This is a genomic window from Pseudomonas marincola, from assembly GCF_900116605.1.
Classification (GTDB): Bacteria; Pseudomonadota; Gammaproteobacteria; order Pseudomonadales; family Pseudomonadaceae; genus Aquipseudomonas; species Aquipseudomonas marincola.
This window is the reverse complement of record NZ_FPBC01000003.1, coordinates 1-229,712: the sequence shown is the minus strand read 5'-3', so window position 1 is coordinate 229,712 and position 229,712 is coordinate 1. Positions and strand designations below refer to the sequence as shown.

Genomic DNA, 229,712 nt, shown 5'->3' with positions numbered 1-229,712 from the left:
GCGCCGTACCGAAGCCGAAGCTTTCAGCACCGAGGATTGCTGCCTTGACCACATCAAGACCGGTTTTCAGGCCACCATCGGTCTGTACCCGGACTTTGCCGCGCAGGTCGTTACCGCGCAGGGTCTGGTGCGTTTCCGCCAGACCCAGCTCCCACGGAGCGCCCGCATACTTGATCGAGGTCAGCGGTGATGCACCGGTGCCGCCATCGTAGCCGGAGATAGTGATCAGGTCGGCGTAGGCCTTGGCCACACCGGCGGCGATTGTACCCACGCCCGCCTCGGCAACCAGCTTGACCGAAACCAGTGCAGTCGGGTTGACCTGCTTGAGGTCGTAAATCAGCTGCGCCAGGTCTTCAATCGAGTAGATGTCATGGTGCGGCGGCGGCGAAATCAAGGTAACGCCAGGCACGGCGTAACGCAGACGTGCGATCAGGCCGTTGACCTTACCGCCCGGCAACTGGCCGCCTTCACCCGGCTTGGCGCCTTGGGCAACCTTGATCTGCAGCACTTCGGCGTTGACCAGATACTCCGGCGTAACACCGAAACGACCCGTCGCAACCTGCTTGATTTTCGAGCTGCGGATGGTGCCGTAACGCGCCGGATCTTCACCACCTTCGCCGGAGTTGGAGCGCGAACCCAAACGGTTCATCGCTTCGGCAATGGCTTCGTGAGCTTCTGGCGACAAGGCACCCAGCGAGATACCCGCCGAGTCGAAGCGCTTGAAGATCGATTCCAGCGGTTCAATCTGATCCATGCTCAGCGGCTTGTCGGCCAGCTTGAGCTTGAGCAGATCGCGGATCATCGCCACTGGACGCGTGTCGACCAGTGCGCTGTATTCCTTGTACTTCTCGTAGCTGCCTTGCTGCACGGCAACCTGCAACGTGTTGACCACGTCCGGGTTGTAAGCGTGGTATTCGCCGCCGTAAACAAACTTCAGCAAACCGCCCTGCTGGATCGGCTTGCGGTTGTTCCAGGCCTCGGCAGCCAGCAACTTCTGCTCGGCTTCGATATCGACGAAACGCGCGCCCTGAATCCGGCTGGCAACGCCACGGAAACTGACATCAACCACTTCGTCAGACAGGCCGACAGCTTCAAACAACTGCGCACCGCGGTACGAGGCAACGGTCGAGATACCCATCTTCGAGAGGATCTTCAACAGGCCTTTGGAGATGCCTTTACGGTAGTGTTTGAACACCTCGTAAAGATCGCCCAGAACCTCGCCGGTGCGAATCAGGTCGCCCAGCACTTCGTAAGCCAGGAACGGATAAACCGCAGAGGCGCCGAAACCCAGCAACACAGCGTAGTGATGCGGGTCACGCGCGGTGGCGGTTTCGACCAGAATGTTACAATCGCAACGCAGGCCTTTCTCGGTCAGGCGGTGGTGCACGGCGCCCACAACCAGCGAGGCGTGCGCCGGCAATTTGCCCGGCTCGATATTACGGTCGCTCAGCACCAGCAATACTTTGCCGCCGCGCACAGCTTCTTCAGCCTGATCGGCCATGTTGCGCACAGCAGCTTCGAGGCCGACGCTTTCGTCGTAGTTCATGTCGATGTGGAAGCGCTCGAACCCGGGAGTGTCCAGGTTCATCAGGGCGCGCCACTTGGCCGGCGAGATCACCGGCGAGCTGAGGATTACGCGAGTGGCGTGTTCCGGCGACTCTTCGAAAATATTACGCTCAGCGCCCAGGCAGATTTCCAGCGACATGACGATCGCTTCGCGCAGCGGGTCGATCGGCGGGTTGGTCACCTGCGCGAACTGCTGACGGAAGTAGTCATACGGCGAACGCACGCGCTGCGACAGCACGGCCATCGGCGTGTCGTCGCCCATCGAGCCGACCGCTTCCTGACCCTGCTCACCGAGCGGACGCAGGACCTGATCACGCTCTTCAAAGGTGACCTGATACATCTTCATGAACTGCTTCAGACGCGCGGCGTCATAGAAGTCAGAACCATGGTCGTGGTCATCCATGGTGGCACGGATGCGCTTGCCGCTCTTGCGCAGCCACTGCTTATAGGGGTGACGCGACTTCAGACGGTTGTCGATGTCTTCGGCGTTGAGCACCTGACCGGTTTCGGTATCGACGGCCAGAACCTGACCTGGCCCAACGCGGCCTTTGGCAACAACGTCTTCTGGCTGGTAGTCCCATACGCCGATTTCCGACGCCAGGGTGATGTAACCATTCTTGGTGGTGACCCAACGCGCCGGGCGCAGACCATTACGGTCGAGCAGGCACACCGCGTAACGGCCATCGGTGAGAACCACACCGGCCGGACCATCCCAAGGCTCCATGTGCATGGAGTTGTATTCGTAGAATGCGCGAAGATCGGCATCCATGGTTTCGACGTTCTGCCACGCTGGCGGAATGATCATCCGCACGCCACGGAACAGGTCGATACCACCGGTGACCATCAGCTCGAGCATGTTGTCCATGCTGGAAGAGTCGGAACCCACGCGGTTAACCAGCGGGCCGAGTTCGTCCAGATTAGGGATCAGGCCGTTGGCGAACTTGGTGCGACGCGCCTGCGCCCAGTTACGGTTACCGGTGATGGTGTTGATTTCACCGTTGTGCGCAAGGAAGCGGAATGGCTGAGCCAGCGGCCACTTCGGCAGGGTGTTGGTCGAGAAGCGCTGGTGGAACACACAGATAGCAGTCTGCAGACGCTCGTCGCCGAGGTCCGGATAAAACTGCTGCAAGTCAGCCGGCATCATCAGACCTTTATAAATAATGGTCTTGTGCGAGAAGCTGCAAATGTAATGTTCGGTGTCTGCGGCGTTGCTCACCGAGGAACGGCGGCGGGCGCAGAACAGCTTGATGGCGAAATCCTGATCGCTGAGTTCGCCACCGCCGATGAACACCTGCTCGATCTGCGGCAGACGCTCAAGCGCCAGCTTGCCCAATACGCTGGTATCGATTGGCACGACGCGCCAGCCGATCACCTGCAGGCCAGCTGCTTCGATCTCGTGATTCATATTGTCGCGAGCAGCCTGTGCCTTCACGGGATCCTGATTGAGGAACACCATGCCGACAGCATATTGCTTGGGCAGCTCGACAGCGAATTGCTCTTGGGCGATAGCGCGCAAGAAGGTATCAGGCTTCTGCATCAACAGGCCGCAACCGTCACCGGTCTTACCGTCGGCATTGATCCCACCGCGGTGGGTCATGCAGGTAAGCGCTTCAATGGCTGTCTGCAACAGGTGATGGCTAGCCTCGCCTTCCATATGGGCGATCAGGCCGAAGCCGCAGTTATCCTTGAACTCATCAGGACGGTACAAACCTGCTTTCATAGGGACTCTCACCAGGCTGCCTATCTCAAGGCAATTTCTTTTAATTCAATAACTTACCATACACACAGGGTCAGACCCCTGTTATGGGCAGGCAAAAGGGAGGTTATTGTACATATCCACCTAGGTCGTCACAAATTTTAGTGACGAGGGCATGCAAATTTATGTCGCGAAAACGAACGATTAGACTAGCGGGCCGTGTTAAAGACCCGCCAGTCACTTTTATTCGCGCAACTCACGCCCGGCGATTAGCGTGCCTTGGAGATCTCGAACTTGATGCTCGCCATCGTCCGTGGCCACGGCTTTCCTGCCTGGATCTTGGCTGGCAGGCCACTCAACGCCGCCTTGGCCGCTTCGTGTGTCGCAAAGCTGCCATAAGTCACCACATACAGCGGCTTACCATCGTGCAGCTTCTTGAAGTAGTGATACTCGGAGCCGTACTGATTAACCATGGCCTGAGCATTACTTTCAACACTGGTGCCCAGCACTTGCAAGGTATAGCGCGCACCGGACTGCGCCGCATACCAACCGCTGGCTGCCGGGGCTGCTGCCGGAGCGGCGGCTGGCGCTGCCGGGGTTTTGGCGACTGGTGCAGGCGCCGGGGCCGCTGGCTTAGCCGGAGCAGGTGCTGGAGTCGGCGCTGGAGTTGGAGTCGGCGCAGGGGCCGGCGCTTCAACCGGCGTCGGCACACGGGTATCGACCAACAGGTTACCTTGCGGCTCCTCTTTGGCCATATCACCGTCTTCGGCATCGCTGCTGCCCGCGGCAGAAGCCAGCGGTTCACGAATGACCGGCTGCGCATCACCCGCCAATGGCGAAGGCATGGCCTGGCCGGAGCCTGCGAATTCGATCGCCGGTGCACCGCCAGCGGCATCACCTTGCGCAACCTCAGGCTTGGCGGCCTGCCCCAAAGGAATTTCGACCTCAGTGGCTACTGGCGCTTCAGCCGGAGAACGATCCTGCAACATCCAGGCAGCAAGTACACCTACTGCGACGACGCCGAGGGCCAACATATGTTTTTTAGGCAATTTGAAACCTGCTGAAGAGACTTTGGCTGCTTTTTTGTGCGCCAACTGTGCTTCGATCAACACATCCTTGGCGACCTGATTGACCAACCCCGGCCAGCCTTGCGACTGCTCGTAGATAGTGGCCAGCTGCGCTTCGGTGAACACGTCGAGATCACGCCCGGCGCCTTCAACCCGCTGAGTCAGGTACTCATGCACCTCTTCTTCTTCGTAAGGCTGCAACTCGATAACGTGGTAGCACTCCTCACCATCGGCGAGACGCTCCAGACGCGGCATGACATCCGCCTCAGCAAACAGGAATACGTGCGGGCGCCCGTCACTGTTGCCCGCCGCCATCGTCAGCAAGCTGGCCAGATCGGCCTCACCAAGACGCTGCGCATCATCGACCAGAATGTAGACTTCCTGGCCAGCGACACCCAGTTGGCCTACTTGCGCGAGAATGCCGTCAAGATCGCTTTGCTGGATTTGCAGCCCCTGAGCAACCTGCTGCATGACGCTGGCTTTCTCAGCCTTGTCTTGCGCGCTGACCACAACGCTGAGCACCGACTGCTTGTTGGTGCTGGCAACGAGCGCCTGACGCAGCAGGGTTTTGCCGCTGCCTTCCGGCCCGCTTACAACTAATAACAGCTGGCTGTAGCGTGCGAGATGGTGCAGTTGGCCCAAGACAGGCTTGCGCTGCGCCGGGAAAAATTTGAAACCCGGTACGCGAGCCGCAAACGGGTCGTGACTGAAATGGTAGTGATCGAGGAAGCCCTCGTCGGCATGCAGACTGGTCATGGTGTTCTCATTAATTCTCAAGCTGATTGACTAGCGCAAGGTAGTCCGCGCCAAGCGTGGCATGCAAAATTTCATGCGCAAATTCACTCGTGACCAGCGCATCCCCAAGATCACGCAATAAAACCAAACGTAACTGGCCATCGAGCACCTTCTTATCGACAGCCATATGCTGCAAAAAGTGCTCGGGCGTCATGTCTTTTGGTGGAACAACTGGCAAATTCGCAGCGATAAGCAGACGAATCCCACGATTTCGCTCAGCTTCTGTAATCCAACCGAGGCGATGGGACATTTCCAACGCCATCGCCGTACCGGCAGCAACCGCTTCACCATGCAGCCAAACGCCATAGCCCTGCTCGGTCTCGATGGCATGGCCAAAGGTGTGGCCGAGGTTGAGCGCTGCACGCACGCCGTTCTCACGTTCATCAGCCGCCACTATACGCGCCTTGGCCGCGCAAGAGCGCTCAATTGCAGTGGTCAGCGCCTGCTGATCAAGGCTTAACAAGGCCTGCATGTTTTCTTCGAGCCAGGTCAAAAATGGCTCATCGCAGATCAGGCCATACTTGATGACTTCAGCCAAGCCGGCGGACAGTTCACGCGCGGGCAGCGTTGTCAGGCTCTGGGTATCGATCAGCACGGCCTGAGGCTGATAAAAGGCCCCGACCATGTTCTTGCCCAGCGGATGATTGATACCGGTCTTGCCACCAACCGACGAGTCAACCTGCGACAGCAAGGTGGTTGGCACCTGAATGAAATTGACCCCGCGTTGGTAACAGGCAGCCGCAAAGCCTGCCATGTCGCCAATAACACCGCCGCCCAAGGCAATGACGGTGGTGCGGCGGTCATGTCGGGCACCGAGCAGGCCATCAAAGATTAACTGCAGGGTTTCCCAGTTTTTAAAGGCTTCGCCATCCGGCAAGATTACTTCGGTGACCGAATAGCCGGCCAGAGACTGCTTGAGCGCCTGCAGATAAAGCGGCGCGACTGTCTCGTTGGTAACGATGGCGACTTGCCGTCCGACAATATGCGCTGCGAGCAACTCTGCCCGCGCCATCAGGCCTGAACCTATATAAATCGGATAAGTACGCTCACCGAGATCGACCTGAAGTGTTTGCATAAAGCCCCCGGATGGAAAAGGCCCCTAGTGTACTGCCACAAAAATGCCCTGTTCAATTTAGCGCGCATGTTTTCTCACAATGCAGGCGAATTGAGCAGGGCTTTTTTGCTAAAAACAGCAGTTCAGGGTGCTGCGATCAACTGACTGGCGCTTAACGCGGCGATAAAGCCTCGAGGCGCTCAAGAATCTCCTGCACCACCAGGCGCGGCGGACGTTCGTCAGTTTCGATGATCACATCGGCAATTTCACGGTACAGCGGGTCGCGCAGGGCGAGTAAATCGCGCAATACTTTGCCTGGGTCCGGCGTACGCAACAGCGGACGGTTACGATCACGCGCAGTCCGCGCAATTTGCTGCTCAACCGAGGCATGCAGATAAACCACACGGCCGCCGTTATAGAGCGCCTTGCGGTTCTCATCACGCATCACCGCCCCGCCCCCGGTGGCAAGCACCACGCCATCCTCAACGCACAAATCGGCAATGACTGCCGATTCGCGCTCGCGGAAACCCTGCTCACCTTCAACATCAAAGATCCAGGGAATATTGGCACCGGTACGTTGCTCGATCTCCTTGTCGGAGTCTTTAAAGGGCAGTCGTAACTCTTTAGCCAGCAAACGCCCGATGGTGCTTTTACCAGCTCCCATCGGGCCAACAAGTATCAGATTTCGCACTTACTCAACGGCCCACCGCAACTGCTTGAGTGTTCATGATGCGCGGGGTCAGGAAAATCAGCAACTCAGACTTCGAGTCCTGCACGATATCCCGACGGAACAAACGGCCAACATAAGGCACGTCACCGAGGAATGGCACTTTCTCGACAGCTTTACGTTGAGTGTTGGAGAACACACCACCGATCACGATGGTTTCGCCATCCGACACCAGTACCTTGGCAACCACTTCGTTCTTGCGAATCGTCGGTGTGCCGTTTACCTGGTTGGCAAAGTCGGCCTCGTCCTTGTTCACTTTAACTTCCATGATGATGCGGTTGTCCGGGGTGATTTGCGGCGTCACTTCAAGCGACAGAGCAGCTTCCACGAACTGAGTAGTGGTTGCACCGCTGGAGCTGGCTTGCTGATACGGAATCTCCGAACCCTTGAGGATGCGCGCCGTTTCTTTATCCGAGGTCACAACCTTGGGCTGGGAAACCACTTCACCGTTACCGGTCTTCTCCATGGCGGTCAGCTCAAGGTCAAGAATGGTGTTGTCAGTGATGAAACCGATACCCAGACCCGCTGTACGGTTGGCAACGCCCAGATCCACGAACGGTACGTTCAGACCCACGTCATCACCGGTATTACCCGCCTCATCGCCTTGGTCGTCGTTACCGTAAATGTTCCATTTACCGCCGCCAATAACCTTGGCACCGCCCCAACGTACGCCCAGCGACTTGTCGTAATCGACGCTCGCTTCAACGATACGTGCCTCGATCATTACCTGACGCACGGCCACGTCGAGCTGAGTCACGATACGGCGCAGTTCGTCCAGACGCGTTTGAGTCTGGTAAGCGATGATGCTGTTGGTACGGTCATCGACAGTGATCGAGCCACGCTCATCAACAGAGCCATCGGCGCTGGTGACCGACTGGAACAGCTTGGCCATGTCTGAAGCTTTGGCGTAGTTGACCTGAATCAGCTCGCGACGCAGCGGCGCCAGTTCGGCGATTTGCTTCTGCGACTCCAATTCCTGACGCTCGCGCGCCGCAATTTCATCGGCTGGCGCAACCAGCAGTACGTTACCGACTTTACGCTTGTCCAGACCTTTGGTTTTCAGCACCAGATCCAGCGCCTGATCCCAGGGCACATTCTGCAAGCGCAGGGTGATGTTGCCGGCAACCGTGTCGCTGGCAACCAAGTTGAGGTCGGTGAAGTCCGCAATCAGCTGCAGCACCGAACGCACGTCGATATCCTGGAAGTTAAGCGAAAGCTTCTCGCCGCTGTAAGCGAAACGATCTTCTTTGCGCTTTTCCTGATCAGCCTGAGTCAACGGCTTAACGCTGATGGTCAGCTTATTATCCGTCTGGTAGGCGAGGTAATCGTAAAAGCCGGTCGGCTCAATGACCACGGTCGTGGAATCACCGCTGCCGCTCGAGTTAACAAACTGCACCGGGGTGGCGAAGTCTTTAACGTCGAGACGCACGCGCAAGGACTCAGCCAACTGAGTCTTGGCGAAGTTCAGGCGAATCTTGCCGCCCTGCTCCTGAATATCCGGGCTCACAGACGGATCGGACAAGGTGATGACTACGTTGCCTTCACCCTGATCGCCACGCTGGAAATCGATATTGCGGATCGAACGAGTCGCTGCACCGTACACCTTCGGAGCCGAGACCCGCGGCTGTGAGGTCACAACCGGCGCAGCAGGGGTTGCAGCCGCGCGAGCAACTGGCGCTGCCGCAGTGCCGGCACCCTCACCAATCAACACATACATGTTGTTGCCTTCAACACGGGTGCTATAAGGCGCCAAGTTGGTCAGGTTGATGATCATGCGCGTGCGGTCATTGGCCTCAACCACGGTCACGCTGCGCGCATTACCCACACCCAGCTCACGATTCTTGCTGCCGAGCTTGTTGCTAACACCCGGCAAGTCGAGCGCGATACGCGCAGGCTGTTCGATGGTGTAGCCACGCGGAGCGGCAACAGGTTCGTCAAACTGCAACTTGAGTTCAACACGACCGCCCGGAAGCGATGCAACGTCGAGATTCTGGAGGTCTGCTGCAAGCAGCACTGGCGATACCAGTGCGGCGAGCAGAGACACGCCTAGACGGGTTAGTGGCTTATTCATTCGCAGATTCCGTTTGGCAGACCGGTTATTTTTTTTCATCTTCACTCCGCTCATTTAAGAGCGCTCCTTTAGGGAGAGGCTACGCGGTCGTTCTAGCCAGCCACCTTCACCATCTGGAACGATTTCAATCACATCCACTTTGGAGTTATCAATCGCGACAATTCGCCCGTAGTTACGTCCCAGGTAATCCCCGACACGCACCCGGTGCACACCGCCAGCGCCGCTGACCAACGCGAACATTCCCCGGCTGTTCGAGAGCGTGCCGACCATTTCAAACACTTCAATATTGAAGCCTTCCAGAAACTGCTTAACCCGCGTTTCATCAGGTTTGATCAGCTTCGATCCTTTCGCCCGATTGACCAGCTCGATTTTCACCGGCGGCTGGAACGGGCTTCTCAGGCCTGCAGCTTTATAGGTAAAACTTTCATAAGGCTGGAAGATCGGCAGCGGCTCAATTGTGCCCTTCGGCTTGGCGCGCACCTCATCCATATACGATTGCAGGTCGGAGAAATCACTGCTCGAACCGCAACCACTAAGCCCCACAAACGCCACTAGCATCACGAGCTTTGAGTACTTCATTTCTCAAGCCCCTTATCGTTATAACGGTAGGTCTTCGCCAAAATAGACATGCGCAATTTGCTGGTACCGGTTTTCTCGGCCGGCACCACATCAAAGTCATGCAGCGTCACGATTCGCGGCAAGCTGGCCACACCACTGACGAACGTGGCCAGGTCGTGATAAGAACCGACGACACGAATCTGAATCGGCAGCTCGATGTAAAACTGTTGGGCTACCTCTGGCAGGAGCTTGATTTCTTCAAACTCAAGACCACTTCCCAGACCGGTGCGGGTGATGTCTTCAAGCAAGCCCGGGACTTCGGTATCACTTGGCAACTGCCGCAGCAGGGCACCAAACGATGTTTCCATCTCGGCCATCTGAGCCTTGTAGGCCTCAAGGTTGGCAGCTTGGAACGCCTTGGCAGAGAACTGCTGCTTAAGCGTCTCTTCTTCCATCTGGCGCCGTTCCAGATCAGCCTGCATGTCTTTCAGGTGAAAGTTGTAACCCAAACCCAGCACCACAATGGCAAGCAGCAGGCTGGCAATAAACTTGACCGGGCCAGGCCATGAGCCGAGGTTATTCAGGTCAAGATCGTTGACATCTATCTTGCGTAGGCTGTCGAGCGAATCATTCAGGTTCATGGCTTCGCCTCCTCGCCGGCAAGGGCTGGCTGGGTCTGTTGCACGGTCAACTGGAATACGTTGGCCTGATCCAGCTCTGGCGATACTTCAGCCTGCGGATTCGGGCCTGCCGCTTTAACCTCGGTGAGGTTGGGTGCGGTCAGCCAATCCGATGCATCCATGTTGCGCATCAAGTTGGAAATGCGGTTGTTCGACTCTGCAGCGCCGACGACCGCAATGTTCTTGCCGGTCATTTTGACGCCAGTGAAATACACGCCATCAGGCAGGGTTCTGACCAGCTGATCGAACACACGACCGATAATCGGGCGGTTGCCCTGCAGGTCCTGAATGATCTTCATCCGTTCCAGCAGTTGTTGGCGACGCTTTTTAAGCTCGCTGATTTCTTTGATCCGGGTATCCAGGACGGCGATTTCCTTACGGACAAAATCGTTACGCGCATTTTGTCGCTCGATTGCACTGTCCAGAAATTGCCCGCCCAAAAATACCGCGCCTGCGGCAACAGCAAATACACCGGCTAACGTAACCAGGAACCGCTGCTTGCGCTCTTCTCGGAGCTGCTCGCGCCAAGGTAGAAGGTTAATCCGCGCCATTAATCGAAACTCCTCATTGCCAGACCACAGGCAATCATCAATGCCGGAGCATCACTGGCCAGAGCGCCCGCATTGACCTTGCTGCTCAACGCCATGTCGGCGAATGGATTCGCCACCTGGGTTTGAGTGCCAAGGCGCTGCTGAATCAAGCGATCAAGATCAGGAATGGACGAGGTGCCACCCGCCAGCAAGATGTAATCGACATCGTTGAATTGTCCGGCAGCAAAGAAGAACTGCAACGAACGCGAGACTTGTTGCACAACCGCCTCTTTGAACGGCTGCAAAACCTCGCTGTCATAGTCATCCGGAAGACCGCCCTGCTTCTTGGCGCGTCCAGCTTCCTCAACGGACAAGCCATAGCGACGCTGAATTTCTTCAGTCAGCTGCTTGCCGCCAAAGAGCTGCTCACGGGTATAGATCGTGCGGCCTTTATGCAGAACGCTGAGCGTGGTCATGGTCGCGCCGATATCAACGATTGCGACCGTTTGATCGTTGTCGCCACTGCCCAATTGCTGCGCCAACAGATCGAACGAGCGCTCCAGCGCGTACGCTTCCACGTCGACGACCTTGGCGGTCAAGCCGGCAAGCGCCAGTGCAGCCTCACGAACTTCGACGTTCTCTTTACGACAAGCCGCCAGCAGAACTTCAACTCGCTCAGCATTTCGCGGCGAGACGCCCTGCACTTCGAAATCAATCGAGACTTCTTCGAGCGGATAGGGAATGTACTGATCGGCTTCAATCTTTAACTGGTTCTCAAGATCGTCATCGGTCAGACCGGCTTCCATCTCGATAGTCTTGGTAATAACTGCAGACCCAGCGACTGCAACCGCAGCAGTCTTTAGATTGGTTTTTGCTTTTACCAATACTCTGGATATGGCCTGACCGACCCCCTCGAGCTCGGCGATGTTTTTCTCAACCACAGCATTTGGTGGGAGCGGCTCTACAGCATAAGCCTCTACTTTGTAGCGGCTTCCTGAGCGACTCAATTCGAGGAGCTTGACTGAGGTTGAGCTGATATCAATCCCCAGAAGCGTATTCGCTTTCTTATTGAAGAGCCCTAGCACGACCGTTTTCCTATTGGCATCCGCTACTTACGGAGTAATTATGTTTTTCCACATTAAATAACAGTCTTGACATAAGAGCAAATAGCTCCTCGGCAAAAAAAACCCTTATAATGTGATCAGTTTTTCGTTACGCCCCAATCTATTTCTTAACTCATTCTTTTATCTGGAAATCTAAACATTTTGATGCGCTTGCTGAAATTCTTTTGCTGGTCATGCGTTGCCATTTCCTGTGGACTGGTACTCAGTTTGAGCGGTGCGTTCCTCTATCTAAGCCCGAGCCTTCCTTCAGTTGACTCGCTACGCAGCATTCAACTGCAAATTCCTCTGCGGATTTTCAGCAGCGACGGCAAGCTGATTGCCGAGTTTGGCGAGATGCGTCGTTCGCCTATCACCTTCGCTGAAATCCCGACTGACTTCATCAATGCCTTGTTATCGGCAGAAGACGATAACTTTGAGCACCATTATGGCGTCGACCCCAGCAGCTTGATGCGCGCTGCCACGCAAATTTTGAAAAGTGGTCAAATCCAGACTGGTGGCTCGACCATCACCATGCAGGTCGCGAAAAACTACTTCCTTACCAGTGAGCGTAGCTTCTCCAGGAAAATCAACGAGATTTTGCTGGCTTTACAGATAGAACGTGAACTGAGTAAAGATGAGATTCTAGAGCTTTACGTCAATAAAATTTATCTGGGCCAGCGCTCCTACGGGATCGAGGCAGCGGCGCAGGTTTATTACGGCAAGTCCATGAAGGACCTGACCCTCGCCCAAATGGCCATGATTGCCGGCCTGCCGAAAGCACCTTCACGCTTCAACCCACTGGTAAACCCGACTCGCGCCAAAGAACGCCGCAACTGGATTCTGGGCCGCATGCTGCACCTGGGTAAAATTGATCAGGCGCGCTACGACGAAGCAGTCGCCGAGCCGATCGACGCCACTTACCATGTGCAGTCACCTGAGCTGAACGCGCCTTACGTAGCTGAAATGGCACGGGCTGAAATGGTTGGCCGTTATGGCAGCGATGCCTACACCGAAGGCTTCAATGTCACCACCACCATTCCCAGTGACTTGCAACTGATTGCCAACAAGGCCGTTCACGAAGGCCTGATCGCCTATGACCAGCGTCATGGCTACCGCGGCCCGGAAAAACAGTTCGCAAATCTCGACCTGCAAGGCTGGCAATCAGAGCTTGCCAAGCAAACCGTTCTCGGCGGCCTTGAGCCCGCCATCGTCACTCAGGTTGTACCCAGCGGTCTGATGGTACTGACGCGCGAAGGCAAAGAGGAAGCGGTCGCATGGGACAGCATGAAATGGGCGCGCCCTTTCATTAATACCAACAGCATGGGCCGCAACCCGCAAAAACCTGCCGACGTCGCCAAAGTCGGCGACCTGATCCGCGTCGAGCGCAAGGAAGATGGCAGCCTTAACTTTGTACAATTGCCTCTGGCACAAAGTGCACTGGTGTCCCTGGCCCCAAATACCGGCGCAATTCAGGCACTGGTTGGCGGCTTCTCGTTTGAGCAAAGCAACTACAACCGTGCAATCCAGGCCAAGCGCCAGCCAGGCTCGAGCTTCAAGCCATTCATTTACAGCGCCGCACTGGACAAGGGCTACACCGCCGCCACGCTGATCAATGACGCGCCGATTGTGTTTACCGATACCGGCAGCGATCAACCGTGGCGCCCAAAGAATGACAACAACACATTCCTTGGCCCCATACGCATGCGTGAAGCACTTTATAAGTCACGCAACCTCGTCTCGATTCGCTTGCTCCAGGCCATTGGCGTGCAGTATGCCCGCGACTACGCAAGCCGCTTTGGTCTGCCACTCGAAGATTTGCCGCGCAACCTTTCACTGGCACTCGGCACGGCTGACCTGACCCCGATGCAGATCGCTGGCGGCTGGTCGGTATTCGCCAACGGCGGCTATAAAACTGAGCCATACCTGATCCAGCGCATCGAAGACCGCACCGGCAAGGCCGTATTCATTGCCAATCCGCCTCGTGTGCCAACCGCTGAACAGAAGGCTGACTCCAGCCTTGATCCGGACGAGCTCAAGTCTGCCGATATCGCCAATGCAATCGCGGCGCCGAGCATCCAGACGATTTCCAGCTCGACAGACTCGCAGCCAGAGGCAGACGACGAATTGCCTGTCGAAGAACCCGCGATTGCAGAGCAGATTATTGATGAGCGCACCGCCTACATCATGACCAGCCTGCTGCAGGACGTAATCAAACGCGGCACCGGCCGTCGCGCTCTGGCGCTGGGTCGTGATGACTTGGCAGGCAAGACCGGCACTACCAACGAGTCGAAAGACAGCTGGTTCTCAGGCTACAACGCCGACTATGTCACCACTGTCTGGTCTGGCTTTGATCAGCCTGAAACCCTCGGTCGCCGCGAATACGGCGGTACAGTGTCATTGCCGATCTGGATGAGCTTCATGGGCGCGGCACTAAAAGACAAACCAAGCCATGTACTTCCCGAGCCAAGCGGCATTCTTACCCTGCGTGTAGACCCGGTAAGCGGGCGCGCAGCAGCGCCGGGTACGCCTGGCGCCTACTTTGAACTGTTCAAGAGTGAAGACACACCGCCTACCATGGGCGAGCTTGACCCGAATCTCGGGATCCCGGGCAGCCCGTTGCCGGCAGATGAATCCGCACCAATCGACTTGTTCTGAAGCCAATGCCGCCGCCATGAGTGCAATGCTCATGGCGGCAGCATCAACATTGCACAGAATCAACGGCACTTAGCGCCCCTACCCTCACCTAAAATCTTTGCTCCTCAACGACTCCCCACGGTTGCGCATCAGTTCAAGTGCGCGCTTTTTATCCTGAGCGCTCTGGACTGGCTCAACGCGCCTGAAACAAAACCTCAAAGCGACAGCCAGAAAACCTGCAACCCATTCAGACCAGCAATTTGCAGGTTGCAATTTATTTGCAAATATATGAAACATTATAAAAACAATATTTCTCGCATAAGTTTTATAAATGCAAAGCCGAACCACCACTTAAGTTCTGCTTTTAGCGGTCGCAGGAAAATTCTCACTCCAAACCCCACGCATACTACAAGCGCCACGGAATCGGCCTAATTATCAATTTAAACCTCACTGTTAATGTTGCCTTGAGCGTTAATAGCCTAAGCGCATTAGAAGTAGACGCCTAACACGTTGAAACTTGTTAATTATTTACTTGAGGTTTTTATGAAAAAAGCAATCCTGACCGGCGCTGTAATAGCAGCAATGACCACCATGGGCGCTGCCCACGCTGTGACCACGCCGAATAACACTGGCCAAATCAAATTCACCGGCGCTATCGCAGCAGCCTCATGCGACATGAACGTTGTCGTGAGTGGCGTTGTACAGCCAGGCGGCGTTGTTGACCTCGGCGTATGGACAATTACCGACGTGTCGGCGGTAGGCGGCTTCGGGAACGCAGTCAAAATCCAGCTGCAGCCAGACGTGGCAACCTGTGACGTGGACCCATCGGGCCTGACCACAGCCTTTATCAAAATTGACACCGCTACAACAGCCAGCTCTAACACTGACGTTGTAACCTCGCCTGAAACAGCAACCACCAAAGTGGGTGTTACCTTCACCATGGAAGACGATTCATCCATCGTTAACCAGCCAGGTTCAGCCCTGACTCTGGCTAGCGACCCTAACGTTGATGCAGCAACTGGTGCGATCAAGTTCAAGGCTCGTCCTTATGCGCTCAGCGAATTCATCGAGGGCGGCATCATTGGTGGCTCAGTCAACTACACCGTTGCTTACAACTAAGTAAACCGTGCTTTTATACGGCGCAGTTCTGCGCCGTATATTTCATTAAAAAAATAACTCAACAAACCTGCTCTAAGTGCATGCTTGAGGTTTTATGTATTCCTACCTAAAAATAAGTCTATTTGGACTGCTATTCATAAGTGACGGAGTACTGGCCGCTAGCATTTTCAACACAGACTTCATTCAAGGCAAGTTCAATCAAAACACTGTTGACGATGCACTTAATAAAGGCATCAACGATAAAGTCATTTATACGGTCAGCTTGAATGGTCGCACGCAGGGTAATTACTACTTCACCCGCAAAGCAGGTCGCCTGGTTTTTGATGAGTCATTTCTACAAAAAATAGCGCCTAGCCTCAATGCAAAAGCAGCGCGTGAACTCAGAACTGCTGCGAGCCTGGACCCAAGCTCGCACGATTACAGCTTTACCGAAAACCCGGAAAACGGAACGCTTGAACTCTGGTACAGCGATGAACTCATGGGCCGGGGAGTTGATCGTTATGCGGGCATGGAACTGTCACCCTCGATCAACAGCACGACTTTCGACTACAACCTGGGCGGCAACTACTTCAAGAACGACGACACTAATGAGTCCGACGAATCCATGCCGTTTAATGGCCACTTGCGCTCGAACTTTCGGGACAACATATTCAATCTGGATGCGTCCAGTACAGACTTGACTGATGAAAGCCTCGAAATAGACAACATCAGTGTCACCCGACTCTTTCCCAAGCTTAAAAGTGAAGTCACTGTAGGCGAGACCTACACCAATACCCGCTACGGTGAAAACTTCAGCTTTGCAGGCGCGCAGATCGGTTATGTGACAGACCTGACCAGCCTCCGCGACCAGATGTACACCCCAAACATTCAGGGTTTCGCCGCCACCAACGCAACCGTTGAGGTGTATCAGGATTCGCGCCTGCTCTTCACCAAGGCCGTAGCCGCCGGTAATTTTGTGCTCGACGAAGTGGTGGGCTTGTCCAACCAGACGCTGCGCGTAGTAGTGAAAGAGGCCAACGGCCAGGAACGCACTTTTTATTATGATAACTCAGTGCTTCCGGGCCTGCTCACACCGGGCAGTATTGACTACGAAGTGAGCGCCGGCCGCTACCGTTTCAGCGACCATGACTACGGCGACAATTTTGTCAGCGGTGAATACTCCTTCGGTACCGACCTCGTCACACCGTCGATCAACAGCATCATCGCTGAGAGTTACCAGAACGTAACGTTCGGCGCTGCCTTTCCGATGCAAAATCTGGGCGCTGTCGGCGTTGCGATGAGCAACTCACGCTACCGGCATGACGGCGAAACCGATGTCGGCCAGAGCTACAACATCAATTACTCGAAGTACCTCAACAATGGCATTGATATTCAAATTGCGGGCTATCGCTACGCCACTGAAGACTACTTTGAATTCAATGACGCGATGGATGACAAGTACAGCGAGAATAATTTTCTCGGCTCCTTGCGCAGCCGCTATACCGCCAGTATTACCGGGCGCGACCCGCTCATGGACAACCAGCTTTCACTTAATTATCTGAAGGAACAGTACTGGGGCGAGAACCCGTCACAAAGTACCTACTCGTTCAGTTATGGCGGTTATACACGCTGGCTTAGCTATACCCTTTCACTCTCACGTTCTTATGACGAGGAAACCGGTGAAGCCGACAACAGCCTGACCCTAAGTTTGGACATCCCGATCGGCAATGATTATTCCTCGAGTGTTTACAGCCGATATACCAATCTGGACAACGACTCTGGCAACAGTGAAACAACGGAGGTCGGCTTGAATGGCTACTCAGGCGACAACAGCTACAACGTCGGCGTAACCCACGACAGCTCCGGCAATGGCGAAACCATATCAGGCGGCGTCAATCATTCCGGCGATCGCATTAGCGGCCAACTGTACGGCAGCACCAGCCCGGATAACCGTTCCGCCAGCGCCTCGGTCAGCGGCAGCGTAATGTTCGCCCAGGGCGCAGTCCTTGCTACAAGCCGCCAATCGAAAACCTTCGCCGTTGCCCAAGTGGATGGCGTCGAAAACGCCAGCGTAAACGGCACCGAAACTCAGGATAACGGTTACGCGCTGATACCGCTGAACGATCAGTACGATCCGCAAGAAGTTCGTTTGAATGTGTCATCGCTGAGCAACAACGTGGTCGCAGATGACACCGTGGTCAATGTACGGCCACGCTCCGGCGCAGTGACTCTGGTGCAGTTCAAGACCAAGGCGGTCAAGTACTTCAACGCCGTGCTCAAAGACCAGAACGGCGAGTTACTCGGCTTCGGTACCGAAATCCAGAGCGACAGCGGCGAGCAATACTTTACCGGCAACAACGGGCGCCTGTTTATCCGCGTGAAGCTTGGCGATGGCTCTGAACTCGGGCCTTCCACACTGAAAGCGGTAGGCGGCTGCAACTATGCCGTGGATCCAACAGCTATCAAGTCGCAACTTGATGAAGACTATATCGATTTAGGAACACTGCAATGTCAACTCAACGGCAAGCCAACTGCACCCAGCGCAAAAGCTACATCGCAAAAAGGTTAAGCCTCTGCGCATGCGTCATGACGCTGTTGTGCTCGACAATGGCCAATGCAGCCTTTTCGCTTAATCGTACGCGGGTAATCGTGCCGGAAGGCTCTTCAAGCTCAGTGCAAGTTACAAATAACAGCGAGCTTTGGTACGGCCTGCAGGCGTGGCTTGAGAATGAAGACGGCAACGACGCCGGCAGCTTGGTTGTGGTCAGTCCGCAAATTCAAAAAGTTGCGCCTGGCGGCAAAGTTGTATTGCGCCTGATGACGTTCTCCCCGCCCTCAGACCGCGAACAACTGTATTACCTGAACGTGCAGGAGTTACCTCCCAGCGATAGCGCGGCGGACAAAAACAAACTGTCCATGGCCATCCGTACCCGGATCAAGGTGTTGATTCGTCCCGCTCAAATCGCAGGCGACCGTAAAAACGCCGAAGCCAAGGTTACCGCGACACAAACCCGTGAGGGCCTGAAGCTGGTCAACACCACGCCTTACTATTTCTCGATTCCGCAAATCATGGTCAACAAGAAAGGCATTAAAACCCCGGAAACAGCTGTCTTTGCGCCATTCCAGACCACGATATTGCCACAGATAAAGCAAAAGACCTCGTCGATAGACATCATGTATCTGAGTGACTTTGGCGACGTCAGAAAATCGCTGATCTTAGTCAAATGATCGACATGCCTAACTTGATCAGTTCTGCGGCAGGCCGGGCCTGATGATGTTCAGAACACTCAGCATCATCGCTATGAGCATGACACTGCTCATGAGCCAATTAGCGCACGCCGGGTTATTCATTGATCGCACCCGGGTCATTGTCGTGGCAGGCAGTTCCAGCGCATTCGATATTGGCAACGACACCCAAGCGCCCTACGCGATGCAGGCCTGGGTGACAGACCCTGAAGGTAATGAGCCAGGGCGCAATGTTCAGGTCAGCCCGTCTTTTTCGATGATTGCAGAAGATAGCAAACAGCCCCTGAGATTGGTGAGCTTCGCCAAAGAGAGCAAACAAGAACAACTGTATTACCTGTATGTGCAGGAAATACCGCCGAAAGCCGAGGCCGCTAAGAGCGAGAGCCTGATGCAGATTGCCCTGCGCTACAAGATCAAGGTGTTCGTCCGGCCTGAGTCAATTAGTGAGGGAAGGCGCGGAGCAGAAAATCAGCTTGTGGCCAAGTACACCAGCACGGGGCTTGAGCTCAAAAACCCAACGCCTTACTACTTTGCGCTAACCCAATTCGAGATTGGCAAAAAGGTGTATCACAACGATGAGATGGGACTGCTCAAACCATTCAGTACGGTTGAGATAGACAACGTAAGCAACCACGCAGACGAGATAAACATTAGCTACCTCAGTGATCGTGGTGGGCTTAGAACAACACTAATCAAGGCTGAATAGTCACTGAGGACATGATGAAAAAAATGGAATTGTACAGCCCTGCAAAGTCTGCGTTTATCAGCCCAGTGTTTTATGGCCTGTTTAGTTTGCTCTTCAGCAGTACTGCTTACGCCGCATCAGACCGCCTCTGCGTTCCGGACAATGGCGCCTCGCAGATACAGTACAACGTGACTGACGCCTTCAACTCTTCTGAGAACGAAGCCGGCAATATTGTGATCGATCGTGCCCAGCAGAACAGCAGCGGCAGACGCAACTTTACCTGTACCTGTAGCAACACCAACGCAAGCGTTCTGCATTATTTCAGCTCGCAATCGCCATTCTCTTATTACGCAGCCGACAACCTTAAATGGTTGAAGGTTAATCCGTCGTTCTCCACGGCAGTTGAGATTTTTGTCTTCAATTCAAGTGGCGGCAGCATCGAGAACAGGTACCACAGCGTGCCTTTCACCGGCGTTACCAACAATGTTTCGGCGGATTGCAATACCTCAGGCTCTGCCGCCACAGCTACCAGGGGCAAGGTATCGGTCAAGCTTGAAAAGCGCGTAGTCGGCACCCTGGCTTTCAATGGCACGGTAGCTCGGGTCTGGCACTACCGGCGGCCAAACTATATCAATACCAGTGACCCGGTCTCCGCTGTCGTGAACTTGAGAATTGACGTGGAAGTGCCGGCAAATTGCGCGCTGCGTGCGGGCTCGGTATTGACTGTGCCCTTCGGAACCTTGCAATCCTCGCAGTTTAACGGCGTTACCTACCCCAACCCACCGAACAACTTCACACCCAAGCCCGTAGACTTGGCTTTTGATTGTGACTTCAGCTCAGAGATCCTTTCACTGCAGTTGAACGCCGATCAGGACGCGCCGGGCCAGGGAATTAAAGTACAAGGGCGCACCGATCTTTCGGTCATCATCACCGATGAAGACGGCACGGTTCTGCCACCGAACCAGAAGGCCGGTGAAGTTGTGGTCGACAGTGATATGAAAACCTCCACCCTGCACCTCAAAGCCCACCCAAGCAATCCTTCAGCGACCCTGCCAACGCCCGGCGAATTTACCGCTACGGCCGTGATCCAGTTGGACATCAAGTAACACCGAAACGCCGCTCGACCTGCCGCAGAAAACATCTGCGCAAGATGCAAAAAGCCCCCTGAAGGCGAACCGTCAGGGGGCTTTTTGTTGAGTGACCAGTAACTATTTGGTCACTCGCATCAACTCACTTTCAGCCTTTGAACACATCGTCCACAGACTGCAGCGGGTAGTGCTTCGGATACGGCAGTGTGGCCACGCCGCTCTCGATGGCAGCTTTGGCGACTGCGTCGGAGATCAGCGTAATCAGACGTGCATCCATCGGCTTCGGAATGATGTATTCACGGCCGAATGACAACTCGATGCCGCCGTAAGCCTCACAGACTTCCTTAGGCACTGGCAGCTTGGCCAGTTCACGCAGCGCGTTGGCCGCCGCGATTTTCATCTCTTCGTTGATGCGTGTTGCGCGAACGTCCAACGCACCACGGAAGATGAACGGGAAGCCGAGAACATTATTGACCTGGTTCGGGTAATCGGAACGACCGGTTGCCATGATCACGTCATCACGGGTGGCATGCGCCAGCTCTGGCTTGATTTCCGGATCTGGGTTCGAGCATGCAAACACGATAGGCGAAGGGCCCATGCGCAGCAGGTCTTCAGGGCTGAGCAGATCAGGACCCGACAGACCGACGAATACGTCAGCACCATCCAGCGCGTCCGACAATGTGCGCTTCGGCGTTTCGGTGGCGAACACAGCCTTGTACTGATTGAGGTCGTCACGGCCCGCATGAATCACACCTTTACGGTCGATCATGTAGATGTTCTCGACCTTGGCGCCCATGCTGACCAACAACTTCATGCACGAGATTGCCGCAGCGCCTGCACCCAGGCACACGATCTTCGCTTGCTCGATGGTTTTGCCAGCGATTTCCAATGCATTGAGCATACCGGCAGCGGTTACGATCGCAGTACCGTGCTGGTCATCGTGGAAAACCGGAATGTCGCACTGTTCGATCAGCGCACGCTCGATCTCAAAGCACTCAGGCGCCTTGATGTCTTCGAGGTTGATGCCGCCGAAGGTGATCGAAATACGTTTTACCGTGTCGATGAATGCCTGCGGGCTTTCCGAATCCACTTCGATATCGAATACGTCAATACCGGCGAAGCGCTTGAACAGAACGCCTTTACCTTCCATTACGGGCTTGGAAGCGAGTGGGCCGAGGTTACCCAGACCGAGAATGGCAGTACCGTCGGAAATTACAGCGACCAGATTGCCCTTACCGGTGTATTGGTAAGCCAGCTCGGGATCACGCGCAATCTCACGCACAGGAGCAGCAACGCCTGGGCTGTAAGCCAACGAAAGGTCACGTGCCGTGGCAGTCGGCTTGGTCAGCTCTACACTCAACTTACCCGGGCGGGGCTGAGCGTGGTACTCGAGAGCGGCGGTTTTTAGATCAGACATATTGGAATTTCCGCTTTAGGCTGTTGAACAGGCAGGCGGCCGAGGATACGCAAGTTGTATACACTTTTACAAGACTGATCAGTCAGTCGGCATACCAAGGCTTACCCGGCTATCCTTGCCCGGTGATTAGGACCCCTCGATTATTACCTAGCTAAGGAAATGCGCACCAGTGCCAACGGGCCTTTTTTCTATTACAAAGTGGTTTTAACTGATGGCAGCGTTTCGATCATGGTCGGATGGGTCAGAATCAGCATCCAACGCGCTCGCCCGACCGTATTTCGACCGCGCGAAGCTCTGTCGACCACCCAACCGCGCGCAATGACCTCCCGCCCGACATAATCTTCCAGCGACTCGCGCTTGAACGATTTCAGCGCCTGCTCATCAATGCGAATCACCGCAGCCCCTAACTCAAGCCAGGCACCTTGCGCATTAACCTGCACCTTGCGCACCCGCGCCTTGATTTGCCTGAAGCCACCACGAGTCAACTCTTCGGGAGCCTGCAGCACCGGCTGGCGCCAAACACCCGCGCCCTGCTCACGGGCGAACTGCTGGGCGGCCAGCTGACAATCCAGCAGCGCCAGATTGGGCGCAATAGCTATCTGGTAACCGAGGCCGCTTGCGAGCAACTGCGCCTCGATATTGCGCCCGGCGCCGTCAAACACATGGGCCAGCGTGCGTCCGTAGCGGTCGTGACGCTGCGCACCATATTGCAGGCCGACTCGTCCATCACTGGCATCCAGAAGATCCTGAAGACGGCGCTGCGCTGCGACGGCGAATGGCTCAGCGGTTTGGCCTTTGTGGCCAAGCTCAGGGGTGTTGATGCCGATCAGGCGAACACTGCGACCATCAACCAGGCGCAAGGTATCGCCATCGACCACCCGCTTGACCGAAACGTAAGTCAGTTGCTCGCTGGCCGAACAAAACGCCTGAGGCTGTATTTGCGCCTGCACCTGCGCTGCAAAAAACGCAGGCATAAAAAAAGCGCCCACAAGGGACGCTTTTTTCACACACAAGAAGCAGACCATAAGGTCGCTCCTGGCTGTTTGGCTGCTTACTTGGTAGCGCCGAACACACCGAAACGCTGCTTGAAGCGGTCGATACGGCCGCCAGCGTCGAGGACTTTCTGCTTACCGGTGTAGAACGGGTGGCACTCAGAGCAAACGTCCAGGCTCAATGGCTTAGCCAGAGTCGAACGAGTTTCGATCACGTTACCGCAGCTGCAAGTAGCTTCGATAGCGACGTATTCTGGATGGATATCAGCTTTCATGGGGTATACCTCAATATATGTGCCGCCACCTGACCCTATGTCAGATACCGCACAGAAATAGGCCGCGGATGATAACAGACTCAAGCGCTGATGCAAGATCACGTGACTGCCAGCCGTCGCCTGCAGCCATGCTAATATCCTGACCTTTGTTTGCGGAGTCACCGCGTGTCCAACGCCATTCTGCGCCTCGCCCTGCCCTCGCCGCTACGCCGCCTGTTCGATTATCTGGCGCCTGCTGGCGTGTCTGTCGATACCCTGCAGTCAGGCATGCGCGTGCGTGTACCCTTTGGCCGCCGCGAAATGATTGGCGTTTTGATCGAGGTCAGCGCACACAGCGATGTGCCTGCCGATAAGCTCAAGCCAGCCCTTGAGGTGCTGGATGAAACAGCGCCTATGCCGCCGGCCTTTTTCCGGCTGTGCATGTGGACCGCGCAATACTACCAGCACAGTATTGGCGACACTTTCAGTTGGGCATTGCCGACGCTACTGCGCCAGGGCGAGCCCGCGATTGCGCGCCAGGAGCGCTTCTGGTCAATCGCGCCGGGCGCCGACCTTGAAGACCCGCGCCTTAATCGCGCACCGCGCCAGCGCCAGGCGCTGAAAACCATCGCCCAGCATCCGCACGGGGTTGCCCATTCGCTACTCAGCCAACTGCAACTGAGTAAAGACAGCCTCGAACAACTCAAAGACAAAGGTCTGGTGGTGGTTGAAACCCGCCAGCATGCGCCAAGTGCCCGCCACATTAATTGGCTGGCGCAGCCCGAGCTGCCGCTCAACGAGGAGCAACTCACCGCCTCGGCAGCTGTGCAAGAGGGTTTTGGCAGTTATGGCGCGTATCTGCTGGCAGGTGTGACGGGCAGCGGTAAAACCGAGGTTTACCTGCAACTCATTCATCAGACACTGCAGGCGGGCAAGCAAGCGCTGGTACTCATCCCGGAAATCAACCTCGGCCCGCAAACACTCGCGCGCTTCGAGCGCCGCTTCAACGCCAGAATCGCCCTGCTGCACTCCGCAGTGAATGACCGCGACCGGCTTGATGCGTGGCTCGCAGCCCGCGACGGCGATGCCGACATCATTATCGGCACCCGCTCGGCACTGTTCACCCCGATGAAAAATCCGGGTTTGATCATCATCGACGAAGAACATGACGCCTCCTATAAACAGCAGGAAGGCTTGCGCTATCACGCCAGGGATCTGGCGCTGGTTCGCGCGCATCAGGAAAACGTGCCGATTGTGCTCGGCTCGGCCACGCCGTCACTGGAGACTTTGCACAACGCCACCAGCGGGCGTTATCAGCTGCTCAAGCTCAACAAGCGTGCTGGAGGAGCATTGCCTCCGCGCTTCCTGCGCCTGGATGTAAAAAGCCTGCCGCTGGACTCCGGTATCTCGGGCCCCATGCAGCAAGCGATTAGCCAAACGCTGGCTGCCGGCCAACAGGTACTGGTGTTCCTCAACCGGCGCGGCTTTGCTCCGACTCTGTTGTGCCACGATTGTGGCTGGCTGTCGGAATGTCCGCGCTGCGACGCCCGCATGACGGTGCACCAGCGCTCCAACGAACTGCGCTGCCACCACTGCGGCCATGCCGAGCGCCAGCCGCGCAACTGCCCCAAATGCCAGCGCGTGGACTTGCGCCCGGTGGGTGCTGGCACTGAGCGGGCGGAAGAACGGCTGGCCACGCTGTTTCCGGATGTACCGGTACTGCGCGTCGACCGCGACAGCACCTCGCGCAAGGACGCCATGAACAACCTGCTGACCACCATTGAGCGTGGAGAGCCTTGTATTCTGGTCGGCACTCAGATGCTGGCCAAAGGGCACCACTTCCCACGCGTTACGCTGGTGGCCATTCTTGATGCCGACGGCGGCCTCTTCTCTGCTGACTTCCGCGCCAGCGAACGCATGGCGCAACTCATCGTTCAAGTTGCCGGCCGCGCCGGGCGAGCCGAAGAGGCTGGCAAGGTGATTATCCAGAGCCATCTGGCCGATCATCCGCTGCTGGTCCAGCTTACCGAGCAAGGCTACTTCGCCTTTGCCGAACAGGCCCTGAGCGAGCGCCGCGACGCCGGCTTGCCGCCGTTCTGTCACCTGGCACTGCTGCGTGCAGAAGCCCACAAACCGGGCCAGGCCGAAGGGTTTCTCGACGAAGCTTGCGCTGAAGCCGAAATGCTCCTTGGCGAATTGCAACTTGAGGGCATCGAATTACTGGGGCCAGTGCCTGCCCCAATGGAGCGCCGCGCGGGACGTTATCGGGCGCAGTTGCTGATTCAATCTGCCGCACGTGCGCCCTTGCACCGCTTTTTACATACATGGCTCGCCGCAATGGAACAGATGCCCAGCGGCCGTGCAGTGCGCTGGTCGCTGGATGTCGACCCGATTGACCTGTTTTGAGCCGCGCCGCTTTTCTCTACGCCAAACACGCAAAAATACCCGATAATTGCCTGTTTACCTGCCATTGATAGGTTGAAGCTTGAAGCCGCAGGCCCAAGCCGCCGATAATGCAGAGTTTTCAACACGCCACGGCCGACTGAGCAGACCATGAAAGACAGCATTCGCAACCTGATCCAGCAAGCCCTGACTCGCCTGACCGCCGAAGGCGTGTTGCCTGAGGGTCTGAGCCCGACCATTCAGGTCGAGAATACCAAGGACAAAACCCACGGCGACTTCGCCAGCAACATCGCCATGATGTTGGCCAAGCCTGCGGGCATGAAGCCGCGCGATCTGGCGGAGAAGCTGATTGCTGCATTGCCGGCCGACCCGCAAATCAGCAAGGTCGAAATCGCAGGCCCGGGTTTCCTCAATTTTTATCAGAACATCGAAGCTCTGGCCGGGCGCGTTGACGCTTTGCTTGAAGACGCTCAGCTTGGCGTGCGTAAAGCCGGCCCGGCCCAGCGCGTGGTGATTGACCTCTCGTCACCCAACCTCGCCAAAGAAATGCACGTCGGCCACCTGCGCTCGACCATCATCGGCGACGCGGTTGGCCGTGTCCTTGAGTTCCTGGGCGACGAAGTCATCCGCCAGAACCACGTAGGCGACTGGGGCACGCAGTTCGGTATGCTGCTGGCCTTCATGGAAGAGAATCCTGCGGCCGCTGAGAGCGAACTGGCGGACTTGGAAGGTTTCTATCGCGCCGCCAAGAAACGTTTTGACGAATCACCTGAGTTTGCCGATCGTGCTCGCGCACTGGTGGTGGAGCTTCAGGCGAACAAGCCTGAGTGCATGCGCTTGTGGCACCGCTTCAACGAGATTTCGCTGTCGCATTGCCAGAAGGCCTACGACCGTCTCAACGTCAAATTGACCCCGGCAGACGTCAAAGGTGAAAGCGCCTATAACGACGATCTGGCAAATGTGGTCAGCGACCTGCAAGCCAAAGGCCTGCTGAGTGAAAGCGACGGCGCCAAGTGCGTGTTCCTCGACGAGTTCAAGAACGCGGACGGCAATCCGCTGCCGGTAATCGTGCAGAAAGCTGGCGGCGGTTACCTGTACGCGACCACCGACCTTGCCGCCATGCGCTATCGCAGCAACACCCTGAAAGCTGATCGCGCCCTGTACTTTGTCGACCAGCGTCAGGCCCTGCATTTCCAGATGGCCTTTGAAGTGGCTCGCCGCGCAGGCTTTGTTGCAGAAGACATGCAGCTTGAACACATGGGCTTCGGCACCATGAACGGCGCTGATGGCCGTCCGTTCAAAACCCGCGATGGCGGCACAGTGAAACTCATCGACCTGCTCGATGAGGCCGAAGAGCGCGCCTACAATCTGGTCAAGGGCAAGAACCCGGATCTGGCAGAAGAACAACTGCGCGAAATCGCCAGCGCGGTGGGCATTGGCGCAGTGAAATACGCCGACCTGTCCAAGCACCGCACCAGCGATTACAGCTTCAACTTCGAGCTGATGCTCAGCTTTGAGGGCAACACCGCACCTTATCTGCTGTACGCCTACACGCGCGTCGCCAGCATTTTCCGCAAACTGGGGAAAAGCTTCGACGAGGTGGACGGCAAATTGCAGCTTGAGGCCGCACATGAAATCGAACTGGCGGGTAAGCTGGCGCAGTTCGGTGAAGTCCTCAACAGCGTTGCCGACAAAGGTACGCCGCACTTGCTGTGTGCTTACCTCTACGATCTGGCCGGGCTGTTCTCGAGCTTCTACGAACACTGCCCAATTATCGCAGCCGAAGACCCTGCTACCCAGCAAAGCCGTCTGCGCCTCGCGGCACTGACCGGTCGCACGTTGAAGCAGGGCCTTGAACTGCTGGGCCTGGAAACTCTGGAGCGTATGTAAGTGGCTGCACGTAAAAAACCAGCACCCAAGCGTGGCGCGAGCCGCAACCGGGCGCCTGCGAAAAAACCAATGCCGGGCTGGATCTGGCTGGCGTGCGGTTTGGCCATCGGGGTTTTCGTGATGCTGCTGATGAATCTCAAGCCCGGTGACGATGCGATAAAGCGCGCCGCCGAGCAAAAGGCTCAACACAGCCAGAATAAAGCCAAGGAAACCAAGCCTGATCCAGGCCCGGAAAAGCCGAAGTATGACTTCTACACCCTGTTGCCAGGCTCTGAAGTCATCGTGCCGCCTGAGGCTGTGGAAAAGACGCCGCCAACGCCTGAGCAAAAGCCGGTAACCCCGGAGGAAGCCGCCAAGATCGACGCCGCACGCGCTGAAGCCGCGTTGGCAGGTGAAGTGCCGCCGCCTCCACCCGTTATCGCCAAAGCTCCGGTGACCACCAAGTATTTCCTGCAAGCGGGCTCGTTCCGCCGCAAGGACGATGCCGACAGCGTGCGCGCGCAAATCATCATGCTTGGTCAGAATGTGAATGTTGAATCCGGCAAAGTCCGTGACGAGACTTGGTATCGCGTACTGGTTGGCCCGTTCGCCACTCGCGAAGACCTCAACAAGTCACAAGCCACGCTGTCCAAAAATGGCTTCAACAACTTGCTGCTGCAACAACGCCAAGGCAACTAAGCGTTCAATTTAATGGCCATCACTCAGGTGTTGGCCATTAAACCCTCTGTTTCTACCCAAAAAATCCCCGCAAAATCCCCCCGCGCAACCCAGTCACCAAGGCACTTAACAACAGCTTTGGTGAAGAATCCTTGCTCAGCCGTTGAAAATTGCCTTATGGCCCCCCATTTGGTTCCTATTGGGCATTTTCGCCCCGCTGCGTGGAGACTCTCCCTTGACCACCATCGTTTCAGTTCGCCGCAACGGCAAAGTCGTCATGGGCGGCGACGGCCAGGTATCTCTTGGCAATACCGTTATGAAAGGCAACGCAAAGAAAGTCCGCCGTCTTTATCACGGCCAAGTACTCGCAGGCTTTGCAGGCGCCACGGCGGATGCCTTTACCCTGTTTGAGCGCTTTGAAGGGAAACTTGAAAAGCATCAGGGCCACCTGGTTCGCGCCGCTGTTGAGCTGGCAAAAGACTGGCGAACCGATCGCTCGCTAAGCCGTCTCGAGGCCATGCTGGCTGTGGCCAACAAGGATGCATCGCTGATCATCACCGGCAACGGTGATGTTGTAGACCCTGAACACGGCCTGATTGCAATGGGCTCCGGCGGTGGTTTCGCCCAAGCCGCAGCCTTGGCCATGCTGCAACATACCGAGCAAATGTCCGCCCGCGAGATCGCGGAGAGCGCCTTAAACATTGCCGGTTCAATCTGTGTGTTCACCAACCAAAACCTGACAATCGAGGAGCTGGACTCGGAGGTGTAAACCTCGTCCAGCCCGGAGCCCCAGTTATGTCGATGACACCCCGCGAAATCGTTCACGAACTCAACCGCCACATCATTGGCCAGGATGACGCCAAGCGTGCAGTGGCCATTGCCCTGCGCAATCGCTGGCGGCGCATGCAGCTGCCGCTGGATTTGCGTGCAGAGGTCACACCGAAAAATATTCTGATGATCGGCCCAACCGGTGTCGGCAAGACCGAAATCGCCCGACGTCTGGCCAAACTGGCTAACGCGCCGTTCATCAAGGTCGAGGCGACTAAGTTCACCGAGGTCGGCTATGTCGGCCGCGATGTCGAATCGATCATCCGCGACCTCGCCGATGCCTCGGTAAAAATGCTTCGCGAGCAGGAGATCATCAAGGTTCGTCATCGCGCCGAAGATGCCGCCGAAGAGCGCATTCTCGATGCCTTGCTGCCACCTGCACGCAGCTTCAGCGAAGAGCAGGCGCAGAGCAACGACTCGAACACCCGTCAGCTGTTCCGCAAGCGTTTGCGCGAAGGCCAACTGGACGACAAAGAGATCGAAATTGAAGTCTCCGAGAGCCCGGCCGGCATCGAAATCATGACGCCGCCCGGCATGGAAGAGATGACCAGCCAGTTGCAGAACCTGTTCTCCAACATGGGCAAAGGCAAGACCAAGAGCCGCAAACTCAAGGTTGGCGAAGCACTGAAACTGGTTCGCGACGAAGAAGCCGCGCGCCTGGTTAATGAGGAAGAGCTCAAAGCGCGTGCGCTGGAAGCTGTCGAGCAGAACGGTATCGTCTTTATCGATGAAATCGACAAGGTCGCCAAGCGTGGCAACACCGGCGGCGCCGATGTATCGCGTGAAGGTGTACAGCGCGACCTGCTGCCGCTGATCGAAGGCTGCACGGTGAATACCAAACTGGGCATGGTCAAGACTGACCACATCCTGTTCATCGCCTCCGGTGCGTTCCACCTGAGCAAGCCAAGTGATCTGGTGCCTGAACTGCAAGGTCGCCTGCCAATCCGGGTGGAACTCAAAGCCCTGTCGCCGCAGGACTTCGAACGTATTCTCACCGAGCCGCACGCATCCCTGACCGAGCAATACAGCGCGCTGCTGCAAACCGAAGGGCTGAAAATTCAGTTTGCCGAGGACGGTATCAAGCGCCTTGCCGAGATCGCCTGGCAGGTTAACGAGAAGACCGAGAACATTGGTGCGCGTCGTCTGCACACCTTGCTTGAGCGCCTTTTGGAAGAAGTCTCGTTCAGCGCCGGTGATCTGGCCGCACAACACAGCGAGCAGCCGATCCAGATCGGTGCCGACTACGTCAACGAGCATCTCGGTGAGTTGTCCGAAGACGAAGACCTGTCGCGTTATATTCTTTAATCTAAGCTGCATACACAGGCCGGGAACTGCACTTTCGCAGCTCCCGGTTGCCCTGTGAATACTGTTGAGAGCCACGCCATGCGAATCCCCAGCGCCATCGAACTGCACAAAGCATCCAGAACGTTGACGCTCAAATATGGCGACCAGAGCTACACCTTAAGCGCCGAGTTTCTGCGCGTGCATTCCCCTTCTGCCGAGGTGCAAGGCCACGGCAATCCAGTCCTGCAAACGGGCAAGCTGAACGTCGGCATAAGCCGCATCGAGCCTGCCGGCAACTATGCCCTAAAACTGTGCTTCGATGATGGGCACGACAGCGGCCTGTTCAGCTGGGATTACCTCTACCAACTCGCAACCCGCCAAACCGAACTTTGGGACGACTACCTCGCCGAATTGCGCGCAGCCGGTAAATCCCGCGACCCCAGTGAGTCAATCGTACGTCTGATGTCCTGAACCGTACTCTCGGTCGGCCTCTGCGGCGACTTAGCTCATGATGCTGGCCCACAATTGCGCACATTGTGATTACCATGACGGCCACGCACAGTTAGAGCGCATTTTCTAATTCTTGCACGCATACTTCAGCGCTATAAAAGCGCTGTCTTGGCTTGCGCTATTAGAAAAACTCGGGTAACCAATGAGGTTGGTAAGTTCCCTGCATACAAATGTGCGCTGTACAGACAATTTTGTTTATCTATCCCAGGTTACCCAGCGGTAAAGGTTCGGCAGCTGCCCGGCACTGCAGTGATCCACCTGGTATTAAGTGGGTTTAAACCCAGGACAGTGGAGCGTCAACGATGACAGATAAAAATAACGACGACTTGAAGCGCCAAGCTTCAGACAACACACTGGGCCTCAACCCGGTAGTTGGAATTCGCGGCAAAGACCTGCTGACATCCGCTCGCATGGTGCTTTCACAAGCACTTCGGCAACCCTTTCACAGCGCCAAGCATGTTGCCCATTTCGGCATTGAATTAAAGAACGTAATGCTCGGGCGCTCCGAGCTGACGCCTGAAGATGGCGATCGCCGTTTTGCTGATCCGGCCTGGAGCCAAAACCCGCTTTACCGTCGCTATCTGCAAACTTATCTGGCGTGGCGCAAAGAGCTGCATGACTGGATCGAAGAAAGCGCACTGGCCCCGCAAGACGTCAGCCGCGGCCACTTTGTTATCAACCTGATGACCGAAGCCATGGCGCCGAGCAACACCATGGCCAACCCCGCAGCGGTAAAACGCTTTTTTGAAACCGGCGGCAAGAGCCTGCTCGACGGCCTTTCCCATCTCGCCAAAGATCTGGTGAATAACGGCGGTCTGCCAAGCCAGGTCAATAAGGATGCATTCGAGGTCGGCCAAAACCTGGCAACCACGCCTGGCGCTGTGGTGTTCCGTAACGATCAGCTTGAACTGATTCAGTACAACCCGGTGACCGAACAAGTACACGAACGCCCTTTGCTGGTGGTGCCACCGCAAATCAACAAATACTACGTATTCGACCTGACGCCCGAGAAAAGCCTGTCGCGCTTCCTGTTGCGCAACCACGTTCAAACCTTTGTCGTGAGCTGGCGCAACCCGACCAAGGCTCAGCGCGAATGGGGGCTTTCAACCTATATCGAAGCTCTCAAAGAAGCCATCGACGTCATCACCTCGATTACCGGCAGCAAAGACATCAACATGCTCGGTGCCTGCTCTGGCGGCCTGACGACCGCATCCTTGCTAGGCCATTACGCAGCCCTGAATGACCCCAAGGTTCATGCCCTGACCTTGCTGGTCAGCGTGCTCGACACTCATCTTGATACGCAGGTGGCACTGTTTGCCGATGAGTTCACCCTGGAAGCCGCCAAGCGCCGCTCGTATCAGGCTGGTGTGCTGGAAGGCAGCGATCTGGCCAAGGTATTTGCCTGGATGCGGCCTAATGACCTGATCTGGAATTACTGGGTCAACAATTACCTGCTGGGCAACGAGCCACCGGTTTTCGATATTCTTTACTGGAACAATGACACCACCCGCCTGCCTGCTGCATTGCACGGTGAGTTCATCGACATGTTCCAGACCAACCCGCTCACGCGGGCCAATGCGCTCGAAGTCTGCGGAACGCCAATCGACCTCAAGCAAGTCACTTGTGATTTCTTTTGCGTGGCAGGCACCACAGACCACATTACGCCTTGGACTTCATGTTACAAATCGGCCCTGTTATTCGGCGGCAAGTGTGAATTCGTGTTGTCCAACAGCGGCCACATTCAAAGTATTTTGAATCCGCCTGGCAACCCCAAGTCGCGCTACATGACCAACTCCGAAATGCCTAAAGATCCGAAAGACTGGCAGGACGGCGCAACCAAACACACCGACTCGTGGTGGCTACACTGGCAGGCCTGGCTTGCCGAGCGCTCAGGCAAATTGAACAAAGCTCCGACGTCACTGGGCAATAAGAAACACCCCGCCGCTGAAGCTGCACCGGGGACTTACGTTCACGAACGTTAAATTTTGCGTATTACGCAATGATGCCCGCGGCACAGGATGTGCCGCTCGCAAAACCGGCTTGTCCGGCGCGCGAATCCGGCTTGCTGGGAATCACCGGTACTGGTCAGGCCCAGCGTATTAACTGATAGGGATTAGTGTATGTCGCGTCCATTCGTTTTCCGCACCATCGACATCGATGGTCAAACCATCCGCACCGCTGTGCGTCCGGGCGACAGCGCTATTGCGCCGCTGCTTATCTTCAACGGCATCGGCGCCAACCTCGAGTTGGTCATGCCGTTTGTTCGCGCGCTCGATCCGGAACTTGAAGTGATCGCATTCGATGTACCTGGCGTGGGTGGTTCATCTACGCCCAGTACACCTTTTCGCTTTCCCGGATTAGCCAAACTGGCGGCACGCATGCTCGACTACCTGGACTACGGGCAAGTCAACGCGATTGGGGTTTCCTGGGGCGGGGCACTGGCGCAGCAGTTTGCTCACGATTACCCCGAGCGCTGCAAAAAACTGGTGCTGGCTGCCACTTCGGCAGGCGCTGTGATGATACCGGGCAAGCCCAAGGTGCTCATGCGCATGGCCAGCCCACGGCGCTATGTTCAGCCCTCCTACGGCGTGCGCATTGCACCGCACATTTATGGCGGTGCATTTCGGCGCGACCCGGATCTGGCAATGGCGCACGCCAGTAAAGTCCGCTCCTCTGGCAAGGTCGGTTATTACTGGCAGCTGTTTGCAGGATTAGGCTGGACCAGCATCCACTGGCTGCACAAGATCCGCCAACCAACCCTGGTGCTGGCGGGTGATGACGACCCGATTATTCCCCTCATCAACATGCGCATGCTGGCGTGGCGCATCCCCAACTCCGAGTTGCATGTCATCGACGACGGCCACCTGTTTCTGGTGACCCGGGCAGAAGCTGTAGCGCCCATCATCATGAAGTTTCTGGCGGTCGAGAAGCAGCGCGCAATCATGCACCCTGAACCGGCAGTGACACGCGCTCATTGAGCGCGTGGTCGCTTTGCTGTCGCACAATTGTAGTGCTTGCTGTCTATATTTGAGTCATTTGCGCCCATGCCCTGCTTCTTCAAAGCAGGCTGCCCCGCTCTGGCATGCACCTTTTGCATGCATTGGTATAAGCCTTGCTGACCAATCCTGAACCTTGGGCTCAATGTTCTAGTAATGGAGTGCTGCCTGATGCAAAACAAGACTAATAGCGGGAGCTTTTCACCCCCCGCCAAGCACATGAATGCACAAACAGCGATCGCGGGTCTGCGCGGTCGCGACTTCGCCTCAACGCTGCGCACCCTTGCCCTGCAAGGGCTCAAACAACCGATGCACAGTGCCAAGCATTTAGCGGCGTTTGGCAGCCAACTTGGCCGTGTCTTGATGGGCGATGCGCCGCACAAGGTCAACCCGCAGGACAGCCGCTTCAGTGATCCGACCTGGCAGCTGAATCCATTCTATCGCCGGAGTTTGCAGGCGTATCTGGCCTGGCAGGCGCAACTGAACAAGTGGGTCGAGGAAAGCGATTTATCGGCCGATGACCGGGCGCGCTCCAAGTTCGTGCTTTCAATCATCAGCGACGCGCTGTCGCCATCCAACTCGCTGCTCAATCCACTGGCCGTCAAAGAGCTGTTCAACAGCGGCGGCAGCAGCGTCTTCAAAGGCCTCAATCATCTATACGATGACCTGATGAACAACAACGGCCTGCCCAGCCAAGTCAGCAAACACGCCTTCGAAGTCGGTCGCAATGTGGCCACAACAGTGGGCTCAGTGGTGTTTCGCAATGAGTTGATCGAACTCATTCAGTACAGGCCGATGAGCGAGAAGCAGTACCTCAAGCCCCTGCTGATCGTGCCACCGCAGATCAACAAGTTTTATATTTTCGACCTCTCGCCTGAAAAAAGCCTGATCCAATACGCCCTGAAAAATAACCTGCAGACATTCGTGGTCAGTTGGCGTAACCCGTCGCCACAACATCGCGAGTGGGGCCTGTCGAGTTATGTAGAAGCGCTTGAAGAAGCCATTGATGCCTGCCGCGATATCACCGGCAGTAAAGACGTCAACCTGATGGGCGCCTGCGCTGGCGGGCTGACCATTGCCGCCCTGCTCGGCCATCTGCAAGCCAAGCGCCAGCTGAAAAAAGTGGCCAGCAGTACCTATCTGGTGAGCTTGCTGGACAGCCAGATCGACAGCCCGGCCATGCTCTTCGCCGATGAGAAAACCCTCGAAACGGCCAAGCGCCGCTCCTACCAGCAGGGTGTTCTTGAGGGTCGCGACATGGCCAAGGTGTTTGCCTGGATGCGCCCCAATGACCTGATCTGGAACTACTGGGTCAACAATTACCTGTTGGGCAAACAGCCTCCTTCGTTCGACATTCTCTACTGGAACAACGACAACACGCGTCTGCCCGCTGCGCTGCATGGCGACCTGATCGACTTTTTCAAACATAACCCGCTCGCGCGCAGCGCTGGGCTGGAGATCTGCGGCACGCCGATAGACCTGCAGAAGGTCAATATCGACAGTTTCAGCGTGGCCGGAATCAACGATCACATCACCCCGTGGGATGCGGTTTATCGCTCGGCTTTGCTGCTCGGCGGTAACCGGCGCTTCGTGCTGTCCAACAGCGGCCATATCCAGAGCATTCTCAACCCACCCGGCAACAGCAAATCCAACTACTACGACAACCCGAAAATGACTTCAGATCCTCGCGCCTGGTATTACGATGCCAAGCAAACGCCGGGCAGTTGGTGGCCGGTGTGGCTGGAGTGGATACAGGAGCGCTCCGGCGAGCAGCGTGAAACCATTGTGGCCATCGGCAATCAACGCCATCCGGCACTGGAAGCCGCGCCTGGCACTTACGTTCACGTGCGCTAAACGGCTATTTGATAAGAGCGTTACCAGCGGGCAGGCCATCCTGCCCGTTCTTTTGACTGAGCTAACTAAATACTGCCATCCAAGCGCTAGTCGAACGCCCTGCTGACGGTTATCTTCAGGGCTTAGCTGGCCAACTCAGAGCTGTGCATGAAAACCCGCGACCGCATCCTTGAATGCGCCCTGCATTTATTCAATGAAGAGGGCGAGCCTAACGTCTCGACACTTGAGATCGCCAACGAACTGGAAATCTCCCCCGGCAATCTCTATTACCACTTTCACGGTAAAGAGCCGCTCATTACCGGCCTGTTCGAACGATTCCAGGCTGAACTCGCACCGCTGCTCGACCCGCCAGAAAACGTGGTGCTGGAGGTTGAAGACTACTGGTTGTTTTTGCACCTGATTGTCGAGCGCATGGCTCAATACCGATTCCTGTTTCAGGACCTTTCGAATCTGACCGGACGGCTGCCGAAAATAGCCCACGGCATGCGCCTCTGGCTCAACTCGCTCAAGCGCACGCTGGCGTCGTTGCTGGCCCGTCTGAGTGAAGACAATGCCCTGTTGGGCGACACCCAAACCCTGGGTCAACTGGTTGAGCAGATCACCATGACCCTGCTGTTCTCGCTGGACTATCAGCGCATCATCGGCAAGGAAGGCGAAAGCCGGGTGGTGGTTTATCAGGTCATGATGCTGGTCGCGCCGCATCTGGACAACGAGTCGCGTTTTGCCGCAGAGCACTTGGCGCAGCGTTACCTGGAAACCTGAGCACAAGCCGCAACACCCATAAAAACGCCCGGCACTTGGCCGGGCGTTTTCACATCAGCGCGTCTTACGACTGTGCGGAAGGTGTAGCAGTTGCAGCTGGCGTTGCTGCCGGAGCTGCAGCGGGCGTTGCGGTAGCCGCTGGCGCAGCTGGAGTCGCTACCGGAGCCGCCGGCTTGACGGCGGGCTTGGCTACCGCTGGCTTGCGTGCCGCAGGTTTACGCGCGGCGGGCTTGGCAGCCGGTTTTGCAGCGGCTTTAGCAGCTGGTTTTGCCGCAGCAGGTTTAGCGGCTGCTTTGGCAGCGGGCTTGGCAGCTGCAGGTTTAGCAGCAGCTTTGGCTACCGGCTTCTTGGCGGCGGGTTTAGCGGCCGCTTTAGCAACGGGTTTGGCCGCAGGCTTAGCTGCAGTTTTTGCAACCGGCTTCTTGGCAACTGTCTTGACCGATACACCAGTCAGCTTTTCGATTTGTGCAGTCAGGCTTTCAATTTTAGTGTTGAGTGCTTTGACTTCATTGCGGCTAGGCACGCCCAAGCGTGAGATCGCGTTGTTCAGACGCTTGTCAAAAGCCTCTTCCAACTCACCCCACTTGCCGATGGCTTTATCTTTAACGCCATCAACTCTGGACTTGGCTGAACCCACGCGAGTATCAACGCTGGATTTAACCGCGCCAACTTGCTTGTCGACTTCGGTCTTGGCTTGCTTCTCAGCTTTCTCGCCATCTTTAACCAGCGAGTCGAACAGCTTGTTGCCGTCCTTGCTGACTTTTGAATAAGCGCCCAAACCGGCCAGCCAGATTTGACGGGAGTACTTTTCAATACCACCGACCCAAGAGGTCGTCTGCTTTTCTACTTTTTCTGTTTTTTTCTTAACAGCCATGGTGCTCTCCTTACTTGGTACGCGCGACGTGATCGAGCAATGCGTTCAGCTCATCCAGCTTAGCAGACAGAACTTCAACGTCTTGCTTGGATGGGATGCCGATACGGTTAAGAGCAGCAGCAACGCGCGAATCGAATGCGTGCTCAATTTTGTCGAGTTGAACTTCGAACTTGCTCTTCACACCAACAACACTGCTTTTAACTTGAACAATCTGCGTGTTGGCAGCTTCCAGCTGGTCATCAACCAGCTTCTTGCCGGTCTTCTCAACGCCTTCACCGGCCTTGATCAGCTCTTTGAAATATTCACCGCTTTCCTGACCCGCCTTGGCGTATGCGCCAAGACCAGCCAGCCAAATTTTGCGCGCGTAAACCTTAACGTCGCCCAGGGTGCTGGATTTGTCTTCAACAGCAGCCTCTACCTTCTTCTTTGCGATCACTTTGGACATGGTGCACCTCACTCATCATTATTAAGAGGAAACGCCCACACTTCGCAGGCTTGAGAGCAAGGTACCGAGAAAAATTAGAAACCACATACTAGGATCAAAAATAGCCGCAACTCGCTGTCAGGCTTGCAGGTGTTTATCCAGCACTGTTTCGATTTCACGCTTGATGGTCGGGCTCAGTGCAGAGAGCAACAGCCCCAGATTGAGCTTTACCAGCACATTGTTATCACCGACATCAATGCTGCCGTCGGCCCCGCTGCGCTTGAACTCCAGCGTGTCGCCATTCCAGCGGTAGCGCACGTCATACCGCTCGGCGAGGCGCTCGGCAAGGTACTCCGCCTTCTCGCGAGCGGCATCGCGACCCAGTGAATGCGTACGTTCAACAACAATCTTGGCCATGTATCCACTCCAGACAGCAACTTGATAGACGTGACTATATCAGCCCCTGTGGCGATTTCGCTCACACCACCTGTAGCGCATGCCAAGACATAAGGCCAGTCGCAGGTTTAGAATAGCGGCCACTTTGATTCAGGTGCCGCGATATGAACGACCCGCGCAAGAGCAACGACAGCGAACCCACCACACACTTTGGCTTCAAGGATGTTCCCGAAAGCCAAAAGGCGCAGAAAGTCGCCGAGGTGTTCCACTCTGTAGCTGCCAAGTACGATGTCATGAACGACTTGCTCTCTGGCGGCATGCACCGCCTGTGGAAGCGTTTCACCATCGAACTGTCTGGCGTACGTACCGGCAACCGGGTTCTGGATATTGCCGGCGGCACGGGCGATCTGGCGCGCCAGTTTGCGCGTTTGGTAGGCCCGACCGGTGAAGTGGTGCTGGCCGACATCAACGAGTCGATGCTCAAGGTCGGCCGCGACCGCCTGCTCGACAAAGGTGTCTCGGGCAATGTGCAGTTCGTTCAGGCCGACGCCGAAAAACTGCCTTTCCCCGACAACCACTTCGACTGCGTCACCATCGCCTTCGGCCTGCGCAACGTCACCCACAAAGAAGACGCCCTGCGCTCAATGCTGCGCGTACTCAAGCCGGGCGGCCGACTGCTGGTACTGGAGTTTTCCAAACCGTCCAGCGACATGCTCTCCAAGGCTTACGACAGCTACTCGTTCCGCGTGATGCCGCTGATTGGCAAGCTGATCACCAACGACGCCGACAGCTATCGTTATCTGGCTGAGTCGATTCGGATGCACCCCGATCAGGAAACCCTTAAGGGCATGATGATCGACGCCGGTTTCGAGCGCACCACTTACCACAACATGACAGGCGGCATTGTCGCCCTGCATCGCGGTATCAAACCCTGATGATGCTCAGCGGCATTCTGGCCAGCATCGAACTGGGCCTTAATCGCGTACTGGTCATGGACAGCACAGCGCTGCCACGACTGGCGCGCCTGAATGGCCGGGTGATTGCGGTCGAATGCCAGAGCCCGGCTGTGCAGTTGTTCATTCTTGCCGACGGCCAGGGCATTCGCCTCGCCTCTCAGTGGGAAGGCGATGTAGCGTGTCGCTTGCGCGCCAGTGCCAGCAAACTGCTGCAACTGGGCCTGAGCGCAGACAAGACCGCCATATTGCACAGCCAGGACGTCAGCCTCGAAGGCGACAGCGCCGCCCTGCTCGATCTCGCCGCAATCCTTCAGGACTTGCAGCTCGACTGGGAATACGAACTGTCGCGCTGGCTTGGCCCGGTGGCCAGCCAGTTGCTCAGCAGCCATTTGCGCAGCCGCTACAACTGGACCAGCCAGACCTTGAACAGCTTGCGTCTGAACCTCACCGACTACCTCAGTGAAGAGTCGCGCAGTCTGGTCGGCGAGCGGGAAGCGCAAGCACGCTTTGCCGAACTCGACTCGCTAAAAATCGCCCTGGATCGCCTCGACGCCCGCGTTGAGCGCCTCGCCAACCTGAAAAAGCCGAAAGCATGAAGCTGCTTGCCGCCCGTCGTTTACTGCGTATCCAGCGGGTCATCATCCGCTACCAACTGGATGACCTGCTACTCGCCTTGCCAATCCCGTTTTGGGTGCGCGCACTGAGCTACCTGTTGCCGTGGCGCTGGCTGCCGCGCAAAACGCTGAACCTTTCCCGCGGCGAGCGCTTGCGTCTGGCGCTGGAAGACCTCGGGCCGATCTTTATCAAGTTTGGCCAACTGCTCTCGACCCGTCGCGACCTGATGCCGCCTGATATCGCCGACGAACTGGCCAGGCTGCAGGATCAGGTGCCGCCCTTCGATCCGGTGCAATCCAAGGCGCTGATCGAGGCGCAACTGGGCGCTAAAGTCAGTGACAAGTTCGCCCGTTTCGATGCTCAACCACTGGCCTCGGCCTCGATTGCGCAGGTGCACGCGGCGCAGCTCAAGAGCGGCGAAGAAGTGGTGATCAAGGTGATTCGCCCCGGCCTCAAACCGGTGATTCGCCAGGACATCGCCTGGCTGTTCCTGCTCGCCAAATTAGCCGAAAAGGCTTCGGCAGATGCCCGTCTGCTGCGCCCGGTCGAAGTGGTCAGCGACTACGAGAAGACCATCTACGACGAACTCGACCTGCTCCGCGAGGCGGCGAATGCCAGCCAGCTGCGCCGCAACTTCGAAGATTCACCGCTGCTCTATGTGCCGCAGGTTTACTGGGACTATTGCCGCCCGCAAGTGCTGGTCATGGAGCGAATCTACGGCGTGCCGGTTACCGATCTGGACACCCTGGCCGATCAGCGCACCGACATGAAGCTGCTGGCCGAACGCGGCGTCGAGATTTTCTTCACTCAGGTTTTCCGCGACAGCTTCTTCCACGCCGACATGCACCCCGGCAATATCTTTGTCAGCAATCGCCAGCCGTGGAACCCGCAATACATCGCCATCGACTGCGGCATCATCGGCAGCCTCACCCCTGAAGATCAGGACTATCTGGCGCGCAACCTGATTGCCTTCTTCAAGCGTGACTACCGCCGCGTGGCGCAACTGCACATCGACTCTGGCTGGATTCCTGCGACCACCAAGGTCAATGATTTTGAAGCCGCCATCCGCACAGTGTGCGAGCCTATCTTCGAAAAACCGCTCAAGGATATTTCCTTCGGCCAACTGCTGATGCGTCTGTTCCAGACTGCCCGGCGCTTCAACATGGAAGTGCAGCCGCAACTGGTCTTGCTGCAAAAAACCCTGCTGAATATCGAAGGGCTGGGGCGCCAGCTCTACCCCGATCTCGACCTGTGGAGCACCGCGCAGCCGTTTCTGGAGCGCTGGATGCGTGAACGAGTAAGCCCGCGCAATGTTCTGCGTAACCTGCAGTTGCAGGCGGAACAAGTGCCGCACCTGTCGCAAATGGCGCGCGACACATTAGACCGCCTGAACCAGCAACAAGTCGCGGCACCTGTCACGCCGCAAAGCCGCTACGGCTGGGCATCACGCCTGCTGGGCGCGGCGTTGATTGCTGGCGCGGTGACTCAGGGTCTAAGCCTGAGCCTGCTGGTCTGGCCAAGCTGGGCCATGCTCGCCGGCGGAATATTCCTGGTGCTGCGCCGATAGCCAGGCCGCAGCGGTGCTGGCACACTAGACCTGTGTAGAGGTTGCTCGGCGAATGCCGCCGAGTAGCCCCGACAAACCTATTTGAAAAGCCCGCATGGGCGGACGATGTGATGAACGATTGGCTCGATGAAATCAAGTGGGACAGTGACGGACTGGTACCGGCAATCGCTCAGGACCACCTCACTGGCCGCGTGCTGATGATGGCCTGGATGAACCGTGAAGCGCTGGCCCTGACAGCCAGCGAGCAGCGGGCGATTTACTGGTCTCGCTCGCGCGCCAAGCTGTGGCGCAAGGGCGAAGAATCCGGCCACGTGCAGAAACTGCATGAACTGCGCCTCGATTGCGACGCTGACGTGATTATCCTCAAGGTTGAACAACTCGGCGGCATAGCTTGCCATACGGGTCGTGAAAGCTGCTTTTATCGGGTTTTTGAAAATGGCGGCTGGAAAACCGTTGATGCGGTGATCAAAGACCCGCAGAGTATTTACCAGAAGGGAAACGGCCATGACTGATACGCTCAACCGACTGGCCGAAGTGCTCGAATCACGCAAAGGCGCCGCTGCGGACTCCTCCTACGTGGCGAGTTTGTACGCCAAGGGCCTAAACAAGATTCTTGAGAAGCTTGGCGAAGAATCTATTGAAACCATTATTGCGGCTAAAGACGCGGCAAACAGTGGTGATTGCAGTGACGTGATCTACGAAACTGCTGACTTGTGGTTTCACAGCATGGTGATGCTGGCCTCGCTGGGGCAACATCCGCAAGCTGTGCTTGATGAGCTGGACAGACGTTTTGGACTTTCTGGGCATGCGGAAAAAGCCGCACGTCCACAATCCTAATCTAATGATAACAACGGAGTAATTCGCATGGGTTTCGGTGGCATTAGCATCTGGCAACTCCTGATCATCCTGCTGATCGTGGTCATGCTGTTCGGTACCAAACGCCTCAAAGGCATGGGCTCGGACATCGGTGATGCGATCAAAGGCTTTCGTAAATCGATGAATACCGACGAGGCCGAAAAGCCTTCCGTTGAAGAGAAGCAAGGGCAGACGATTGATGCCCAGGCGCACAAAGTCGAAGAGCCTGCCAAGAAAGACTAAGCAGCGCTGATTTTTTGTGAACAATGCCTGCAAGCAGCCAAACGCCCGATTGAGCGGACATTTGGCTGCTTGCAGGCGCAGTGGTTTTATCCTGGCACCCTGAGAGCACGTCCTCATGTTCGATGTAGGTTTTTCCGAGCTGCTATTGGTTGGCTTGGTCGCATTATTGGTTCTTGGCCCCGAAAGGTTGCCGGGAGCGGTGCGCACTGCCGGGCTATGGATTGGCCGTATCAAACGCAGCTTCAACACCATGAAGGCTGAAGTTGAGCGCGAGATAGGCGCCGACGAAATTCGCCGGCAACTGCACAACGAGCAGATTCTCGACCTTGAGCGCGAAATGAAGGCGATGAAACAAGAGATCACCGCCCCGTTTACCGCCAACACCGAGCCAACGCCTGCAGAGCCCAAGCCGGCAACCAGCACGCCGGCTGCCGAGGTTGCCAAGCCGCAAACACCGCCCTCTCCTACTCCAGACGCCAGCCAGGATAAAGCCTCACAACCATGAGCCGAGATAGCCAAAGCGATCAGGAAATGCCCCTGATCTCGCACCTGACTGAGTTGCGCACACGGGTGCTGCGTAGCGTTGTTGCAGTACTGCTGCTGTTTGCCGGACTGTTTTACTTCTCTCAAGACATCTACGCGCTCGTCGCCGCGCCACTGCGTGCGTACCTGCCCGCAGGCGCCACCATGATCGCGACCGGCGTGGCATCGCCGTTCCTGACGCCGTTCAAGCTGACCTTGATGGTCGCCCTGTTCCTGTCGATGCCGATCATCCTGCAGCAGATCTGGGGTTTCATCGCGCCCGGCCTGTACAAGCACGAGAAGCGCATTGCCGTACCGCTGCTGATCTCCAGCATTTTCCTGTTCTACGGCGGCATGGCATTCGCCTACTTTGTCGTGTTCCCGATCATGTTCGGCTTCTTTGCCAGCGTGACCCCGGAAGGCGTCGAGATGATGACCGACATCGGCCAGTATCTCGACTTCGTGCTCACCCTGTTCTTTGCCTTCGGCGTGGCCTTCGAGATTCCGGTCGCGACCTTCCTGCTGATCTGGGTCGGCATCATCGAAGTCGAAACCCTGCGCAAGAGCCGCCCCTACGTGATCGTTGGCTGCTTCGCCATCGGCATGGTGTTGACCCCGCCGGATATTTTCTCGCAAACCTTGCTCGCGGTGCCGATGTGGATGCTGTTCGAGACCGGCTTGCTGTTTGGCGCGCTGGTGAAACGCCGCAGCGAATACAGCGAAGAAGACGAAATGCCTGAAGATGCGCCAGCCAGCACGCCAACCCGCGATGCCGAGACAGGCCACGACGACCAGCCGCCTGCTGCTCAACCGTGAATTTACTGCTCCTCGAAGATGCTGATTTCATCACCACCGACCGCGCCCTGTTGCGCGGCCGGCGGTTGCAGCATTTGCATGAAGTGCACCGCGCCGAAACCGGCGACACCCTGCGCGTGGGCCGCCTTGATGGCCTGATGGGCACAGGCAAGATCTTGCAGCTGGGCAGCGATCAGGCCGAAATCCAGATCGAACTCAACCAGCCGCCTCCCGCCAAATTACCGCTGACGCTGCTGCTCGCCATGCCCAGGCCGAAAATGCTGCGCCGCGTGCTACAAACCGTCAGCAGCATGGGCGTACCGCGCCTGGTTTTGCTTAACAGCTATCGGGTCGAGAAGAGCTTCTGGCAAACGCCGTTTCTGCACCCCGAAGCCATTCGTGAGCAACTGATTCTGGGCCTGGAGCAGGCACGCGATACTGTGCTGCCCGAGGTGATCATCGAGAAACGCTTCAAACCCTTTGTCGAAGATCGCTTGCCGCAACTAGCCGCAGGCAGTCTGGCGCTGGTCGGACACCCCGGCGAATACCCGGAGTGCCCACGCGCAGTGACTCAGGCAGTTACCCTGGCGATAGGTCCGGAAGGCGGCTGGATCCCCTATGAGATCGATTTACTGCAAGGCGCGGGGATGACACCGGTGCAACTCGGACAACGCATCCTGCGCGTCGAGACGGCCGTTACCGCCCTGCTCGCGCGCTTGTTCTAAGTTCCTGTTAGCGCTCGCCCTGCTGATGCCAGTGCGCGGGTAATAGCTGCCCGCGAAACGCCTCGCCCTCTTCCAGCATCACCTCAGCGGCTTGCAACGGCTCACCGCACTCGGAGCACACCAGTACGCCATGCATGTGCTGGCCACAGGGCTTGTGGATATGTCGAATCGGCGGGCCTTCTGCGCCGCTCATGTGGCGGTCTCCCCAATTGACCAGCGCCAATACCGCCGGATACAGATCCCGTCCTTTCGGCGTCAGCCGGTATTCCTCGCGCACAGGCCGCTGCTGATAAGCCTGTTTGACCAGAACCTCGGCCTCCACCAGTTTTTTCAGGCGGTCAGCCAGCACATGGCGGGTAACACCGAGGCGACTTTCAAACTCATCGAAACGCCGCACGCCTAGAAAGCATTCGCGTAGCACCAGCAGCGTCCAGCGATCGCCCACCACCGAGAGCGTGCGCGCCAGCGAGCACGGTTGTTGGTCCAGTTGTTCCCAGCGCATTAATCAGCCTCCGTCGAGTACGGTGTTAGAGTAGCTTGACAAGTTCTAAAATGGAACTGACTATCTTATAAGTTCCAAAATAGAACCCATCGAGGCAAAAATGAACCAACAAAAAGCGATTCTGGTGGTGGGCGCGGGCGATGCAACCGGCTCGGCAATTGCCAAACGGTTTGCCCGCGAAGGCTATGTGGCGTGTGTGGCGCGGCGTAATGCCGAGAAATTGCAGCCGCTGGTGGACGACATCACCAGCGCCGGAGGTCAGGCCAGAGCCTTTGGTTGTGACGCCCGTATCGAGAGCCAGGTGGTCGAAATGGTCGAGACCATTGAGCGTGAGGTCGGCCCGCTGGAAGTTGTGGTGTTCAACATTGGCGCCAATGTGCGGTTCTCGATTACCGAAACCACCGAGCGCGTGTACCGCAAGGTCTGGGAGATGGCTGCGCTGTCGGGTTTTCTCACCGGTCGCGAAGCGGCGCGAGTGATGCTGCCACGTAATCAAGGCACCATCATTTTCACCGGCGCCACGGCATCACTGCGCGGCGGCAACGGTTTCTGTGCTTTCGCCGGAGCCAAGTTTGCTTTGCGCGCACTGGCCCAGAGCATGGCCCGTGAACTAGGCCCCAAGGGCATTCATGTTGCGCACCCGATCATTGATGGCGCCATCGACACCGCGTTTATCCGCGAAACCTTTCCCGAGATGTACGCGAAGAAGGATCAGGATGGCATTCTCAACCCCGATCACATCGCCGACACCTACTGGAATATTCACATCCAGCCGCGAGATTGCTGGGTTCATGAGATGGATCTGCGCCCCTGGCAGGAAACCTTCTGAGCGCACGGGCACACAACAATAAATCGCTGACATGAGCACATCATTATGAGTAAAACCGTAGAGTTCTTTTTCGACTTTGGCAGCCCAGCAAGTTATCTGGCCTGGACTCAACTGCCTGAAATAACCCAGCAGGCAGGCGCCGAAATCATCTGGCAGCCGATGCTGCTGGGTGCAGTATTCAAGGCCACTGGCAACCAGTCGCCGGCGATGATCCCCAGCAAGGGCCGCTACATGTTTCAGGACCTGGCCCGCTTCGCTAAGCGCTATCAGGTCGAGATGAATTTCAACCCGCACTTCCCGATCAACACGATTACCCTGATGCGCGGCGCGGCAGGCTATTTGGGCACCGAACATTTCGCGCGTTACGTCGAATGCGTGTTTCGCGCCATGTGGGTCGACAAACAGAACCTCGGCGACCCGCAGGTACTCGGCGAAGTCCTAGCCAATAACGGCTTCGATCCGCAAGCCTTCTTGGCGATGGTCAGCGATGAGGCGGTCAAGGAACGTCTCAAGACCATTACCGAAGACGCCATCAAGCGCGGCGCATTCGGTGCCCCTACGATGTTTGTTGGTGAGCAGCTGTTCTTCGGCCAGGACCGCCTCGACTTCGTTAGCGAAGCACTGGCAAACGGTTGAACGCAAAACGCCTGCGAAGCCAGATTTCAGAGGGCTTCGCAGGCGTTTATGTGATCGCGGAAAAGTGCGTATCAGGTTTCCAGCAGGAAGGTTACCGGCCCGTCATTGACCAGATGCACCTGCATGTCGGCACCAAACTCGCCGGTCGCCACTTGCGCGTGCTTGCTGCGCGCCATCGCGACCAACTCATCGAATACCTGAGCACCTTGCTGTGGCGGCGCGGCACTGGAAAAGCTCGGGCGCAGACCGCTTTTGGTATTAGCCGCCAACGTGAACTGCGAAACCAGCAACAACCCGCCCTGCACATCGCTCAGCGACAGATTCATCTTGCCATCTGCATCACTGAATACCCGGTAGTTGAGCAGCTTGTGGAGCATCTTGCTGGCGCTCGCCTGATCATCCTGCGGCTCGACGCCAACCAGCACCAGCAAGCCTTGCTCGATAGCGCCCACGCAGGTTGCAGCCACCTCGACCCGCGCACTGCTAACACGTTGAATCAGTGCTTTCATGCTTCATCCGGTGCCAAGTTGAGTAGACGATGGGCGATTTGATCGGCCGCTCGCACCAGCGCATCGGTGGTGCCGACTTCCGAGGCCGCGTGCCCGGCATCGCGGATAATCTGCAACTCGCTATTCGGCCAGGCCTGATGCAGCTCCCAGGCGTTCTCAAGCGGGCAGATCACATCGTACCGGCCGTGCACGATTATGCCCGGCAAGTGGGCGATGTTTGGCATGTTATTGAGCAGCTGATTCGGCTCAAGAAAGGCGTTGTTGACGAAGTAATGGCACTCGATGCGCGCAATCGACAGCGCACGGTGCGCCTCGCTGAAACGCTCCACCACCTGCGGATTGGGGCGCAGGGTGGCAGTACGCCCTTCCCACGTCGACCAGGCCTTGGCAGCGTGCATCTGGGCGATCTGATCAGGGCCGGTGAGGCGCTTGTAGAAGGCCTGAATCATATCGCCACGCTCATCAACAGGGATTGGCGCGACATAGTCCTGCCAGAAATCCGGGAACATGCGGCTCGCACCTTGCTGATAGAACCACTGTAATTCCTGCTGACGGCACAGGAAGATGCCACGCAGAATCAGGGCGCTAACCCGGTCGGGGTGGGTTTGCGCGTAGGCCAGCGACAAGGTTGAACCCCAGGAACCGCCAAACAGCACCCATTTATCGATATTCAGGTGCTCACGGATTATCTCCATGTCAGCCACCAGATCCCAGGTGGTGTTGTTTTCGAGGCTTGCATGCGGCGTCGAACGGCCACAGCCGCGCTGATCAAACGTGATAATGCGATAGAGATTAGGGTCGAAGAAGCGCCGGCTCAGCGCATCACAACCAGCGCCTGGGCCGCCGTGAACAAAGACCACCGGCAGGCCGTCGGGCGAGCCGCTTTCATCGACATAAAGCACATGCGGCGCCTCGACGGACAACTCATGGCGTGCGTAAGGCTTGATCTCCGGGTACAGCGTCTGCATGACATACTCCTGACTTTCGCTTGCGTGACGCAAAGTCCTCACCTTCATGACGCCAGTGCTGACTGATTGCGTGCGACACTCCGTCGGGCATCATAACCATGAAAAGGCATCTATGTATGGCAGTTAAAACGTTTGGTCTGGCATTTATTCTGTTGCTGACCCAACTGCTCGGTTGCTCGGCAGACACAACACCGCAAAGTGAACTGGAAGCGGCGGTTGAGCGCCTGCAGGAGAGCCTTGAGAACAAGCGCAACAGCGCTGTGATGGAGCAACTGCACGACGACTTCAGTGCGCAACAGATGTATGACCGCGACTGGGCCAAACGCACCATGACCTTGCTGTTTCTGCGCCACAAGAACGTCCGGGTGCTCGCGCTGAGCAAGCAGAGCCAGATCGATCCGGTGTATCAGAATATTGGTCGCACTCAGGCACAAATCGCGCTAACCGGTGCCAAAGGGCTGATCCCCGACAGCGCCCGCCACTACAGCGTAGAACTTGAGTGGTGGCGCGTCGATGATCAATGGTTGCTGGCACGCCTGAACTGGCAATAAGCCTGACTCACGCGCGCCCTGCAACAGCTTACTCGGCCGGCATTTTCGAGTCCGGCGTGCGCCAGATCAGCTTGCTGGTGTCATAGCCACGGCCGTGGGCAACGTCGACCAGATTGTCGCGCACCGACTCAGTAACCTCGGGGGTGCGTGACAGAATCCAGAGGTATTCGTAATCCGGGCTGCCGACGACTGCGGTGGTGTAGTCATCGTCGAGATACAACACCCAGTACTCGCCCTTGCTAACGCCCGGCAGCAGCGTGCTGAACCAGTTATCGAAGCTCACCCACAGTTTGTCGGTCTTGCCCTGAACCTGGGGAACAGCGGTGCCTTGGGCTTCTTGCCAGCCGCCCTCAGCGCTGCGGCAACGATTGAGCACGCCCACCGTGCCGTCATCACGCAGATCGTAATGCGCTTCGGACTGCGCGCAGTTGCGCTGGAAGAACATCGGCAAGCGCGCCAGTTCGTACCAAGTGCCCTGATAACGCTCCAGATTAACCTTGTCGACTGTTTTCGGCGGCACCGAACCAGTACCCGAATTCGCACACGCGGCCAGCACCAGCGGGGCCAGCAATACCAATAGAAAACGCATCAATTTAAGCTCCTCACTTCAGGCCTTCACCGGAAAACATAATCACCTTGTCACCTGCATACTGCACGCTGATGAAATGCTTGCTATCGCCCCAGGTGCAGCTCGACATGCCCATTGCACCGGCACAGTCATCCGGTGCGCCTAACAGCTTTTCGACCTCAGGCTTGGTCATTCCGGATTCAAGCTTGGCGTAGTTTTCTTGATTGACCTTGCTGCACGCGACAATCAACAGACAACTGCCCAACAGCGCTAAGTTACGCAGCGGCATGATCAACTCCCTTGTTATATGACATACAAATACCGCATGCGCTGGTTCAAGCGCGCTGCGGTTGGATTGATGCACAAGTCTGGCACAGCACTTGGCAATCTGCTCAATTGGACGTCAGAACCGCGAGCCGGGTTCCTTGAGGAAAGCCACTTCTTCGCCACTGGAGCGACGACCCAACACAGTGTTGCGGTGGGGGAAGCGGTTAAAACGCTCAATCACGCGCTGATGGCGCTCGGCGTAATCAAGATAATCAGCAAAGACCAGCTGGTCTGCCGGGCCGGCCTCATCAAGCAAGCGCCGAAACTGGGCGACCGCACGACGCTGCTGGCCGGGGTCTTCGGCATGTTCGAGAACCAGATAGATGAATACCCGCTCAATCGGCTGCAACTGCTGGTCCAGCCCGGCCTCGATGCCATCGCGCACCATTGCCTGAGCTTGCGAGTCACCTGCAAACGATTTGGGGTTATTGCGGTAGATCATGCGAGGCAGCTGGTCGAGCAACAGCACAACTGCCAACAAGCCTCGCGGATCAGTCAGCCAGTCATTCAACTGCCCGGCCAGGGCATCACGCACCAGAGGCGCAAACAGCTCACGCGCCTCGTTGTCCTGCATGACGTTTTTGCCAAACCAGAGTTTGCCGCGCGCAGCCGCAATTTCATGTGCGGCTGCCTGCACATCAGCGCCGAACCACCACTCGTGCAAGGGTTGCCAAGGCGCTGTCATGCATTACTCCTGGTGGTAAGCGGTGACGCGCTCGACTTCTTCTTTAGAGCCGAGGAACACCGGCACACGCTGGTGCAACGAGGTCGGCTGGATATCGAGAATCCGCTGGTTGCCGTCGGTGGCTACACCGCCCGCCTGCTCGATGATGAAGGCCATCGGGTTGGCCTCGTACATCAGGCGCAGCTTGCCCGGCTTGTCGTCGCGGTTATCGCGCGGGTACATGAACAGGCCGCCGCGGGTAAGAATACGGTGAACGTCGGCAACCATGGCGGCAATCCAACGCATGTTGAAGTTCTTCTTCAGCGGGCCTTCGGCGCCAGCCAGCAACTCGCCGACGTAACGCTTGACCGGCTCTTCCCAATGACGCTGGTTGGACATGTTGATGGCGAACTCCTGAGTGGCCTCAGGCACCTTGATGTCGTCGTGGGTGAGCACGAAGCTGCCCAGTTCACGGTCCAGGGTGAAGCCTTTAACGCCATTGCCCATGGTCAGCAGCAACATGGTTTGCGGGCCATAAATGGCATAGCCAGCGCATACTTGTTGAGAGCCAGGCTGGAGGAACGCTTCTTCACCCAGATCACCCTTGTCGCCTTTGCGATCAGGGCAACGCAGTACCGAGAAAATGGTACCGACCGAGACGTTGACGTCGATGTTCGACGAGCCGTCCAGCGGATCGAATACCAGCAGGTAAGCACCCTTCGGGTAACGGCCTGGGATTTGATAAGCGTTGTCCATCTCCTCGGAAGCCATGCCGGCCAGGTGACCGCCCCACTCGTTGGCTTCGAGAAGGATTTCGTTGGAGATCACGTCGAGCTTTTTCTGCACCTCACCCTGCACGTTCTCAGTACCCATGCTGCCGAGCACGCCGCCCAGTGCACCTTTCGACACTTGATGGCTGATCGCCTTGCAGGCCCGTGCAACAACTTCAATCAAGAAGCGAAGATCAGCCGGAGTATTGTGGCTGCGGGTTTGCTCGATCAGATAGCGGCTCAGGGTAACGCGTGACATGTGAGGCTCCAAGGATAGGAAATCGCATGCAGTTTAACCGTTTATGGGCGCCAGCGTCTCCTGCTGCCGCCCATCGGTACTTACCAGTCCCAGGCGAGTGACAGCGCAACACCTTGCTGCTTGTTGTCGTCGCTCTTGCTCAGGCTATAAACGCCACGCAATGCCAGGTCGCTCGTCAGTTGCTGGCTGAAACCGAGACTGGCGCGATCGAGGTTATCGTCGGGGATGTAGCCCGCCAGTTCGTAGTCGATGCCCGGCAAGCTGTTGAGCGAGGTACGCACGTCCGTGCTGTCGTCATCGTACTCAGTTTCGTGGGCAATCTCAGCGAATAGCTGGGTGGCTTGCGTCACCGCCCAACGCCCTTGCAGACCAATGCCCAAGCGCTTGGAGGTACGGTCCTGATCGCCAAAGGTCAACGCTGTAGAACGGTTACCGGACTCAGCGTAGCCGTCGACCTCAACCTTGGCATAGTCGGCGCTGATAAATGGGCTCAGGTGCCAATTGCTACCCGGCTGGGCAATGTCGTAACCGGCACGCGCAGAGAGCCCCCACAAGGAGCCTTCGGTGTCGCCTTTTTCAACGCGCTCAACACGGCCCAAATCGATTTTGCGCTTGAGATCGTGATAATCCAGATAGCCCGCGCTGAGCGAAGCGTCAGCCCACCAGCGGTTACGCTGGTACTGCGCAAACACGCTGCCCAAATAACTGCGCATGTCGTAATCAGAGTCGGCGCTGCCCACTTCCAGATTTTGCTCATAAAGGCCCATCAACAGGCCAACCCGCCAGCTGTCATCAAGCCGGTAGCTGCCGCCAACTTTCAAGCTGTAGCCATCACCGTCGCCACTTGGCGCTGCCGCCTGGCTGTCAAAATCCAGCCGCTGTCCGCCACCGGCCACAATGGCGCGCCACTGACCGACCGGCTGCCACGCCTCCCAATCAGCGACATATTGATTACGCAGCTGATCTTGATGCGCACGCAAGGTGCCGTGCGCCATTTCTGGCAACAGGCTGACTTCCCATGGCGCGGCGAGCAGCGAATAGGCGTAGTCAGCAACTATCTGCTGAACCGCCGTGGTTGGGTGAACACCGTCGTTGTAGAGCAGTTTGCTGGGGTCTGGCGTGGCGCTGTTGATGCCCCACGTGGCATTGATGTTGGCGCAATCGGCAAAACAGCTGCCGGTTAGATTTTGCGTGGTATCAAAACCATAAGAGCCCGCATTTTGCAGCACTTCAGTAAACAGTGCCGGCACGTTCAACGGAATGATTTGCGCATCAATCTGCGCGAGCTGACGGACCAGCTCGGCATTGAACCCTTGGCCAATCGCGCTAACGGTTGGCGCCAAAGGCATACCCGAAATAGCCGGTGTTGTGCCCACGTTTGGCAACAACGAGACCATGATGTATCGAGCGCCAGCGCCTTGCAGCGCGCGCACACTATCTGCCAGCTGGGTGGCCGCAGCCGCTGGCCCGGTGACAAAAATCGTGCCCTGCAGGAAATCGTTACCGCCACCGTTAACGTAGAACAACGCATTCGGATCAAGGCTCAGACCGCGATTCGCTAAATCAACCAGATAACCATCACGGGTGCGAGTGCCGGCAACCGAGCCACCGGCCTGGGTGATTGAGTTATAAATCTGATCGGTGCGGTAACCGCCCACAGCCCAGTTATTACCGTCAGCCAGACCTTGATCGGCAAATACTTGCGAGGTCGATGGCGTTTGCGCACCTAAACCGAGCTGTTCGCCCAACAACATTGGCGAGGTTGATCCGAAGATCTCACCACTGCCGTTTTGATAGGTCGGGCCGACACGGTTGGTGAAGCGGTTGGTGGCGCCAGCGGGGCCGCCCGGATCAGCAAACTGGCCGGCATCACTGAGGCTGTCGCCAAATACCACCAAGCTTGAGAAGGGGCCAGCATGGCTGGACGTTGAATAACCGGCGAGCAAGCACGCCACAGCAAGCGGAGTTAGGATGCGTTTCAAAGGGTATTCCTTATTTTATTGTTATAGGCATGACCAACTGATCAAATCTAGTCAGTTTTGCAAATATTGCATTAGATTTGCGTCACACTTTTTGTTCACAAAAGCCGGTGATCTCACCACTCAGCTCAACGTCGCCCGCTGACTTCAACGAGTGATGCGCGCCAATTCGCCCTGCCAGCAAAGCCCATCAGCCTGATTTAACTGCTGGATTAACCACCGGCGAGCAGAAGACGCTTCACAAATAAGCAGACGCCGCTATCATCACCCGCCGCAACTCCCTCCTACGCTTAGCAGACCGATGAAAAACAACCTGATCGCCGCCGCAGAAATTGACCGCCTCGACACGTGGGCCAAATACACCAGCGACATGTGTCACAGCTGCAACTCCAGCTGCTGCACGCTGCCTGTTGAGGTGCGCATTAGCGACTTGATTCGCATGGGCGTGGTCGATGAGTTCGAGCGTGGCGACCCGCCGAAGAATGTCGCCAAGCGTTTGCAGAAAGAAGGCATCGTCGAGCGTTATAACCAGAAGTCGGGCATCTTTACCCTGACGCGCATGTCGAACAACGACTGCCTGTATCTCGATCGCAAAACACGCCTGTGCACCATTTACGACAAGCGCCCGGAAACCTGCCGCAATCACCCGAAGATTGGCCCGCGCCCCGGTTACTGCGCGTACATTCCCAAAGCTGTTCGCTGACAGCAGGCATAAAAAATCCCGCATCGGCGGGATTTTTTATGGGCGGGTGCAAACCTGTAGCGGCGGATCAGGTTCCGCTTTTTATCAGCGGCTGGTTGCTCACCTGTTCATCCGGCGCCGGATGGTTCTTACGGGTCTTGATCATGCTGAAGTCGATTAACGACTTAGGCTGACTCGGGTCGCCGATAATCTGCGGCCGCACGGTGAACTGATCGCTGATCAGGCTCTTGCTCTTGTCCAACTCACCGAAGCTCAAGCCCGCCAGATCTGCCCATGTATGGATCAGGTTAGCGCTGCTGTACGGGCGACTGAGCATCGACTTGAAGTCGAACGAGCTGTGCTGTTTCCACTTGTCCGAAGCCCAGACAATGAACGGAATGGTGTACATCGGCGCCGTCGGCTTGCCTTCGTTACGCCCAATCACACCGCCATCGGCCGAGTCGAACACCGCCTCGCCGTGGTCAGACAGATACAGCAGGAAACCGTCTGGCTGGCTGGCCGAAAACTCTTTGATCAGACTGGAGACCACGAAGTCGTTGTACAGCACCGCGTTGTCATAGCTGTTGTAGGTTGGCAGCTGATCCTCAGTGACCCATTTCGGCACACCGCTGTTATCCGTGAATTTCTCAAACTCTTCGGGGTAGCGGTACTTGTAGCGCATATGCGTGCCGAGCAAGTGCACCACAATCAGTTTACGCGGGGCCTTGTCGGCCAGTGCCTTGTTGAACGGCTTGAGCACATCGCCGTCGTACTGGCGCGCATTCTGATTGAGGTTGTTGTTCAGGTACACCTGCTCGTCGGTCTGCTTGGAGAACGTGGTGAGCATGGTGTTGCGCTTGGTCATGGTCTGCTGGTTAGTGATCCAGAAAGTCTTGTAACCCGCCTGCTCCATCATGTTGATGATCGAAGGCGTGGTCAGATAACCATCAGGGTTGTTCTCGTCAGCAAAGGTCAGCACCTGTTGCAGGGCTTCGATGGTGTAGGGCCGTGGCGTAACCACGTTATCGAACACCTGCAACTGATCGCGCAACTTGTCCAGTTCCGGCGTGGTCTCGCGGTTGTAGCCATACAGGCTCATGCGTTGACGGTTAGTCGATTCGCCAATCACCAGCACCAGCGTTGACGGCTGATCCGCACGCGCCTCGACCATGTTGGTCAGCGGTGCAAGCTTGGCATTGCCCTCAAGCAAGGTGTTCATGTTTTCCAGTTGCTTGCGGTACTTGTTGTAGCCCACCACCAACTGCCAGGGCACGGCGGGCTCAAAGCGCCCTTCAAATTTGTCGATGGCAGCCTGCGTCGGGCCGCTTTTCTGGTACTCGCGCACCGCTGGATAGCCGATCAGCGAAAGCGCCAAGATGACGGCCAGCGCATACGACTGCGACTTACCCGAATGCAGCGGACGCACTTTACGCCAGATCAACCACGCACCGAGCGTGTAAATCAGGTAAACGGGCACCATCCACCAGACGAAGTACTGCCCGAAATACTCGGTGCTCTCGGCCATGTTCGACTCGAACATGATGAAGATGACGCTTTGCGAGAACTGCTGGCCGTAGATGCAAAAGTAGCCCAGACCAATCAAAGAGGTCAGCCAGAGGACGATACCGATGCCACCGGCAATGCTTTTGGTCTTGGAGGGAAACAGTAAAACCGGGATCAGCCAGAGGCCACTGACCAGGAATGCCTGACGAAAACTGGTGAAACCGTTAGTCCCGGTCAGTTGAATCAGAACCTGGGTAACACCCGAAAAATACCAGAAGAACAGGAATAACCAGGCGAGCCCCGCCCAGTCCCAACCCTGCCTTTCCTTGGCGTTAGATGATTGCATTAATAACTCCTAAACCAGTCGATCGCTCACAGCTCGTATGCAGTGGCACAGAGCAATGCGTTATCAAGGCCTCGGATGCTAGCAATCGGTCTGTGAAAAAAATGTCCACAGATCCAAGTAATTTCTGCCACCCATAAAAAAGCCCCGCCAGCGGAACTGGCGGGGCTTTTAGCGCTTGGCTAGAACTTAGTTCTTGCTGGCACGCTTACGGTCAGTCTCAAGCAGGAACTTCTTGCGCAGACGGATCGACTTAGGCGTGATTTCAGCCAGTTCGTCGTCTTCGATGAATTCCAGAGCCTGTTCCAGGGTGTAACGGATTGGCGGAACCAGTGCGATGGTTTCGTCTTTACCGGAAGCACGCATGTTGTCGAGCTTCTTGCCCTTGGTTGGGTTAACAACCAGGTCGTTGTCACGGCTGTTGATACCAACCAGCATGCCTTCGTACACGTCATCGCCGTGGCCGAGGAACAGCTTGCCACGCGCCTGCAGGGTTTCCAGCGAGTAAGTCAGTGCCTTACCGGTAGCGCTCGAAACCAGAACGCCCTGAACGCGGCCGCCCATGTCACCCGACTTCATCGGGCCATAGTGGCTGAAGATGCTGGTCAGGATGCCCGAACCCGAAGTCAGGGTCAGGAACTGGTTACGGAAGCCGATCAGGCCACGCGCAGGAATGGTGTACTCAAGACGTACACGACCTTTGCCATCCGGAACCATGTTGGTCAGGTCGCCTTTACGGTTACCCATCTGTTCCATCATCGGGCCCTGATGCTGCTCTTCCAGGTCGATGGTGACGTTTTCGAATGGTTCGTGCTTAACGCCGTCAACCATGCGGATGATTACTTCAGGACGACCTACAGCCAGCTCGAAGCCTTCGCGACGCATGGTTTCGATCAGTACCGAGAGGTGCAGTTCGCCACGGCCAGAGACCTTGAACTTGTCAGCGCTGTCGCCTTCTTCAACGCGCAGTGCCACGTTGTACAGCAGTTCTTTGTCCAGACGCTCTTTGATGTTACGGCTGGTGACGAACTTGCCTTCCTTACCGCAGAACGGCGAGTCGTTAACCTGGAAGGTCATGCTCACGGTTGGCTCGTCAACGGTCAGTGGTTCCAGCGCCTCAACGGTCAGCGGATCGCACAGGGTGTCGGAGATGAACAGTTCGTCCATGCCGCTGACGCAAACGATGTCACCGGCTTGAGCTTCGCCGACTTCAACGCGCTGCAGGCCCGAGTGACCCATGATCTTGAGGATACGGCCATTGCGCTTCTTGCCGTCGGTACCGATAGCGGTAACCGGGGTGTTGGTCTTGACCTTACCGCGAGCGATACGGCCGATACCGATAACACCGAGGAAGCTGTTGTAGTCCAGCTGCGAGATCTGCATCTGGAACGGGCCATCAACGTCTACAGCCGGAGCCGGTACGTGGTCGATGATCGCCTGGAACAGCGGGTCCATGTTGTCTTGCAGGTTGTCGTGCTCAAGACCTGCAATACCGTTCAGGGCGCTGCAATAAACGATTGGGAAGTCGAGCTGCTCTTCGGTTGCACCGAGGTTGTCGAACAGGTCGAAAATCTGGTCAACAACCCAGTCAGGACGCGCGCCCGGACGGTCGATCTTGTTGATTACAACGATTGGGCGCAGGCCGGCTTTGAACGCTTTCTGCGTTACGAAGCGAGTCTGTGGCATCGGGCCGTCTTGGGCGTCAACCACCAGCAGCACGGAGTCAACCATGCTCATTACACGCTCTACTTCACCACCGAAGTCGGCGTGCCCCGGGGTGTCTACGATGTTGATGTCGTAGTCGTGCCATTTCAGCGCGGTGTTTTTCGCCAGAATGGTAATACCACGTTCTTTTTCCTGGTCGTTGCTGTCCATCACGCGCTCGTTTTCAAGCTCTTTACGATCAAGCGTGCCGGACTGGCGCAGGAGTTTGTCTACCAGGGTAGTTTTACCGTGGTCAACGTGGGCGATGATGGCGATGTTACGTAGATTATCGATCACTTGTGTATCTCAATCAGAGGATTCGGTTGCCGCATAGTTTAGGCGGCGAGTATTAACTAAATATAAATTCTGCTAGACGGCGTAAGTGCACAGGCGCTGTTTTACGCCGTCTTCATGTCGGGAGGGCGATGGCGGATGCTTCCGCCATTCAACCCGGGCGTTCTATGTCGGACGATAAACGCGCACATTGGCATGCCCCTCGTTTAACAAGTGGTGAGCATGCAAACGGCTCATGACGCCTTTATCGCAATAAAGGAGATATTGGCGATTGGCGTCCAGCTCCTTGAAGCGGCTGTTCAGGGCATAGAACGGCAGCGTCTGCACTTCGATACCGGGCAGTTCAAGCGGCTCGTCCTCGGCGCTATCCGGATGACGGATATCAATGACTACCTGGCCGGCCAGCACTTCGCCGACCTCTTCCACAGCAATATCCTTGCCCAACTCGTCGATAACTTTGTCGATCGGCAACTGGGTGGCGCGCTCAAGCGCACGCTCAAGAATCGCCATGTCGAACTGCTGCTCTTCATAAATGATCCGGTCGCGCTTGGCGCGCGTGGTCGGATTCACCGAGATTACGCCACAGTACTCAGGCATATGGCGGGCAAATTCGGCGGTGCCGATTTTGGTCGCGGTATCAATAATGTCTTGCTTGTGGCTGGCAATCAGCGGACGCAGTACCAGCTTGTCGGTCACCGAATCGATCACCGAAAGGTTCGGCAGTGTCTGGCTCGACACCTGCGAAATGGCTTCGCCGGTCACCAGGGCATCAATATTCAGACGGTCTGCAACCTGCGCCGAGGCGCGCAGCATCATGCGCTTGAGCACAACGCCCATCTGGCTGTTATCAACCTTTTGCAGAATCTCGCCGAGCACTTCCTCAAACGGCACGCTGACAAACAGAACGCGCTGGGAGCTGCCGAACTTCTTCCATAAATAGTGCGCAACTTCCATCACGCCCAATTCGTGGGCACGACCGCCCAGATTGAAGAAGCAGAAATGCGTGACCATGCCGCGGCGCATCATCTGGTACGCCGCAACGGTCGAGTCGAAACCACCGGACATCAATACCAGGGTCTGCTCAACCGAGCCCAGCGGGTAGCCGCCAATGCTTTCGTGTTGATTGTGGATAACGAAAAGACGCTGATCGCGAATTTCCATGCGTACCACAACTTCAGGCTCTTTCAGCGAGATCCCGGCCGCACCGCACTGCTGGCGCAACTGGCTGCCAACATAGCGTTCGATGTCCATCGAGCTGAAATCATGCTTGCCTGCACGCTTACAGCGCACAGAAAAAATCTTGCCGGGCAGTTGATGGGCGAAATGCTTTTTGCATTTTTCCAGCACATCATCAAAATCACCCAGCGGATATTCGTTAACTTCGAGGAAGTGAACGATGCCTGGCGTGCAACTGAGACGCTCAGTCATCTCGCGCAGGATCTTTTCATCGGTAATCTTGGTTTCGACTTCCAGGTTGTCCCACACACCCGTAACCAGCAGCTGCGGATCGAGATCGCGGAGCACCGAACGGATGTTCTTCGCCAATTGCCGGATGAAGTTCTTGCGAACTGGCCGGCTCTTGATGGTGATTTCTGGGAAAACTTTTACGATCAGTTTCATGGAAGCAACGCGCGCCAAGCTCGCGAAAAAACAGGGGCGCGGATTATACCGGAAATTGCTCAAGGTTTGATCAAAAAACTTACAACGGATTTTCAACGCTCTATATTGGTGCGTCGCAGTTTCATAAAGAGCCAGATTGGTGCATGCATTTTCTGAAACTGACCGCAAACACGCCGATACGCCTGTATTTCTGGCTTTTTACCCATCACAGTGCACTGGCATGCAATTTGCTCCCTTGTGAGGCAGAGAGTCCTGGCGGAGTATCCGCAGGCTTTACTGAACTTTGAGGGCTCAACAGAAAGAGCCTTATCCACCTGGAGGACAGCATGTCGAAGTCGATTCAACTTATTAAAGAACACGACGTGAAGTGGGTAGACCTGCGCTTCACTGACACCAAGGGTAAGCAGCACCACGTAACCATGCCGGCTCGCGATGCATTGGACGACGAATTCTTCGAACACGGCAAAATGTTCGACGGCTCCTCCATCCACGGCTGGAAAGGCATCGAAGCCTCCGACATGATCCTGATGCCGGTTGACGACACTGCTGTGCTCGACCCGTTCACCGAAGAGCCAACCCTGATTCTGGTTTGCGACATCATCGAACCAAGCACCATGCAAGGCTACGATCGCGACCCACGCTCGATCGCCAAGCGCGCTGAAGAGTTCCTTAAGTCGACCGGTATCGGTGACACCGTATTCGTAGGCCCGGAGCCTGAGTTCTTCATCTTCGACGAAGTGAAGTTCAAGTCGGACATCTCCGGCTCGATGTTCAAAATTTTCTCTGAGCAGGGTTCCTGGAACACTGACGCAGACATCGAAGGCGGCAACAAAGGCCACCGTCCTGCTGTTAAAGGTGGTTACTTCCCAGTTCCGCCGTGCGACCACGACCACGAAATCCGTACTGCCATGTGTAATGCCATGGAAGATATGGGCCTGGTCATCGAAGTTCACCACCACGAAGTGGCGACTGCCGGCCAGAACGAAATCGGCGTTAAGTTCAACACGCTGGTAGCCAAGGCTGACGAAGTTCAGACCCTGAAGTACTGCGTACACAACGTAGCTGATGCCTACGGTAAAACTGCTACCTTCATGCCTAAGCCACTGTACGGCGACAACGGCTCGGGTATGCACGTTCACATGTCGATCTCCAAAGACGGCAAGAACACCTTCTCCGGCGAAGGCTATGCCGGCCTGTCTGACACCGCTCTGTACTTCATCGGCGGTATCATTAAGCACGGTAAAGCACTGAACGGCTTCACCAACCCGTCGACCAACTCGTACAAGCGTCTGGTCCCAGGTTTCGAAGCACCTGTTATGCTGGCCTACTCGGCACGTAACCGTTCGGCTTCCATCCGTATTCCTTACGTTTCGAGCCCTAAAGCTCGTCGTATCGAAGCTCGCTTCCCGGATCCGGCTGCCAACCCATACCTGGCTTTCGCAGCACTGCTGATGGCCGGTATCGACGGTATCCAGAACAAGATCCACCCTGGCGATGCAGCTGACAAGAACCTGTACGACCTGCCACCAGAAGAAGGCAAGTTGATCCCACAGGTTTGCGGCAGCCTGAAAGAAGCCCTGGAAGAGCTGGACAAAGGTCGTGCGTTCCTGACCAAAGGCGGCGTATTCAGCGACGACTTCATCGATGCTTACCTTGAGCTCAAGCACGAAGAAGAAATCAAAGTACGCACCTTCGTACACCCGCTGGAATACGACCTGTACTACAGCGTCTAAAACCTGCGAGCTGCAAAATGAGGCCACCTTCGGGTGGCCTCATTGCATTAGGAGTCTTTTAAACGGAAACACCCGCTTACGATGAGTTAGCCCGACAGAGGCCAAAATTGCGCTGCAGTGACGCAGCTCGCAGCCAAGTCGCTTGCCAGTAGCGTCTGGCGGTGCAAATCTACAAGGGTCAATAATTGGGAGACTCACCATGCGCCGCATGCTCACTTGCGCACTGCTGGTAATCGCACTGCCCGTTAGCGCTCAAATCTATAAATACACTGACGCCAATGGTAATACCGCGTATACCAATCAGCCGCCTGACGGCACCAAGGTTGAGACTGTTGAAGTTGAACCGACCAATACGGTCGAGATTCAGCAGCCCAGTATGCCGCCACCCATCAACCAGTCTGATTCAGAAGAACAGGTGGCGCCTTATCGCACCCTGCAACTGACCAATCTGCCGGACGATGAAGCCCTGCGCGCCAACAACGGCACATTCAGCGTGGGCGTACAGATTGATCCGCGCCTGAGCCCGGCGCATCGCTTTCAGTTGATCCTCGACGGCCAGCCATACGGACAAACCAGCAGCGTACCAATGCTGCAAGTAACCAATGCTGACCGTGGCGAGCACACGTTAGCCGTTCGGGTCGTTGGTTCAAATGGCCCGGTACAACAGAGCGACAGCGTTACGATTACCGTGCAACGGGTGAGCACCAACAGCCCGGCACTTAACAAACCCACTCCACGCAAGAGCCCATAACCCTTAATCATGCGCCTCATTATGCTTTGCCTGATGCTGTTGAGCTTTTCCGCAGCGGCGCAGGTCTACACCTACATTGATGCCGAAGGGAATCGGGTCTTCACCGACAAACCCAGGGCAGGCAACGCCAAACGCGTTGAGCTGCCTACCACCAACACCATGCCAGTGCCCGGGCAAACCAGAGCGCCGGTCACCAAGGTTGAGAAGCCCGCAGAGCCGCAAGTTCACTATCAATTGCTGCGCATTCTGGTGCCGCAGCCGGACGCCACCATACGCAGCAATAACGGTGACCTGATTGTCAGTGCCACCAGCGAGCCAACACTGCAACAAGGCCATCGCTATCGCCTGTTGCTGGATGGCAACGTGACGGGCGAAGCCGGCACCAGCCCGGTATTCCCGCTGGAGAATCTCGACCGCGGTACTCACCAGCTGTCTGTTGAAATAATTGATGAGCAGGACCGCACCGTCGAGCGCACCCCCAACCAGCCAGTGCATATCTTGCGCACCTCGTTGGCTCAGCGACGCATGGCCAAGCCTTGCCAGCTGCCTGAATACGGCGTTCGTCCGGAATGCCCGATCGACGAAAAACCCGAAGAGCCGGACATCCCTTTCGTCCCGTTTATCTGACCTGACAACGCATCGCACCATCTCGGTGCGTCGCCGCACGTCGAATCCTATACTCTCCCCATTTTGGGTCGCAGCAAAACCCGCTATTTGCACTAAACCATTCGCTAAGCGCCGAAATAACGCTGTTTATTGCGACTTTTCGGGGCTTTGGTTTGCTTCTTGCATTTTCTAGACAACTGCCGGAATGCCCAAGCCTATGATCATTAATGACGCACTGCACCGCCTGTTGCTCGACAATCTGACCACCGCCACCTTGCTACTCAATGCCGACCTGCGCCTTGAGTACATGAATCCGGCGGCAGAGATGCTGCTGGCTGTCAGTGGGCAACGCAGCCACGGCCAGTTCATCAGCGAACTGTTCACCGAATCGCAAGAGGCGCTGATTTCCCTGCGCCAAGCGGTCGAAGAAGCGCACCCGTTCAACAAACGCGAAGCGACACTGACCTCGGCGTCCGGGCAAACATTGACCGTCGACTACGCCGTAACGCCGTTATTCAATAAAGGCGAAACCCTGCTGCTGCTGGAAGTGCTGCCGCGTGACCGCTTGTTGCGCATCACCAAAGAAGAAGCGCAGTTGTCCAAGCAGGAAACCACCAAGATGCTGGTGCGCGGGCTGGCCCACGAGATCAAGAACCCACTCGGTGGCATTCGCGGCGCGGCGCAACTGCTGGCGCGTGAACTGCCGGAAGAGAGCCTCAAGGATTACACCAACGTCATCATCGAGGAAGCCGACCGTCTGCGTAATCTGGTCGACCGCATGCTCGGCTCAAACAAGCTGCCGCTGCTGGCCATGACCAACATTCACGAAGTACTGGAGCGTGTGAGCAATTTGGTCGAGGCCGAATCGCAAGGCGGCATCACCTTAGTACGCGACTACGATCCGAGCATCCCGGATGTACTGATCGACCGCGAACAAATGATTCAGGCCGTGCTCAATATTGTGCGCAACGCCATGCAGGCGCTGGCACCGCTCAGCGATATTCGTCTCGGCCGGATCACCCTGCGCACCCGCGCATTGCGCCAGTTCACCATCGCGCATGTTCGTCATCGTCTGGTGACTAAAATCGAGATTATCGACAACGGACCGGGAATTCCGTCCGAGCTGCAAGAAACCATCTTCTACCCCATGGTCAGCGGACGTGCCGATGGCACCGGTCTGGGCCTGGCCATTACTCAGAACATCATCAGTCAGCATCAGGGTTTGATTGAGTGTGAAAGCCATCCCGGCCACACCGTGTTCTCAATCTTTTTGCCGCTGGAACAAGGAGTAACTCCGTCATGAGTCACAGTGAAACCGTATGGATCGTCGACGACGACCGTTCCATCCGCTGGGTGTTGGAAAAAGCCCTGCAACAAGAGGGCATGACTACTCAGAGTTTCGAAAGTGCAGACGGCTTGATCAGTCGGCTAACGCGCCAACAGCCCGATGTGATCATCTCGGACATCCGCATGCCGGGCGCGAGCGGCCTGGAGTTGCTGGCTAAAATCCGCGAAATGCACCCGCGCCTGCCGGTCATCATCATGACTGCGCATTCGGATCTCGACAGCGCCGTGGCCTCTTATCAGGGCGGCGCATTCGAATACCTGCCCAAGCCGTTCGACGTTGACGAAGCAGTTTCGCTGGTCAAGCGGGCGATTCAGCACGCGCAGGAACAGCAGAACCTCAACGTTCCGGCAGTGGCTGCACAAACGCCGGAAATCATCGGTGAAGCACCTGCGATGCAGGAAGTATTCCGCGCCATCGGCCGTCTTTCGCACTCCAACATCACCGTGCTGATCAATGGCGAGTCGGGCACCGGTAAAGAACTGGTCGCCCACGCCCTGCATCGGCACAGCCCACGCTCGGCGTCGCCATTTATTGCGCTGAACATGGCTGCGATTCCCAAGGACTTGATGGAGTCCGAGCTGTTCGGCCATGAAAAAGGCGCATTCACCGGCGCGGCCAACCTGCGTCGCGGCCGCTTCGAGCAAGCCGACGGCGGCACGCTGTTCCTCGATGAAATCGGCGACATGCCGGCCGACACCCAAACCCGCTTGCTGCGCGTACTGGCCGACGGCGAATTTTATCGGGTCGGCGGCCATGTGCCAGTCAAGGTTGATGTGCGCATCATTGCGGCGACTCACCAGAACCTCGAAACGCTGGTCAACGATGGCAAGTTCCGTGAAGACTTGTTCCACCGCCTCAACGTAATCCGCATTCATATTCCGCGCCTGTCGGACCGCCGCGAAGACATCCCGACACTCGCACGCCATTTCCTCAGCCGCGCTGCGCTTGAGCTGGCGGTTGAACCGAAACTGCTGAAACGAGAAACCGAAGACTACCTGCAGCATTTGCCGTGGCCAGGGAACGTGCGCCAGCTGGAAAACACCTGCCGCTGGATCACCGTCATGGCGTCTGGCCGTGAAGTGCATGTTGGCGACCTGCCGCCTGAGCTGCTCGCCCAGCCGCAAGAGAGCGCACCGGTCAGCAATTGGGAACAAGCCTTGCGCCAGTGGGCTGATCAAGCGCTGGCACGCGGCAACTCAAACCTGCTCGACAGCGCCGTACCGGCCTTTGAACGCATCATGATCGAGACAGCGCTCAAGCATACCGCTGGCCGACGTCGTGACGCCGCAGTGCTGCTCGGCTGGGGTCGCAACACCCTGACGCGCAAGATCAAAGAGTTGGGCATGAACATCGACGGTGGCGACGACGACAGCGACGACGACAACTGAGTCAGCCCCGCATGCCTTAAGTGTTAATAAAAGCGCCCCCAATGCACCAGGCATCGGGGGCGCTTTGCTTTCATCGCAGTAATTTCATGTGGGCAAAGAAGCCGCCCTCTTCACCTGACCCGACTCGCTGGCATTCAACATTCACTTGCCTGCACCGAAGGCAAATCGCCCGCAGCTTCCTGATTCAGAGAAAGCGCCGGGCGGTTGAGCGGCTTTCTCCCAGCTGATTATTTCAGCCTATATTGAAGACTCCATTCGCTCATAGCCTGCGCCATGGCTCAGCTATTGAGCGCAGTCATAGGTTGATTCCAATCAGGAGCGTGCCATGCCTAATGCCACAAGTACGGTTCGACTGCACCGCGTGCTGCGGGCGCCTGCCGAACGTGTTTACAAAGCCTTCACTGATAAAAGCGCGCTGGAACGCTGGTTGCCGCCCTTTGGCTTTACCGGCGCCATCGAAGAGATTGATGTGCGCGTCGGAGGGGGTTACCGCATGTCTTTCACCAATTTCAGCAGCGGCAGCAGCCACGCGTTCAGCGTTGAATACGTTGAGCTGATCGCCAATCAGCGCATCTGCCACACCGACCGCTTTGACGACCCCAATCTGGCAGGTGAAATGCGTGTCACGATCGACCTGAAAAGCGTTGTCTGCGGCACCGAGCTGAGCATTGTTCAAGCCGGTATTCCCGCCGTTATCCCAGAAGCGATGTGCTACCTGGGCTGGCAGGAGTCACTTGTGCAGCTGGCCCACTTGGTAGAGCCGGATATTGCAGACCAGTAATCCAATTAGCGCATCGATAAAAAAACGGGCATGAAGCCCGTTTTTAATTTCAACGCCCAGTTTCGGCGCTTTATCGCGGTGCAGTGCACCCGTGCGGTTCACTTAAAAAACCCTGCAAATCATCCAGCGTCGCCGCAAATACTCAGCAAGCTACTGATTTATATGGGTATTTATATAAATTAAAAAGTTGGCATCCTATCTGCATTAAGTAAAGCATTCCCAGTTTCGGGGACCTTGGTACAGGCAGGCCGGGGAATCCCCTCTTTTATTCCTCCCGGAGGCTGACACTCAGCCTCCAACGCTTCTCAAGTTGCTCAAGACGCCAGTCACCGAGCAACCCTCGCGCCGCAAGAACCCTCAATTGCAAACGCCGCTGCTGACGCTTGAGCCGCCAGTTGGCAGGCTTGCCCGCTAACAACAGCTCGCCCTGCTGTTCACGCCCAAGGCTCTCGAACTCAAGCATGTAAGCGCCATCGAGAAGGCTTTCGCTGACCTGAGGCGCTTCGTTGAACCACAGGTACAGACCGTCATCGACCACCTCGACCTGCTCCAGCCGGACAGCATCGGGGCGCAGCAAATCACCGAACATCAGGCCGATTAAAAAGCCGAATATCGCCAGAGACGCAATAACCCTTAACCACGGACGCGGCCTTGGAGGCTTATCAGAGGTAGAATACTGCCCGCCTTCACGCTCGGAGCCGCGCATGTTTCACGTTATCCTTTTTCAACCAGAAATCCCGCCCAATACCGGCAACATTATCAGGCTCTGCGCCAATAGCGGCAGCCACTTGCATTTGATTGAACCGCTGGGCTTCGAGCTCGACGACAAACGCCTGCGCCGTGCCGGACTGGACTATCACGAATACGCCACGCTGAAGCGCTATCCGGACCTCGACAGCTGCTTGCAGGCGCTGGGCAATCCACGCGTGTTTGCCTTCACCACCAAAGGCACGCAGGCCTTTCACGAAGTGGCCTACAAGCCCGGTGACGCCTTTTTGTTTGGCCCGGAAAGCCGTGGCCTGCCGCAGGATGTGCGCGACGCACTGCCCGTTGAGCAATGCGTGCGCTTGCCGATGCGCGACGGCTGTCGCAGCCTGAACCTGTCGAACACCGTCGCGGTTGCGGTTTACGAGGCCTGGCGCCAGAACAACTTCAGCATGCCTGAGCAACCCGCTCCCGCGGAATAACGTTCGCGGCCTTACAGCGCCTTCTCGAAGACCTTGGAGTTGCGCTGGAAGTTGTACAGCGATGCGCGGGCAGCAGGCAGGCGCTCGACGCTGCTGGGCACAAAACCACGCTCACGAAACCAGTGCGCGGTGCGCGTGGTCAGCACGAACAGGGTCTTCATGCCCAACGCTCTGGCCCGCGACTCGATGCGCGCCAACAGCTCATCGCCACGACCGCCGTGGCGATAGGCTGGATTGACCGCCAGGCACGCCAGCTCGGCAAAATCCGAGTCGGCAATTGGATAAAGCGCGGCACAGGCAATAATCAGCCCTTCGCGTTCGACAATGCTGAACTGCTCGATCTCGCGCTCCAGCACCTCGCGCGAACGGCGCACCAGAATGCCCTGATCTTCCAGCGGGCTGATCAGCTCGATCAAGCCGCCCACATCATCAATGGTCGCCTCGCGCAGAGACTCGAATTGCTCTTGCGCCACCAGCGTACCGTTACCGGTGCGGGTGAACAGCTCGTTGAGCAGCGCACCGTCTTCGGCGTAGCTGACGATATGCGTGCGCCGCACCCCGGCCTTGCACGCCTGTGCTGCCGCCTCGAGCAGCTCTGCCTGATAATTGCCGGCCAGACGCTGCATGTGTTGCGGCACCTGCTGGGGACGCAACTCGCGAATCAGCGCGCCATTCTCATCCAGCAAACCGCAGTCTGCCCCGAACAGCAGCAGCTTGTCGGCGCCCAGATCAATTGCAGCCCGGGTGGCAACGTCTTCACAGGCCAGATTGAAAATCTCGCCGGTGGGCGAATAGCCGAGCGATGACAGCAGCACGATACTGCGCTCATCCAGCAGGCGGCCAATGCCCTTGCGGTCGACCCGGCGCACTTCGCCGGTATGGTGATAATCCACGCCATCGACCACACCGATAGGCCGCGCGGTGACAAAATTGCCGCTGGCAACCCGCAAGCGGGCGCCCTGCATGGGCGAGGCGGCCATGTCCATCGACAGACGCGCCTCAATGGCGATACGCAGTTGGCCAACAGCGTCGATCACGCATTCAAGGGTTGGCCCGTCGGTTACCCGCATGTCGCGGTGAAAATGTGGCGTGATACCACGCGCATTCAGACGCGCCTCGATTTGTGAGCGCGAGCCGTGCACCAGCACCAGTCGCACACCGAGGCTGTGCAACAGCACCAGGTCGTGGACGATATTACCGAAGTTGGGATGAGCAACGCCCTCACCGGGCAACATCACCACAAAGGTGCAGTCACGGTGGGCGTTGATGTAGGGCGAAGCGTGGCGCAGCCAGTTGACGTAATCGTGCATGTAAGTGCCTGTGAAACATGAAAATTAAGGAGCCTTGCAGGCTCATTCACTCCAGCAAAACGTACCGACCGGTTATCGTCGCAACTGCATCAACGGGGCGCTCCTCACATTCAGGGTTTAATCGGGGTCAGGCAATAGTGTTGTATCAGCTCACTCAACAGACGCACTGTCGGCTGCAAACGTGACATATCAAGGTACTCGCCGGGTTGGTGAGCGCAGTCGATATTGCCGGGGCCGAGCACCAGCGTCTCACAGCCAAGCTGCTGAAGATAAGGCGCTTCGGTGCCAAAGGCTACTGCTGCAGCGGTGTGGCCGGTGAGACGCTCGGCAACGCGAACCAGCTCGCAGTCGGCATCCTGCGCGAACGGCGGCACACTTGGGAACAGCGGCGCATAGTCGATCTTGACCTGATGCTGCTCGGCCAGCGGCTGCAGCTTCTGGCGAATCGCCGCGCGCAGTGCTTCGGGTTGCATGCCCGGTAAAGGGCGCAAGTCGAACTCCAGTGAGCATTGCCCGCAGATACGATTGGGGTTGTCGCCACCATGAATACAGCCCAGATTCAGAGTCGGTTGCGGCACCGTGAACTGGGCGTTGTTGAACTCGCTTTGCCACTGCTTGCGCAGTTGCTGCAATTCACCCATGACCGCCTGCATGGCTTCCAGCGCACTGTGACCGAGCGACGGGTCAGACGAATGGCCACTGCGCCCGAGAATGTCGATGCGCTCCATCATGATGCCTTTGTGCATGCGAATGGGCTTGAGGCTGGTCGGTTCGCCAATCACCGCCGCCCGCCCCAGCGGCCTGCCCGCCTCGGCCAATGCACGCGCACCGGCCATCGAGCTTTCCTCATCGCACGTTGCCAGAATCAGCAACGGCTGGCTGAAGCGCTGCTCAAGCAAAGGTTTCACCGCCTCGATGATCAAGGCAAAGAACCCCTTCATGTCGCAACTGCCCAAGCCGATCCAGCGGCCGTCCGCCTCGGTCAATTTGAGCGGGTCGGTCTGCCACAATTCGGCATCGAACGGCACAGTATCGGTATGCCCGGCCAGCACTAAACCGCCAGGGCCGGAGCCATAGCTGGCGAGCAGATTGTATTTGCCGGCAGAGACTTGCTGCACATCGCAGCTAAAGCCGAGATCTTCCAGCCACGCAGACAGCAGCTCGATCACCGGCCGGTTGCTCTGGTCCCAGTTAGCCTGAGTACAGCTCACCGAAGGCGCAGCAATCAGCGCAGCAAATTGATCTTTGAAAGATGGCAGTGGCATCAGCAGTCTCCACGCAGGCGGCCTGGAAAACTATCGCAGGCCATTGGCCCCATCATAGAGGCAATGCGGGAGAAGATGGAACCGTGGGATTAACGACAGCCGCATTGCGCGGCTGTCGTTGGCAACATCAAACCGAGCCGAAAATAGCGCGCAAGATGAAGAAGAAGAAAATCGACAGTGCCGCGCCCACCGGCAAAGTAATCAGCCAGGACATGAAAATCTTGCCGATTACGCCCAGGTTCAGCGCACCGATACCGCGCGCGATACCAACGCCAAGAACGGCGCCCACCAATGTGTGAGTTGTCGAGACTGGCAAGCCGATAGCCGAGGCGCCCACAACGGTGGTCGCGGTAGCCAGCTCGGCAGCGAAGCCACGGCTCGGCGTCAGCTCAGTGATTTCCTTGCCGATGGTGGCGATTACCTTGTAGCCGTAAGTGGCCAGACCGATAACGATACCAACCGCACCCAGGAGCAATACCCAGCTTGGCAGAGCGGCTTTGGCGCCGACCATTTCGCCACCGGAATTGATTACCCCAACGATGGCCGCCAGCGGGCCCACTGCGTTGGCAACGTCGTTGGAACCGTGGGCGAACGCCATGGAGCAGGCGGTGAAGATCATCAGCACGGCAAAAACTTTTTCCACGCTGGCGAAGTGGAACGACTTGTCCGCTTCAACGTCGATCTTGATACGGCTGAGCAAAATGATACCCAGCACCATGACACCGGTGCCTACGCCCAGCGAAACCAGGAAACCCTGAAACGCCGAGAGGTCCAGACCGATGTGCTTGAGGCCTTTGGTCATGGTCATGATCGACACCATGAAGCCGGTGGCAAACATGTACAGCGGCACGAAGCGTTTGGCGTTGGCAAAAGGATTATCGGTGTCGATGATCAACTTCTGCACGCTCATGAACACACCGAATGCGACCAGGCCGGACAGCACCGGCGAGACCACCCAGCTGGCGACAATCGGGCCAACACCGGACCAGTGAACGGCATCAAAGGACACACCCACCGCGGCGAAACCGATGACCGCACCCACAATCGAGTGAGTGGTCGAAACCGGCCAGCCCTTGGTCGATGCGATCAGCAGCCAGGTACCCGCCGCAAGCAGCGCCGACATCATGCCCAGCACCATCAGCCCGGGACTGATCATCGACGCGTCGACAATGCCACTCTTGATGGTTTCTGTGACCTGCCCACCGGCCAGATAGGCGCCGGTGAACTCAAAGATCATGGCGATGAAAATCGCCTGCTTGATGGTCAGAGCCCGCGAGCCAACGGAGGTACCCATCGCGTTGGCAACGTCGTTCGCGCCGACGCCCCAGGCCATGAAGAAGCCGAAAATACAGGCAAGAACCAGGAGTACGATGCCGTAATCCGCAATCAGAGACATAAAATAATTCCGTTAATCCAGAAAGAACACTGGCGCTTAGCGCGCCAGCAGCTGCTCCAGTCGGTTACCGACACGCTCTGCGCGGTCAGCCACATCACCCAGCCACTCGATGACCTTGTAGAGGAACATCACGTCGACTGCAGGAAGGTCCTTTTCCAGTTTAAACAGCGCACGACGGATCGAAATCTGCATCACGTCGGTGTCACGCTCGATTTCTTCAAGCTCCATGACCATGGACTCAACCAGCATAGCTTCGCGGCCGCCGAAGCCGGCTTCGAGCAGCGAGTCGAGTTCTTTCATGGCTTTCAGGGCTTGCGCGCTGGCTTCAACACAGCGGCGCACGAAGGCAAGCATCTCAGGCTGCAGGGACGCCGGGATGGTCATGCTGCGGCCGAGCATCAGGCCGGCAATGTCCTTGGCACGGTTGGCGATTTTGTCCTGTACACTGAGCAGTTCAAGCAAGTCCGAACGGGGCACTGGCAAAAACAAATTCTTTGGAAGGTGCAGACGCACGCTTTTCTTGAGTTTGTCGGCTTCATTTTCGAGCCGAGCCATGTCCTGTTGTACCTGTTCAACTTTGGTCCAGTCTTCCGCCATAACGGCTTCAAAGAAGGGCACAAGGTTCGCCGCGCACTCGTGGGCTTTGGCGATGTGTTGCTGCATCGGTCCGATGGGTGAACGACCGAACAGGCTTACAAACGGATTGATTGGCATAGGGTGGACCCCTGATTTAAGAAGGCGGCAAGTATACGGATCAGTCCGGCAGCTCGCCAGCACGGTCATCGGCCTGTCACAAATTCATAGTAGGCGCAAAAAAACACCATCATGGTCAAAGAAACTGAAATCAAGCTGCGGGTTAGCCGCGAAACCCTTATTGCTCTGCAAGATCATCCGTTGCTGAAAAAGCGCAACAAGAGCGGTTGGGAGCCTCGCGAGCTATTAAACCAGTACTTCGACACGCCTGATCGTGACCTGGCTCAGGCGAAAGTCGCTTTGCGTTTACGCCGTGATGGCGATGCTTTCATTCAGACGCTTAAAACCCGAGGTCAAAGTGTAGCGGGTTTATCCGAGCGTAATGAGTGGGACTGGCATCTGGATAAAGCCAAACTCGACCTCAAGAAACTCGATGACACCTGCTGGCCGCAAGCCTTGGCCGAGCTCGACAAAAAGCAGCTCAAGCCGATCTTCACCACCGACTTCACCCGCCAACGCGCCGATATCGCCTGGGGCCGTGGCAAGAGCAAAGTGGTTATCGAGGCCGCACTCGACCTCGGCAAAGTGATTGCCGGCAAGCAGCAGGAAGAAATCTGCGAGCTGGAGCTTGAGTTGCGCCAGGGTGAACCGCAAGCGCTGCTGGAACTCGCCGCCGAACTGGCAGCCGACCTGCCTTTGATGCCGTGCGATATCAGCAAAGCCGAGCGCGGCTATCGCCTGTTCGATGCCGACAGCTATTCCCTGAGCCTGCCGGCACCGGAACTGAACGCCGAACAAAGCCTTGATGACGCCTTCGCTGCACTGGCCTGGCACCTGCTGGGCAGTAGCCAGCGCTTGGCTGAGCAATACCGCTTCAACGGCCACTGGCGTTTGCTTAATGACTGGTTTGAACAACTGGTTTACTTGCGTGCTCTGCTCGGCAGCCTTGGCCAGGCGGCTCCGCGCGCCAGCAGCAGCGAATTGCGCCAACTGCTCGATGCCATGCTCAATGACTGGCGCCCGCGCCTGCAGGCCGGTCAGGACGACGAAGCGGTGCGTAAAGCGGCCCCTGAAATGTTCGCAGAAGAACTTAAGCAAACCCGCTGGGGCCTGTTTTCGCTGAACCTGTCGCGTTGGTTACTGGCCCGCAGCTGGACGGCCACACGCAACAACCGCGGTAATCGTCAGGGCGCAGCGCCTCTGGGCAACTGGCTGCCAACTCTGCTTGCCGAAGAAGGCCAGGCCCTGCAACTCAAGCGCTACCAGCAGCAGCCGGAAGATCTGGCCGAGCAAATGCCGCGTATCGAGCGTTTGCTGGCTTGGCTGAAACTGGCGCGTGGGGTGCTCGACGTAGCCGAAGTCGACCGCCTGTACGGTGAGCTGATCAAGTTTTATGCACTGGCCGCCAGCCCGATCAGCGAGGAAGTTCTGGCTGATCGCCAAACGCAGGCGATCGCACTCAATAGCCTGAAGCCATGGCGCCAACTGGTTAAATAACCCCTGCCCGCCGCCGGTTTTCTGCCGGCGGCCTTTACCGCAGCCCCCGCGGCTGCGAGTAAAACCGCTGTGTTAGCTGCACATAGCTCGACTAATCTACAAAATTAGACCGGGCAGGCAGACAATCTGCATACTTGGCCTCACGCTTTGAGCCATCGTAATTTCTGCAGGGAGTCCCATGTCGGCATTATCCACCCCCACCCAGGATCGGGTACTGGACCTCGGCGACCTTTTGCGCGACCTGGTCAGCCAGGGTCGAATCGATCAGGACGACGCAGAGAAGTGCCTGGCCATACGCCGCAGCGCCACCCACAACCACCAGCATCCGCTGGAGTTTCTGGCCGCCCAGCAAGTTGCCGATGGCAAACATCCCGGCAAGATGCTCGACCTGGAAACCCTCACTGTCTGGCTGGCCGAGCACGTCAACCAACCTTACTTGCGCATCGACCCGCTGAAGATTGATGTTGCATCGGTTACGCCGTTGATGTCTTACGCGTTTGCCCAGCGGCACAAGATTCTCGCGGTATCGGCCACCTCCGATCTGGTCACAATTGCCAGCGCGCAACCGCTGGTAAGCAGTTGGGAAGCCAACCTGACCCACGTACTCAAGCGGCCGATCAAGCGCGTTGTCGCCAACCCGAGCGATATTCAACGCTACACCGTCGAGTTTTATCGCCTGGCCAAGTCAGTCACTGGCGCCACCGCTCAAGACATGAAAGTCAGCGGCATGGGCAACTTCGAGCAGTTGCTCAATCTGGGCAATCAGGATCAGGAGCCGGACGCCAACGACGCGCATATCGTCAATATTGTTGACTGGCTGTTTCAGTACGCCTTCCAGCAGCGCGCCAGTGATATCCACATCGAGCCGCGTCGTGAACGTGGCAGCGTGCGTTTTCGTATCGATGGCGTGCTGCATACCGTTTACCAGTTCCCGCCGCAGGTCACCATGGCCGTGGTCAGCCGCCTGAAGAGCCTGGGACGGATGAACGTAGCCGAGAAACGCCGTCCGCAAGATGGCCGGGTCAAGACCAAAACCCCAGAAGGCGGCGAAGTCGAACTGCGCCTCTCAACCCTGCCGACCGCATTCGGCGAAAAAATGGTCATGCGTATTTTTGACCCCGAGGTGCTGCTTAAAAGCTTCGACCAGTTGGGCTTCTCGCAAGACGACCTGCGCCGCTGGGAAAGCATGACCAGCCAACCCAACGGCATCATTCTGGTGACCGGCCCCACAGGTTCCGGCAAGACCACCACGCTGTACACCACGCTCAAACAACTGGCGACCGAAGAGGTCAACGTCTGCACCATTGAAGACCCGATCGAAATGATCGAGACGAGCTTCAACCAGATGCAGGTGCAGCACAATATCGATCTGAACTTTGCCAGCGGCGTGCGCGCCCTGATGCGTCAGGACCCGGACATCATCATGGTCGGCGAGATCCGCGACCTGGAAACCGCTGAGATGGCGATTCAGGCGGCGCTCACCGGCCACCTCGTACTCTCGACGCTGCACACCAACGATGCGCCAAGCGCCATCACCCGCCTGCTCGAACTGGGCGTACCGCATTACCTGCTCCGGGCCACGCTGCTCGGGGTAATGGCTCAGCGTTTAGTGCGTACGCTTTGCCCGCACTGCAAGGCGCCGGTCGAACTCGCCGAAGAAGACTGGCAGAACCTGACCAAACCGTGGAGCGCGCCGCTACCGACTGGTGCGCACACTGCTGTTGGCTGTCTTGAGTGCCGCGACACGGGTTACCGGGGCCGCGCCGGGGTGTATGAAATCATGTTGCTCAACGACGGAATCAAGTCCATGTTGTCGGCAGACACCGATCTGGTTGCCCTGCGCCGTCAGGCGTTCAAGGAAGGCATGCGCAGCCTGCGCTTATCCGGTGCGCAAAAGGTTGCCGCAGGACTGACAACCATTACCGAGGTTTTAAGGGTCACGCCACAGAGTGAGCACAAGTGACTGGGATGTAAGTGCGCAATTTTTGGCACAAATGCGCACTTAGTAGCAATCTGCTGCCGCGCATGAAAGAAATCGCGAGGTTGCTAACGCCCGGCTTTTTTCAGCTGTGTTTAGATGCGCCCCGTCAGCACTGATCAACAAGGAACATCCACATGGAAATCGGCAGTGTCATCATTCTGTTTGTCGTCCTCGCGGTCGCCATTCTGTTTATGGGCTTCAAGGTGGTGCCACAAGGCTCGCAATGGACGGTTGAGCGTTTCGGCCGCTACACCAACACGCTGAAACCGGGCCTCAATATCATCGTGCCGCTGGTCGACCGTATCGGCCACAAGCTCAGCGTGATGGAAACCGTGCTGGATATCCCGCCGCAAGAAGTCATCAGCGCCGACAACGCCATCGTGCAGATCGACGCCGTATGCTTTTCGCAGGTGATCAATGCGGCGCAAGCGGCCTACGAGGTGAACAACCTTGAGCATGCGATCCGCAATTTGGTGATGACCAATATCCGCACCGTGCTCGGCTCGCTCGAACTCGATGCCATGCTCAGCCAACGCGATGCAATCAACGAGCGCCTGCTGCGTACCGTGGATGAAGCGACCGCGCCGTGGGGAATCAAGATCACCCGCATCGAAATCAAGGACATCACCCCACCCGCCGATCTGGTCAATGCGATGGCCAGCCAGATGAAAGCCGAGCGCCTCAAGCGTGCGCAGATTCTGGAAGCTGAAGGTTCGCGATCAGCCGCTATTCTCACCGCTGAAGGCAAGAAACAGGGGCAGATCCTCGAAGCTGAAGGCGAACGTCAGGCCGCTTTTCTGCAAGCAGAAGCGCGTGAGCGTGCAGCAGCCGCCGAAGCCGAAGCAACCCGTCTGGTCTCGGAAGCCATCGCCAGCGGTAACGTCCAGGCGATTAACTATTTTGTCGCACAGAAGTATGTCGACGCACTCGGCCAACTGGCCAGCGCCGACAGCAGCAAGGTAATTCTGATGCCATTGGAAGCCAGCCAGATCATCGGTTCGGTGGGCGGAATCGGCGAAATTGTCAAAGCAACCTTCGGCGACAAGCAGGCTTGATGATGTTGAGTTTTTTACACCAGTTAACGTTTTGGGATTGGCTTGCGCTGGGCACCGTACTGCTGATTTTTGAAGTTTTTGGCGCCGGGGGTTACCTGTTATGGGTCGGAATTGCCGCCGCAGGCGTTGGCCTGATCACCTTTCTCCTGCCGCAAACCCCGTGGGCTCTGCAGTTCATCCTGTTTGCCGTGTTGTCGATTCTGAGCGCTGTGCTTTGGTGGAAGCGCCAGCGCACCGCTGCCAAACCGTCGGATCAACCCGGCTTGAATATGCGCGGCAGTGAATTGCTGGGTAAGGAGTTTGAGTTGTTCGAGCCCATCAGCAGCGGGCGCGGCAAGATCAAGGCAGGCGGTTCGATGTGGCTGGTCAGCGGCCCCGACATGCCCAGCGGCAGCAAGGTCAGAGTGATCGGGCAGGACGGCGTGATATTGCGGGTCGAAGCCGCGCAGGCCTGAATGCCTGAGCTGTAACGCTGTTTGCTGCAGACAAAATAAAACCCCGGCACCGCACAGTGCCGGGGTTTTATTTTTAACGATTACTCTTGCGCAGCGGTTTCGTACGCGGCGGCGTCCATCAACTTGTCCAGCTCGCTGGCGTCCGCCGGCTTGAGCTTGAAGAACCAGCTGCCGTATGGATCGCTGTTAACGCTTTCCGGGCTGTCTGCCAGCGCTTCGTTGATGGCGATCACTTCGCCGCCAACCGGTGCGTAGATGTCCGAGGCGGCTTTTACCGACTCAACCACACCCGCTTCCTGACCAGCAGACAGTGCCTTACCCACTTCTGGCAGCTCGATGAATACCACATCGCCCAAAGCTTCCTGAGCATGATCAGAAATACCTACAGTGACGCTGCCATCAGCTTCAAGGCGAGCCCATTCATGGCTGGCGGCGTAACGCAGATCGGCGGGAATGTTGCTCATGTGTCGTTCCTCGTAAGACGTGACGGCGACCGGGCCGTCTGGAAAATTTAGCAGGCCTTGGCCATACCGAAAGAAGATTGCTTGAAACGCTACCACAGTCAGGCCGCGCCAGCTCCCTGGCATGCCAAAAATTGCTCGACCACGTGTTACCTGAGGCTGAGCTTACACAAGGTATAACGGTTAAATCAGCGGTTTGCCATTGCGGACGAACTTCGGCGCTACAACGCGAACCGGATACCATTTGCCGCGAACTTCAACTTCTGCGCGCTCACTGGTGGCCAGCGGTACGCGCGCCAGTGCAATCGACTTGCCCAACGTTGGCGAGAAGCTGCCACTGGTAATTTCGCCTTCACCGACCTCGGCCACTCTCACCACCTGATGCGCCCGCAGTACGCCGCGTTCCTCCAGCACCAGACCGACCAGTTTGCTGTCGAGGCCCTGGGTACGTTGCTGCTGCAAGGCCGTGCGGCCGATAAAGTCGCGCTCCTCCGGCTCCCAGGCAATGGTCCAGGCCATGTTGGCTTCAAGCGGCGAGACGCTGTCATCCATGTCCTGACCGTACAGGTTCATCCCGGCTTCCAGGCGCAAGGTGTCCCGCGCGCCAAGCCCGATGACCGCGATACCGGCGCCGATCAGGTCGTTGAGCAAAGGCACCGCCTGCTCTGCCGGCAGAATCACCTCAAGGCCGTCTTCACCGGTGTAGCCGGTACGGGCAATAAACCACTCGCCTTCACTCACGAAGCTATAAGGCTTGAGCGCCAGAATGATTGCCGCACGCGCCTGATTCACCAACTCTGAACAGCGGGCGCGCGCTTGCGGGCCTTGAATGGCCAACATGGCCAGGTCGTAGCGGGGCGTGATTTCAACCGCAAAGCGGCTGCCATGTTCACGCAACCACGCGAGATCCTTGACCCCGGTAGAAGCGTTCACCACCAGACGGTAACCGCTCGCGGTGCGGTAGACGATCAGGTCATCAAGGATGCCGCCCTGATCGTTGAGCATGGCGCTGTAGAGGGCCTTGCCGACACCTTCAAGCCGGGCGACATCATTGGCCAGCACGTAGCGCAAAAACGCTTCGGCCTGCTCGCCGGCGATGTCGATGATGGTCATGTGCGATACATCAAACACACCACAATCGCGTCGCACTTCATGGTGCTCATCAACTTGCGAGCCATAGTGTAACGGCATGTCCCAACCGCCGAAATCAACCATCTTGGCACCGAGTGCCAAATGCAAATCGTACAAAACTGTGCGCTGTCCCATGGGTGTCTCCTTCCGGGCTTGGCAAAGCTGTGGCTAAGTACTAAAGGCTTATGCAGCTAAAAAATAAGGCTGCATGGCACGCTTCAACGGCCGGATGAAAATGGCAGGCCACAGCGAATGGCGCGCATTGTAGCCGCAAGGTCGAGGCGGGTCATCTCGACCTTTGTGGAGATGCACAATCGTTCACTCTAAGCTGAGTCTATTGGCCGTATCGTCGCGCCGATTTACGGATTAAACCGACAACCGGTAGCAGGCCGACCAGCACCAGTGTCAGCGCCGGCAATGCAGCCCGAGCCCACTCGCCCTCGCTGGTCATTTCGAAGACCCTGACTGAGAGCGTGTCCCAGCCAAACGGGCGCATCAGCAGCGTAGCTGGCATTTCCTTGAGCACATCGACAAATACCAGTAATGCGGCCGACAGAGCACCGGGCACCAGCAGGGGCAGGTACACCCGGAAAAACAGCCCAACGCCGCCGACACCGAGGCTGCGCGAGGCTTCCGGGAGTGAAGGGCGAATCCGTGCCAGGCTGTTCTCCAGCGGGCCGTATGCCACAGCCATGAAGCGAATCAGATACGCCAGCAGCAAGGCGCCAAGGCTGCCAAGCAGAATAGGCTTGCCGGAGCCGCCCAGCCAATTGGACAGCGGGATTACCATTTCACGATCCAGATAACTGAACGCCAGCATGATCGCCACCGCCAGCATTGAACCCGGCAATGCATAGCCCAGATTGGCCAAGCCGACGGTCGAATTCATCAGCCGCGTGGGCGTCATGCGCCGGGCAAAGGCCAGCATCAAGGCAACGCACACGGTGAGCACAGCCGCTATCGAACCAAGGTACAGGGTATGCAGGATCAGCGCGGTGTAACGCTCGTCGAGATCGAAGCGTCCGCGCTGCCAGAACCAACTGAGCAACTGCAACATCGGCACAACGAATGCGCAGGTAAAGACCAGGCCACACCAGGCGCTGGCGGCAAATGCTTTGCCGCCCTTAAGGTGATACAGCGCAGCGCCCCGCTGCCGCTCATTGCTCGGGCGTACAGCGCCACGGGCACGCCGCTCGCCATACAGCACCAGCATCACCGCCAACAGCAGCACGCTGGCCAGCTGGGTGGCGCTGGTCAGGCTGTAGAAGCCATACCAGGTCTTGTAAATGGCCGTGGTGAACGTATCGAAGTTGAACACCGAAACCGCGCCAAAGTCCGCCAGCGTCTCCATGATGGCCAGCGCCAGCCCCGCGCCGATTGCAGGACGCGCCATTGGCAAAGCCACTCGCCAGAATGCCTGCCAGGGACTTTGCCCAAGCACCCGCGCGGCTTCCATCAAGCCCTTGCCCTGGGCCAGAAACGCATTACGCGCGAGAAGATAAACGTAGGGATAGAACACCAGCACCAGCACGATAATCACGCCACCGGTTGAACGCACCCGGGGCATTCTCAGGCCACTGCCAAACCATTCGCGCAGCAGGGTTTGCAGCGGCCCGGAAAAATCCAGCAAGCCGACGAAAACAAAGGCCAGCACATAGGCAGGGATGGCGAATGGCAGCATCAGTGCCCAGTCCAGCCAGCGTCGTCCAGGGAACTCGCACAGGCTCGTAAGCCAGGCCAGGCTCACGCCGATCAGGGTCACGCCGACACCCACGCCCAACACCAAGGTGATGGTGTTGCCGATCAGCCGGGGCATTTGGGTTTGCCACAGGTGCGACCAGATCTCGCGGTCAATCTCGCCCCAACTCAACAGCAGTACGCTTAACGGCAGAAGTACCAATGCTGCAACGGCAAAGGCCAGCGGATACCAGCGACGCTGGGCAGGATGAGACACGCAATATCCTCAGAACAAAAACACGAAACCCCGAACAAAGTCGGGGCGTCGAGTATAACCGTTAAGCGCTGCGTTTTAGTTCCAGCCAGCGCGATCCATCAACATGATTGCTTCAGCCTGGCGCTTGCCCGCTACTTCAACTGGAATCGAGTCAGCCTTGAAGGTGCCCCATGCCTGAACTTCGGCAGACGGTTCAATCTTCGGGTTGGCCGGATATTCCTGATTGAGGCCAGCGAACAGACCCTGCGCTTCTTCACCAGTCATCCACTCCAGCAGCTTCTGCGCAGCTTCAGGATGCGGTGCGTTAAGGGTTACGCCAGCGCCGGCAAGGTTAACGTGAACGCCGCGATCAGCCTGATTCGGCCAGAACGGCTTGACCTTGAAGTTCGGGTTGTCTTTGTGCAGGCGGCCGTAGTAATAGGTGTTGGTGATGCCAACATCGCACTGCCCGGCGTCGATGGCCTGCAGCAGAGCCGTGTCATCGGCAAATACGTCGGTGGCCAGATTGTTGACCCAACCCTTGATGATTTCTTCGGTTTTTTCCGCGCCGTGAGTCTCGATCAGCGTGGCTGTCAGCGACTGGTTATAAACCTTCTTGCTGGTACGCAGGCACAGACGGCCTTCCCAGTTCTTGTCGGCCAGAGCTTCGTAGGTCGACAACTCTTTAGGATCAACCCGCTCGGTCGAGTAGAAGATAGTCCGCGCGCGCAGTGAAAGACCGGTCCAGCTACCTGTGCTGGAACGATACTGAGCCGGGATGTTGGCATCGATCACGGATGACTTCAGCGGCTTCAGAACACCCTGCTGCTCGGCCTGCCAGAGGTTACCGGCGTCGACAGTGATCAACATGTCGGCGGGAGTATTCTCGCCCTCGGCCTGGAGGCGCGCCAACAATGGCGCTTCTTTGTCGGTGATGAACTTGACTGGCACACCGGTCTTGGCGGTGTAGGCATCAAAAACAGGCTTAATCAGCTCGTCGATACGCGCGGAGTAGACCACGACCTCATCGGCTGCCTGGGCGGCGCCGGCAAAGGCTGTGAGTGAAAGTGCGGCGAACAGTTGCTTGTTAAGCTGCATGAAATCCTGCCTCTTTATTAAGGTCGTGATAAAGCCAGGCACAAATGATAGTTACTTGCATCTAGATTCTCAACAAACCCACATTTGGCAAGTGTAACAGCGGATTACTTCCTGTCAGCGACGCTCAGGGCCGCGCTAAATCGGGCAAATCCCCGACCAGACCCAACGCCTGACGGACGAACAATGCCTTGGCTTCAGGCAAATCATCGACCCACTTCAAACCGCTGTTGCGCAACCAGCGCACGGGCAACGGGTCGGCCTGAAACAAGCGCTGAAAGCCTTCCATCGCCGCCATCATGGCCAGATTGTGCGGCATGCGCCGACGCTCGTAGCGGCTTAATACACGCTCATCGGCCAGTGACTCGCCGCGCTCATGAGCGCGCAACAGCACTTGCGCCAATACCGCTGCATCGAGAAAACCCAGATTGACGCCCTGACCCGCCAGCGGATGAATGCTGTGCGCGGCATCGCCGACCAGCACCAGACCGGGCTCGATATAGCGTTTGGCGTGGCGCTGGCGCAGCGGGATACACATGCGCCGATCGGCATGCTCTACCGTGCCAAGGCGATGCTCGAAGGCCTTGCCCAGCTCGACACAGAACTGGGCATCATCGAGCGCCATCAGCCGCTCGGCTTCAACCGGCGTGGTTGACCAGACAATCGAACACCAGTTTTCCCCCGCCATCGGCGAGTCAGCCGGTGCATGCAGGGGCAGAAAAGCCAGCGGACCGTCATCGGTAAAACGCTGCCATGCCGTCGCCTGATGCGGCTGGGAGCAGCGCACGCTGGTGACGATAGCGTGATGCAGGTAATCCCATTCGCGCGTTGCACAACCGGCAAAGCGACGCACCGTCGAGTTGGCGCCATCGGCAGCGATCAACAGCGGAGCCCGCAATTCGCGGCCGTCTTCAAGTGTCAGCAGCCAGTCGTCACCCGAGCGGCGCATTTGCGCCAGTCGCGAGTTAGCGAGCAGACCAATATTGCTCTCAAGCAATCCTTCAAGCAGCGCATCCTGCACCACCCGATTTTCGACAATATGCCCCAGCGTTTCGGCATGCACGCTGGCCGCACTGAAATGAATATTGCCGGTACCGGAACCATCCCAGACCTGCATATCGCGGTAGGCACTGCTGCGCCGTGCAGCAATTGCGGGCCATACATCAAGGCGTTCAAGAATCCGCTGACTGGCCACAGACAACGCGCTCACCCGCGGCTCAAAGGCGCTGCCGGGCGCGAAAGGTTTGACGCTGAGGTCTCCCCCATCGACCAGAAGAATTTCCAGACCACTGTCTCGCAGCGCCAATGCCAATGCACTGCCTACCATTCCGGCGCCGACGATAATCAGATCAGCTTGCATGTGTATTCCTTAAGCCGCTTGCTGAACGCGCTGCTTGAGCCGCACGTAGAGTGTCTTGTGAACGCGGGCGACCAGCGTGCCCTGAGCATCGCGCACCTCGACCTGCAACTGCGGCAGGTATTTACTGCCATCGGCGGTGCGCGCACGAATATCGTCAAGCAGGTGGTTATCAATGCTGAAATCGGCATACACCGGGCCTTTGCCCGGTGCGATGAAATCAATATTGGCGGCCTTGTCCCAGACAATGTAATCGCGGCCCAAGTTCTCCATTACCAGCAACATAAAGAACGGGTCGGTCATCGAATACAGGCTGCCGCCAAACTGGGTACCGACATAATTGCGGTTATACCAGCCAAGCCCCATCTTCACGCGGGCCTGTTGGAAGTTGTCGCTGATGTGCCGCACACGCACGCCAGCGCCCAGATACGGCGGATAAAAATTCATCGCCCAGCGCAGTAAGCGCGCCTTGCGGGCCATTTTCTTGCTGCTCATTTGCTCACTCAATAGTCGCCACGCGTGCCGATACCCATAGCCTGGCGGGCAAACCAACGCTTGGCCGGCGGCAATAAATCCAATCCGAGCAGCCCGAGGTTGCGACCTGTGGCTTGCAAGGGCTGGCTGTTACTGAACAGCCGCGTGACCTGATCAGAAAAGCCCACGGTCAGTTGCTGATCAAGCCGTTGCTTGCGCAAATAAGCCTGCAAGGTTGCCAGCGCGCCCAGTGGTTCCGTGCTTGCGATGAGCGTATCGGCCAGCGCCATGGTATCGCGCAGCGACAGGTTATAGCCCTGCCCCGCAATCGGATGCAGGCTGTGCGCGGCATTGCCCAGCACCACCAGATTTGCGCGAACCTGTTCCTGCGCCTCAACCAGCGACAACGGGTAAAGATGACGTTCGCCGACCTTCTCCAGCGCGCCCAGCCGATAGCCAAAGGCAAGCTGCAATTCGCTGAGGAACGCGGCGTCCGATGCGCCAAGCAAGCGTTCAGCATCGGCAGCCGAGCGGGTCCAGACCAGCGCGCAACGTTTGTCGGCGAGCGGCAGCATGGCCATCGGGCCTTCTTCGGTGAAGCGCTCGAACGCCTGCCCGCAATGCGATTCGCGCGGGCTGATATTGGCAATCAGCGCGGTCTGGCCATAAGGCGTGGTTTTCACCGTCACGCCCAACTGCTCACGCAGACCGGAACGACCGCCGTCAGCCAAAACCGCAAGATTACACTCAAGGGTTGAACCGTCGTCCAGCGTCAGCTGATAGCCATCGGCCAGCGTTTGCATGCGCGTGACTTGCGCCGGACTGCGCCATGTCACCACTTGCTGATCCATCGCCTGCCACAGGCATTCGCCGAGCCAGGCGTTCTCGACCACGTAACCGAGCGCCGGCACGCCCTCTTCCTGAGCACTCAGGCGCGCCGCCGCAAAACGGCCCTGATCGGAGACGTGGATATGTTTGATCGGCTCGGCACGCTTGCTGATCTGCTGCCACAGACCTAGGCGCTGGTAGATCTGCTGCGTGCCGTAGGAAAGCGCCGTGGAGCGTGCGTCATAACTCGGTTGATAACCGCTACCCGGGGTAAACGGCTCGATCAGGCAGATCGTCCAGCCGCGCACCTTGGCCTCGGCCTGCAGAGCCAGAGCCAAGCTGGCGCCAACCAGACCGCCGCCAACGATTGCGATATCGACCCGTGACATAAGGTTAAGCCACCTCGGCGCGAGCAGCCGCCATCAGCGCTTCGATCTCGGCGACAGTTTTCGGGCAATCCTTGGTGAGGATTTCGCAACCGTCACGCGTCACCACCACATCGTCTTCAATGCGCACACCAATGCCGCGCCACTTTTTCGCCACGTTCTGGTTATCCAGCCCAATGTAGATACCCGGCTCAACGGTCATTGCCATGCCAACCTCAAGCACGCGCCATTCACCGCCGACTTTGTAGTCGCCAACATCATGCACATCCAGCCCCAGCCAGTGGCCGGCACGGTGCATGTAAAACGGCTTGTAGGCTTCGGTCGCGATCAATTCATCGACGTCACCCTGAAGGATACCCAGCTCGACCAGACCCGCAGTAATCACCTGCACGGTGGCTTCATGCGCCTGGTTCCAGTGCTTGTCGGGGCCAATTTCAAGGAAGGCGGCTTCCTGCGAGGCCAGCACCAACTCGTAAATAGCCTTTTGCTCGGGCGAGAACGTGCCACTGACCGGGAACGTTCGGGTGATATCGCTGGCGTAGCAGTCGATTTCGCAACCGGCATCAATCAGTACCAGATCACCGTCTTTAAGGGCCGCATCGTTTTCGTGGTAATGCAGAATGCAGGCATTCTTGCCCGCCGCAACGATGGAACCGTAAGCCGGCATCTTCGCCCCGCCCTTGCGGAACTCGTAATCCAGCTCGGCTTCCAGGTGAAACTCGAACAGGCCGGCGCGACTCGCCTGCATGGCGCGAACGTGTGCACGCGAAGAGATAGCCGCGGCCTCACGCATCACCTTGATCTCGTTGCTGCTCTTGTAAAGGCGCATGTCATGCAGCAAATGGTCGAGGGCGACAAACTCATTCGGTGGCTGAGCCCCCTGACGCGCCTTGGAGCGGATCACATTGATCCACTCCATCAGGTGACGATCGAATTCCTGATTGGTGCCCATGGCGTAATACACACGCTCACGGCCTTCGATCAGCCCCGGCAGAATGTCGTCGATATCGCCAATCGGAAACGCGTCATCAGCGCCGTATTGGCTGATCGCGCCATCTTGCCCGGCACGCAAGCCGTCCCACAGCTCGCGCTCGGGATCACGTTCGCGACAGAACAAGACATATTCGCCATGCTCGCGGCCCGGGATCAGGGCAATTACAGCTTCCGGCTCGGGGAATCCTGACAAGTACTGAAAGTCGCTGTCCTGACGGTAGATATGTTCAACGTCACGGTTACGGATGTAAACCGGCGCAGCAGGCAGAATTGCGATGCTGTTGGGTTCCATCTGATCCATCAACGCTTTGCGTCGACGGGCAAATTCCGACTTGGGGATTCGAGTCATGGGCAAGCAGGTCCATTAAGTTAGTAGAAGTAGCACGGGGCCCGGCAGGTTGGACGCATGGCCTGTGGATAAAAGCGCTGCGCCAACATCATCCCGTCAAGCCTCAACCAGATACGGCCAAGTCAGGCTTGGCTATGCTCGCCGCCGTTTCAGTGCAGCGACGGCTTTTCGACCGGCGCAACCGGCTTGGCGCACTCGCTGAACAGCAGCAATGGAGCAACCCGCAGGTATTCCATCACTTCCATATAGTCGTTTTCGCCGTCTTCGGACTCTTCAAGCGCATTCTGCACCTGAGCAATGGCCGACAGGTCTTGCAGAACTTCCATGGCCTCGGCGCTCAGCGCCGCATCGCCAGCGGTCAGACCGAAGCCGCCAAGGAAGCCCTGACACCACTGACCCAAGGCCACGGCACGCTCGCTCAGCGGCGCCTCATCGGACGGCAACAGCAGCACCAAAGTGACCTCACTGCCGGTCAACTCAGTCTTGACCATTTCCTGCAAACCCAGCAGTGCCTGGCGCACAGTACCTTCAGGAGCCGCGCCGAGCAGCTCGGCAGCATCGACCAGCCATGGGTCTGTGGCAAAGCCTGCGCCTGCACAGCTACGGCCCAGCAGCAGCCCTTGCAGCTCAGCGGGAGAGACAGAAAAACCGTTGCTGGTCAGCAAAGCGGCGAATGCGATGTACGGAGAACTAGAAGTTGGCATAGATAACTAGGCGCCAGACGGCGCAATCACTAGAATGGAGGTCCCGTATCCTAGCACCGGCAAGCGCGCGAAGACTATCGGGTGCGGCCATCGGTCTGTGTCTGGTTTAACCGCCAAGGCGCACAATTGAACAAAACCGCTGCACATTTTTGCCACGCGCGCCGACATGCACAGCGCTACATGCCTAAAATTGGTTGTAGAGGTTTGACCGCTTGCCTAGTCAGACCTATATAGTCCGGTCAATACTTGCCTTTGCGAGCCCACATGGAAGATTCAAACCTGCAAGCCCTGACATCCAAGCTGGAGCTACTGATCCAGCGGGTTGAACAGCTCAAAGTGCAAAACCGACAGCTCCTGGCGCATGAGCAAGCGTGGCGTGAAGAACGCGCTCATCTAATTGAAAAGAACGAATTGGCCCGACACAAGGTCGAATCCATGATTTCGCGCTTGAGAGCCTTGGAGCAAGACACATGAGTCAATCAAATACGGTTAACGTACAAATTCTCGATAAAGAATATTGCATCGCCTGCCCAGCCGACGAACGGGCCAATCTGGAAGGCGCCGCGCGCTATCTGGACGGCAAGATGCGCGAGATCCGCAGCAGCGGCAAAGTCATTGGTGCCGACCGCATCGCCGTGATGGCTGCGCTCAACATCACCCACGAACTGCTGCACAAACAGCAGAACCTCGACTACCAATCGAGCTCGACCAAAGAGCACGTGCGCACGCTGCTAGAGCGGGTCGATCAGGCGCTGGCTGCCGACGAAGAACATCGCGGGGCCTGAAAAACTGATTTGATTCGGGTATACTGGCCCCGCTCCCTGAAGTGTGCGCCAGTTGGTCATGTCCCTGAGCCGATACGCACAACCCCGGGGGTTGCAAGCCGGGGCCGGTGTGCATGTCCGCCTGACGGAAAGCCTTAACGCCTCCTTCAACCTCCACCTTGAACTTTCGGGTTCAAGGGCTACACCGACAGCGGCACGTCGGGGGGTCCTAATTTTCTCTGCTGCTGCCTCGATTGACTGCGCAGCAGCAGCGCCCAGGCATCACCATGCTTGAATCGAACAACCTGTCCCGCCAGCAACTGCGTCGCCAGCTACGTCAAGCCCGACGAGCACTTGGCCGCCACGCCCAACGGCAGGCCAGCCTTGGCCTCTACCGCCAGCTAGCGCAAAACCCAGCCTGGCGTCGAGCTCGACACATAGCCCTGTACTTACCCAACGACGGTGAAATAGACCCGCAACTGCTGCTGCGCGCGGCGCAGCGTCAGGGCAAGGCAACCTATCTGCCAGTTCTGAGTGCATGGCCACGCACCAAAATGGTGTTCCAGCGCATACGCCGTGGCGAAGCACTCACGCCCAATCGCTTTCGCATACTCGAACCACGCCGCAACCTGCACCAGCAGCGCAAGATCTGGGCACTGGATCTGGTGTTGATGCCGCTGGTGGGTTTCGATGATCAGGGCGGCAGGCTGGGCATGGGTGGCGGCTTTTACGACCGCAGCCTGGCCTACAAGGCGCGCCGCAAGAGCGCGAATAAACCCATGCTGCTAGGGCTCGCCCACGCCTGCCAGCAAGTCGACCAACTGGCGTTGGCGAGCTGGGACGTGCCGCTGGATGCGACGGTGACAAATAAGGGCTGGTTCTGACATTTAGCGCCGGAGCCAGGGCGCAAGTTCCCTGTCTCACTGCTTGCGAGGCCGCATTCCTTGCGGCGTGAATTTCTTGGTCCGCGGATTAGCGCTTATTCAGTGCGACTCACAGAAACAGTTTCGTTTTGCTTGTCCCAAAGGCTTTGCGTGTATCCGGTGGTGACGATTCCCAAAGTAAAAAGAACGACCAAAACCCACAACATATCTGGTTTACGTTTCATTGAATGCCTCCCCCTTCGAGGCATACTGCGCACGTTGGACCGTGCGACAATTATTGTTATCGGTTAACAGTATTACTGCTGGTACCAGTCGGCATTCCATGCCAAAGCCATAACAGCATTTAGAACTGCACACATAACCCGGGCCGATGACTGGCCTACTGAGTCAATGACCTGATTAACGGAGCAAAGTTCATGCCCAGTTGGCTAATGAAATCTGAGCCTGATGAGCTTTCAGTATCTGCATTACAGCGCCTCGGCGAAGCGCGCTGGGATGGTGTTCGCAATTATCAGGCACGAAATTTCCTGCGCAAAATGCAAACAGACGAACTGTTCTTTTTTTATCATTCAAGCTGCCCGGAACCGGGTATCGCCGGAATCGGCCGGATAAGCCGCGAAGCTTATCCAGACCCGACTGCGCTCGATCCTGAAAGCCATTATTACGACCCCAAAGCGACCGCGGAGAATAATCCCTGGAGCGCTGTCGATGTGCAGTGCGTCGAGGTGTTCAGCAGAGTCATCGCATTGTCGCGCTTGAAAACTCAGAGCGCACTCGAGGAACTGGCACTGGTAAAAAAGGGCAGTCGTCTGTCTGTTATGCCCGTTAGCGAAGAACAGTGGCTGGCCGTACTGACAATGCGTTGAGCCAATAGCGGCAATATGCTATTACACAGACTGTTTTAGCGGATGGACTTTATGGCGCAGCATTATCGGCACTCGTGGCCAGCACGCATTGCTATTGCGGCCATGTTTCTGGGGTTGGGCATAGCCAGCGTTAAGTTATGGCGCCAAATGCAGACCAGCGAACAGGAGCATATCCGCGAAGTTGTCCGTTATGAGGCAACTAATCTGGCCAGCCAGCTCGAACACGGGCTGCACGATCAAGCTCAAGGACTGCTCAGGGTAGCGAACCTGTGGAACCAGCTTGGCCGCCTGCCCGAGCAGCAATGGCGGCTCGACAACCAGTTTTCACTCGACAATTTCCAGGGCTACCAAGCCATTCAATGGCTGGGCCCCGACTTGCACATGCGCTGGATCTTGCCGCTGGCCGGCAACGAGGCCGCCATAAACTTTGTGCTGACGCCTGATCATCCCAACTACCCGCTGGCAATGTTAGCCAAGAGCACTGGCAAGGCGCGCTTCTCCAACAGCTTCGCATTGGTTCAGGGTGGCCGCGGCTTTGTTCTTTATACCCCATTGCAGATCATGGACGAGCAGCAAAAACCGGTATTCGACGGCTTCTTGCAGGCCGTATTCCGGGTTGAAAACCTGATGGATAACCTGCTCAAGAACATCGACAAGAATAAATTCAGCGTCTATCTGGAGGAATTCGACAAGCCCATCTACAGCCGCGAGCAGGGCATTACGGTCGCCAGCCTGCAACAGAAGATCCCCCTGCACCTGATCAACAACCAAAACTACTCGCTTCGCCTGCGACCCAGTGCGCAGTGGGTTGCCACACTCTCCAGCAACCTGCCGACCTTCGTGCTGGTCGCAGGCCTGACTATCAGCACCCTGTTGACCGCCGCGCTGGGCCTGGCGCTTAGTAATCGACGCCGGGCCCGTGAGTTAAAAGCAGGTAACAAGCGCCTAAATGCCGAAGTCACACGACGCGAACAAGTCGAACAGGTACTGCGCAGCAGCAGCGAACGCCTGCAATTGGTATTGGACCTGACGGGCTCGAGCAAAGATGGGCTGTTTATTATCGACCCGAAAAATCGCGACATTTTGTACATGAACCCCGCCACCTACAGCGCCCTCGGCTACAGCGAGCAGGGTTTCATCAAGCTGTTCAAGGACAAACCCGAACAGGTTATCCGCGACTATGCGCAGTGGATCGCCAATGTCCGCAAGGCCCAGACCAGCGAGCACTCAAGTATTTTTCAGCAGTACATGCGCCGCTTCGATGGCAGCTTTCAGGCCGCCGAGATCAGCGCACAGCTGGTCAATGTCAGCGGCCATGAATACCTGATCGGGGTTTCTCGCGACAACAGCGAGCGCCTCAAGCTTGAGCAACAGCTGCAAACGCTCAGCCAGCTAGATGGCCTGACCGGCCTCTTCAACCGCCGCTATTTCGATAATCAGCTGGGCGGCGAGTGGCGGCGCCTACGCCGCGAGCATTTACCGCTGACGCTGATGATGATCGACATCGACTACTTCAAAGCCTACAACGACCAGCTCGGTCATTTGGCCGGTGACGATGCCCTGCGCCGAATTGCGGAACTACTCAAGAGTTGCCTGCAACGTGAAGGCGATACCGCCTGCCGTTATGGCGGCGAAGAGTTTGCGATCATCCTGCCAAACACCCCGGCAGAAGGCGGCAGGCATCTGGCAGAAAGGATTCACGCCAAACTCGCAGAACTGCAACTCGAGCATCCGGGCAGCCCGCTTGAGCGCCTGACAGTCAGCATTGGCATTGCCTGCGTTCAGGCCAACGAGACCGAGTTACCGGATGATCTGATCGCGCGCAGCGACAAGGCGCTTTATCAAGCCAAGCATCAGGGCCGCAACCAGACGTGCGTGTGGCGCCAACCCTGAATCCGTGGTGCTCTTAGCGCTGCAGTATCAGGTTATTGAACAACAGGTCTTCCACCAGCGGCTCGCCTTCTTCAGTCGCCAGCACTTGCTGTACCTGCTTCAAGGCTTCCTGACGCAACGCCTCTTTGGCGTCCGGCGCGCTTAAACCTTCTTCGGTTTGCTGGGAAAACAGCATGACCAACTGATTGCGGATCAGCGGCTCGTGGTGCTCGACCTTAGCCTGAGCTTCCGCGCCCGTAACGCGCAACGACACATCTGCCTTGTAAAACTTGAGTTTCGGGCCGCTGCCAAAGTTACCCACAAGCGCAGGCACCAGGCTCACATAAGCCACAGTCGGCTTGCCCTCTTCGCCTTCTGCAGACTCCTGGGCAATCGCCTGAACCGACACCAGCGCTGCCAGCATGGCAAACAACAATGCTTTGAACATCAAAAACCCCCATGATCCAGCAGCGCCCGCATGGCCTTGCTGGCCACTAGCATATATAGACTCGGGCATTCCCCCAAGCCTAATGCTTATACGTATGTATCAGGCGCAAGCATGCTTGTTGACCCGCCCCTCAGGACTTTTAGACTGGGTGACATAACACCAAAAGGAATACTGCTGATGAAAGCCCTGCTGTGCAAAGCCTTCGGCCCGGCCGAGACCTTGGTTCTGGAAGATATCGCCAGCCCCGAGGCGAAAAAGAACGAGATCGTCCTCGATGTGCATGCCGCCGGGGTTAACTTTCCCGACACCTTGATCATCGAAGGTAAATACCAGTTCAAGCCCCCTTTCCCATTTTCACCAGGCGGCGAAGCAGCCGGGATTATCAGTGCTGTCGGCGAGAAGATCAGCCACTTGAAAGTCGGTGACCGGGTAATGGCGTTAACCGGCTGGGGCAGCTTTGCCGAGCAGGTTGCAGTGCCTGGCTACAACGTCATGCAAATCCCCAAAAGCATGGACTTCGCCAGTGCCGCAGCCTTCGGCATGACTTACGGCACCTCAATGCACGCGCTCAAGCAACGCGCCAACTTGCAGGCGGGTGAAACCTTGCTGGTCCTCGGCGCATCAGGCGGCGTGGGTCTGGCAGCAGTGGAAATCGGCAAGGCCATGGGCGCCAAGGTAATCGCCGCTGCCAGCAGTGCCGAGAAGCTTGAAGTGGCCAAGGCCGCTGGCGCCGATGAGCTGATCAACTACACCGAGACCAACCTCAAGGAAGAAGTAAAACGCCTGACTGGAGGCCTGGGTGCGGATGTAATTTACGATCCGGTTGGCGGTGATTTGTTCGATCTGGCCGCCCGCAGCATTGCCTGGAACGGTAGATTGCTGGTGGTCGGCTTTGCCAGCGGGCGCATCCCCGAATTGCCGGTCAACCTCATGCTGCTCAAAGGCGCGGCCGTGATTGGCGTGTTCTGGGGCTCATTCGCTCAACGCCAGCCACAAGACAACGCGGCGAACTTCCAGCAACTCTTTGCGTGGCACGCCGAAGGCAAACTCAAACCACTGGTCTCGGAAAGTTATCCACTGGAGAAAGCCGGCGACGCCATCAACCGGCTGGGCCAGCGTCAGGCTGTGGGTAAAGTCGTGGTGCAGGTTCGTTAATATGCCGGTTCAGTAGCGGCGGCCTATCACCGCTACTTCCCCTGCTGGGCTGTGCTCGCGACACCTGCGATTACGGCTGGCGCGGCCTTGGTGGAGGCGATGCTGAAGCACTGCATCCAGTTACCCGCTTAAGCCATCAACCACTTTTGCGTTTCCAGCGCCCGGGAGGGCAACCTGCCCAGCGACTATATGCGCGGGAAAAGCTGGCGGCCTCGGCGAAACCCAAGCGCTGGGCAATACTGTTGAGGTCCAAGCCGGACTCACTGAGCAAGCGCTCGGCCAAGCGTTGCTTGATCTGCTCATTCAACTGCCGGAACGAATGACCTTCACTCGCGAGACGCCGGTACAAGGTGCGCTCAGCCAGCCCTAAACGCTCAGCTACTGCTCTGCCACTAAGCAGCGTTGCCGAGTCGCGGATCAATACCTGCTGAACCATGCGGGCAGTGGGCTTCCTGGCAAGATTATGGGATATCTCGTCATACAGCCGCTCACAGAGTTGTTCGCCTTCGAGGTGAGCGTTGATATGCGCTTGCGGCAAGCTGTACTGAAGATCTGCATGGGAAAACAGAATACCGTTGCGCGCACTGTTGAACTGCACTGCGTAGGGGAAATCTCGCTGCAGGCCGGCCAGATCGGCAGGAGCGCTGGCGGTCATCTCCACGGCTAGCGGCTCGATACGACGCTGCAACAGTTCGCAAGCCACGCCCAGGCAGGCGGACAGCCCACGCTCAATAACAAAAGTACGGGCATCTTGCGGTAGCACGCTGTCATCGAATAACAGCCAGGTGCCACGCGGTTCGGCCTCGATATGTGCTGGGCAGAGCGTCAGCGCCAAGAGCTGAAAGCGACTGAAGGTGGTAAATGCCTCACCCAATGTGCGACTGGCAAGCATGGTGAAGCCCAGCAGACCCAATGACGTCAGATGGTAGTGTCGACCACTGACAAAGCCCAACCCAGGTCGCCCGGCGTGCTCGATCAGATTGCGGATCACCGCCAGCTCCTGCCAGGCTTCAATCTGCGCATTGCGCTGCTGCAGCGCCTCGCGGCTAATGGCACTGCCGATCAAGCATGGCGCGATCCCGACACCCTCTTGCCGGGCAGTTTCCAGCAGGTAATGCACACCTGTCAGCGGGCGACTCTGACGCCAATCCATCGGTTACAAACCTCACTCAAGTAGTCTTGATACCGAATACTAATGTGGCACTAATTATCATTTTTTGGCAGTGATTATCATGGTGGAGGCTATCACTCCTGCCGCATTCTGTATCCATTCCAACAACAAGAGAGTGTGCGCCATGAGCGAGTTCATCTACTGCCTGCCCAGCCAGAACCGTGCCGCCAGTTATCAGCATCTACGTGTAACGCCCACCACCGGGGCCATTGGTGCAGATGTCGACGGACTGGACCTGACCCGCCTGAGTGATGAAGGTTTTGCTGAGCTGCGCCAAGCCTTGCTCACTCACAAGGTCATCTTCATCCGCGACCAGACGCTAAGCGTCAGTGACCTGGAGCGGGTTACCCAACATCTCGGCGAGTTCGGTCGCGAGCCCTATGTAACCTGCATGGACGAGCACCCGAATGTGGTGCATGTGGTCAAGGAAGCCTCGGAGAAAACGCCTTTTGTATTTGGCGGTGCCTGGCACACTGACTGGACATTTCAAGAGCGTCCGCCAGCCTTCACCCTGCTTTATGGCCACGACATTCCGCCTTTCGGCGGTGACACCTGCTACGCCAATCTCGCCCTCGCCTATGAATGGCTTTCACCCGGCATGCAAAAGCTGCTGGAGAATCTCGACGCGGTGCATAGCCCGGAAATGGCCTATGGCGTGAACGCCAGACATAACGCCTTGCTGGAAAACATGGCAATCCGTTACGGCAACGACACATCCGAGGAAGTTCGCAGCCACCCGCTGGTAACCCGCCACCCAGAAACCGGCAAGAAGGTGTTGTTCATCAATCCCGCTTACACCATCGGCATCAAGGGCCTGCGCGCGGAAGAGTCGAAACCGCTTCTGGATTACTTGTTTCAACTGGCCAAATCGGAAGTATTTACCTGTCGCATGCGCTGGCGTCAGGGCACTCTGGCAATCTGGGACAACCGCAGCACCTGGCATCTGCCAGTGGCGGATTATCACGGTATGCGCCGCGAAATGTTCCGCACAACAGTTGTTGGCGAGGTGCCCAGCCGATGAACCAAACGAGCAACACTGATCAACGCTTGATGGACGCCGCTAACAGCCTTGCATTGGCTCGCAAGCATCGTCAGCCCACGCCGCGGGTGAGCGAAGCTTTTGAGCTGGCCGATCTGGATGAGGCTTACCACGTACAAACCATTGGCATGCAGCTGGCCCTCACGCAAGGACGACGGCTTTCCGGAGCCAAGGCGGGCTTAACCTCGGCGGCACTGCGCTCGGCACTCAAGGTTGAAGAGCCGTTATATGGCTGGCTGTTCGAAGACACGGCCCACACCAGCGGCGATACCCTGGACTGGGAGCAGTTGATACAGCCGAAAGTCGAAATAGAAATAGCGTTGGTGTTGAGTGCAGATCTGCCGATGGACACCATTAGCCCGGAACAGCTAATGGCCAGCATCGCCGGGGCCGTTCCGGCGTTGGAGATCAACGATTCGGCCATTACCGGCTGGCAACTTACGCTACTTGATGCGGTCGCCGACAACCTGTCTTCAGGGCTTTATGTACTGGGCAATAACCCTGTACCGCTGACCGCCCTGCAAGGCAGGCCCTTGTCCGCTACGTTGCTGATTAACTCGCAGCCTGTGCGGTGCGATGTGCCCATTGAGTTTGATGAGATTTTAGCCACGGCATTGTGGCTGACACGCAAACTGGCGGCGCTGGGCCACTCGCTGCACGCTGGCGATGTGCTGCTGACCGGGGCGCTGGCGCCGATTGCCGAGATTAATCAAGGCGATCGGCTGTGCTTGCAAATCGACGGGCTGGGCGATGTGGAGTGCTTATTCAAATGATGGCCTGTCGAAACGCTCAACACGGACAGAACACCTTCTGACGACGGAACCCGTTATTGGCTTGCGCCCCTGCCTGGCAATGGGCGCAAGTCGGTTTTCAGTTGCGCGGTGCGTAAGCGAATACGTCGGCACGCATCTGGTGAGCGTCCATCCCGGCCTCGACCAGCGCATCGAGCGTGCCGTAGATCATTGCCGGTGAGCCGCTGGCATAAACATGCACATTGCTCAGGTCCGGAAAGTCCTCGCTGACCGCTTCGTGCAGCAGACCGCAACGCCCTTTCCAACCGCATTGGTCGCTGACCACCTGATGCAGAGTCAGATTATCCAGTTGCTGCCAGCTGTTCCAGACATCCAGCGCGTAAAAATCTTCCGGATTACGCGCGCCCCAGTACAGGTGCACCGGATACGCAAAACCACTCGCCCGGCAGTGCTCGATCAGGCTGCGCATTTGCGCCATGCCAGTACCGGCGGCGATTAATACCAGCGGCCCATCAGGCAGCTCGGCCAAATGGGTGTCGCCAAAGGGCATTTTCACCCGCACAAAGCCTTCTGCCTGAAAGTACGCCAGCAGGCTGCGGGTGGATTCGTCGCGGGCCAGAATATGCAGGTCCATCTCGCGACCGTTGTGCGGTGCAGAGGCCAGGGAGAACGCGGCAAACTCACCGTCTTCACGGCGCAGCATCAAATATTGACCGGCGTGATAACGCGGCAACTTGCCAGCGGGTGCGCGCAGCTGCAGATGAAAAACATCGCCACCCAGACTGTTACAGGCAACCACCTGACACGACATCTCGCGCACCGGCAGCTCGCCGGGCATCAATACGCCATCCCAATGCAGCACACAGTCGGTCAGCGGTTTGGCCAGACAGGTGAACAGTTCACCGTGATCAATCGCCTGGCCTTCTTGTTCCACACGCCCTTCAACCAGCAACGCCGCACAGATGTGGCAATTACCGTTGCGACAACTCGACGGGCATTCAAACCCCAAACGCCGGGTGGCGCTCAGGATCGGTTCATCCGGATGTACGTCGAGCACTGCTCCGCACGGCTGCAGCGTTACCTTCACATGACCTCCCAGGTCGTTTTCATGCCCTTAACAGCCGTCATCAGTCGATACCCAACTCGGCCCACATCTCGTCAACACGACGCGTCACCGCATCATCCTTGACGATAACCCGGCCCCACTCGCGCGTGGTTTCGCCCGGCCATTTATGGGTGGCATCGAGGCCCATCTTCGAGCCAAGGCCCGAGATCGGCGAGGCAAAGTCGAGGTAGTCGATGGGTGTGTTATCGATCATTACCGTGTCGCGCTTGGGGTCCATGCGCGTCGTGATCGCCCACATCACATCGTTCCAGTCGCGCGCGTTGATGTCGTCGTCGGTGACGATAACAAACTTGGTGTACATGAACTGACGCAAAAACGACCATACCCCGAGCATTACGCGCTTGGCGTGCCCCGGATACTGCTTCTTCATGGTCACCACCGCCATGCGATACGAGCAACCTTCTGGCGGCAGGTAGAAGTCGGTGATCTCCGGAAACTGCTTTTGCAGCAGCGGTACAAACACTTCGTTCAAGGCCACACCGAGAATCGCCGGCTCATCAGGTGGCCGTCCAGTGTAAGTGCTGTGATAAATAGGCTTCTGCCGACGCGTGATGCGCTCGACCGTGAACACCGGAAAACTGTCGACTTCGTTGTAGTAGCCGGTGTGATCGCCATACGGCCCTTCATCGGCCATTTCGCCTGGATGAATCACCCCTTCCAGAACGATTTCGGCACTGGCCGGCACTTGCAGATCACTGCCGCGCGCCTTGACCAACTCGGTCTTGTTGCCGCGCAACAGGCCAGCAAACGCGTACTCGGAAAGGCTGTCCGGTACCGGCGTCACCGCGCCGAGAATGGTTGCAGGGTCTGCACCCAGGGCAACGGCAACCGGATACGGACGACCCGGATACTTGTCACACCACTCGCGGAAATCCAGCGCGCCGCCACGGTGGCTCAACCAGCGCATGATGACCTTGTTACGGCCGATCACCTGTTGACGGTAAATACCCAGATTCTGCCGTTCTTTATTCGGCCCCTTGGTAATGGTCAGGCCCCAGGTAATCAGTGGCGCCACGTCACCCGGCCAACAGGTCTGCACCGGCAGCTTGGACAGGTCGACATCGTCGCCCTCCTCAATCACTTCCTGGCACGGTGCGTCCTTGAGCACCTTGGGCGCCATATCCAGGACTTTCTTGAAGATCGGCAGCTTCGACCAGGCATCTTTCAAGCCCTTTGGCGGCTCGGGTTCCTTGAGAAACGCCAACAGCTTGCCAATTTCACGCAGCTCGCTGACCTCTTCTGCGCCCATGCCCAACGCCACCCGCTTGGGTGTGCCAAACAAATTGCCGAGCACTGGCATATCGAAGCCGGTCGGATTCTCGAACAGCAGCGCAGGCCCTGCCTTACGCAGAGTACGGTCACAGATTTCGGTCATTTCCAGAACCGGAGAAACCGGGGTCTGGATACGCTTGAGTTCGCCGCGCTTTTCCAAGCCGCTGATAAAGTCGCGCAAGTCGCGATACTGCATGCAGGAGCCTCGTGTCAGGCAGAGCTATCGAAGCGCAAAGTTTAGCGCCCCAGTCGGATATGCAGAAGAGCAAAAGCCATTCCACAAAAACACAAAAGCCGGGATCAGTACTGATTACCCGGCTTCATGCACAACAAACATCACATCCAATCTTCCTGACTCTACGCGATTCGTCATCACAGACCGCGCCGTCGGACGAGGCCGCGTGTGCAAAGGTCAGGCAAGGCAGAAATTGCCGAGGCCGCGCAGTGTACGCCAGTACATGAGCACGCCCGAGGCGATTTCTAACGCCGCATCACCGCCGCACACACGGCCGTAAGCCTAGTTACTTACGCTTCATGGACATGAAAAATTCGTCGTTGGTCTTGGTCGCTTTGAGCTTGTCGATCAAGAACTCGATGGCCGCAATCTCGTCCATCGGGTGCAGCAACTTACGCAGAATCCACATACGCTGCAGCTCGTCTTCGGCGGTCAGCAACTCTTCGCGGCGGGTGCCGGAGCGGTTGATGTTGATCGCAGGGAATACGCGCTTTTCAGCGATGCGACGATCCAAAGGCAGTTCCATGTTACCGGTACCTTTGAACTCTTCGTAAATCACTTCATCCATCTTCGAGCCGGTTTCAACCAGCGCGGTGGCGAGGATAGTCAGCGAACCGCCTTCTTCGATGTTACGTGCAGCGCCGAAGAATCGCTTCGGCTTCTCCAGTGCATGAGCATCAACACCACCGGTGAGTACCTTGCCGGAGCTTGGGATCACGGTGTTGTAGGCACGCGCCAGACGCGTGATCGAGTCGAGCAGGATGACCACATCTTTCTTGTGCTCAACCAGACGCTTGGCCTTCTCGATAACCATTTCAGCAACCTGCACGTGGCGGGTTGGCGGCTCGTCGAAGGTCGAAGCAACCACTTCGCCGCGCACAGTGCGCTGCATTTCGGTTACTTCTTCCGGGCGCTCGTCGATCAACAGAACAATGAGGTGGCACTCGGGGTTGTTACGCGTGATGTTGCTGGCAATGTTCTGCAGCATGATGGTCTTGCCCGCTTTTGGCGGAGCAACAATCAGACCACGCTGACCTTTACCAATCGGTGCACACAGGTCGATAACGCGACCGGTGAGGTCTTCTGTCGAACCGTTACCCGCTTCCATGACCAGACGCTTGGTCGGGAACAGTGGCGTAAGGTTTTCGAACAGAATCTTGTTCTTGGCGTTTTCCGGGCGATCGTAGTTGATCGTGTCGACCTTGAGCAGGGCGAAATAACGCTCACCCTCTTTCGGCGGTCGGATCTTACCGACGATGGTGTCACCGGTACGCAGGTTGAAGCGGCGGATCTGGCTAGGCGAAACGTAAATATCGTCTGGGCCTGCGAGATAAGAGGCATCCGCCGAGCGGAGAAAGCCGAAACCGTCCTGGAGGATCTCCAGCACGCCATCACCGGAGATCTCTTCTCCACCCTTGGAATGTCGTTTGAGCAACGAAAAGATCACGTCCTGCTTGCGCGAACGGGCCATGTTATCGATGCCCATCTGTTCGGCCATTTCCAGCAGTTCAGTGATCGGCTTTTGCTTGAGTTCAGTCAGATTCATAGGAATGACGTAATCATTATGAGGAGGGAAAATAAGCTATTAGCTTGGGAGGCCGCGCCGCACAGAAGGCGACTGGATCGCGAGTAATTCGTAATGAAATTGAGTCGGCGACGGCAATGCAGGGGGCTGTATAGGAAATACAGCGAGACCGAATTTAACACCCAGCTGCGCGGGCGTCTAGCCTGTAAATATAAAAAAGCCCCGTTTTTTACGGGGCTTTTGTGGGCAATTTCTCAGATATTGCTATCGAGGAATGCAGCCAGTTGCGACTTCGACAGTGCGCCGACTTTGGTCGCTTCAACGTTGCCGTTCTTGAACAGCATCAGCGTTGGGATACCACGAACGCCATACTTCGGCGGGGTGTCCTGGTTTTCGTCGATGTTCAGTTTGCAAACTTTCAGCTTGCCTTGGTAGGTCTGTGCAATTTCGTCCAGAACCGGTGCAATCATCTTGCACGGGCCGCACCACTCAGCCCAGTAATCGACCAATACCGCGCCTTCTGCCTGAATAACTTCTTGGTCAAAGCTGGCATCGCTGACGTTGGTGATAAATTCACTCATGGATAATCTCCGTAATCGCAAGCTACAAAATTGGCTGACATCATAACTCGGGTTTTATGACACAGGAAGGAAAGCTCGATTGTGCTTCTCTATCGGCGGTCTTAAAAACTTCATTTTTTAGCCATACTGTCACACGCCACGTATTACAGTGGTAGAGGCTAATACAAGCACAAATTCGATCAAACTGGCCGTTTGTTTGCTGTCACTGCGACATCAGTATGCGTTGGCGCGCGGTGGCTATCGTGGCACGATGACCCTGTTCTGCTTTGAGACCTTTAATCCATGCCGCAAAAATCTGCTGACAATTTCCCCCTGATTGCCGCCATCGACCTCGGTTCAAACAGCTTTCACATGGTCATGGCAAAGGCTGATCACGGCGAAATACGCATACTTGAGCGCCTCGGCGACAAGGTCCAACTCGCTGCCGGCATCAATGAAGAGCGCTTGCTGAGCGAAGAAGCCATGCAACGCGGCCTCGATTGCCTGCGCCGGTTTGCCCAACTTACCGCCAGCCTGCCCGAAGGCGCTGTACGGATTGTCGGCACCAACGCACTGCGCGAAGCGCGCAATCGCGCCGAATTCATCAGCCGCGCCGAAGAGATTCTGGGCCATCCGGTCGAAGTCATTTCCGGTCGCGAAGAAGCACGTCTCATCTACCTGGGCGTATCGCACTCAATTGCCGACACACCGGGCAAACGATTAGTTGCCGACATTGGCGGCGGCAGCACCGAGTTCATTATTGGTCAGCGTTTCGAGCCGCTGCTGCGGGAAAGCCTGCAGATGGGCTGCGTCAGTTTCACTCAGCGCTTCTTCAAGGACGGCAAAATCACTCCCGCGCGATATGCGCAGGCGTACACTGCCGCACGCCTCGAACTCATGGGCATCGAGCACGCGCTGCAGCGCATCGGCTGGGAAGAAGCGGTGGGCGCATCGGGCACCATCAAGGCCATTGGCTTAACGATCAAAGGCGCGGGACTGGGCATCGGTGAGGTCAACAAAGAAGGCCTGGCGTGGCTCAAACGCAAGGTGTTCAAAATCGGTGATGCCGAAAAGCTCGACCTCGACGGCATCAAGACAGACCGGCGCGGCATCTTTCCTGCCGGGTTAGCAATTCTCGAAGCCATATTCGATGCCTGTGACATCGAAACCATGTCGCATTCCGAAGGCGCGCTGCGCGAGGGCGTGCTGTATGACCTGCTCGGTCGTCATCAACATGAAGACGTACGCGAACGCACCCTGAGCGCGCTGATGGAGCGTTATCACGTTGACCTTGAGCAAGCCGCCCGCGTCGAGGCCAAAGCGCTGGAAGCCTTTGAGCAAGTGGCCGAAAGCTGGCAGCTGGATGATGACTGGTACCGTGAACGCCTGATCTGGGGCGCACGCGTGCATGAGCTTGGGCTCGACATTGCCCACTACCAATATCACAAGCATGGTGCCTATCTGGTCGAGCATTCGGACCTTGCCGGCTTTTCGCGCCTCGACCAGCAAATGCTGGCGTTACTGGTGCGCGGCCACCGTCGCAATATCCCCAAAGACAAGCTCGCTGAATTTGGCAAAGAGGGAATCAAGCTGGTTCGGCTGTGTGTGCTGCTGCGTTTTGCGATTCTGTTCCATCACATCCGCAGCACACAGGAAATGCCCAAGGTCGTACTCAAAGCCAACGAGCACAAACTGGAATATCACTTCCCAGAAGGCTGGCTTGAGGCCAACCCGCTAACCCAGGCGGATTTCACTCAGGAAGCGGAATGGCTCAAGCGCGTCGGCATCGAACTCAGCGTGCACTAACCACCGGCACAGTCAGTTTTTCCAGTAACAACGCCTGCGCACTGCGGGCGTTTTGGTTTCCGGTGGGGCTGTTACGGATGTAGCGACCATCGGGCTGCAACAGCCAGCTGTGGGTGTTGTCGGCCAGATAGGTTTCAAGCTCTTTCTTCACGCGCATGATCAGCTTTTTACCTTCGACCGGGAAACAGGTCTCGATACGCTTGTCGAGGTTGCGCTCCATCCAGTCGGCGCTGGACAGATAAACCTTCTCGTCTCCGCCGTTAAGGAAGTAGAACACCCGCGTGTGCTCAAGGAAGCGACCGATAATCGAGCGCACCTGAATGTTGTGCGAAACCCCCGGAATCCCCGGACGCAGGCAACACATACCGCGCACCACCAGCTCAATCTTGACCCCGGACTGGCTGGCTTTGTACAGCGCGCGGATAATCTTCGGATCGGTCAGCGAGTTGAACTTGGCCATGATGTGCGCCGGCTGGCCATCGAGTGCCAGTTGGGTTTCATGGAGGATCATGTCGAGCAGGGTTTTCTTCAGCGTGAACGGCGCATGCAGCAGCTTTTTCATGCGTAGGGTCTTGCCCATGCCGATCAACTGGCTGAACAGCTTGGAGACGTCTTCACACAGCGCCACGTCCGCGGTAAGCAGGCTGTAGTCGGTATACAGACGCGCATTACCGGCGTGATAGTTGCCCGTGCCCATGTGCGCATAACGCACGATGTCGCCCTGCTCACGGCGCAGGATCAGCATCATTTTGGCGTGAGTCTTGAGCCCGACCACACCATAAATCACCACCGCACCCGCCGCCTGCAGGCGACTCGCCAACTGAAGGTTGGACTCTTCATCGAAGCGCGCACGCAGCTCGATTACGGCCGTTACTTCCTTGCCGTTACGCGCCGCTTCAACCAGCGCATCAACGATTTCCGAGTTGGCCCCGGAGCGATAAAGCGTCTGTTTGATTGCCAGCACATGCGGGTCTTTTGCTGCCTGACGAAGCAGGTCGACAACCGGGGTAAACGACTCGAACGGGTGCAACAGCAGGATGTCCTGCTTGCTCACCACATTGAAAATGTTATCGCTGTTTTGCAGCAGTTTCGGGATCAGCGGCGTGAACGGCTGGTACTGCAATTCAGGGTGGCTATCGAGCCCGGTAACACTGAACAGCCGCGTCAGGTTGACCGGTCCACCGACCTGATACAGCTCGCTTTCCGCCAGCCCGAACTGTTTGAGCAGATAATCGCTCAGGTGTTTCGGGCAGCTGTCGACCACCTCCAGACGCACCGCATCACCGTAGCGCCGCGAGAACAGCTCGCCACGCAGCGCGCGGGCCAGATCTTCGACGTCTTCGGTATCAACCGACAAGTCGGCGTTACGCGTGAGGCGGAACTGGTAGCAACCTTTCACCTTCATGCCGTGGAACAAGTCATCCGCATGGGCGTGAATCATTGACGACAGGAACACGTAATTGTCGCCTGGCCCGCTGACTTCTTCCGGCACCTTGATAATGCGCGGAAGCAGACGCGGCGCCGGAATAATCGCCAGACCGGAGTCACGGCCAAAGGCATCGACACCTTCAAGCTCAACGATAAAGTTCAGGCTCTTGTTCACCAGCAGCGGGAACGGGTGAGTCGGGTCGAGGCCGATCGGCGTGATGATCGGTGCGATCTCATCGCGGAAATAACGCCGCACCCAGGCCTTGAGCTTGACCGTCCACTGACGCCGGCGAATGAAGCGCACGTTGTGCTTCTCCAGCGCCGGCAGCAAGTTTTCGTTAAGAATCGCGTACTGACGATCAACCTGCTCGTGCACCAACTCGGAAATGCGCGCCAGCGCCTGATGCGGCTGCAAACCATCAGCGCCCGCCTGTTCGCGGGCAAAGTTGATTTGCTTCTTGAGGCCAGCCACACGAATTTCGAAGAACTCATCCAGATTGCTGGAGAAGATCAGCAGAAACTTCAGCCGCTCCAGCAACGGATAGGACTCATCCAACGCCTGCTCAAGCACGCGGATGTTGAACTGCAACTGCGACAATTCACGATGAATGTACAGGCTGCTGTCATCCAGGCTCGGCACCACCAGTGGCGGCGCAGGCGGCGTTGACTCGACCACCGCAGGGGTCTCGGCGGGCACCTCGGCAGTGACCACTTGCGCTTCTGGCAGCTCAACCACTTCGTTGCTGCTGAGTCCTTCGATATTCATGGTTTGTCCTTGTGGGACTACTGTCCCTGCTTCAACTGTTCTGCCGCGCGAACGGCGAAATAAGTGAGAATGCCGTCTGCGCCCGCGCGCTTGAAGGCAGTCAGTGATTCAAGGATCACTGCGTCGCTCAACCAGCCATTCTGGATGGCGGCCATGTGCATGGCGTACTCGCCCGACACCTGATAGACAAAGGTCGGAACACGAAATTCCTGTTTGACGCGCCAGAGGATGTCGAGATACGGCATGCCCGGCTTGACCATCACCATATCAGCCCCTTCGGCCAAATCGGCAGCCACTTCGTGCAGCGCCTCATCGGTATTGGCCGGGTCCATCTGATAGGTGTTCTTGTTGCTCTTGCCCAGATTCGCAGCCGAGCCCACGGCATCACGGAACGGGCCGTAATAGGCGCTCGCGTATTTGGCCGAGTAGGCCATGATCCGCACATTGGTGTGATCGGCCAACTCCAACGCCTCGCGGATTGCCTGAATGCGGCCATCCATCATGTCGGACGGCGCCACAACCTGCGCACCAGCCTCAGCGTGCGACAGCGCCTGCTTGACCAGCGCATCGACTGTAATGTCGTTCTGCACGTAGCCATCTTCATCCAGAATGCCGTCCTGACCGTGCGTGGTGAACGGATCCAGCGCCACATCACTGATCACGCCCAACTCGGGGAAACGTGCACGCAATGCACGGATAGCACGCTGGGCGATGCCTTCCGGGTTCCACGCTTCACTGCCGTCGAGCGACTTCTTTTCGAGCGGCGTTACCGGGAATAAAGCCAGCGCAGGAATGCCCAGCTCAACCCACTTCTCGGCTTCGCTCAGCAACAGATCAATAGACAAGCGCTCGACACCTGGCATTGATGGAATGGCCTCGCGACGGTTTTCACCGTCCAGCACGAACACCGGCAAAATCAGATCATCAACGCTCAAGCGATTTTCACGCACCAGACGACGGGAAAAGTCATCACGACGATTACGACGCAAACGAGTGGCGGGGAACAAGCGATTGGCAGGGGTAAAACTCACGACAGACTCCTGGGCCCGCGCGGACGGGCGAGTGCGGCAGTTATAAAGCGTCATTATGACCAAATGATGACAGCACAATGACAGCTGCGACTGCGCGTCGCAGCTCAGGCTTAAATTCAGAGTCGTATTGTGGCTGCTTGGTTGCGCTTTAGTCGAGCCTGCATCTCAAGCAGGCGCGTGCAGTTGAATGTCAGACTGGCGCATACGCCGAGCGTCGCTGAAAACCCCACAGCAGCGCAGCATTTATCAGCGTGTAAACCCCCAAAACCAACCAGGCGCTTGGAGAAAGTGCCAGTAACCCGCTAAGCCCGGCCAACCACAGCAGCGGCCAGTTGCTGGCGAGTCGCAGCCATTCCAACCGCCGGGAACCCGCTCGATTCTCCAGCCACATGCCGAGGCAAAACAGGCTCAGCGCTATCCACATGCAACCGAGCAACAATGCCTGCAGCCTGACCGACGTGCTAACCGCCATGAGATAACTGCCCGCCGCCAGAGCCACGCCCAATTGCAGCACGGCGTAGGCTTTGCTGGCCGTGGTCAGCGGCACATCGAATTTCACGAAGTTGGCCAGATCAGGCTTGCTCTGCGGAAAGCGCGCCGCCACATCAGCAGGTCGCCAGCCGGTGCGCATAAACCAGATGCGCAATTTATCCTTGAGCGACGCCGTGTGTCGGGCGTCGTGCCAAAGCGAGGCATACACCTGCAGGTTCGCCCACAGCGGATTCCAACTGGCCAAGGGCACTGTCACCCCGAAAACCACGGGCTCATCGTCGAGTTCTTCCTGAAAGGTTCCAAACAGCCGGTCCCAGATAATCAACACGCCGCCGTAATTGCGGTCCATGTAGACCCGGTTCTGCGCATGATGCACACGATGATTGGACGGGCTGACGAACACCCACTCAAACCAGCCAAGCTTGGCAATATGGCGGGTGTGCACCCAGAATTGATAGAGCAGATCAATCGCGGCCACCGTCAGGAACACCAACGGCGGTACGCCGACAATCGCCATCGGCAAATAGAACACCCAACCGCAGAGGAAGCCGCTGCTGGTTTGCCGCAGCGCAGTCGTCAGATTGTATTCTTCACTCTGGTGATGCACCGAATGCGCCGCCCAGAGCACATTGCGCTCATGGCCAAGGCGGTGATGCCAGTAATAGCAAAAGTCGTAGAAGACCAGCGCAAACAGCCAGACCCAGAACTGCTCAGGGTCGAACTCAAACAGCCCAAGATGCTCCCAGGCCAGGCTGTACGTGAGCAGCCCGACAACGCCTGTCACCAGCCCCAAGCTGGTCGAGAGCACGCCAGCACTGAGGCTGTTCAGCGCATCGGAGAAACCGTAGGTGCGCACGCCACGCCAGCGGTCAGCCAGCAGTTCAAGCGCAATCAGGGCAAAAAACACCGGCACGGCAAAGAGAATGTAGTTCATGACACGGCCATCATTTTGTAGTTATTGGCAGGCAACTTATGCAGTCAATCCTAGCCCAACCCACAACTGATTACCGCGACATATCCCGCCAAACTTGCAGGCACTCAAGCCGCATTTGCCAATAATGTGGCCGATTCAGTCCGCGAATGCGTTGCGCAGGAACTCCGGCAGCGGCACCGAATGCCCCGCCTGATGATCGATCCAGACGATTTTGCAATTTCCTTCGCCATACACAATGTCGGGCTGCTCAAGCGTGGTCAGCCGATGCTCCAGCACCATGCTGCTGCGCCCCAAAACGCCAGCAAAAAGCTCAACACAGGCTGTTGCAGGGTGCACCACCGGCTTCAGGAATGTGTGCTGGATCTGCAGCACCACAGGGCCTTTGGGGACGTTATTCATCACCACCCCGACTTCCTCGAACCACGCCACCCGCGCCTCTTCGATGTATTGCATGTAAATGCTGTTGTTCACATGCCCGTAACTGTCCATATCGCCCCAGCGTACGGGGATTATGGCGCGGTAAAGTAATTTCCTATCTGACATCTGAGTCTTCGCTATGCTGGATTTAAGTGTTCAATTAAGCCGATTTAAGCCTGCGCAGGCAGACTACGCAGGTCGAACACAGATTTGAAATACCGAAGAGTGACCACGCGAACAAATACAGCACAACGCTGATCGCGCGCGTTGAACTTGGCCGGTAAAAATACACTCCATTGTTTACCGATAATCTGCCGCAATTGCCTTGCGCAACCCGGCCCAATGTTTTGCCCAGGAGCCTTTGATGAATAAAAAAGTTGCGGTGATTTTGTCTGGTTGTGGCGTCTACGATGGCGCCGAAATCCACGAGAGCGTTATCACCCTGCTGCGCCTGGATCAGCGCGGCGCATTGGTGCAGTGCTTCGCCCCGGATATCGAACAAATGCACGTGGTCGACCACTTCAGTGGCGACGAAACCGGCGAGACGCGGAATGTGCTGGTCGAGTCGGCGCGTATTGCCCGTGGCGAAATCAAAGATGTGCGTGAACTGCACGCAGCCGACTACGATGCGCTGATTATTCCCGGCGGTTTTGGCGCGGCCAAAAACCTCTCGGACTTCGCCATCGCCGGCGCCAATTGCACCGTTCAGCCCGACGTTTTAAAGGCCGCGCAAGGGTTTGTCAGCGCACAGAAACCAGTCGGCCTGATGTGCATCGCTCCCGCCATGGCCGCCAAGATATTTGGTCAGGGCATTACCTGCACCATCGGCAAAGATGAAGAAACCGCGACAGCGCTGACTAAAATGGGCGCAGTGCATCAGGAGTGTGAAGTCAGCGAAATTGTCGAAGACAGCCAACACAAGCTGGTCACGACGCCGGCCTACATGCTCGCGCAATCCATCAGTCAGGCTGCGTCTGGTATCTACAAGCTGGTCGACCGTGTGCTGGAACTGGCTCAGCACTAAAACGGGGCTCATAGGCCGTTTGCGCCAATAATCACCGTACACCTGCCGTGCCTCTGGTCACGGCAGGTTTTGTCCGGCAGCGTTGACCCATTCCGTTAACGCGAGCCACCCATGAACCAGCAGCCCTTCGAATTGACCGACGAACTGAAACAGGCGGTCAGCAGCTTCTTCCAGCGCATCCCATTCAACAATGTGATTGGCATCGAGATCGATCAACTCTCGCCCGAGTTGGTACTTATGAGTTTTGTCATGAAAGATGAGCTAATCGGCAACTTCATTCAGGGCATTCTCCACGGCGGCGTCATCTCCTCGGTACTCGACGTAGCCGGCGGAGCCATGGCGCTGATCGGCGCATTCGAACGCCACCAACACCTTTCCGGCAGTGAACGCATGGCGCGCCTGTCCAAGCTGGGCACCATCGACCTGCGAGTCGACTTCCTGCGCCCCGGCCGTGGCAAACGCTTCACCGCCAGCGCGGTGTTGTTGCGTTCTGGGAACAAGGTCGCCGTGGTACGCAGCGAATTGCACAACGACGACGGCGAATTGATCGCGGTTGGCACCGGCACCTATTTGTGTGGTTGAGCACCGCAAATTTATTGCCATTGCGGCCTTATGGATGCTCATGGTTTGACATTTGATTGCCGAATCGAATCGCGAAAACGCCTGGGCCGTCAGGCGGCGACGTTTGCGTCGCCATGACGGATTGCCCCGTTGGGGCTATCCATCCTCCGTGGTGTGCCTGAGGCGGAGGATGGATAAACCGCAGGTTAATCCATTCTCCTAGATGCGGGTTAAGCGGGTCAGAATTCGGTCTAATGAATTGGCGAACTGCTGGCGGTCCTTTTCGCCGTATGCGCTCTGTCCGCCGCCCATCTGGCCTTGCTCGCGCAGATCGGTGAACAGGTTACGCACGGCCAGACGCTCGCCCATGTTGCGCTCGTCGAACTCTTTGCCGCGCGGATCGAGCGCCGCCACGCCCTTCTTCACCAGCCGGTCAGCCAGCGGCACATCGCTGCAAATAACCAATTCGCCAGGCACTGCATGCTCGACCAGATAATCATCGGCCGCGTCGGGGCCGCTTGGCACCACGATCAGCTTCACACACGCGAAGTTAGGCCGTGGCTGAGACTGCCCGGCGACCAACACCACCTCAAAGCCACGCTTGAGGGCAAACTTGACCACCTGATCGCGCGCAGCTCGCGGGCAAGCATCAGCATCTATCCAAACGCGCATTAACCAATCCCCCGTATTTATGTGTGGCATTAAAAAACCCGGCGAGCCTTGTGGCAAGCCGGGTTTTCTCGGATCGTTACAACTTAGGGCTGAGCAACTTCCGCGCGCCGGCGTTCGGTCAGCCAGCTACGGCCATACAGCACCACGATTGCCGTCAGCGCCACAGCTTGAGCGCCCAGGCTGTAGGCATCTGGGTGAATACCCATCCAGTCAAACTCGAAGAAGTTGACCGGACGTGTGCCAATAACGCCAGCTTCTTGCAGGGCTGCAATACCGTGACCGGCAAATACCACCGACAGCACGCAGAGCAGAATTGCGTTGAGGCTGAAGAAGGTAACCAGCGGCAGTTTGCGCGACCCACGCAGAATCACCCACGCCAGGCCAATCAATATAACCAACGCCGCACAAGCGCCGAAGATGACCATGCTGTGGCCTTCAGGCCCGGCCTGCAGCCAGAGTGTTTCGTAAAACAGGATGACTTCAAACAGTTCGCGGTACACCGAGAAGAAGGCCAGCAGGGCAAAGCCGAAACGACCGCCGCCACTCACCAGGCTGCTCTTGATGTAACTCTGCCACGCGGCGGCATGACGGCGGTCGTGCATCCACACGCCCAACCACAACACCATGACGCTGGCAAACAAGGCGGTAGCGCCTTCGAGCAATTCGCGTTGCGCACCGCTGACATCAATCAGGTAGGCCGCCAGAGCCCATGTCGCAAAGCCTGCGGCAATCGCCAAGCCCCAACCGACATGAACGCTGCGTACGGCTTTTTCCTGCCCGGTATTGCGCAGGAATGCCAGAATCGCCGCCAGTACCAGAATGGCCTCAAGGCCTTCACGGAGCAGGATCAGCAAGCTTGAAATGAAGGTCAGCGAGGCGGACATGGCATCGCCGCCGAGCAAGTCGGAAGACTTCGCCAGCTCAACCTTGGCCTGCTCCAGACGCTGCGCTGCGACCGGCACCGACAGACCATCCTGCAATGCCTGACGATAAGCCATCAGTGCTTTCTCGGTGATCTTGCGCTGATCAGAGTCGATGTTGTTCAGTGCACTCTCGACCAGCTCGAAGCCTTCCAGATACGCACCGACAGACAAGTCATAGGCTTGCTCTGAATCGCCCTCGGTGTAGGCCTTGAGGCTATGCTCCAACGTCTGGCGAGTGTGATCGATCAGTTGCGCAGGGCCACGTTGTTCAACCGGTGGCTGGGCGCGCTGGGCACGGAACAACGCGGCGGCCTCGGGACCTTGCGCCGTCGCCACTTCGGCGGGCGTTTGCGCCGCCAGGCTGGCAATCCCGAAAGACTTGCCCTCTGCCACTGGCTCGGCAGTAAAGCCGGCAATATAACTGGCCAGATCCCAGCGCTGACGATCATCGAGCTGGTCGGCGAACGCCGCCATGTCGGTGCCTTCAATGCCCAGACCAATAGTGTTGTAGATATCGTAGAGGCTCAGGCGGTCTATCCGCGCAGCGTCACGCAGGTTCGCCGGAGGCGGCTCAAGGCCAATGCCTGCAGGGCCATCGCCAGCACCGGTCTGGCCATGACAAACAGCACAGTGCTGAGCAAACAGTGGCTCGCCGCGAGTAGGATCAGGCGTGATCGCCGGCGCCTGACTCACCTGATAGGTGCTGACCAAGTTGGCTGCCAGCTGCCGCGCCTGAATGGCGACCTTGCCACCGTCTTCGCGTTGTTCGATGTTCTTGCGCAGGCTGGCAACGCCCGACACCAGTTCATCACGACCTTCCTGGGCCGGTAATGCCACAATCAAACCTTGCAGCACGGTGAGAAATTCGAGTTGTTCCTGATACTCGCTGGCATCAATAATCTTGCCATCAGCGACGGTTGCGGGGTAATCCGCACCGAGGTATCCGAGCATATGCAGCGCTTGGGCAGCGCCATCACCGGCCTCGGCCATTGCAGCAAGGCTGCAGAGCAGAGTCAGTGGGAGTAGCAGCCAGCAAATGATACGGCGTGGAAGAAACATATAGGATTCAATCCCAAATACGAATGGGTGGCATTACATTGTTGCCTCCCTAACGATTTTCCTCAAGCCCCAAATGTCTGATCGTCAGTGTCGATTTGTCGCAAAGCCTCCGGAGACCCGTTATGACGCTGTCCAGCCGCTTGCAAGAAGCTGCAAATATTGTGATCTGCGGTGCCAGCCGTGGCATTGGTCTGGCAATGACCGAGCAACTTTTGGCCAGTCCACACACCGGCTGTATCTGGGCTATTGCCCGCTCAGCGTGCGAGTCGCCTGAACTCGATGCGCTGCAAAAGCGTTACCCCGGGCGCCTTGAACGCTGCAATGTGGATGTTACCGATGAAGCCTCTATCGAGCGCTTCGCCAGCCAACTACAGGGGCAGATAAGTCGACTGCATGTGCTGATCAGTACCGCAGCCGTGCTGCATCAGGATGGCGCACGTGCGGAAAAAGGCCTGGCGCAACTTAATCAGCAGAGTTTGCACGCAGCCTTCCAGACCAATGCATTTGGCCCGGTTCTGCTTCTCAAGCACTTGTTGCCCCTACTACGTGGGCGCCACGCCTGCACGGTTGCGGCACTTTCAGCACGGGTTGGCTCGATTGGCGATAACCATTTGGGCGGCTGGTACAGCTATCGCGCCAGCAAGGCGGCACTCAATCAGTTAATGCACACCGCCAGCATCGAACTGCGTCGGCTCAACCCGCAAAGCTGCGTATTGCTGCTGCATCCGGGGACCACCGACACTGAGCTTTCAAAACCGTTTCAGGCCAATGTGCCAAGCGAAAAACTGTTCAGCTGCACCTATGCAGCCAGCCAACTGCTGGCGCAGATTGACCGCCACGACCCGGAACAAACCGGCAGTTTCTGGGCGTGGGACGGCCAGCCAATTGAGTGGTAAAGCGGCGGCGGCTTAAGCCGAGGCGCGGCTGACAGTTGCCAGCAGGCTCGCAGCGCCGACAAACAACACCGCGAATGTGCGATTCATCACACGCTGCTGGCGCGGGCTGCGGAGCATACGCAGCACCTTGGATGCCAGGCCGGTGTAGCCCGCCATGACAATAAGGTCCACGCTGATCATGGTCACGCCCATAATCAGGTATTGGCTTAGCAGCGGCTCATGTGGATTGAGGAACTGCGGCAATACCGCGAGCATGAACACAATGGCTTTGGGGTTGCTGAAATTGACCAGAAAACCGCGCAGAACCAGACTCAGCGGTCGCCCGGTTGGGCGCTCGGAAGACTCGGCAGACAAGTCGCTCGGCAGCGCACGCCACTGGCGATAGGCCAGATAAACCAGATAGACCACACCGAACCACTTGATCAGGCTGAAGGCCACAGCCGAGGTCGCGAGGATTGCGCCAACACCGGCGGCAACAATCGTGATTTGCAGAATCAGGCCGATCTGCAGGCCCAGTGCCGTCCAGTAACCACGCAAGAAACCGTACTGCAGGCCAGATGACATCGACGCGATAGCGCCCGCACCCGGCGACAGGCTGATAATCCAGCACGCCACGAAAAACGCCATCCAGGTTTCAAGCGCCACAGCAATCACCTCAAGATCGAATCAGCCCAATAGAAAGAGGCGGGAAAAACCCGCCTCTTTATCATGCATCAAACAACCCCACGCTGGCGATCATTCCGGCGTGTCTTTACGCAAGCGCACAGGCTCCTGTCCTTGCTTGCGGGCCATGGCGCCACGCAGACGAATGTTGATCGCCTCGACCGCCAGCGAGAAAGCCATGGCGAAATACACATAACCTTTCGGCACGTGCACTTCAAAGGCCTCAGCCACCAGCATGGTGCCGACGACGATGAGGAAGGACAGCGCGAGCATTTTCAGCGACGGGTGCTTGTCGATGAAATTACTGATGGTGCTGGCCGAGAGCATCATCACCACAACCGAGATGATAATCGCCGCGACCATGACCGGTACGTTATCAACCAGGCCGACTGCGGTAATGACCGAGTCGAGCGAGAAGACGATGTCGATGATCGCGATCTGCACGATGATGCCCATGAAACCATAAGCTTTACCGCCGCTCGCCTGCTGCTCTTCAGCGCCTTCAAGGCTGTGATAGATCTCCATGGTGCTCTTGAACAACAGGAACAGACCACCGAAGAACAAGATCAGGTCGCGCCCCGAAATACCGTGCCCAAACGCCACGAACAGGTCGGTAGTCAGGCGCATCACCCAACTGATCGAGAGCAAAAGCAGAATTCGCGTAACCATGGCCAAGGCCAGACCGAAGAAGCGTGCGCGCGGCTGTTGCTCCTTGGGCAGACGGCTGACCAGAATCGAGATGAAGATAATATTGTCGATGCCGAGAACAATTTCCAGGGCGGTCAGGGTCAGAAACGCAACCCAAATTTCCGGGTTAGCCAGCCATTCCATAATCAGGTTTATCTCTAGAGAGAAGCGTGAGAGGTTGCCACGACAGCGGCATTTTTGCGCCCGCTATTAAGCACCTGGCGCATGACGCCGCCAAGTGGGCAGAGGCAGGCTAAAACAACAAATTTGCATCAATCTATGTCAGCGCAGCCAACGGCTGGCGCCGACACGGAACAGCTTAATGCTAGCTGGCTTCTTCCAACTGGCGTTGCAACTCTTCAAGAATTTCCAGTGCTTCCATCCACTGTTCTTCCAGCGTTGCTTCGCGGCTTTTCAACGTGCCCTGCTCCGCCAGCAAATCACGCAATTCATTCTTGCGCGAAGCGTCGTAGAGGTCACTGTCGCCGAGCTTGGTTTCAACCGCGGCCAACTTCTCATGCAACTGGCCAAGCTCTTTCTCCAGCTTCTCGGCCTGACGCTTATGCGGCGCCAATTGCTGACGCAACGCTGCCGCAGCCTGACGCTGTGCACGCTTGTCGGTACGGTCGGCTGTGCCTTCCGCCACCACCTGATTACTCACTGCCTGCCGCGAGCGGAAATCGATCAGCCAGCGCGAGTAGTCTTCAAGGTCTCCGTCAAACGGCTGAACCCGACCGTCTGCGACCAGCAGGAACTCGTCGGTGGTGCTTTTAAGCAAGTGCCGGTCGTGAGAAACCACCACCACGGCGCCTTCGAACTCTTGCAGCGCCATGGTCAATGCCAAGCGCATTTCCAGATCGAGGTGGTTGGTTGGCTCATCGAGCAACAGCAGGTTCGGCCGGCCCCATGCAATCAAGGCCAAGGCCAGACGCGCCTTCTCGCCACCCGAGAAATTAACCACAGGCTCATCGCAGCGCGGGCCACGGAAATCAAAACCGCCGAGGAAGTCGCGCAGGGTTTGCTCACGCTCGGTGGGCGCCAGTCGCTGAAAATGCAGAAGCGGGCTGGCTTTGTCGTCCAGTGAGTCGAGTTGATGCTGGGCAAAGTAGCCGACCACCAGATTCTCGCCACGCTGCAAGCGGCCTGAAATCGGACTCAGCTCGTTCGACAGGTTCTTGATCAGCGTCGATTTACCCGCGCCGTTAGGCCCAAGCAATCCAATCCGCGCACCCGGCGCCAGATTCAGCTTCACGTTTTCAAGGATTACCGTCTCGCCATAGCCAAGACGCCCTTCCGAGAGATCCAGCAACGGGCTGGAAATCTTGTGCGCTTCACGAAAGCTGAAATCGAACGGTGAATCAACGTGCGCCGGCGCCAACTCTTCCAGGCGCTCAAGTGCCTTGATCCGGCTCTGGGCCTGACGAGCCTTGGTAGCCTGCGCCTTGAATCGGGCGATGTACTTTTCCATGTGCGCGCGTTGCGCTTGCTGCTTCTCGTACGCCTGCTGCTGTTGCGCCAGACGCTCAGCACGGGTGCGCTCGAACGCCGAATAGCCACCGCGATACAGCGTCAGCTTTTGCTGGTCGAGATGGGCGACGTGATCGACTACGGCATCGAGGAAATCGCGATCGTGAGAGATCAGCAGCAATGTGCCCGCGTAGCTTTTCAACCAGCCCTCGAGCCACAGAATGGCGTCGAGATCCAAGTGGTTGGTCGGCTCATCGAGCAGCAACAAATCGGACGGGCACATCAGCGCCTGCGCCAGATTCAGGCGCATACGCCAGCCACCGGAGAAATCGCTGACCAGACGGTCCATCTGCGCATTCTCAAATCCCAGACCAGCCAGCAATTTGCGCGCACGGGCATCGGCGGTGTAGCCGTCAAGGCTATCGAGTTCAACGTGCAGACGGGCAACTGCCGCGCCGTCTTCTGCTGCCTCAGCACCTGCCAGCTCGGCCTGAACCCGACGCAGATGAGTATCGCCGTCGAGCACATACTCAACTGCCTGACGCTCAAGGGCATCGATTTCCTGGCGCATGTGGGCAATACGCCAGTCTGCCGGAAGCAGGCAATCACCGGAATCCGGTGTCAGCTCGCCCAGCAGCAAGGCGAAAAGCGTGGACTTACCCGCGCCGTTCGCACCGATGAGGCCCGCTTTATGGCCGGCGTGCAGGGTCATCTCGGCATCTTCTAGCAGACGCTGAGGGCCACGTTGTAAAGTGAGGTTTTGAAGTCGGATCATAATGGCGGCGGATTCTACCAGAGTCGCCGACTAATCACTCAGGAAGCAGCATGTCCTCTGATCTGTGGCATTTCGCCGAACAACTCTACAGCCAACCCGGCGTGGAAACCGCCTGCCTGGAGCTGCAAGAGCATGGCGCCGACGTGTGTCTGCTGCTCTGCGGTGCTTGGCTCGGGGTCAACGGCGTTGAGTGCAGTGCTGAACGCGCCGCGCAACTGCGGGCGATGAGTCAGCCATGGCAAGAGCAGGTAGTCAGGTGTCTGCGTGGAGTGCGCCAGGACTGGCGAGCAAGAGCCTTTGACGACCCGCAACTGAAGGCATTGCGTGAGCAGGTTAAACAGCTTGAGTTGCAAGCCGAGCGCATTCAGCTCGAACGTCTGGCCGGGCTTGCAACCCAATGGCCGCGCAGCGACCAACCGAGTGTCGGCTTATGGCTGACTTCGCTGAGCGCGCCGCTGGCCGACAGTGGCCGGGCCGCACAAAACTTACTGTGCGACTCGGCCACGGCACTTGCCCGATTATGACTCTGAAGATGGCGTTACCGGTGTGGTGACGCTGGCAGTCGATGCAGGTGCAGTTGGAGCCGCCGGAGTAGCCGCAGCGGGTTGAGCAGCTGGCTTGGCTGCTGGCTTGGCCGCGGTTTTAGCAGCTGGTTTAGCTGCCGGCTTGGCCGCTGGTTTGCGGGCAGCCCTTACTGCAGGCTTAGCGGCCGGCTTTGCAGCGGCAGTTGCGGCGGGTTTTGCTGCAGGTTTAGCCGCAGCTTTTGCAGGCGCTTTGGCAGCGGGTTTAGCCGCAGGCTTTGCTGCCGCCTTTGGCGCAGGTTTAGCTGCTGTTCTGGTGGCGGGCTTAGCGGCGGGTTTTGCCGCTGCTCTTGGTGCAGGTTTCGCGGCAGGCTTCGCTGCTGCCCTTGCTGCGGGTTTTGCCGCAGGTTTAGCGGAAGTCGCAGCAGCAGTTTTTGCTGCGGGCTTGGTAGTGGTTTTTGCGGCGGACTTGGCAGCCGGTTTCGCAGCCGTCTTTGTCGCGGGTTTGGCGGCGGGCTTAGCAGCCGCCCTTGCAGCAGGTTTTGCTGCAGGCTTGGCAGTAGCTCTTGCAGCGGGTTTTGCCGCAGTTTTAGCAGCGGGCTTGGCAGCTGTTTTCGCTGCAGGTTTGGCCGCTGTTTTTGCAACAGTGCGAGCAGCGGGTTTTGGCGCTGGCTTCACAGTTGCAGGTTTAGCCTCACGGCTGACCAGAGCCTTGTTGGCTGCTTCCTTAACACGAGCAACACCTTGGGCCAGTCGCAAGCTCTGCTGAGCATCGCGCTTGAGCTGTGCGATGTATTCACGCGTTTGCGTTTGACGCTCTTTCAGTGCGTCGAGCAGATCTTCAAGCTCATTGACTGTCTTGCGCGCCTTGGCCTGTGACTTGGCCTTACCCGCCTCGGCGGCGTCTTGCAGTTTGCCGCGAGACTTGTGCAGTTTTTCCTGCGCTTTGCCGCGCTGGGTTTCCAGCTTGGCCAGCAGTTCTTCAGCATCAACCAACGCCTTGCTGCACGCATCTTCAAGGTGATCAAGCAGGCTGCCGGAAAGCTGTTGAAGTAGATGCAAAGGGGTACGAACTGCTTTCTTATTCGCTTTCTGTTTAGCTGACATAACGCCTCCTGGCGGGGATATATGCAGCCATACTAGACGCCTGACCGAGTGGTCGCTAGTTACTCACGCACATAGCAACAAAATCTGCTGAAGGGCATCAGCAGATCATCGAAAGGATTCGGGGCAACGAGAAGTTTTCAGGACGTAAATCAGAGCAATAATTAACGCTTCAAGGCAGGCGTCATAGGCGCGTTTGCAGCGGGCCTTGTTCAGCGCCAACTGCAAACTCATCAGCTCGACTCACAGGGTTTTACGACAACTTATACGGTGGCGCTGGCCTGATGTTGATGGGCGTTATGCAGCACTTCGATCAGGCAGTCTTCAAGGTCAAAGCGTTCATGAAGCAATTGCCCCAGTTGCTTGAGCTCATGTGCCTGGGATGCATTATCGCGGCAGTCGCCGTTATCGCAACGGTCGTTGAATGACAGCGCGACCTCAGTGATTGCATCAATACGCGGGTAGATTTTCTTGGCCAATTCCAAGCCGCGTTGATCATCGAAAGCCTTGGCCTCGTTGGTCAACTGCTCATAGACCTCGAAATGTCCTGCCGATACATAATCGACCAGAACTTCACAAAACCGTTGCAGTGCCTGCGTTGCGGCGGCGGAAGCCTGAGGCGCAGCGTGCACAGCATCATAGCTACTGATCAGCTCCTGGCGTTCCTGTAACCAACGATCGATTAACAGGTTTACACCACCCCAACGTTCCTGCGCGTTCTGACAACTCTCGAGCATGATGGCCTCACTTCCCTTATCGGTTTTTCTATTTTACGCCCGATCCGATACGTTTTTTTGACGGCCCAACAATCGCCTGATCAGGCAAATACGCCCAACACACTTTACTGCTTGATGGCCAGAGTATGCTGGCAAATTCGCCCCATCAAGCTACATGAGCGACAAATTTAATACGTACGTTTTAATCGCAATGCCGCGTCATTCGCGGCATCTAGCCAACAACAATACGCTCATTGGCGGCACAGCCCAAGCAACAAATTGACGCGCAGCGAGTGATGTCAGTCGCGGCGCAGCAGTTGCAACAGGGCGAAACCGATCATGCCGACAAAAGCCAACAAGCTCCACTCGGGAATGCTCATGCCGAAAAGCGTCCAGTTCACCTCGGCGCAATCTGCAGAACCGTGCAGAACCACCCGGATGATTTCCTGAAACGGCAGCGCGTCCATCATGTATTCAAGGCTCGGCAGGCACGCAGGCAGTTGATCTGCCGGCACCGTTTGCAACCAGATTTGCCGTGCGGCCGTGGCGGCGCCGCCGGCTGCAAACAACAATGCAAATACCGAGTAGACGCGCGTACCGATGCGACCAGGACCGTGGATGGCACCGATCAGGCAGACCACGGCAAAAGCGATCACGAATATGCGTTGCAACACACACAGCGGGCATGGCTCAAGACCAACGATATGTTCCAGATAAAGTGCGCCACCCATCAAGGCAACGCAGCCCAGGAACGCAAGGGCGAATAATGAACGGGGTCTGGCCAACGACATGACAGCTCCAGCTGATTGAGTAAAGACAGCTACGGTAGAGTAAAGCACTTAGTGCATACAAGTGAAAACCGCCCATATAGAGCGGTTCCCATCCTGCTAATCCGACCATACGTCCGGATCAGATTTATCGACATGCCGTGAGGCAGCAGCCCGGTCAGCGGCTGAGCGAGGCGGCTCTCGGCAAACCAATTAAGCGTTGATCAAGCAGGCCCAAGCCTTCTTGAAACAATTGATTACTGCGCTCCACTTCGCCTAACTGGGCAAGCAGCCTGGCCAGCTCGGCACAGGTTTCCGGATGACGCTGCAGGCGCATGCTGCTTTCTAAATAATCGCGGGCTTTGCCCCACAATTTGTTGTGCAGGCACAAACGACCCAGAGTCAGAAGCAAACCGGCATCGTCGGAGTGCCCCTTCAACCAACCCTCGGCCGCCTGCAACTGGCGAGCTGGGTTGGAACTGCGCAACAGTCCGTACAAGCGCACCAGACGGCTGTCATATTTGCGCTGCAAGGCACTGCGCAGCAACTCTTCCGCGCCATCGTCATTGCCCAGCGCACGCAATTGATCCGCATAAACGGCAAGCAGTTGCGGCTCTTGGCGCTGGTTTGCAGAAAGCTGCTGCCAGGCGTTGGTCAGGGTCGAGTTCGCGGAATCTGCCGACTGCTCATCCGTGTGTCCGGCATCGGCCAGACGCCCCGACCAAGCCTGCGCCTCGATCACTTCGAGTTGCGCGTCAGTCAGCACCTTGTCTTTGCGCAGCTTAGGCAGCAAGCCCAGAAGAGCGGACCACTCCTTGCGCTCAACATAGATTTCCTGAAGTTTGAACAGCACCTGCTGATTGTCCGGGTAACGCTCGTGCATCACCTGCAAAGTTTCCAGCGCGGCCTGCGTTTCACCGCGCTCGATCTGAAACTCGGCGTCGGTCAAGGCAACAGCCAACTCAGCTTGTGGCTGGCGCTGTACTGCCTTTTCCAGCAAGGCTTCGCTTTCGCTGTATTTTTCCAGTTGGTGGGCTGCTCGCGCAGCGCCCAGGTAATACATCAGCGGCAATGGTGAATGATCGCCAGCGCGGCGCAAATGACGCAATGCGTGCTCCCAGCGGCCCTCGACCAAATCCACAAACCCTTGTTCGGTCGCCAGCTTGACCCGACGGCTGCGGTGACGACGAGACCATGGATTAACCCACTCGCCCGATACAAACACCAGGCGCAGGACTTGGCGCACGAGATACACCACCAGCAAGATGGCGACCATCAGAGCCAAAAATACCCACAGGCTCGACTCGTAACGGAAGCCCTGATAGGCGAACAGCACATAACCTTTGTGTTCAGCGATGGCCAGCCCGAGCAAGGCCAGACCGCCCGCCACAAGCATCAGCAGAACCAGCAGATAAAACCGCTTCATTGGCTGGCATCCCCCGCTTCGGCTTCGTCAGCAGGCGCTGCGTCTTTGAGGCGTTCACGAGCGGATTGCTTGAGTTCGATATAAGCATCCACAGCCGTCAGCGACTCGCTCAGATCCGGTGCATCCACCTCAATCGGCTTGTCGAACAGCTCAACAATGCGGTTACGCAATGCACGGCTGCTCGGGTTGTCCTGATTGAAGTTGGCATCAAGCACCTCAGCAGCCTGACGCATGGCTTGTTTGTAGACCGGCGTCTGCCCGTGCAAAGCGGCCCATTGCGCTTGTTCCAGCGCCAGGCTCAGGGCCAGACGCACCTGAACCAGGCTTTGCCCGGCGAGCAGCGGACGAACATTCTGGTCGGCATCGAAATCGAGGCGCACGTATTGCGATAGCTTATCCAGCCACTCGGCCCACCAGCCAGCTTCGTAGTTGGCCTGCGCAACGTCGTGCAGCACGCCGTCACCGCCATTGAAGACCGGATTGAGTGCAGTCAACTGTACAGCCTGATCACGCAGCGCACCGATCTGCAAAAACAGCCCGGTACGGTCCGGATTAGCAGTTGTGTGCAGGGCTTCCAAGCTCTTGGCTAATTGCTGACGGGCAGCATAGGCGGCCGGATCATCCTGGCCACGAAGAATTTCATCGGCGGCTTCAACCAGCGCAGTCGCACTGTTGATGTCTTGCAGTGCCGACAAGCGCAAACTGGCAAGACGCAACAAATGCTCGGCCTCGGCCAGACGCCACTCCTGACGACTGGCGCCGAGAACGGTCTCAAGGCGCTTGTTGAGCAGTTGCTGATCGGCTTGCAACTGCACGACCAGTTGGCGATTGGCTTCCAGTTTTTCAGGCGATGGCAACTGTTCCAGCCGCGCATCGAGACCTTTGGCGCGCTCGGCGACCGCATCGGCTTGCGCTTCGGTACGCTGCAATTGGCTCAACTGCTGCTGGCCGCGCGTTTCGAGATCGCGCATCTGCCAGACGCCCCAACCGCCCACGGCGACGCCTGCAGCGCCGAGCAAAAGCGCAATGATCGCTAAACCGTTACCTTTTGAAGGCTGTTTGTCCTTGGGCGGGCTCGGTGGCGTCGGGTTAACCGGAGTCGATTGCTCTGGCTCTTTTGGGGTAATCGCTTCGCTCACGTATCCATCCTTTGTTTTTAGGGGGCCGGTGCAGAGGTTTCCTGCAACGCTGCCAACAACGCCGCGGCATTCGCACCACGGCAATCCACAACAGTCTCAGCGCCAGCAGCGCTGGCCATTTCGGCAACTCTGGGGCTTGGTACAAACAAGGGTAGCTTGCTTAGCGCTTTCCAGCGCTCGCCAGCCAGTAACAACAGGTTGCTCAGCCCCTGCCCACTACTGATCACCAGAGCGTTCAAACGTTCACGGCTGACTAACTCCGGCAACGCCATAGGTGCGTATTGCGGCAGGGTACGCCGATACAGCGCTAGATAATCAACCACTACGCCCTGACTGCGCAAACGATCGGCGAGTAATTCACGTCCGTCTTCGCCGCGCATAATCAACACCCGCGGGTTTTGCACATGCGCAATGGCTTGTTGCAGTTGCGCCATGTCCAGCAACGCTTCGCTGTCATCACCGCTTGCCGGGTAATGCACCTGCAGGCCTGCGTCGGCAATGATTTGTCCGGTTGCAGCGCCAACGCTAAACCACGGCTGAGTGGCTTGATGCTTGACGCTGTATTGGTCGAGCAGGCTCAGGCCCAGCCGCGCAGCAGGTTTGCTGACCACGATAACCGCGCAGTAATTGCCTATTTGCTCTATCACCGCGCTCTGCTCGTCGCCCGGCACCAGCGCTTCGATCTTCAGCAGCGGCAAACTGCTGCTGAAGATTCCACGCTCGGCCAACACCTGTGCCAGCGCCGCAGACTCCTCTGCCGGGCGCGTCAGCAACAGGCGCCATTCACTCACTCGCTTGCGGCCTCGCCGTAAACCGCCTGCAAAATCGCTGCGGCGCCTTGCTGTAGCAGGTCTTCGGCCACAGCGACGCCCAGCTGTTCGGCGGCTGTTGCCGGCATCCGCTGCTGCGCGCTGAGCAGCTGGCTGCCATCGGGCTGGCCGACCAGGCCGCGCAACCACAACTGATCACCTTCAAGCAGTGCGTAGCAAGCGATTGGGACCTGGCAGCCACCATTGAGGTGCTTGTTCAGCGCACGCTCGGCGGTCACACGCATGGCGGTTTCGGTGTGGTGCAAAGGCGCCAGCAAGGCATGGATTTCGGTGTCTGCAGTACGGCACTCGATCCCCACAGCGCCCTGCCCGCCCGCTGGCAAGCTGTCGTCGACGCTGATGCTTGCAGTGATGCGCGACTCAAAGCCGAGGCGGATCAAACCGGCGGCCGCAAGAATGATGGCGTCATATTCGCCGGCATCAAGCTTGGCCAGACGCGTGTTGACGTTGCCGCGCAGGAACTGGATTTTCAGGTCGGGACGACGCGCCAGCAACTGGGCCTGACGGCGCAAGCTGGACGTGCCAACGACGCTGCCAGCAGGCAATGCATCAAGACTGGAATAGGTGTTGGAGACGAATGCATCGCGCGGGTCTTCACGCTCGCAGATGCAATACAGGCCCAAGCCTTGCGGGAAGTCCATCGGCACGTCTTTCATTGAGTGGACGGCGATATCGGCCTGATCTTCGAGCATGGCGGTTTCAAGCTCTTTGACGAACAGGCCCTTGCCGCCGATTTTCGCCAGCGGCGCATCCAGCAGCTTGTCGCCACGGCTGACCATCGGCACCAGGGTAACAATCAGCCCCGGATGCGCTTGTTCAAGCCGAGCTTTTACATGCTCTGCCTGCCACAAGGCCAAAGCACTTTTACGGGTAGCAATACGAATTTCGCGAGGCATTGAGGCATTTCCAGAAAACGAACTGCCCCAGATAATAACAGGCTATGCCAGTGGCGACCTCCCGCTGCGACGCATCGCAGCATGGGTCGCGACAACCAGCCGCAACCAATACCGGAGGCTACAGCGCGCTCATAAGTTTGCGAACGCCCGCCACGTGACGCCGGCTGACAACCAGCGCATCGCCATTCAAGCCTTTCAGATACAACTGGAAATGGCCGAGAGGTGTGCGTTGCAGGCGCTCGATACGATCACGGGCGACCAAGGCGTTACGGTGAATTCGCACAAACCTGTCGCCGAATTCATCTTCAAGCGCTTTCAGCGGCTCATCAAGCAGGACTTCGCCTTGCTCATGACGCAGGGTCACGTATTTGTGGTCGGCAATGAAATAGACCACTTGATCCAGCGGAATCAGCTCGATGCCTTTGCGGGTACGGGCACTAATATGGGTGCGGGGTTCGCCACCGGAAACGGCTGCCGGACGAGTCAAGGCCGCCAGCTGCACACGGTTGGGCCGCTCAGCCTTTTTCAGCGCCTCAACCAGATGCTCCGGGCGCACCGGTTTCACCAGATACCCCACAGCGCTGACCTGAAATGCCTCAAGGGCAAATTCATCATGCGCTGTACAAAAGATAACCGCTGGCGGGGCATCGCGTTCGCAAAGCTTGGCCGCCACTTGCAGGCCATCAAGGCCCGGCATACGGATGTCGAGCAGGACCACATCCGGTTTCAAACTGTCGATCAGGCTCAGTGCTTCTTCGCCGTTGCTCGCAGCCGGCTCAAGAACACGGTAACCATCAAGTTCGCCCACCATTCGGCTAAGGCGTTCACGCGCTAAGGGTTCGTCATCGACGATCAGGACATTCATAGTGCTCTGGCTTCCTGCGTGAGTCTCGCACAAGGATAGCGTAGACGGGTGTAGTGTCGACCGTCACGGCGCTCCACGCTGAGACTGGCCCGAGGTCCAAAAAGTGCCGTAAGACGTGCATCAATGTTATCCAATGCCTGATGCGTTCCATTGGAGGGCGCCGTTTCGGCACCCGCGTCATACGGATTGCTCACGATCAACTGAAACACGCCTTCACTATAGCTGGCGTCGATACAAACCTTGCCACCTTCTATGCGCGGCTGGATGCCATAGATCAATGCATTCTCCAGTAATGGTTGTAGTGTCAGTTGAGGAATCGGCAAATCATCCGGTACATCAGCAACTTCCCATTGCAACTGTAGACGCTCGCCAAGCCGATAGTGTTCGATCGACAAATATCGTTTCGCCAACTCCAGCTCTTCACTCCACGAAACCAGGCTGCCGGGCTTGGCCAGACTGGCTCGAAACAAATCCGACAGATCCAGTACCGCTTGCTCGGCCTTATAGGGATCGACCACCACCAGGCTGGCAATACTGTTAAGGCTGTTAAACAGAAAATGCGGACGAATCCGCGCTTGCAAGGACTCGATGCGCGCACGCAATTCGGCCTGCTCCTGCTTACGCCACTGACTCTGCAGATAAAAATAGCGTAGCAGTAGTGCGGACATGATCAGGCTGATCAGCGCATGTCGCAGGTATAAATTCACTTCACCCTGGCGTGCCAGCTGGCCGCCAAGGGAAAAATAATCGGCGACGGCGGTGCAAATCAGCGTTAGCCCGACCACGATGGAACAGCACATTAATGCGGCCAAGGGTGTCGGCATGCGCGCCATTACCGGGCGTAACTGACAAAGCAGGGCTGCCGACAATAGCAAAATCCATTGCACAAATAATGAGGCAAGCGCCAGCCTGACCCAGTTGAACACCGGCACCATCGGCTCTGCCAATACCAGTACAAAAACCAGTAATTCGGCGAGTAAAACCATGCTCAGCAAGGCTTCCGGCTTGCAAAGCTCGGGCACAAAAAATTCGTCGACTGCCGCCACGTGATTGTTGGTTTTCTTATTAAGCATCAACCCGGATTCCGCGTGAGCTGCATACGCAGCGTGCAAGACCATTCTTGCTGAACAAAGCAAAGCGCCAGGCAAGTGTTCCCAGCGCCAAAAACTGCACCATCAGAAATGCCACGGGGCGTGTTTGTGAACACAACTTTGCGGCTATTTTGTGCAGGCGCTATCGTCGCGCTTTACCTGCGCAAAGGCTCCTGTAAAAAAGCACTGGCGCTGCAAAGTGTGAACCACAGTGCATTCCGAGGCGCACCCGGCAAATGACCGTTAACGCATCCTGACAAACGAATTTAGCTGCGACCCTGTTATTATCGACGAACTTTTAGCTCATGCAGTGCTTGGCAGGTTGTACGAGGCTTTTTCCGCACCTTGCCATACCACTTGCATGGAACAGCGCACCAGCCGAGCGAATCCCATGAGTACTGAAAAGACCAATCAATCCTGGGGCGGCCGCTTCAGCGAGCCAGTCGACGCCTTCGTCGCCCGTTTTACAGCATCCGTTGAGTTCGACAAACGCCTTTACCGCCATGACATCATGGGCTCCATTGCCCATGCGACCATGCTCTGCAAAGCGTCGGTACTGACAGAAGACGAGCGCGACACCATCATCGACGGCCTGCACAAGGTTCAGGCCGAGATCGAAGCGGGCCAGTTCGAGTGGAGCATTGAGCGCGAAGACGTTCACATGAACATTGAAGCGCGCCTGACCGACCTGATTGGCATCACCGGCAAAAAACTGCACACCGGCCGCAGCCGTAACGATCAGGTGGCTACCGATATCCGCCTGTGGTTGCGCGACGAAATTGACCTGATCCTGGCAGAAATCACCCGCCTGCAAAAAGGCCTGCTGGAACAAGCCGAGCGTGAAGCCGAAACCATCATGCCCGGTTTCACCCACCTGCAGACCGCGCAGCCCGTGACCTTTGGTCATCATCTGCTGGCGTGGTTCGAGATGCTCTCGCGTGACTACGAGCGTCTGGTCGACTGCCGCAAGCGCACCAACCGCATGCCGTTGGGCTCAGCGGCACTGGCCGGCACCACCTACCCGATTCAGCGCGAAATCACGGCTGAGCTACTGGGCTTTGAAGCCATCAGCGGCAACTCACTGGACGGCGTTTCCGACCGCGACTTCGCCATCGAATTTTGCGCGGCGGCCAGCGTGGCGATGATGCACCTCTCGCGTTTCTCCGAAGAGCTGGTGTTGTGGACCAGCGCGCAGTTCCAGTTCATCGAACTGCCAGACCGTTTCTGCACCGGCAGCTCGATCATGCCGCAGAAGAAAAACCCGGATGTACCGGAGCTGGTACGCGGCAAGACCGGCCGGGTATTTGGCGCCCTTACCGGCCTGCTGACCCTGATGAAAGGCCAGCCGCTGGCGTACAACAAGGACAATCAGGAAGACAAAGAGCCGCTGTTCGATGCCGCCGATACGCTGCGTGACAGCCTGCGCGCCTTCGCCGACATGATTCCAGCCATCAAGCCCAAGCACGCGATCATGCGTGAAGCGGCATTGCGCGGTTTCTCGACCGCAACGGATTTGGCTGATTATCTGGTTCGCAAAGGCCTGCCTTTCCGCGACTGCCACGAAATTGTCGGCCACGCCGTGAAGTACGGCGTAGACACTGGCAAAGACCTGGCCGAGATGAGCCTTGAAGAACTTCGCCAGTTCAGCGATCAGATCGAGCAGGATGTATTTGCCGTTCTGACGCTGGAAGGCTCGGTGCAAGCGCGTGACCACATCGGCGGCACCGCACCTGCGCAAGTTCGCGCAGCCGTTAAGCGCGGCGAGCAGTTGCTGGCCAGCCGCTAACAGGCGGGATGTCAGATCAGGCTCGCGGCGGGCCTGATCTGACCCTTGATTTGTACTAGCCCTGCGCCCGCGCCCTGATCATCGCCAGAAACTCTGGCATCTGCGCCTCTTTAGCGGCCGCAATTGCCTGCACATTGGCATTGCCGTTGAGCTTCGCGAGCAGCTGCGCCGCCTGCGGGAAGTCTGCCAGCAGATCAAGACCGAACACGGTTTTCCCCACCGCACAGGCTAAATCCACGCTGTACAAAAAGTAGATATCCGCCAAGGTAAACGTATCACCCGCCACATACGGGCTAAAACGTCCATGGCGCTTGAGCGCGGCAAAGCCATCCAGCAACTCGGCCTTGGTCCGCTCCTTGATTGCATCCGGCACCTGCATACCAAAGAAGGCTTCGGGATAACACATGCGGGCAGGCAGTTCGATATACAGCTCAATTTCGCGCATCAGAGCGCGGACTTGAGAGCGCGCAAAAGGCTCGGCTGGCAAGAGCGCTTTGCCACTGCCGCAAGCCTCCAGATGTTCAAGAATGGCGCTGGTTTCGCTGATAAACCCCTGTTCGACCTCAAGCACCGGCACTTTGCCGCGCGGGCTTTTGGCATAGAACTCAGGCGTCTTTTCGGCAAATGCCAGAACTTCCTCAAACTCCATGCCCTTTTCCAGCAGGGCGAGCTTGACCATGTTGTAGTAATTGCTAACGGCAAAACCGTGCAGTTTGAACATTTCGGGCGCTCCAGAAGGTGACTGCGGGTCAATACTTATAGCACCGAACGCGCGCCAGACTGCACGCGGATAGACGGGATGAATAGCGCAGCAAAGCGCACACTGGCAAACTTGATTAACTCTTTAAATTGCGAGCACTACCATGAGCGAAATAGACAATGATGATGAATCGTTTGCCGCTGACAAACTGATCGAAGCCATCGAAAATCAACTGGAAGCCGGGGAACCAGCAGCCGCTCAGGCCACTCTGAATAAACTGACGCTGGTGGGTTATGAGCGTGCAGACAGCGTGGAGATGATGGCCATGGTTCTGGCCAATGAAGTCAACCGCATGTTTGCTGAAGATCGCCCCTTTGACAGCGCACGTTACGAGCAGCTTTTGCGTGCCCTGCCGCAGTTGCCGGAGGACGATGAGAGCAATTGATAAAACCCCTGAATCATGTCGGCGGCCGCAGCCGTGATAGGCAAAGCACCTCACTAACCTCATTTCTGGGTATGAGCTTGCTGAGCGCATTGCTGCTGTTGAGTTCAGGGAGTTACGTGGCCGCCGATGAGCGCATCAGAATCGGCGCCGAAGACGACTGGTATCCGTTCAGCGCGCTACGCGATGAGCATATTCAGGGCATGTCGGTTGATATTGTCCGCGCCGCCTTTGCCGCCGGCGGCGCGCAGATCGAATTGCAATCCTACCCCTACACGCGTTGCATGCAGCTTAGCCTCAAGGGTGTGCTGGCCGGCTGTTTCAACACCACGCCCACTGCCAGTACCCGCGCCCAATATCTGCTGCCTGAAGAGCCCTTGTTCAGCGATGACATTGTGCTGTGGGCACGCAAGGATTACCCGCTCGCCTCGATTACCCCGACGCAGTTGGCCGGCCACTCGATAGCCGTCACCAGCGGCTACGAGTACGGCACCGGGTTCGACAGCGACACCCGCTTCAAGCGAGTCTTTGTGCGACGCGATCTGCATGGCTTTCGCATGGTTGAACATAACCGCGTCGACTTCGTGGTGGCGTTTCGCACCGTTGCGCACAGTCTGTTCCGTGAGTACAACGACCTGACCGACGAATTCAAACCGCTGCTCATCGTCGCAAGACCCAAGCTCTACCTGAGCTTTTCGCGGGTTAATCCGCACTCGCCCACACTCATCCAGCAGTTTGATCGGGGCATGCGCGCCATTCGTGCAGACGGCCGTTATCTGCAAATTCTTGATCATTGGCAACACACTCAGGCAGCAGACCAACCCGCGCCTAACTACACTACAGGGAAACACGGCAAGCCCGATGCGCGCTGAATGAAGACTGACCATTAGCGCATGGAGCAAAGCAGCAAGTTCGTGCTAACGTCAAACCGCCTGTTTAATGATTCCTCACACAAGCAATGCCGCAGCACTAGGTTTCGTACGGCGCCGTCACCGCGTCTGTACCCATATACATCCCGAACGCCGCCCGAGTGGCGGTGACTACAACAAGTGGAGTACCTATGGCCTATACCCCTGAGTTAATTGCCGAGCTGGAAATTCTGTCGCTCTTCAACATGGACAGCACGCAGGAAGGCATCAAGGTTCACCAAACCGCAGCGCCCACCGCAGTGGCGGCGGCAAAAAGACTGCACGAAAAAGGCATGATCAGCCGCGAAGATGGCGGTTACCTGACCGGCCTGGGCCATGATGCCGCCGAACACGCGCAAGCCCTGTTGATTATTCTTACCAGCAAAGAAACCGCTTAACCCGCCCTCCCCAAGCCCAACCGCCGATTGCCTTAAGAAATCCGGCGGCTGGGCGATATAGCGTCTAGACCTATTCCGCCCGAAGAGCCTTACAGGCATCTGCAGTCGAGCCTGAACATGACGCGCAACCAAGAACTCCGCCCAGACCTAGACGACGGTATCGACCGTAAAGTCCTGAGCCAGTTGCGCGCGCGATTCATGAGCATCAATCAAGGCCGCCTGCTGCGCGCCCTGCAACCACTCTCGGCAAGGCAGCGGGCCGTGATAAAGCTGCTGCCGCTGCTGTTTGATGTAAACCATCCTTTGCTGCCCGGTTATGTCAGCGGACTAACGCCTGCCGGGCTCAGCGCCTATCAGCCAGACAACGAGGCGCTGGCCGAGGCGCAGCGTTTAACGCGCTCGTTCACCTACAAACCGCTGCCAAGAATGGCGCCCAGAGCGCTGCACGGGCTGTTTTTGATGGGCAGTCTCGGCACGCTGGCGCAAGCGGAACAGAGCGACATGGATGTATGGCTGTGCCATGCCCCGGACATTGATGAACAAGGGCTGGCAGAGCTGCGCAATAAAGCCCGGCTGCTCGAACAGTGGGCGATCAGCATGGGCGCGCAACTGCATGTGTTTCTGGTCGACCCGCAGCGTTTCCGGCAAGCCGAGCGCGATGCCCGCCTGACCTCGGATGACTGTGGCACGACCCAGCATTACCTGCTGCTCGACGAGTTCTATCGCACGGCGATCTGGCTCGCCGGCCGCACACCACTTTGGTGGCTGGTGCCAGCGTTTGAAGAGCACCGTTATGACGACTACACCCATCAACTGCTGAGCAAGCGCTTCGTTGCTGCTGACGAGGTCATCGACTTTGGCCATCTGGCGCACATCCCGCCGAATGAGTTCGTCGGTGCCGGTATGTGGCAGTTGTTCAAGGGCATCGAGTCGCCTTACAAGTCCGCGTTAAAACTGCTGCTCACCGAGGTTTACGCCAGCGAGCATCCGCAGGTCGAGTGCCTGGCCTCGCGCTTCAAGCGCGCGGTGTACGCCAACCAACTCGACCTCAATGAACTCGATCCATATCTGGTGGTGTATCGCCGGCTGGAAGAATATTTGAGCACCAGTCAGAGCAGCGAGCGGCTGGAGATGGTGCGTCGCTGCCTGTACCTGAAAGTTAACCGCATGCTCAGCCGACCGCCGCGCAACCGCCAGAAAAGCTGGCAACGCGTGCTCCTCGAAAAGTTGTGCCGGGAATGGCAGTGGGATGAACGCCAGTTGCGCCTGCTCGACAGCCGCAGCCAGTGGAAACTTCGTCAGGTCAGTAACGAGCGCCGCATGCTGATCAACGAGCTGACCTACAGCTATCGCTTCCTGCAGAAATTCGCCGCCGACCTGAAGATCAGCACCTCGACCAGCAAGCGCGACCTAGCGCTACTGGGCAGGCGTTTGTATGCCGCCTTTGAACGGCGCCCGGGCAAGATCGAATTCTTCAATCCGGGGATAGCGCCCGACTTGGGCGAGGATGCACTGACGCTGGTTCAACATGCCCAGTCAGACACTGCAGAGCCCACGCAATGGGCACTTTACAGCGGCAATCTGGTGGCCAGCGAGATCAGCAATTTTGCGCCGTTAAAACGCACCAGCAACCTGATCGCGCTGCTTACCTGGTGCCATCGTAACGGGGTTATCGACAGCGGCACGCACTTGTCATTGCATCCGGGCAGCAGCGACCTGAGCGAGTTCGAGCTGGCCAATCTGCTCGACAGCCTGCAACAGACCATCAAACTGCCGCTGGCCACCGCCACGGAAGACGAACTCCTGCGCAGCAGCATCCCGCGCTCAGTGTTGTTGCTGGTGAATGTCGGCATAGACCCGCTGAAACAGCACAGCCAATTGAATGTTCATCTGGCCACCGACCAGACCGATGCACTGAATTACTCGGGCGCGCAGGACAATCTGGTGCAGTGCATAGACCGCGTCACGCTCAACAGCTGGAACGAGGTGCAGGTCAAACATTATCAGGGGCCCAATGCACTCCTCGACTGCTTGCGCGATCACCTTGATACGCTACCGGTGAATGCAGAGCTGCCTGCGCTGAGCGTGAAATGCTTCTGCCGCAACCGCGCCAATACCATTACCAAACGCGTTGAAAGCCTGTTTATCGAAAGCCAGAAACACTATCGCGCGGCAAGGCCGAGTCGCTTTCTGTTGCAGATCCAGCATCAGTATCACGTGCTCGAGTTGGTCCCCAGGCAAGTGCGCCATGTAGCGCTGAAAAACCGCGCGGCACTGGTGGATTACCTAGGCCAGCCACAAAGCCAATTTGTCGATTTGCGGCTGGACAGCAATGCCCTGCCCCGCGACGATCTCAGACTGATTCTCGGCAGTGCCCGCACTGATTGTATTCAGGTGTTCTACCGCCTGTTTACGCAAACTCAGGAAGCCGAGATCAGCGTGCTCGACGAGCACAATGCCTTGTGGCGCCAGCGCTGCCCGCTGCAAAGCGAGCAACACCTGTTGATCCCGCTGGATCGTCTGCTGCAATCGCTGCTGTTCCGGCGCAGCGCGCGCGGCCAGCTCGACCCGTCAACGTCGCCGGATGAACTTGAGGTGGTGTATTACCAATTGCTCTGCAACAACAATGGCATGGTCACAGGCGTGCAGCGCATCGAGCTGCAACGCTCGACCGTGAGTGATCCGTTTTACGATATTCAGGCGATTATCGAGCCAGGCGCTGGCAAGCGTTTGCAGGTGACGTTGTATTGCAATCACCGCGAATTCTCGGCGCTGGAATACGCCGAAGGTCTGTTCGTCGCCGTGGCCCGCGAGATACTCGCACAACGCAAAGCTGACGAAAACTATCCGTGCTACATCAGCGATATCGACTACACGGCTGTAGACCAGCAAAAACCGATGCAGACGGTGCAGGCGCTGCGTTACAAAACCACACTGGAGTTGGCGCTGAACAAGGCGCTAAGCAGCCCCAAACTCAACGCCCAGCCCCGTTAGCGAGGGAATCAGACGCCGATATCGCCCGCCGCTTCTGGCTGATATTCGACTTCGAGCAGGGTCAGTTTGAGCACTTTGCCTGTCGGCGAAGTCCAGTCAATCTGCTGGCCCACAGTGAGGCCCAGCAAGGCGCTGCCCACCGGCGCAAGAATAGAAACCTTGCCTTCGCCGCCCGCATCCTGTGGATAAACCAGCGTGAGGTGATAGTCCTTGCCGCTGACTTCTTCGCGGCAATGCACGCGCGAGTTCATGGTGACCACACCCGCTGGCACTTCATCCGGACCCACGACTTCGGCGCGGTCCAGTTCATCCTGCAAGGCTTCTGCGCCCGGACCAAAATCTTCAAGGCTGTCGAGCAGGCGCTCAAGGCGCTGCATGTCGAGGCGGGTAATCGTGATCGACGGTGTGGTGTTACTCATGATGAAGGCAGCTCTCCTGATTGACTTGCGAAAATTTAATCCTGAAAAAAGCAAAACCCCGCCTCAGAGACGGGGTTTGATAAACACGCAGCCTGACCGTATCACAGCCATTTAAATAAACAAGACCGTGCGGTCATGATGCCGGTGCCTTATCGGGCATAATTGCCCCAGGCTATCGCAGGTTAGGCCGCAGCCACGAACAGGCCTGCTGGAGAATCAGAGTTCATCGAACTCCAGATCGGCGCCGGACTGCTCCTGAGTAATGCGCACCAGCATTTCGCCCAACAGCTCATCGCTGCTGTCGCAGATCCAGCGGTCGGAGTCCTGATCGTAATCGAAGTGGAAACCACCCGAACGCGCAGCAACCCACAACTGGCGGATCGCTTCCTGACGGCTGAGGATCAATTGTGTGCCGTTCTCGAAACGTACAGTGAGTACGCCCGCCGAATTTTCCAGATCTATATCCAGATCGCTGTCATCGAAAATGTCTTCTACCGCTTGCTGTGCGGCATCCACCAAATCGTGAAAGCGGGCTTCGGTCAAACTCATTGCGCACTACCTCTGTTCTACAAAAACGATAATTTGCCACGCTGACAATTGGCCAGCACCACCTGAATTGGCTCGCAGCATAGCCGAGCAAGGCTTGCGCGGCACCCTTGGCGCACGCTTTATTGTGCCTGATGATCCCGCCACCCAGCCGCAAAAGCGCATTTCAGACGCCAAAGCCCGGGCGGGCTGCGCCTATTGTGCAAAAAACCATCACAGCTAAACAGCCCCATACAGGTTACGGTGACTCGCCCGCCCAGCTCACCGGCGCCTATGGCCCAAGCATTTACCCGTGCAGCAAAGCCCCGCCAGACGGAAACCCCAGCGCATAGGCAAGCTGGCAGGGGGTCGGTATACTCGGGCGCAATAGTGATTTATTACAAGGATTTCCCCATGAAGCGACTGCTTACCGCCTTTATCGCGCTCGTCGCCGTCACTTCCCTGCTCTCAGGCTGTGGCCAGAAAGGCCCCCTGTATTTGCCGGATGACAGCCAAGCCGACGCAGCGCAGACCGAATAGGGACGGAATATGAACGTTTTCAACTACCGCGACGGTGAACTGTTCGCGGAAGGCGTGGCGTTGTCCGCCATTGCCGAACGCTTTGGTACGCCGACGTATGTTTACTCGCGTGCGCACATTGAAGCGCAATACAACGCTTACGCCGACGCGTTGCAGGGCATGCCGCATCTGGTGTGTTTTGCGGTCAAGGCCAACTCCAACCTCGCGGTGCTGAATGTTCTGGCGCGCCTCGGTTCGGGTTTCGATATTGTCTCGCGCGGTGAGCTTGAGCGTGTACTGGCCGCTGGCGGCACGCCGGACAAGATCGTGTTTTCCGGTGTGGGTAAAACCCGCGACGACATGCGCCGTGCGCTGAGTGTTGGCGTGCATTGCTTCAACGTCGAATCACGCGACGAGCTTGAGCGCCTGCAGGAAGTAGCGGCCGAGATGAAGGTCAAGGCTCCGGTTTCGCTGCGGGTCAACCCGGACGTCGACGCGGGCACTCACCCGTATATTTCGACCGGTCTCAAAGAGAACAAGTTTGGTATCGCCATCAGCGAAGCCGAAGCGGTTTATGCCCGTGCAGCCGAGCTTGAGAACCTGCAGATTATCGGCGTCGATTGCCACATTGGCTCGCAGCTGACCACGCTGCCGCCGTTCCTCGATGCGCTGGACCGCCTGCTGGTTCTGGTCGACCGCCTTGCCGAAAACGGCATCCAGATCAAGCATCTGGATCTGGGTGGCGGCTTGGGCGTGCAGTACCGCGATGAAGAGCCGCCACTGGCCGGTGACTACATCAAAGCGGTACGCGAGCGTCTGGCAGGCCGTGACGTGGCACTGGTGTTCGAGCCGGGTCGCTCCATCGTCGCCAACGCCGGCGTTCTGCTGACCCAGGTTGAATACCTCAAGCACACCGAACACAAGAATTTCGCCATCGTCGATGCGGCCATGAACGACCTGATCCGTCCGGCGCTGTATCAGGCCTGGATGGACGTCAAAGCCATCAAGCCACGTGACGCGGCAACCCAGCAGTACGACATTGTCGGGCCGATTTGCGAGACTGGCGACTTCCTTGCCAAAGACCGAGAGCTGGCGTTGGCCGAAGGTGATCTACTGGCTGTTTGCTCGGCCGGTGCCTACGGTTTTGTGATGAGTTCCAACTACAACACGCGCGGCCGTGCGGCCGAAGTGATGGTGGACCACAACCGCGCCACGGAAGTACGCAGCCGCGAGACTTACAGCGAACTCTATGCGGGCGAAAGCCGGCTGCCGGAGTAACCGCGATGCTTCTGCGTTTTACCAAAATGCACGGGCTGGGCAATGACTTCATGGTCCTCGACCTGGTCAGCCAACACGCGCATATCCAACCCAAGAATGCCAAGCAGTGGGGCGACCGCTACACGGGCGTCGGCTTCGATCAGCTGTTGATCGTGGAGCCGCCGAGCAACCCCGATGTCGACTTCCGCTACCGGATTTTCAACTCCGACGGCACTGAAGTCGAACAATGCGGCAACGGTGCGCGCTGCTTCGCCCGCTTTGTACTGGACAAGCGCCTGACCACCAAGCGCACCATCCGGGTTGAAACCAAAGGCGGCATCATCGAGCTTAACGTGCGCAATGACGGCCAGATCACGGTCGACATGGGCCCGCCCCGCCTGATCCCGGAGCAGATCCCGTTCCAGGCCGAGGCACAGGCGCTGAGTTATCAGGTGCAGGTTGACGAGCAGTGCGTCGAGTTGGCGGCCGTGTCGATGGGCAACCCGCATGCGGTGTTGCGCGTGGATAACGTCGGCAACGCGCCGGTGCACAGCCTCGGCCCGAAAATCGAACATCATCCGCGCTTCCCGCAGCGAGTCAATGTCGGCTTTTTGCAGGTGATTGACCGCCAGTTTGGCAAGTTGCGCGTGTGGGAACGTGGCGCCGGGGAAACCCAGGCGTGCGGCACTGGCGCGTGCGCGGCAGCAGTCGCGGCGATCAGCCAGGGCTGGATGGACTCACCCGTGCAACTGGAATTGCCAGGCGGCAAACTCACAATCGAATGGGCAGGCCCCGGCCAATCGGTCATGATGACCGGCCCGGCTGTACGCGTCTACGAAGGACAGGTTCGCTTATGACAGACCAGCAGGATTCACCCAAGCCACTCGACTCGGAAACAGTAGCCGCTTACCTGCGCCTGCACCCGGAGTTCTTCATCGACCACGATGAGCTGATCCCCGAGCTGCGCATTCCGCACCAGCGCGGCGACACTATTTCACTGGTTGAACGGCAGGTGAAACTGCTCCGCGAGCGCAACATCGAGATGCGTCATCGCCTGTCTCAGCTGATGGACGTGGCGCGCGACAATGATCGTCTGTTCGAGAAAACCCGCCGCCTGACCCTCGATATTCTCGATGCTGCCAGCCTTGAAGAAGTGGTCATCGCGGTTGAAGACAGCCTGCGCAACGAGTTTCAGGTGCCCTTCGTCAGCCTTATCCTGTTCAGCGAAACAACTCTGCCGGTCGGGCGCTCGATGGCCATCAGCGAAGCCCAGCAAGCCATTGGCGGCCTGATGACCAGCGGCAAAACCATCTCTGGCGCCCTGCGCGAACACGAGCTGGCATTTCTGTTTGGTAAAACCGCTGCGACCGATGTCGGCTCAGCCGCCGTCGCGACCATTTCCCATCAGGGCCAGCATGGCGTTTTGGCAATCGGCAGCGCTGATCCACAGCACTACAAGAGTTCGGTCGGCACGCTGTTTCTGAGTTATATCGCCGAGGTGCTGGCACGGGTTTTACCGCGCCTGGCCACGCCGCTGCGATCGGTGCGTTAAGAGGCCACGCCAGCAATCGACGCCCTCCGGGAGCCATCATGCAAACCCAGCTGGACGCCTACCTTGAGCACTTGCGCAGTGAGCGCCAGGTTTCCAGCCACACGCTGGATGGCTACCGCCGCGACCTGATCAAGCTGCGTGAGTTTGCCGAGCGCGAAGCGATCAGCGACTGGAGCGGCCTCGATATAGCCCGCCTGCGGCGCCTGATCGCCCATCTGCACAAACAAGGTCAATCGGGCCGCAGTCTGGCGCGCCTGCTCTCGGCCACACGCGGCCTGTACAAATACCTCAATCGTCTGGGTTACTGCCACCACGACCCGGCTAACGGCCTGATGCCGCCCAAGGGCGAACGCCGGCTGCCGAAGACGCTGGACGCCGATCGCACCTCGCAATTGCTCGACGGCGCCGTGGAGGACGACTTCATCGCCCTGCGCGATCAGGCCATGCTTGAGCTGTTCTATTCATCTGGTTTGCGCCTCTCCGAGTTGGTCAGCCTCAATCTCGACGGCCTCGATCTGCCGGCAGGTTTGGTGCGCGTGATCGGTAAGGGCAACAAGACCCGTGAACTGCCAGTTGGGCGCATGGCCCGCAAGGCGCTGGAAAACTGGCTGGCCGTGCGCGTACTGAGCAATCCTGCGGACGGCGCGGTGTTTGTCAGCCAAAAAGGCAAACGCATTGGCGCTCGCGCGGTGCAATTGCGGGTCCGTGAAGCCGGCGTGCGCGAGCTGGGCCAGCATGTTCATCCGCACATGCTGCGTCACTCCTTTGCCAGCCACATTCTCGAGTCGTCGCAAGATCTGCGCGCGGTTCAGGAGTTACTGGGCCATGCTGATATCGCCACGACCCAGATCTACACCCATCTCGACTTTCAGCATTTGGCCACGGTCTACGATCAGGCCCATCCGCGAGCAAAACGTAAAGGCACCTCTGAATGACCATCAAGCTAATCACCTTCGACCTCGACGACACGCTGTGGGACGTTACTCCGGTGATGCAGGACGCCGAAACGGCGCTGCGTAACTGGCTGGTGATGTATGCGCCGAAACTTGGCGCGGTGCCGGTCGAGCACTTGTGGGCCATCCGCAATCGCCTGCTGGAAGCGGAGCCTGGCCTGAAGCATCGGCTCAGCGAGCTGCGTCGGCGAATTCTGCTGAATGCGCTGTGCGGTGCTGGCTACCCTGCAAGCGAGGCTAAGGCCCTGGCTGAAACCGGTTTTCAGGTGTTTCTCGCGGCGCGTCATCAGGTCGAGCTGTTCGCCGAGGTGCATCCAACGCTGGAAGCGCTGGCGAGTCGTTACAAGCTCGGCGTGATCACCAACGGCAACGCGGATGTGCGCAGGCTGGGACTGGCCGACTATTTCCAGTTTGCCCTGTGCGCGGAAGATCTTGGCGTGGGCAAACCCGACCCCAAGCCGTTTGAAGAGGCGTTACGCCTGGCTGGAGTTGCGGCAGAGCATGCGGTGCATATCGGCGATCATCAAAGCGATGATATCGGCGGCGCCAAGGCCGCTGGCCTGCGTGCGATCTGGTTCAACCCGCAAGGGCGAATCTGGGAGGGCGAAACAGCTGCAGACGGTGAAGTGCATAGTCTGGCAGAGCTGCCAGCGCTATTGGATAGCTGGGAATAGCATAAGGCCGCGACACTGTTCTACAGGCAAAAACACCTGAGCGTGGCGCGGCACTATGCCGGGCACTGCTGAAAAGTCCGCGGACGCCGCTTGCGGGCGGGTACTTTTCAGCAACCCGGATCTGATCAGATAGGACGGCTGCCGTACTTGCTGTCGGGCTTTTTGGGCGGATCGGAAACCACGTTGGGTTCGACTTCCTGCACCTTGCCACCACGCGCCAGAAACTCTTCCATTGCCTGCGCCAGTGCATCACGTTCTTTCTGCTTCGCTTCTACGCTTGGCAGGTCATCCGGATCCACAGCAGCCTTGGCTTTGGTCTTGCTCTTGCTGGTGGTTACGACTTCACCGTCGTCATCGTCGTCAGAAGAATCGATGTCGTCAGCTGTTGCCAGCTCCTCGCTATCGTCCTCTTCAACGCTGTCCATATCGTCTTGTTCCAGATCTTCGTCGCTCATGTTCAACCTCATGACTTGCGAAAGCAGAATAGTTATAGCCCAGCGCAGCCGTTTTAAAAGCACCGCCAGTAAAAATTCAGATGCCCTTGCATGACATAGACGCACAAAGTCTTCGACGTCAGCTCGGACGCAGATCCGGCTGCATGGCAATCCCGGATCTACGGCGCGCATTCTAGCGTGCCCGCAGAAAAAACAAAGGGCGCCAGAGGCGCCCTCGTTAAAACTTTTGGCTAATCAGGACTTGGTGAACTCCGGATAAGCTTCCATGCCGCATTCTGCAATGTCGACACCTTCGTACTCTTCTTCTTCGCTGACGCGCAGACCAATCACCGCTTTGATGATCGACCACACCACCAGGCTGGCTACAAACACCCAGGCGAAGATCGAAGCGATACCCAGCAGCTGAGCACCAATGGTTGCGTCCGGGTTGGTCAGGCAAACTGCCAACAGGCCCCAGATACCGCACACACCGTGTACCGAGATCGCACCCACCGGGTCATCGAGCTTGAGCTTGTCCAGAGCAAGAATCGAGAACACCACCAGAACGCCGCCCACACCACCAATCAGAGTGGCTTGCAGGGCAGACGGGGTCAGCGGCTCAGCAGTAATTGCCACCAGGCCAGCCAGTGCACCGTTGAGTGCCATGGTCAGGTCGGCCTTGCCGAACAGAATGCGCGCGACGATCAGCGCCACGATCAGGCCGCCGGCAGCTGCCATGTTGGTGTTAACAAACACCTGAGCCACTGCGTTAGCGTCTTCGATGGTGCTCATTTTCAGCTGTGAGCCACCGTTGAAGCCGAACCAGCCCATCCACAGGATGAACGCGCCCAGTGTCGCCATCGGGAGGTTGCAGCCCGGAATCGCATTGACCTGGCCGTTAGGGCCGTATTTGCCCTTGCGTGCGCCCAGCAGCAGTACACCGGCCAGAGCAGCAGCAGCGCCCGCCATGTGCACAACACCAGAACCTGCGAAGTCGAGGAAACCAGCGCTGTTAAGGAAGCCTGCGCCCCATTTCCAGAAACCCTGAACCGGGTAGATGAAACCAGTCATCACCACCGCGAAGGTCAGGAATGCCCAGAGCTTCATACGCTCGGCAACTGCACCCGAAACGATCGACATGCAGGTTGCAGCAAACACAACCTGGAAGAAGAAGTCGGAACGCAGCGAGTAGTAAGGGGCATCATCGCCACCCGCCAGAACGGCTTCGACGGTGTGCTCATCACCAATCAGGAAACCCAGGCTTGGCAGAATGCCGCCTTCAGGACTCGAATACATGATGTGATAACCAATCACCAGATACATCACACTCGCTACCGCATAGAGCGCGATGTTTTTGGTGAGGATTTCAGTGGTGTTCTTGGCGCGTACCAGGCCGGATTCGAGCATGGCAAAACCCGCTGCCATCCACATAACCAGTGCGCCGCAAATCAAGAAGTAGAATGTATCAAAGCCATACGTCAATGCAGTCAATGCTGTGTTGTCCATGTGCCACCTCGCTCCGATGCGCTTTTATTGTTAGCGCTATTCGCTTGAAGCGCCCGGGTTGGCTCCGGGCGCCCTCAGTGTTTAAAGGTTGTAACCGCGCTCGTTGTGCAGGGCGAGATCGAGACCGATGGTCTCTTCTTCCTCGCTGACGCGCAGGCCCATCACCATGTCCAGCACCTTGAGGATGACGAAGGTCACCACGGCGGTGTAGATAACGGTGAATGCCACGCCCTCGAACTGCACCCAAAGCTGAGCAGGAATGTCTTCGACTGTGCCGAAACCGCCCAGCGAAGGCGCTGCAAATGCCCCCGTAAGGATTGCCCCGACGATGCCGCCCACTGCGTGCACACCAAACACATCCAGCGAGTCGTCATAACCCAGCTTGCGTTTGAGTGATGTGGCGCAGAAGAAGCAGATAGTCCCCGCAGCAAAACCGATCACCAAAGCCCCCATCGGCCCTGCAGTGCCCGACGCCGGAGTAATGGCTACCAGGCCTGCAACAGCGCCCGAAGCGATACCCAGAACGCTTGGCTTACGGTGAGTGATCCACTCGATGAACATCCAGCTCAGTGCCGCAGCAGCTGTAGCAATCTGCGTGACCAGCATGGCCATACCTGCAGTACCGTTAGCTGCAACAGCGGAACCCGCGTTAAAACCGAACCAGCCGACCCAGAGCATGCTCGCGCCAATCAGGGTGTAGCCCAGGTTATGTGGCGGCATGGCGGTGGTTGGGAAGCCTTTACGCTTGCCCAGCACCAGACACGCAACCAAACCTGCGATACCCGCGTTGATGTGCACGACCGTACCGCCCGCGAAGTCGAGAACGCCCCAATCCCACATCAGGCCACCGTCACCACTCCAGACCATGTGAGCGATCGGCAGATAGACGATGGTGAACCAGATCGCCATGAACACCAGCATCGCCGAGAACTTCATGCGTTCGGCGAAAGCGCCGACGATGAGGGCCGGGGTGATGATGGCGAAGGTCATCTGGAAGGTAATGAACACGCTTTCCGGAACGCTGGCGACCAGGCTGTCGACCGTCAAACCGCTGAGGAAGGCTTTGGAAAGGCCGCCCACAAACGAGTTGAAGTTGACGACGCCCTGCTCCATGCCCGTGGTGTCAAAAGCCATGCTATAGCCGTAGACAACCCACAGGACGCTAATAAGAGCGCAGATTGCAAAACACTGCATGAGCACCGACAGGACGTTCTTGGAACGCACCATACCGGCGTAAAACAGTGCCAGACCAGGGATGGTCATGAACAATACAAGAACGGTTGCTACCAGCATCCAAGCTGTATCACCGCCGTTCAGACTTGCCTCATCGGCCAGGGCAATTCCCGGAACGAGAGACAAAAGGGCTCCTAGCCCTGCGAATTTACGCAGAGTCATGGTTTAACTCCTGGGGCGTGGGGTTCGGTTCGGGGCTTAAATCGCGTCTGTATCGGTTTCGCCGGTACGGATGCGGATCGCCTGTTCCAGGTTAACTACGAAAATTTTGCCGTCACCGATCTTGCCGGTGTTGGCTGCTTTGGTAATGGCCTCGATGACGCGATCGAGTTGATCGTCAGCGATGGCTACGTCGATTTTTACTTTTGGTAGAAAATCGACCACGTATTCGGCGCCGCGGTACAGTTCGGTATGGCCTTTCTGACGACCGAAGCCTTTGACTTCAGTGACAGTGATGCCCTGCACGCCGATCTCCGACAGTGATTCGCGGACGTCGTCCAGCTTGAACGGCTTGATGATGGCAGTGACTAGCTTCATGTAACTCTCTCCCGTGTAAGGTGGACTTGCCCCAGGAATTTCGAACCCGGCTCAAGTCTAAGCGCAGTGTCTGGCTTTTGTAATGCACCGGTTGCCTTGAAAGCCGAAATAGCTGCAGGACAACCTGTTCTCAACCAACCGCTACCAGCGAAACACTTCCCCGCTTCGCCTGACGCACCGGAACTGCATCGGTGCATCCGTCATCAAGGACTAAGCAGATTCCTTGCCAAAGTCGTGAAAAGCTCAATTTTTCATGCAGTTAGCCCTAAAACACTGGTTTTCAGGCGGGTTTGACCAACGGTATACGCACAACATCGGTGCACAGCGCCAAGCCGCTACGCTCGATAATCGGGCGCGCCGGAGCGCTGCCTTCTGCGGCAGAAAACGCGTGATACACTGGCGCCAAACGTATCTGGATAAACACCTATGTTGCCGCCAAAAGCCCTGCTTGATGCTCTCAGCACCCACGCATCCCGCCTGTTCAGTGGTGATACACCCTTGCCACGTAACGAATTCGAACAGCAGTTCAAGATGATGCTGCAAAGTGCATTCAGCAAACTCGACCTGGTCAGCCGCGAAGAATTCGACAGCCAGATGGTTGTGCTGGCCCGCACCCGCGCCCGCCTTGAAGCCCTTGAAGCCAAAGTCGCGGCCATGGAAGCAGACGCCGAACAGACGCCACCACCACCCGCCGAGTAAACCTCACTCGCGGGGCGACAGCTGATCAAGGAGTGATCAATGTCCCTGGCCATCGTCCACAGTCGCGCCCAGGTTGGCGTGGAAGCGCCCTCGGTTACTGTCGAGGCGCATTTGGCCAACGGCCTTCCTTCGCTGGCATTGGTCGGCCTGCCGGAAACAGCGGTCAAGGAAAGCAAAGACCGCGTGCGCAGCGCCATTCTCAACTGCGAATTCGACTTCCCCTCCCGGCGCATCACCCTCAATTTGGCTCCCGCCGATCTGCCCAAAGATGGCGGACGCTTCGATCTGGCCATCGCCCTGGGAATTCTGGCGGCCAGCTCGCAGATTCCGCCAGCAGCGCTGGCGCAGGTCGAATGCCTGGGCGAGCTGGCATTATCCGGGGCAATCCGCCCGGTTCAGGGTGTATTGCCCGCCGCACTGGCAGCGCGAAGTTGCGCACGCACCTTAGTGGTGCCTAAAGCCAATGCCGAAGAAGCCAGCCTGGCCACGGGACTGATCGTGATAGCCGCCGACCATCTGCTGGAGTTGGCCGCGCACTTTAATAGTTCATCGCCTATCGAGCCGTTTGTGTCTCAGGGTTTGCTACGCCAGACGCGTCCCTATCCTGACCTTGCCGAAGTACAGGGCCAGACAGCCGCCAAACGCGCCCTGCTGGTGGCCGCCGCCGGATCGCACAATCTATTGCTCAGCGGTCCGCCCGGCACTGGCAAAACCCTGCTGGCCAGCCGCCTTCCCGGCTTGCTGCCGCCGCTGGATGAGCAGGAAGCGCTGGAGGTTGCAGCCATCCAGTCAGTCGCCAGCCATAACCCGCTTCAAGCGTGGCCGCAGCGACCCTTTCGCAACCCTCATCACAGCGCCTCGGCGCCCGCACTGGTCGGCGGCGGCAGTCGTCCGCAGCCAGGCGAAATAACGCTGGCCCATCAAGGCGTGCTGTTTCTTGATGAGTTGCCCGAGTTTGACCGCAAGGTGCTTGAAGTCTTGAGAGAGCCGCTGGAAAGCGGTCAAATCGTCATCGCCAGAGCCCGCGACAAAGTACGTTTTCCGGCGCGTTTTCAGTTGGTGGCCGCGATGAACCCTTGCCCGTGCGGCTTTCTCGGTGACCCCAGCGGGCGCTGCCGTTGCAGCCAGGAACAGATCCAGCGCTACCGCAGCAAGTTATCCGGGCCGCTGCTCGACCGAATCGACTTGCACATAACCGTCGCCCGCGAAGCAACGGCGCTGCATGTCGCAACCGACAGCCACAGCCATAACGGCCCCGACACCGCCACCTGCGCCCTTCAGGTGGCCAGAGCACGCCAGCAACAATTGCAGCGTCAGGGCTGCGCCAATGCATTTCTCGACCTTGCCGGTTTACGCCAACACTGCGCATTGAGCACAGCGGATCAAACCTGGCTGGAAAACGCCTGCGAGCGTTTGGCCTTGTCGCTGCGCGCCGCTCATCGCGTGCTGAAGGTTGCACGCACGCTGGCAGACCTGGAGTCCGCGCCGGACATCAATCGCCAACAGCTGGCAGAAGCGCTGCAGTACCGCGATCACCCACAAGGTTGATCACAACACACACGCATCGGCTGAATGCCTATTGCCTGCGGAGAACTTGTCATGAGCACTGTAGATAACACTCCAAGCGACCTCACAGACGTACCGCCAGAATTGCACGCCGAAGTGCTCAAATGGCGCACTGTAGAGCGCCTGCGCCCAGAGCACATTGTGCTTGCGGGGCCGGGGCAAGAGTCGGTCTGGGATTACCCGCGGCCACCCAGGGTCGAACCCGTGAGCGCCACGATTACTGTGGTTTTTCACGGCCTTACTCTGGCATCCAGCCAGAACGCCTATCGGGTGATCGAGACATCCGGCGCGCCGGTGTATTACATCCCGCAATCCGATATAAACATGGAGTGTCTTAAGCCCAGCGCCCGGCAAACCTTGTGCGAATGGAAAGGCACCAGCGCCTATTTCAACGTCAATGTGAATAACCACACCGCCGCAGATGCTGCATGGACTTATCCACAGGCGTGGGGCGAGTTTGCCGTGATCAGCGGCTACATTGCCTTCCATCCGGCCCAGATGAGTGAGTGCTGGGTCAATCAGGAACTGGCCAGGCCGCAGCCCGGCAACTATTACGGTGGCTGGGTAACCGACGCGATTGTCGGCCCATTCAAAGGTGAACCCGGCTCGGAAGGCTGGTAAAGCCAGAGCGCACCAAATCGGTGCAACACCAACGATTAGCCTCTGCGGACGCTGCTATGCCGGGCTCTCAGAATAAATTACAGGCAAAAAGAAGCCCGGCATAACCGGGCTTCTTTAGCAAACGCGGGTATTAAGCCGCGCTGGATACTTGCTTGCTCTGGCGCTGACGGCAGGCTTCACCGAACGCTTCGAACATTTTTACCGAGTCCGGGTTCTGCGCAGCTTGCCATTCCGGGTGCCATTGCACCGCGAACAGGAAGTTCGACAGGCTCGGCGCATGGAACGCTTCAACCAGCCCATCTTCTGCAAACGCCAGCGGCTCCAGACCTTTAGCGAGGGTTTTGATGCCCTGACCGTGCAGCGAGTTAACACCAATTTCCTCAGTTGCCAGCAGCTTGGCCAACCATGAGCCTTCTTTCAGGCGCACGTTGTGGCTCTGCGCATACTGCACATCAACCGGGTCATTGGGGTTTTCACGGTGGTCATTGAAGCCAGGTTCGGCGTAGAGCTTCTGGTAGATATCGCCGCCCAGTGCAACGTTGATTTCTTGCATGCCACGGCAGATGGCGAAGATCGGCAGGCCGCGCTTGATGGCAGCACGGATCAGCGGCATGTCGAACATATCGCGATCAATGTCCTGGCCTTTCTCAGGCGTCATGTTTTCCTGACCGTACAGCGAAGGCTCGATATTCGAACCGGCGCCTGTCAGGTAAACGCCATCGACCATATCCAGATATTGCTCAATGTCGTCAGGACCGCAGCACGTCGGCGCGAGCAGCGGTACACAACCAGCGAAGTCGACAACTGGTGTGATGTATTTGTGGGTCATTACTTGATACAGGTGGCCCTTGCGTTCGTGGACCCCCATGGACATCAGTACAACGGGTTTGCGTTTAGATTTAGAAGTATTAGCACTGTCGTTTTTGGACATACGTCACCTTGAGGCAGGTCGGCCTGCCGTTGCTGTGCAGGAAGGGCGAGAGACTCGCAGCGCATCCTGTTTGGCACGGATCGTTTGTCTGGCAGCGTGGTTTGCAACCCGCAGAGGGAGCACGCCTTGACGCAGGGAGTGGAAGGTAACCGAACCTTCCGCGACGGCTGCCTGACGAACAGAACCGCCCACACAGATTGCCCGAACCGTAAAATATGTCAAACACTTCCCGCTAAAATGCTGAAAATTCTTCCGCAGCCATATTGCCCACACGCACCGTATAACGGCCGATTAAACCCAGCAAACCCGCAGCCAGACTGGCTGCGAGTCCATTATTTTTTACGATAAACCGACGCACGCTCAGACTTGGGCCAGACTATAGATAGCGCACCTGCGGCAGGGTCATCGCCTGCACCTCATTCTCGAGAAACTCGCTGAGCCGGTGATAACGCTGCTGATTGCGCCGCGCTTTGGGCCATACCAAGTAGTAACAGCTGCCGCTGGCAACCGCAGTCGACCAGGGCAGGCCGAGGCGCCCTTCGGCAACATCCTCCGCCACCATCACCAGATCGCCAATCGACACGCCATAGCCGCGTGCTGCCGCGACGATACCCAACTCCAAGGTGTCGAATACCTGACCACCCTTCAGCGGCACCTGATCGAGCAATTGCATGGCCTGCAACCACTGACGCCAGTCGCGCCGGTCGGGTGTCGGGTGAAGCAGCTCTGCGCCTTGCAGGCGTTGCACATCCCACTCGCCGTCCCGCGCCAGCTCAGGCGCACAGACCGGGGTCAGCCACTCGGCAAACAGCAACCGACACTCCCACTCCGCCGGGAAGTTGCCGCGCCCCAGCAACACGGCGCAATCGAAGGGCTCGCGTTGGAAGTCCACCTGGTCGACATCCATCCACGCGCTGGTGAGCTGTATTTCGGCCTCTTTATTAATCTGCCGAAACCGCGACAAGCGCGAGAGCAGCCAGCGCATGGTCAACGTCGACGGGGCTTTCATGCGGATAACCGAATCGTCGATATGCAACGGCATGCACGCCCGCTCCAAGGCATCGAAACCATCACGCAGGCCCGGCACCAGCAACCGGCCTTGCTCGGTCAGGCGCAGGTTGCGCCCATTGCGCTCAAACAGACGGCAATCGAAATGCGTCTCCAGCGTGCGGATATGCCGACTGACTGCGCTCTGCGTAATCAGCAGTTCTTCGGCAGCCCGGGTGAATGAAGCATGCCGCGCCGCCGCCTCGAAAGCGCGAAGTGCATACAGGGGCGGGAGCTTACGATTCATAGATGACTAAAACTCATGCTAGATATACCTATTATCCCTTTGCCGTTTACCGGCTCAGTTTCCCATACTGCATAACTCAATACCTGTTTGCGAGATTGCCATGAGCCACGGTTGCTATCCACTTCACCCCTCACTTGCCACGGCGAACGAACTGCCACGCGAAGTCGATATGGTGATCGCCGGCTCAGGCATCATGGGCTGCGCGACAGCTTACTATCTGAGCAAGCAGGGATTATCGGTACTGGTTTGCGACAAGGCCGGCCTTGCCAGCCAACAGTCCACCCGCGCGTGGGGCTTTGTTCGCCAGCAGGCCCGCGACCCCGCCGAAGTACCCTTGATGATGGCGGCCATGCCTCTCTGGCAAAACCTTGAGCATGAGCTGCAGTTGCCCTTGGAGTGGCGTCAGGGCGGATGCTTGTATCTGGCCGAAACCGAACAGCATCTGAGTGAATATCAGGAATGGCTGGGCGTGGCGCAACAGTTCGGGCTCGACACCCGCGTGCTCAGCCGCAACGAAGTCGCGGAAAAGATCCCCGGTTTGGCCGATCCGGCTAAAGGCGGACTGTTCACCGCAAGTGATGGTCAGGCCGAGCCTCGTCGCGTCACACCCGGCTTTGCCCTGCGCGGCTTCGAAGCCGGTGTGCATTTCGCCGAAGGCTGTGGCGTCACGGCCATCGACCGCGCTGCCGGAGCCATTTGCGGTGTACAAACCGAGCGCGGCTATGTCAAAACCAAGCGTGTGCTGATCGCCGCGGGCGCCAGCAGTTGGCGCCTGCTCAAACCGCTCGGGTTGGAGATTCCACAGCAGGCCATTCGCAGCACCGTCTCGCGCACCAGTCCCGGCGCGGATATTGGGGCCTGCAGCTTCATTGGGCATGGCATCGGCATGCGCCAGCGCGCCGACGGCAGCATCAATCTGGCCGACGAGGCGCAGGCCGATATCGACCTCAGCCTGAGCTTCTTACGTGGTGCATCCTGGTATTTGCCGCTGTTGCCCGAGCATCACCACAGTTTTCGTTTCCGTCTCAATGGCGCGTTTTTGCACGACCTGCGCCAGCGCTTTAGCGGCAATGATCCGGCCATTGCCGAGCGCGACCCGCATGCCCTGCCGCAAGCCGAGCGCATCAAGCGTGCGCAGGCAGCATTGGGCCGCGCCTTCCCGCAATTGCGCGGTGTTCGGGTGATCGAAAGCTGGGCCGGATTCATCGACGTACTGCCCGATGGCATCCCGGTGCTGGATGCTCCGTCGCAAGTGCCGGGCTTGCTGATCGCGACCGGTTTCTGCGGCCACGGCTTTGCGATGGGACCGATTGTCGGCAAGTTGATGAGCCAGTGGGCCACCAGCGGCCAACCCGGTTTCGACCTCAAGGCCTTCGGCTGCTCGCGCTTTGCCGACGGCACCGCGGGCAAACCTTATTCGCTGTTTTAAGCAGGATATCCGCAGGCCATGCTGCATTCTAACAAACGTGAATTTGTAGCCATCCTGCGCCTAGCCGGGCCATTGATCGTTGCGCAACTGGCGCACGTGCTCATGGTGTTTACCGACACCGTGATGATGGCCATGCTCGGCCCGGACGAACTGGCAGGCGGCGGCTTGGGAGCCGCGACCTACTCGTTCGTGTCAATTTTTTGCGTGGGCACCATTGCCGCTGTCGGTAATCTGGTGGCGATCAAGCATGGCGCCAATGATGCCGCCGGCGTTACCCGCATCACCCAAAACGGCCTGTGGATGGGCTGGATGCTCGCACTCGGTGCGGGTCTGCTGCTCTGGAACCTGGAGCCGCTGCTGCTGAAACTCGGCCAGACACCGGCCAACGTGGCTATGGCAGCGCCGTTTCTGAGCACGCTGGTGTTTGCCCTGCCTGGCTACATGACATTCATGGCGCTGCGCGGCTTTACCAGCGCCATCGACCGGCCCGGCCCGGTTGTGGCGATCAGCATTGGCGGCGCCGTGGCCAACTTCGTGCTCAACTATGCGCTGATTAAAGGCTGGTTCGGCCTGCCGCCCATGGGCCTCGCTGGCATTGGCTTGGTGACTGCGATAGTGATGAGCGTAATGGCCTTGCTGCTGCTCTGGCATGTCATGCATCACAGCGCCTACAACGCCTATCCGCTGCAACGCGGCCTGCTCCGCCCACAGCTTGAAGAGCTGCGTGAACTGGTGCGTCTGGGCTTGCCGATCGGCGGCACCTATGCGGTGGAATCCGGGTTATTTGCCTTTGCTGCGCTGTGCATGGGCGCGATGGGAAGCACGCAGATAGCCGCGCACCAAATCGCTATCCAGTCGGTGTACGTCGCCTTCATGGTGCCGGTTGGTATTTCCTACGCGGTCACCTTTCGGATTGGCCGCCACTACGGCGCCAACAATTTGCTAGAGGCCAGACGCGCGGGCAGGCTCGGACTGCTGCTCGGTGCAGGCTGCATGCTCGGCTTTGCCGCGTTGTTCTGGCTGGCGCCGCACTTTGTTGTCGGCCTGTTCCTCGACCCGCAAGATCCTCAATTCAGCGATGTCGTCGCAATGGCTGTCAGCCTGCTGGCGATTGCCGCCCTGTTTGAATTGTTCGACGGCATCCAAACCATCGCCATGGGCGCGATTCGGGGCCTCAAAGATGCCAAGACCACCTTTTACGTTGGCCTGCTGTGCTATTGGCTGATCGGTGCACCGCTGGCCTGGTCACTGGCGTTCCCGCTGGGCTGGGGCGCTGCAGGCGTGTGGTGGGGGCTGGCCGGGGGCTTGGCGTGTGCGGCTGTAGGCCTGAGCCTGGGCTTTGAATGGAAAACCGCGCGCCTGCTGCGTGCAGAGGGCGCAGGAATAGCGCTAGCTGAATCTGCGGTCGAACGCGCGTAGCTGACGCGCGTAGCTGAAAATGCCGGGGGCTAAACGGGCGTGGAGCTAGTTCTGTGCCATGCCCAGTTGCGCATGGCGGGGAGCCTGCATCAGAAAACGCACCAGCTCGTTGAGCGGCAGGCCCTTGCTGATCAGATAACCTTGCGCCTGATCGCAGCCGAATTGACGCAGCAGCATCATTTGCTCGGTGTCTTCCACGCCTTCGGCGACCACCTCCAAATTGAGGTTATGCGCCAGGTTGATCATGGCGCGCACCAGCTGGCGGTTTTCGGTGCGTTCGGTCATGCCGCCGACAAAGCTCTTGTCGATTTTGAGCAGCGTGATCGGCAGGTTGTTGAGGTGCACGAACGATGAGAAACCGGTGCCGAAGTCATCCAGCGAGAAGCGCACGCCCAGCTCACCCAGCGCAAGCATGGTCTGCTGCACCTGATCGCTGCGGCGCATGATCGCCGTCTCGGTCAATTCAAACTCCAGCCAGCGCGCATCGACGCCGCGTTCTGCAATCAGACGACTCAGGGTCGGCAATAGCTGGCTGTCCTGAAACTGGCGGAACGACAAATTGACCGCCATGTGCAGCGGCGGCAGGCCACGGCCGAGCAACCACTGCATATCGCGCAGCGCACGGGAGATAACCCAATAACCGAGCGGCACGATCAGCCCGCTTTCCTCTGCCAGAGGCACAAACTCGCTCGGCGGCAACAAGCCACGCTCAGGGTGTTGCCAGCGCACCAGCGCCTCCAGCCCGACGACCCGGCCAGCCTTGAGGCAAAGCCGCGGCTGATAATGCAGCACCAGTTCATCACGGCGCAGAGCACGGCGCAGTTCGCCTTCGAGATCGGTCTGGCCACGCGCATCGCGGGTAATGCGCTCGTCATAGACATGGTAGGCGCAGCCCTGCTGGCCTTTGGCTTGCTGCATGGCGATATTGGCGTGCCACATCAGCGGGTCGGCAGCGCTGACGCTGTTGGCATGTGCCAACCCCAGACTGCAACCGAGCAGCAGGCTTTCGCCATCCACCCAATAGGGTTCAGCCAGCGCTTCACAGATCTGCTCGCCAACCAGTTCGACTCGTTTCGGATCGCGGCGGGTGTCGAGCAACAGGGCAAATTCATCGCTGCCCAAGCGGGCAATTTGATCGCCGGCCTGAAGTAATGCTCTTAGCCGTGCGACCACTTGTAGGATGAGTCGGTCACCGGCGCGAAAACCCAGCGCATCGTTAACGTGGCGGAAGTTATCCAGATCAAGATGGCCCATGGTCAAACCACGGCCTTCGTTTGAAGCCAGTCTGGCTGCCAGCAGGGTCTGGAAGCCCTGCCGATTGGCGATTCCGGTGAGGGCATCTTGCTCGGCCAACCGGTTGAGCGTCTGCCGCAGCGTGCCTTGCTCGCGCACGTAGCGCAGCGAACGGCGCAACACATCGCCAGTGACACGCTCACGCACCAGCCAGTCGCTAACTCCTTCGGGCTCGTTTTCGGGCTCTTCTTCGAGTAACAGGATGACCGGTAACGGGCAGGTGCCGGGAGCCGGCTGGTATTCTTTGGTCGTCAGCAACAGGCCGTTGCCGCAATTATGGAAGAGGCTACGCGCCACGTCCCAGGAAGGTGCCGTAATCAGCGGGAATGGACATGCCTCAGCCCCAAGGAGCTTACGTAATAGTTCTGGCCAACCAGTAGCATCGGCTAAGAGAACCAAGCGTAAGGGTTCGACGAGCGCGGACAAGCAACTTCCCCCAGACCACAAAAATTTCGACGGAGATCCGTCTCGCTGCACCATTTAATGATGTCTTTTCAAACACCTCCGTGTGTCCTTAAGTGCATCCTGCTCTAAAGCTGATTTTTCGACAAGTGCTCAAGGGTAAAGGATTAGATGTTTCTCCCCGTCAGCAGATTTTTCAATGTGTGCGGCAAGACACACTTCCAGACGGTTAGGGCACAACGCGCTCAGCCTGTTAAAATGCCCGGCTACTTCTTTGGTGATCAGTGCAATGTCCCGACTTAACCCCCGGCAAAAAGAAGCCGTGAATTACGTCGGCGGCCCTCTTTTGGTGCTCGCCGGCGCTGGCTCCGGCAAGACCAGCGTGATCACCCGAAAAATCGCTCATCTGGTGCAGAACTGTGGCGTGCGCGCCCAGCACATTGTCGCGATGACTTTCACCAACAAAGCCGCGCGCGAAATGAAAGAGCGTGTTGGCACCTTGTTGAAAGGTGGCGAGGCGCGCGGCCTGACGGTTTCGACGTTCCACAATCTGGGCATGAATATCATCCGCAAGGAATATGCACGCCTTGGCTACAAGCCCGGCTTTTCGATATTCGATGAGGGTGATATCAAAGCGCTGCTCAGCGACATCATGCAGAAAGAGTACGCGGGCGACGACGGCATCGACGAGATCAAGAACTACATCGGCTCGTGGAAAAATGACCTGATCCTGCCTGATCAGGCGCTGGCCGAGGCACGCAACCCGAAAGAGCAAACTGCCGCCATCGTTTATCTGCATTACCAGCGCACGCTCAAGGCCTACAACGCAGTGGACTTTGACGACCTGATCCTGATGCCGGTGAAGCTGTTTCAAGAGCACGCCGATATTCTCGAGAAGTGGCAAAACCGCATCCGCTACTTGCTGGTCGACGAATATCAGGACACCAACGCCAGCCAGTATCTGCTGGTAAAGCTGCTGGTGGGCACGCGCAATCAGTTCACCGTGGTGGGCGACGATGACCAGTCGATTTACGCCTGGCGTGGCGCGCGGCCGGAAAACCTGATGCTGCTGAAAGAAGATTACCCGTCACTGAAAATCGTCATGCTGGAGCAGAACTACCGCTCCACCAGCCGCATTCTCAAGTGCGCCAACACCCTGATTGCCAACAATCCGCATGCGTTCGAGAAACAGCTGTGGAGTGAAATGGGCGTGGGCGATGAGATCCGGGTGATTCGCTGCCGCAACGAAGACGCCGAGTGCGAACGGGTCGCCATGGAAATTCTCACCCTGCACCTGCGCAAAGACCGCCCCTATAACGACTTCGCCATTCTTTATCGCGGTAACTATCAGGCCAAGCTGATGGAGCTGAAACTCCAGCACCACCAGATTCCTTATCGCCTGAGTGGCGGCACCAGCTTCTTTGCCCGTCAGGAAGTAAAAGACCTGATGTCCTACTTCCGCCTGCTGGTAAACCCGGACGATGACAACGCCTTCTTGCGCGTGATCAACGTGCCACGCCGCGAAATCGGCTCGGCCACGCTGGAGAAGCTGGGAAATTACGCCACCGAGCGCAAGATCAGCATGTACGCCGCCGCCAGCGAGATTGGCCTCGGCGAGCACCTCGACAACCGCTACACAGAGCGCCTGGCGCGCTTTGCCCGGTGGATGGATGGCGTGCGCCAGCAATGTGCGCAGAACGACCCGATTGCGGCGCTGCGCAGCATGGTCATGGATATCGACTACGAAAACTGGCTGCGCCAGAACGCCTCCAACGACAAGGTCGCCGATGCCCGCATGGGCAACGTCTGGTTCCTCATCGAAGCGCTGAAAAACACTCTTGAGCGTGACGAAGACGGCGACATGACCATCGAGGATGCCATCGGCAAGCTGGTTCTGCGCGACATGCTCGAACGCCAGCAAGAGGAAGAGGAAGGCGCCGACGGCGTGCAGATGCTGACCCTGCATGCCTCCAAGGGCCTCGAATTTCCCTATGTGTTCATTATCGGCATGGAGGAAGAAATCCTCCCGCACCGCTCCAGTATCGAAGCGGACACCATCGAGGAAGAGCGCCGTCTGGCGTATGTGGGCATCACGCGCGCGCGTGAAACCCTGGCCTTCACCTTTGCCGCCAAGCGCAAGCAATACGGTGAAATCAGTGACTGCTCGCCGAGCCGTTTCCTTAACGAACTGCCGCCTGAAGACCTCGAATGGGAAGGTCTTGAGGATGCGCCCGTAGAAGTAAAAGCCGCCCGCGGCAATGCCGCACTGGCAGACCTGCGGGCAATGCTGAAAAAATAACCGCTGAATGCCCGCACAACGGCTGCATTCAACGCTATAAATTCCGACACCAGTACGGAAAATCACACCAAAACGAGGGTAACTGCGTGGAAGCGCTGAAACAGAAAATTCGCCAAGAAGGCATTGTGCTTTCTGAGCAGGTACTTAAGGTCGATGCCTTTCTTAACCATCAGATCGACCCGAAACTGATGCAGCAAATCGGCCATGAATTTGCCGTGCGCTTCCGCGATCAGAACATCACCAAGATCGTCACCATCGAAGCGTCCGGTATCGCACCGGCAGTCATGGCCGGTCTGGAACTCGGTGTACCGGTAATTTTCGCGCGTAAATACCAGTCGCTGACACTCAAGGATGACCTGCTGACCTCGAAGGTTTACTCCTTCACCAAGCAGACCGAAAGCACCATTGCCGTTTCGGCCAAGCACCTGACTGCTGACGACCACGTACTGGTAATCGACGATTTCCTGGCCAATGGCCGCGCCGCCAAAGCCCTGATCGACGTGATCGAGCAGGCAGGCGCCAGCATCGCCGGGATTGGTGTGGTCATCGAGAAGTCATTCCAGGCCGGTCGCGCCGAACTGGACGCTCAGGGTTTCCGCGTGGAGTCACTGGCGCGTATCAGCTCGCTCGCCGACGGCGCGGTCAGCTTCCTCGAGTAAGCCGAGCGTTGAGTAACGGCGAATACGCCGTTACTCAAACACACCGCTAAGCCTCTGCGGTCGCCTGCAAGCCTGCCAACAGCAAGCGCTGATACAGCCCTTCGGTCAGGCCTTGCGGCTGCGCCAGATTCATCCGCTGCAAATGGGTCATGAAGGCCGCAGGCTCCGGTGCGTCGAGCGCGGCCTTGCCCAACTCAAAGACTTCGGTGAGTTTGAACTTGCTCTTCAGCCAGTTCAGCGCACGCAGCAAATCGCACTCATCGGGCGTGAAATCGCTGCCCAACGGATACTCTTCGAACAACTCAGCATTGCCGGCCCGCACTGCCTGCAAGCGCTCGGGTGTGTTGTTGCAGTAACACTCATCAAGCTGGAAGTCTTTGGCCAGTTTGCCGGCTTTTATTGCCTGCTCGATCAGCTCGGGCTGGAACCGCGAATCAGTGATCGCCAGCAGCGCTGCAATCACCTCGGCATCATTCTTACCGCGCAGGTCCGCCACGCCATACTCGGTGACGACCATATCGCGCAAATGCCGTGGAATGGTGACATGACCATAATCCCAGACAATGTTCGATGTGACCTCGCCTGCCGACTCGCGCCAACTGCGCAGCAGCAGAATCGAGCGGGCATCGTGCAATGCATGGCCCTGCACGACAAAGTTGTACTGCCCGCCCACACCACTCAGCACCCGGCCATCTTCGAGCTGATCAGATACCGCCGCGCCCATCAGCGTCATGGTGAACGCCGTGTTGATAAAGCGTGCATCGCGGCGTTGCAGGCGTTTCAGCTGCTCCTCGCCGTAAAGCTCATTGATGAAGCAGATACCGGTCATGGCGTAACGCCGGCGCTGCTGCAAATCCAGCTCATTGAGTCGGGCATAAAAGGAGCGCGGCCCAAGGAAGAACCCACCGTGCAGCACTACGCCAGCGGTTGCCGGCCGCAAATACGCCGCCAGCGCGGCCTGGGTCGCTGCATCCGCAAGATTGGCAGGCACCTGATTGCCGTCTGGCAAATGCAACTCACCAGCCTGCAGCGTGATCCCGTCAGCAAGCAACCCGTGCTGTTGCATATGTGCCAATGCATCCGCTGTGAGATTCGGGCAGAACCCGGCGTCGAGCATGGTTTGCACACTTTTCGGTGCGCCCTGATCGTCGAGCGCATCAGCCGAGGCCAGTTTTTGCACCACTAAATCCGGGTACACCGCACGGCGAATAATCCCGGCATCCGCCAGTTTTAGCAGGCCGTTCACAAACATCTCACTGCAGCCGTACAAGCCTTGCTCAAACCCACCGCTGCCGCCAATCGCCACGCTGCCTGCCAAGGTCTCAGGGGTGACTGCCAGTGCCTGCAAAACCTCGTTGTAGGCCGCATTGCTGGCATCGCGCGCCAGTAAGGCCGCGGTCAGCGCATCGCCCATCGAACCGATACCAATCTGCAAGGTTCCGCCATCGCGCACCAGCGTACTGGCGTGCAAACCAATGCAATGGTCTTGCAAGCTGACTGGCATGTTGGGTGTCGAGAACAGCGTGGTGTGCTCGTCTTCCTGCAAGTGGATGTCGAACACCTCCCGCGCAACCTCGGCATCACCTGGCATGTAGGGCAGATCTGCATGCACATGCGCCAGATAGATAATCGGCTCACCGCGTGCTCGGCGCTGCTCCATCAGCGGCATCAGGTCGAGGGTGATATCGGGGTTGCTGCTCAGGCTGAAATGCCCGGGCCGCTGAGGATCGCTGGCCACCAACTGGGCGATCAGGTTCACCCCGTGATCATTGAGGTCGCGCGCCACATGGCTGTAGTTGCTGCTGATGTAGCTCTGCTGGGCGACATCGCAATGCAACAAACTGCCGGGCTGCATGAAAAACTGCTCGACGCTGATGTTGGCCGGAAGCGTTCCATGGCGAAGGTCGCTGAGAAAATCCAGCTCGGGATAGTCAGCAAACACCCGTTCAAGAAAAGGCTCTACAAACAGTTGCTGCAACCCGGCCTCGGGCTGCGGACGAGCCAGACACAACGCGGTATAGATTTTCAGCTGACGCTCGGGGAGTTGTTTGCAGCGCTGATACAAGGCATTAACCCAGCGATTGGGTTTACCCAGGCCAAGCGGCAGGGCGAGCTTTATCGGCCCCTTGATACGATCAAGCACCTGCTCGATTGCGGCGTCAAACGAATACATCGACTGCATTAGGCTCTCCTTGCATGGTTAGAACTCTGCGCCTTCGTCACTGAAGTTGCTGCGCAGTTTGCACACTGGCTGACATGTTTAAGCGTAGCGGCGCGCCACCCGCTGTCACCTGAACATAGAGACACATGCCAACGCCAAGTTCCTGCCAGTTTTCTGCGGGCACAAAAAAGCCGCCCGCAGGCGGCTTTTTCTAAAAATGCAGTCTTACAGACCCGACATTTTCTGGATGGTCGCTTTCAGCTCGTCATCGGTACAGTCAGCACAGGTGCCTTTTGGCGGCATGGCATTGATACCGGAGATGGCTTTGGCCAGCAGGCCGTCAAGACCGCCTTGCTCGTCAGCACGTTTTTTCCAATCAGCGGTATCACCGATTTTCGGAGCGCCCAACACGCCAGTGCTGTGGCACGCGCCGCAATGAGCAGCGATCACGTCGTCGGGGGTTTTAGCACCACCGCCAGCAGCAGAAGCGACAGCCTCTACGCCTTTACACTCTTCACCCTGCACACAGACCTGACCTACCGGCTTCAAGCGCTCGGCAATAGCATCGTCGGTAGTGGCCTGAGCAGTAACGGCCCAAAGCGCCATCACTGTTACGGGGGCTATTAGCATCTTTTTAATTAGGTTCACACGCATTACCTCATCATGGCTAGATTCACCCGCGGCCACGGTTTCGCGAGCGATATGCAAGTATAACGGCAAGCCCAGCTGGCCGAAACAACCTAAATTGCCGCAGCAGGCGCGAGGCACTGCCACCAACTAAAAGTTTAGTCAGTGGCCAATACCGGCCAAAGGGCCGATCTAAGCGCCTTGCAGATTAAAAGTTGGCCGGCGTTGTCGCACTCACCAGCTTTGCCGGTACGTCGAAAGGATTACGGAAACGGTGGGGTTTACTGCTATCAAAGTAGTAGCTGTCGCCCTGCTCCAGAATGTAAGTCTCGGTACCGACTACCAACTCAAGACGCCCTTCCACCAGCAATCCGGCCTCTTCACCTTCGTGCGCAAGCATCGAGTCGCCCGTGTCGGCGCCCGGAGGATAGGTTTCAGAGAGAAATGCGATAGCCCGGCTGGGATGTGCCCGGCCGACGAGCTTCATGGTGACCGCGCCATCGGAGATGTCGATCAGCTCTCCGGCCTTGTAGACGACTTGGGCACTGCTGTCCTGTTCCATGTCGAGGGAGAAAAACTCGACCAGTGACATGGGAATACCCGCTAACACCTTTTTCAATGAGCTGATCGAAGGGCTTACGCTGTTCTTCTCGATCATCGAAATAGTGCTGTTGGTAACGCCTGCCCGTTTAGCGAGTTCACGCTGGGAAAGGCCTTTGAGTTTGCGAATGGATTGCAGTCGTACACCGACGTCCAATGCTGGAGTCCCCCTTCGGGCTGATACAGAAAATGTGTCCGTATCATGGCAACAGCGTTCAGTATTTACAACAGCCTTGTCCCATATCCTGCTCAGAAAATTACTCAGTCCTCAGAATAGAGCAGCGGAACGCGACGTAAATTGCAAAAAATCTGATAAGGAATAGTCCCTGCACGGCTGGCAACGTCGCTGGCGAGCACCTGCTTGCCCCAGAACTCGACCCGACTGCCCAGGCCTGCCTGAGGTAGATCGGTGAGGTCGACAGTGATCATGTCCATCGACACCCGGCCTATCAGCCGCGTCAGCTGGCCATCGACCGCAACCGGGGTGCCGGTCGGCGCGTGGCGCGGATAACCATCGGCATAACCCATAGCCACAACGCCGACACGGGTCGGTCGCTCGGTCACAAAGCTGCCCGCGTAACCAACCGGCTCACCCGCCGGCAGTTCGCGCACACTGATAATTTTCGATTCCAGGGTCATCACCGGCTGCAACTGGCTGGCCAGCGCCTGCGGTTGCTCGAATGGCGTGGCGCCGTACAACATAATGCCGGGGCGCACCCAGTCGCTCGGTACTTGCGGCCAGCCCAGCACCGACGGGGAATTGCGCAGGCTGATCTCGGCATCAATGCCGCTGCGCACCTGTTCAAAAGCCTCAAGCTGCTCTTCGCTGCGCGAGCAGTCGAGTTCATCGGCACGCGCAAAGTGGCTCATCAATACGACTTTGCCGACATTGCTGCTGGCCTGCAGACGCTCATGGGCGGCGACGTAATCGTCTGGATGAAAACCAACCCGGTGCATGCCCGAGTCAAGCTTGAGCCAGACCGTAAGCGCACGATTGAGTTGCACGCGCTCAAGCGCTTCAAGCTGCCAGAGCGAATGCACAACGCACCAGAAGTCGTGCTGCTCGATCAGCTCAAGTTCAGCGGCTTCGAAAAAACCTTCCAACAGCAGAATCGGCGCGCGAATGCCGGCTTCGCGCAACTCCAGCGCCTCTTCAATGCAGGCCACAGCAAATCCATCGACCTCATCCTGCAACGCTTTCGCACAGCGCACCGCACCATGCCCATACGCATCCGCCTTGATCACCGCGAGGGCTTTGGCAGCGGATACTTCGCGGGCCAAACGGTAGTTATGACGCAGCGCATTAAGGTCGATAAGGGCACGGGCTGGACGCATTATTCTGTCTTCTGCTGTGGATAAGTCATAAAAAAACCCGGCAGGGACAACATGCCGGGTCAATGGGACTAGTTATTGAGCGCAGCCACCACGGTCATTTCGACCAGTACGTCGGGCTTGTACATCCGCGCTTCGACTGCCGCGCGGGCAGGTGCGGTGCCAGGGCGGACCCAGGCATCCCAGACCTGATTAAGGCCGGCGTAATCACGCTCCATGTCTTTCAGGTAGATGGTCACCGAGAGGATCTGGCTCTTGTCGGTGCCCGCCTCAGCCAGCATCAAATCGATGTTGGCCAGGGTTTGTTCGGTTTGCGCGACGATATCGCCGCTGAAGTCGTCGGCCAATTGGCCGGCCAGATAGACCGTGCCGTTATGGATGACGATTTCGCTGTAGCGCGACTCAGTGCGCAGGCGCTGGACTGCCATGAGCAGAGCTCTCCTTGTTCTTGCTGTAACGGGAAATATCCAGACCTTCACTGCTGATCTGCGGACGCTTTTTCGCCATCAGATCGGCCAGGAAACGCCCGGAACCACAGGCCATGGTCCAACCCAGCGTACCGTGACCGGTGTTCAGGAACAGGTTGCTGTAACGGGTTGCACCAACGATTGGCGTGCCATCCGGGGTCGCCGGACGCAACCCGGTCCAGAATTCGGCCTGGCTGACATCGCCACCTTGCGGGTAGAGATCGCCAACGATCATTTCCAGCGTCTCGCGGCGACGCGGATTGAGGCTCATGTCGAAACCGGCAATTTCAGCCATGCCGCCAACACGAATGCGCTGGTCGAAACGGGTGATTGCAACCTTGTAGGTTTCATCAAGGATGGTCGAAGTCGGCGCCATGTCACCGTTGGTGATTGGCACAGTCAGCGAATAACCCTTGAGCGGATAAACCGGTGCACGAATGCCCAGCGGCTTGAGCAATTGCGGGCTGAAGCTGCCGAGCGCCAATACATAACGGTCAGCGGTTTCCAGCTTGCCGTTGATCCACACGCCGTTGATGCGATCGCCTGCGTGATCGAGGCGTTCGATGTTCTCGCCGAAGCGGAATTCAACACCCATGGCGCGGGCCATATCAGCCAACTTGCGGGTGAACATCTGGCAGTCGCCAGTCTGGTCATTCGGCAAACGCAGGGCGCCTGCCAGCTTGTCGGTCACGCTGGCCAGTGCCGGCTCAACCCGGGCAATGCCGGCACGGTCCAGCAGCTCATAAGGCACGCCCGACTGCTTGAGTACGGCGATATCCTTGGCAGCATTATCGACCTGAGCCTGCGTGCGGAACAGCTGAGTTGTGCCCAACTTACGGCCTTCGTAGCTGATACCGGTTTCGGCACGCAGCTCATCGAGGCAGTCGCGGCTATATTCGGAGAGGCGCACCATGCGCTCTTTGTTCACCGCATAACGGCTGGCGGTGCAGTTGCGCAGCATTTGCGCCATCCACAGGTACTGGTCCGGGTCGGATGTGGCCTTGATGGCCAAAGGAGCATGCTTTTGCAGCAACCATTTGATGGCTTTAAGCGGCACGCCCGGTGCAGCCCAAGGCGATGCATAGCCTGGAGAAACCTGGCCGGCGTTGGCGAAGCTCGTCTCCATAGCGGGTGCCGGCTGACGGTCAACCACTGTCACTTCAAAACCCTGACGGGCCAGATAGTAAGCACTGACCGTTCCGATTACACCGCTACCAAGCACCAAGACCCGCATCGTTTTCTCCTTGCCGCGACTATGCACTGGCATTTTTTATTTAGAGCGTTGATGCGCGCAGTATATTGAGCAATGAGCAGTGTTATTCACTATATATAAAGCTATATTTGGCGAGAATTATCGGCAAAACACACTTCTACGGAGGGGCATCGCCCATGCGCACCCAACATCAGAGCCGCCGCGAACTGGACAAGATCGACCGCAACATCCTGCGAATCCTGCAGGAAGACGGGCGCATCTCTTTCACTGAACTGGGCGAACGCGTGGGGCTGTCTACTACGCCGTGTACCGAGCGGGTGCGGCGCCTGGAACGCGAAGGCATCATCATGGGCTACCACGCCCGGCTGAACCCGCAGAACCTCAAGGCCAGCCTGCTGGTATTTGTTGAGATCAGCCTCGACTACAAGTCAGGCGACACCTTCGAAGAGTTCCGCCGCGCGGTGCTGAAACTGCCGCACGTGCTGGAATGTCATCTGGTATCGGGAGATTTCGACTACCTGGTAAAAGCGCGCATCAACGAAATGGCTTCGTACCGCAAACTGCTAGGCGACATCCTGCTCAAACTGCCCCACGTACGCGAATCCAAGAGCTATATCGTCATGGAAGAGGTTAAAGAGAGCCTGTCTCTGCCGGTTCCGGAATAGGCCCGCTGTGAGCAGCCACGTCGACTGACAACAAATGCAGCAGCCAGACGTGACAGCCGGAGCAATAGAACGCGACACAGCGAATGGCCGGTGAACGCGCGGCCATTCGCTGCAATCAGGCTTTCAACGCATTACTGATAAGCGCCTGCGGAGTAAGTCAGTTCATAGCTGTGGCTATAGATCTCAAGGATGATGCCGAACGGATCTTCCATGTAGACCATGCGATATGGCTTCTCGCCCGGGAAGTACTCGCGCACCGGCATCCGCTGCTTACCACCGGCAGCAACAATTTTGGCCGCCAGACCTTCTACATCCGGGTCTTGTACGCAGAAGTGAAAGACCCCGGTTTTCCAGTATTCAAAGTTGTTCTGTGGCTTCTCGGCATTGGAGAATTCGAAGATCTCCACACCGATGCGGTCGCCCGTGGACAGATGCGCGATGCGCGTCGAACCCCAGCCCTCGCCAAATACGTCGGTGCACATGGCGCCAATGGCCGAGTCATCCTCGACAATGGTGGTTGGCGGCATGATCAGGTACCAACCCATGACCTCGGTGTAGAACTTGACCGCCGCGTCGAGGTCGGTCACCGACAAGCCGATATGGGAAAAGCTTCTTGGGTAGACAGTGGACATGGTCATTACCTCGGGTTGATTAATGAGTAGCCAGTCTATGCAGCCATAGCCATAATAAAAATAAGGCAACTGTTATCGAGAGCATAAGTATTCGTTATGATAAATCCACAGTGGCTGCGCACCTTTGCAACTCTAGCGGAGCAAGGTAATTTCACCCGCACCGCCGAGCGGCTCGACCTCACCCAAGCGGCCGTCAGCCAGCATGTGCAAAAACTCGAAGAGCGCCTGGGCCAGTTGTTAATCCGGCGTCCGCGCGCACTGGAGCTGACCCCGGCGGGCCATGCATTACTGGAATACTGTGCAGAGGTTGGCGCGGCGGATCAGCGCTTGCAGTTGCGCTTGTCTGAGGCTGAGAGCGACCACGGCGAGATCAGCCTGATAAGCCCCGGCAGCATCGGCCTGGCAATATATCCACATCTGCTGGAGTTACAGCAGGCTCATCCCGGGCTGAACATTCGTCATCGCTTCGCCCCGGACAGCGAGGTCTTGTCCAGCGTGCTGGAAAACCGTTTCGAGCTGGGTTTGACGACCCTGAGACCGGACGACCCACGGCTCAAGGTCAGCCGCTTTTGCGAAGAACCGCTGGAACTGGTCGCGCCGAGCGCCGCAGCGGTGAACAGCTGGCAGGATCTTGAGCGCCTGGGCTTTATTGATCACCCCGACGGCCAAGCAATGGCCAGCAGATTGTTAAGCCGTACATTTCCCGGAGCGCCGGGTATTCGCAACCTGCCGACACGTGGCTACACCAATCAAATCTCGTTGATTCTGGAGTCGGTAGCGCGTGGTCTGGGCCTCACGGTAATACCGCGCTTTGCGCGCATCGCTTTCGGCCAGTCAGAGCGTGTGCAGGTGATTCAGAGCGAGCGAGGCGTTATCGACACCTTGTGGCTGATACATCGCGCTGAATGGCCGCTGTCTGCACGGGCTAAACGTGTGATCGAGCAGATTCAGCCTTTGTTCGTGTGAGCCGCAGGCCGCTGCACATGTGCGCTAAACCAAAACCTGCCGGGTAGTCGCAATCAACTTGTGCACCTGCGCCTCAAACTCTGGCTCAATCGGCACTTCGGGGCCACGGCCATGCGGGCACGGCAAATTCGGCGTGGTGCCGAACAGGCGACAAATCAGTGGACGCTGGTCATACACCTGACAACCGTTCGGCCCCAGATGCACGCAGTTCAACTCCTCCAGTGCCGCCTCATGCTCGGCATCGCTCTTGTGCGGCAGCCGCGACATCTCTTCGGAGGATGCTGTGACCGGCCCGCAACAGTCGTGACAACCCGGGATACAGGCAAAGCTGGGAATCTGCCGACGCAGGTAATCAATTTTCCGGCTGGTACAACTCATAAGCAGCATCCTTAACAGGTTTGCACAGTTTAACCCGTGCCGAAGCGCAACGAGATTTATGCGACGCTCAGCCACTTTTTTGGATTTATGCTTGGCGATCAGCTGCAACCATGCTTATGCTTCGTAAAATTTTCCAAACACAATAAACAGGATTTAACACATGAACGCCCGCGTTCACCAACCGGTTCACAGCAATCAGCACGCCGCCTCCTACTATGCCGCCAGCGCTAACCGCAGCGTGGCCTACGCACCATTGGGAGGTGAGCTGCGCGCTGATGTGTGCATTGTTGGTGGGGGCTTTTCGGGGCTTAACACAGCGATCGAACTGGCCCAGAAAGGCTTGTCCGTGGTGGTTCTCGAAGCCCACAAAATGGGCTGGGGAGCCAGCGGTCGCAACGGCGGACAGTTGATTCGTGGCGTTGGCCATGACGTTGACCAGTTCAAATCGGTAGTCGGTGAGGAAGGCGTTCGCGACTTCAAGCTCATGGGCATCGAGGCTGTGGATATCGTGCGCAAGCGTGTTGAGCAATTCAACATCGCCTGCGACCTGACCTGGGGTTATTGCGACCTGGCCAATAAACCTCGCGACCTCGCAGGCTTTGCCGAAGACGCCGAAGAGCTGAAAAGCCTCGGCTACCAGCACGATTTGCGCCTGCTGCAACCCAATCAGATGCGTGAAGTGGTCGGCTCCGACCGCTATGTTGGCGGCTTGATCGACATGGGCTCAGGCCACTTGCATCCACTGAATCTGGCGCTTGGCGAGGCCGCTGCAGCCGAGTCGCTGGGCGTCCAGCTGTTCGAAGACAGCGCAGTTACCCGCATTGAGTACGGCTCACAGGTTAAGGTGCACACCGCCAGCGGCGTGGTGCTGGCAAACAATCTGGTGCTGGCCTGCAACGCCTACCTTGGCGAGCTGAATACCAATCTCGGCGGTAAAGTGCTGCCGGCGGGTAGCTACATCATCGCCACCGAGCCCCTGAGCGAAGAGCAGGCGAAAGCAATTATTCCGCAGAATATGGCCCTGTGTGATCAGCGTGTCGCGCTGGATTACTATCGCCTGTCTGCCGATCGCCGCCTGCTGTTTGGCGGTGCTTGCCACTACTCAGGCCGCGATCCTGCGGACATCGCCGGCTATATGCGGCCAAAGATGCTGGAAGTCTTTCCGCACCTGAAAGACACCAAGGTGGAATATCAGTGGGGCGGCATGATCGGCATTGGCGCAAACCGCCTGCCGCAAATTGGTCGCCTCAAAGGCCAAAACAATGTGTTCTACGCCCAGGCCTACTCCGGCCACGGCGTGAATGCCACGCACCTCGCTGGCAAGTTGCTGGGCGAGGCGATTGCCGGTCAGGCCAGTAACGGCTTCGATCTGTTCGCCAAAGTGCCGCACATCACCTTCCCAGGCGGCAAATACCTGCGCTCGCCACTGCTGGCGATGGGCATGCTCTGGCATCGCATGAAAGAGGTTCTGTAACCTTGCTAAACGGCGTATGCAGTTGTTGCTGCATGCGCCGGTTAAGGTTTCAGATGTAAGGCATGACCACCGAAAGGCTGTGCGCCACGCTGGCTTCCTTCTCGCCCACCGGCGCCACGTAGTGGATTGCCGTCTCGGCCGCCGCAGTACCCGCCAGTTTGGCAATCACCCACGTCGCCAGATATTGCGAAGCCATGCAGCCGCCTGCCGTGGCGACATTGCCCTTGGCAAAAAACGCCTGCTGCAACACCTCAACCCCAGACTCGACCACCCACGGCTTGCTCAGCAAATCGGTACAGGCCGGCACGCCATCAAGCAAGCCCAATACCGACAGCAACAAAGTGCCCGAGCACTGGGCGCCAATCAGCTGCCGCGACGAGTCCAGTTGTAACTGATCCAGAATCGAGCGGTCTTGCGCGATATCGCGCGTCAGGATACCGCTGCCGAACAGCACCACATCGGCGCTATTGGCGAACTCCAACGGTTGCTGGGCTTCGATGCGCACGCCATTCATTGAGGTCACCGTGGCCGCAGGAGAGGTGATCTGCACATTCCAGCCCGAACCCTTGAGGCGGTTGAGGATACCGGCAGCGATGAATGAATCGAGCTCGTTGAAGCCTTCAAAAGTTAAAATTGCGATATCCATGATCGACTCCTATCCGTTGGCTGGCAGCGTAACCGAGACGCCAGCGGTCTGACTAAATTTCATAACTTCCAGAACGGCAGCGACGCCTCGCGATTCGCTTGCTGTCGGGTCAGGCCGATGTCCTGCAGTTGCTGGTCGGTCAGTTTGAGCAACTGTCGCCGTGTGCTCAAGCGGCGCAGAATCAGAGTCCAGCGCGACACCTGCGGCCCGTATTCAACACGGCCAGCCAGTGTCGTCTGAGCACTGTGCTGTAACTCCTGCGCGGCCAACGACAGCCTTACATCACTTAATCCGTTCATCTCCTTCTCCCGGCAATCAGCCCATTCGAGCAATCATCATGGGCTTTGCCGAAAAAGCATGACAGATTCAAAAAATGATTATTAAATCCATACAGATTTGCCAATTAGCCGTCTGAATCACACTTTTCAGCGACAACTGTACTGGTTCATCGCCGAACAGACGGCCAGCACCAAGGGACGCGCGCATGACGCTTTATATCGACCTCGCAACGCTGATCAGCTCCAGAATCGAGCAAGGTCTGTATCGGCCAGGGGATCGCCTGCCTTCCGTGCGCGCCCTCAGCATCGAGCACGGCGTCAGCTTGAGCACCGTGCAACAGGCTTACCGCCACCTTGAAGATCAGGGCATGGCAACACCCAAACCCAAATCGGGCTACTTTGTTTCACCGCAGCGTAAAGTCCCTGCCCTGCCCCAAGTGGGCCGACCGGCACTGCGACCGGTCGAAGTCTCTCAATGGGACCAGGTCCTGGATCAAATCAGCCATAGCCCAGAGCATAACGGCCTGCTGCAACTCGGCCGGGGCCGCCCGGACATCACTGCGCCCACCCTGAAACCGCTGCTGCGCTCGCTGTCGCGCTTGAGCCGACGCCAAGACGCCAGCGTGCTGACTTACGGCTGTATCCGTGGCGAGCAGAGCCTGCGCCAGCAAATCTCGCGGTTAATGATCGACTCGGGCTGCCAGATTCCCTTCGAAGAAATCGTTGTGACCACGGGCTGCCATGAGGCGCTCTCGGCCGCTATCCGCGCCATTTGCCAGCCCGGCGATATTGTTGCGGTCGACTCACCGAGTTTTCATGGGGTCATGCAAGCGCTCAAGGGCTTCGGCATGAAGGCACTGGAATTGCCGACCGACCCCATCACCGGAATCAACCTCGACGCATTGAAGATGGCGCTGGAGCAATGGCCGATCAAGGCCATACAGCTGACCCCGAATTGCAATAACCCGCTGGGCTACATCATGCCCGATGCGAACAAGCGCGCCCTGCTCGACCTCGCCCAACGCTACGACGTGGCGATTATCGAGGATGACGTATACGGCGAACTGGCGTTCAGCTACCCGCGCCCACGCACCATCAAATCCTACGACCGTGACGGCCGCGTGCTGCTCTGCAGCTCATTCTCGAAAACCCTGGCGCCAGGCCTGCGAGTTGGCTGGATTGCACCTGGCCGCTATCAGGAACAGGTGCTGCACATGAAATACATGGGCACCGGCAGCACCGCCCAACTGCCGCAACTGGCACTGGCCGAGTTTCTTGCCGCCGGCCATTACGAGCCGCACCTGCGGCGCATGCGCAGCCAGTATGCGCAAAGCCGTGACCAGATGATCGACTGGGTCAGCCGCTACTTCCCCAGCGAGCCCCGGATCAGTCGTCCACTGGGCAGCTTTATGCTGTGGGTTGAGCTGCCGACAGGCTTCGACAGCGTGTACCTGAATCAGGCGCTGCTTGAGCACAAGATCCAGATAGCGCCGGGCAGCATCTTTTCAGCGGCCGGTAAGTACCGCAATTGCCTGCGCATCAATTACGCCAGCAAAGCCACTGACGAAATTGAAAACGCAGTGCGGATTGTCGGTGAAACCGTCGCCAGACTGCTCCACGAAACCGGCTGAATCGATTAGGTGGCCGATACCGTCTGCGGCAGTTCATCCCGACGCCAGGCAAGTACCACGAAACCAGCCGCGCCCAGCGCCATCAACAACGGCAATGCGTGACCGCTCACCCACTGGCTGGCAGCCCCCGTTGCCAGTGGCCCGACCAGACAACCAATACCCCACAACTGCGACACGTGAGCGTTGGCGCGCACCAGTTCATCGTCACGGTAACGCTCGCCAATCTGAATCAACGACAGGGTGAACAAGCCGCCGGCACTGGCGCCGAACAACACCAGAACAGGCCAGATAACAGACGAGTGCAAGGCCAGCGGAATGCTCAGGCTCGACAGCATCAGCACCACACCACACCCGCGGAACAGGTTGCGCCGCGACATCACGTCCGCCAGCCAGCCGATCGGCAGTTGCAGCACCGCATCCCCGACAACCACCACGCTGACCATGAACAACGCAACGTCTTGTGTGAAACCCTGACGCAGGCCGTAAATGGGCAACAGCGTCAGCATCATCGCTTCAAACGAGGCGAATAACGCCACCGCCCAGGCAATGGCCGGGAGCTTACGGCAGAACACCACCAATCCCTTGAGCGAGACGCTATGCCCGCCGACCTTGGGCGCACCTGTGCGGCCAAGCAGCAACAGCGAGCCGCCAATCAACAGACAAGTACCGGTCCAGAACGCATGATCACCTTCAGTGCCCAACGCCGTCAGCAACAACGGCCCGCACAGCTGGCTCAGGGCGTAGCCGGTGCCGTACAGCGCCACCAGACGACCGCGCCATTTCTCGATCGACAGCTGATTGATCCAGCTCTCACCCAGAATGAACACCATGGTCAGCGCCACGCCCAACAGCAGGCGCAACACCACCCACACCGCATAGTTCTGCACCAATGCCAGCGTTGATACGGACACGGCGCCGACCAAAAGACACATCTGCATCAACGCACGCGTGCCAAAACGGCCCGCCAGTTTGCCGGCCAGCGAGGCGCCAAGCAGTACGCCAACGGCGGGTGTTGCGGCCATCACGCCGATTGCGAACGAGCCATATCCCCAGCTTTCCAGGCGCAACGATACCAGCGGCATGGTCACACCCAATGCCAGACCAATACTGATGACCGCCATGGAAACGGCGAAATAGGTACCCCAACGCATGTCCAGATTCCTTCTGTTGTAAGGCCTACAAAGCAAAACGGCCGAGCCTCCAGAGGGATAAATCCCCCGGGAAACCCGGCCGCAGGTTTGGCTCACAAGAGCCGGCCCCGATCGCGGGGCGGACCTGATACTGCTACAAGGCGGTTAAGCCCTGCTGTGGATCAAAGCTTGATCCAGGTCGATTTCAGTTCGGTGTACTTGTCGAACGCGTGCAACGACTTGTCGCGACCATTACCCGACTGCTTGAAACCACCAAACGGTGCGGTCATGTCGCCGCCATCGTACTGGTTAACCCAGACGCTACCGGCGCGCAGCGCTTTGGCAGTCTGGTGAGCCTTGGACAGGTTGCTGGTCCAGACCGCAGCAGCCAGACCATAAATGGTGTCGTTGGCGATAGCAATGGCCTCTTCCGCATCATCAAAGGCGATAACCGACAGCACCGGGCCGAAGATCTCTTCCTGAGCGATGGTCATGGCATTGTTCACGCCGTCGAAAATGGTCGGTTCAACGTAAGTGCCGCCAGTCTCTTCCATCACACGCTTGCCGCCCGCAACCAGCGTGGCGCCATCTTTGTGGCCCGCTTCGATGTAACGCAGTACGTTATTCATCTGCTGGGTATCAACCAGTGCACCCACATTGGTTTCCGGGTCGAGCGGGTTGCCGGCCTTCCAGCCTTTGATCGCTTCAACCACCATCGGTACGAATTTGTCTTTGATCGAACGCTCAACCAACAGACGCGAACCGGCGGTGCACACTTCACCTTGGTTAAACGCAATTGCACCGGCAGCCGAAGCAGCAGCCGCTTGCAGATCTGGTGCGTCAGCGAAGACGATGTTCGGGCTCTTGCCGCCTGCTTCCAGCCAAACGCGCTTCATGTTCGATTCGCCCGCATAAACCATCAGCTGCTTGGCGATCTTGGTCGAACCTGTGAATACCAGCGTGTCGACGTCCATGTGCAGGGCCAGAGCCTTGCCCACAGTGTGGCCGAAGCCTGGCAGCACGTTGAATACGCCAGCCGGGATACCGGCTTCAATCGCCAACTGGGCAACACGAATGCCGGTCAGCGGGGATTTTTCTGAAGGCTTGAGGATGATCGAGTTACCGGTGGCCAGCGCCGGGCCGAGCTTCCAGCAGCTCATCAGCAGTGGGAAGTTCCACGGCACGATCGCGGCAACCACACCGATTGGCTCGCGAGTGACCAGACCCAGCTGATCGTGCTCGGTGGCCGCTACCTCGTCGTATACCTTGTCGATGGCTTCGCCATTCCAACGAATGGAGTTGGCAGCAGCAGCCATGTCGATGTTCAGCGAGTCGCTGATCGGCTTACCCATGTCGAGGGTTTCGAGCAGCGCCAGTTCTTCAGCATGCTCAGCGATCAAGTCGCCAAAGCGGATCATGATCTGCTTGCGCTTGGCCGGCGCCATGCGCGACCAGACACCCGAGTTGAAAGTAGCGCGGGCGTCACGCACAGCGCGTTCGGCATCGGCCAAATCACAGCTGGCGACATGACCCAACAAACGACCGTCTACCGGGCTAAGGCATTCGAACGTCTCACCCGACTCAGCCGAGCAGTATTCACCGTGTACAAACGCTCGGGTTTCAATTTTCAACGTCTTGGCGCGCTGTTCCCAGTCGGCGCGAGTCAAACTAGTCATGCGAATATCCTCTATGGCTGTAGAAAGTGTGCCGGATTTATCACCGCACACCTGCAATTTTTTGTCGTGGCGCAGAGCCTCACAATCCTGTGAGCAACACTAAACCAGAGCAACGCTAAATTTCAATATATTTGACACTTTATGCCCTTAGCGGCTTGTCATGTTCGTTTTATTAAACATAGACTGCGCCAAATCTTCAGCCAAATCTGCCTTTGTGCCTGACAAATTAAACGCCTGACAGAGACAATAAAATGAACATTCAGCAGATCGTCGACTTCGCCAACTCCTCAAGCAAAGCCGAGCACTACCGCCCAGCCCCCGAGAAAGTCCTCAAGGGCGATCCGGCGCAAAGCGTTATCAATCATTACGGCAGCCCGTGCGGCCAGTTCAATGCTGGCATTTGGGAAGGCGCTGTCGGCCAATGGAATGTCAGCTACACCGAATTTGAATACTGCGAAATTCTGCAGGGTGTATCCGTTCTGCGTGACCAGGACGGCAACGCCAAAACTGTCAGAGCTGGCGACCGTTTTGTCATCCCAGCCGGCTTCAACGGCACTTGGGAAGTGCTGGAGGCATGTCGCAAGGTCTACGTGATCTTCGAGCAAGCCTCAAACTGATACTCGCACGATTCACGCAACACCCTTACCCGTCCTTGTGGCGGGTTTTTTGTGCCTGAATGATGCGCACAAGGGTAAAACACTAAATTGCAGGCAAGAAAAAGCCCGCTAAAAAGCGGGCTCTCTCAGCAAGGATGCTTGATCAATTACTTGATCTTGCCTTCCTTGTAGATCACGTGCTTGCGCACAACCGGATCGAATTTTTTAATTTCGATTTTGTCCGGAGTGGTGCGTTTGTTCTTGTCGGTGGTGTAGAAGTGGCCAGTACCGGCGCTCGACACCAAACGGATCAATTCACGCATGATTTAGCTCCTTAAACCTTTTCGCCACGAGCACGAAGCTCGGACAGCACAACATCAATGCCACGCTTGTCGATGCAACGCATGCCTTTGGCAGATACGCGCAGACGTACGAAGCGATTCTCAGACTCAACCCAGAAGCGGTGATGCTGCAGGTTTGGCAGGAAACGACGACGGGTTTTGTTGTGTGCGTGGGAAACGTTGTTCCCGGTTACCGGACCCTTACCGGTAACTTGACAGACTCTCGACATGCCTCAGCCCTCTAAAACCACATGCCCAACCCGGCATGGGTTGGCCGCTTAAATTCAATGTCATTGGCGCAAAGCGCCGCGTTTCTCGAGGGTCTTACCGGCCACACCTGAAAGCGCAACAACCGGGCCCCTAGAAAAGAGCGCTGCTTTATACCAGAAAGACTCTCGAGCAACAACCTTAAACGCAAAAAGCCACTCACCGCGCAAACCGCGATTTAGCGCATCAGGCCTCTACGTGGGGGCTTGGACGATAATACCACTCGTCGCCCGATTTGATTGTTCTGTGAGCAACTTATGGTCTAGGGTAAGACTTTGCTCGTGCGCGTGCTGGCCAAACTGCCTGCTTTCAGCGCCAATGGATGCTCGCCTTATTACTCAGGAGCTGGTTATGCGCCTTAACGCCCTACCCCTAATTATCGCACCTCTACTCATGAGCCCGCTACTGGTGAATGCAGCGACCCTGAGTGTATGCACGGAAGCCAGCCCGGATGGTTTCGACGTGGTGCAGTACAACTCGCTGACCACCACCAACGCCTCGGCCGACGTACTGATGAATCGACTGGTCGATTACAACGCCACCAGCGCCAAGCTGACGCCCAGCCTGGCCGAGAGCTGGCAAGTGTCTGACGACGGCCTCAGCTACACCTTCAAGCTGCGCAACGATGTGAGCTTTCACACCACCGACTATTTCAAACCGACGCGCAAGCTCAACGCCGACGACGTGCTGTTCAGCTTCCAGCGTATGCTCGACGACGATCACCCGTGGCATAAAGTGGCCCAGAGCGGCTACCCGCATGCGCAGTCCATGCAATTACCGCAGCTGGTAAAAAGCATCGAAGTGCCCGATGCACACACTGTGCGCTTCAACCTGACGCATCCGGATGCGACCTTTCTCGCCACGCTGAGCATGGGTTTCGCGTCGATTTACTCGGCCGAATATGCAGACCAACTGCTTAAGGCCGGCACGCCGGACGCGCTCAACAAACAGCCTATCGGCACCGGGCCGTTCATATTCAAGCGTTTCCAGAAGGACGCCGTAGTGCGCTACGACGCCAACCCTGCTTACTTCGCCGGCAAACCCGCTGTGGATAAGTTGATCTACGCCATTACCCCGGACGCCAACGTGCGCCTGCAGAAACTGCGGCGCAATGAGTGCCAGATCACCCTGTCGCCGAAACCACTGGACGTACAGGCGGTGGCCGATGACAGCTCGATCAGCGTGGTCAAGACAGCAGCATTCATGACCGCCTTCGTTGGCATCAACACCGAGCACCCGCCGCTGGACAAGCCGGAGGTACGCCAAGCCATCAACCTGGCATTCGACAAGGCCAGCTACCTCAAGGCGGTATTTGAAGACAGCGCCGAGGCGGCCAATGGTCCGTACCCGCCAAACACCTGGAGCTACGCAAAGGACTTGCCAGGCTATAAATATGACCCGCAAGCGGCGCGCAAACTGCTGGCAGACGCGGGCCTGCAAACACCGCTGAAAACCACGATCTGGACGCGCCCATCCGGCAGCCTGCTCAACCCCAACCCCAAGCTGGGTGCGCAGTTGCTGCAGGCGGATCTGGCCAAGATCGGCATTCAGGCCGAGATCAAGGTGATCGAATGGGGCGAGCTGATTCGCCGGGCCAAGGCTGGCGAGCATGACTTGCTGTTCATGGGCTGGGCCGGTGATAACGGTGATCCGGATAACTTCCTGACCCCGCAATTCTCCTGCGCCTCGGTTAAATCCGGGCTCAACTTTGCGCGTTTTTGCGACGCCAAGCTGGACAAGCTGATCAGCGATGGCAAAACCGCAATCACCCAGGCGCAGCGCAGTGACATCTACCAGCAGGCGCAACAGATTATCCAGCAGCAGGCGCTGTGGTTACCGCTGGCACATCCTACGGCGTTCGCCCTGACTCGCAGCAACGTCAGCGGCTACGAGGTCAGCCCGTTCGGCCGGCAGGACTTCGCCAAGGTCACTATTGCGAAGTAAGCGCAACCGGGGGCAGGCCACACGCCAGCCCCCGACCCCTTACAACCAGCCGAACTCGGCCATCGACAGCGGTTCGCCATCGCCGACGATGAAGTGATCAAGCACCCTCACCTCGATCAATTCCAGTGCAGCCTTGAGACGTTGCGTCAGCACGCGGTCGGCCTGGCTCGGCTCGGCGACACCTGATGGATGGTTATGGGTGAGGATCAGCGCCGCCGCGTTGTGCGCCAATGCCCGCTTAACCACTTGGCGAGGGTAGACGCTGGCACTGTCTATCGAGCCTTGAAACAGCGCCTCAAACGCCAGCACCCGGTGCTTGGCATCGAGAAACAGACAACCAAACACTTCGTGCGGCTCATGGCGCAACAGCGCTTTAAGGTAATTACGCACCGCTTGCGGACTTTCCAGCACCGAGTCGCGGCGCAATTGCTCAGCCAAATGCCGACGGCCCATTTCAAGCACAGCCTGCAATTGCGCAAACTTCGCCGGCCCCAAGCCCAGATGCAGGCAAAATACAGGCTGGTCCGCTTCAAGCAAGCTGCGCAGGCCGCCGAACTCGCAGAGTAAATGCCGCGCCAAATCCACCGCACTCTTGCCGGCAACGCCGGTGCGCAGGAATATCGCCAGCAGCTCAGCGTCGGTCAGGGACGCTGCGCCTTGCGCCAACAGTTTCTCACGCGGGCGCTCTGCCTCCGGCCAATCGCGAATGCTCATGCACACCTCCTTGTTGAGTCTCGCGCCCACAACCCTGTAGGCGCCTCGCAGCCTCCTGCTGCGCAGCCGCTGCCGCAATGCGGCCGCTGTGATATCGTAGCCCATCTTTTTACGCGGTGGCCGACCTGGGGAGGGGCGTACACCGTGGCGCACATCCACCTTATATAAGGCAAGCCTATGCAGCGGCTTTATCGCAAACGCATCATTCTCGGTGTAGGCGGCGGCATTGCCGCTTACAAGAGCGCTGAGCTGGTCCGCCGACTCAAGGACCAAGGGGCTGAGGTACGCGTGGTCATGACCCACGGCGGCCGCGAGTTCATTACTCCGCTGACGCTGCAAGCGCTGTCCGGCAACCCAGTGCACATGGACCTTTTGGACCCCGCTGCAGAAGCGGCAATGGGCCACATCGAACTGGCGCGCTGGGCCGATCTGGTACTGATCGCACCCGCCACAGCTGACCTTATGGCGCGCCTGACCCAAGGCGTGGCCAACGACCTGCTGACCACTTTGGTACTGGCCACCGACGCGCCGGTCGCACTGGCGCCGGCCATGAATCAGGCCATGTGGCGCGATCCCGCGACCCAGAGCAACGTCGAGCAGCTGCGTGCCCGCGGGATTCGCATGTTTGGCCCGGCGTCTGGCAGCCAGGCCTGCGGCGATGTTGGCCTTGGCCGCATGCTGGAGGCTGATGATCTGGCGCAACTGGCCGCTGACTGCTTCGAGAATGCGATGCTCACTGGCGTGCATGTGCTGATTACCGCAGGCCCGACCCAGGAAAACATCGACCCGGTGCGCTACATCACCAACCACAGCTCCGGCAAAATGGGTTTTGCGCTGGCCGAGGCGGCCGCCGAAGCCGGTGCCAAAGTCACCCTGATCAGCGGCCCGGTGCACCTGCCGACGCCGGATCGGGTCAATCGTATTGATGTGGTCAGCGCGCGCGACATGCTGGCTGCCTGCGAGGCCGCGATGCCGTGCGACGTGTTGATCGCCGCAGCGGCAGTTGCCGATTACCGCCCCGAAGTTGTCGCGCAGCACAAACTGAAGAAAGACCCCACCAGCGGTGATGGCCTGCTTCTGCAGATGGTCCGCAACCCCGACATTCTGGCGACACTGGCGGCACGCGAAGATCGCCCGTTTAGCGTTGGCTTCGCTGCAGAAACTGAAAACTTGCTGGAATATGCTTCGCGCAAACTCAAGGACAAGAACCTTGACCTGATCGTCGCCAATGACGTTGCCAATCCTACTATTGGTTTCAACAGCGAAGAGAATGCCATCACCATTATTGACCGCGAGCTGCATAAAAATAGTTTCGCCCAAACCAGCAAGGGCAAGATTGCCCGGCAACTGGTCGAATTCATCGCCGATCGCCTGAACAACCGCGGCTAGGCCGAACGCGATCCGCCACAGCCAACACATTACAGAGCCTGATATGCACGCACTACAAGCCAAGATTCTCGACCCGCGCCTCGGCGCTGAATTCCCGCTGCCAGCTTATGCCACACCAGGTTCGGCGGGATTGGACCTGCGCGCTATGCTCAAAGAAGAGCTGGTTATCGAGCCGGGGCAAACCGTACTGATCCCAACCGGCTTGTCGATCTATATCGGCGACCCGGGTTTGGCCGCAATGATTCTGCCGCGTTCGGGCCTTGGCCATAAACACGGCATCGTATTGGGCAATCTGGTCGGCTTGATCGACTCGGATTATCAGGGCGAGCTGATGGTTTCGTGCTGGAACCGCGGCCAGAGCGCATTCACCGTCGCCATTGGTGAGCGCATCGCCCAACTGATTCTGGTTCCAGTGGTCCAGGCGCATTTTGATCTGGTCGAGGAATTTGACCTGAGCCAGCGTGGCGCCGGCGGTTTCGGGCACTCTGGCAGTCACTAAGGGCACTTGAGACATCAACGGACTATTGTCGGGAATGACTGAGTGAAGCTATTTAAAAGCGGAAAAAAACAACAACAAGACCCCTTGGCCCCAAGCTCACCTGCCAAAGGCGCCGAAGCCACCTCAAGGCAAAGCAACCCCGGCTTGGTTATCGCCATCGGCGGTTGGCTCTTGGCGACAGCAGTCGTTGCCTACAGCCTGTACGACAATGGCCAGCAGCAGCGCCAACAGCTAAGCCAAGCCTGGAGCAGCAGCCAGGCCGGAGCGCTGCAACAGTCGCTCAAGCAGTTGGCCGCCGACACCCAGACCGCCGCGCAGAGCCCGGCGCTGGTTGCGGCTTTGCAAAGCCAGGACCCCGGCCAGATCCAGAGCACCGAGGCAACGCTCAGCTATTGGCAAGGCATTGTCGATGCGCACCTGACTGCGCGCGGCAAAGGCGCGCTGCAGGCAGACCGTCGGGCGCCGCTCAACTACGCCGCACTGGACATGATCAATCGTGTCGAGAAAGGCAAGGACGCAGCCGTCGAGGCCTATAAGATCGGCGACCAGTGGGTGGTGTATAGCGCCGCAGCCGTGCGTAAAGACAGCAACTCGCCCGTGCTCGGCACCCTGCTGCTGGCATTCGACCTTAAGCGCGTCATGGCGGGCGTACCCGAATTGCCGGCCGGCATTGGCCAAATCGTGCTCACTCAGAAATTCGCCAGCGCCCCGGCGCAAACCCTGAGCCAGCGCGGTAATGGCGGCCAGGCAAGTGAAACCCTGAGCAGCGGCAATCAGAACTGGCAATTAAGCTTCAGCGCTGGCCCTGAACTGCAACCCACGTGGCCTTCATGGCCGCTGCTGGGGCTCGCCGCACTCATTGCGCTGGGCGGATTATTGCTTGGCTTCAAGCTGGCCTCGCGCGGTCTCAAGCAACAACTCAGCGAAGACGTCGATCAGCTTCGCCAGCTGATTGGCGAACTCTCAGTGGGTAAGAGCGTCAAATCATTTAGCCTCAACCTGCCAGAACTCGGCCACCTCGCCCAATTATTGGCGAGCATGCCGCGCCGCAGCAACGAGCCGCCGGCCAAACCGGCAGCCAAGCCGGCCGAGCCTGCGCCACCCCTGTTTCAAGACACTGATATCCTCGATATCGACATTCTCGACAATGACCAGGACCCTCTGGAATTGGAGCAAGCACCTGTAATGACTACTGAAATAACTGCACCCAAGCTTCCCGCAGACATTTTCCGCGCGTATGACATTCGCGGCGTCGTGGGCCGTACCTTAACGCCCGAAACCGCTTACTGGGTTGGCCGCGCAGTGGGTTCCGAAAGCCTCGCAAAAGGCGAGCCCAATGTTGCTGTAGGTCGCGATGGCCGCCTCTCGGGGCCAGAGTTGGTTGAGCAGTTGATTCAAGGCCTGGTCGATTGTGGCTGCAATGTCAGCGATGTCGGCATGGTGCCAACGCCGGTGGTTTATTACGCGGCCAACATCCTCAGCGGCAAGTCTGCAGTCATGCTCACCGGCAGCCACAACCCGCCGGATTACAACGGTTTCAAAATCGTTGTCGCCGGCGACACGCTGGCTAACGAGCAGATTCAGGCCCTGAAAACCCGCATCGACAACAACGATCTGGCCAGCGGCAACGGCAGCGTCGAGCAGGTCGATGTACTCGAGCGCTACTTTGCCGAGATTCGTGACGACATCGCGCTGGCCAAGAACCTGCGCGTAGTAGTCGATTGCGGTAATGGCGCGGCTGGCGTCATCGCACCACAGCTGATTGAAGCGCTGGGCTGCGAAGTGATCCCGCTGTTCTGCGACGTCGATGGCAACTTCCCGAACCATCACCCGGACCCGGGCAAGCCTGAGAATCTGGTCGACCTGATCGCAGCGGTGAAAGAGCACAACGCCGACCTCGGCCTGGCGTTTGACGGTGACGGCGACCGAGTAGGTGTTGTGACCAATAAAGGCACGATCGTGTACCCGGATCGCCTGCTGATGCTGTTCGCCAAGGATGTGGTTTCGCGCAATCCCGGCGCCGACATCATCTTCGACGTTAAATGCACGCGTCGTCTGATCCCGCTAATCAGCGGCTACGGCGGCCGTCCGGTGATGTGGAAGACCGGCCACTCGCTGATCAAGAAGAAGATGAAAGAAACCGGCGCTCTGCTGGCCGGTGAAATGAGTGGCCATATTTTCTTCAAGGAACGCTGGTTCGGTTTTGATGACGGCATTTACAGCGCCGCACGCCTGCTGGAAATTCTCAGCCAGGAAGACAAAGACGCCGAAAGCATCTTCAATGCCTTCCCGAGCGATATTTCGACGCCGGAAATCAACATCGAAGTTACCGACGCCAACAAGTTCCAGCTGATCCAGAGCCTGCAAGACGACGGTAGCTGGGGCGAAGCCAAAATCACCACACTCGATGGTGTTCGCGTCGATTACCCGAAAGGCTGGGGCCTGGTTCGCGCATCCAACACCACTCCGGTGCTGGTATTGCGCTTTGAAGCCGAGACCGAGGAAGAGCTGGAGCGCATCAAGACGGTGTTCCGCACCCAGCTGAACAGTCTCGCACCCGACATTGATGTACCGTTCTAATGACCGATTCAGTAGTGGAGTCCAGCATGCCCCTCGAACGTGATGCCGCCATTCAGGTAGCCCGGGTTCTTTCTGAAGCACTGCCGTATATTCGCCGTTTTGTCGGCAAGACGCTGGTAGTCAAATACGGCGGCAACGCCATGGAAAGTGACGAGCTGAAGACCAACTTTGCCCGTGACATCGTGCTGATGAAGGCCGTGGGCATCAACCCGGTCGTCGTACACGGCGGCGGGCCGCAAATTGGCGACCTGCTCAAGCGTCTGTCGATTGAAAGCCACTTTGTTGATGGTATGCGCGTTACCGACGCACAAACCATGGACGTGGTAGAGATGGTGCTCGGTGGTCAGGTCAACAAAGACATCGTCAACCTGATCAACCGTCATGGCGGCAGCGCCATCGGCCTGACCGGTAAAGATGCCGAATTGATCCGCGCCAAGAAGCTCAAAGTCAGTCGTCAGACACCTGAAATGACCCAGCCCGAGATCATTGATATCGGCCATGTTGGCGAAGTCACCGGGATCAACACCGAACTGCTGAACATGCTGGTCAAGGGCGACTTCATCCCGGTTATTGCGCCGATTGGTGTGGGCCCGGATGGCGAGTCCTACAACATCAACGCCGATCTGGTTGCAGGTAAAGTTGCAGAAGCGCTGCAAGCTGAAAAGCTCATGCTGCTGACCAACATTGCCGGCCTGATGGACAAAGAAGGTCAGGTTCTGACAGGTTTGAACACCGAACAGGTCGACAGGCTGATCGCAGACGGGACCATTTACGGCGGCATGCTGCCGAAAATCCGCTGCGCGTTGGAAGCGGTGCAAGGCGGCGTGACCAGCGCGCACATCATCGATGGTCGCGTACCTAACGCCGTATTGCTGGAAATCTTCACCGACAGCGGCGTCGGTACACAAATCTGTAACCGCTGAAAACCAGCCAATGCATGGCCAAGCGCAAAAGCGCGAAGCCATGCATTGATGGTTATTGCGTGCGTGTTAGCTCAACAAACCGCGCACGCTCATTGTTGAAGCTGGCCTCGGTTTTCAGACGGGTATCCTGATACCGCTTGATATCGTCCTGCAGCCGACGCTCCTCGCCCTTGAGGTTGTTGATGCGGCTAACCACATCCTCCGGAACCGGAGTTGCGGCGCGATCATATTCAGCGGCCTTCTGTTGCAGCTGAGACTGCTGCAAACGTACTGACTGCAAATTGCCCCGCGCCACACCGATAACCCCATCCAACTCTTGCAGACCCCGTTTCCGGGCACGATCGATGTCCTCGACCGAGCTGTACATGCGCAACAATTGGGCGTCAGCAGCCACCTTGTCGCGCGCATCCAGTTTTTGCTGCATTTCTTCGCGGCTCAATGCCGCCGGCACCACACGAATTACCCGCCCCTGATCGTTGAGCACTTCATAGCCGCGCGCAATCGAGTCAGGCGGAACACCCTGACGGCTAATCGCCACGCCACCCTTGCTATCGATATAACGATAAGACTCACCGGCAAAGGCCAGTGTGGGCAGCAGGGTTATCAGCAACAAGCAGGGGTTTAGGGCCGACTTGGGCATTGTATTTTCCTTATCTATTAACGTCAGACTCCATAGGTAGCGCGATAAGCCTGAACCGCTGGAAGGTGCTGTTTAAGCTCAGCATCTTCTGCCAAATACTCAAGCACTTGCTCCAGCGAAACGATGCTGACAACCGGAATACCGAAATCCCTCTCGACTTCCTGAATGGCTGACAACTCGCCTTTACCACGCTCTTGACGATTCAATGCAATTAAAACGCCAGCAGCCGTCGCACCCTGCGCCTGAATAATCTGCATGACCTCGCGAATCGCCGTTCCCGCGGTAATAACATCATCGATAATCAGAACTTTGCCGGCCAGCGGCGCTCCAACCAACGTGCCGCCTTCGCCATGGTCCTTGGCTTCCTTGCGGTTGAAACACCAGGGCACATCGTGCTCATGATGATCAGCCAATGCGACAGCAGTGGTAGCCGCGAGCGGAATACCCTTGTAGGCTGGTCCGAACAATACATCGAAAGAAATACCGCTATCTGCGACTGCTGCGGCATAGAATCGCCCCAGTTGCGCCAACGCCGAACCACTGTCAAACAGGCCCGCATTGAAGAAGTATGGACTGGTGCGCCCCGACTTGAGAGTGAACTCACCAAAGCGCAAAACACCGCGTTGAATGGCAAAACGAATAAACTCGCGTTGGTATGCTTGCATGGAAAGCCCCAAAAAACAGAGATTTGACTAGGAATTTAGCTAATAGACACGACCTCGGGTATCATACACGCACGTGTTTTTGGGGGCCATTTATGCGGATCATCAGTGTAAACGTGAATGGTATTCATGCTGCAGTCGAGCGCGGTTTGCTCAGTTGGCTGCAAGCACAGAATGCCGACGTGATCTGCCTGCAGGACACCCGTGCCTCCGCCTTTGAGCTGGACGACCAAGCCTTCCAACTGGATGGCTATTTCCTCTATGCCTGCGATGCAGAAGTACCAAGCCAAGGTGGCGTGGCTCTGTATTCGCGTTTGCAGCCCAAGGCGGTAATCAGCGGCCTCGGCTTTGAAATGGCCGATCGCTACGGGCGCTACCTGCAGGCAGATTTCGATAAAGTAAGCATCGCCACTCTGTTGCTGCCATCGGGGCAGGACGGCGATGAGAGCTTGAATCAAAAATTCAAGTTCATGGACGACTTCACCCATTATCTGGACAAGCAGCGCCGCAAGCGCCGCGAGTACATTTATTGCGGCTCGCTGTACGTCGCGCATCAGAAGCTGGATGTGAAGAACTGGCGCGACTGCCAGCAATCACCCGGCTTCATGGCGCCAGAGCGGGCCTGGATGGATGAAGTGCTGAACAACATGGGCTACGTTGACGCCCTGCGTGAAGTGAATCGTGAAGGCGACCAGTTCAGCTGGTGGCCGGATAACGAGCAGGCAGAAATGCTCAACCTCGGTTATCGCTTCGATTACCAGTTGCTCACACCCGGCATGCGCCGCAGTGTGCGCACCGCACGCCTGCCACGTCAGCCACGCTTCTCGCAGCACGCTGCACTGACGGTGGATTACGACTGGATTCTCAGCGTATAAACCGCCAGACATAAAAAAACCGGCTCGCGCCGGTTTTTTTATGTCTACTTGATCAGCCGCCAACTAAAGGGATAACGATAGGCCTGGCCCTCGTTAGCCTTGATCCCGGCAATGATCGCCAGCACGATGCCGGCAATAGTTACTAGGCTCGCCAACATGAAGCCGATCACCACCAGCATCAGCAGCACGCTGATCATGAAGGCAATGCTCACGCTAATCTGAAAGTTCAGCGCCTCTTTACCCTGCGCATCCACATAAGGATCTACATCCTTCTTGATTTGCCAGAGAATCAGCGGCCCGATCAGATTACCGAACGGAAAAACAAACCCCAGAAAAGCCGCAAAATGGCAGAACATTGCCCATTGCCGTGCTTCTTGGCTGGGAGCGGGTACGGGTACCTGTGGCTCTTGTTGATCCATTACTTGCCCTCCTGACTCATTGGCTCAATCGGCCAGTGCGGCCTTTTGAATCTCAAACAACTCATTAACGCCCTTGCCTGCCAACGCCAGCATGGCATTCAGCTCTTCCGGCTGGAAAGGCGCGCCTTCGGCGGTGCCCTGCACTTCGATGAAGCCGCCAGCGCTGGTCATAACCACGTTGAGGTCAGTCTCGGCTGCCGAGTCTTCCAGATAATCCAAGTCGAGTACCGCCTCGCCCTTGTACATGCCAACGGAAACAGCTGCGATCATCTGCTTGAGCGGATCGCCGCCTTTCAGGCCGCCACGCTTCTTGATGATTTTCAACGCGTCGATCAAGGCCACCATCGAACCGGTGATAGAAGCAGTACGGGTGCCGCCGTCTGCCTGAATCACATCGCAATCGACGTACAGGGTGTTTTCACCCAGCTTAGACATGTCGAGCGCAGCGCGCAGCGAACGGCCGATCAGGCGCTGGATTTCCAAGGTACGACCGCCCTGCTTGCCACGGCTGGCTTCACGCTGGTTACGGTCACCGGTTGCACGCGGCAGCATGCCGTATTCAGCCGTCAACCAACCCTGACCCTGGCCCTTGAGGAAGCGCGGAACGCCCGACTCGACGCTGACCGTACAGATCACCTTGGTATCACCGAACTCAACCAGCACCGAACCCTCGGCATGCTTGGTGTAGTTACGGGTGATGCGGATTGCGCGCAACTCGTCGGCGCTGCGGCCACTTGGACGTTTCATCAAGGTATACCCACTCTGTATAGAATTCTGGCGCCCATTATAAAGGTCCGAGCCTTACGGCGACATGACCAATTGGGCCGCCCGACACACTGCGCTACAATCGTCGCTCAATGCATCAGACAGACTCCGAGGTTAGCTTCATGATCCACAGTATGACCGCCTTCGCCCGTAACGAGCAGACTGTGGCCAACGGCACGCTGAGCTGGGAGCTGCGCTCCGTCAATCATCGCTACCTTGAGCCGCATTTGCGCCTGCCGGAGTCGTTCCGCGACCTTGAAGGCTCGGTACGCGACGCACTGCGCAAAGGCCTCTCGCGCGGCAAGGTCGAATGCACCCTGCGCTATACCGAAGACAATAGCGCGGGCGAGTTGCAGGTTGACCGCGAGCGCGCCTCGCAGCTGATCGCAGCGGCCGAGACCATCGCCGGCCTGATCAATCAACCTGCGCCGCTCAATCCGCTGGAAGTTCTGGCCTGGCCTGGCGTGCTGGTTGCCGATGCCAGCGATCCACAAGCCTTGAACAAAGCCGCGCTGGACGCATTCAACAAGGCCCTGCGCGAGCTGAAAGAAGGCCGCAAGCGTGAAGGCGCCGAACTGGCAAAAGTGCTCAGTGAACGCCTCGACGGCATCAGCGAGCAGGTCGTGACATTGCGCGAACTGGTGCCGGAAATGCTCAAGGCACAACGCCAGAAGGTGCTTGATCGCTGCGTCGAGATGCAAGCCGAACTCGACCCGCAACGTCTTGAACAAGAGATGGTGCTGCTGGCACAAAAGAGCGACGTCGCCGAGGAGCTGGATCGGCTCAACACCCATGTGACTGAAGTCCGCCGGGTTCTCAATGCCGAAGGCGCAGCCGGTCGCCGCCTTGATTTCCTCATGCAGGAACTCAACCGCGAAGCCAACACCCTGGGCTCAAAAGCCTTCGACACGCGCAGCACCCAAGCGGCCGTAAACCTCAAGGTATTGATTGAGCAGATGCGCGAGCAGGTCCAAAATATCGAGTGATTAGCCGATCAACAGACGGGTCGAGCACACGCGAAACCCGTCTGCGCACACGCTGCGATGAATACCCTGACTGACCCGCCTCGCAAAACGCTCACGCCCAACACCTCTGCCAATCTCGGCACGCCTCCATTCATCCTGCGCCACGCATGATGTCGCGTCGTGCATGTCCACCAAAAATATAATTAACAAAACCCATACTTAAGTTATGCAGGCTTGATTTATATCCCTATTTTTCAACTAGTAACTTGCTGAAAACAGCTCATATAAAACTTATCAGCAAACTATCTGACGGAAGGTAAATCTTTGTAGTCATATTCCTACATATTTATCTTGTTATTAATGCGCCAGCAGGTTTCAGCACATATAGCGATGGGTTCTTGGTCAGATACTACGCACACGTGCTTACACAACTTCAATATTATGAGCTAATGTTCCGCAAGCATTGCACGACGCAATGTGTATAAAACTTTACAAGGACTTGTTAGCCATGAAATCAATCAAGAAATCATTGCTGGGCTTAGCCCTCGCCGGGACAATCGGCCAAATATTTATTGCAGGCGCGGCAGTTGGCGGCGAGCTTTATACATTTAAAGACGGCAAGCTGGACCGCCCAACGGGCTATCGCGAATGGGTATTCGTGGGCACCCCGCTAACCCCGAATGACATGAACAACGGCAAGGCCGCTTTTCCTGAATTCCACAACGTCTACATTGACCGCAAAAGCTGGGATCAATGGAAAGAAAAGGGCACCTTCCGTGACGGCGCGATCATGGTTAAAGAACTGATCGACGTCGGCAGCAAGGCCGCACCTAGCGGCAAAGGCTACTTTGAAGGCGACTTCATCGGCCTGGAAGCCACGATCAAGAGCAAGAAGCTGTTCCCGAAAGAGCCTGGCAACTGGGCCTACTTCAGTTTCTCGACGCCAGACCACAAGGCGCTGACCGACACCGCAACCGCCTTCCCGACCGCCGCCTGCAATGCCTGCCACGACGCATCGGCAGCCGACGACTTTGTCTTCACCCAGTACTACCCAGTGCTGCGTGCCGGTAAAGGCAAAGGCAAAGATGCAACCGGCGGCACCCTTTCCGACCTGACGGCAAAGTAACAGCACAGGCAGCCCAGCCACGCTGGACTCACTGATGCCCAGTCAACCCGCGCGGGCTTATATGCGCGCGGATTGACTCGATAACTTAAGTTTTATCATTTAAATGCAAACAAGAACTATTGGTAATTACTTAGCCAAGGCTTTGCCTCGCCTGAACATCCGCCTTGTATAACGCGACATTAATATTGCTCACACAGCGATTTATTGAAATTCTGCATAAGCCGCTAATTAGCCGAAGAGCACAGCCATAGACTTATCTACTGTGACTAGCAGGTTGATTATGCAGCAGCTGAAACTGCCCGCCACGACTTCTTGTTCGTAATCCGATAAAGGGAATTGTCATGAATACAGCAAAAACTTTACTCGCCATTGCATTGACCACCACCTGTGCAAGTGCAATGGCGGTCGAGCAGATCGGCGCGGTATATGCCTCAAGTAATAAAGCCGAAGGCAATACCATCGTCGCCTTCAAGCAAATGAGTGATGGCAGCCTGAGCACGCTGGGCGAGTTCAAATCCGGCGGCAAAGGAACCGGCAATATCGAAATTTTCGACGGCGGCTATGACCCGACTCACCCACTGGCTGACGGCATTGATCCGCTGATTTCCGCTTATGGTGTCTATAACACCGAAGACAAAAAGCACCTGCTCACCGTCAACTCCGGTGACGGCACCATCAGCTCGTTCAATGTCGCCGACGACTTCAAGCTGAAACTGGTGAATACAGTCAAAGCCAGCGATATCCACCCGGTCAGTATCGCTTCCAAAGGCAAGCTGGTTTATGTGGCGAGTTCCGGCGATGCCAAGGCTCCGCCATTCAGCGGCAACATCAGTGGCTTCACCATCGACGCGGCTGGCAAGCTCACGCCAATCGCCAACTCGACCCGCAATCTGGGCGCTCGCCCAACCACCATTGTGTTCTCGACTGACGGCAAGTTTGTCGTGGTCAACGAACTGGTGACCGGGCAATTCAAAGTGTTCGCGGTGAATGCAGACGGCACTCTTTCCAAGGAGCCGGTTTCCGTCGCCAGCGCGCCGAACGGCGATTCGAGCCGTGCCCTGCCAATCCCGGTCGGTTTCGACATTATCAAAGGCGCTACGGGCGACATCATTGTTGCCTCTGAAGCACGCTTTCTGGACAAGAAAGGCATGCTGCGCGAAGAAGCCGGCAAGGTCCCGCAGTCGCCGAAATACTCATGGCAGACCAGCTCGTCCTCGTCTTACACGCTGGACGGCAAAGGCCAGATCAAACTGGTAACAGCGGACGCCCTGACCGGCGATGCGGTCGAAGGTGGCGAGATCGCCAATTGCTGGGTCGAGACCTCGCGAGACGGCAAAACGCTGTGGGCGGCCAATGCACTGTCCAGCTCCATCAGCGCCTACACCATCAACCCGGATGGCAGCATCGCTCTGAAAACCGCAACGGCCTACAAGAACGAGGCTGAAATGGACTTTTACAGCGACCTGACGCTAAGCGCCGATGGCAAGTACATCAACCAGTTGATCGGCAACAAAGGCGAAGTGACCGTGTTCAAGGTTGGCGCTGACGGCTTCACATTAACGCCAGTTGGCACCTACGGCGGCCTGCCAAAAATTGGCGCTTACGGCATCATCTCACTGTAATCGGCCAGCCGCTTTCAAGCCGCCGCCCGCAGAAACTAGCCTGCTCGCGGCGGCTCAACTGCCCACGATTTACCCGATGCATGTGTATATCCCGCGAAGTTTCAGCCGTGTTTGTCGGCAAACCGCCTTATAATGCTCAATCGTTGCGACTACGCTTGGCTTATTGCTTTTCAGGACACACACATGACGCTTACAACCGGGACCCTGTACATCATCTCTGCACCTTCTGGCGCGGGCAAGACCAGCTTGGTCAAGGCGCTGATCGACAGCGAGGCGATGATTCGTGTGTCTGTCTCGCACACCACACGCGCCATGCGCCCGGGCGAAGTCGACGGTGAGAACTACCACTTCATCAACCGCGAGCAGTTCCATGCCATGCTCGACAAGAACGAGTTTCTGGAACACGCGCAGGTTTTCGACAATCTCTACGGCACCTCGCAAACTTGGGTCGAAACCACGCTGGCCGAGGGCTATGACCTGATTCTGGAAATCGACTGGCAAGGCGCGCAACAGGTTCGTCGCCTGATGCCGGAATCACGCTCGATCTTCATTCTGCCGCCGACTCAGGAAGCATTGCGCCATCGCCTGACCAACCGTGGCCAGGACAGCGGCGAGATCATTGAGCGCCGCATGCGCGAGGCCGTCAGCGAGATGAGCCACTACGTCGAGTACGATTATGTGATTATCAATGATGACTTTGCTCACGCATTGAGCGATCTTAAAGCCGTATTCCGTGCCAACCAGCTGCAACAAACCGCACAGCAACAGCGCCACGCCGGGCTGTTGAGCGAGCTTCTGGCTTAAGCCGTACGGCAGCACGACAAAACAAAAGCTTCCCATAACGCTGGTGATTTTTTAGACTATCCAGTCCGCTCGCCCATTCGGGCCCAGCTTTAATTGCATTTGCTACGAGGAACACCATGGCCCGCGTTACCGTTGAAGATTGCCTGGACAACGTTGATAACCGCTTTGAGCTGGTCATGCTTGCGACCAAGCGTTCGCGTCAGCTCGCTACCGGCGGCAAAGAGCCAATGGTTCCGGTTGAAAACGACAAGCCTACCGTTATCGCACTGCGCGAAATCGCTGCCGGCCTGATGAACTACGACGTCATCGCCCAAGCTGAAATCGTTGAAGAAGAGCCATTGTTTGGCTCATTTGAGGACGAGGCTAACGAGCCTCTGTAAGCCTATGCCCGGTCGACGTCGTAAGGCGCATGGTCGCTCAGCTCAGCATGGAGAACACCTATGCCGAGCATAGACGCCCTCGCCACTCGACTTTCGACCTACCTCGGCGATGACCAGGTCAATCTGGTCCGCCGAGCCTATTTCTATGCCGAGCAAGCCCACGACGGCCAACGCCGCCGCAGTGGTGAGGCATATGTAACCCACCCGCTCGCGGTGGCTAGCATTCTTGCTGACATGCACATGGACCATCAAAGCCTGATGGCGGCCATGCTGCATGACGTAATCGAAGACACCGGCATCGCCAAAGAAGCACTCACCGCGCAGTTCGGTGAGTCCGTGGCCGAGCTGGTTGATGGCGTCAGTAAGCTGACCCAGATGAACTTCGAGACCAAAGCCGAAGCGCAAGCCGAAAACTTCCAGAAAATGGCGATGGCCATGGCCCGTGACATTCGGGTGATTCTGGTCAAGTTGGCCGACCGTCTGCACAACATGCGCACACTGGAAGTGCTGTCTGGCGAGAAGCGTCGGCGCATCGCCAAAGAAACGCTGGAAATCTACGCACCGATCGCCAACCGTTTGGGCATGCACAGCATGCGCGTCGAGTTCGAAGACCTCGGCTTCAAGGCCATGCACCCGATGCGTGCCGGCCTGATCCGCGCTGCCGTGCGCCGGGCCCGCGGCAACCGCAAAGAAATCGTCAATAAAATTGAAGAGTCGCTGGTGCATTGCCTTGAACGCGAAAATCTTCAAGGCGAGGTCAGCGGGCGCGAGAAACACCTGTACGGTATTTACCAGAAGATGCGCGGCAAGCGCCGGGCGTTCAATGAAATCATGGACGTCTACGCCTTCCGCATCATCGTCGACAAGGTCGACACCTGCTATCGCATCCTCGGCGCCGTGCACAATCTGTACAAGCCGCTGCCGGGACGCTTCAAAGACTACATCGCAATTCCCAAGGCCAATGGCTACCAGTCGTTGCATACCACGCTGTTCGGCATGCATGGCGTGCCCATCGAAATCCAGATCCGCACGCGCGAGATGGAAGAGATGGCTAACAACGGCATCGCTGCGCACTGGCTGTACAAATCCAACGAAGAAGATCAGCCCAAAGGCACTCACGCCCGCGCACGGCAGTGGGTCAAGGGCGTTCTGGAGATGCAGCAACGCGCGGGCAACTCGCTGGAATTTATCGAGAGCGTGAAGATCGACCTGTTCCCGGACGAGGTCTACGTCTTCACCCCGAAAGGCCGCATCATGGAGCTGCCAAAAGGCTCCACGGCGGTCGACTTTGCTTACGCGGTGCACACCGATGTCGGCAACACTTGTATTGCCTGCCGGATCAATCGTCGCCTTGCACCGCTGTCACAAGCACTGGAGAGCGGCTCGACGGTTGAGATCGTCAGCGCGCCGGCGGCACGTCCGAACCCGGCATGGTTGAACTTTGTAGTCACCGGCAAGGCGCGTACGCATATCCGCCACGCGCTCAAGCAACAGCGTCGCTCAGAGTCGATCAACCTCGGCGAACGCTTGCTCAACAAGGTGCTGGCCAGCTTCGACACCAGCCTCGAGAAGATCAGCCAAGAACGAATTCAACTGGTACTCAGCGAATACCGTCAGCAGGTCATCGAAGACGTGCTGGAAGATATCGGCCTGGGTAACCGCATGGCCTATGTTGTCGGCCGCCGTATGCTCGCCAGCGAAGGCGAAGAGCGCCCAAGCAGCGAAGGCCCGCTGGCGATTCGCGGCACCGAAGGCCTGGTTCTTAGTTACGCCAAATGCTGCACGCCAATTCCAGGCGACCCGATTGTCGGCTACCTGTCTGCGGGTAAAGGCATGGTCGTGCACCTCGAAAGCTGCCGCAACATTGGCGAGGTGCGCAACAATCCGGAAAAGTGCATCCAGCTGTCCTGGGCGAAAGATGTCACCGGCGAATTCAACGTCGAGTTGCGCGTCGAACTGGAACACCAGCGCGGCCTGATCGCCCTGCTCGCCGGCAGTGTCAACGACGCCGACGGCAACATCGAGAAGATCAGCATGGATGAGCGCGACGGGCGCATGAGTGTCGTGCAGTTGGTGGTCAGCGTACATGACCGCGTGCATCTGGCCCGCGTGATCAAGAAGCTGCGCGCCTTGCTGGGCGTTATTCGCATCACCCGGGTGCGTTCCTGAGTACACACATTCATCGACATTGTTGTACGGTGGCCTGACCACCGTACTCGAACTGTCTGCACGTGGGCCAAGCCCGCGCAACCTTCAACTGGAGAATCTCATGAGCAAGAGCGTTATCACCAGCGACAAAGCACCTGCAGCTATCGGCACCTACTCTCAGGCGATCAAGGCTGGCAACACTGTGTACATGTCCGGCCAGATCCCGCTGGACCCGAAAACCATGGAACTGGTTGAAGGCTTTGAAGCCCAGACCGTTCAGGTATTCGAGAACCTCAAGTCGGTTGCAGAAGCTGCTGGCGGCTCATTCAAGGACATCGTCAAACTCAACATCTTCCTCACCGATCTGTCGCACTTCGCCACCGTCAACGAAGTGATGGGCCGTTACTTTGAGCAGCCATATCCAGCACGCGCCGCCATTGGTGTTGCGGCGCTGCCAAAAGGCGCTCAGGTAGAAATGGACGCGATTCTGGTCATCGAATAAGCGTTTGTGATCAGGGGCGTACTCAACGCCCCTGCTCTGCTGCTCAGCTCAAATCCTGCAAAATAGCGGCATAGCCTTCGCGATAACTCGGGTACTGCGGCGTCCAGCCCAAGGCCCGCGCACGTGCATTACTGCAACGCTTACTCCCCGCCCGGCGCACTGTCGCCTCATCCCCCGCCCAATGCGTCACGCCTAATTGCTCGCGTAACCACGCCACCACTTCGTGCAGGGGCGCAGGCTGATCATCGACGCCGATGTAGCAATCTTCCAGCGCAACGCCGCGCTCATCTGCCTGCAGCAAAAAGGCCAGCAGGCCACTCGCGTCATCGACCTGAATGCGATTGCCATACAGCGGCGGCTCGACCGCGACCCGATACCCTTCGCGCACCTGATTGATCAGCCATTTGCGTCCCGGCCCGTATATTCCGGTGAGGCGCACAACAGTGGCCGGCAGGCCAGCGGACAACGCCACCTGCTCGGCCTCGAGCATGATCCGCCCGCTAAAACGCCCGGCGCCGGCTGGCGAGGTTTCATCCACCCATTCGCCATCCTGCTGGCCGTAAACGCCACTGCTCGAAACAAACAGCACGCGCTTGGGTTGCTGGCCGGACTGCGCCAACCAGCCCAGCGTACGTTTTAGCCCATCGACATAAGCCGCGCGGTATCCAGCCTCATCGGACTGAGTCGCGGCAGCACAATAAACCAGATAATCCAGCGCTCCCGCCGGCCATTGCACCGGGCAGGCATCGGCCTGCAAATCACCCGTCACCGGTTCGATCTGCGGCGGCAATTGCGCAGTGTTGCGGCGCAACCCAAACACCTGCCAATCCGCCTGAGCCAGCCGTAAGCCCAAGCGCGTGCCGACGTCACCACACCCTGCAATCAATACCCGCGTAGCTGTTGGCATGCGATTCTCCATTATTTTCACCTGCGAGCAGTTTAGCGCGGTTGGTTCATTGCATTGCAAAGGCTATGCTAGGGCGGTACTTAATGGATGGACGCTATGACCCTTACTGAACTGCGCTATATCGTCACCCTCGCTCAGGAGCAGCACTTTGGCCGTGCGGCCGAGCGTTGCCATGTCAGTCAGCCGACGCTTTCGGTCGGGGTCAAGAAACTCGAAGATGAACTCGGTGTGCTGATTTTCGAGCGCAGCAAAAGCGCCGTGCGTCTGACGCCCGTTGGCGAAGGCATCATCACGCAGGCACAGAAGGTTCTGGAGCAGGCTCAGGGTATTCGTGAGCTGGCTCAGGCGGGCAAGAACCAGCTCGCCGCACCACTGAAAATCGGCGCAATCTACACCGTTGGCCCGTACCTGTTCCCGCATCTGATTCCGCAGCTGCACCGTGTTGCTCCGGAAATGCCGCTGTATATCGAAGAAAACTTTACTCACGTCCTGCGCGACAAACTGCGCACCGGCGAGCTGGATGCAGTGATCATTGCTCTGCCGTTTCAGGAAGCCGACGTGCTGACCAAAGCCCTTTACGACGAGCCGTTTTACGCGCTGATGCCGAGCGGCCATCCGTGGACTGAGCTGAAGTCGATCGACAGCAAGCTGCTCAACGACAAGAGTCTGCTGCTGTTGGGCGAAGGCCACTGCTTCCGCGATCAGGTACTTGAGGCCTGCCCGACCCTGCGCAAGGGCGGCGAAGATCACGCCAAGCACACCACCGTGGAATCCAGCTCACTGGAAACCATTCGCCACATGGTTGCCTCCGGTCTGGGCGTATCAATCCTGCCGCTCTCGGCTGTCGACAGCCACCATTACGCGCCTGGGATTATCGAAGTGCGTCCGCTGAGTGCGCCCGTGCCCTTTCGTACCGTGGCCATTGCCTGGCGCGCGAGCTTTCCACGGCCCAAGGCGATTGAAATTCTCGCGGACTCGATCCGCCTGTGCTCGGTCTCACGCGCACAACCGCAAAGCGTATAAGCAATGACCGAGTTGGCAGCGGTTCCCGTAACTGCACTTAAAGGTGTTGGCGCGGCCATGCAGGAGAAGCTCACCAAGGTCGGTCTGGAAAACCTTCAGGATGTGCTGTTTCACTTGCCGCTGCGTTATCAGGATCGCACGCGCATCGTGCCAATCGGCTCGCTGCGCCCCGGTCAGGATGCCGTGGTTGAAGGCACGGTTACCGGCGCCGACATTGCCATGGGCAAACGCCGCAGCCTGTTGGTGCGCCTCAACGATGGCACCGGCACGCTCAGCCTGCGCTTCTATCACTTCAGTAATGCACAGAAGGAAGGCTTCAAACGCGGCACTCATCTGCGCTGCTACGGCGAGGTCCGCCCCGGCTCATCAGGGCTGGAGATTTACCACCCGGAATACCGCGCGCTCAGCGGCGAGACGCAAATTGCCGTCGAACAAACCCTGACGCCGATCTACCCGACCACCGAAGGCCTGACCCAACAGCGCCTGCGTCAGCTCAGTGAACTGGCGCTGGCCCGCCTTGGCCCGCACAGCTTGCCAGACTGGTTGCCGGAAGAGCTGGCCAAGGAATACCAATTAGGCCCGCTGGCCGAAGCTATTCGCTATCTGCACCGACCGCCCGCCGATGCTGACATTGAAGAACTTGCCGAGGGCCGACACTGGGCGCAACACCGCCTGGCTTTTGAAGAACTGCTTACCCATCAACTGTCGCTGCAGCGCCTGCGCGAGAGTGTTCGCGCGCAACAAGCGCCGCAACTTCCAGTCGCCAGCAAGCTGCCTGCGCAGTTTTTGCACAATCTGGGTTTTGAACCCACCGGAGCCCAGAAGCGCGTGGGCGCCGAGATTGCTTACGATCTGGCACAGGATGAACCCATGCTGCGCCTGGTTCAGGGTGACGTCGGCTCCGGCAAGACCGTGGTCGCCGCCTTTGCTGCCCTGCAAGCGCTGGAAGCCGGGTATCAGGTGGCGCTGATGGCCCCGACCGAGATTCTCGCCGAGCAGCACTTCATCAACTTCAGCAAATGGTTGCAGCCACTGGGGCTGGAAGTTGCCTGGCTGGCGGGCAAGCTCAAGGGCAAGGCGCGCGCAGCAGCGCTCGAACAAATCGCCAGTGGCGCGCCGATGGTGGTTGGCACCCACGCGCTGTTTCAGGATGAAGTGAAGTTCCACAAACTGGCGCTGGTGATCATCGACGAGCAACACCGTTTCGGCGTCCAGCAGCGTCTGGCTCTGCGCAAAAAAGGGGTCGATGCGCGACTCTGCCCGCACCAGTTGATCATGACCGCGACGCCGATTCCGCGCACGCTGGCCATGAGCGCTTACGCCGATCTCGACACCTCGATTCTCGACGAATTGCCGCCCGGACGTACGCCGGTCAATACCGTCCTGATTGCCGACAGCCGCCGCATCGAAGTGATCGAGCGCGTGCGCACTGCCTGCAACGAAGGCCGCCAAGCGTATTGGGTGTGCACGCTGATTGAAGAGTCTGAAGAGCTGACGTGTCAGGCCGCCGAAACCACCTTTGAAGACCTGGCTGCCGCGCTGGGCGGGCTCAATGTGGGCCTGATTCACGGCCGCATGAAACCCGCCGAGAAGGCGGCGATCATGGATCAGTTCAAACAAGGCGCCCTGCAACTGTTGGTCGCCACCACCGTGATCGAAGTCGGTGTGGACGTGCCGAATGCCAGCCTGATGATTATCGAAAATCCCGAGCGACTAGGGCTGGCGCAACTGCATCAGCTGCGTGGCCGGGTCGGGCGCGGCAGCGCTGCCAGCCATTGCGTACTGCTCTATCACCCGCCGCTGTCGCAACTCGGCCGTGAGCGACTGGGCATCATGCGTGAAACTTGCGACGGCTTTTTAATTGCCGAGAAAGACCTAGAAATTCGCGGCCCCGGGGAAATGCTCGGCACCCGTCAAACCGGCCTGCTGCAATTCAAGGTAGCCGACCTGATGCGCGACGCCGATCTTTTGCCCGCGGTTCGGGATGCGTCAATGAGCTTGCTGCAGCAGTGGCCGCAGCATGTCAGCCCGCTGCTGGATCGCTGGCTGCGACACGGCCAGCAGTACGGGCAAGTCTGAGGTTTGAAGCGGCCTTATGGCCGACTCTGATGTGGCAGAATGTCGACAAATTGGCAGCCAGTGGCAGCGTCGGCGAAAATTTGCTGATATTGTCATCGATTAATCAGAATTTTGACGCTACCCTCGTGCACCGTCAGACTGTTATCGTCTATTAGTCAGCCACTATTTCGATCTGTTACCGCCCAGAACCGGATATACAATGCCTCAAGCTCTTAATCCAGCTGTCGACTCTGCTACTGCGCCACTCATCATCACACAACTGCTCGACAAGCTCGGCCTCAGTTATCAGGCTCACTCGGAGAAAGCCGGTATCCCTGCAGCCCAACGCCTGCAAGCGATCATGCTGGAAGACAGCATTGGCGCCATGTTACTGCTGTTTCGCCACGACCAACTCCTTGACCTCAACCAGCTCGAAGAACTTACCGGCCGCAAGCTCACGGTGCTCAAGCCCGAGCGCCTGGCACGCATGCTCAGCCCGCATAACCTGAACACGCTGCCCGGTTTGCCGCCGCTGACCAACTCGCCCTGCACTTACGACGAATCGATCCTGCAGGAGCCAAGCGTGTGGGTTGAGTCGGGCAAGCCCGGGGTTTTGCTCGAACTCTCCAGTGCCGACTTCAAAACCCTGCTGACCAAGGCCAGCTGTGCACGATTTGCCGAGCCGCTGGAGCGAATCCGCATCAACCTTGATCGCCCCAACGATGATCCGGCAGAAATCAATCAGGCAGTAAAGGCATTCACCGCGCGCCGTATTCAACAGCGCCTTGAAGAAACCATCGAAATTCCGCCGCTGTCCGCCACCGCCCGGAAAATCACCAAGCTGCGCACCGAGCCGGATGCAACCATCGACGACATTACCGGCGTAGTCGAAACAGATCCCGCGCTGGCGGCGCAGGTAGTCAGCTGGGCCGCTTCACCCTACTACGCCGCACCGGGGAAAATTCGCTCGGTAGAAGATGCAATTGTCCGCGTGCTGGGCTTTGAACTGGTCATCAATCTGGCCCTGGGGCTGGCGTTGGGCAAAACACTGGGCCTGCCCAAAGATCATCCCCAGCAAGCCACGCCCTATTGGCAGCAAGCCATTTATACCGCCGCCGTCATTGAGGGGCTGACCCGCGCCATCCCTCGTGAACAACGCCCGGAGCCGGGCCTGACCTATCTCGGCGGGCTTTTGCACAACTTCGGATATTTGCTGCTGGCGCATGTATTCCCGCCACACTTCTCGCTGATTTGCCGGCATATCGAGGCCAATCCGCATGTGCCGCACAGCTACATTGAGCAGCATTTTCTGGGCATCAGCCGGGAGCAGATCAGCGCGTGGCTGATGCGTTACTGGGACATGCCGGAAGAGCTTGCCAACGCGCTGCGTTTTCAGCACGACAGCGACTACAGAGGCGAGCACGCGCAATACGCCAACCTGATTAACGTTGCAGTCGGGCTGCTGCGTAATCGCGGCATCGGCCATGGCCCCGACCGCGAAGTTCCGCAGGAGCTGTTTGACAGGTTGGGCCTGAGCCGTGACAAAGCCAATCAGGCGGTAGACAAAGTGCTTGAGGCCGAGGCCACGCTACGCGAACTGGCGTTGCAGTTTCAGCCCATCCACTAGCCGGGTCAGAGCTTGGCGCGGCGCTCAGCGAACAGTTGCGGCATCAGCTCGATGCTGCGCTGCAACAGGCGGCTCAACTCAGGCTGCTCATAAAGCGCGGCATACTCAGCAACCTTGTCACTCGGCTGCTGGCGATACGCGAACAGCATGAACGACTCAACGGCCGAGCTGCTCGACTCACGCAATACCGGCATTTGCGCGGCAGTCTGTTCGGCCAGCTGGGCTTCATCGGCGTTCTTGCTCTGCGCCTTGAGGGCCATCAGCGCCTGCGTCTTCGCGACTTCATAGCGCAGTAACGTGGCCATATCCGACGTACGCGCCGCCGCATCGAGACGGTGCACCAGCTCAACACGTGAACCGCGCGGCGGCTTCGCCTTAAGCTGCTGACGATACGCTTCCAGCGCCTCACCGCCGCCCTCACCCACCGCCCGTTCAGCTTGAGTGAACTGCAGCGCCAGCGGGCTCTGCAAGGCCAGCTCTATACGCTCAAGCTCAGCTTGCTGGAACTCGCCAGACATCTTCTCGGCGAGCTCTGCACAGAGTGGCTTGGCAGCAAACAGCTGATCGAGTTGCGGCTGCTCGGGCTGCCCACGCTGGATCAACGGCGCGGCTTGCTCGCACAACAGGCTGATACCGGATAAACCAAATACCTGCTCGTAGTGTTGAGGGCTCGCCGGTTCGGCTTGAACCAGGGTTGCCCCCAGCAGAAATGGCAGCGCCAGCAGCAGTCGCATCGTTTATCTCCCTGAAGTTGAGGCGAATTTCATATCAAGCTTAGCGGCCACTCACGCAGCGCGTTTCTCGCTTTTGGGCTTCCTGGGTACAAGGTACTTGGTCAGCCCCTGGAACCAGATGACCAGCGCCGGATTGCCCTGAATCTGAATGTCTTTATTCTGAATGCCCTGCATAAACGCCAACTGCTTGTTCTTGGCATTCATGGTGGCGAAACCGTAGGCACCGTCTTTGAACCCTAAGGCAAATGCAGGCTCGCTGACCGGGCCGCGCTTGCTGGTAATACGTTGGTCTTTGACGATGAAGTGACGGGCGATTTTGCCGTCGAGCGTATGCAACTGGAAGACCATGTCGCGGTTCAACAGCTGCTCCTGAAACGCAGGATTTTCGCGACTAGCCTTGGCCATCAGACGACCAAGCATCCACAACAGAAAACGGAATTTCATGCACACAGCCTCGAAGCGAAAATGGATCGGCGGTGCATTGTAGCGATTTGCCCGAATGAGCTACAGCGGTCGTTGCGAGCGCCGCGAAACCGCGCAAATAAGGGCCTGATCACAACCAGCAACGCTAAAGTCTGACGTCGTATCTTTACCGCACAGCTTTAAACGCTAAAAGCATCCAGCAGCGCGCAAGTCGTGAACAGGCTCTTGCCCCGAGACATGCCACGCCCCGGGAAGCCGCACTCAGTTAACAGCGTCTTTCAATAACCATCATAAAAACGTTTCAAAATTCACAATTTTCTATTTATTCATTTAAAATTAATCACTTAGAGGTAACTCCTATGTGATATTAGTCAATTCGTTTCAATTAAAGCCATTAACTCCCTGAATTCTTTGGGGAAGTGATCTGGATCACAGTGATTTTGAAACATCGATCGCTAGGCGACCCTCCCCCATACGATCTATGAGCTGCCAGAAAATGATACGTTTTAAAAAACCGGTGCCATCCAAGCTGCTTGTCATACACGAACATCCCGCCCTCCGCGCACGTGTTCGCAAGCATCTGGAGTCATCGGGATACACGGTGGTTGAAGCTGGTAACTGTAAAGAGGCTATCGCCATCATGCATACACACTGCTTCGAAGGGATAATTGTCGATAACGACATGGAGGATTATGAGTCAGCATCTCCCCTTTCGGCTCGTAGCATTACTGTGAACTCTAAGACCCCGTGTTTAGTACTTGCCACAAGTCGAATCAATCGAAAGCAGGTAAAGGATTTCAACTCAGCGCTAGATGATTACTTGTACAAGCCTTTCAGGCCGTGCGTTCTCATCAAGCATGTGCATGGCGTACTAAAGGCCTCTGGTGGGAAAGAGCATTTAAGGCTTAGAGATTCCGCAACCTATGCATTGCCAGGGGCAGAAGGAGTTAATCTAAAAAAACTCAAACTTCCCCCTAAACAAATGATTTTGCTTCAAATTTTAATCAGTAACTCTCCCCGAGTTGTAAGCAAAGCTTATTTCGCAGACGCCCTTTATTCACATAATAACCAGGAATCAAAAACTTATAACGCTTTAGAGTCATTAGTAGCTCGCTTACGTCAAAAGCTACGCGACGAAAATTCCAATGTGAAGATAAAATCTGTCCGAGGCGTTGGGTATAGAGCATCTATTAATGTAATAGCGAAATCGCAAATTCAGAAACCTTAACCTACGGAAATACTAAACATCCCGCAGCCTATGAAAACGCCACTCTATTCAGCATATTTTCTGGTTAAACTTCTTAAAGCTGCCAGGCAGCTTCAGTAGCAGATAGCACAGAAAGTGGCGAACTGCAGCTCAGGGCCGTTATTTTCTGACGCGACAATCACGAGGCACTGAAAAAACCAAATGAACTGAGTCAGCCGAGAAACGGAGGGAGCCCATATTTAACCGCAAGCCCCTTCAAAATTCACCTCTGCTTGGATATTGCGGGAGAAGGCGTGTATCCGCTTCCCGTACATCTTCGCGTAGAGAAGCATCTCTTGAAAGCTGTTCCAGAAACTCTTAAATTTGCACGATTACACGCGAACGCTCTTGAATCCTAATCATCTGGAAACTCACCGCCGCTGATTAAAATATACTGGTAACGACAGTTGGCTCTGCTGTCTTTCGGCTTCCTGCGCCCAAGAGGATGTAGACACTATTTTTGGTTTCAAAAAGAAAATCACTTTTTAGATTGACCAATAGCGTACTCCTAACCCAGTCGCCTGGTGCAAATCGACGAGCACTATCAGTTACTACGGAGTGAGCATAGAGAAGGATCGGCTGGAGACCTTGGTTTTTAAGCAATGCCTTTTTGTCATCTGAAATATCGAGATCAACTAAAACCCATTGCCTTACAGAACAATATGGCTTCCCAGGGCACAGCTCTTGAGCCAGCGCGATGCTAGCGGCCTCGTCGTCACAGGTACTATCTATTACCTCGCCTTCAGTTAATAAAAAATCATTAAACTTCTCAAGTTTAGTGCCTGCCATTTAATTATCTTTTGCCCCTATCCATGATTACTATTTACTTCGACTATTTATCGAGCCAATGTCGCGGACGGCCATATTAACCCCGCGCACGGCTACTACATTGCCTATGGAGTCACAGCATCAAAAACAAGCCAAAAGCTGCTGCCTGTAATACTGGGAAAAACTCACCTGATAACCTGGTTCGACTGCAAAGCCCTCTAGTGAAATTATGTTCGTAGTTGCAGCCTCAATAGGTTGCTCTTTGCCATATCCAATACTGTCATCCAGATTATTGATATTGTCCGCTGCCTCTATCGAACTGGGCGTTGAGCCTGAAGTGGAAGCAGGCATCTGCACCTCGTTCAACACCGCCAGGTCTTCCGGCAAATCATCCGCAACTCTCTCAGCCATACACTGCAGCGTCGGCTCTGCCAACATAAACAGCCAAGCTTGACCATCGGACTCACCTGTACGCCGAAGCACTCGTCCAAGCACTTGCCGGTAATGCAACTCGGTGCGGATGCGGCTGAGATAGCAGCACACCTGGAGGCGGGGGATGTCCGTTCCTTCGCTAATCATTCCGACGGCGACAATCCAGCGAGAGGAGCTCTGCCGAAACGCATTGATCACCTGCTGCGCATCCGGGGTTTTGTTGGTCACAATGCAGCACCCCCCACCCCTCAATTCCAGAGCCTGAGCAATTTGATGGGCGTGCTCAATGTCAGTGGCAACAACTAAACCAGCAGCATCCGGCTTGATTTGGCGAAGCTCATTGAGCTTGCTACAGCCAAGATCGAGTAGCCGGTTGATCACATCATCATGGCGCAGCAGTTCTTCATAGGTGACAGGTGACTCCCCCAATAGCTTGGCAATACTGGGGAACATTCTGACTGTACTCTCAGGGCCCATTTCCTCGGTCAGCTTTACCTTCTGATTGTCTAGCAAGACAATACGAGGAGAACGGCATACCGCATCGGCAATGGCCTCTTTCAGTCCGTATCGGTAATCACAGATCAAGTGTCCTTCTGGCGTCGAGTAGCGGGCTAAAACAATAGCCCGATCATCCGAGCGCCATGGCGTACCGGAGAGAGCCAAGGTGAAGGCTGCACGGTCTTGTATCCGATGTAATATCTGCTGCCCCCAGGCGTTACTGAGAAGCGGATCATGGCCAGCGCAATGGTGTATTTCATCGAAGACAACAAGCACACGGTAATCATCAAGAAGCTGCCAGAACCCCTCGTCTCGGTACTCCATGGCTTGGTAGGTGAATGCCGTCCCCACAGCGCCTATTTGGCCATCCAGTCGCCTGCCAAGTACGTCAGCAAAGGTTGAGCGGAAGCCTTCGACAACCTGACAGGATGGCGCGAAGCACATCACCAGATCGATTCTGTCCTGCTTAAGCATTCTGCTGGCTAGCTCTGCCGCCATGCGTGTCTTCCCGGCTCCCGGCGTCGCCTGGCAGAAGAAGTGCGGTGTGCTGGTAAAGTGTTCCAACGCCGTGTCTATGCAGCTGAGTTGCCAGCCCCGCAGCGATGTGGTCATCGTGCAGAGTCAAGCGTCTTGATAGTCTTTTCGATAGCGCGAAGATGTCCTAGCAGACGTGAACTGCGATCTCTGGCCTCTAGGTACTCGTCCTCAACCTTGTCCCGCAAATGCGGCATATCTTCTAGGAGCAGCTTGAATCGCTCCGCCTCCCCCATCGAGCACAGAAAGTCCAAGCGGATTTCTTTGTGGAGCGTTTCCAAATGCTGATCCGCGCTGGCTGACGACTCAAGCGGGACAGCCTCAACTTGAAGCTCTGCAGGTTCCGGTTCGGGCTCAGAAGCAGTTTTTAGGCTGTTCTCAAAACCCTTGTCGATCAACTGCAATTGCAGATGTGCCGGAATCGGCTTCAGGTGGTAGACCTGTCCCCTTGGACGACGCTCTTCATCGAGCTCAAGCCAGCCTATACGCAGTAAACGTCGAATTTGCTCATACACATAACGGCGTACATCGGCGACACGAAAAGTCGTACCATCTAGGCGCTTGGCATACGCATCACGCAGTTCACGGGTCGTGAAACTTGTACTCCCTTCTTGCTGAAGCAGCTCATACAGACGCCTGTCGAGGATAAACGAGGCCGATTTCATTGAGGCACCAGAAGAGTTAACGCGAAAAATACGGATTATAGTCCGTGGCTCGTGCGTCCGCAAACCCACGATAGTGCCGCCTCAGAGAAATTGAGGCGATCATGGATAAATTGGCGAAAGTGTTAGGGGAGCGCATCCGAACACAAAGGAAGATTCGCCACATGTCTCAGGATGTACTGGCATTGGCCTGCAGTATCGACCGTAGCTACATGGGTCGGATCGAGCGTGGCGAAGTAAACATCACCATCGAGAAGCTGTATCGCATCGCTGGTGAGCTGGCCTGCGATCCATACTGTCTTTTGCCTCCGGTGTCCGAGCTGCAATCGCCTGATTGATACTGGTGGCGCCTGGCGTTTGTACTGACTGCTTGGATTTGCTTTTCGGGCCCAGAGTGCCGGCCTGGCCCACTCACACATGAATTTTTACACCCGCATAGTTTCTGGGTTATTCGGGTTCCGACAGCGAACCAAGGTATATCAATAGCGCTTCAGTGCCTTTAATCTGATGCAATGTGCAGCCTTTATGCAGATGGCCGGTGCAGTAAGCACCTGCTCGGCCCTCGCATCGTCACTTAGTCGCCAAGGCCAATAATCACTTGGTGCGCCATATGGCTGTGCAGGTCATGGCTGCTAGCATGCCCCAAGAAGATCCCCAGCCCTGGCGATACCCAGGGTATCCACGCCAGCAAACACCCCAGGGAATGGTCATTGAACGCCTCTGGCTTTTGTGATGCGCGGCTATTCAATTTTGCAGATTTCGGCCTGAAAGCCTCATCAAGAAGACATGGCCCTTGCGCCATGGCTGGCGATCAGGCTTGCGCTGGGGGGGGCGTGCAACACAACTCCACCGCCCGTGGTAGCGACAAAGCTTTGTGCTTATCGCTCAAGTTCGCTCTTAACTCGTCTTTGATCATGACGCCCCTATGATGATTGCTGGGGAAATTCCATGTGGAAGGCTGTGGTGCCATTGCCAGAGGTGCACCAGATCTTTCCTTTGTGAGACTCAACGATGGATTGAGTAATGGCCAAGCCAAGCCCCGCATTGCTTGGGTTGCCTTCACGTCGTGCTGGGTCTACCCGATAGAAACGGTCAAAAAGTTTATCCAGGTGCTCCGGCCTGATGGTTTCACCTGGGTTCTCGATGGTAAGCGTCACAGCACTTACGGTCGACTTGATCGTTACCAATATTGACTTCCCGGCAGGTGTATAGCGCAGCGCATTGGACAACAAGTTCGAGACCGCCCGATCCAGCATCAGTTTGTCACCCAGCACGCTGCCAGTGCCGGTCACAACCAACTGGATGCCTTGCTCGTCTGCTAACAGGTGGTAGTACTCAAACAGCTTGGCGACCACCTCGCTGAACTCTATGCGCGTCTGCTCGGGAATAATCAACCCGTTGTCCGATTTAGCCAAGAACAGCATGTCATCGATCATGCGCGACATGCGTTTCAGATCATCTAAATTTGAGTAGAGGTTCTCCTCGTAGGCTTCAAGGTCGCGTTTTTGGGTGAGTACCACCTCGGTGTGCGTCATCAAATTACTGAGAGGTGTGCGTAACTCATGAGCGATATCGGCAGAAAAATTTGAGAGCCGAACAAATGCGTCGTCGAGCCTGGCAAGCATCGCATTGAACGAAGTCACCAGTTGCTGAAGTTCAAGAGGCACGGGCTCCAATGGAATACGCTCTTTCAGTGAGCGTGCCGACATAGACGTTGCAACCTGAGTCACGTGTCGCAGGGGTCTCAATCCACTACGCGCGACCACCCAGCCCAACGCAGCGCTGACCAGTGCGCTAATGACCAAGCCAATCCAGAACCAGCGCTGCAGCGTTTCAAAGAAATGCACATGGTTAGTCACATCGAGAATCAGCAAGACCGTTAGAAGCGCGGGTTCATCCGCTGTTGATACCGGCGCAGTCATACCTCGGTACTTGTGCCCATTTTGCTCCCACTCCCACATACCGTGGTCACGGATGAAGCGGTACTTCTCGGGAACATTGAACAGCTGTGGCTCGGCAAAAAGTACCGTACCGTCGTTTGCCAGGATGATTGCCGCTAAATCGTGGTGAGCTCCTAGCAGCGCTTTTAGCTGAGGCAGCACCTCTTTAATATCTGCATGGCTACGCGTATTGCTAAGGATTTCCTGGGTCGAATCGAGCTTCTCGCTCAGCGTCTGCTGGTCGAGCATCATGAAGTGATGCCGACTGAACTGATTGAAACTCAGGCCGGCCACCGTGAGGACTGCAATAACCGCAAGCATAAACATCAAACTCATGCGTGCGGTCAGCGACAGATACGTCATTGAGACTCCGGCGCATCAAGCATATAACCCATACCACGTGAGGTATGAATCAGCTTCAATTCAAAATCATCGTCAATTTTCGCCCGCAAGCGTCGGATAGCCACCTCGATCACATTGGTGTCGCTGTCAAAATTCATGTCCCATACCTGAGAAGCTATCAAAGACTTGGGAAGGACTTCGCCGCGACGGCGCAGCAGTAGTTCAAGCAACGCGAACTCCTTCGCGGTCAGATCAATTCGCTTGCCACTGCGCACGGCACGCCGCTTAAGCAAATCAACTTCAAGGTCGGCTATATTCATGGTGGTTTGCGTCGGCGAATTATTACCGCGGCGGAGCAATGTCCTGACGCGAGCTAACAACTCAGAGAAGGCGAATGGTTTGACTAGGTAGTCGTCCGCCCCCAGCTCTAAGCCTTTTACACGATCTTCAATACCGTCACGGGCCGTCAGAAATAGTACCGGCACATCCTTGCCTGCAGCACGAATCTTCCGCAGGACTTCCCAGCCATCTAGGCCCGGCATCATCACGTCCAGAATTAACAGGTCATAAGCTTCGCTCAGTGCATGCTGAAGCGCATCAGTTCCCGTCATAACACGGTCGACATTGAATCCAGCCTCTGTGAGGCCCTGTTGCAGGTAAGTGCCTGTTTTTGGCTCGTCTTCAGCGACCAAAAGTTTCATGCGGGCTGTTCCCAAATTTGAATAGCCTGAGTGTGCAGTCAAAACCTTAATCCAACCACAAACTGACGAAAATGTAATCCTAGCCTCAGGCATCTGCAAGGATGACTTGTCTAGGGTGCAGGCATGAGTACTAGGTTGTGCTCTTGGCCCTCGAATGACAAACAGTAAAGAGGAGCCAGTCCCATCTTCAATTTAGGAGACTGCTCGATGAAACTGCTTAAATCTTTAATTCTAGTTAGCTCGCTCCTTTTGACTTCAGCCGTTTGGGCCGAAGGAGGTGCTGCACGCACCCTAGAACGCATCGAAAACATGCGAGACAAAGCCGAAGCGGTGCTGATTCAGGCTGAAAAAGCTCCTGCCAGTGAGCGCCATGTGCACATGAAAGAGCATATGGGGATGCTAGGCGACATGATGAGTCAGCTACACAGTCAGCACCCAGATCCGGGTATTACCACTGAAGAACATCTCGCATGGATGGAGCGACACGACAAACTGGTTGATGACGTCCTCACGCAAATGATCCGTGAGCACAAACTGATGATGGCTGATAAAGAGTGCCACCCTTAAAAATTCCCATCTTCAAGGCCTTCATGATTGCTCCTTTGGCCTAGCGGTACCTCGACGGTGCCGCATTTTTTTCAAGCTGACCATTTTGTAGTTTCGGGGGGTTAGTCCCCGGCAGAATGCTGGGAATAGCATGAGACTTCTAACCACCTCAATGAGGTCTCATCATGAAACGTTCACCTTCACAACCCTTGGGCACAGCACTTCTCTTCGCAGCTGTAGCTCAAGCCTCTGCGCAAACGTCCAGCAGTGCACCCAACATTGTCCAGCAGACCCAAGCGCCCCCATCTACGCGCGCCGGTTTCATCAAGATGGATGACATCAGCTACGGCCAGGAATCTATCAATGTAAGGCCTGGCGAAACTGTTCGCTTCGTGTTGAAGAATAAAGGAGCGCTGATGCATGTATTCAATACCGGTAAAGCCATAGCGCTACTGATACATCAACGCGAAATGGCTGCTTTGTTCAAAGACGGCACGCTGACGCCAACAGGCAAAGCAAAGTCCATCGTCTGGCATGAAAGATCGGGCCTAGAAGACTCCGACCCACCGGGTATACCTGAAGTCGTAGAAGAAATACATGATGATCCTAACGCCATCCTTGTTGAGCCTAGCACTACCAAGGAATTCGTCTGGACCTTCCACGACACGGCCAATCTCAACTTCTCCTGCACCCTGCCTAGACAGGATCAAGCGAGGATGGTCGGTAAGTTCGCAATGCGCTGAGAGAAAAATCAGGTTCTCCCTGCCAAAGCCACGCTGCACCCGATTTCAGTACATATTTCAGATATGTAGTTTTCGCGTAAGCCAACTGACAGCATTGCCTAGTTAGCATCAATACTGTGCCCAACAACGCCATTTCAGAGATTCATTATGAAAACCAAACTAACTTCATTTTTTCTCGCCACAGCCCTAATTTTTTCCGCCTCTGCTGTCATGGGCAGCCCGAGCCATAGCAAAAGTGAGATTGGCCAACCAGAAAACGTCAAGAAAGCCGACCGCACCATTGAGATCAAGATGGGCGATATCTTTTTCGAGCCGAAGAGTATTGATATCAAAGCAGGAGAAACCATCCGCTTCGTACTCAAAAATGATGGCTCGCTGCTGCATGAGTTCAACTTGGGCATAGCAGCTGCACATGCCGCACATCAAAAAGAAATGGCCGCAATGTTTCAGAACGGCACGCTGTCTCCAACGGGCGCGCAGAATATGAGCAAGATGGGTCATGCCATGGGCGGGATGAAGATGGTCGATATGAAACACGATGATCCAAACAGTGTTTTGATCAAGCCGGGCGCCACTGAAGAACTGGTGTGGACCTTTACCAAGACAACGGGCCTTGAGTTCGCTTGCAACATACCAGGCCATTACCAATCGGGGATGGTCGGCAAAGTGAACGTACGCTAAGCGTTAAGTTCGGATTGATGTGCATAAATCTAGGTGAGTGCAATAGCGACTACTGTCAACTCACTTATGATTCAATTTCGTGAGGATCGCGCCATGGACCACACCCACTACTCAGACTCAAAACTGTTTTTCTGGAAAGAAAAAACTGGCATTGCGATAATTATGTTGGCAGTCATCGGCGTGTTTTATGTGGCCCGCGAGCACGTTGACCACCTCCCTCAAGTATTGCTTTATTTGATTCTGTTGCTGTGCCCGCTGATGCACATATTCGGTCACAACCACGGTGATCACTCCCATCGAGGTGATGCTGATACCCCCAAGGATGACAACAGGAAGTGAACCTTATGCACACCAATCCGGACCATCTCGACCATCAGCACTCCAAGCTTCATGAAGACCAACACGGGAGTCAGCATGATCCGGTGTGCGGCATGGCCATCAAACCAGACAGCCCATTCAATGACAGCCACGAAGGTCAGACATACCGCTTCTGCAGCGCGAAATGCCAGGAGAAGTTTCGCGCAGACCCTACCCGCTACGTGAACCGTCCCCAGCATGATGAGCATATACATCATGAAACACCGCTTACCGCACATAGAGCCTCTGGGTCTGCGGAGTACACCTGCCCGATGCATCCGGAAATACGTCAGCCACAACCTGGCAATTGCCCCATCTGCGGCATGACCCTGGAGGCAGTGATCCCGGAATTAGAGGAAGAGGAGAATTCAGAACTCAAGGATTTCTCCCGGCGCTTCTGGTGGACGCTCCCTCTCACGATCATCGTGACTGCCTTGGCTATGGCCGGCCACTCGTTAACGCTATTCCATGGCGCAACGCAGAATTGGGTAGAGCTTGCCTTGGCGACGCCAGTGACGCTGTGGGGCGGCTGGGTATTCTTTGCCCGAGGCATCGACTCGATCCGCCATCGCAGCCCAAATATGTGGACACTGATTGGTCTGGGTACAGCGGCAGCCTACCTCTACAGCGTTGCCGCGACCCTGGCCCCACAGCAGTTCCCCCAAGCCTTCTTCCAGGACGGGCGCATTGGTGTCTACTTCGAAGCTGCGGCGGTAATCATCTCACTGACGTTATTGGGCCAGATACTCGAACTTAAAGCACGCTCACAGACCTCAGCCGCTATCAAATCACTATTGGGCCTGGCACCCAAAACCGCGCGACGCATCAGACCTGACGGCCAGGAAGAAGACATTCCGTTGACCCATGTGCACCTGGGCGACCATTTGCGAGTACGTCCCGGCGAGAAAGTCCCAGTGGACGGTACCGTTCTTGAAGGCGAAAGCGCCGTCGACGAGGCCATGCTGACCGGCGAACCGCTACCGGTGACCAAGCGCGTTGGCGATACGCTGATCGGCGCAACCATGAATACCCACGGTAGCCTGGTAATGCAGGCGCAGAAGGTGGGAGCCGATACCATGTTGTCCCAGATCGTGCAGATGGTCGCCAGAGCACAGCGTTCCAAGGCACCCATGCAGCGCATGGCCGATGCCGTAGCGGGTTACTTCGTGCTTGGTGTGATTGCCATCGCGATCCTCACGTTCTTCGGCTGGGGCTTGTTCGGTCCGGAGTCGGGCTGGGTATTTGGTCTGATCAACGCGGTTGCCGTACTGATCATCGCATGTCCCTGTGCACTTGGCCTGGCGACCCCTATGTCGGTGATGGTCTCGACTGGCAAGGCTGCAACCAGTGGTGTCTTGTTCCGCGATGCCAGTGCCATAGAGAACCTGTGCAAGATCGATACGCTGATCGTCGACAAGACCGGCACGCTGACCGAGGGACGGCCTGTATTCCATAGCGCAGAAGGTGTCGGCCCGTTCGAACCGAACGAGGTGCTGCGATTGGCTGCAAGCCTTGATCAAGGCAGTGAGCATCCGCTGGCCCATGCAATCGTTGATTACGCCCGCGCTCAGGGCATTGAGTTGGCCAAGCCGGACTCTTTCGAGTCGGGCTCAGGCATCGGTGTGCGCGGCCAAGTAGAAGGTCGGCAGCTGCAATTGGGTAATACAGCGTTGATGGAAGACGCCGGAGTAGATGCCACCCCTCTGAGCAACCGTGCAGAGCAGCTCCGCCTGGAGGGCATCAGCATTGTCTACTTAGCGGTGGATGGTGTCCTGGCAGGACTTCTGGCTGTCTCCGATCCGATCAAGCCGACCTCCAAACAAGCAGTCACCAGGCTTCAAGAGCTCGATGTGAAAGTCATCATGGCCACTGGCGATGGGCCTACAACCGCAAGGGCTGTTGCCAGGGAGTTGGGTATCGAAGAAGTCCATGGCGAGGTTAAACCTCAGGACAAGGAAAAGTTGGTTGCCGATCTGCAGAGCTATGGCCGCCGAGTAGCCATGGCTGGCGATGGTATCAACGACGCCCCCGCGCTGGCTCGTGCCGATGTGGGTATTGCGATGGGAACCGGTACAGATGTGGCGATGAACAGTGCTCAGGTGACCCTGGTCAAAGGTGATCTGATGGGCATCTTACGGGCAAGAACATTGTCCGTGGCCACGGTAAAGAACATGCGGCAGAACCTAGCCTTTGCCTTCATCTATAACGCCATGGGAATTCCACTCGCAGCAGGGGTGCTTTATCCCCTGACTGGCCACTTGCTGTCGCCCATGATTGCGGCATTGGCTATGAGCATCAGTTCAGCATCGGTTGTATTCAACGCATTGAGACTGCGGAAAACCCGCATCGACTGAAATGAGCATGTATCTAACGCCAGCTGGCAGGCACCGGAATTCAATCAACTCCGAAAGAACATCTACTGGCGCTAAACAACAGGCTTGACCTTACCATCGTGTCAAGGTCGATGCTCAGGTTACGGCATCTTTGCCGCCTAACTAACAAGGTGATTTATGTTCGTTTTACAGGTATCAGGAATGGGTTGTGGCAGTTGCGTAAGCAAGATCACAAAGGCAATTCAGGCGGTAGATGAAACCGCAAAAGTGGAGATTGACCGTGCTGCCGGTAAGGTATCGGTAGACAGCCAAGAACCCGCGGAATCTATCCGCAAGGTGATTCAGGATCTGGGCTATACCGCGCAGGTCAGCCCGTAAGAGTCGACTGGGTTGTGATCGACTCCTTTTGACACCCTCAATCCGAGCTTTTGCGAGCGATGAGGTCATGGCTTCAGGGCCATGGCCTCATTTGAAACCCTTGATCTCAGACCAGGACCGCTGCCTGTGCTTCGATCAGAGATTCCACTGCCGCGTAGAGGTCAACTTCCGTTTGCGGAGTCCTGATCGACACCACCAGACTGTACCTCACGGTGTCGTCATATCGCTGCTGCTTAACAAGCGTTTTCCACCACCCCAGTGCGGGATAGATACCAAGCATTCCCCGTCCTGCCAGTTCGGCTGCAGTACCTCGCCAGATGTCCGAGTGGAGTGAGCCTCGATGCCGTGTCTGGGTACCGAGCAGCCAGTTCGGATCTGAGCCGCCGCCCTGGTAGCCACCTTCTTCCTCATCCCGTGCACGCTTGTTGATACGCTGGCGGAACTGGTCACGGTCTTCGTTTGGGCGGCTGACATCGAAGCGTAGGCCATGCGACTCGTAGCGATAACGCCCCTTGATACCGCGTTCGGCTATACCGGGGTTTGGCTCTACGAAGTAGGAAAGTGTCACTCGCATTTCCACATCGATGTTGCCTAAGTTGAGCAGTTCCTCCTGCGGCCAGGGAAGCAGATGAAGATGCATATCCCGCGCGGTGGGCGGCTTGGTGCCCTGCCTCATGAACGGCCTGAGATGGTCCTCGACAATCATGGTCAAGGAGTCGCCAGCACTCCACAGGGCACGATTTAGGTCTGGCACGCCAAAGCCGCAGTGCTTGACCAGATTTTCGTAGCCGGCCTTGGTGCCGGCAGCAAGGAAGTCCTGCCGCATGCGATCAGGCCACTCAGCTGAGTGCACGATTAAAGCTCGTACAGTCTCGGGCCAGAACTGTGGGTAGTTCGTCGATACTTGTGCTGCCATGCGAGCTGCTAGCGCGGATGCTGCGCTGGTGGCGCTGGTCGTCGTCAAAAGCCGTTGTTCTGGTTCGTGTGCCGTGGTTACAAGGGAAAGACAGGGCTCGGTGTATGCTTGTTGCCCGTCTGTGGCCAGGTTACCTCCTTCAAACACTACATCGGGTTTCAAGGGCCAAGCCGAGTTGCTCCAGGTCCCCGAAGTCGTGCTGTATGGGCTGAGGCTGCCTGCGGCAGCGATCGGGCGCAATCCAGGGTTGGGAGGGTCGATAGTGACCTTCTGGGTGTAAGCGCCTACGCACAGTGCATTCCAGGCCTGGGCCGGATCATGGATTCCGTCGGTGGTGGTGTTATGCGGGTAGTGGGTGGCCTGGTTCTTGTCCGCATTGCCGGCGGACACGACGATAAGCCGAGGGTTAGCTCTCTCTCCCAACACGTCGGATGCGAGCTCATCAACTGCAGCTGACCATGCGGAGGGGCGGCCGCGATCTCGGTCGTCGAGGCTGGTGATCGCCATGCTGTAGACCCTGCGCACTTCCGGCTTGGCGGTATCCGGCTGGGTTACGGCGTCGATCATCAAAGCGCCGTAGGGCTCCTTTTGATTTCCCTGGGCTGCGGGGAGCAATTTCACCGACTCAAGGCGATGCTCGATCGAAATCGGGTTCTGTCCGTTGAGAGGGTCAAACAGATCACCATAAAGGGCGATTCCTGCGAGCTGTGTGCCATGACCCGTAGTATCCGCAAGACCCCAGTTGTGGTTGACGGTGTAGAGGTCATTCGCGTCAATGTGCTGAGTTAAGAGTGGGTGGCCCCGATTGACTCCGGTATCTAGAAGGCAGACGCGGATACTGCCGCCCCCTGCGGGGGTGGTTCGCTCAAGCAGGTTCTCTACCCATTCTCTTTGTTCTAGCGGCGCAAGGGCATCAAAAAATTCGGCGGTGTCCTTGGCTCTACGAATCTCGGCGACTTCATTGAGCAGCAAGAGTGACCGAGTGATGGCTGCTCGCGAGGCATAAACGTTGAGCACTGTCCGCTCAGGAAACTTCAGCTCTTTTTCGGATGTATGAAAGCCACATGCTTCGGCAACCGACTTAAAGCGATTCAGCACTGCTTCACGGCCTTCCCTGATAGGCAACCAGAATTCCCACCAAATGGTTTCGTTTTCATCTGGCGGCAACACTGCGGGATCATCAGTCCACAGGGCGTTGAAAGCTGCGACTCGGATTTCTTGGATTGGATTCAGGAGCGGAGCGTTGCGCGGACTCCCCTTGGAGGTCTCCACCTCCAGGTATTGCCTGACGAGTTTCTCAAAGGCTTTGAGCTGACCATCTGGAACGAATACCGTGGCGAAGTCAGTATTCGTGGCGGGGTCATGACGCAGGTTCATGAGCTCAATGCGCTGAGCGCCTCGGGCAAGGCCTTCGAATGCAAGCGCGTAACCAGGCTCGCTGCGGAATTCGATTTGCAGGCCGTACCCACCTTCAGACCTGTCTCCTTGTCGCATTTGCCTTTCAGATGCTTCGCGCTGCAGCTGCACTGCAGAGGCCATCTGACCGCTGACATGTTGGAGTTGAGCGAGTAGTTTTCCGCCATGAGCCCCTCGGTTTGGCGTGGGGTAGCGAGGGTCTCGTGTTGCTGATGCTGTGGATCGGAACCGTTCGGGTAGTCCCTGTCCCTGAAGATGAAAGTGAGGCCGTTGTCCGTTGATCGATTCCGTCATCTAAATGCTCTACTACGTTAGGAGTGCCGTCTCCCGTGGAAAGTCTTCCGTTCTTCAAGGTGCCTTTCCACGTCTTTGACCGCCATCTCGGTACGGTCATGAATGATCGTGTCCTTGATCGCGTCGTCTGCCGCCCTCGCAAGTTCTGCATGGCTGAGCCCCTCTGCGACCTTGCAGAGTTTGTCCCAGCTGCGAATCGACTTGGAAAAGTTCGCTAGTCGATTCTTGAGCACAGCCTTGGTCTGTTCCTGATTGGGCAGTCCGTATTCGATAACATCATCGAAGCGTCGGAACAAGGCGTAGTCAAGAATTTCAGGGTGATTGGTGGCAGCGATGATCAGGCTATTGGATTGGTCCTGCTCGATCATCTGCAGAAAGCTGTTCAGGACGCGACGGATTTCGCCCACGTCGTTGGCAAGACCACGCTGGGAACCGATGGCATCGAATTCGTCGAAAAAATAAATGCCGCGAGTATCGCGAATGGCATCAAAAATCTGACGCAGCTTGGCTGCGGTCTCACCCATGTACTTGGTGATGAGGCTATCAAGGCGGACGATGTAGAGCGGAATCCCGAGCTCGCCGGCAAGCGCCGAGGCGGTCATGGTCTTGCCGGTACCAGGTGGCCCAACCAAAAGCAGCTTGCGGCGAGGGGAGAGGCCGTGTGCGCGAATCTTCTCGAAGTTGCGCTGCTCATTGATGATTCTTCCAAGACGGGCATGAGTGGCCTCGTCCAGAATCATTTCCGAAAAGCGGGTCTTGGGAAGAGCTACTGACAGCAGGTTACTCAGCTCGCCGCGAGGCTGCCCGATGGGCACCGGCTGACCGGAAGGCAGACGATTTTTCTTGGCCGAATCAATTAGAGCCCGCAAATCTTCTGCAAGCTTCCCGTGACCCTGCTTAGCCTCATGGGCCGCCATCTGCATAGCAACGGCAAGGAAATGCGTGTCATCTCCCTTGATATGCGAGCGCAGAAGCGCTTTCAGTTGTTCGCCGCTAGCCATGGTTTCTACCTTTGCGTAGGGGTTAGTTTAATCGTTAAGACCCGCTTCTGGCCTTGAATACGTCAACTTTTATTCGCACAAGCAATCAGTGTCTGGCCTGAGTTCAACGCAATTCATTTAACATCGCGGCCCTGCCAAGGGCGGTGGCCATCCAGCTGGGAAGGCTCGCACGGACCGAACCCAGGCTTTCCCACTCCACTTCCGCTAAGTGTCGACGAAGTTTCTGGGCCGAATTTTCAGCCTGATCTTTACCCACCCAGGCCATCGCCCTGAGCGCATCCCCGGCTGGCGTCGCCCCCAATGAGAACAGCCAGTAGGGAGCGTGCTGGAAGTAAATTGTCCGGGAGCCGACTACCAACCGCTTACTGCGCCCTGTGGTCAGGTACACCTCTTTAGTAGAAGCAGCTAGCGTCAACCCCATTGATCTCGCGGCCTGTGCGCCATCGAGCGAGATGCACTGCTTACCCTGAGCGGCGATTGATTTCGCCAATGACTCTGCCGACGGTGCCCTGGTCTGGTCTTTTTCACGCACCGGCGCGACGTAAATACCGCGCGCTATTCGCATCAGTTGCCCGGCTTTAGCCAAGCGACAAAACGCCTGATCAACCGCCGCACGACTACCAAGATGAAGAAACTCCTTGGGCGCAAGAACTCCACCTTCGCTTAGGGATTGGCTGCGTTCCAAGATCGCTTGCGGGATCGATCGCATATGAAAGCTCGGCTCATATCAATGTCAGATATTTGATTACACTTCTGACATTTGAGCAATGACCGTTCGTCTTTTGTCGCCAGGATTGGGCTAACCGGCTCTTTCTCGGCTGCGCTGAACGTCACGACTGCGCGACAGCTAAAGCGGCACAGCTGCGCGCGCATGCGGAACAGGCGTGGACCAAGCAGCTGTCACCCAAAAGTTCTTAGCGTGCGGGCTCTGCCCAGAAGCAGATACGGGCTGCGGCAGTGTCGACGGCAGTTCGAACTGACGCGCCGTGAATTAAATCGCCCACAGGCCTTGACCTTCCCACACGGGGAAGCTTGAAACTTCTCCTCAACAGAAACATTCAAGGGATATTTCAATGGCTTCCGTTGCCCAACAAGACGTCAATCCATCCATGCCCTCAGTCACTCGCCTGAGTCTGCCTATCGAAGGCATGACGTGTGCCTCGTGTGTTGGCCGCGTCGAACGCGCGCTGAAAGAGGTCACCGGCGTGCAGATGGCCTCGCCCAATCTGGCCACCGAGCGCGCCGACATCACTTTCACGGGCTTGGCCGACTCGCAGGCCGCTGTGCGCGCCATCGAGAGCGCCGGCTACACCGTTCGCGAAGAGACCACCGAGCTCGCGATCGAGGACATGACCTGCGCATCATGTGTGGGCCGGGTTGAGAAGGCGCTCGCAAAAGTCCCTGGCGTGCTTGAAGCCACTGTCAACCTGGCGACCGAGAGCGCGCGGGTGCGCCACCTTGCCGGTGTCGCCTCCATCGCCGACCTTGAAGCGGCGGTCGAACAGGCGGGTTACAAGTCCCGCCGCGTGTCTGCCGAAACGCCGACTGCGGGCGATCAGGACGCCGAGCGTCGTGAGAGCGAGGCGAGGGCGCTGCGGCGCGATTTGCTTGTTGCATCCATCCTCACCCTGCCAGTCTTCATCCTTGAGATGGGCTCTCACCTCATTCCCGCCATGCACCATTGGGTGATGGGGGTCCTGGGCCAGCAGACGAGCTGGTATATACAGTTCGCGCTTGCCACCCTGGTCCTGTTCGGCCCGGGCCTGCGCTTCTTCCGCAAGGGCGTACCGGCGTTGCTGCGCATTGCTCCCGACATGAACTCGCTGGTCTCGCTCGGCACTGCGGCTGCTTACGGCTATTCGGTGGTCGCGACCTTTATCCCCAAAGTGCTCCCGCAAGGTACAGCCAACGTCTATTTCGAAGCTGCCGTGGTCATCGTGACCTTGATCCTGCTCGGGCGCACGCTGGAGGCGCGCGCCAAGGGGCGAACGTCGCAGGCGATCAAGCGGCTCGTCGGGCTGCAGGCCAAGACCGCGCGTGTCGAGCGCAACGGCGAGACGATCGAAATTGCGCTCGATCAGGTAACGACAGGTGACGTCGTGCTCGTTCGTCCGGGCGAGAAGGTTCCGGTCGACGGCGAGGTCGTCGACGGAACCTCTTATGTTGACGAGAGCATGATCACCGGCGAGCCGGTGCCCGTGTCGAAGGGAGCGGGAGCCGAGGTCGTCGGCGGTACGATCAACAAGACGGGCGCTTTCAGTTTCCGCGTAACCAAGGTCGGCGCGAACACGATGCTCGCGCAGATCATCCGCCTCGTCGAAGAAGCGCAGGGCTCCAAGTTGCCGATACAGGCGCTGGTCGACAAAGTGACTATGTGGTTCGTCCCGGCGGTGATGGCGGCGGCCGCGCTGACCTTCCTGGTCTGGTTGATTTTCGGCCCAGACCCGGCGCTGACTTTCGCGCTCGTGAATGCGGTCGCGGTTCTCATCATCGCCTGCCCTTGCGCCATGGGGCTGGCCACGCCGACCTCGATCATGGTCGGTACTGGCCGCGCGGCCGAATTCGGCATTCTCTTCCGCAAGGGCGAAGCCTTGCAGGCGCTGCGCGATGTGAGCGTGATCGCTCTCGATAAGACCGGCACACTGACTAAAGGACGCCCCGAACTGACTGACCTCGTCCCTGCCGAGGGCTTCGAATACAACGAGGTCTTGACTCTCGTTGCTGCGGTCGAAACCCGCTCCGAGCATCCAATCGCAGAAGCGATTGTCGCAGCCGCAAAGCAGGCGAATTTCGCGCTCGCACCCATCGAGGGCTTCGAGGCGACACCAGGCTTCGGCGTGTCGGCAAAGGTCGCCGGTCGGACCGTCGCTGTCGGCGCGGACCGGTTCATGACGCAGCTCGGTCTTGATGTGTCGAGTTTCCTGCCAGCCGCCCAGCGTCTTGGCGAGCAAGGCAAGAGTCCGCTCTATGCCGCGATCGACGGCCGCTTGGCGGCGGTTATCGCGATCGCCGATCCGATCAAGGAAACGACGCCCGCGGCGATCAAGGCGCTGCACGCGCTCGGGCTCAAAGTCGCGATGATCACCGGTGACAACGCTGCTACAGCCGCAGCGATCGCCAAGCAGCTCGGCATCGATGAAGTCGCTGCCGAGGTCTTGCCCGACGGCAAGGTCGCAGCACTGAAGAAGTTCCGGACCAATGGCGCGCGGGTCGCCTTCGTGGGCGACGGTATCAACGACGCGCCGGCACTCGCAGAAGCGGACGTTGGGCTGGCCATCGGGACGGGAACCGATGTGGCGATCGAGGCAGCTGACGTAGTACTGATGTCGGGTGACCTGCGTGGCGTGCCGAACGCCATCGCGATCAGCCAGGCAACGATCCGCAACATCAAGCAGAACCTGTTCTGGGCCTTCGCCTACAACGCCGTGCTGATTCCGGTCGCAGCGGGCGCGCTCTACCCGGTGAACGGCACGCTGCTTTCGCCAATCTTTGCGGCTGCCGCGATGGCTTTCTCAAGTGTCTTCGTGCTCGGGAATGCACTCCGGCTCAAGCAATTCAGGGCCCCCATGACCGCCGAAACTCGTACCGAGACGCCGATTAGCAGTACGACATCGAACAAACCACGCCTGGTGAATAGTCGTTAATCCTAGGGATCAGAAACTATGACTGACGAATAAGGAAGTTAACTGGCCGCCACAGATGAAAGGCGGCCAGCCGCTACTGGCAAATGCTTAATGGCAGTGGTAATCGCCCGTTTTGTGGTTGCGATGACAGCCTTTGGAATCCGTACCGCCGCTGTGGGCAAGGGCTGCCACGGAGGTTAAAGCGAGAACAGCAGCAATCAGGACAGCAGAAAACTTCTTCATGAGGAACTCCTTTTCAGTCTCTTGTTATATGTGACACACGTCACGCTTTAACGGTATGGCAAAAGGCCTTCATTGCGCAAGAAGGTTTCTGAAGAGAGGCATCATCACTAACTGAGCGAGCGGATCAGGTGCAGAGCTGCTAGATGGCCGGGGTAGAACCAATAGCCCCAGCGCTTGACCGGCCAAACCCTGAAATGACGCACCCGACGCAGCAGCCATAGTCCAAGCAAGGGGGCGGCAAACGCTGTAAACATGATTAGCAGCGTATAGGGCTGCACCTCCCACTCCGCGACCCATCGGCTGCGACTGTTGGCTAGTACGCAAAGTGCAGCAGGCAATAGCCACACAGGGCCGGGACGCTGAATAGCTAGTAGCAATGCTGCCGGCAGCAGAGCGCCGAAAACCCCATACATCAGGCGCTCTTGAATCAGCACAGCCACGGTTACGCCGGCCAGAGCCAGGACAAAACCGTCGCGCCCACGGTGATGCGCCCCCCAGACGATAAGCAGGCCCAGCATCAGTGAGGGCATTACATTGAGCGTGCTGCTGTCACTGGAAAGCAGGTGATAGGGCAGCTCAGAAATCACCGAAAACGCAGCCATCCAGCCCAGATAGCGAACATTGTCATCGGTGTACACCCCCCCAGATCGAGGGCGTGCGACATTGGCTGCAATCCCCAGGCAGAACAGCGGAAAGGCAAGCCGACCAATTATGAATAGCCAATCAGCCGCCTGTGGCCAGAGGTAGCGTAAGTGATCCAAGAGCATGGTCAGCATCGCCAGCCACTTGATCAGATCCAGGTTGGCGTCGCGCCCTTGCGGGCTCATCTGAGCCACCCCAGCGTAACGCCCGCCAGCAGCAGATAGCGGGCGGCCTTGGCCAGCGTCACAATCAACAGAAAACTCCAGAAGGGTTCGCGCATGACACCCGCCACAACGGTGAGTGGATCACCAATGATCGGCACCCAGCTGAGCAGCAGCGACCAACGACCGAAGCGGTGATAAGCCTGCTGGGTCTTTTCTAGTCGGCTTTCGCTGACTGGAAACCAGCGTTTGTGCCGGTAATGTTCGATAGACCGACCCAGCAGCCAATTCAGTACGGAGCCCAATACATTGCCCGTTATCGCCACCGCCAGTAGTGTCCAGACCGTATAACGGTCAGTCAGCAGCAATCCGACCAGCACCGCTTCCGACTGCATGGGTAGCAGCGTGGCGGCACCGAAGGCGGCGAGGAACAGGCCGACATAGCCGGATAACTCCAACATCACGCTAGGCGTTCAGGCCGTTCCAACCATGGACGCCGACGTAAATCCCCACGCCGATAATCAACAGGCTGGACAGGTACGGGGCCCGACGCGCCACGGTGCCAAACCAAGGCCAACGATTGGACGCTTGGCGTGCGCCGAGAGCGGCGGCGGCACCAACAGTGACTAGGGTAATGGCCAGACCAATGCTGAAGCACAGCACCAAGACGGCTCCGAGCGCGACCTCCTTAACTTGCAGGCAGAGCAGCAGCACGGTGATTGCTGCTGGACAGGGAATCAGGCCGCCCGTAAGGCCGAACATGATGATCTGGCCAGTGGTGACGTTACGGTTGCTGAAGCGCGTACGGATGTCATTGGCATGCGCGCGCTCATGGGCATCCTGATAGCCCTCTAGCGACAGCTCCAGCCCCTCCCGCTCGGTATGCGCTTTATCATGACCGTGGCTGTGCTCGCGGAACTCCAAGTCATAGTCGTGGGAGTGACCGGCATGGCCCAGGCTCAGGCGTGCGGTGAACTCATGAGGCTCGGGAATCTCGTCCAGTGACTCTAGGTAGTCACCCTGATCCGCAAAGCGAAACTGTTGGGCAAACCCATCGGGGCGAGTCGTCAGCAGGCTCACTTCAGCAGCTGGCCAGTCATGGCCAGCCAGGTTCCTCAATCGCCAGCGCGGCGGGACGCTTTCTTCGAAGATCGACAGCTCGACACGACCGTGCCCGGTGTCAATGCGGTGCGTTTCATCGTGATGTTCATGCGGATGCTCATCACCTTCCTCGAAGCGCCACATCTGCTCGCCCCGCCAGGTACGCCAAAGCATCCACACCGCGATGACAATGATGATCGCGGCAGAGGCTAGCTGGAAATACGGCTCGGTGGTTTCGGCGTCCAGGTTCTGACCGAGGTACATGCCGGCCATTGCCACAGCCCACACAATCGCAGTGTGCGAGAGCGTTGCGGCCAATCCCAGGAGCACCGCTTGCTTCACTGAACCACGAATGGCCACGATGAACGCTGCCATCATGGTCTTTGAATGCCCCGGTTCAAGACCGTGCAAGGCTCCTAGAAGGATAGCGCTGGGAAAGTACAGCCAGGCCTGCGAGGCCCCCTGTTGTAGCAGTTCGGCGAAGCTCGACATGAGAGGAACCTAGAGGTACTTGGTGATTTGCTTGAAGTCTTCAAGAGATGTGCGCTCGCCTGCCGCGAGTGCTTCGACTGTGTGCTCCAGGCAGTGGTCAATGTGATCTTGGATAAGCACACGCTTGGCCTGGCAGACGGCTTTTTCAACAGCATGCAGCTGCTGAGCGATATCGACGCAGGCCCGATGATCTTCGATCATGGTGACGATGCTGCGCAGATGGCCCTCCGCTCGCTTCAACCTTTTGACGATATCGCTATGACTTTGGTGCTGGTGGCCGTGTTCGTGATCGCTCATGCCTTGAGTCTCATGCATCAATGAATTACGCTCGCATGCTATCCCCCTGGGGGGGATACGGTCAAACCGACAGCCTCTCCAGATAAGCCGCCCGCTTAGGTATCGAAAGAACCACGACATGCTCAGCCACCCCGTCAGCACCAAGGTGATTTTTGCCCTTGCTCTCGCCATCATGATGGCTTGGGCAGGACATACCTCTGCGCTGTTTATGGGATCGAGCCAGCAGGCTTGGGATGGTGGCGACACCGATCATTCGCATACCCATGGTGACGAGGCGCTGGCCTGTGCGGCGTACCGGGCTCACTGCCACTCGCCTCAGACCGCCGACCATCTGCATGAAACACCGCACCTGACCACGCTGCTGAGTATCACCACACAGCCAGATCGTGCGCAGCCGATAGAAGCCCTTCGCTACTCCATCCCCCCCAGCCCGATCTTTCTGATCGAACGGCCACCACGTCCCATATTCGTGCTCTGACACTGGCCGCCGTGCGGCCCAAGACCACTGCAATTTAGGACTCAACCATGCATTCGCTATTTATGAGCGCAATGGACGCATCGACCGTGCGCCCGAATCGCTCGTTACTACTGTTGCTGCTGTTCACGGCATTGCTGTTTCTCGGCATGCCTGACGCACTGGCCCACGCTGTTGCCGAGGGCGACAAGGGTTTTATCCAAGAAAGCTCGGGGGTGATGGCGCTGCCGTTCATCTACATGGGCGCAAAGCACATGATCACCGGCTACGATCACTTGCTGTTCCTCTTCGGTGTGATCTTCTTCCTCTACCGCCTGAAAGACGTATGGCTCTACGTCACCCTGTTCGCCGTGGGCCACACGGTGACGCTGCTGCTCGGCGTATTGGCGGAAATCAGCATTAGCTCATACGTGATCGACGCCATCATCGGTTTCTCGGTGGTGTACAAGGCATTGGATAACCTGGGCGCGTTCCAGCGCTGGTTCGGTCATCAGCCGAACACCAAAGCGGCCACGCTGATATTCGGCTTGCTGCATGGCTTTGGTCTGGCGACCAAGATTCAGGAGTACGAGATCTCGGCAGATGGCCTGATCACCAACCTGATCGCCTTCAACGTCGGCGTCGAGATTGGCCAGCTGCTGGCCCTGAGTGCCATTCTGATTGTTATGGGCTACTGGCGTCGTACCGCCAGCTTTTGGCGTCATGCCTACACCGCCAACGTCGCCATGATGAGCGCCGGTTTCCTCTTAATGGGTTACCAGCTCATCGGCCTGATCGTGTCTTAATAAGGAATTCTCAACATGTTCAATACCAAGCTTCCAACCTACAGCGAATTGCCGACCAGCCGCCAACTGCTGCGCTCCACCGTGATCGCCGTGAGTGTTGCCGCTGCCTTGCTGGTCACCGTGGTTATGCCATCGGAATACGCCATCGACCCAACTGGAGCTGGCCGCTTGCTCGGCCTGACCCAGATGGGCGAATTGAAAATAACCCTGGCCGAAGAAGCGGCAACGGATGCAGCTGTTCAGCCAGCGACGGCACCAGTCGTACAGGCCCCCGTGCCTGCTCAGCCGGCACCTCAACAACAAGTTGCGGCAGCAGCCGTGGCGGAGCCGGCAGTAGAGCCTCAGCTAACCCTGAAGTCCGATGAGATGACTGTCACGCTGAAGCCGGGCGAGGCTAGTGAAATCAAGCTGGAAATGCTGGACAAGGCCACGATCAGCTACGAGTGGACGACAAATGGCGTACCGGTCAACCACGATACCCACGGTGAGCCCTACAACGGCCCGAATGGCTACTTCCACAGCTACAGCAAGGGTAAACAGGTTAAAGGCGACAAAGGTGAATTCACCGCCATCTTCGACGGCACCCACGGCTGGTTCTGGCGTAACCGCAGCAACAGCGACGTGACCATCACGCTCAAGACCAAGGGCGAATACCTGAGCGTCAAACGAGTTATTTAAAACACGCAGCAATGCTGGGCGTTGATGTCCTCAACGCTCAGCGAACTAGTCGGAAACCACCAAGATTTTACACACTCAACACATCAAGTAGTTTCACTCATGAGCCCAAATGTCGGAGTGCAACCCCGACTCAGTAGCGGGTGTAAAACTTCCAGAGTCCGGCCAACAGTGCCAACCAGAGCAAAATGATCACTATTGCTGCGACTCGACTTACCGGACGCGGTTGCTGGGTCTTTTCCCACGCTAGGGTCAGCTGCCGGCATTCCTCCAGTACAGCCGCAGGCATCAGCTTGATTACTATCCAGATACCCAAAGGTAGCAAGATCACATCGTCCAGGTAGCCAAGGATCGGAATGAAGTCTGGAATTAGATCGATGGGGCTCAGGGCATAAGCGACTACGATGATCGCTACCACTTTCGGCAACCATGGCGTTTGCGGATGCCGGTAACTAAACCACAACATCATCACCTGCCGTTTCAGGGCCTTGGCCCAGCCGCGAACTCGTTGCAATACGTTGCTCACTTTCGAGAAACCGGATCAGAGCGGAAGTACCGGTGGACATCAATAACGCCGCCACCGTAAACGCTATCACTGGCGATACAGCTGTCCAGAGTACACCCACCAACGTGCTTGAAATGAACTTGGCTGTGTCGTTGACCATACCCCTTGCAACGTAGCGATCAGCTCAATTCAGAAAAATTGTGTCCGAAGTTCCTATTCGGCATGTACGTACCAGAAGCCCATCGCTGATCCAGCTTTTAAGCCAGATAGCAGCTTGCAACGGTGACTGTTCGCCATGCGTACTTAGCAGGTACTCACACATCGAAGCGAACGAGCCTCCATCGGTGAGCAACCGCAAAGCCGAGGCTTCACTTGGCTCTAGAGTGCGGTACTGACACACCAACTTATGCCGCCAAACCAGGCAGTTCATGGGGGCAGACAGAACAACAGCATCAGGAATACCGATTTCTGCCTTGGCGGACTTCCACATATCCACCGTGTTGTGCTGTAGCTGCAACCAACAAACTGAGGGGATGAGACACGCCCGTAGACTGACCCAGTCATCGGCGGAAAAACCACCCATCACATCCAGCGACAGCGGTACTGCATCGGGTGCGTCGAAGGCCAGCGTAAAGGTCCACTCAAGTGTGGCGAGTTCCAGCATAGGAGAGCGCTGTGGCTCGGCAACATAACCACGGATGAACTCTGGCAGCTTTTCACCCAGCCAGCGCAAACTGAAATGTCTTGGCGGCCACGCACTGATGTAAGCCAACGCCAGCTGTTCGAATGATTCGTCACCCATCCAGCGATGTAACGCTGGGAAGTCTTCCCTCATGACGCCAAGAAGCCTGGCGCGATAAGCGTTGTGGTAAATCATCAGGCCATCTGTGGCAGGCAGCGTATTGCTACCTTGGATCTGCTCCAACAGCCCAGGTGGGATCGCGCTATCGCCTGTGGCCAGGTAACGCTCCAGCGCTTCCTGCTGAGCACTCAGACGCATGGTGCGGCAGCCCCTAGAACTTTGGCGGAGATAGAGCGCGCCTTGGACAACTCAGCTAAGAGCTCGTCAAAAGGCGGGAAATGATCATCTCGCTCAATCAGGGTGGCAGTAGCACCCAGGTAGTTCAACGCTTCGCCGTACAGGGCCCAAACCGGACCGGCAATCGGCTGATCGTGGGTGTCGATAAGATAGTGACCGTAGTCGCTATGGCCGGCTAGGTGGATCTGGCGAATCCGCTCACGGGGCAGCTCCATGATGAATTGCCAAGGGTCGAATCCCTGGTTGCGTGAACTGACGTAGACATTGTTCACATCGAGCAATATCTCGCAGCCCGTCAGGCTACTCAGCTCGGCCAGAAACTGGGACTCGCTCATGCAGGACGTTTTCCACTGCACGTAGGCCGACACGTTCTCAAGCACAAGAGGTCGTTGCAATATATCTTGAACCAGCCGAACCCTTGATGCGACATGCAGCAGGCTCTCTTGGGTGAATGGCAGTGGAAGTAGATCATGCAGCTGGTGAGCACTGCCCCTGCTCCAACACAGATGATCAGCAACCCAGCGGGGCTGAACTCGGTCGGCTAGATTTTTCAATTGCCGCAAGTAGTCAGCGTCGATCTCATGAGGACCGCCAATCGACAGGGAAACCCCGTGCATAACCAGCGGATATTGCTCTTTGATCGCATCGAGGAAGTAGAGAGCTTTTCCCCCTCCGACCATGTAGTTCTCGGAGATGATCTCGAACCAGTCGACTGCGGGACGTTGCTCCAAAATCTGCTGGTAGTACTCGCTACGCAAGCCCAAGCCAAAGCCCAGCATGTTGCTTTTACTCATTAGAACTCCGAGTCAAGGGAGTGACTTGCACTCCCTTGGATGGGCTTACTCGCTGGTTTTACCGCCGGCCTCATCGCATTTTTCTTGGGTCATCAAGTTGAAGCCTTGACCTTTACATTCTCCCTGGCCTTTGCAGGCGTTCTTTGCAGTCATGCAATCGTTTTGGCCTTTACAGCCATTCACACCAAAGCATTTTACTTCGGCAGTTTTCGCATCCTGAGCCGCTTGTGCAGGTAGGATGGCAAATAGGCTGGCGGCAACGAGTGCCAATGCGGCACCGGTAGCAACGGTATTTGTGGTCGACATAGTGGCAATCTCTCTTGAGGGTTATGTGGAGGTCAGGACTATTTAGTGCCACTGACCCGAAGAAGCTTAGGCATCGCTGCCAGGCATGCCATAAAACGAATCCGCACAGGCTTCATTAGCGGGCATGAACAGACACTACAGAGCCCTGCAGAGTCTCCACAAGAAAGAAGTAGCAACCTGACAGAACTGTAATGTTCAGCTCAGGTTTATGACAGGGCACTCTGGTTAAGGTTACTTCGAGCCTGAAGCTCAATGCCTGATGGCGACCCAATCAGGGTCACTAGGCTAACTGAACTAAATCGAGGACTGTCCAGATGAAATCAATTAAATCCCTGTTCGTGGTTATCGCGCTTGCCGCGTCTTCGTTGGCAATGGCAGAAGGCGGTGCTGACCGTACTTTTGCGCGCATGGAACAGGCCAGCAAGGTCTCGATGGAAGCCTATCAACTGGCCCAACAACAGAAAAACGAGTCGCCGGTAGCTGGTACTAAAGCCAAAACAGCCGATCACGCCAACTGCTAGTTCGCGGTCAACCTGACAGAAATGTAATCACTTAGCCGGTTGAGATATGGCAATTTCTCAAGCTCGCTGTCGCAACGATTTGAAAAATCACGACAGTGGGCAAGGCTGATAGGGAAACCCCTCCCAGGATGAAACTAACAATCAACCTGACGTCACGGTTGGTTACCCCTGGTTCCTCCAACTGATTGGATATAACGGTATGCACTGCAAAACCTCAAGACGAACCTTCGTTAAAGGCTTGGCCGCCACCGGCATTCTCGGAGGCCTTGGCTTGTGGCGCACTCCCGTTTGGGCGGTGACCAGCCCAGGTCAGCCCAACGTATTGACTGGCACCGACTTCGACTTGTTCATTGGTGAAACGCCAGTAAACATAACCGGCGCAACCCGGACCGCGATGGCTATTAACGGGTCTATTCCAGGGCCAATTTTGCGCTGGAAGGAAGGTGACACCGTCACGTTGCGGGTGAAAAACCGCTTGACCGAAGACACCTCGATTCACTGGCACGGCATCATTTTGCCCGCCAACATGGATGGTGTACCTGGCTTGAGCTTCCACGGCATCGCGCCCGATGGCATGTACGAGTACAAGTTCAAGGTCAATCAAAACGGTACCTACTGGTACCACAGCCACTCAGGGTTGCAGGAGCAGATTGGCGTTTACGGCGCTTTGGTGATTGATGCCAAAGAGCCTGAGCCATTCAGCTATGACCGTGACTACGTGGTGATGCTGACTGACTGGACCGATGAAGACCCAACCCGGTTATTGGCCAAGCTCAAAAAGCAGTCGGACTACTACAACTTTCATAAACGCACCGTTGGCGACTTTATCAACGACGTCAGCGAGCAAGGTTGGTCGGCAACAATTGCAGATCGCAAGATGTGGGCTGAAATGAAGATGAGCCCCACCGATCTCGCCGACGTCAGCGCCTATACCTACACCTACCTGATGAACGGCCAGGCACCTAATGGCAACTGGACCGGTATCTTCAAGCCGGGTGAAAAGCTCCGTTTGCGCTTTATCAACGGTTCGGCGATGAGCTACTTCGACGTACGTATCCCCGGCTTGAAGATGACCGTGGTGGCCGCCGACGGCCAGTACGTAAGCCCGGTCAGTGTCGACGAGTTCCGTATCGCCGTTGCCGAGACCTACGACGTGATTGTCGAGCTCGCCGAGCAAGAGGCTTACACCATTTTTGCTCAGTCCATGGATCGCACCGGCTATGCCCGCGGCACTCTGGCTATACGAGAGGGCTTGAGCGCTGCAATACCCGAAACGGATCCTCGCCCCCTGATCGCCATGGGCGACATGGGTATGGATCACGGCAGCATGGCGGGTATGGACCATGGCAGCATGCAAGGCGACATGAGCGGCATGGACCACAGCAAGATGGCTGGCATGAGCCCTGGTGCCATGCAAGGTGACATGGCGGGCATGGATCACAGCAAAATGGCCGGCATGGACCATTCAGGTATGGCGGGGATGGGCGCAGGCGCATCAATGCAAGCGCACCCAGCCTCTGAAACCAATAACCCGCTGGTCGACATGCAGACCATGACCCCAACCCACAAGCTGGACGATCCGGGCATCGGATTGCGTGGTAATGGTCGTCGCGTGCTGACCTATTCCGACTTAAAAAGCACCTTCCCCGATCCGGATGGCCGTGAGCCCAGCCGAGCCATTGAGCTGCACCTCACCGGGCACATGGAGAAATTTTCTTGGTCATTCGACGGCATCAAGTTTTCGGATGCCGAGCCGTTGCGCCTTAAGTACGGCGAGCGCGTGCGCATCACGCTGGTCAACGACACCATGATGACGCACCCCATCCACCTTCACGGCATGTGGAGTGATCTGGAGGATGCGAACGGCAACTTTATGGTTCGAAAACACACCATCGACATGCCGCCAGGTTCCAAACGCAGCTATCGAGTAACGGCTGATGCATTGGGTCGCTGGGCCTACCACTGCCACCTGCTACTCCACATGGAAATGGGCATGTTCCGTGAAGTTCGTGTGGATGAGTAAAGGAGATATCTGATGAGCACTTTTATGAAGCGAAAAGCCCTGGTTGGCAGCGCTGTTATGTTGAGCCTTTCGGCTGTTCTGTATGCTCCGCTGTCATTGGCCGGTGCAGGTCACAGTGAGCACGAACAACACGCGACTCAAGCCCCTGCGTCTGAAGCCGCAAGTGAAAAAAATACCGCGCACGCGAAAGAAAAGGCTGCGGCTAGCCAGCAAATGGATCATGGCGGCATGGACCACGAAAACATGATGGATAAGCATGGCGGCAGCGAAGCCGAAGCAGGTTCGAACCATGACCACTAGGCTTTTACACCCGTCCCTAATAGCACTGGCAGTGTCGCTGAGCGTGCTTAGCAGCGGGTTAACTCACGCTGCAGAGGAAATGGATCATTCGGCCATGGGCCACGGTTCCATGCCGATGGACCATAGCAAGATGAACCACGGCTCTACCAAAGAACCGATGCCGGGCATGGATCATAGCCAGATGGGTCACAGCCAAAGCCAGCCCCCCAAAAAAGCTCCGGCTATGGACCACAGCAAGATGGGTCACGGCGCCATGCAAGGGCAGATGGAGGGTATGGATCATACAAAGATGAACCATGGTTCCGCTGAAGCCCCGAGAACCACCAGTCGCACGCCTATCCCGGTACTGACAGATGCGGATCGTGAAGCAGCGTTCCCGCCTTTGCTAGGCCACAAGGTTCACGACAGCGCCATCAACAGCTTTTTCCTGCTCGATCAGCTCGAATACCAAGATGCCGATGAAGGCAGCACCTTGGCTTGGGATGCGTCCGCTTGGATCGGCGGAGACATCAATCGTCTCTGGCTGCGCTCCGAAGGTGAACGCACCAATGGCGTCACTGAGGATGCTGAATTGCAGGCCTTGTACGGGCGCTCGATTGGTCCTTGGTGGGATGTGGTCGCGGGTGTTCGCCAAGACTTCAAGCCAGAGACGCCACAGACTTGGGCCGCATTCGGCATCCAGGGTATGGCGCTGTATGCCTTTGAGGCGGAGGCCACTGCCTTTGTCGGCGAGAACGGCCAGACGGCTGCGCGCTTAGAGGGCGAGTACGACATCCTGCTGACCAATCGCCTAATCCTTCAGCCGACCGCTGAAGTGAATTTCTACGGCAAGAACGATTCGGAGCGAGGAATCGGCTCCGGTCTGGCCAACGCCGAGGTCGGTCTTCGACTGCGTTACGAGATCATTCGCCAGTTCGCACCCTACATCGGCGTTTCCTGGAGTCGCTCCTACGGTAATACCGCCGATTTAGTGCGCGATGAGGGCGGGGATGTTGAAGAGGCACGCGTGGTTGCCGGTATTCGGATGTGGTTTTGAGAGCCTGACATGAAAAGAACAATTAAAACCTTAGTGGCGGCGGGTGTCGTCGGAAGCGCTGCATTAGTTGGCGGTGCCTACTTGGGCTTGGTCAACGTGGGTGCCGATGACCCTCACTTCCCGGCAGTACATGCTTTCCTGGCAATGGCCAGAGACCGCTCTATCGAAGTGCGGTCAAAGGATATAGAAGTACCCAACCTCAATGATGACGCGCTTATAAAAACCGGAGCTGGCAACTACAACTCTATGTGCATCGGCTGTCACTTGGCACCGGGTGTTGCTGAAACAGAACTCAGCCAATCGCTGTATCCCGCTCCGCCGAACCTGACCAAGGTTGGCATCGATGGCAATCCAGCCGCTGCATTTTGGGTGATCAAGCACGGTATCAAGGCCACAGGCATGCCGGCCTGGGGTAAGAGCATGGGTGATCAGTACATCTGGGGCATGGTCGCGTTCCTCGATCAACTGCCGAAAATGGATGCTGGGCAGTATCAAGCCCTAGTTGCATCGAGCGGCGGTCACGATCATGGCGGCGGTGAGACCCAGATGCATAACCACGAAGGTCAACATGGAAGCGCCAAGGCGGATCATCACGCCGAGCCGGAAGCTGCGACGGATCATCATGCTTCGGATAGTTCAAAGGCGAACGCAGGTGCCGATCATCACGGTGATTCGTCGAGCAGTGCAGATCATCACGCAGCAGATATGACGCCATCAGGCAGCGGCGCAGACCACCATGAGACGGATGGCCAAACAGCGGAAGGTGCTGCTGGTCATCACGAAACAGAGCCAGCTCAAAAGGAGCAGACCCCGGCCGCTGCCCCCAATACTCACACCCATGCCGATGGCAAAGAGCACCTTCATGACAGCTAAATGTAAAGGAGCGCAGGTGGCGATGTTGGCCGCCTTGTTTATGGCCTCGGCAGTTCAATCAGCTGATGCCCTGACAATCGACGTGCACCGTGATGCAAATTGTGGTTGCTGCAAGAAGTGGATCTCGCACTTGGAAGCGAACGGCTTCAAAGTCATCGACCATGTCGAGCGCGATATGACTTCTGTGAAGCAACAACTCGGCGTTGCACCACGACTGGCGTCCTGCCATACCGCCGTGATCGACGGCAAATTCGTCGAAGGTCACGTACCAGCAGCGCAAATCATCGAACTCTCCAAACGTGATGATCTGGCTGGTATCGCCGTTCCCGGCATGCCGGCAGGCTCACCTGGTATGGAAATTGGTGGTACGCAGCATGCCTATCAGGTTATCGGGTTTACCAAGGCCGGTACTGACCAAGTTATTGCCGACTACCCCGCGAAGTAATACTCCTAGCTAGAACCGAGCACTCAGGCTTTCCATTTAAAGGTGAGTGCCCGGAACCACGAGTTCTCACTCCTGTGCCCTCGTTCACCCTCAATTGTAGTGGTCTAATGAAACCGGACACTCATTTAGGCGAGAATACTCGCCAGAACGAGGTGTCATATGACCAAGCAACGCCGTACCTTTTCCCCTGAGTTCAAACGCGAGGCTGCTGACCTCGTGCTCAGTCAAAACTACAGCTTCATCGAGGCCAGTCGCTCACTGGGTATTGGTGAGACGGCTCTGCGTCGTTGGGTCGATCAGCTCCAGCAAGAGCGAACAGGCTTGACACCTAAAAGTAAGGCGCTGACTCCGGAGCAGCAAAAAATCCAAGAGTTGGAAGCTCGGATTGCTCGGCTCGAGCGAGAGAAATCGATATTAAAAAAG

The 229,712-nt window shown here is 57.3% G+C and carries 225 protein-coding genes and 1 other RNA gene (1 of these 226 running past the window's edge); 112 read left to right on the top strand and 114 right to left on the bottom strand.

From position 1 onward, the window contains the following. The 9 genes from gltB to BM395_RS07315 all read right to left on the bottom strand — a co-directional run. Positions 1–3,286, bottom strand: the 5' portion of a protein-coding gene (gltB, locus tag BM395_RS07355; protein WP_090510182.1) for a glutamate synthase large subunit. It extends 1,163 nt beyond the left edge of the window; the window shows 3,286 of its 4,449 coding nt (coding positions 1–3,286); it begins with the start codon at positions 3,284–3,286; its stop codon lies beyond the left edge, outside the window. Positions 3,287–3,531: 245 nt separating this feature from the next. Next, positions 3,532–5,085: an SPOR domain-containing protein gene (locus BM395_RS07350; RefSeq protein WP_090510179.1), complete on the bottom strand. Its 1,554-nt coding sequence runs from the start codon at positions 5,083–5,085 to the stop codon at positions 3,532–3,534. A 10-nt stretch (positions 5,086–5,095) separates the two neighbouring features. After that, a complete protein-coding gene (gene aroB, locus BM395_RS07345) occupies positions 5,096–6,199 on the bottom strand; it encodes a 3-dehydroquinate synthase (protein WP_090510176.1) in 1,104 nt (367 codons plus the stop codon). A 151-nt stretch (positions 6,200–6,350) separates the two neighbouring features. Then, complete coding sequence (aroK, locus tag BM395_RS07340) at positions 6,351–6,869, bottom strand: shikimate kinase AroK (protein ID WP_075723228.1); 519 nt, start codon at positions 6,867–6,869, stop codon at positions 6,351–6,353. 4 nt (positions 6,870–6,873) lie between these two features. Beyond that, positions 6,874–8,976 carry a type IV pilus secretin PilQ gene (locus BM395_RS07335; protein WP_090510371.1) on the bottom strand — a complete coding sequence of 701 codons (2,103 nt, stop codon included), beginning with the start codon at positions 8,974–8,976 and terminating at the stop codon, positions 6,874–6,876. A 54-nt stretch (positions 8,977–9,030) separates the two neighbouring features. After that, positions 9,031–9,555, bottom strand: a complete 525-nt coding sequence (gene pilP / locus BM395_RS07330) for a type 4a pilus biogenesis lipoprotein PilP (protein WP_069898370.1) — start codon at positions 9,553–9,555, stop codon at positions 9,031–9,033. Further along, positions 9,552–10,175, bottom strand: a complete 624-nt coding sequence (pilO, locus tag BM395_RS07325) for a type 4a pilus biogenesis protein PilO (protein ID WP_069898371.1) — start codon at positions 10,173–10,175, stop codon at positions 9,552–9,554. Before pilO ends, pilP begins: the two co-directional genes overlap by 4 nt. Further along, the gene (locus tag BM395_RS07320) at positions 10,172–10,765 is read right to left on the bottom strand and encodes a PilN domain-containing protein (RefSeq protein WP_069898372.1); all 594 of its coding nucleotides are present in this window, start codon (positions 10,763–10,765) and stop codon (positions 10,172–10,174) included. The genes pilO and BM395_RS07320 overlap by 4 nt, the downstream gene beginning before the upstream one ends. Next, positions 10,765–11,829, bottom strand: coding sequence for a pilus assembly protein PilM (locus BM395_RS07315; protein WP_069898373.1), 1,065 nt, complete (start codon positions 11,827–11,829; stop codon positions 10,765–10,767). The genes BM395_RS07320 and BM395_RS07315 overlap by 1 nt, the downstream gene beginning before the upstream one ends. 180 nt (positions 11,830–12,009) lie before the next feature. Between BM395_RS07315 and BM395_RS07310 the strand changes: the two genes are divergently transcribed. The 6 genes from BM395_RS07310 to BM395_RS07285 all read left to right on the top strand — a co-directional run bounded on the left by BM395_RS07310 (position 12,010) and on the right by BM395_RS07285 (position 20,616). Then, complete coding sequence (locus tag BM395_RS07310; RefSeq protein WP_090510174.1) at positions 12,010–14,502, top strand: penicillin-binding protein 1A; 2,493 nt, start codon at positions 12,010–12,012, stop codon at positions 14,500–14,502. A gap of 522 nt (positions 14,503–15,024) precedes the next feature. Then, a complete protein-coding gene (locus BM395_RS07305; RefSeq protein WP_069898376.1) occupies positions 15,025–15,600 on the top strand; it encodes a fimbrial protein in 576 nt (191 codons plus the stop codon). 94 nt (positions 15,601–15,694) lie between these two features. Further along, a complete protein-coding gene (locus BM395_RS07300; protein WP_090510170.1) occupies positions 15,695–18,148 on the top strand; it encodes a fimbria/pilus outer membrane usher protein in 2,454 nt (817 codons plus the stop codon). Between the two features lie 38 nt (positions 18,149–18,186). Continuing rightward, positions 18,187–18,807, top strand: coding sequence for a fimbrial biogenesis chaperone (locus tag BM395_RS07295; protein ID WP_170860561.1), 621 nt, complete (start codon positions 18,187–18,189; stop codon positions 18,805–18,807). Between the two features lie 91 nt (positions 18,808–18,898). Then, complete coding sequence (locus tag BM395_RS07290) at positions 18,899–19,531, top strand: fimbrial biogenesis chaperone (protein ID WP_170860560.1); 633 nt, start codon at positions 18,899–18,901, stop codon at positions 19,529–19,531. An 11-nt stretch (positions 19,532–19,542) separates the two neighbouring features. Next, positions 19,543–20,616 (top strand): fimbrial protein, encoded by a 1,074-nt coding sequence (locus BM395_RS07285; RefSeq protein WP_090510161.1) that lies wholly within the window; start codon positions 19,543–19,545, stop codon positions 20,614–20,616. Positions 20,617–20,746: 130 nt separating this feature from the next. On the opposite strand, the gene BM395_RS07280 is transcribed toward BM395_RS07285, so the two are convergent. From BM395_RS07280 to rpmE, 3 genes are all read right to left on the bottom strand, one after another. Then, complete coding sequence (locus BM395_RS07280; RefSeq protein WP_069898381.1) at positions 20,747–22,015, bottom strand: malic enzyme-like NAD(P)-binding protein; 1,269 nt, start codon at positions 22,013–22,015, stop codon at positions 20,747–20,749. 191 nt (positions 22,016–22,206) lie between these two features. Further along, on the bottom strand, positions 22,207–22,989 hold the full coding sequence (locus BM395_RS07275; RefSeq protein ID WP_244528943.1) for a thermonuclease family protein: 783 nt from the start codon (positions 22,987–22,989) through the stop codon (positions 22,207–22,209). A gap of 77 nt (positions 22,990–23,066) precedes the next feature. Beyond that, the gene (gene rpmE, locus BM395_RS07270; RefSeq protein WP_069898383.1) at positions 23,067–23,282 is read right to left on the bottom strand and encodes a 50S ribosomal protein L31; all 216 of its coding nucleotides are present in this window, start codon (positions 23,280–23,282) and stop codon (positions 23,067–23,069) included. A 165-nt stretch (positions 23,283–23,447) separates the two neighbouring features. Here rpmE and BM395_RS07265 point away from each other — a divergent pair, with 165 nt between their 5' ends. The 10 genes from BM395_RS07265 to BM395_RS07220 all read left to right on the top strand — a co-directional run bounded on the left by BM395_RS07265 (position 23,448) and on the right by BM395_RS07220 (position 36,445). Further along, positions 23,448–25,667 (top strand): primosomal protein N', encoded by a 2,220-nt coding sequence (locus tag BM395_RS07265; RefSeq protein ID WP_090510155.1) that lies wholly within the window; start codon positions 23,448–23,450, stop codon positions 25,665–25,667. 147 nt (positions 25,668–25,814) lie between these two features. After that, entirely contained in the window at positions 25,815–27,554 is a 1,740-nt protein-coding gene (gene argS / locus BM395_RS07260; RefSeq protein ID WP_090510151.1) for an arginine--tRNA ligase, read from the top strand. Next, positions 27,555–28,232: an SPOR domain-containing protein gene (locus BM395_RS07255; protein ID WP_069898386.1), complete on the top strand. Its 678-nt coding sequence runs from the start codon at positions 27,555–27,557 to the stop codon at positions 28,230–28,232. A 214-nt stretch (positions 28,233–28,446) separates the two neighbouring features. After that, on the top strand, positions 28,447–28,980 hold the full coding sequence (gene hslV, locus BM395_RS07250) for an ATP-dependent protease subunit HslV (protein WP_069898387.1): 534 nt from the start codon (positions 28,447–28,449) through the stop codon (positions 28,978–28,980). A 26-nt stretch (positions 28,981–29,006) separates the two neighbouring features. Beyond that, positions 29,007–30,344 carry an ATP-dependent protease ATPase subunit HslU gene (gene hslU / locus BM395_RS07245; RefSeq protein WP_069898388.1) on the top strand — a complete coding sequence of 446 codons (1,338 nt, stop codon included), beginning with the start codon at positions 29,007–29,009 and terminating at the stop codon, positions 30,342–30,344. A gap of 78 nt (positions 30,345–30,422) precedes the next feature. Then, positions 30,423–30,794 (top strand): gamma-butyrobetaine hydroxylase family protein, encoded by a 372-nt coding sequence (locus tag BM395_RS07240; RefSeq protein WP_069898389.1) that lies wholly within the window; start codon positions 30,423–30,425, stop codon positions 30,792–30,794. Positions 30,795–31,135: 341 nt separating this feature from the next. Next, positions 31,136–32,815, top strand: coding sequence for a class II poly(R)-hydroxyalkanoic acid synthase (gene phaC, locus BM395_RS07235; protein ID WP_090510150.1), 1,680 nt, complete (start codon positions 31,136–31,138; stop codon positions 32,813–32,815). 138 nt (positions 32,816–32,953) lie between these two features. Then, positions 32,954–33,811 carry a poly(3-hydroxyalkanoate) depolymerase gene (gene phaZ, locus BM395_RS07230; protein WP_069898391.1) on the top strand — a complete coding sequence of 286 codons (858 nt, stop codon included), beginning with the start codon at positions 32,954–32,956 and terminating at the stop codon, positions 33,809–33,811. A 189-nt stretch (positions 33,812–34,000) separates the two neighbouring features. Then, positions 34,001–35,683, top strand: coding sequence for a class II poly(R)-hydroxyalkanoic acid synthase (phaC, locus tag BM395_RS07225; RefSeq protein ID WP_090510147.1), 1,683 nt, complete (start codon positions 34,001–34,003; stop codon positions 35,681–35,683). 147 nt (positions 35,684–35,830) lie between these two features. Further along, complete coding sequence (locus BM395_RS07220; protein WP_090510145.1) at positions 35,831–36,445, top strand: TetR/AcrR family transcriptional regulator; 615 nt, start codon at positions 35,831–35,833, stop codon at positions 36,443–36,445. 64 nt (positions 36,446–36,509) lie between these two features. Here BM395_RS07220 and BM395_RS07215 read toward each other — a convergent pair whose 3' ends face one another. The 3 genes from BM395_RS07215 to BM395_RS07205 all read right to left on the bottom strand — a co-directional run bounded on the left by BM395_RS07215 (position 36,510) and on the right by BM395_RS07205 (position 38,160). Then, a complete protein-coding gene (locus BM395_RS07215; RefSeq protein ID WP_069898394.1) occupies positions 36,510–37,319 on the bottom strand; it encodes a phasin family protein in 810 nt (269 codons plus the stop codon). 10 nt (positions 37,320–37,329) lie between these two features. After that, positions 37,330–37,764, bottom strand: a complete 435-nt coding sequence (locus BM395_RS07210) for a phasin family protein (protein ID WP_090510142.1) — start codon at positions 37,762–37,764, stop codon at positions 37,330–37,332. Between the two features lie 117 nt (positions 37,765–37,881). Then, positions 37,882–38,160, bottom strand: coding sequence for a polyhydroxyalkanoic acid system family protein (locus BM395_RS07205; RefSeq protein WP_069898396.1), 279 nt, complete (start codon positions 38,158–38,160; stop codon positions 37,882–37,884). A 143-nt stretch (positions 38,161–38,303) separates the two neighbouring features. On the opposite strand from BM395_RS07205, the gene ubiE reads away from it, so the two are divergent. The 9 genes from ubiE to BM395_RS07160 all read left to right on the top strand — a co-directional run bounded on the left by ubiE (position 38,304) and on the right by BM395_RS07160 (position 44,417). Then, on the top strand, positions 38,304–39,074 hold the full coding sequence (gene ubiE, locus BM395_RS07200; protein WP_069898397.1) for a bifunctional demethylmenaquinone methyltransferase/2-methoxy-6-polyprenyl-1,4-benzoquinol methylase UbiE: 771 nt from the start codon (positions 38,304–38,306) through the stop codon (positions 39,072–39,074). Beyond that, positions 39,074–39,691 (top strand): ubiquinone biosynthesis accessory factor UbiJ, encoded by a 618-nt coding sequence (locus BM395_RS07195; RefSeq protein WP_090510140.1) that lies wholly within the window; start codon positions 39,074–39,076, stop codon positions 39,689–39,691. The genes ubiE and BM395_RS07195 overlap by 1 nt, the downstream gene beginning before the upstream one ends. Next, complete coding sequence (gene ubiB / locus BM395_RS07190) at positions 39,688–41,277, top strand: ubiquinone biosynthesis regulatory protein kinase UbiB (RefSeq protein ID WP_090510137.1); 1,590 nt, start codon at positions 39,688–39,690, stop codon at positions 41,275–41,277. The genes BM395_RS07195 and ubiB overlap by 4 nt, the downstream gene beginning before the upstream one ends. Before the next feature lie 110 nt (positions 41,278–41,387). After that, positions 41,388–41,789 (top strand): phosphoribosyl-AMP cyclohydrolase, encoded by a 402-nt coding sequence (hisI, locus tag BM395_RS07185; protein WP_090510135.1) that lies wholly within the window; start codon positions 41,388–41,390, stop codon positions 41,787–41,789. Continuing rightward, positions 41,782–42,114 (top strand): phosphoribosyl-ATP diphosphatase, encoded by a 333-nt coding sequence (locus BM395_RS07180; protein WP_069898401.1) that lies wholly within the window; start codon positions 41,782–41,784, stop codon positions 42,112–42,114. Before hisI ends, BM395_RS07180 begins: the two co-directional genes overlap by 8 nt. A gap of 27 nt (positions 42,115–42,141) precedes the next feature. Further along, entirely contained in the window at positions 42,142–42,375 is a 234-nt protein-coding gene (gene tatA, locus BM395_RS07175; protein ID WP_069898402.1) for a twin-arginine translocase TatA/TatE family subunit, read from the top strand. Positions 42,376–42,490: 115 nt separating this feature from the next. Next, complete coding sequence (gene tatB, locus BM395_RS07170) at positions 42,491–42,880, top strand: Sec-independent protein translocase protein TatB (protein ID WP_090510132.1); 390 nt, start codon at positions 42,491–42,493, stop codon at positions 42,878–42,880. Beyond that, complete coding sequence (gene tatC, locus BM395_RS07165) at positions 42,877–43,713, top strand: twin-arginine translocase subunit TatC (RefSeq protein WP_069898404.1); 837 nt, start codon at positions 42,877–42,879, stop codon at positions 43,711–43,713. Before tatB ends, tatC begins: the two co-directional genes overlap by 4 nt. Beyond that, positions 43,710–44,417: a 16S rRNA (uracil(1498)-N(3))-methyltransferase gene (locus BM395_RS07160; protein WP_090510129.1), complete on the top strand. Its 708-nt coding sequence runs from the start codon at positions 43,710–43,712 to the stop codon at positions 44,415–44,417. Before tatC ends, BM395_RS07160 begins: the two co-directional genes overlap by 4 nt. Positions 44,418–44,424: 7 nt before the next feature. On the opposite strand, the gene BM395_RS07155 is transcribed toward BM395_RS07160, so the two are convergent. Then, positions 44,425–44,919 (bottom strand): winged helix-turn-helix transcriptional regulator, encoded by a 495-nt coding sequence (locus BM395_RS07155; RefSeq protein ID WP_090510127.1) that lies wholly within the window; start codon positions 44,917–44,919, stop codon positions 44,425–44,427. Between the two features lie 100 nt (positions 44,920–45,019). On the opposite strand from BM395_RS07155, the gene BM395_RS07150 reads away from it, so the two are divergent. Then, positions 45,020–45,748 (top strand): SDR family oxidoreductase, encoded by a 729-nt coding sequence (locus tag BM395_RS07150; RefSeq protein ID WP_090510123.1) that lies wholly within the window; start codon positions 45,020–45,022, stop codon positions 45,746–45,748. A gap of 45 nt (positions 45,749–45,793) precedes the next feature. After that, positions 45,794–46,384, top strand: coding sequence for a 2-hydroxychromene-2-carboxylate isomerase (locus BM395_RS07145; protein ID WP_090510120.1), 591 nt, complete (start codon positions 45,794–45,796; stop codon positions 46,382–46,384). 71 nt (positions 46,385–46,455) lie between these two features. Here the strand turns inward: BM395_RS07145 and dtd are convergent, their stop codons facing one another. After that, on the bottom strand, positions 46,456–46,893 hold the full coding sequence (dtd, locus tag BM395_RS07140) for a D-aminoacyl-tRNA deacylase (protein ID WP_090510118.1): 438 nt from the start codon (positions 46,891–46,893) through the stop codon (positions 46,456–46,458). Further along, a complete protein-coding gene (pip, locus tag BM395_RS07135; protein ID WP_090510115.1) occupies positions 46,890–47,861 on the bottom strand; it encodes a prolyl aminopeptidase in 972 nt (323 codons plus the stop codon). Before pip ends, dtd begins: the two co-directional genes overlap by 4 nt. A gap of 116 nt (positions 47,862–47,977) precedes the next feature. Between pip and BM395_RS07130 the strand changes: the two genes are divergently transcribed. After that, a complete protein-coding gene (locus tag BM395_RS07130; RefSeq protein ID WP_090510114.1) occupies positions 47,978–48,412 on the top strand; it encodes a hypothetical protein in 435 nt (144 codons plus the stop codon). 28 nt (positions 48,413–48,440) lie between these two features. On the opposite strand, the gene BM395_RS07125 is transcribed toward BM395_RS07130, so the two are convergent. From BM395_RS07125 to estP, 5 genes are all read right to left on the bottom strand, one after another. Continuing rightward, positions 48,441–49,004 (bottom strand): lipocalin family protein, encoded by a 564-nt coding sequence (locus tag BM395_RS07125; protein ID WP_170827719.1) that lies wholly within the window; start codon positions 49,002–49,004, stop codon positions 48,441–48,443. Between the two features lie 10 nt (positions 49,005–49,014). After that, positions 49,015–49,269 (bottom strand): hypothetical protein, encoded by a 255-nt coding sequence (locus BM395_RS07120; protein WP_069898413.1) that lies wholly within the window; start codon positions 49,267–49,269, stop codon positions 49,015–49,017. A gap of 114 nt (positions 49,270–49,383) precedes the next feature. Next, positions 49,384–49,992 carry a DUF924 family protein gene (locus BM395_RS07115; RefSeq protein WP_090510111.1) on the bottom strand — a complete coding sequence of 203 codons (609 nt, stop codon included), beginning with the start codon at positions 49,990–49,992 and terminating at the stop codon, positions 49,384–49,386. 3 nt (positions 49,993–49,995) lie between these two features. Further along, a complete protein-coding gene (locus tag BM395_RS07110; RefSeq protein WP_069898415.1) occupies positions 49,996–51,000 on the bottom strand; it encodes a class 1 fructose-bisphosphatase in 1,005 nt (334 codons plus the stop codon). An 80-nt stretch (positions 51,001–51,080) separates the two neighbouring features. Continuing rightward, the gene (gene estP / locus BM395_RS07105) at positions 51,081–52,982 is read right to left on the bottom strand and encodes an esterase EstP (protein ID WP_212633016.1); all 1,902 of its coding nucleotides are present in this window, start codon (positions 52,980–52,982) and stop codon (positions 51,081–51,083) included. A 298-nt stretch (positions 52,983–53,280) separates the two neighbouring features. Here estP and BM395_RS07100 point away from each other — a divergent pair, with 298 nt between their 5' ends. Then, the gene (locus BM395_RS07100) at positions 53,281–53,682 is read left to right on the top strand and encodes a YkgJ family cysteine cluster protein (protein ID WP_069898417.1); all 402 of its coding nucleotides are present in this window, start codon (positions 53,281–53,283) and stop codon (positions 53,680–53,682) included. 67 nt (positions 53,683–53,749) lie between these two features. On the opposite strand, the gene cptA is transcribed toward BM395_RS07100, so the two are convergent. The 3 genes from cptA to thiI form a co-directional block, all read right to left on the bottom strand. Beyond that, the gene (gene cptA, locus BM395_RS07095; RefSeq protein WP_090510109.1) at positions 53,750–55,510 is read right to left on the bottom strand and encodes a phosphoethanolamine transferase CptA; all 1,761 of its coding nucleotides are present in this window, start codon (positions 55,508–55,510) and stop codon (positions 53,750–53,752) included. Positions 55,511–55,696: 186 nt separating this feature from the next. Beyond that, positions 55,697–57,508 (bottom strand): translational GTPase TypA, encoded by a 1,812-nt coding sequence (gene typA, locus BM395_RS07090; protein ID WP_069898419.1) that lies wholly within the window; start codon positions 57,506–57,508, stop codon positions 55,697–55,699. A gap of 162 nt (positions 57,509–57,670) precedes the next feature. Continuing rightward, positions 57,671–59,125 (bottom strand): tRNA uracil 4-sulfurtransferase ThiI, encoded by a 1,455-nt coding sequence (gene thiI / locus BM395_RS07085; protein WP_090510106.1) that lies wholly within the window; start codon positions 59,123–59,125, stop codon positions 57,671–57,673. Positions 59,126–59,451: 326 nt separating this feature from the next. On the opposite strand from thiI, the gene glnA reads away from it, so the two are divergent. The 6 genes from glnA (at position 59,452) to BM395_RS07055 (ending at position 65,732) form a co-directional block, all read left to right on the top strand. Then, a complete protein-coding gene (gene glnA, locus BM395_RS07080; RefSeq protein WP_069898421.1) occupies positions 59,452–60,858 on the top strand; it encodes a glutamate--ammonia ligase in 1,407 nt (468 codons plus the stop codon). Between the two features lie 199 nt (positions 60,859–61,057). Then, the gene (locus BM395_RS07075; RefSeq protein ID WP_090510103.1) at positions 61,058–61,609 is read left to right on the top strand and encodes a DUF4124 domain-containing protein; all 552 of its coding nucleotides are present in this window, start codon (positions 61,058–61,060) and stop codon (positions 61,607–61,609) included. Between the two features lie 9 nt (positions 61,610–61,618). Further along, on the top strand, positions 61,619–62,236 hold the full coding sequence (locus tag BM395_RS07070) for a DUF4124 domain-containing protein (protein ID WP_069898423.1): 618 nt from the start codon (positions 61,619–61,621) through the stop codon (positions 62,234–62,236). A gap of 196 nt (positions 62,237–62,432) precedes the next feature. Then, complete coding sequence (glnL, locus tag BM395_RS07065) at positions 62,433–63,518, top strand: nitrogen regulation protein NR(II) (RefSeq protein WP_069898424.1); 1,086 nt, start codon at positions 62,433–62,435, stop codon at positions 63,516–63,518. After that, positions 63,515–64,951: a nitrogen regulation protein NR(I) gene (ntrC, locus tag BM395_RS07060; RefSeq protein WP_069898425.1), complete on the top strand. Its 1,437-nt coding sequence runs from the start codon at positions 63,515–63,517 to the stop codon at positions 64,949–64,951. Before glnL ends, ntrC begins: the two co-directional genes overlap by 4 nt. A 325-nt stretch (positions 64,952–65,276) precedes the next feature. Then, on the top strand, positions 65,277–65,732 hold the full coding sequence (locus BM395_RS07055; protein ID WP_090510100.1) for an SRPBCC family protein: 456 nt from the start codon (positions 65,277–65,279) through the stop codon (positions 65,730–65,732). Positions 65,733–65,997: 265 nt separating this feature from the next. On the opposite strand, the gene BM395_RS07050 is transcribed toward BM395_RS07055, so the two are convergent. After that, positions 65,998–66,438 (bottom strand): hypothetical protein, encoded by a 441-nt coding sequence (locus BM395_RS07050; protein ID WP_090510098.1) that lies wholly within the window; start codon positions 66,436–66,438, stop codon positions 65,998–66,000. Here BM395_RS07050 and trmL point away from each other — a divergent pair. Further along, complete coding sequence (gene trmL / locus BM395_RS07045) at positions 66,437–66,919, top strand: tRNA (uridine(34)/cytosine(34)/5-carboxymethylaminomethyluridine(34)-2'-O)-methyltransferase TrmL (protein WP_069898428.1); 483 nt, start codon at positions 66,437–66,439, stop codon at positions 66,917–66,919. The genes BM395_RS07050 and trmL overlap by 2 nt on opposite strands. A gap of 11 nt (positions 66,920–66,930) precedes the next feature. Here the strand turns inward: trmL and argA are convergent, their stop codons facing one another. From argA to BM395_RS07025, 4 genes are all read right to left on the bottom strand, one after another. Then, positions 66,931–68,229, bottom strand: coding sequence for an amino-acid N-acetyltransferase (argA, locus tag BM395_RS07040; protein WP_069898429.1), 1,299 nt, complete (start codon positions 68,227–68,229; stop codon positions 66,931–66,933). 110 nt (positions 68,230–68,339) lie between these two features. Continuing rightward, positions 68,340–69,494, bottom strand: a complete 1,155-nt coding sequence (gene argE / locus BM395_RS07035; RefSeq protein WP_090510095.1) for an acetylornithine deacetylase — start codon at positions 69,492–69,494, stop codon at positions 68,340–68,342. Positions 69,495–69,621: 127 nt separating this feature from the next. Beyond that, on the bottom strand, positions 69,622–70,890 hold the full coding sequence (locus tag BM395_RS07030) for an inorganic phosphate transporter (protein ID WP_090510094.1): 1,269 nt from the start codon (positions 70,888–70,890) through the stop codon (positions 69,622–69,624). A gap of 36 nt (positions 70,891–70,926) precedes the next feature. Next, positions 70,927–71,604, bottom strand: coding sequence for a TIGR00153 family protein (locus tag BM395_RS07025; protein ID WP_069898432.1), 678 nt, complete (start codon positions 71,602–71,604; stop codon positions 70,927–70,929). A 111-nt stretch (positions 71,605–71,715) separates the two neighbouring features. Here BM395_RS07025 and BM395_RS07020 point away from each other — a divergent pair, with 111 nt between their 5' ends. From BM395_RS07020 to BM395_RS07005, 4 genes are all read left to right on the top strand, one after another. After that, the gene (locus BM395_RS07020; RefSeq protein WP_090510091.1) at positions 71,716–73,080 is read left to right on the top strand and encodes a CYTH domain-containing protein; all 1,365 of its coding nucleotides are present in this window, start codon (positions 71,716–71,718) and stop codon (positions 73,078–73,080) included. Positions 73,081–73,258: 178 nt separating this feature from the next. Continuing rightward, on the top strand, positions 73,259–75,043 hold the full coding sequence (tfpB, locus tag BM395_RS07015; RefSeq protein ID WP_069898434.1) for a type IV pilus assembly ATPase TfpB: 1,785 nt from the start codon (positions 73,259–73,261) through the stop codon (positions 75,041–75,043). A 152-nt stretch (positions 75,044–75,195) separates the two neighbouring features. Next, entirely contained in the window at positions 75,196–76,116 is a 921-nt protein-coding gene (locus tag BM395_RS07010) for an SPFH domain-containing protein (protein ID WP_090510089.1), read from the top strand. Between the two features lie 2 nt (positions 76,117–76,118). Next, complete coding sequence (locus tag BM395_RS07005) at positions 76,119–76,571, top strand: NfeD family protein (RefSeq protein WP_090510366.1); 453 nt, start codon at positions 76,119–76,121, stop codon at positions 76,569–76,571. A gap of 80 nt (positions 76,572–76,651) precedes the next feature. Here BM395_RS07005 and gcvH read toward each other — a convergent pair whose 3' ends face one another. The 9 genes from gcvH to BM395_RS06960 all read right to left on the bottom strand — a co-directional run bounded on the left by gcvH (position 76,652) and on the right by BM395_RS06960 (position 86,282). Continuing rightward, entirely contained in the window at positions 76,652–77,035 is a 384-nt protein-coding gene (gcvH, locus tag BM395_RS07000) for a glycine cleavage system protein GcvH (RefSeq protein ID WP_069898436.1), read from the bottom strand. Between the two features lie 180 nt (positions 77,036–77,215). Next, positions 77,216–78,298 (bottom strand): glycine cleavage system aminomethyltransferase GcvT, encoded by a 1,083-nt coding sequence (gcvT, locus tag BM395_RS06995; RefSeq protein ID WP_090510086.1) that lies wholly within the window; start codon positions 78,296–78,298, stop codon positions 77,216–77,218. 199 nt (positions 78,299–78,497) lie between these two features. After that, a complete protein-coding gene (locus BM395_RS06990; protein ID WP_090510082.1) occupies positions 78,498–80,117 on the bottom strand; it encodes an ABC transporter permease in 1,620 nt (539 codons plus the stop codon). A gap of 75 nt (positions 80,118–80,192) precedes the next feature. Further along, entirely contained in the window at positions 80,193–81,194 is a 1,002-nt protein-coding gene (locus BM395_RS06985) for an extracellular solute-binding protein (protein ID WP_090510080.1), read from the bottom strand. Positions 81,195–81,318: 124 nt separating this feature from the next. Then, positions 81,319–82,551 carry a 2-octaprenyl-3-methyl-6-methoxy-1,4-benzoquinol hydroxylase gene (locus BM395_RS06980; RefSeq protein ID WP_170860559.1) on the bottom strand — a complete coding sequence of 411 codons (1,233 nt, stop codon included), beginning with the start codon at positions 82,549–82,551 and terminating at the stop codon, positions 81,319–81,321. Between the two features lie 9 nt (positions 82,552–82,560). Beyond that, positions 82,561–83,043, bottom strand: a complete 483-nt coding sequence (locus BM395_RS06975; RefSeq protein ID WP_069898441.1) for a DUF4442 domain-containing protein — start codon at positions 83,041–83,043, stop codon at positions 82,561–82,563. An 8-nt stretch (positions 83,044–83,051) separates the two neighbouring features. Then, positions 83,052–84,239 (bottom strand): 2-octaprenyl-6-methoxyphenyl hydroxylase, encoded by a 1,188-nt coding sequence (gene ubiH / locus BM395_RS06970; protein WP_069898442.1) that lies wholly within the window; start codon positions 84,237–84,239, stop codon positions 83,052–83,054. 4 nt (positions 84,240–84,243) lie between these two features. Next, a complete protein-coding gene (gene pepP / locus BM395_RS06965; RefSeq protein WP_090510074.1) occupies positions 84,244–85,578 on the bottom strand; it encodes a Xaa-Pro aminopeptidase in 1,335 nt (444 codons plus the stop codon). Positions 85,579–85,727: 149 nt separating this feature from the next. Continuing rightward, the gene (locus BM395_RS06960) at positions 85,728–86,282 is read right to left on the bottom strand and encodes a YecA/YgfB family protein (RefSeq protein WP_090510072.1); all 555 of its coding nucleotides are present in this window, start codon (positions 86,280–86,282) and stop codon (positions 85,728–85,730) included. A gap of 264 nt (positions 86,283–86,546) precedes the next feature. On the opposite strand from BM395_RS06960, the gene BM395_RS06955 reads away from it, so the two are divergent. The 4 genes from BM395_RS06955 to BM395_RS06940 all read left to right on the top strand — a co-directional run bounded on the left by BM395_RS06955 (position 86,547) and on the right by BM395_RS06940 (position 87,930). Beyond that, on the top strand, positions 86,547–86,756 hold the full coding sequence (locus BM395_RS06955; protein ID WP_090510070.1) for a TIGR02449 family protein: 210 nt from the start codon (positions 86,547–86,549) through the stop codon (positions 86,754–86,756). Continuing rightward, positions 86,753–87,067, top strand: coding sequence for a cell division protein ZapA (locus tag BM395_RS06950; RefSeq protein ID WP_069898446.1), 315 nt, complete (start codon positions 86,753–86,755; stop codon positions 87,065–87,067). The genes BM395_RS06955 and BM395_RS06950 overlap by 4 nt, the downstream gene beginning before the upstream one ends. Positions 87,068–87,097: 30 nt before the next feature. After that, positions 87,098–87,276, top strand: a non-coding RNA gene (gene ssrS / locus BM395_RS06945) — 6S RNA. 57 nt (positions 87,277–87,333) lie between these two features. Then, positions 87,334–87,930, top strand: a complete 597-nt coding sequence (locus tag BM395_RS06940) for a 5-formyltetrahydrofolate cyclo-ligase (protein WP_069898447.1) — start codon at positions 87,334–87,336, stop codon at positions 87,928–87,930. A 95-nt stretch (positions 87,931–88,025) separates the two neighbouring features. On the opposite strand, the gene BM395_RS23705 is transcribed toward BM395_RS06940, so the two are convergent. Next, the gene (locus tag BM395_RS23705; protein ID WP_256547012.1) at positions 88,026–88,154 is read right to left on the bottom strand and encodes a hypothetical protein; all 129 of its coding nucleotides are present in this window, start codon (positions 88,152–88,154) and stop codon (positions 88,026–88,028) included. 192 nt (positions 88,155–88,346) lie between these two features. On the opposite strand from BM395_RS23705, the gene BM395_RS06935 reads away from it, so the two are divergent. Further along, a complete protein-coding gene (locus BM395_RS06935; RefSeq protein ID WP_090510067.1) occupies positions 88,347–88,796 on the top strand; it encodes an EVE domain-containing protein in 450 nt (149 codons plus the stop codon). A 147-nt stretch (positions 88,797–88,943) separates the two neighbouring features. Continuing rightward, positions 88,944–90,689: a sensor domain-containing diguanylate cyclase gene (locus tag BM395_RS06930; protein ID WP_342029835.1), complete on the top strand. Its 1,746-nt coding sequence runs from the start codon at positions 88,944–88,946 to the stop codon at positions 90,687–90,689. A 13-nt stretch (positions 90,690–90,702) separates the two neighbouring features. Here the strand turns inward: BM395_RS06930 and BM395_RS06925 are convergent, their stop codons facing one another. After that, the gene (locus BM395_RS06925; protein WP_090510065.1) at positions 90,703–91,116 is read right to left on the bottom strand and encodes a flagellar basal body-associated protein FliL; all 414 of its coding nucleotides are present in this window, start codon (positions 91,114–91,116) and stop codon (positions 90,703–90,705) included. 177 nt (positions 91,117–91,293) lie between these two features. On the opposite strand from BM395_RS06925, the gene BM395_RS06920 reads away from it, so the two are divergent. After that, positions 91,294–92,271 carry an NADPH:quinone oxidoreductase family protein gene (locus tag BM395_RS06920; RefSeq protein ID WP_069898450.1) on the top strand — a complete coding sequence of 326 codons (978 nt, stop codon included), beginning with the start codon at positions 91,294–91,296 and terminating at the stop codon, positions 92,269–92,271. Positions 92,272–92,407: 136 nt separating this feature from the next. Here the strand turns inward: BM395_RS06920 and BM395_RS06915 are convergent, their stop codons facing one another. Continuing rightward, positions 92,408–93,424: an AraC family transcriptional regulator gene (locus BM395_RS06915; protein ID WP_090510064.1), complete on the bottom strand. Its 1,017-nt coding sequence runs from the start codon at positions 93,422–93,424 to the stop codon at positions 92,408–92,410. 142 nt (positions 93,425–93,566) lie between these two features. Here BM395_RS06915 and BM395_RS06910 point away from each other — a divergent pair, with 142 nt between their 5' ends. Both BM395_RS06910 and BM395_RS06905 read left to right on the top strand, forming a co-directional pair. Next, on the top strand, positions 93,567–94,463 hold the full coding sequence (locus tag BM395_RS06910; RefSeq protein WP_090510062.1) for a TauD/TfdA dioxygenase family protein: 897 nt from the start codon (positions 93,567–93,569) through the stop codon (positions 94,461–94,463). Further along, positions 94,460–95,254, top strand: a complete 795-nt coding sequence (locus BM395_RS06905) for a 2-keto-4-pentenoate hydratase (RefSeq protein WP_090510059.1) — start codon at positions 94,460–94,462, stop codon at positions 95,252–95,254. The genes BM395_RS06910 and BM395_RS06905 overlap by 4 nt, the downstream gene beginning before the upstream one ends. A gap of 97 nt (positions 95,255–95,351) precedes the next feature. Here the strand turns inward: BM395_RS06905 and BM395_RS06900 are convergent, their stop codons facing one another. From BM395_RS06900 to trxA, 4 genes are all read right to left on the bottom strand, one after another. Continuing rightward, the gene (locus BM395_RS06900) at positions 95,352–96,320 is read right to left on the bottom strand and encodes a CDP-6-deoxy-delta-3,4-glucoseen reductase (RefSeq protein ID WP_090510057.1); all 969 of its coding nucleotides are present in this window, start codon (positions 96,318–96,320) and stop codon (positions 95,352–95,354) included. A 40-nt stretch (positions 96,321–96,360) separates the two neighbouring features. Then, entirely contained in the window at positions 96,361–97,827 is a 1,467-nt protein-coding gene (ubiD, locus tag BM395_RS06895) for a 4-hydroxy-3-polyprenylbenzoate decarboxylase (protein ID WP_069898455.1), read from the bottom strand. 325 nt (positions 97,828–98,152) lie between these two features. Continuing rightward, complete coding sequence (gene rho / locus BM395_RS06890; protein ID WP_069898456.1) at positions 98,153–99,412, bottom strand: transcription termination factor Rho; 1,260 nt, start codon at positions 99,410–99,412, stop codon at positions 98,153–98,155. 233 nt (positions 99,413–99,645) lie between these two features. Further along, entirely contained in the window at positions 99,646–99,972 is a 327-nt protein-coding gene (trxA, locus tag BM395_RS06885; RefSeq protein ID WP_069898457.1) for a thioredoxin TrxA, read from the bottom strand. 282 nt (positions 99,973–100,254) lie between these two features. On the opposite strand from trxA, the gene ppx reads away from it, so the two are divergent. Then, positions 100,255–101,757: an exopolyphosphatase gene (gene ppx / locus BM395_RS06880; RefSeq protein WP_090510054.1), complete on the top strand. Its 1,503-nt coding sequence runs from the start codon at positions 100,255–100,257 to the stop codon at positions 101,755–101,757. On the opposite strand, the gene ppk1 is transcribed toward ppx, so the two are convergent. The 4 genes from ppk1 to BM395_RS06860 all read right to left on the bottom strand — a co-directional run bounded on the left by ppk1 (position 101,744) and on the right by BM395_RS06860 (position 106,951). Continuing rightward, positions 101,744–103,951 carry a polyphosphate kinase 1 gene (gene ppk1 / locus BM395_RS06875; RefSeq protein ID WP_069898459.1) on the bottom strand — a complete coding sequence of 736 codons (2,208 nt, stop codon included), beginning with the start codon at positions 103,949–103,951 and terminating at the stop codon, positions 101,744–101,746. The two genes, ppx and ppk1, sit on opposite strands and share 14 nt — an antisense overlap. A 17-nt stretch (positions 103,952–103,968) precedes the next feature. After that, complete coding sequence (gene hemB / locus BM395_RS06870; RefSeq protein WP_069898460.1) at positions 103,969–104,982, bottom strand: porphobilinogen synthase; 1,014 nt, start codon at positions 104,980–104,982, stop codon at positions 103,969–103,971. Positions 104,983–105,172: 190 nt separating this feature from the next. Next, complete coding sequence (locus BM395_RS06865) at positions 105,173–106,408, bottom strand: sterol desaturase family protein (RefSeq protein WP_090510052.1); 1,236 nt, start codon at positions 106,406–106,408, stop codon at positions 105,173–105,175. A gap of 135 nt (positions 106,409–106,543) precedes the next feature. Further along, a complete protein-coding gene (locus tag BM395_RS06860; RefSeq protein ID WP_090510049.1) occupies positions 106,544–106,951 on the bottom strand; it encodes an acyl-CoA thioesterase in 408 nt (135 codons plus the stop codon). Positions 106,952–107,189: 238 nt separating this feature from the next. On the opposite strand from BM395_RS06860, the gene elbB reads away from it, so the two are divergent. Continuing rightward, positions 107,190–107,849: an isoprenoid biosynthesis glyoxalase ElbB gene (gene elbB / locus BM395_RS06855; RefSeq protein ID WP_090510046.1), complete on the top strand. Its 660-nt coding sequence runs from the start codon at positions 107,190–107,192 to the stop codon at positions 107,847–107,849. A 111-nt stretch (positions 107,850–107,960) separates the two neighbouring features. Further along, a complete protein-coding gene (locus tag BM395_RS06850; RefSeq protein WP_090510044.1) occupies positions 107,961–108,431 on the top strand; it encodes a thioesterase family protein in 471 nt (156 codons plus the stop codon). Positions 108,432–108,629: 198 nt separating this feature from the next. Here BM395_RS06850 and BM395_RS06845 read toward each other — a convergent pair whose 3' ends face one another. Together BM395_RS06845 and BM395_RS06840 are read right to left on the bottom strand one after the other, a co-directional pair. Continuing rightward, complete coding sequence (locus BM395_RS06845; RefSeq protein ID WP_090510041.1) at positions 108,630–109,082, bottom strand: YaiI/YqxD family protein; 453 nt, start codon at positions 109,080–109,082, stop codon at positions 108,630–108,632. A gap of 83 nt (positions 109,083–109,165) precedes the next feature. Next, the gene (locus tag BM395_RS06840; RefSeq protein ID WP_090510038.1) at positions 109,166–111,064 is read right to left on the bottom strand and encodes an FTR1 family protein; all 1,899 of its coding nucleotides are present in this window, start codon (positions 111,062–111,064) and stop codon (positions 109,166–109,168) included. Positions 111,065–111,186: 122 nt separating this feature from the next. On the opposite strand from BM395_RS06840, the gene BM395_RS06835 reads away from it, so the two are divergent. Beyond that, the gene (locus BM395_RS06835) at positions 111,187–111,960 is read left to right on the top strand and encodes an SDR family NAD(P)-dependent oxidoreductase (protein WP_090510036.1); all 774 of its coding nucleotides are present in this window, start codon (positions 111,187–111,189) and stop codon (positions 111,958–111,960) included. 12 nt (positions 111,961–111,972) lie between these two features. Here BM395_RS06835 and BM395_RS06830 read toward each other — a convergent pair whose 3' ends face one another. The 3 genes from BM395_RS06830 to BM395_RS06820 form a co-directional block, all read right to left on the bottom strand. Continuing rightward, positions 111,973–112,587, bottom strand: a complete 615-nt coding sequence (locus tag BM395_RS06830) for a LysE family transporter (RefSeq protein WP_371850760.1) — start codon at positions 112,585–112,587, stop codon at positions 111,973–111,975. A 108-nt stretch (positions 112,588–112,695) separates the two neighbouring features. Continuing rightward, a complete protein-coding gene (locus BM395_RS06825; protein WP_090510033.1) occupies positions 112,696–113,454 on the bottom strand; it encodes a TerC family protein in 759 nt (252 codons plus the stop codon). A 181-nt stretch (positions 113,455–113,635) separates the two neighbouring features. After that, entirely contained in the window at positions 113,636–115,552 is a 1,917-nt protein-coding gene (locus BM395_RS06820) for an ATP-binding cassette domain-containing protein (RefSeq protein ID WP_090510031.1), read from the bottom strand. A gap of 50 nt (positions 115,553–115,602) precedes the next feature. Here BM395_RS06820 and BM395_RS06815 point away from each other — a divergent pair, with 50 nt between their 5' ends. Continuing rightward, the gene (locus BM395_RS06815) at positions 115,603–116,076 is read left to right on the top strand and encodes a TIGR02444 family protein (protein WP_090510028.1); all 474 of its coding nucleotides are present in this window, start codon (positions 115,603–115,605) and stop codon (positions 116,074–116,076) included. On the opposite strand, the gene BM395_RS06810 is transcribed toward BM395_RS06815, so the two are convergent. From BM395_RS06810 to BM395_RS06770, 9 genes are all read right to left on the bottom strand, one after another. Continuing rightward, complete coding sequence (locus tag BM395_RS06810; RefSeq protein WP_090510025.1) at positions 116,071–117,180, bottom strand: AlgP family protein; 1,110 nt, start codon at positions 117,178–117,180, stop codon at positions 116,071–116,073. The genes BM395_RS06815 and BM395_RS06810 overlap by 6 nt on opposite strands. Positions 117,181–117,440: 260 nt before the next feature. Further along, positions 117,441–117,914: an Rsd/AlgQ family anti-sigma factor gene (locus tag BM395_RS06805; protein WP_069898473.1), complete on the bottom strand. Its 474-nt coding sequence runs from the start codon at positions 117,912–117,914 to the stop codon at positions 117,441–117,443. A 278-nt stretch (positions 117,915–118,192) separates the two neighbouring features. Then, complete coding sequence (locus tag BM395_RS06800; protein ID WP_069898474.1) at positions 118,193–118,684, bottom strand: disulfide bond formation protein B; 492 nt, start codon at positions 118,682–118,684, stop codon at positions 118,193–118,195. Between the two features lie 154 nt (positions 118,685–118,838). Next, positions 118,839–120,086 (bottom strand): heme biosynthesis HemY N-terminal domain-containing protein, encoded by a 1,248-nt coding sequence (locus BM395_RS06795; RefSeq protein ID WP_090510023.1) that lies wholly within the window; start codon positions 120,084–120,086, stop codon positions 118,839–118,841. Then, positions 120,083–121,225 carry a uroporphyrinogen-III C-methyltransferase gene (locus tag BM395_RS06790; protein ID WP_090510020.1) on the bottom strand — a complete coding sequence of 381 codons (1,143 nt, stop codon included), beginning with the start codon at positions 121,223–121,225 and terminating at the stop codon, positions 120,083–120,085. The genes BM395_RS06795 and BM395_RS06790 overlap by 4 nt, the downstream gene beginning before the upstream one ends. Before the next feature lie 17 nt (positions 121,226–121,242). Continuing rightward, a complete protein-coding gene (locus tag BM395_RS06785; RefSeq protein ID WP_090510017.1) occupies positions 121,243–122,016 on the bottom strand; it encodes a uroporphyrinogen-III synthase in 774 nt (257 codons plus the stop codon). Further along, complete coding sequence (gene hemC, locus BM395_RS06780; RefSeq protein ID WP_090510014.1) at positions 122,013–122,951, bottom strand: hydroxymethylbilane synthase; 939 nt, start codon at positions 122,949–122,951, stop codon at positions 122,013–122,015. Before hemC ends, BM395_RS06785 begins: the two co-directional genes overlap by 4 nt. 118 nt (positions 122,952–123,069) lie before the next feature. Further along, positions 123,070–123,816 carry a LytR/AlgR family response regulator transcription factor gene (locus BM395_RS06775; protein WP_069898479.1) on the bottom strand — a complete coding sequence of 249 codons (747 nt, stop codon included), beginning with the start codon at positions 123,814–123,816 and terminating at the stop codon, positions 123,070–123,072. Continuing rightward, positions 123,813–124,889, bottom strand: coding sequence for a sensor histidine kinase (locus BM395_RS06770; protein ID WP_090510012.1), 1,077 nt, complete (start codon positions 124,887–124,889; stop codon positions 123,813–123,815). Before BM395_RS06770 ends, BM395_RS06775 begins: the two co-directional genes overlap by 4 nt. Positions 124,890–125,298: 409 nt before the next feature. Between BM395_RS06770 and argH the strand changes: the two genes are divergently transcribed. Continuing rightward, complete coding sequence (argH, locus tag BM395_RS06765) at positions 125,299–126,693, top strand: argininosuccinate lyase (RefSeq protein WP_090510009.1); 1,395 nt, start codon at positions 125,299–125,301, stop codon at positions 126,691–126,693. A 55-nt stretch (positions 126,694–126,748) separates the two neighbouring features. Here argH and BM395_RS06760 read toward each other — a convergent pair whose 3' ends face one another. After that, a complete protein-coding gene (locus BM395_RS06760; RefSeq protein ID WP_090510007.1) occupies positions 126,749–127,414 on the bottom strand; it encodes a glutathione S-transferase family protein in 666 nt (221 codons plus the stop codon). A gap of 142 nt (positions 127,415–127,556) precedes the next feature. Here BM395_RS06760 and BM395_RS06755 point away from each other — a divergent pair, with 142 nt between their 5' ends. The 4 genes from BM395_RS06755 to BM395_RS06740 all read left to right on the top strand — a co-directional run bounded on the left by BM395_RS06755 (position 127,557) and on the right by BM395_RS06740 (position 132,135). Beyond that, positions 127,557–127,838 carry a hypothetical protein gene (locus BM395_RS06755; protein WP_069898483.1) on the top strand — a complete coding sequence of 94 codons (282 nt, stop codon included), beginning with the start codon at positions 127,557–127,559 and terminating at the stop codon, positions 127,836–127,838. A 71-nt stretch (positions 127,839–127,909) separates the two neighbouring features. Continuing rightward, positions 127,910–128,707, top strand: a complete 798-nt coding sequence (locus tag BM395_RS06750; RefSeq protein WP_090510004.1) for a substrate-binding periplasmic protein — start codon at positions 127,910–127,912, stop codon at positions 128,705–128,707. 188 nt (positions 128,708–128,895) lie between these two features. After that, the gene (locus BM395_RS06745; protein ID WP_069898485.1) at positions 128,896–129,141 is read left to right on the top strand and encodes a TIGR02647 family protein; all 246 of its coding nucleotides are present in this window, start codon (positions 128,896–128,898) and stop codon (positions 129,139–129,141) included. A gap of 117 nt (positions 129,142–129,258) precedes the next feature. Then, positions 129,259–132,135: a class I adenylate cyclase gene (locus BM395_RS06740; RefSeq protein ID WP_090510001.1), complete on the top strand. Its 2,877-nt coding sequence runs from the start codon at positions 129,259–129,261 to the stop codon at positions 132,133–132,135. A gap of 8 nt (positions 132,136–132,143) precedes the next feature. Here the strand turns inward: BM395_RS06740 and rnk are convergent, their stop codons facing one another. Beyond that, positions 132,144–132,554, bottom strand: coding sequence for a nucleoside diphosphate kinase regulator (gene rnk / locus BM395_RS06735; protein ID WP_069898487.1), 411 nt, complete (start codon positions 132,552–132,554; stop codon positions 132,144–132,146). Positions 132,555–132,770: 216 nt separating this feature from the next. Then, positions 132,771–133,103, bottom strand: a complete 333-nt coding sequence (cyaY, locus tag BM395_RS06730; protein ID WP_069898488.1) for an iron donor protein CyaY — start codon at positions 133,101–133,103, stop codon at positions 132,771–132,773. A 390-nt stretch (positions 133,104–133,493) separates the two neighbouring features. Between cyaY and lptM the strand changes: the two genes are divergently transcribed. Genes lptM through BM395_RS06700 form a run of 6 tightly spaced genes read left to right on the top strand, consistent with a single transcriptional unit; the run spans position 133,494 to position 138,034 of the window. Next, complete coding sequence (lptM, locus tag BM395_RS06725; protein WP_075723223.1) at positions 133,494–133,619, top strand: LPS translocon maturation chaperone LptM; 126 nt, start codon at positions 133,494–133,496, stop codon at positions 133,617–133,619. A gap of 9 nt (positions 133,620–133,628) precedes the next feature. Continuing rightward, positions 133,629–134,876 (top strand): diaminopimelate decarboxylase, encoded by a 1,248-nt coding sequence (gene lysA, locus BM395_RS06720; RefSeq protein WP_069898489.1) that lies wholly within the window; start codon positions 133,629–133,631, stop codon positions 134,874–134,876. A 5-nt stretch (positions 134,877–134,881) separates the two neighbouring features. Further along, the gene (dapF, locus tag BM395_RS06715) at positions 134,882–135,712 is read left to right on the top strand and encodes a diaminopimelate epimerase (RefSeq protein ID WP_069898490.1); all 831 of its coding nucleotides are present in this window, start codon (positions 134,882–134,884) and stop codon (positions 135,710–135,712) included. After that, a complete protein-coding gene (locus BM395_RS06710; RefSeq protein WP_069898491.1) occupies positions 135,709–136,407 on the top strand; it encodes a DUF484 family protein in 699 nt (232 codons plus the stop codon). The genes dapF and BM395_RS06710 overlap by 4 nt, the downstream gene beginning before the upstream one ends. 38 nt (positions 136,408–136,445) lie before the next feature. Then, positions 136,446–137,342 (top strand): tyrosine recombinase XerC, encoded by an 897-nt coding sequence (xerC, locus tag BM395_RS06705; protein ID WP_090509999.1) that lies wholly within the window; start codon positions 136,446–136,448, stop codon positions 137,340–137,342. Further along, on the top strand, positions 137,339–138,034 hold the full coding sequence (locus tag BM395_RS06700; protein WP_090509997.1) for an HAD family hydrolase: 696 nt from the start codon (positions 137,339–137,341) through the stop codon (positions 138,032–138,034). The genes xerC and BM395_RS06700 overlap by 4 nt, the downstream gene beginning before the upstream one ends. Before the next feature lie 125 nt (positions 138,035–138,159). Here BM395_RS06700 and sutA read toward each other — a convergent pair whose 3' ends face one another. The 4 genes from sutA to glnK all read right to left on the bottom strand — a co-directional run bounded on the left by sutA (position 138,160) and on the right by glnK (position 141,744). Then, on the bottom strand, positions 138,160–138,489 hold the full coding sequence (sutA, locus tag BM395_RS06695; protein WP_090509995.1) for a transcriptional regulator SutA: 330 nt from the start codon (positions 138,487–138,489) through the stop codon (positions 138,160–138,162). A gap of 234 nt (positions 138,490–138,723) precedes the next feature. Beyond that, entirely contained in the window at positions 138,724–139,974 is a 1,251-nt protein-coding gene (locus tag BM395_RS06690; RefSeq protein WP_069898495.1) for an ammonium transporter, read from the bottom strand. Between the two features lie 81 nt (positions 139,975–140,055). After that, entirely contained in the window at positions 140,056–141,369 is a 1,314-nt protein-coding gene (locus BM395_RS06685; protein ID WP_069898496.1) for an ammonium transporter, read from the bottom strand. 36 nt (positions 141,370–141,405) lie between these two features. Beyond that, entirely contained in the window at positions 141,406–141,744 is a 339-nt protein-coding gene (gene glnK, locus BM395_RS06680) for a P-II family nitrogen regulator (RefSeq protein WP_003096476.1), read from the bottom strand. Between the two features lie 426 nt (positions 141,745–142,170). On the opposite strand from glnK, the gene BM395_RS06675 reads away from it, so the two are divergent. From BM395_RS06675 to BM395_RS06665, 3 genes are read left to right on the top strand one after another with little or no spacing between them, the layout of a single operon-like run. Continuing rightward, positions 142,171–142,443 carry an accessory factor UbiK family protein gene (locus BM395_RS06675; RefSeq protein ID WP_069898497.1) on the top strand — a complete coding sequence of 91 codons (273 nt, stop codon included), beginning with the start codon at positions 142,171–142,173 and terminating at the stop codon, positions 142,441–142,443. 39 nt (positions 142,444–142,482) lie between these two features. Then, entirely contained in the window at positions 142,483–143,991 is a 1,509-nt protein-coding gene (locus tag BM395_RS06670; protein ID WP_090509992.1) for a YifB family Mg chelatase-like AAA ATPase, read from the top strand. A gap of 51 nt (positions 143,992–144,042) precedes the next feature. Beyond that, positions 144,043–144,630, top strand: a complete 588-nt coding sequence (locus BM395_RS06665; RefSeq protein WP_090509989.1) for a DUF427 domain-containing protein — start codon at positions 144,043–144,045, stop codon at positions 144,628–144,630. Between the two features lie 130 nt (positions 144,631–144,760). Here the strand turns inward: BM395_RS06665 and BM395_RS06660 are convergent, their stop codons facing one another. Both BM395_RS06660 and BM395_RS06655 read right to left on the bottom strand, forming a co-directional pair. Continuing rightward, the gene (locus BM395_RS06660) at positions 144,761–145,561 is read right to left on the bottom strand and encodes a gamma-glutamyl-gamma-aminobutyrate hydrolase family protein (protein WP_069898499.1); all 801 of its coding nucleotides are present in this window, start codon (positions 145,559–145,561) and stop codon (positions 144,761–144,763) included. Positions 145,562–145,937: 376 nt separating this feature from the next. Then, positions 145,938–146,855: a LysR substrate-binding domain-containing protein gene (locus BM395_RS06655; RefSeq protein WP_090509986.1), complete on the bottom strand. Its 918-nt coding sequence runs from the start codon at positions 146,853–146,855 to the stop codon at positions 145,938–145,940. 100 nt (positions 146,856–146,955) lie between these two features. Here BM395_RS06655 and BM395_RS06650 point away from each other — a divergent pair, with 100 nt between their 5' ends. Continuing rightward, positions 146,956–148,284, top strand: a complete 1,329-nt coding sequence (locus BM395_RS06650) for an NAD(P)/FAD-dependent oxidoreductase (RefSeq protein ID WP_090509983.1) — start codon at positions 146,956–146,958, stop codon at positions 148,282–148,284. An 18-nt stretch (positions 148,285–148,302) separates the two neighbouring features. Next, on the top strand, positions 148,303–149,703 hold the full coding sequence (locus tag BM395_RS06645) for a NorM family multidrug efflux MATE transporter (RefSeq protein ID WP_069898502.1): 1,401 nt from the start codon (positions 148,303–148,305) through the stop codon (positions 149,701–149,703). Between the two features lie 45 nt (positions 149,704–149,748). Here the strand turns inward: BM395_RS06645 and BM395_RS06640 are convergent, their stop codons facing one another. After that, positions 149,749–151,422 carry a putative bifunctional diguanylate cyclase/phosphodiesterase gene (locus BM395_RS06640; protein ID WP_090509980.1) on the bottom strand — a complete coding sequence of 558 codons (1,674 nt, stop codon included), beginning with the start codon at positions 151,420–151,422 and terminating at the stop codon, positions 149,749–149,751. A 265-nt stretch (positions 151,423–151,687) separates the two neighbouring features. Between BM395_RS06640 and rep the strand changes: the two genes are divergently transcribed. Beyond that, the gene (gene rep, locus BM395_RS06635) at positions 151,688–153,697 is read left to right on the top strand and encodes a DNA helicase Rep (RefSeq protein WP_069898504.1); all 2,010 of its coding nucleotides are present in this window, start codon (positions 151,688–151,690) and stop codon (positions 153,695–153,697) included. An 86-nt stretch (positions 153,698–153,783) separates the two neighbouring features. After that, positions 153,784–154,356 carry a xanthine phosphoribosyltransferase gene (locus BM395_RS06630; protein ID WP_069898505.1) on the top strand — a complete coding sequence of 191 codons (573 nt, stop codon included), beginning with the start codon at positions 153,784–153,786 and terminating at the stop codon, positions 154,354–154,356. A 46-nt stretch (positions 154,357–154,402) separates the two neighbouring features. Here BM395_RS06630 and BM395_RS06625 read toward each other — a convergent pair whose 3' ends face one another. From BM395_RS06625 to dadA, 6 genes are all read right to left on the bottom strand, one after another. Beyond that, the gene (locus BM395_RS06625) at positions 154,403–156,538 is read right to left on the bottom strand and encodes an acetyl-CoA hydrolase/transferase C-terminal domain-containing protein (protein ID WP_244528942.1); all 2,136 of its coding nucleotides are present in this window, start codon (positions 156,536–156,538) and stop codon (positions 154,403–154,405) included. Positions 156,539–156,742: 204 nt separating this feature from the next. Continuing rightward, a complete protein-coding gene (locus BM395_RS06620) occupies positions 156,743–157,165 on the bottom strand; it encodes a c-type cytochrome (RefSeq protein WP_069898572.1) in 423 nt (140 codons plus the stop codon). Between the two features lie 187 nt (positions 157,166–157,352). Then, the gene (locus BM395_RS06615) at positions 157,353–157,901 is read right to left on the bottom strand and encodes a cupin domain-containing protein (protein ID WP_069898507.1); all 549 of its coding nucleotides are present in this window, start codon (positions 157,899–157,901) and stop codon (positions 157,353–157,355) included. A 104-nt stretch (positions 157,902–158,005) separates the two neighbouring features. After that, complete coding sequence (gene alr, locus BM395_RS06610) at positions 158,006–159,079, bottom strand: alanine racemase (RefSeq protein ID WP_090509978.1); 1,074 nt, start codon at positions 159,077–159,079, stop codon at positions 158,006–158,008. Positions 159,080–159,147: 68 nt separating this feature from the next. After that, positions 159,148–159,504 (bottom strand): RidA family protein, encoded by a 357-nt coding sequence (locus BM395_RS06605; protein WP_069898509.1) that lies wholly within the window; start codon positions 159,502–159,504, stop codon positions 159,148–159,150. Beyond that, positions 159,479–160,777 (bottom strand): D-amino acid dehydrogenase, encoded by a 1,299-nt coding sequence (gene dadA / locus BM395_RS06600; RefSeq protein WP_069898510.1) that lies wholly within the window; start codon positions 160,775–160,777, stop codon positions 159,479–159,481. The genes BM395_RS06605 and dadA overlap by 26 nt, the downstream gene beginning before the upstream one ends. 155 nt (positions 160,778–160,932) lie before the next feature. Here dadA and dadR point away from each other — a divergent pair, with 155 nt between their 5' ends. Then, complete coding sequence (dadR, locus tag BM395_RS06595; RefSeq protein ID WP_025163949.1) at positions 160,933–161,421, top strand: transcriptional regulator DadR; 489 nt, start codon at positions 160,933–160,935, stop codon at positions 161,419–161,421. A gap of 131 nt (positions 161,422–161,552) precedes the next feature. Here the strand turns inward: dadR and BM395_RS06590 are convergent, their stop codons facing one another. Continuing rightward, on the bottom strand, positions 161,553–162,053 hold the full coding sequence (locus BM395_RS06590; protein WP_069898573.1) for a lactoylglutathione lyase family protein: 501 nt from the start codon (positions 162,051–162,053) through the stop codon (positions 161,553–161,555). 96 nt (positions 162,054–162,149) lie between these two features. Between BM395_RS06590 and BM395_RS06585 the strand changes: the two genes are divergently transcribed. After that, entirely contained in the window at positions 162,150–163,019 is an 870-nt protein-coding gene (locus tag BM395_RS06585; RefSeq protein ID WP_090509975.1) for a LysR family transcriptional regulator, read from the top strand. A 24-nt stretch (positions 163,020–163,043) separates the two neighbouring features. Here the strand turns inward: BM395_RS06585 and BM395_RS06580 are convergent, their stop codons facing one another. Then, the gene (locus tag BM395_RS06580; RefSeq protein ID WP_069898512.1) at positions 163,044–163,397 is read right to left on the bottom strand and encodes a YkgJ family cysteine cluster protein; all 354 of its coding nucleotides are present in this window, start codon (positions 163,395–163,397) and stop codon (positions 163,044–163,046) included. Between the two features lie 160 nt (positions 163,398–163,557). Between BM395_RS06580 and BM395_RS06575 the strand changes: the two genes are divergently transcribed. Continuing rightward, complete coding sequence (locus BM395_RS06575; protein WP_090509973.1) at positions 163,558–164,871, top strand: NAD(P)/FAD-dependent oxidoreductase; 1,314 nt, start codon at positions 163,558–163,560, stop codon at positions 164,869–164,871. A 49-nt stretch (positions 164,872–164,920) separates the two neighbouring features. Here BM395_RS06575 and BM395_RS06570 read toward each other — a convergent pair whose 3' ends face one another. Together BM395_RS06570 and BM395_RS06565 are read right to left on the bottom strand one after the other, a co-directional pair. Next, positions 164,921–165,517, bottom strand: a complete 597-nt coding sequence (locus tag BM395_RS06570) for a DJ-1/PfpI family protein (RefSeq protein WP_090509970.1) — start codon at positions 165,515–165,517, stop codon at positions 164,921–164,923. A gap of 59 nt (positions 165,518–165,576) precedes the next feature. Then, entirely contained in the window at positions 165,577–165,816 is a 240-nt protein-coding gene (locus tag BM395_RS06565; RefSeq protein ID WP_090509967.1) for a DUF1127 domain-containing protein, read from the bottom strand. 185 nt (positions 165,817–166,001) lie between these two features. Between BM395_RS06565 and BM395_RS06560 the strand changes: the two genes are divergently transcribed. Beyond that, entirely contained in the window at positions 166,002–167,426 is a 1,425-nt protein-coding gene (locus BM395_RS06560) for an aminotransferase-like domain-containing protein (protein WP_090509965.1), read from the top strand. A gap of 5 nt (positions 167,427–167,431) precedes the next feature. Here BM395_RS06560 and BM395_RS06555 read toward each other — a convergent pair whose 3' ends face one another. Together BM395_RS06555 and BM395_RS06550 are read right to left on the bottom strand one after the other, a co-directional pair. After that, positions 167,432–168,577, bottom strand: a complete 1,146-nt coding sequence (locus BM395_RS06555) for an MFS transporter (RefSeq protein ID WP_090509962.1) — start codon at positions 168,575–168,577, stop codon at positions 167,432–167,434. Between the two features lie 161 nt (positions 168,578–168,738). Continuing rightward, a complete protein-coding gene (locus tag BM395_RS06550) occupies positions 168,739–170,232 on the bottom strand; it encodes an aldehyde dehydrogenase (RefSeq protein WP_090509960.1) in 1,494 nt (497 codons plus the stop codon). Between the two features lie 251 nt (positions 170,233–170,483). Between BM395_RS06550 and BM395_RS06545 the strand changes: the two genes are divergently transcribed. Then, positions 170,484–170,849: a cupin domain-containing protein gene (locus BM395_RS06545; protein ID WP_069898519.1), complete on the top strand. Its 366-nt coding sequence runs from the start codon at positions 170,484–170,486 to the stop codon at positions 170,847–170,849. A 146-nt stretch (positions 170,850–170,995) separates the two neighbouring features. Here BM395_RS06545 and rpmG read toward each other — a convergent pair whose 3' ends face one another. Continuing rightward, positions 170,996–171,151, bottom strand: coding sequence for a 50S ribosomal protein L33 (rpmG, locus tag BM395_RS06540; protein WP_002551515.1), 156 nt, complete (start codon positions 171,149–171,151; stop codon positions 170,996–170,998). Positions 171,152–171,162: 11 nt separating this feature from the next. Beyond that, positions 171,163–171,399 (bottom strand): 50S ribosomal protein L28, encoded by a 237-nt coding sequence (gene rpmB / locus BM395_RS06535; RefSeq protein WP_010489195.1) that lies wholly within the window; start codon positions 171,397–171,399, stop codon positions 171,163–171,165. 388 nt (positions 171,400–171,787) lie between these two features. On the opposite strand from rpmB, the gene BM395_RS06530 reads away from it, so the two are divergent. Beyond that, the gene (locus BM395_RS06530; protein ID WP_090509955.1) at positions 171,788–173,380 is read left to right on the top strand and encodes an ABC transporter substrate-binding protein; all 1,593 of its coding nucleotides are present in this window, start codon (positions 171,788–171,790) and stop codon (positions 173,378–173,380) included. A 39-nt stretch (positions 173,381–173,419) separates the two neighbouring features. Here BM395_RS06530 and radC read toward each other — a convergent pair whose 3' ends face one another. Next, positions 173,420–174,094, bottom strand: a complete 675-nt coding sequence (gene radC, locus BM395_RS06525) for a RadC family protein (protein ID WP_090509954.1) — start codon at positions 174,092–174,094, stop codon at positions 173,420–173,422. Positions 174,095–174,271: 177 nt separating this feature from the next. Here radC and coaBC point away from each other — a divergent pair, with 177 nt between their 5' ends. The 4 genes from coaBC (at position 174,272) to argB (ending at position 179,485) form a co-directional block, all read left to right on the top strand. Continuing rightward, complete coding sequence (coaBC, locus tag BM395_RS06520) at positions 174,272–175,483, top strand: bifunctional phosphopantothenoylcysteine decarboxylase/phosphopantothenate--cysteine ligase CoaBC (protein WP_069898522.1); 1,212 nt, start codon at positions 174,272–174,274, stop codon at positions 175,481–175,483. Positions 175,484–175,526: 43 nt separating this feature from the next. Then, positions 175,527–175,982 carry a dUTP diphosphatase gene (dut, locus tag BM395_RS06515; protein ID WP_069898523.1) on the top strand — a complete coding sequence of 152 codons (456 nt, stop codon included), beginning with the start codon at positions 175,527–175,529 and terminating at the stop codon, positions 175,980–175,982. Between the two features lie 1,185 nt (positions 175,983–177,167). Next, the gene (gene algC / locus BM395_RS23445) at positions 177,168–178,562 is read left to right on the top strand and encodes a phosphomannomutase/phosphoglucomutase (RefSeq protein ID WP_201970339.1); all 1,395 of its coding nucleotides are present in this window, start codon (positions 177,168–177,170) and stop codon (positions 178,560–178,562) included. Positions 178,563–178,588: 26 nt separating this feature from the next. Continuing rightward, positions 178,589–179,485, top strand: a complete 897-nt coding sequence (gene argB / locus BM395_RS06505; protein WP_069898574.1) for an acetylglutamate kinase — start codon at positions 178,589–178,591, stop codon at positions 179,483–179,485. Between the two features lie 52 nt (positions 179,486–179,537). Here the strand turns inward: argB and BM395_RS06500 are convergent, their stop codons facing one another. Further along, positions 179,538–180,125 carry a DUF4124 domain-containing protein gene (locus BM395_RS06500; protein ID WP_090509951.1) on the bottom strand — a complete coding sequence of 196 codons (588 nt, stop codon included), beginning with the start codon at positions 180,123–180,125 and terminating at the stop codon, positions 179,538–179,540. A 23-nt stretch (positions 180,126–180,148) separates the two neighbouring features. Continuing rightward, entirely contained in the window at positions 180,149–180,790 is a 642-nt protein-coding gene (gene pyrE / locus BM395_RS06495) for an orotate phosphoribosyltransferase (RefSeq protein ID WP_069898526.1), read from the bottom strand. Between the two features lie 92 nt (positions 180,791–180,882). Here pyrE and BM395_RS06490 point away from each other — a divergent pair, with 92 nt between their 5' ends. Next, a complete protein-coding gene (locus BM395_RS06490) occupies positions 180,883–181,662 on the top strand; it encodes an exodeoxyribonuclease III (RefSeq protein ID WP_069898527.1) in 780 nt (259 codons plus the stop codon). A gap of 44 nt (positions 181,663–181,706) precedes the next feature. On the opposite strand, the gene BM395_RS06485 is transcribed toward BM395_RS06490, so the two are convergent. Both BM395_RS06485 and rph read right to left on the bottom strand, forming a co-directional pair. Continuing rightward, positions 181,707–182,081 (bottom strand): DUF4870 domain-containing protein, encoded by a 375-nt coding sequence (locus BM395_RS06485; protein ID WP_090509949.1) that lies wholly within the window; start codon positions 182,079–182,081, stop codon positions 181,707–181,709. A 24-nt stretch (positions 182,082–182,105) separates the two neighbouring features. Next, a complete protein-coding gene (gene rph, locus BM395_RS06480) occupies positions 182,106–182,828 on the bottom strand; it encodes a ribonuclease PH (RefSeq protein ID WP_069898529.1) in 723 nt (240 codons plus the stop codon). Positions 182,829–182,968: 140 nt separating this feature from the next. Here rph and BM395_RS06475 point away from each other — a divergent pair, with 140 nt between their 5' ends. The 7 genes from BM395_RS06475 (at position 182,969) to BM395_RS06445 (ending at position 190,393) form a co-directional block, all read left to right on the top strand. After that, entirely contained in the window at positions 182,969–183,832 is an 864-nt protein-coding gene (locus BM395_RS06475; protein ID WP_090509945.1) for a YicC/YloC family endoribonuclease, read from the top strand. Between the two features lie 487 nt (positions 183,833–184,319). After that, on the top strand, positions 184,320–184,937 hold the full coding sequence (locus BM395_RS06470; RefSeq protein WP_090509943.1) for a cytochrome P460 family protein: 618 nt from the start codon (positions 184,320–184,322) through the stop codon (positions 184,935–184,937). A gap of 341 nt (positions 184,938–185,278) precedes the next feature. Beyond that, positions 185,279–186,559: a lactonase family protein gene (locus BM395_RS06465; RefSeq protein ID WP_090509940.1), complete on the top strand. Its 1,281-nt coding sequence runs from the start codon at positions 185,279–185,281 to the stop codon at positions 186,557–186,559. 183 nt (positions 186,560–186,742) lie between these two features. Beyond that, positions 186,743–187,363, top strand: a complete 621-nt coding sequence (gmk, locus tag BM395_RS06460) for a guanylate kinase (RefSeq protein ID WP_069899890.1) — start codon at positions 186,743–186,745, stop codon at positions 187,361–187,363. A 116-nt stretch (positions 187,364–187,479) separates the two neighbouring features. Continuing rightward, entirely contained in the window at positions 187,480–187,743 is a 264-nt protein-coding gene (gene rpoZ / locus BM395_RS06455) for a DNA-directed RNA polymerase subunit omega (protein ID WP_069899891.1), read from the top strand. Between the two features lie 60 nt (positions 187,744–187,803). Continuing rightward, positions 187,804–189,912: a bifunctional GTP diphosphokinase/guanosine-3',5'-bis pyrophosphate 3'-pyrophosphohydrolase gene (gene spoT, locus BM395_RS06450; protein WP_069899892.1), complete on the top strand. Its 2,109-nt coding sequence runs from the start codon at positions 187,804–187,806 to the stop codon at positions 189,910–189,912. Between the two features lie 100 nt (positions 189,913–190,012). Then, positions 190,013–190,393 (top strand): RidA family protein, encoded by a 381-nt coding sequence (locus BM395_RS06445; RefSeq protein WP_069899893.1) that lies wholly within the window; start codon positions 190,013–190,015, stop codon positions 190,391–190,393. 43 nt (positions 190,394–190,436) lie between these two features. Here the strand turns inward: BM395_RS06445 and BM395_RS06440 are convergent, their stop codons facing one another. After that, positions 190,437–191,300 carry an SDR family oxidoreductase gene (locus BM395_RS06440; protein WP_090509938.1) on the bottom strand — a complete coding sequence of 288 codons (864 nt, stop codon included), beginning with the start codon at positions 191,298–191,300 and terminating at the stop codon, positions 190,437–190,439. A 96-nt stretch (positions 191,301–191,396) separates the two neighbouring features. Here BM395_RS06440 and BM395_RS06435 point away from each other — a divergent pair, with 96 nt between their 5' ends. From BM395_RS06435 to BM395_RS06425, 3 genes are all read left to right on the top strand, one after another. After that, complete coding sequence (locus BM395_RS06435; RefSeq protein WP_090509935.1) at positions 191,397–192,323, top strand: hydrogen peroxide-inducible genes activator; 927 nt, start codon at positions 191,397–191,399, stop codon at positions 192,321–192,323. A gap of 3 nt (positions 192,324–192,326) precedes the next feature. Beyond that, positions 192,327–194,402: an ATP-dependent DNA helicase RecG gene (gene recG, locus BM395_RS06430; RefSeq protein ID WP_090509933.1), complete on the top strand. Its 2,076-nt coding sequence runs from the start codon at positions 192,327–192,329 to the stop codon at positions 194,400–194,402. Positions 194,403–194,601: 199 nt separating this feature from the next. Then, positions 194,602–196,008, top strand: coding sequence for an aminoacyl-tRNA deacylase and HDOD domain-containing protein (locus BM395_RS06425; protein ID WP_090509930.1), 1,407 nt, complete (start codon positions 194,602–194,604; stop codon positions 196,006–196,008). 5 nt (positions 196,009–196,013) lie between these two features. On the opposite strand, the gene BM395_RS06420 is transcribed toward BM395_RS06425, so the two are convergent. Then, positions 196,014–196,742 (bottom strand): hypothetical protein, encoded by a 729-nt coding sequence (locus tag BM395_RS06420; RefSeq protein ID WP_069899898.1) that lies wholly within the window; start codon positions 196,740–196,742, stop codon positions 196,014–196,016. Between the two features lie 51 nt (positions 196,743–196,793). Further along, complete coding sequence (locus BM395_RS06415; protein ID WP_069899899.1) at positions 196,794–197,186, bottom strand: helicase; 393 nt, start codon at positions 197,184–197,186, stop codon at positions 196,794–196,796. Positions 197,187–197,661: 475 nt separating this feature from the next. Here BM395_RS06415 and BM395_RS06410 point away from each other — a divergent pair, with 475 nt between their 5' ends. Continuing rightward, positions 197,662–198,393, top strand: a complete 732-nt coding sequence (locus BM395_RS06410; RefSeq protein WP_170860558.1) for a response regulator transcription factor — start codon at positions 197,662–197,664, stop codon at positions 198,391–198,393. A gap of 402 nt (positions 198,394–198,795) precedes the next feature. Here the strand turns inward: BM395_RS06410 and BM395_RS06405 are convergent, their stop codons facing one another. From BM395_RS06405 to BM395_RS06395, 3 genes are all read right to left on the bottom strand, one after another. Then, on the bottom strand, positions 198,796–199,200 hold the full coding sequence (locus BM395_RS06405; protein ID WP_010489158.1) for a DUF6957 family protein: 405 nt from the start codon (positions 199,198–199,200) through the stop codon (positions 198,796–198,798). Between the two features lie 120 nt (positions 199,201–199,320). Next, positions 199,321–200,721, bottom strand: coding sequence for a DEAD/DEAH box helicase (locus tag BM395_RS06400; protein ID WP_090509924.1), 1,401 nt, complete (start codon positions 200,719–200,721; stop codon positions 199,321–199,323). Further along, complete coding sequence (locus BM395_RS06395; RefSeq protein ID WP_090509922.1) at positions 200,718–201,308, bottom strand: hypothetical protein; 591 nt, start codon at positions 201,306–201,308, stop codon at positions 200,718–200,720. Before BM395_RS06395 ends, BM395_RS06400 begins: the two co-directional genes overlap by 4 nt. Positions 201,309–201,409: 101 nt before the next feature. Between BM395_RS06395 and BM395_RS06390 the strand changes: the two genes are divergently transcribed. After that, on the top strand, positions 201,410–201,643 hold the full coding sequence (locus tag BM395_RS06390) for a helix-turn-helix domain-containing protein (protein WP_029529631.1): 234 nt from the start codon (positions 201,410–201,412) through the stop codon (positions 201,641–201,643). A 585-nt stretch (positions 201,644–202,228) separates the two neighbouring features. Here BM395_RS06390 and BM395_RS06385 read toward each other — a convergent pair. Continuing rightward, positions 202,229–203,608 carry a heavy metal sensor histidine kinase gene (locus tag BM395_RS06385; protein WP_090509919.1) on the bottom strand — a complete coding sequence of 460 codons (1,380 nt, stop codon included), beginning with the start codon at positions 203,606–203,608 and terminating at the stop codon, positions 202,229–202,231. Further along, positions 203,605–204,288, bottom strand: a complete 684-nt coding sequence (locus BM395_RS06380; protein WP_069899902.1) for a heavy metal response regulator transcription factor — start codon at positions 204,286–204,288, stop codon at positions 203,605–203,607. The genes BM395_RS06385 and BM395_RS06380 overlap by 4 nt, the downstream gene beginning before the upstream one ends. A gap of 207 nt (positions 204,289–204,495) precedes the next feature. On the opposite strand from BM395_RS06380, the gene BM395_RS06375 reads away from it, so the two are divergent. The 6 genes from BM395_RS06375 (at position 204,496) to BM395_RS06350 (ending at position 209,326) form a co-directional block, all read left to right on the top strand. Then, a complete protein-coding gene (locus BM395_RS06375; RefSeq protein ID WP_010489146.1) occupies positions 204,496–204,855 on the top strand; it encodes a co-regulatory protein PtrA N-terminal domain-containing protein in 360 nt (119 codons plus the stop codon). 164 nt (positions 204,856–205,019) lie between these two features. Beyond that, positions 205,020–205,577, top strand: a complete 558-nt coding sequence (locus BM395_RS06370; RefSeq protein WP_090509917.1) for a cupredoxin domain-containing protein — start codon at positions 205,020–205,022, stop codon at positions 205,575–205,577. 147 nt (positions 205,578–205,724) lie between these two features. Then, positions 205,725–206,258, top strand: a complete 534-nt coding sequence (locus BM395_RS06365) for a cupredoxin domain-containing protein (RefSeq protein WP_010489142.1) — start codon at positions 205,725–205,727, stop codon at positions 206,256–206,258. Positions 206,259–206,351: 93 nt separating this feature from the next. After that, on the top strand, positions 206,352–206,597 hold the full coding sequence (locus BM395_RS06360; protein ID WP_069899903.1) for a DUF2933 domain-containing protein: 246 nt from the start codon (positions 206,352–206,354) through the stop codon (positions 206,595–206,597). A gap of 5 nt (positions 206,598–206,602) precedes the next feature. Further along, the gene (locus BM395_RS06355; RefSeq protein WP_090509915.1) at positions 206,603–208,969 is read left to right on the top strand and encodes a heavy metal translocating P-type ATPase; all 2,367 of its coding nucleotides are present in this window, start codon (positions 206,603–206,605) and stop codon (positions 208,967–208,969) included. Between the two features lie 156 nt (positions 208,970–209,125). Further along, entirely contained in the window at positions 209,126–209,326 is a 201-nt protein-coding gene (locus BM395_RS06350; protein ID WP_029529721.1) for a heavy-metal-associated domain-containing protein, read from the top strand. Positions 209,327–209,432: 106 nt separating this feature from the next. Here BM395_RS06350 and BM395_RS06345 read toward each other — a convergent pair whose 3' ends face one another. The 3 genes from BM395_RS06345 to BM395_RS06335 all read right to left on the bottom strand — a co-directional run bounded on the left by BM395_RS06345 (position 209,433) and on the right by BM395_RS06335 (position 213,662). Further along, the gene (locus tag BM395_RS06345; RefSeq protein WP_090509911.1) at positions 209,433–211,781 is read right to left on the bottom strand and encodes a S8 family peptidase; all 2,349 of its coding nucleotides are present in this window, start codon (positions 211,779–211,781) and stop codon (positions 209,433–209,435) included. 188 nt (positions 211,782–211,969) lie between these two features. After that, positions 211,970–212,953 carry an AAA family ATPase gene (locus BM395_RS06340; RefSeq protein ID WP_010490707.1) on the bottom strand — a complete coding sequence of 328 codons (984 nt, stop codon included), beginning with the start codon at positions 212,951–212,953 and terminating at the stop codon, positions 211,970–211,972. Positions 212,954–213,056: 103 nt separating this feature from the next. Continuing rightward, entirely contained in the window at positions 213,057–213,662 is a 606-nt protein-coding gene (locus tag BM395_RS06335) for a DUF6088 family protein (protein WP_010490704.1), read from the bottom strand. A 364-nt stretch (positions 213,663–214,026) separates the two neighbouring features. Here BM395_RS06335 and BM395_RS06330 point away from each other — a divergent pair, with 364 nt between their 5' ends. Continuing rightward, positions 214,027–216,597, top strand: coding sequence for a heavy metal translocating P-type ATPase (locus BM395_RS06330; protein ID WP_069899904.1), 2,571 nt, complete (start codon positions 214,027–214,029; stop codon positions 216,595–216,597). A gap of 87 nt (positions 216,598–216,684) precedes the next feature. On the opposite strand, the gene BM395_RS06325 is transcribed toward BM395_RS06330, so the two are convergent. From BM395_RS06325 to mreA, 5 genes are all read right to left on the bottom strand, one after another. Next, the gene (locus tag BM395_RS06325; protein WP_010490700.1) at positions 216,685–216,819 is read right to left on the bottom strand and encodes a YHYH domain-containing protein; all 135 of its coding nucleotides are present in this window, start codon (positions 216,817–216,819) and stop codon (positions 216,685–216,687) included. A gap of 107 nt (positions 216,820–216,926) precedes the next feature. Next, positions 216,927–217,646, bottom strand: a complete 720-nt coding sequence (locus tag BM395_RS06320; protein WP_090509909.1) for a TraX family protein — start codon at positions 217,644–217,646, stop codon at positions 216,927–216,929. Next, positions 217,643–218,083: a YqaA family protein gene (locus tag BM395_RS06315; RefSeq protein ID WP_090509906.1), complete on the bottom strand. Its 441-nt coding sequence runs from the start codon at positions 218,081–218,083 to the stop codon at positions 217,643–217,645. The genes BM395_RS06320 and BM395_RS06315 overlap by 4 nt, the downstream gene beginning before the upstream one ends. 4 nt (positions 218,084–218,087) lie before the next feature. After that, positions 218,088–219,215, bottom strand: a complete 1,128-nt coding sequence (locus BM395_RS06310) for a nickel/cobalt efflux transporter (RefSeq protein ID WP_090509889.1) — start codon at positions 219,213–219,215, stop codon at positions 218,088–218,090. 9 nt (positions 219,216–219,224) lie between these two features. Beyond that, a complete protein-coding gene (gene mreA / locus BM395_RS06305) occupies positions 219,225–219,512 on the bottom strand; it encodes a metal-sensing transcriptional repressor MreA (protein WP_090509882.1) in 288 nt (95 codons plus the stop codon). 118 nt (positions 219,513–219,630) lie between these two features. Between mreA and BM395_RS06300 the strand changes: the two genes are divergently transcribed. The 3 genes from BM395_RS06300 to BM395_RS06290 are packed head-to-tail and all read left to right on the top strand — an operon-like array spanning position 219,631 to position 221,450. Beyond that, on the top strand, positions 219,631–219,990 hold the full coding sequence (locus BM395_RS06300; RefSeq protein WP_090509863.1) for a hypothetical protein: 360 nt from the start codon (positions 219,631–219,633) through the stop codon (positions 219,988–219,990). Positions 219,991–220,037: 47 nt separating this feature from the next. Continuing rightward, positions 220,038–220,772, top strand: coding sequence for a HupE/UreJ family protein (locus BM395_RS06295; protein WP_090509861.1), 735 nt, complete (start codon positions 220,038–220,040; stop codon positions 220,770–220,772). A 15-nt stretch (positions 220,773–220,787) separates the two neighbouring features. Further along, complete coding sequence (locus BM395_RS06290) at positions 220,788–221,450, top strand: transmembrane anchor protein (protein ID WP_069899908.1); 663 nt, start codon at positions 220,788–220,790, stop codon at positions 221,448–221,450. A gap of 130 nt (positions 221,451–221,580) precedes the next feature. Here the strand turns inward: BM395_RS06290 and BM395_RS06285 are convergent, their stop codons facing one another. The 4 genes from BM395_RS06285 to bufA2 form a co-directional block, all read right to left on the bottom strand. Then, positions 221,581–221,973 (bottom strand): YkvA family protein, encoded by a 393-nt coding sequence (locus tag BM395_RS06285; protein ID WP_010490683.1) that lies wholly within the window; start codon positions 221,971–221,973, stop codon positions 221,581–221,583. A gap of 163 nt (positions 221,974–222,136) precedes the next feature. Continuing rightward, positions 222,137–222,952 carry an HvfC/BufC N-terminal domain-containing protein gene (locus tag BM395_RS06275; protein WP_069899910.1) on the bottom strand — a complete coding sequence of 272 codons (816 nt, stop codon included), beginning with the start codon at positions 222,950–222,952 and terminating at the stop codon, positions 222,137–222,139. Then, positions 222,943–223,785 carry an MNIO family bufferin maturase gene (bufB, locus tag BM395_RS06270; protein WP_090509856.1) on the bottom strand — a complete coding sequence of 281 codons (843 nt, stop codon included), beginning with the start codon at positions 223,783–223,785 and terminating at the stop codon, positions 222,943–222,945. Before bufB ends, BM395_RS06275 begins: the two co-directional genes overlap by 10 nt. Positions 223,786–223,830: 45 nt before the next feature. After that, complete coding sequence (gene bufA2 / locus BM395_RS06265; RefSeq protein WP_069899911.1) at positions 223,831–224,091, bottom strand: BufA2 family periplasmic bufferin-type metallophore; 261 nt, start codon at positions 224,089–224,091, stop codon at positions 223,831–223,833. Between the two features lie 314 nt (positions 224,092–224,405). Here bufA2 and BM395_RS06260 point away from each other — a divergent pair, with 314 nt between their 5' ends. The 7 genes from BM395_RS06260 to BM395_RS06230 form a co-directional block, all read left to right on the top strand. Then, complete coding sequence (locus BM395_RS06260; protein WP_010490674.1) at positions 224,406–224,612, top strand: co-regulatory protein PtrA N-terminal domain-containing protein; 207 nt, start codon at positions 224,406–224,408, stop codon at positions 224,610–224,612. Positions 224,613–224,811: 199 nt separating this feature from the next. Beyond that, the gene (locus BM395_RS06255; RefSeq protein ID WP_090509854.1) at positions 224,812–226,635 is read left to right on the top strand and encodes a copper resistance system multicopper oxidase; all 1,824 of its coding nucleotides are present in this window, start codon (positions 224,812–224,814) and stop codon (positions 226,633–226,635) included. Positions 226,636–226,647: 12 nt separating this feature from the next. Further along, entirely contained in the window at positions 226,648–226,935 is a 288-nt protein-coding gene (locus tag BM395_RS06250) for a hypothetical protein (RefSeq protein ID WP_010490670.1), read from the top strand. Further along, on the top strand, positions 226,925–227,971 hold the full coding sequence (locus BM395_RS06245; RefSeq protein ID WP_090509850.1) for a copper resistance protein B: 1,047 nt from the start codon (positions 226,925–226,927) through the stop codon (positions 227,969–227,971). Before BM395_RS06250 ends, BM395_RS06245 begins: the two co-directional genes overlap by 11 nt. Before the next feature lie 9 nt (positions 227,972–227,980). Then, positions 227,981–228,844, top strand: coding sequence for a c-type cytochrome (locus BM395_RS06240; RefSeq protein WP_090509847.1), 864 nt, complete (start codon positions 227,981–227,983; stop codon positions 228,842–228,844). Continuing rightward, the gene (locus tag BM395_RS06235) at positions 228,834–229,289 is read left to right on the top strand and encodes a DUF411 domain-containing protein (RefSeq protein WP_090509834.1); all 456 of its coding nucleotides are present in this window, start codon (positions 228,834–228,836) and stop codon (positions 229,287–229,289) included. Before BM395_RS06240 ends, BM395_RS06235 begins: the two co-directional genes overlap by 11 nt. Positions 229,290–229,448: 159 nt before the next feature. Further along, a partial coding sequence (locus BM395_RS06230) for a transposase (protein ID WP_141124079.1) occupies positions 229,449–229,712 on the top strand: 264 nt, incomplete at its 3' end.

Coding starts and splice junctions, on each gene's coding strand:
- rep (WP_069898504.1), top strand. CDS start 151,688: ATGTCCCGACTTAACCCCCGGCAAAAAGAAGCCGTGAATTACGTCGGC.
- tatA (WP_069898402.1), top strand. CDS start 42,142: ATGGGTTTCGGTGGCATTAGCATCTGGCAACTCCTGATCATCCTGCTG.
- BM395_RS06295 (WP_090509861.1), top strand. CDS start 220,038: ATGCATTCGCTATTTATGAGCGCAATGGACGCATCGACCGTGCGCCCG.
- rph (WP_069898529.1), bottom strand. CDS start 182,828: ATGAAACGTCCAAGTGGCCGCAGCGCCGACGAGTTGCGCGCAATCCGC.
- BM395_RS06425 (WP_090509930.1), top strand. CDS start 194,602: ATGCCTCAAGCTCTTAATCCAGCTGTCGACTCTGCTACTGCGCCACTC.
- BM395_RS06560 (WP_090509965.1), top strand. CDS start 166,002: ATGACGCTTTATATCGACCTCGCAACGCTGATCAGCTCCAGAATCGAG.
- BM395_RS06865 (WP_090510052.1), bottom strand. CDS start 106,408: ATGAACTACATTCTCTTTGCCGTGCCGGTGTTTTTTGCCCTGATTGCG.
- BM395_RS07220 (WP_090510145.1), top strand. CDS start 35,831: ATGAAAACCCGCGACCGCATCCTTGAATGCGCCCTGCATTTATTCAAT.
- BM395_RS06670 (WP_090509992.1), top strand. CDS start 142,483: ATGTCCCTGGCCATCGTCCACAGTCGCGCCCAGGTTGGCGTGGAAGCG.
- hemC (WP_090510014.1), bottom strand. CDS start 122,951: ATGCCTCGCGAAATTCGTATTGCTACCCGTAAAAGTGCTTTGGCCTTG.
- gcvH (WP_069898436.1), bottom strand. CDS start 77,035: ATGAGCAACATTCCCGCCGATCTGCGTTACGCCGCCAGCCATGAATGG.
- BM395_RS06660 (WP_069898499.1), bottom strand. CDS start 145,561: ATGTCCAAAAACGACAGTGCTAATACTTCTAAATCTAAACGCAAACCC.
- BM395_RS07110 (WP_069898415.1), bottom strand. CDS start 51,000: ATGTCACGCGTTACCCTGAGCCGCTATCTGATCGAGCAAACCCGCAGC.
- pepP (WP_090510074.1), bottom strand. CDS start 85,578: ATGACTCGAATCCCCAAGTCGGAATTTGCCCGTCGACGCAAAGCGTTG.
- lptM (WP_075723223.1), top strand. CDS start 133,494: ATGAAGCGACTGCTTACCGCCTTTATCGCGCTCGTCGCCGTCACTTCC.
- BM395_RS06655 (WP_090509986.1), bottom strand. CDS start 146,855: ATGAATCGTAAGCTCCCGCCCCTGTATGCACTTCGCGCTTTCGAGGCG.
- rpmE (WP_069898383.1), bottom strand. CDS start 23,282: ATGAAAGCTGATATCCATCCAGAATACGTCGCTATCGAAGCTACTTGC.
- BM395_RS07025 (WP_069898432.1), bottom strand. CDS start 71,604: ATGCCAATCAATCCGTTTGTAAGCCTGTTCGGTCGTTCACCCATCGGA.
- BM395_RS06390 (WP_029529631.1), top strand. CDS start 201,410: ATGGATAAATTGGCGAAAGTGTTAGGGGAGCGCATCCGAACACAAAGG.
- rpoZ (WP_069899891.1), top strand. CDS start 187,480: ATGGCCCGCGTTACCGTTGAAGATTGCCTGGACAACGTTGATAACCGC.
- lysA (WP_069898489.1), top strand. CDS start 133,629: ATGAACGTTTTCAACTACCGCGACGGTGAACTGTTCGCGGAAGGCGTG.
- glnL (WP_069898424.1), top strand. CDS start 62,433: ATGATCATTAATGACGCACTGCACCGCCTGTTGCTCGACAATCTGACC.
- BM395_RS06585 (WP_090509975.1), top strand. CDS start 162,150: ATGATAAATCCACAGTGGCTGCGCACCTTTGCAACTCTAGCGGAGCAA.
- BM395_RS07020 (WP_090510091.1), top strand. CDS start 71,716: ATGGTCAAAGAAACTGAAATCAAGCTGCGGGTTAGCCGCGAAACCCTT.
- dadA (WP_069898510.1), bottom strand. CDS start 160,777: ATGCGGGTCTTGGTGCTTGGTAGCGGTGTAATCGGAACGGTCAGTGCT.
- BM395_RS06830 (WP_371850760.1), bottom strand. CDS start 112,587: ATGGCGTTTTTCGTGGCGTGCTGGATTATCAGCCTGTCGCCGGGTGCG.
- BM395_RS07055 (WP_090510100.1), top strand. CDS start 65,277: ATGCCTAATGCCACAAGTACGGTTCGACTGCACCGCGTGCTGCGGGCG.
- BM395_RS07130 (WP_090510114.1), top strand. CDS start 47,978: ATGGCAGTTAAAACGTTTGGTCTGGCATTTATTCTGTTGCTGACCCAA.
- BM395_RS06250 (WP_010490670.1), top strand. CDS start 226,648: ATGAGCACTTTTATGAAGCGAAAAGCCCTGGTTGGCAGCGCTGTTATG.
- trmL (WP_069898428.1), top strand. CDS start 66,437: ATGTTTCACGTTATCCTTTTTCAACCAGAAATCCCGCCCAATACCGGC.
- BM395_RS07070 (WP_069898423.1), top strand. CDS start 61,619: ATGCGCCTCATTATGCTTTGCCTGATGCTGTTGAGCTTTTCCGCAGCG.
- aroB (WP_090510176.1), bottom strand. CDS start 6,199: ATGCAAACACTTCAGGTCGATCTCGGTGAGCGTACTTATCCGATTTAT.
- dtd (WP_090510118.1), bottom strand. CDS start 46,893: ATGAAAGCACTGATTCAACGTGTTAGCAGTGCGCGGGTCGAGGTGGCT.
- dapF (WP_069898490.1), top strand. CDS start 134,882: ATGCTTCTGCGTTTTACCAAAATGCACGGGCTGGGCAATGACTTCATG.
- BM395_RS06835 (WP_090510036.1), top strand. CDS start 111,187: ATGACGCTGTCCAGCCGCTTGCAAGAAGCTGCAAATATTGTGATCTGC.
- BM395_RS06605 (WP_069898509.1), bottom strand. CDS start 159,504: ATGGCAGTCCAGCGCCTGCGCACTGAGTCGCGCTACAGCGAAATCGTC.
- argE (WP_090510095.1), bottom strand. CDS start 69,494: ATGCCACTGCCATCTTTCAAAGATCAATTTGCTGCGCTGATTGCTGCG.
- gcvT (WP_090510086.1), bottom strand. CDS start 78,298: ATGGGACAGCGCACAGTTTTGTACGATTTGCATTTGGCACTCGGTGCC.
- BM395_RS06385 (WP_090509919.1), bottom strand. CDS start 203,608: ATGACGTATCTGTCGCTGACCGCACGCATGAGTTTGATGTTTATGCTT.
- BM395_RS06330 (WP_069899904.1), top strand. CDS start 214,027: ATGGCTTCCGTTGCCCAACAAGACGTCAATCCATCCATGCCCTCAGTC.
- BM395_RS06665 (WP_090509989.1), top strand. CDS start 144,043: ATGAGCACTGTAGATAACACTCCAAGCGACCTCACAGACGTACCGCCA.
- ubiE (WP_069898397.1), top strand. CDS start 38,304: ATGAACGACCCGCGCAAGAGCAACGACAGCGAACCCACCACACACTTT.
- BM395_RS07115 (WP_090510111.1), bottom strand. CDS start 49,992: ATGACAGCGCCTTGGCAACCCTTGCACGAGTGGTGGTTCGGCGCTGAT.
- BM395_RS06555 (WP_090509962.1), bottom strand. CDS start 168,577: ATGCGTTGGGGTACCTATTTCGCCGTTTCCATGGCGGTCATCAGTATT.
- BM395_RS07205 (WP_069898396.1), bottom strand. CDS start 38,160: ATGGCCAAGATTGTTGTTGAACGTACGCATTCACTGGGTCGCGATGCC.
- tatB (WP_090510132.1), top strand. CDS start 42,491: ATGTTCGATGTAGGTTTTTCCGAGCTGCTATTGGTTGGCTTGGTCGCA.
- BM395_RS06940 (WP_069898447.1), top strand. CDS start 87,334: ATGCTTGAATCGAACAACCTGTCCCGCCAGCAACTGCGTCGCCAGCTA.
- BM395_RS06415 (WP_069899899.1), bottom strand. CDS start 197,186: ATGAAATTCCGTTTTCTGTTGTGGATGCTTGGTCGTCTGATGGCCAAG.
- BM395_RS06235 (WP_090509834.1), top strand. CDS start 228,834: ATGACAGCTAAATGTAAAGGAGCGCAGGTGGCGATGTTGGCCGCCTTG.
- BM395_RS06545 (WP_069898519.1), top strand. CDS start 170,484: ATGAACATTCAGCAGATCGTCGACTTCGCCAACTCCTCAAGCAAAGCC.
- spoT (WP_069899892.1), top strand. CDS start 187,804: ATGCCGAGCATAGACGCCCTCGCCACTCGACTTTCGACCTACCTCGGC.
- BM395_RS06355 (WP_090509915.1), top strand. CDS start 206,603: ATGCACACCAATCCGGACCATCTCGACCATCAGCACTCCAAGCTTCAT.
- BM395_RS07350 (WP_090510179.1), bottom strand. CDS start 5,085: ATGACCAGTCTGCATGCCGACGAGGGCTTCCTCGATCACTACCATTTC.
- BM395_RS06440 (WP_090509938.1), bottom strand. CDS start 191,300: ATGCCAACAGCTACGCGGGTATTGATTGCAGGGTGTGGTGACGTCGGC.
- cptA (WP_090510109.1), bottom strand. CDS start 55,510: ATGCAATCATCTAACGCCAAGGAAAGGCAGGGTTGGGACTGGGCGGGG.
- gmk (WP_069899890.1), top strand. CDS start 186,743: ATGACGCTTACAACCGGGACCCTGTACATCATCTCTGCACCTTCTGGC.
- BM395_RS06775 (WP_069898479.1), bottom strand. CDS start 123,816: ATGAATGTCCTGATCGTCGATGACGAACCCTTAGCGCGTGAACGCCTT.
- glnK (WP_003096476.1), bottom strand. CDS start 141,744: ATGAAGCTAGTCACTGCCATCATCAAGCCGTTCAAGCTGGACGACGTC.
- BM395_RS06365 (WP_010489142.1), top strand. CDS start 205,725: ATGAAAACCAAACTAACTTCATTTTTTCTCGCCACAGCCCTAATTTTT.
- BM395_RS23705 (WP_256547012.1), bottom strand. CDS start 88,154: ATGAAACGTAAACCAGATATGTTGTGGGTTTTGGTCGTTCTTTTTACT.
- rpmB (WP_010489195.1), bottom strand. CDS start 171,399: ATGTCGAGAGTCTGTCAAGTTACCGGTAAGGGTCCGGTAACCGGGAAC.
- BM395_RS06400 (WP_090509924.1), bottom strand. CDS start 200,721: ATGACCACATCGCTGCGGGGCTGGCAACTCAGCTGCATAGACACGGCG.
- BM395_RS06380 (WP_069899902.1), bottom strand. CDS start 204,288: ATGAAACTTTTGGTCGCTGAAGACGAGCCAAAAACAGGCACTTACCTG.
- rpmG (WP_002551515.1), bottom strand. CDS start 171,151: ATGCGTGAATTGATCCGTTTGGTGTCGAGCGCCGGTACTGGCCACTTC.
- BM395_RS06840 (WP_090510038.1), bottom strand. CDS start 111,064: ATGTTTCTTCCACGCCGTATCATTTGCTGGCTGCTACTCCCACTGACT.
- BM395_RS06625 (WP_244528942.1), bottom strand. CDS start 156,538: ATGCAGTCGATGTATTCGTTTGACGCCGCAATCGAGCAGGTGCTTGAT.
- BM395_RS07215 (WP_069898394.1), bottom strand. CDS start 37,319: ATGGCTGTTAAGAAAAAAACAGAAAAAGTAGAAAAGCAGACGACCTCT.
- BM395_RS06935 (WP_090510067.1), top strand. CDS start 88,347: ATGCCCAGTTGGCTAATGAAATCTGAGCCTGATGAGCTTTCAGTATCT.
- BM395_RS07300 (WP_090510170.1), top strand. CDS start 15,695: ATGTATTCCTACCTAAAAATAAGTCTATTTGGACTGCTATTCATAAGT.
- BM395_RS06340 (WP_010490707.1), bottom strand. CDS start 212,953: ATGGCTAGCGGCGAACAACTGAAAGCGCTTCTGCGCTCGCATATCAAG.
- BM395_RS06410 (WP_170860558.1), top strand. CDS start 197,662: ATGATACGTTTTAAAAAACCGGTGCCATCCAAGCTGCTTGTCATACAC.
- BM395_RS06290 (WP_069899908.1), top strand. CDS start 220,788: ATGTTCAATACCAAGCTTCCAACCTACAGCGAATTGCCGACCAGCCGC.
- BM395_RS06470 (WP_090509943.1), top strand. CDS start 184,320: ATGAAATCAATCAAGAAATCATTGCTGGGCTTAGCCCTCGCCGGGACA.
- BM395_RS07275 (WP_244528943.1), bottom strand. CDS start 22,989: ATGCCTGCGTTTTTTGCAGCGCAGGTGCAGGCGCAAATACAGCCTCAG.
- cyaY (WP_069898488.1), bottom strand. CDS start 133,103: ATGAGTTTGACCGAAGCCCGCTTTCACGATTTGGTGGATGCCGCACAG.
- BM395_RS06310 (WP_090509889.1), bottom strand. CDS start 219,215: ATGTCGAGCTTCGCCGAACTGCTACAACAGGGGGCCTCGCAGGCCTGG.
- elbB (WP_090510046.1), top strand. CDS start 107,190: ATGAATAAAAAAGTTGCGGTGATTTTGTCTGGTTGTGGCGTCTACGAT.
- BM395_RS07305 (WP_069898376.1), top strand. CDS start 15,025: ATGAAAAAAGCAATCCTGACCGGCGCTGTAATAGCAGCAATGACCACC.
- BM395_RS06300 (WP_090509863.1), top strand. CDS start 219,631: ATGCTCAGCCACCCCGTCAGCACCAAGGTGATTTTTGCCCTTGCTCTC.
- BM395_RS06860 (WP_090510049.1), bottom strand. CDS start 106,951: ATGTCAGATAGGAAATTACTTTACCGCGCCATAATCCCCGTACGCTGG.
- BM395_RS06930 (WP_342029835.1), top strand. CDS start 88,944: ATGCAGACCAGCGAACAGGAGCATATCCGCGAAGTTGTCCGTTATGAG.
- BM395_RS06975 (WP_069898441.1), bottom strand. CDS start 83,043: ATGAGCAGCAAGAAAATGGCCCGCAAGGCGCGCTTACTGCGCTGGGCG.
- BM395_RS06395 (WP_090509922.1), bottom strand. CDS start 201,308: ATGAAATCGGCCTCGTTTATCCTCGACAGGCGTCTGTATGAGCTGCTT.
- BM395_RS06755 (WP_069898483.1), top strand. CDS start 127,557: ATGAGCGAAATAGACAATGATGATGAATCGTTTGCCGCTGACAAACTG.
- BM395_RS06795 (WP_090510023.1), bottom strand. CDS start 120,086: ATGAAGCGGTTTTATCTGCTGGTTCTGCTGATGCTTGTGGCGGGCGGT.
- BM395_RS06645 (WP_069898502.1), top strand. CDS start 148,303: ATGCTGCATTCTAACAAACGTGAATTTGTAGCCATCCTGCGCCTAGCC.
- ntrC (WP_069898425.1), top strand. CDS start 63,515: ATGAGTCACAGTGAAACCGTATGGATCGTCGACGACGACCGTTCCATC.
- hslU (WP_069898388.1), top strand. CDS start 29,007: ATGTCGATGACACCCCGCGAAATCGTTCACGAACTCAACCGCCACATC.
- BM395_RS06740 (WP_090510001.1), top strand. CDS start 129,259: ATGACGCGCAACCAAGAACTCCGCCCAGACCTAGACGACGGTATCGAC.
- pyrE (WP_069898526.1), bottom strand. CDS start 180,790: ATGCAAGCATACCAACGCGAGTTTATTCGTTTTGCCATTCAACGCGGT.
- BM395_RS06335 (WP_010490704.1), bottom strand. CDS start 213,662: ATGCGATCGATCCCGCAAGCGATCTTGGAACGCAGCCAATCCCTAAGC.
- BM395_RS06345 (WP_090509911.1), bottom strand. CDS start 211,781: ATGGCCTCTGCAGTGCAGCTGCAGCGCGAAGCATCTGAAAGGCAAATG.
- BM395_RS07050 (WP_090510098.1), bottom strand. CDS start 66,438: ATGCGCGGCTCCGAGCGTGAAGGCGGGCAGTATTCTACCTCTGATAAG.
- BM395_RS06960 (WP_090510072.1), bottom strand. CDS start 86,282: ATGCCAACTTCTAGTTCTCCGTACATCGCATTCGCCGCTTTGCTGACC.
- BM395_RS06700 (WP_090509997.1), top strand. CDS start 137,339: ATGACCATCAAGCTAATCACCTTCGACCTCGACGACACGCTGTGGGAC.
- BM395_RS06490 (WP_069898527.1), top strand. CDS start 180,883: ATGCGGATCATCAGTGTAAACGTGAATGGTATTCATGCTGCAGTCGAG.
- rnk (WP_069898487.1), bottom strand. CDS start 132,554: ATGAGTAACACCACACCGTCGATCACGATTACCCGCCTCGACATGCAG.
- phaC (WP_090510147.1), top strand. CDS start 34,001: ATGCAAAACAAGACTAATAGCGGGAGCTTTTCACCCCCCGCCAAGCAC.
- BM395_RS06590 (WP_069898573.1), bottom strand. CDS start 162,053: ATGTCCACTGTCTACCCAAGAAGCTTTTCCCATATCGGCTTGTCGGTG.
- BM395_RS06850 (WP_090510044.1), top strand. CDS start 107,961: ATGAACCAGCAGCCCTTCGAATTGACCGACGAACTGAAACAGGCGGTC.
- BM395_RS07195 (WP_090510140.1), top strand. CDS start 39,074: ATGATGCTCAGCGGCATTCTGGCCAGCATCGAACTGGGCCTTAATCGC.
- pilO (WP_069898371.1), bottom strand. CDS start 10,175: ATGAACCTGAATGATTCGCTCGACAGCCTACGCAAGATAGATGTCAAC.
- BM395_RS06550 (WP_090509960.1), bottom strand. CDS start 170,232: ATGACTAGTTTGACTCGCGCCGACTGGGAACAGCGCGCCAAGACGTTG.
- glnA (WP_069898421.1), top strand. CDS start 59,452: ATGTCGAAGTCGATTCAACTTATTAAAGAACACGACGTGAAGTGGGTA.
- tfpB (WP_069898434.1), top strand. CDS start 73,259: ATGTCGGCATTATCCACCCCCACCCAGGATCGGGTACTGGACCTCGGC.
- BM395_RS06800 (WP_069898474.1), bottom strand. CDS start 118,684: ATGTCGTTGGCCAGACCCCGTTCATTATTCGCCCTTGCGTTCCTGGGC.
- BM395_RS07120 (WP_069898413.1), bottom strand. CDS start 49,269: ATGCCGCTGCGTAACTTAGCGCTGTTGGGCAGTTGTCTGTTGATTGTC.
- tatC (WP_069898404.1), top strand. CDS start 42,877: ATGAGCCGAGATAGCCAAAGCGATCAGGAAATGCCCCTGATCTCGCAC.
- BM395_RS06420 (WP_069899898.1), bottom strand. CDS start 196,742: ATGCGACTGCTGCTGGCGCTGCCATTTCTGCTGGGGGCAACCCTGGTT.
- BM395_RS06955 (WP_090510070.1), top strand. CDS start 86,547: ATGGAAGATTCAAACCTGCAAGCCCTGACATCCAAGCTGGAGCTACTG.
- trxA (WP_069898457.1), bottom strand. CDS start 99,972: ATGAGTGAATTTATCACCAACGTCAGCGATGCCAGCTTTGACCAAGAA.
- dut (WP_069898523.1), top strand. CDS start 175,527: ATGCACGCACTACAAGCCAAGATTCTCGACCCGCGCCTCGGCGCTGAA.
- bufB (WP_090509856.1), bottom strand. CDS start 223,785: ATGAGTAAAAGCAACATGCTGGGCTTTGGCTTGGGCTTGCGTAGCGAG.
- recG (WP_090509933.1), top strand. CDS start 192,327: ATGACCGAGTTGGCAGCGGTTCCCGTAACTGCACTTAAAGGTGTTGGC.
- ppk1 (WP_069898459.1), bottom strand. CDS start 103,951: ATGAATATCGAAGGACTCAGCAGCAACGAAGTGGTTGAGCTGCCAGAA.
- BM395_RS06815 (WP_090510028.1), top strand. CDS start 115,603: ATGTCCTCTGATCTGTGGCATTTCGCCGAACAACTCTACAGCCAACCC.
- BM395_RS06710 (WP_069898491.1), top strand. CDS start 135,709: ATGACAGACCAGCAGGATTCACCCAAGCCACTCGACTCGGAAACAGTA.
- xerC (WP_090509999.1), top strand. CDS start 136,446: ATGCAAACCCAGCTGGACGCCTACCTTGAGCACTTGCGCAGTGAGCGC.
- BM395_RS06910 (WP_090510062.1), top strand. CDS start 93,567: ATGAGCGAGTTCATCTACTGCCTGCCCAGCCAGAACCGTGCCGCCAGT.
- radC (WP_090509954.1), bottom strand. CDS start 174,094: ATGAGCATTCGCGATTGGCCGGAGGCAGAGCGCCCGCGTGAGAAACTG.
- BM395_RS06810 (WP_090510025.1), bottom strand. CDS start 117,180: ATGTCAGCTAAACAGAAAGCGAATAAGAAAGCAGTTCGTACCCCTTTG.
- BM395_RS06405 (WP_010489158.1), bottom strand. CDS start 199,200: ATGGCAGGCACTAAACTTGAGAAGTTTAATGATTTTTTATTAACTGAA.
- BM395_RS06920 (WP_069898450.1), top strand. CDS start 91,294: ATGAAAGCCCTGCTGTGCAAAGCCTTCGGCCCGGCCGAGACCTTGGTT.
- BM395_RS07290 (WP_170860560.1), top strand. CDS start 18,899: ATGAGCCAATTAGCGCACGCCGGGTTATTCATTGATCGCACCCGGGTC.
- BM395_RS06675 (WP_069898497.1), top strand. CDS start 142,171: ATGTTGCCGCCAAAAGCCCTGCTTGATGCTCTCAGCACCCACGCATCC.
- ubiD (WP_069898455.1), bottom strand. CDS start 97,827: ATGCAGTATCGCGACTTGCGCGACTTTATCAGCGGCTTGGAAAAGCGC.
- BM395_RS07335 (WP_090510371.1), bottom strand. CDS start 8,976: ATGAATAAGCCACTAACCCGTCTAGGCGTGTCTCTGCTCGCCGCACTG.
- BM395_RS07295 (WP_170860561.1), top strand. CDS start 18,187: ATGGCCAATGCAGCCTTTTCGCTTAATCGTACGCGGGTAATCGTGCCG.
- pip (WP_090510115.1), bottom strand. CDS start 47,861: ATGCAGACGCTGTACCCGGAGATCAAGCCTTACGCACGCCATGAGTTG.
- BM395_RS06760 (WP_090510007.1), bottom strand. CDS start 127,414: ATGTTCAAACTGCACGGTTTTGCCGTTAGCAATTACTACAACATGGTC.
- BM395_RS06475 (WP_090509945.1), top strand. CDS start 182,969: ATGATCCACAGTATGACCGCCTTCGCCCGTAACGAGCAGACTGTGGCC.
- BM395_RS06315 (WP_090509906.1), bottom strand. CDS start 218,083: ATGTTGGAGTTATCCGGCTATGTCGGCCTGTTCCTCGCCGCCTTCGGT.
- BM395_RS06570 (WP_090509970.1), bottom strand. CDS start 165,517: ATGGATATCGCAATTTTAACTTTTGAAGGCTTCAACGAGCTCGATTCA.
- BM395_RS07240 (WP_069898389.1), top strand. CDS start 30,423: ATGCGAATCCCCAGCGCCATCGAACTGCACAAAGCATCCAGAACGTTG.
- BM395_RS06805 (WP_069898473.1), bottom strand. CDS start 117,914: ATGCTCGAGAGTTGTCAGAACGCGCAGGAACGTTGGGGTGGTGTAAAC.
- sutA (WP_090509995.1), bottom strand. CDS start 138,489: ATGAGCGACGAAGATCTGGAACAAGACGATATGGACAGCGTTGAAGAG.
- rho (WP_069898456.1), bottom strand. CDS start 99,412: ATGAATCTGACTGAACTCAAGCAAAAGCCGATCACTGAACTGCTGGAA.
- BM395_RS07010 (WP_090510089.1), top strand. CDS start 75,196: ATGGAAATCGGCAGTGTCATCATTCTGTTTGTCGTCCTCGCGGTCGCC.
- BM395_RS06375 (WP_010489146.1), top strand. CDS start 204,496: ATGAAACTGCTTAAATCTTTAATTCTAGTTAGCTCGCTCCTTTTGACT.
- ubiB (WP_090510137.1), top strand. CDS start 39,688: ATGAAGCTGCTTGCCGCCCGTCGTTTACTGCGTATCCAGCGGGTCATC.
- BM395_RS06275 (WP_069899910.1), bottom strand. CDS start 222,952: ATGCGTCTGAGTGCTCAGCAGGAAGCGCTGGAGCGTTACCTGGCCACA.
- BM395_RS06745 (WP_069898485.1), top strand. CDS start 128,896: ATGGCCTATACCCCTGAGTTAATTGCCGAGCTGGAAATTCTGTCGCTC.
- BM395_RS06320 (WP_090509909.1), bottom strand. CDS start 217,646: ATGAGCCCGCAAGGGCGCGACGCCAACCTGGATCTGATCAAGTGGCTG.
- argH (WP_090510009.1), top strand. CDS start 125,299: ATGAGTACTGAAAAGACCAATCAATCCTGGGGCGGCCGCTTCAGCGAG.
- BM395_RS06980 (WP_170860559.1), bottom strand. CDS start 82,551: ATGCAAGCTGATCTGATTATCGTCGGCGCCGGAATGGTAGGCAGTGCA.
- BM395_RS06985 (WP_090510080.1), bottom strand. CDS start 81,194: ATGCAGCTTAACAAGCAACTGTTCGCCGCACTTTCACTCACAGCCTTT.
- BM395_RS06825 (WP_090510033.1), bottom strand. CDS start 113,454: ATGGAATGGCTGGCTAACCCGGAAATTTGGGTTGCGTTTCTGACCCTG.
- argA (WP_069898429.1), bottom strand. CDS start 68,229: ATGCACGATTACGTCAACTGGCTGCGCCACGCTTCGCCCTACATCAAC.
- BM395_RS06950 (WP_069898446.1), top strand. CDS start 86,753: ATGAGTCAATCAAATACGGTTAACGTACAAATTCTCGATAAAGAATAT.
- mreA (WP_090509882.1), bottom strand. CDS start 219,512: ATGAGCGATCACGAACACGGCCACCAGCACCAAAGTCATAGCGATATC.
- BM395_RS06575 (WP_090509973.1), top strand. CDS start 163,558: ATGAACGCCCGCGTTCACCAACCGGTTCACAGCAATCAGCACGCCGCC.
- BM395_RS07155 (WP_090510127.1), bottom strand. CDS start 44,919: ATGCGCTGGGAACAACTGGACCAACAACCGTGCTCGCTGGCGCGCACG.
- ubiH (WP_069898442.1), bottom strand. CDS start 84,239: ATGTCACGGGTCGATATCGCAATCGTTGGCGGCGGTCTGGTTGGCGCC.
- BM395_RS07320 (WP_069898372.1), bottom strand. CDS start 10,765: ATGGCGCGGATTAACCTTCTACCTTGGCGCGAGCAGCTCCGAGAAGAG.
- BM395_RS06565 (WP_090509967.1), bottom strand. CDS start 165,816: ATGAACGGATTAAGTGATGTAAGGCTGTCGTTGGCCGCGCAGGAGTTA.
- BM395_RS06770 (WP_090510012.1), bottom strand. CDS start 124,889: ATGCTTAATAAGAAAACCAACAATCACGTGGCGGCAGTCGACGAATTT.
- BM395_RS07030 (WP_090510094.1), bottom strand. CDS start 70,890: ATGTCTCTGATTGCGGATTACGGCATCGTACTCCTGGTTCTTGCCTGT.
- BM395_RS06820 (WP_090510031.1), bottom strand. CDS start 115,552: ATGATCCGACTTCAAAACCTCACTTTACAACGTGGCCCTCAGCGTCTG.
- BM395_RS06915 (WP_090510064.1), bottom strand. CDS start 93,424: ATGGATTGGCGTCAGAGTCGCCCGCTGACAGGTGTGCATTACCTGCTG.
- BM395_RS06905 (WP_090510059.1), top strand. CDS start 94,460: ATGAACCAAACGAGCAACACTGATCAACGCTTGATGGACGCCGCTAAC.
- BM395_RS06485 (WP_090509949.1), bottom strand. CDS start 182,081: ATGGATCAACAAGAGCCACAGGTACCCGTACCCGCTCCCAGCCAAGAA.
- dadR (WP_025163949.1), top strand. CDS start 160,933: ATGCGCACCCAACATCAGAGCCGCCGCGAACTGGACAAGATCGACCGC.
- argB (WP_069898574.1), top strand. CDS start 178,589: ATGCCCCTCGAACGTGATGCCGCCATTCAGGTAGCCCGGGTTCTTTCT.
- BM395_RS07145 (WP_090510120.1), top strand. CDS start 45,794: ATGAGTAAAACCGTAGAGTTCTTTTTCGACTTTGGCAGCCCAGCAAGT.
- BM395_RS06685 (WP_069898496.1), bottom strand. CDS start 141,369: ATGACTCTGCGTAAATTCGCAGGGCTAGGAGCCCTTTTGTCTCTCGTT.
- BM395_RS06240 (WP_090509847.1), top strand. CDS start 227,981: ATGAAAAGAACAATTAAAACCTTAGTGGCGGCGGGTGTCGTCGGAAGC.
- phaC (WP_090510150.1), top strand. CDS start 31,136: ATGACAGATAAAAATAACGACGACTTGAAGCGCCAAGCTTCAGACAAC.
- BM395_RS07005 (WP_090510366.1), top strand. CDS start 76,119: ATGTTGAGTTTTTTACACCAGTTAACGTTTTGGGATTGGCTTGCGCTG.
- BM395_RS07150 (WP_090510123.1), top strand. CDS start 45,020: ATGAACCAACAAAAAGCGATTCTGGTGGTGGGCGCGGGCGATGCAACC.
- BM395_RS07180 (WP_069898401.1), top strand. CDS start 41,782: ATGACTGATACGCTCAACCGACTGGCCGAAGTGCTCGAATCACGCAAA.
- algC (WP_201970339.1), top strand. CDS start 177,168: ATGACTACTGAAATAACTGCACCCAAGCTTCCCGCAGACATTTTCCGC.
- BM395_RS06925 (WP_090510065.1), bottom strand. CDS start 91,116: ATGTTCAAAGCATTGTTGTTTGCCATGCTGGCAGCGCTGGTGTCGGTT.
- thiI (WP_090510106.1), bottom strand. CDS start 59,125: ATGAAACTGATCGTAAAAGTTTTCCCAGAAATCACCATCAAGAGCCGG.
- BM395_RS07075 (WP_090510103.1), top strand. CDS start 61,058: ATGCGCCGCATGCTCACTTGCGCACTGCTGGTAATCGCACTGCCCGTT.
- alr (WP_090509978.1), bottom strand. CDS start 159,079: ATGCGTCCAGCCCGTGCCCTTATCGACCTTAATGCGCTGCGTCATAAC.
- BM395_RS07100 (WP_069898417.1), top strand. CDS start 53,281: ATGAAAAACAACCTGATCGCCGCCGCAGAAATTGACCGCCTCGACACG.
- BM395_RS06325 (WP_010490700.1), bottom strand. CDS start 216,819: ATGAAGAAGTTTTCTGCTGTCCTGATTGCTGCTGTTCTCGCTTTAACC.
- BM395_RS07285 (WP_090510161.1), top strand. CDS start 19,543: ATGATGAAAAAAATGGAATTGTACAGCCCTGCAAAGTCTGCGTTTATC.
- BM395_RS07280 (WP_069898381.1), bottom strand. CDS start 22,015: ATGTCTGATCTAAAAACCGCCGCTCTCGAGTACCACGCTCAGCCCCGC.
- BM395_RS06350 (WP_029529721.1), top strand. CDS start 209,126: ATGTTCGTTTTACAGGTATCAGGAATGGGTTGTGGCAGTTGCGTAAGC.
- argS (WP_090510151.1), top strand. CDS start 25,815: ATGAAAGACAGCATTCGCAACCTGATCCAGCAAGCCCTGACTCGCCTG.
- BM395_RS06650 (WP_090509983.1), top strand. CDS start 146,956: ATGAGCCACGGTTGCTATCCACTTCACCCCTCACTTGCCACGGCGAAC.
- phaZ (WP_069898391.1), top strand. CDS start 32,954: ATGTCGCGTCCATTCGTTTTCCGCACCATCGACATCGATGGTCAAACC.
- BM395_RS06445 (WP_069899893.1), top strand. CDS start 190,013: ATGAGCAAGAGCGTTATCACCAGCGACAAAGCACCTGCAGCTATCGGC.
- bufA2 (WP_069899911.1), bottom strand. CDS start 224,091: ATGTCGACCACAAATACCGTTGCTACCGGTGCCGCATTGGCACTCGTT.
- BM395_RS06360 (WP_069899903.1), top strand. CDS start 206,352: ATGGACCACACCCACTACTCAGACTCAAAACTGTTTTTCTGGAAAGAA.
- BM395_RS06465 (WP_090509940.1), top strand. CDS start 185,279: ATGAATACAGCAAAAACTTTACTCGCCATTGCATTGACCACCACCTGT.
- BM395_RS06750 (WP_090510004.1), top strand. CDS start 127,910: ATGAGCTTGCTGAGCGCATTGCTGCTGTTGAGTTCAGGGAGTTACGTG.
- hisI (WP_090510135.1), top strand. CDS start 41,388: ATGAACGATTGGCTCGATGAAATCAAGTGGGACAGTGACGGACTGGTA.
- BM395_RS06245 (WP_090509850.1), top strand. CDS start 226,925: ATGACCACTAGGCTTTTACACCCGTCCCTAATAGCACTGGCAGTGTCG.
- BM395_RS06580 (WP_069898512.1), bottom strand. CDS start 163,397: ATGAGTTGTACCAGCCGGAAAATTGATTACCTGCGTCGGCAGATTCCC.
- BM395_RS06690 (WP_069898495.1), bottom strand. CDS start 139,974: ATGGACAACACAGCATTGACTGCATTGACGTATGGCTTTGATACATTC.
- BM395_RS07210 (WP_090510142.1), bottom strand. CDS start 37,764: ATGTCCAAAGTGATCGCAAAGAAGAAGGTAGAGGCTGCTGTTGAAGAC.
- BM395_RS06530 (WP_090509955.1), top strand. CDS start 171,788: ATGCGCCTTAACGCCCTACCCCTAATTATCGCACCTCTACTCATGAGC.
- coaBC (WP_069898522.1), top strand. CDS start 174,272: ATGCAGCGGCTTTATCGCAAACGCATCATTCTCGGTGTAGGCGGCGGC.
- BM395_RS06370 (WP_090509917.1), top strand. CDS start 205,020: ATGAAACGTTCACCTTCACAACCCTTGGGCACAGCACTTCTCTTCGCA.
- BM395_RS06260 (WP_010490674.1), top strand. CDS start 224,406: ATGAAATCAATTAAATCCCTGTTCGTGGTTATCGCGCTTGCCGCGTCT.
- ppx (WP_090510054.1), top strand. CDS start 100,255: ATGCCGCAAAAATCTGCTGACAATTTCCCCCTGATTGCCGCCATCGAC.
- BM395_RS06255 (WP_090509854.1), top strand. CDS start 224,812: ATGCACTGCAAAACCTCAAGACGAACCTTCGTTAAAGGCTTGGCCGCC.
- BM395_RS06500 (WP_090509951.1), bottom strand. CDS start 180,125: ATGCCCAAGTCGGCCCTAAACCCCTGCTTGTTGCTGATAACCCTGCTG.
- BM395_RS06435 (WP_090509935.1), top strand. CDS start 191,397: ATGACCCTTACTGAACTGCGCTATATCGTCACCCTCGCTCAGGAGCAG.
- BM395_RS06845 (WP_090510041.1), bottom strand. CDS start 109,082: ATGCGCGTTTGGATAGATGCTGATGCTTGCCCGCGAGCTGCGCGCGAT.
- pilP (WP_069898370.1), bottom strand. CDS start 9,555: ATGAAGTACTCAAAGCTCGTGATGCTAGTGGCGTTTGTGGGGCTTAGT.